Source organism: Alteromonas sp. HB246098 (assembly GCF_054890645.1).
The window spans coordinates 1-166,806 of the sequence record NZ_JBTZUG010000010.1 but is presented as its reverse complement, the minus strand read 5'-3'; the positions used below and the strand labels follow the sequence as shown (position 1 = coordinate 166,806).

140 protein-coding genes are annotated in these 166,806 nt (G+C 44.1%); 83 read left to right on the top strand and 57 right to left on the bottom strand.

Going from position 1 to position 166,806, the window contains the following annotated elements; all coding sequences use genetic code 11:
* The first annotated feature begins 390 nt into the window (after positions 1-390).
* The 8 genes from parS (at position 391) to ACYTPF_RS18095 (ending at position 8,976) form a co-directional block, all read left to right on the top strand.
* The gene (gene parS / locus ACYTPF_RS18130; protein ID WP_461853186.1) at positions 391-855 is read left to right on the top strand and encodes a type II RES/Xre toxin-antitoxin system antitoxin; all 465 of its coding nucleotides are present in this window, start codon (positions 391-393) and stop codon (positions 853-855) included.
* Positions 855-1,328, top strand: a complete 474-nt coding sequence (locus ACYTPF_RS18125) for an RES family NAD+ phosphorylase (RefSeq protein ID WP_179984677.1) — start codon at positions 855-857, stop codon at positions 1,326-1,328. Before parS ends, ACYTPF_RS18125 begins: the two co-directional genes overlap by 1 nt.
* 153 nt (positions 1,329-1,481) lie before the next feature.
* Positions 1,482-2,834: an alkaline phosphatase PhoX gene (locus ACYTPF_RS18120; protein ID WP_461853185.1), complete on the top strand. Its 1,353-nt coding sequence runs from the start codon at positions 1,482-1,484 to the stop codon at positions 2,832-2,834.
* Positions 2,835-3,102: 268 nt separating this feature from the next.
* On the top strand, positions 3,103-3,279 hold the full coding sequence (locus tag ACYTPF_RS18115; protein WP_179984675.1) for a hypothetical protein: 177 nt from the start codon (positions 3,103-3,105) through the stop codon (positions 3,277-3,279).
* Entirely contained in the window at positions 3,276-4,892 is a 1,617-nt protein-coding gene (locus tag ACYTPF_RS18110) for a catalase (protein WP_269475071.1), read from the top strand. The genes ACYTPF_RS18115 and ACYTPF_RS18110 overlap by 4 nt, the downstream gene beginning before the upstream one ends.
* Positions 4,893-5,016: 124 nt before the next feature.
* Positions 5,017-5,634 carry an ankyrin repeat domain-containing protein gene (locus tag ACYTPF_RS18105; protein WP_461853184.1) on the top strand — a complete coding sequence of 206 codons (618 nt, stop codon included), beginning with the start codon at positions 5,017-5,019 and terminating at the stop codon, positions 5,632-5,634.
* A 108-nt stretch (positions 5,635-5,742) separates the two neighbouring features.
* On the top strand, positions 5,743-6,297 hold the full coding sequence (locus ACYTPF_RS18100) for a hypothetical protein (protein WP_461853183.1): 555 nt from the start codon (positions 5,743-5,745) through the stop codon (positions 6,295-6,297).
* Between the two features lie 231 nt (positions 6,298-6,528).
* Positions 6,529-8,976, top strand: coding sequence for a S8 family serine peptidase (locus tag ACYTPF_RS18095; RefSeq protein WP_461853182.1), 2,448 nt, complete (start codon positions 6,529-6,531; stop codon positions 8,974-8,976).
* A gap of 476 nt (positions 8,977-9,452) precedes the next feature.
* Here ACYTPF_RS18095 and ACYTPF_RS18090 read toward each other — a convergent pair whose 3' ends face one another.
* From ACYTPF_RS18090 to ACYTPF_RS18065, 6 genes are all read right to left on the bottom strand, one after another.
* Positions 9,453-10,082, bottom strand: a complete 630-nt coding sequence (locus ACYTPF_RS18090) for a response regulator (protein WP_461853181.1) — start codon at positions 10,080-10,082, stop codon at positions 9,453-9,455.
* Positions 10,079-10,768: a sensor histidine kinase gene (locus ACYTPF_RS18085; RefSeq protein ID WP_461853180.1), complete on the bottom strand. Its 690-nt coding sequence runs from the start codon at positions 10,766-10,768 to the stop codon at positions 10,079-10,081. The genes ACYTPF_RS18090 and ACYTPF_RS18085 overlap by 4 nt, the downstream gene beginning before the upstream one ends.
* Positions 10,761-13,946, bottom strand: coding sequence for a protein kinase domain-containing protein (locus ACYTPF_RS18080; RefSeq protein WP_461853179.1), 3,186 nt, complete (start codon positions 13,944-13,946; stop codon positions 10,761-10,763). Before ACYTPF_RS18080 ends, ACYTPF_RS18085 begins: the two co-directional genes overlap by 8 nt.
* Before the next feature lie 122 nt (positions 13,947-14,068).
* The gene (locus tag ACYTPF_RS18075; RefSeq protein WP_461853178.1) at positions 14,069-14,911 is read right to left on the bottom strand and encodes a GAF domain-containing protein; all 843 of its coding nucleotides are present in this window, start codon (positions 14,909-14,911) and stop codon (positions 14,069-14,071) included.
* 145 nt (positions 14,912-15,056) lie between these two features.
* Complete coding sequence (locus tag ACYTPF_RS18070) at positions 15,057-15,902, bottom strand: DUF6689 family protein (protein ID WP_461853177.1); 846 nt, start codon at positions 15,900-15,902, stop codon at positions 15,057-15,059.
* Between the two features lie 92 nt (positions 15,903-15,994).
* Positions 15,995-18,472 (bottom strand): S8 family peptidase, encoded by a 2,478-nt coding sequence (locus ACYTPF_RS18065; protein ID WP_461853176.1) that lies wholly within the window; start codon positions 18,470-18,472, stop codon positions 15,995-15,997.
* A 285-nt stretch (positions 18,473-18,757) separates the two neighbouring features.
* Here ACYTPF_RS18065 and ACYTPF_RS18060 point away from each other — a divergent pair, with 285 nt between their 5' ends.
* The 3 genes from ACYTPF_RS18060 (at position 18,758) to ACYTPF_RS18050 (ending at position 22,285) form a co-directional block, all read left to right on the top strand.
* A complete protein-coding gene (locus ACYTPF_RS18060; protein ID WP_461853175.1) occupies positions 18,758-19,816 on the top strand; it encodes a chemotaxis protein in 1,059 nt (352 codons plus the stop codon).
* A gap of 92 nt (positions 19,817-19,908) precedes the next feature.
* A complete protein-coding gene (locus ACYTPF_RS18055; protein WP_461853174.1) occupies positions 19,909-20,961 on the top strand; it encodes an aldo/keto reductase in 1,053 nt (350 codons plus the stop codon).
* Between the two features lie 154 nt (positions 20,962-21,115).
* Entirely contained in the window at positions 21,116-22,285 is a 1,170-nt protein-coding gene (locus ACYTPF_RS18050; protein ID WP_179985269.1) for a Na/Pi symporter, read from the top strand.
* Positions 22,286-22,368: 83 nt separating this feature from the next.
* Here ACYTPF_RS18050 and ACYTPF_RS18045 read toward each other — a convergent pair whose 3' ends face one another.
* Complete coding sequence (locus ACYTPF_RS18045; RefSeq protein WP_461853173.1) at positions 22,369-23,532, bottom strand: DcaP family trimeric outer membrane transporter; 1,164 nt, start codon at positions 23,530-23,532, stop codon at positions 22,369-22,371.
* 257 nt (positions 23,533-23,789) lie between these two features.
* On the opposite strand from ACYTPF_RS18045, the gene acs reads away from it, so the two are divergent.
* A complete protein-coding gene (gene acs / locus ACYTPF_RS18040; protein WP_461853172.1) occupies positions 23,790-25,736 on the top strand; it encodes an acetate--CoA ligase in 1,947 nt (648 codons plus the stop codon).
* Between the two features lie 17 nt (positions 25,737-25,753).
* Positions 25,754-26,398: a response regulator transcription factor gene (locus ACYTPF_RS18035; protein ID WP_179984661.1), complete on the top strand. Its 645-nt coding sequence runs from the start codon at positions 25,754-25,756 to the stop codon at positions 26,396-26,398.
* Here the strand turns inward: ACYTPF_RS18035 and ACYTPF_RS18030 are convergent.
* From ACYTPF_RS18030 to rimK, 4 genes are all read right to left on the bottom strand, one after another.
* Positions 26,358-27,329: a type 2 periplasmic-binding domain-containing protein gene (locus ACYTPF_RS18030; protein WP_461853171.1), complete on the bottom strand. Its 972-nt coding sequence runs from the start codon at positions 27,327-27,329 to the stop codon at positions 26,358-26,360. The two genes, ACYTPF_RS18035 and ACYTPF_RS18030, sit on opposite strands and share 41 nt — an antisense overlap.
* A gap of 70 nt (positions 27,330-27,399) precedes the next feature.
* The gene (locus tag ACYTPF_RS18025) at positions 27,400-27,834 is read right to left on the bottom strand and encodes an ATP-dependent zinc protease family protein (protein ID WP_039216432.1); all 435 of its coding nucleotides are present in this window, start codon (positions 27,832-27,834) and stop codon (positions 27,400-27,402) included.
* Between the two features lie 17 nt (positions 27,835-27,851).
* Positions 27,852-28,883: a succinylglutamate desuccinylase/aspartoacylase family protein gene (locus ACYTPF_RS18020; protein ID WP_136783819.1), complete on the bottom strand. Its 1,032-nt coding sequence runs from the start codon at positions 28,881-28,883 to the stop codon at positions 27,852-27,854.
* A gap of 42 nt (positions 28,884-28,925) precedes the next feature.
* Positions 28,926-29,831 (bottom strand): 30S ribosomal protein S6--L-glutamate ligase, encoded by a 906-nt coding sequence (gene rimK, locus ACYTPF_RS18015; protein WP_039216404.1) that lies wholly within the window; start codon positions 29,829-29,831, stop codon positions 28,926-28,928.
* Between the two features lie 300 nt (positions 29,832-30,131).
* Here rimK and ACYTPF_RS18010 point away from each other — a divergent pair, with 300 nt between their 5' ends.
* The gene (locus ACYTPF_RS18010) at positions 30,132-30,755 is read left to right on the top strand and encodes a mechanosensitive ion channel domain-containing protein (protein ID WP_461853170.1); all 624 of its coding nucleotides are present in this window, start codon (positions 30,132-30,134) and stop codon (positions 30,753-30,755) included.
* An 80-nt stretch (positions 30,756-30,835) separates the two neighbouring features.
* Here ACYTPF_RS18010 and ACYTPF_RS18005 read toward each other — a convergent pair whose 3' ends face one another.
* Positions 30,836-34,279: a PAS domain-containing hybrid sensor histidine kinase/response regulator gene (locus ACYTPF_RS18005; protein WP_461853169.1), complete on the bottom strand. Its 3,444-nt coding sequence runs from the start codon at positions 34,277-34,279 to the stop codon at positions 30,836-30,838.
* A 257-nt stretch (positions 34,280-34,536) separates the two neighbouring features.
* Here ACYTPF_RS18005 and ACYTPF_RS18000 point away from each other — a divergent pair, with 257 nt between their 5' ends.
* The 4 genes from ACYTPF_RS18000 to ACYTPF_RS17985 all read left to right on the top strand — a co-directional run bounded on the left by ACYTPF_RS18000 (position 34,537) and on the right by ACYTPF_RS17985 (position 39,133).
* Complete coding sequence (locus ACYTPF_RS18000) at positions 34,537-34,803, top strand: DUF4212 domain-containing protein (protein WP_039216401.1); 267 nt, start codon at positions 34,537-34,539, stop codon at positions 34,801-34,803.
* A gap of 3 nt (positions 34,804-34,806) precedes the next feature.
* The gene (locus ACYTPF_RS17995; protein WP_461853168.1) at positions 34,807-36,513 is read left to right on the top strand and encodes a sodium:solute symporter family protein; all 1,707 of its coding nucleotides are present in this window, start codon (positions 34,807-34,809) and stop codon (positions 36,511-36,513) included.
* 98 nt (positions 36,514-36,611) lie between these two features.
* The gene (locus ACYTPF_RS17990; protein WP_461853189.1) at positions 36,612-38,441 is read left to right on the top strand and encodes a putative nucleotidyltransferase substrate binding domain-containing protein; all 1,830 of its coding nucleotides are present in this window, start codon (positions 36,612-36,614) and stop codon (positions 38,439-38,441) included.
* Positions 38,442-38,446: 5 nt separating this feature from the next.
* Complete coding sequence (locus ACYTPF_RS17985) at positions 38,447-39,133, top strand: 3'-5' exonuclease (RefSeq protein ID WP_461853167.1); 687 nt, start codon at positions 38,447-38,449, stop codon at positions 39,131-39,133.
* On the opposite strand, the gene ACYTPF_RS17980 is transcribed toward ACYTPF_RS17985, so the two are convergent.
* The 3 genes from ACYTPF_RS17980 to ACYTPF_RS17970 form a co-directional block, all read right to left on the bottom strand.
* Positions 39,130-40,113, bottom strand: coding sequence for a GGDEF domain-containing response regulator (locus ACYTPF_RS17980; RefSeq protein ID WP_461853166.1), 984 nt, complete (start codon positions 40,111-40,113; stop codon positions 39,130-39,132). The genes ACYTPF_RS17985 and ACYTPF_RS17980 overlap by 4 nt on opposite strands.
* A gap of 210 nt (positions 40,114-40,323) precedes the next feature.
* Positions 40,324-40,743: an MAPEG family protein gene (locus ACYTPF_RS17975; RefSeq protein ID WP_461853165.1), complete on the bottom strand. Its 420-nt coding sequence runs from the start codon at positions 40,741-40,743 to the stop codon at positions 40,324-40,326.
* Positions 40,744-40,977: 234 nt separating this feature from the next.
* Entirely contained in the window at positions 40,978-41,484 is a 507-nt protein-coding gene (locus ACYTPF_RS17970) for a fasciclin domain-containing protein (protein ID WP_461853164.1), read from the bottom strand.
* Positions 41,485-41,787: 303 nt separating this feature from the next.
* Here ACYTPF_RS17970 and ACYTPF_RS17965 point away from each other — a divergent pair, with 303 nt between their 5' ends.
* Positions 41,788-42,945, top strand: coding sequence for a tetratricopeptide repeat protein (locus ACYTPF_RS17965; protein WP_461853163.1), 1,158 nt, complete (start codon positions 41,788-41,790; stop codon positions 42,943-42,945).
* Between the two features lie 54 nt (positions 42,946-42,999).
* Here ACYTPF_RS17965 and ACYTPF_RS17960 read toward each other — a convergent pair whose 3' ends face one another.
* The 5 genes from ACYTPF_RS17960 to ACYTPF_RS17940 form a co-directional block, all read right to left on the bottom strand.
* Positions 43,000-43,839 (bottom strand): isopenicillin N synthase family dioxygenase, encoded by an 840-nt coding sequence (locus ACYTPF_RS17960; protein ID WP_179984651.1) that lies wholly within the window; start codon positions 43,837-43,839, stop codon positions 43,000-43,002.
* A gap of 169 nt (positions 43,840-44,008) precedes the next feature.
* Positions 44,009-45,220 carry a NupC/NupG family nucleoside CNT transporter gene (locus ACYTPF_RS17955; protein ID WP_461853162.1) on the bottom strand — a complete coding sequence of 404 codons (1,212 nt, stop codon included), beginning with the start codon at positions 45,218-45,220 and terminating at the stop codon, positions 44,009-44,011.
* A 12-nt stretch (positions 45,221-45,232) separates the two neighbouring features.
* Positions 45,233-45,856, bottom strand: a complete 624-nt coding sequence (gene udk / locus ACYTPF_RS17950; RefSeq protein ID WP_014950808.1) for a uridine kinase — start codon at positions 45,854-45,856, stop codon at positions 45,233-45,235.
* Positions 45,857-46,044: 188 nt separating this feature from the next.
* Positions 46,045-46,998: a hypothetical protein gene (locus ACYTPF_RS17945; RefSeq protein ID WP_461853161.1), complete on the bottom strand. Its 954-nt coding sequence runs from the start codon at positions 46,996-46,998 to the stop codon at positions 46,045-46,047.
* Entirely contained in the window at positions 46,995-47,891 is an 897-nt protein-coding gene (locus tag ACYTPF_RS17940) for a type 2 periplasmic-binding domain-containing protein (protein ID WP_461853160.1), read from the bottom strand. The genes ACYTPF_RS17945 and ACYTPF_RS17940 overlap by 4 nt, the downstream gene beginning before the upstream one ends.
* A gap of 376 nt (positions 47,892-48,267) precedes the next feature.
* Here ACYTPF_RS17940 and ACYTPF_RS17935 point away from each other — a divergent pair, with 376 nt between their 5' ends.
* Both ACYTPF_RS17935 and ACYTPF_RS17930 read left to right on the top strand, forming a co-directional pair.
* Complete coding sequence (locus ACYTPF_RS17935) at positions 48,268-51,297, top strand: TonB-dependent receptor (protein WP_461853159.1); 3,030 nt, start codon at positions 48,268-48,270, stop codon at positions 51,295-51,297.
* 193 nt (positions 51,298-51,490) lie between these two features.
* The gene (locus ACYTPF_RS17930; RefSeq protein ID WP_461853158.1) at positions 51,491-52,174 is read left to right on the top strand and encodes a type 1 glutamine amidotransferase domain-containing protein; all 684 of its coding nucleotides are present in this window, start codon (positions 51,491-51,493) and stop codon (positions 52,172-52,174) included.
* 84 nt (positions 52,175-52,258) lie between these two features.
* On the opposite strand, the gene argR is transcribed toward ACYTPF_RS17930, so the two are convergent.
* Positions 52,259-52,723 (bottom strand): transcriptional regulator ArgR, encoded by a 465-nt coding sequence (gene argR / locus ACYTPF_RS17925; protein WP_179984645.1) that lies wholly within the window; start codon positions 52,721-52,723, stop codon positions 52,259-52,261.
* A gap of 237 nt (positions 52,724-52,960) precedes the next feature.
* Here argR and mdh point away from each other — a divergent pair, with 237 nt between their 5' ends.
* Positions 52,961-53,899 carry a malate dehydrogenase gene (gene mdh / locus ACYTPF_RS17920; protein ID WP_015068149.1) on the top strand — a complete coding sequence of 313 codons (939 nt, stop codon included), beginning with the start codon at positions 52,961-52,963 and terminating at the stop codon, positions 53,897-53,899.
* A 443-nt stretch (positions 53,900-54,342) separates the two neighbouring features.
* Here the strand turns inward: mdh and ACYTPF_RS17915 are convergent, their stop codons facing one another.
* Positions 54,343-54,513 (bottom strand): hypothetical protein, encoded by a 171-nt coding sequence (locus tag ACYTPF_RS17915; RefSeq protein WP_202941858.1) that lies wholly within the window; start codon positions 54,511-54,513, stop codon positions 54,343-54,345.
* 509 nt (positions 54,514-55,022) lie between these two features.
* Between ACYTPF_RS17915 and katG the strand changes: the two genes are divergently transcribed.
* On the top strand, positions 55,023-57,212 hold the full coding sequence (gene katG / locus ACYTPF_RS17910; protein ID WP_461853157.1) for a catalase/peroxidase HPI: 2,190 nt from the start codon (positions 55,023-55,025) through the stop codon (positions 57,210-57,212).
* A gap of 156 nt (positions 57,213-57,368) precedes the next feature.
* Here the strand turns inward: katG and ppc are convergent, their stop codons facing one another.
* Positions 57,369-59,990, bottom strand: a complete 2,622-nt coding sequence (ppc, locus tag ACYTPF_RS17905) for a phosphoenolpyruvate carboxylase (RefSeq protein ID WP_461853156.1) — start codon at positions 59,988-59,990, stop codon at positions 57,369-57,371.
* Positions 59,991-60,223: 233 nt separating this feature from the next.
* On the opposite strand from ppc, the gene ACYTPF_RS17900 reads away from it, so the two are divergent.
* The 15 genes from ACYTPF_RS17900 to ACYTPF_RS17830 all read left to right on the top strand — a co-directional run bounded on the left by ACYTPF_RS17900 (position 60,224) and on the right by ACYTPF_RS17830 (position 76,948).
* The gene (locus ACYTPF_RS17900) at positions 60,224-60,844 is read left to right on the top strand and encodes an FKBP-type peptidyl-prolyl cis-trans isomerase (protein ID WP_015068144.1); all 621 of its coding nucleotides are present in this window, start codon (positions 60,224-60,226) and stop codon (positions 60,842-60,844) included.
* Between the two features lie 331 nt (positions 60,845-61,175).
* Positions 61,176-62,354 carry an enoyl-ACP reductase FabV gene (fabV, locus tag ACYTPF_RS17895; protein ID WP_461853155.1) on the top strand — a complete coding sequence of 393 codons (1,179 nt, stop codon included), beginning with the start codon at positions 61,176-61,178 and terminating at the stop codon, positions 62,352-62,354.
* A gap of 509 nt (positions 62,355-62,863) precedes the next feature.
* Positions 62,864-64,204 carry a Na(+)-translocating NADH-quinone reductase subunit A gene (locus ACYTPF_RS17890; protein ID WP_461853154.1) on the top strand — a complete coding sequence of 447 codons (1,341 nt, stop codon included), beginning with the start codon at positions 62,864-62,866 and terminating at the stop codon, positions 64,202-64,204.
* Positions 64,205-64,207: 3 nt separating this feature from the next.
* Positions 64,208-65,410, top strand: coding sequence for an NADH:ubiquinone reductase (Na(+)-transporting) subunit B (locus ACYTPF_RS17885; RefSeq protein ID WP_015068141.1), 1,203 nt, complete (start codon positions 64,208-64,210; stop codon positions 65,408-65,410).
* Complete coding sequence (locus tag ACYTPF_RS17880) at positions 65,400-66,164, top strand: Na(+)-translocating NADH-quinone reductase subunit C (protein WP_461853153.1); 765 nt, start codon at positions 65,400-65,402, stop codon at positions 66,162-66,164. The genes ACYTPF_RS17885 and ACYTPF_RS17880 overlap by 11 nt, the downstream gene beginning before the upstream one ends.
* A gap of 10 nt (positions 66,165-66,174) precedes the next feature.
* On the top strand, positions 66,175-66,807 hold the full coding sequence (locus tag ACYTPF_RS17875; RefSeq protein ID WP_015068139.1) for an NADH:ubiquinone reductase (Na(+)-transporting) subunit D: 633 nt from the start codon (positions 66,175-66,177) through the stop codon (positions 66,805-66,807).
* A 3-nt stretch (positions 66,808-66,810) separates the two neighbouring features.
* Complete coding sequence (gene nqrE, locus ACYTPF_RS17870) at positions 66,811-67,419, top strand: NADH:ubiquinone reductase (Na(+)-transporting) subunit E (protein WP_015068138.1); 609 nt, start codon at positions 66,811-66,813, stop codon at positions 67,417-67,419.
* A 20-nt stretch (positions 67,420-67,439) separates the two neighbouring features.
* Positions 67,440-68,672 (top strand): NADH:ubiquinone reductase (Na(+)-transporting) subunit F, encoded by a 1,233-nt coding sequence (gene nqrF, locus ACYTPF_RS17865; protein ID WP_179984639.1) that lies wholly within the window; start codon positions 67,440-67,442, stop codon positions 68,670-68,672.
* Positions 68,673-68,803: 131 nt separating this feature from the next.
* A complete protein-coding gene (locus ACYTPF_RS17860; protein WP_461853152.1) occupies positions 68,804-69,829 on the top strand; it encodes an FAD:protein FMN transferase in 1,026 nt (341 codons plus the stop codon).
* A 9-nt stretch (positions 69,830-69,838) separates the two neighbouring features.
* Positions 69,839-70,072, top strand: coding sequence for a (Na+)-NQR maturation NqrM (nqrM, locus tag ACYTPF_RS17855; RefSeq protein WP_014950791.1), 234 nt, complete (start codon positions 69,839-69,841; stop codon positions 70,070-70,072).
* A 308-nt stretch (positions 70,073-70,380) separates the two neighbouring features.
* On the top strand, positions 70,381-73,965 hold the full coding sequence (locus ACYTPF_RS17850; RefSeq protein ID WP_461853151.1) for an FG-GAP repeat domain-containing protein: 3,585 nt from the start codon (positions 70,381-70,383) through the stop codon (positions 73,963-73,965).
* A gap of 277 nt (positions 73,966-74,242) precedes the next feature.
* Positions 74,243-75,316, top strand: a complete 1,074-nt coding sequence (gene dinB / locus ACYTPF_RS17845) for a DNA polymerase IV (RefSeq protein ID WP_461853150.1) — start codon at positions 74,243-74,245, stop codon at positions 75,314-75,316.
* A gap of 144 nt (positions 75,317-75,460) precedes the next feature.
* Entirely contained in the window at positions 75,461-75,658 is a 198-nt protein-coding gene (locus tag ACYTPF_RS17840) for a hypothetical protein (RefSeq protein ID WP_461853149.1), read from the top strand.
* An 87-nt stretch (positions 75,659-75,745) separates the two neighbouring features.
* Entirely contained in the window at positions 75,746-75,994 is a 249-nt protein-coding gene (locus tag ACYTPF_RS17835) for a DUF1653 domain-containing protein (protein WP_179984635.1), read from the top strand.
* A 63-nt stretch (positions 75,995-76,057) separates the two neighbouring features.
* Positions 76,058-76,948, top strand: coding sequence for an MBL fold metallo-hydrolase (locus tag ACYTPF_RS17830; RefSeq protein ID WP_461853148.1), 891 nt, complete (start codon positions 76,058-76,060; stop codon positions 76,946-76,948).
* A 39-nt stretch (positions 76,949-76,987) separates the two neighbouring features.
* Here the strand turns inward: ACYTPF_RS17830 and ACYTPF_RS17825 are convergent, their stop codons facing one another.
* Together ACYTPF_RS17825 and rutR are read right to left on the bottom strand one after the other, a co-directional pair.
* Complete coding sequence (locus ACYTPF_RS17825) at positions 76,988-77,206, bottom strand: VF530 family protein (RefSeq protein WP_179984633.1); 219 nt, start codon at positions 77,204-77,206, stop codon at positions 76,988-76,990.
* A gap of 85 nt (positions 77,207-77,291) precedes the next feature.
* Complete coding sequence (gene rutR / locus ACYTPF_RS17820) at positions 77,292-77,963, bottom strand: HTH-type transcriptional regulator RutR (protein ID WP_461853147.1); 672 nt, start codon at positions 77,961-77,963, stop codon at positions 77,292-77,294.
* Positions 77,964-78,272: 309 nt separating this feature from the next.
* Between rutR and rutA the strand changes: the two genes are divergently transcribed.
* The 11 genes from rutA (at position 78,273) to ACYTPF_RS17765 (ending at position 91,357) form a co-directional block, all read left to right on the top strand.
* Positions 78,273-79,361 (top strand): pyrimidine utilization protein A, encoded by a 1,089-nt coding sequence (gene rutA / locus ACYTPF_RS17815; RefSeq protein ID WP_136783790.1) that lies wholly within the window; start codon positions 78,273-78,275, stop codon positions 79,359-79,361.
* Positions 79,361-80,092: a pyrimidine utilization protein B gene (gene rutB / locus ACYTPF_RS17810; RefSeq protein WP_461853146.1), complete on the top strand. Its 732-nt coding sequence runs from the start codon at positions 79,361-79,363 to the stop codon at positions 80,090-80,092. The genes rutA and rutB overlap by 1 nt, the downstream gene beginning before the upstream one ends.
* A 201-nt stretch (positions 80,093-80,293) precedes the next feature.
* Positions 80,294-80,677 (top strand): pyrimidine utilization protein C, encoded by a 384-nt coding sequence (gene rutC / locus ACYTPF_RS17805; protein ID WP_159120466.1) that lies wholly within the window; start codon positions 80,294-80,296, stop codon positions 80,675-80,677.
* A 58-nt stretch (positions 80,678-80,735) separates the two neighbouring features.
* On the top strand, positions 80,736-81,584 hold the full coding sequence (rutD, locus tag ACYTPF_RS17800; protein ID WP_461853145.1) for a pyrimidine utilization protein D: 849 nt from the start codon (positions 80,736-80,738) through the stop codon (positions 81,582-81,584).
* Between the two features lie 69 nt (positions 81,585-81,653).
* Entirely contained in the window at positions 81,654-82,274 is a 621-nt protein-coding gene (locus tag ACYTPF_RS17795; protein ID WP_461853144.1) for a malonic semialdehyde reductase, read from the top strand.
* Between the two features lie 22 nt (positions 82,275-82,296).
* Entirely contained in the window at positions 82,297-82,827 is a 531-nt protein-coding gene (locus tag ACYTPF_RS17790) for a flavin reductase (RefSeq protein ID WP_461853143.1), read from the top strand.
* Between the two features lie 19 nt (positions 82,828-82,846).
* Positions 82,847-84,337 (top strand): CoA-acylating methylmalonate-semialdehyde dehydrogenase, encoded by a 1,491-nt coding sequence (locus tag ACYTPF_RS17785; RefSeq protein ID WP_179984627.1) that lies wholly within the window; start codon positions 82,847-82,849, stop codon positions 84,335-84,337.
* Positions 84,338-84,608: 271 nt separating this feature from the next.
* On the top strand, positions 84,609-86,927 hold the full coding sequence (locus ACYTPF_RS17780) for a TonB-dependent receptor (RefSeq protein ID WP_461853142.1): 2,319 nt from the start codon (positions 84,609-84,611) through the stop codon (positions 86,925-86,927).
* A 389-nt stretch (positions 86,928-87,316) separates the two neighbouring features.
* Positions 87,317-88,816: an NCS1 family nucleobase:cation symporter-1 gene (locus ACYTPF_RS17775; RefSeq protein WP_461853141.1), complete on the top strand. Its 1,500-nt coding sequence runs from the start codon at positions 87,317-87,319 to the stop codon at positions 88,814-88,816.
* Between the two features lie 321 nt (positions 88,817-89,137).
* Entirely contained in the window at positions 89,138-90,190 is a 1,053-nt protein-coding gene (locus tag ACYTPF_RS17770; RefSeq protein WP_461853140.1) for a hypothetical protein, read from the top strand.
* A gap of 333 nt (positions 90,191-90,523) precedes the next feature.
* Positions 90,524-91,357, top strand: a complete 834-nt coding sequence (locus ACYTPF_RS17765) for a class II glutamine amidotransferase (protein WP_461853139.1) — start codon at positions 90,524-90,526, stop codon at positions 91,355-91,357.
* Between the two features lie 140 nt (positions 91,358-91,497).
* Here the strand turns inward: ACYTPF_RS17765 and ACYTPF_RS17760 are convergent, their stop codons facing one another.
* Positions 91,498-92,514: a LysR family transcriptional regulator gene (locus tag ACYTPF_RS17760; RefSeq protein ID WP_461853138.1), complete on the bottom strand. Its 1,017-nt coding sequence runs from the start codon at positions 92,512-92,514 to the stop codon at positions 91,498-91,500.
* A gap of 226 nt (positions 92,515-92,740) precedes the next feature.
* On the opposite strand from ACYTPF_RS17760, the gene ACYTPF_RS17755 reads away from it, so the two are divergent.
* Positions 92,741-93,256 carry a lactoylglutathione lyase family protein gene (locus ACYTPF_RS17755; protein WP_014950763.1) on the top strand — a complete coding sequence of 172 codons (516 nt, stop codon included), beginning with the start codon at positions 92,741-92,743 and terminating at the stop codon, positions 93,254-93,256.
* Between the two features lie 146 nt (positions 93,257-93,402).
* On the opposite strand, the gene ACYTPF_RS17750 is transcribed toward ACYTPF_RS17755, so the two are convergent.
* The 4 genes from ACYTPF_RS17750 to ACYTPF_RS17735 form a co-directional block, all read right to left on the bottom strand.
* Entirely contained in the window at positions 93,403-94,044 is a 642-nt protein-coding gene (locus tag ACYTPF_RS17750) for an MBL fold metallo-hydrolase (protein WP_461853137.1), read from the bottom strand.
* Between the two features lie 3 nt (positions 94,045-94,047).
* Positions 94,048-95,490: an APC family permease gene (locus ACYTPF_RS17745; RefSeq protein WP_461853136.1), complete on the bottom strand. Its 1,443-nt coding sequence runs from the start codon at positions 95,488-95,490 to the stop codon at positions 94,048-94,050.
* On the bottom strand, positions 95,487-97,187 hold the full coding sequence (locus ACYTPF_RS17740) for an amidohydrolase (RefSeq protein ID WP_461853135.1): 1,701 nt from the start codon (positions 97,185-97,187) through the stop codon (positions 95,487-95,489). The genes ACYTPF_RS17745 and ACYTPF_RS17740 overlap by 4 nt, the downstream gene beginning before the upstream one ends.
* A gap of 132 nt (positions 97,188-97,319) precedes the next feature.
* Entirely contained in the window at positions 97,320-98,354 is a 1,035-nt protein-coding gene (locus tag ACYTPF_RS17735; protein ID WP_461853134.1) for a serine/threonine dehydratase, read from the bottom strand.
* Positions 98,355-98,550: 196 nt separating this feature from the next.
* Between ACYTPF_RS17735 and ACYTPF_RS17730 the strand changes: the two genes are divergently transcribed.
* Complete coding sequence (locus ACYTPF_RS17730; protein WP_461853133.1) at positions 98,551-101,529, top strand: putative bifunctional diguanylate cyclase/phosphodiesterase; 2,979 nt, start codon at positions 98,551-98,553, stop codon at positions 101,527-101,529.
* Positions 101,530-101,540: 11 nt separating this feature from the next.
* Positions 101,541-101,915, top strand: a complete 375-nt coding sequence (locus ACYTPF_RS17725) for a PH domain-containing protein (RefSeq protein WP_014950757.1) — start codon at positions 101,541-101,543, stop codon at positions 101,913-101,915.
* A gap of 215 nt (positions 101,916-102,130) precedes the next feature.
* Here ACYTPF_RS17725 and ACYTPF_RS17720 read toward each other — a convergent pair whose 3' ends face one another.
* Positions 102,131-104,344 (bottom strand): S9 family peptidase, encoded by a 2,214-nt coding sequence (locus ACYTPF_RS17720; RefSeq protein ID WP_461853132.1) that lies wholly within the window; start codon positions 104,342-104,344, stop codon positions 102,131-102,133.
* A 70-nt stretch (positions 104,345-104,414) separates the two neighbouring features.
* Between ACYTPF_RS17720 and ACYTPF_RS17715 the strand changes: the two genes are divergently transcribed.
* The 8 genes from ACYTPF_RS17715 (at position 104,415) to ACYTPF_RS17680 (ending at position 115,514) form a co-directional block, all read left to right on the top strand.
* The gene (locus ACYTPF_RS17715; protein ID WP_461853131.1) at positions 104,415-105,038 is read left to right on the top strand and encodes an NAD(P)H-binding protein; all 624 of its coding nucleotides are present in this window, start codon (positions 104,415-104,417) and stop codon (positions 105,036-105,038) included.
* Positions 105,039-105,147: 109 nt separating this feature from the next.
* Positions 105,148-106,104, top strand: coding sequence for a tRNA1(Val) (adenine(37)-N6)-methyltransferase (locus ACYTPF_RS17710; RefSeq protein WP_461853130.1), 957 nt, complete (start codon positions 105,148-105,150; stop codon positions 106,102-106,104).
* A gap of 13 nt (positions 106,105-106,117) precedes the next feature.
* Complete coding sequence (locus tag ACYTPF_RS17705) at positions 106,118-106,606, top strand: YgjV family protein (protein ID WP_461853129.1); 489 nt, start codon at positions 106,118-106,120, stop codon at positions 106,604-106,606.
* A 303-nt stretch (positions 106,607-106,909) separates the two neighbouring features.
* On the top strand, positions 106,910-107,482 hold the full coding sequence (locus ACYTPF_RS17700; protein WP_461853128.1) for a hypothetical protein: 573 nt from the start codon (positions 106,910-106,912) through the stop codon (positions 107,480-107,482).
* Entirely contained in the window at positions 107,460-109,685 is a 2,226-nt protein-coding gene (gene bcsA, locus ACYTPF_RS17695; protein WP_461853127.1) for a UDP-forming cellulose synthase catalytic subunit, read from the top strand. The genes ACYTPF_RS17700 and bcsA overlap by 23 nt, the downstream gene beginning before the upstream one ends.
* Positions 109,682-111,958, top strand: a complete 2,277-nt coding sequence (locus ACYTPF_RS17690; protein ID WP_461853126.1) for a cellulose biosynthesis cyclic di-GMP-binding regulatory protein BcsB — start codon at positions 109,682-109,684, stop codon at positions 111,956-111,958. Before bcsA ends, ACYTPF_RS17690 begins: the two co-directional genes overlap by 4 nt.
* A complete protein-coding gene (locus ACYTPF_RS17685; RefSeq protein ID WP_461853125.1) occupies positions 111,952-113,058 on the top strand; it encodes a glycosyl hydrolase family 8 in 1,107 nt (368 codons plus the stop codon). Before ACYTPF_RS17690 ends, ACYTPF_RS17685 begins: the two co-directional genes overlap by 7 nt.
* Positions 113,055-115,514: a cellulose synthase subunit BcsC-related outer membrane protein gene (locus ACYTPF_RS17680; RefSeq protein ID WP_461853124.1), complete on the top strand. Its 2,460-nt coding sequence runs from the start codon at positions 113,055-113,057 to the stop codon at positions 115,512-115,514. Before ACYTPF_RS17685 ends, ACYTPF_RS17680 begins: the two co-directional genes overlap by 4 nt.
* Before the next feature lie 32 nt (positions 115,515-115,546).
* Here ACYTPF_RS17680 and ACYTPF_RS17675 read toward each other — a convergent pair whose 3' ends face one another.
* The 5 genes from ACYTPF_RS17675 to ACYTPF_RS17655 all read right to left on the bottom strand — a co-directional run bounded on the left by ACYTPF_RS17675 (position 115,547) and on the right by ACYTPF_RS17655 (position 120,834).
* The gene (locus tag ACYTPF_RS17675) at positions 115,547-116,863 is read right to left on the bottom strand and encodes a choice-of-anchor A family protein (protein WP_461853123.1); all 1,317 of its coding nucleotides are present in this window, start codon (positions 116,861-116,863) and stop codon (positions 115,547-115,549) included.
* 183 nt (positions 116,864-117,046) lie between these two features.
* Complete coding sequence (locus tag ACYTPF_RS17670; protein WP_136783761.1) at positions 117,047-117,457, bottom strand: ExbD/TolR family protein; 411 nt, start codon at positions 117,455-117,457, stop codon at positions 117,047-117,049.
* Positions 117,458-117,599: 142 nt separating this feature from the next.
* Positions 117,600-118,388 carry a CLCA_X family protein gene (locus ACYTPF_RS17665; protein WP_461853188.1) on the bottom strand — a complete coding sequence of 263 codons (789 nt, stop codon included), beginning with the start codon at positions 118,386-118,388 and terminating at the stop codon, positions 117,600-117,602.
* 26 nt (positions 118,389-118,414) lie between these two features.
* A complete protein-coding gene (gene fldB / locus ACYTPF_RS17660; protein WP_423078905.1) occupies positions 118,415-118,951 on the bottom strand; it encodes a flavodoxin FldB in 537 nt (178 codons plus the stop codon).
* A gap of 17 nt (positions 118,952-118,968) precedes the next feature.
* The gene (locus ACYTPF_RS17655) at positions 118,969-120,834 is read right to left on the bottom strand and encodes a metallophosphoesterase family protein (protein WP_461853187.1); all 1,866 of its coding nucleotides are present in this window, start codon (positions 120,832-120,834) and stop codon (positions 118,969-118,971) included.
* Positions 120,835-121,083: 249 nt separating this feature from the next.
* On the opposite strand from ACYTPF_RS17655, the gene ACYTPF_RS17650 reads away from it, so the two are divergent.
* Positions 121,084-122,205: a hypothetical protein gene (locus tag ACYTPF_RS17650; protein ID WP_461853122.1), complete on the top strand. Its 1,122-nt coding sequence runs from the start codon at positions 121,084-121,086 to the stop codon at positions 122,203-122,205.
* A gap of 103 nt (positions 122,206-122,308) precedes the next feature.
* On the opposite strand, the gene msrA is transcribed toward ACYTPF_RS17650, so the two are convergent.
* Positions 122,309-122,854, bottom strand: coding sequence for a peptide-methionine (S)-S-oxide reductase MsrA (gene msrA, locus ACYTPF_RS17645; RefSeq protein ID WP_461853121.1), 546 nt, complete (start codon positions 122,852-122,854; stop codon positions 122,309-122,311).
* Positions 122,855-123,111: 257 nt separating this feature from the next.
* Between msrA and ACYTPF_RS17640 the strand changes: the two genes are divergently transcribed.
* The 3 genes from ACYTPF_RS17640 to ACYTPF_RS17630 all read left to right on the top strand — a co-directional run bounded on the left by ACYTPF_RS17640 (position 123,112) and on the right by ACYTPF_RS17630 (position 125,974).
* Positions 123,112-123,507 carry a thiol-disulfide oxidoreductase DCC family protein gene (locus tag ACYTPF_RS17640; protein WP_179984601.1) on the top strand — a complete coding sequence of 132 codons (396 nt, stop codon included), beginning with the start codon at positions 123,112-123,114 and terminating at the stop codon, positions 123,505-123,507.
* Entirely contained in the window at positions 123,497-124,222 is a 726-nt protein-coding gene (locus ACYTPF_RS17635) for an SDR family NAD(P)-dependent oxidoreductase (RefSeq protein ID WP_461853120.1), read from the top strand. The genes ACYTPF_RS17640 and ACYTPF_RS17635 overlap by 11 nt, the downstream gene beginning before the upstream one ends.
* A gap of 330 nt (positions 124,223-124,552) precedes the next feature.
* Positions 124,553-125,974, top strand: a complete 1,422-nt coding sequence (locus ACYTPF_RS17630; protein WP_461853119.1) for a sodium-dependent transporter — start codon at positions 124,553-124,555, stop codon at positions 125,972-125,974.
* 203 nt (positions 125,975-126,177) lie between these two features.
* Here the strand turns inward: ACYTPF_RS17630 and ACYTPF_RS17625 are convergent, their stop codons facing one another.
* Together ACYTPF_RS17625 and ACYTPF_RS17620 are read right to left on the bottom strand one after the other, a co-directional pair.
* Positions 126,178-126,990: an NAD-dependent epimerase/dehydratase family protein gene (locus tag ACYTPF_RS17625; protein WP_461853118.1), complete on the bottom strand. Its 813-nt coding sequence runs from the start codon at positions 126,988-126,990 to the stop codon at positions 126,178-126,180.
* A gap of 238 nt (positions 126,991-127,228) precedes the next feature.
* Positions 127,229-128,068 (bottom strand): DUF2884 family protein, encoded by an 840-nt coding sequence (locus ACYTPF_RS17620; RefSeq protein WP_461853117.1) that lies wholly within the window; start codon positions 128,066-128,068, stop codon positions 127,229-127,231.
* Between the two features lie 359 nt (positions 128,069-128,427).
* On the opposite strand from ACYTPF_RS17620, the gene ACYTPF_RS17615 reads away from it, so the two are divergent.
* On the top strand, positions 128,428-128,619 hold the full coding sequence (locus ACYTPF_RS17615; RefSeq protein ID WP_014950735.1) for a hypothetical protein: 192 nt from the start codon (positions 128,428-128,430) through the stop codon (positions 128,617-128,619).
* Positions 128,620-128,755: 136 nt separating this feature from the next.
* Here ACYTPF_RS17615 and ACYTPF_RS17610 read toward each other — a convergent pair whose 3' ends face one another.
* From ACYTPF_RS17610 to ACYTPF_RS17600, 3 genes are read right to left on the bottom strand one after another with little or no spacing between them, the layout of a single operon-like run.
* Positions 128,756-130,108, bottom strand: a complete 1,353-nt coding sequence (locus ACYTPF_RS17610; RefSeq protein ID WP_179984596.1) for a mechanosensitive ion channel family protein — start codon at positions 130,106-130,108, stop codon at positions 128,756-128,758.
* A 3-nt stretch (positions 130,109-130,111) separates the two neighbouring features.
* On the bottom strand, positions 130,112-131,005 hold the full coding sequence (locus tag ACYTPF_RS17605) for an acyltransferase (RefSeq protein WP_461853116.1): 894 nt from the start codon (positions 131,003-131,005) through the stop codon (positions 130,112-130,114).
* Positions 131,002-131,916: an acyltransferase gene (locus ACYTPF_RS17600; RefSeq protein ID WP_461853115.1), complete on the bottom strand. Its 915-nt coding sequence runs from the start codon at positions 131,914-131,916 to the stop codon at positions 131,002-131,004. The genes ACYTPF_RS17605 and ACYTPF_RS17600 overlap by 4 nt, the downstream gene beginning before the upstream one ends.
* A 113-nt stretch (positions 131,917-132,029) precedes the next feature.
* Between ACYTPF_RS17600 and fghA the strand changes: the two genes are divergently transcribed.
* Positions 132,030-132,872: an S-formylglutathione hydrolase gene (fghA, locus tag ACYTPF_RS17595; RefSeq protein WP_269918370.1), complete on the top strand. Its 843-nt coding sequence runs from the start codon at positions 132,030-132,032 to the stop codon at positions 132,870-132,872.
* An 84-nt stretch (positions 132,873-132,956) separates the two neighbouring features.
* Here fghA and ACYTPF_RS17590 read toward each other — a convergent pair whose 3' ends face one another.
* The 9 genes from ACYTPF_RS17590 to ACYTPF_RS17550 all read right to left on the bottom strand — a co-directional run bounded on the left by ACYTPF_RS17590 (position 132,957) and on the right by ACYTPF_RS17550 (position 142,667).
* A complete protein-coding gene (locus ACYTPF_RS17590) occupies positions 132,957-135,077 on the bottom strand; it encodes a putative bifunctional diguanylate cyclase/phosphodiesterase (RefSeq protein ID WP_461853114.1) in 2,121 nt (706 codons plus the stop codon).
* 9 nt (positions 135,078-135,086) lie between these two features.
* On the bottom strand, positions 135,087-135,572 hold the full coding sequence (locus ACYTPF_RS17585; protein ID WP_179984591.1) for a Rab family GTPase: 486 nt from the start codon (positions 135,570-135,572) through the stop codon (positions 135,087-135,089).
* Positions 135,573-135,587: 15 nt separating this feature from the next.
* A complete protein-coding gene (locus ACYTPF_RS17580) occupies positions 135,588-137,351 on the bottom strand; it encodes an OmpA family protein (protein WP_461853113.1) in 1,764 nt (587 codons plus the stop codon).
* Positions 137,352-137,354: 3 nt separating this feature from the next.
* A complete protein-coding gene (locus ACYTPF_RS17575; protein ID WP_179984589.1) occupies positions 137,355-137,906 on the bottom strand; it encodes a hypothetical protein in 552 nt (183 codons plus the stop codon).
* A gap of 278 nt (positions 137,907-138,184) precedes the next feature.
* The gene (locus ACYTPF_RS17570; protein ID WP_461853112.1) at positions 138,185-139,021 is read right to left on the bottom strand and encodes a glycosyltransferase family 2 protein; all 837 of its coding nucleotides are present in this window, start codon (positions 139,019-139,021) and stop codon (positions 138,185-138,187) included.
* A complete protein-coding gene (locus ACYTPF_RS17565) occupies positions 139,018-140,061 on the bottom strand; it encodes a glycosyltransferase (RefSeq protein ID WP_461853111.1) in 1,044 nt (347 codons plus the stop codon). Before ACYTPF_RS17565 ends, ACYTPF_RS17570 begins: the two co-directional genes overlap by 4 nt.
* Entirely contained in the window at positions 140,042-141,082 is a 1,041-nt protein-coding gene (locus tag ACYTPF_RS17560) for a glycosyltransferase (RefSeq protein ID WP_461853110.1), read from the bottom strand. The genes ACYTPF_RS17565 and ACYTPF_RS17560 overlap by 20 nt, the downstream gene beginning before the upstream one ends.
* Positions 141,079-142,104 (bottom strand): glycosyltransferase, encoded by a 1,026-nt coding sequence (locus ACYTPF_RS17555; protein WP_461853109.1) that lies wholly within the window; start codon positions 142,102-142,104, stop codon positions 141,079-141,081. The genes ACYTPF_RS17560 and ACYTPF_RS17555 overlap by 4 nt, the downstream gene beginning before the upstream one ends.
* Positions 142,101-142,667 (bottom strand): hypothetical protein, encoded by a 567-nt coding sequence (locus ACYTPF_RS17550; protein WP_461853108.1) that lies wholly within the window; start codon positions 142,665-142,667, stop codon positions 142,101-142,103. Before ACYTPF_RS17550 ends, ACYTPF_RS17555 begins: the two co-directional genes overlap by 4 nt.
* 484 nt (positions 142,668-143,151) lie before the next feature.
* Here ACYTPF_RS17550 and ACYTPF_RS17545 point away from each other — a divergent pair, with 484 nt between their 5' ends.
* The 12 genes from ACYTPF_RS17545 to ACYTPF_RS17490 all read left to right on the top strand — a co-directional run bounded on the left by ACYTPF_RS17545 (position 143,152) and on the right by ACYTPF_RS17490 (position 154,796).
* Positions 143,152-144,726, top strand: coding sequence for an FAD/NAD(P)-binding protein (locus ACYTPF_RS17545; protein WP_461853107.1), 1,575 nt, complete (start codon positions 143,152-143,154; stop codon positions 144,724-144,726).
* A complete protein-coding gene (locus ACYTPF_RS17540) occupies positions 144,726-145,157 on the top strand; it encodes a hypothetical protein (RefSeq protein ID WP_232091239.1) in 432 nt (143 codons plus the stop codon). Before ACYTPF_RS17545 ends, ACYTPF_RS17540 begins: the two co-directional genes overlap by 1 nt.
* Before the next feature lie 126 nt (positions 145,158-145,283).
* On the top strand, positions 145,284-146,300 hold the full coding sequence (gene dusA / locus ACYTPF_RS17535; RefSeq protein ID WP_461853106.1) for a tRNA dihydrouridine(20/20a) synthase DusA: 1,017 nt from the start codon (positions 145,284-145,286) through the stop codon (positions 146,298-146,300).
* 192 nt (positions 146,301-146,492) lie between these two features.
* Entirely contained in the window at positions 146,493-146,771 is a 279-nt protein-coding gene (locus ACYTPF_RS17530) for a hypothetical protein (RefSeq protein WP_461853105.1), read from the top strand.
* A 343-nt stretch (positions 146,772-147,114) separates the two neighbouring features.
* A complete protein-coding gene (gene pspA, locus ACYTPF_RS17525; protein WP_461853104.1) occupies positions 147,115-147,783 on the top strand; it encodes a phage shock protein PspA in 669 nt (222 codons plus the stop codon).
* 62 nt (positions 147,784-147,845) lie between these two features.
* The gene (locus ACYTPF_RS17520) at positions 147,846-148,046 is read left to right on the top strand and encodes a PspC domain-containing protein (RefSeq protein ID WP_025254029.1); all 201 of its coding nucleotides are present in this window, start codon (positions 147,846-147,848) and stop codon (positions 148,044-148,046) included.
* Entirely contained in the window at positions 148,046-148,408 is a 363-nt protein-coding gene (locus ACYTPF_RS17515; RefSeq protein ID WP_118492171.1) for a hypothetical protein, read from the top strand. Before ACYTPF_RS17520 ends, ACYTPF_RS17515 begins: the two co-directional genes overlap by 1 nt.
* Positions 148,409-148,564: 156 nt before the next feature.
* The gene (locus ACYTPF_RS17510) at positions 148,565-149,557 is read left to right on the top strand and encodes a DUF2333 family protein (RefSeq protein WP_461853103.1); all 993 of its coding nucleotides are present in this window, start codon (positions 148,565-148,567) and stop codon (positions 149,555-149,557) included.
* A 3-nt stretch (positions 149,558-149,560) separates the two neighbouring features.
* The gene (locus ACYTPF_RS17505; RefSeq protein WP_461853102.1) at positions 149,561-150,316 is read left to right on the top strand and encodes a TIGR04219 family outer membrane beta-barrel protein; all 756 of its coding nucleotides are present in this window, start codon (positions 149,561-149,563) and stop codon (positions 150,314-150,316) included.
* 199 nt (positions 150,317-150,515) lie between these two features.
* On the top strand, positions 150,516-152,339 hold the full coding sequence (locus ACYTPF_RS17500) for an assimilatory sulfite reductase (NADPH) flavoprotein subunit (RefSeq protein WP_461853101.1): 1,824 nt from the start codon (positions 150,516-150,518) through the stop codon (positions 152,337-152,339).
* On the top strand, positions 152,339-154,060 hold the full coding sequence (gene cysI / locus ACYTPF_RS17495; protein WP_461853100.1) for an assimilatory sulfite reductase (NADPH) hemoprotein subunit: 1,722 nt from the start codon (positions 152,339-152,341) through the stop codon (positions 154,058-154,060). The genes ACYTPF_RS17500 and cysI overlap by 1 nt, the downstream gene beginning before the upstream one ends.
* Positions 154,050-154,796, top strand: coding sequence for a phosphoadenylyl-sulfate reductase (locus tag ACYTPF_RS17490; RefSeq protein ID WP_461853099.1), 747 nt, complete (start codon positions 154,050-154,052; stop codon positions 154,794-154,796). Before cysI ends, ACYTPF_RS17490 begins: the two co-directional genes overlap by 11 nt.
* Here the strand turns inward: ACYTPF_RS17490 and ACYTPF_RS17485 are convergent.
* Positions 154,793-155,698, bottom strand: coding sequence for a TIGR03899 family protein (locus ACYTPF_RS17485; RefSeq protein WP_461853098.1), 906 nt, complete (start codon positions 155,696-155,698; stop codon positions 154,793-154,795). The genes ACYTPF_RS17490 and ACYTPF_RS17485 overlap by 4 nt on opposite strands.
* A 142-nt stretch (positions 155,699-155,840) precedes the next feature.
* Here ACYTPF_RS17485 and ACYTPF_RS17480 point away from each other — a divergent pair, with 142 nt between their 5' ends.
* Entirely contained in the window at positions 155,841-158,066 is a 2,226-nt protein-coding gene (locus ACYTPF_RS17480; RefSeq protein ID WP_461853097.1) for a bifunctional diguanylate cyclase/phosphodiesterase, read from the top strand.
* Here ACYTPF_RS17480 and ACYTPF_RS17475 read toward each other — a convergent pair.
* A complete protein-coding gene (locus tag ACYTPF_RS17475; RefSeq protein ID WP_136783713.1) occupies positions 158,063-158,641 on the bottom strand; it encodes a uracil-DNA glycosylase family protein in 579 nt (192 codons plus the stop codon). The genes ACYTPF_RS17480 and ACYTPF_RS17475 overlap by 4 nt on opposite strands.
* A gap of 114 nt (positions 158,642-158,755) precedes the next feature.
* Here ACYTPF_RS17475 and ACYTPF_RS17470 point away from each other — a divergent pair, with 114 nt between their 5' ends.
* Positions 158,756-159,061 (top strand): hypothetical protein, encoded by a 306-nt coding sequence (locus ACYTPF_RS17470; protein ID WP_025254039.1) that lies wholly within the window; start codon positions 158,756-158,758, stop codon positions 159,059-159,061.
* Positions 159,062-159,115: 54 nt separating this feature from the next.
* Here ACYTPF_RS17470 and sthA read toward each other — a convergent pair whose 3' ends face one another.
* Positions 159,116-160,537, bottom strand: coding sequence for a Si-specific NAD(P)(+) transhydrogenase (gene sthA, locus ACYTPF_RS17465; RefSeq protein WP_461853096.1), 1,422 nt, complete (start codon positions 160,535-160,537; stop codon positions 159,116-159,118).
* A gap of 196 nt (positions 160,538-160,733) precedes the next feature.
* Complete coding sequence (locus ACYTPF_RS17460; RefSeq protein WP_179984554.1) at positions 160,734-161,861, bottom strand: acyl-CoA desaturase; 1,128 nt, start codon at positions 161,859-161,861, stop codon at positions 160,734-160,736.
* A gap of 340 nt (positions 161,862-162,201) precedes the next feature.
* Here ACYTPF_RS17460 and fabR point away from each other — a divergent pair, with 340 nt between their 5' ends.
* Together fabR and ACYTPF_RS17450 are read left to right on the top strand one after the other, a co-directional pair.
* On the top strand, positions 162,202-162,795 hold the full coding sequence (gene fabR, locus ACYTPF_RS17455) for an HTH-type transcriptional repressor FabR (RefSeq protein ID WP_461853095.1): 594 nt from the start codon (positions 162,202-162,204) through the stop codon (positions 162,793-162,795).
* A 134-nt stretch (positions 162,796-162,929) separates the two neighbouring features.
* The gene (locus ACYTPF_RS17450; RefSeq protein ID WP_179984552.1) at positions 162,930-163,220 is read left to right on the top strand and encodes a DUF1330 domain-containing protein; all 291 of its coding nucleotides are present in this window, start codon (positions 162,930-162,932) and stop codon (positions 163,218-163,220) included.
* A gap of 22 nt (positions 163,221-163,242) precedes the next feature.
* Here ACYTPF_RS17450 and trmA read toward each other — a convergent pair whose 3' ends face one another.
* On the bottom strand, positions 163,243-164,340 hold the full coding sequence (gene trmA / locus ACYTPF_RS17445) for a tRNA (uridine(54)-C5)-methyltransferase TrmA (RefSeq protein WP_461853094.1): 1,098 nt from the start codon (positions 164,338-164,340) through the stop codon (positions 163,243-163,245).
* A gap of 190 nt (positions 164,341-164,530) precedes the next feature.
* Between trmA and ACYTPF_RS17440 the strand changes: the two genes are divergently transcribed.
* Entirely contained in the window at positions 164,531-165,847 is a 1,317-nt protein-coding gene (locus ACYTPF_RS17440) for a DUF5610 domain-containing protein (RefSeq protein ID WP_461853093.1), read from the top strand.
* A 75-nt stretch (positions 165,848-165,922) separates the two neighbouring features.
* Here the strand turns inward: ACYTPF_RS17440 and ACYTPF_RS17435 are convergent, their stop codons facing one another.
* Positions 165,923-166,387 carry an RNA recognition motif domain-containing protein gene (locus tag ACYTPF_RS17435; RefSeq protein WP_179984549.1) on the bottom strand — a complete coding sequence of 155 codons (465 nt, stop codon included), beginning with the start codon at positions 166,385-166,387 and terminating at the stop codon, positions 165,923-165,925.
* Positions 166,388-166,806: the final 419 nt, after the last annotated feature.

Here is a 166,806-nt window from a genome sequence, read left to right as displayed (position 1 = left end):
CAAGCCAAAAAAAGCGCACTTAGGTGCGCTTTTTTTATGCCTGCGATTTAGAAAGGGAGTGAGTGTATGCCCTCCGAAACACGCCGTAAACCCATCCATGGGGGCTCCGACACCGCATCCCTGCGGTGTAGGGTTTCAGAGGGCACAACAATCACTCCCTTTTGATGCATAGCAAAAAGTTTGAGGAGGAGAAAAAGTAACACGCCGTAAACCCATCCATGGGGGCTCCGACACCGTATCCCTGTGATGCAGAGGGGCGAGGGCATATACTCACTCCTTTTAATCTATGTAAAACGAAAGCTATTAGGAGAAAGGGATCCGATCTCAAGTTCAGTTGATAGAAGCGACATTTGTCTCTATATTTAGATATATATGTCTATTGGAGGCGCTATGAAAGTAAGTGAAAACAAGAGAGTCGGAACTTACGATAACGAGGTCGATTTGGTTGAAATCGTAAGCGGTGGGCTAATAAATAAGCTATCGTCACCGTTTGACGAAGTTGAGGCAGTCCGCAAAGGTTTCCCAGTCAATAGAATAAAACGTCTTGAATCCATAATGAGATGGGACCGAAAAGCATTTGCTAAATTTATACGTACTACACCTAAGACGCTGGAAAGGTATGCTAGGGATAACAAACATCTAAGTCCACAGGTGAGTGAAAATACACTTGATGTGGCCCGACTAATGAACCTTGGTATCGCTTACTTTGAAAGCGTAGAACGTTGGAACCTTTGGTTAAACACTCCTCACGTCCAATTCAATAATTCAGCCCCTGTCTCTGTATTAGATTCAGCCAGTGGTCGCGCCTTGATCAAGCGTATCGTACTAGGCTTAGAATACGGTTTCGTAGCCTAGTGCTTGTCTATCGTATAGCACCAAGAAAGAACAACTCTAGCGAGAACGCGCTCAATGGAATAGGCGGCCATTATTGTGAGGGTCGTTGGCACTATACAGGGCAGTCAGTTGTCTATACTGCTAGTAGTCGGGCTTTAGCGATATTAGAGCGATTAGTTAATGACTCATCTGAAGTGTTAAAAAAGGACCTCACTATCACTACAGTTCTATTGTCGGAAGAAGTTCGTATAAAACGTTTATCAGTTAATGAACTGCCTGCTGGCTGGGATGCCATGCCATACTCGCAGCATACCCAACAGCTCGGCACGACTTGGCTTCAAAATAAGTCCTCTGCCGTACTACAAGTACCATCAAGTGTTTGTCCCGGTGAATCTAACTTTGTATTGAACCCCGAACATATCGATGCTCGGCATTTCAAAGTTGTAGATTGTAAACCTTTTTACTACCCGCCTCGTTTGGCTGAAAAACTATAGGGTAGTTGTTAGAGATCTTTCCCCATTAACCGCTTTCCCCAAGCTGTCTGCCTATAAAATACGAATGTCACTTGCCAATGATTTCTTATAGTGTTGTTATACTGTAACAATTAATGGCTATCATGCCCGGCTTTATTGTTTAACGAGATTTTCATGATTACACGACGCCAGTTTTTAGTAGGCTCTTTGGCATTTGGTGGGCTAGCGACCAGTGCTTTCGGTAAGAAGATGAACTTGGCGTCAATGCCAATTAGTGAAGGTTATGGCGCGCTCGTTGCCGACCCCCAAAAGCTGCTCGATTTACCCAAAGGCTTTAGCTATAAAGTTATCTCAAGCCTTGGCAATGCGATGTCTGACGGTATGCACGTACCTGATAGAGCGGATGGGATGGGTTGCCTGCCTATAGATGGTAGTAGCGACAAAGTGGCGCTAATACGCAATCATGAACTACACCCTAAACATTTAAGTGCACAGCCTGAGACTATTCAAGCGCATACCAGCGACTTAGCTTATGACAGTTACGCTAATGGCATTGCTTTACCCGGCGGTACCACTACCATGGTGTATAACCTTAGCACTCAAAAGGTTGAAAACGAGTTTATTAGCCTGGCTGGCACCGTAAGAAATTGTTCAGGCGGCATTACGCCTTGGGGCACGTGGCTAACGTGTGAAGAATCGGTAGACCGTCCTCACGGCCCTAACGGCGATGTAGTAAATAACGACCACGGCTATATCTTTGAAGTGCCTGCCAATGCGAGTTCATTAATAAAAGCAAAGCCGCTCAAAGCCATGGGGCGTTTTAACCACGAAGCGGCTTGTGTCGACCCCAAAACCGGTATTGTTTATTTAACCGAAGACAGAGGCGATAGTTTGCTTTATCGCTTTGTACCCAATGAGTACGGCAACTTAGCGGCTGGCGGTCAGTTAGAAGCTTTGGTAGTAAAAGGGAACTCTCAGTTCGATACACGTAACTGGAATGGCAATGCTATGCCTGTAGCGACATGGTTCGATGTTGAGTGGGTAGCGTTAGATAACCCAGAGAGCCCTAATGATGATTTACGCGTGCAAGGGTATGATAAAGGGGCTGCGCTTTTCGCTCGGGGTGAAGGCATACACTGGGGCGAAGATGAGCTTTATTTCTGCTGTACCAATGGCGGGCAAAAGCAGCTAGGTCAGGTAATGAAGCTTGTTCCATCTGCAGATGATAAACAAGACAAGCTTCAGCTGTTTTTAGAGAGTGAAGATAAGAACTTGTATAACTTCGGCGATAACCTAACTGTGTGCCCGAACGGGCATTTATTAGTGTGCGAAGATCAATACACCGACATAGTTGATAACCATTTGCGTGGTGTTACGCCAAGCGGAGAAGTATACAACTTTGCTAAATTACATGCGCAAACAGAACTAGCAGGCGCGTGTTTCTCGCCTGATGGCAATACGCTTTTCGTCAATATTTACTCCCCAACGAAAACGTTGGCAATTACAGGCCCTTGGCTAAAAGCCTAAGTTCTTTCGAATGATTTATGCGGCTGCGTTTTGACAAAAACGGTGCCGCATCTCTTCTCATACACTTAGCCTTACTATACTTACTAGCCTTAAAAAATACAGATAATCTTCACTCTCCCACAGCTATAGCTATCACTCTCGTTCATAAAATAATGTGATTAGCCAGCATATTTACAATCGCTTTATTTAATCAATTGAATCATATTATCTCGTTTTAATAGTTTTACTCAATTAATGATAATGCTCTCAACTTAACAAGGAGAGCGAAATGAGCGCACTATTAAAAAAGCTAACAACGGCAAATAGCCATCGTGTTTCCTCCACCACGAATCAACCAATTCAAACGCAATGTAATTACGCTGATAACTATTACGGCGACCAAGTATGCGTAGAAGTGAAAGCCCCTAAACCTCGTACCAACCTTCATGTAGGAGTACAGCTGTGAGAACCACAATGAAATCAACCTTAACTAAATTCGTATTGGGCGGCGTTGCTGCCAGTATGCTTACTTTAGGTGTAAGCGCAGATACACTAACTCGCCAAAATGGCGCACCGGTAGGTGATAACCAAAACTCGCAAACAGCGGGTCCATGGGGTCCAGTATTACTGCAAGACTCTCACCTTATTGAAAAGTTAGCGGCATTTGACCGTGAGCGTATTCCAGAGCGCGTTGTTCATGCCCGTGGTGTCGGTATCCATGGCTACTATGAAAACTATGTCGATTTATCTGACGAGACAGTTGCTGCACCATTTCAAGGCGAAGGTAAAAAGACAGAAGTATTTGTTCGTTTTTCATCAGTAGTTCACGGACATTTATCGCCAGAGACGCTGCGTGACCCACGTGGTTTTGCGGTGAAGTTTTACACCGAACAAGGAAACTGGGATCTAGTAGGTAACAACTTCCCGGTATTCTTTATTCGCGATGCAATTAAATTCCCTGATATGGTTCACGCATTTAAACCATCACCAGTGACGAACAAGCAAGACGCGAAGCGTATTTTTGATTTCTTCTCGCACGTGCCAGAGTCAACGCATACGTTAACCATGCTTTTCTCTGATTACGGCACACCAGCAAGCTATTTAAATATGGACGGCTCAGGTGTTCACGCATTCAAATTTGTTGATGACGAAGGCAATTACAAGTACGTGAAGTTTACTTGGAAAGCGAACCAACCTATTAAGAACTTCTCTGCTGAAGAAGCAATGAAAGTTCAAGGTATGGACTTTCAGCCGCACACCACCGATGTGTATACCCGTATCGGTGAAAAAGGTGAAACAGCATCTTGGGATCTGTATCTTCAAGAGTTAGAGCCAGAACAGTTAGATGATTTCGAGTTTAACCCACTTGATACTACTAAAATTTGGCCTGAATCTTTGGTTCCTGCTAAGAAAATTGGTCGTTTAGTGCTTAACCGTGTACCAGACAACTTCTTTGAAGAAACTGAGCAAGCGGCATTTGCACCAAGCAACTTAATTCCAGGCATTGAGCCATCAGAAGACAGAATGCTTCAAGGTCGTTTGTTCTCGTATGCCGACACGCAGCGCTATCGTTTAGGCGTTAATGCGTACCGCATTCCGATTAACGCGCCGAAAAACGCAGTTATCAATAATCACGAGCAACACGGTCAGCTTCGTACAACTAGCTCTAATCGCGATGTGAACTATCAACCAAGCCGTCGCCTTGATCTTAACGAAGACCCAGCGTTTCGTTATTCAAGCAAGCCGCTTGCAGGTATGACACAACAAATTCCGTTCTATAAAGAACAGAACTTTAAGCAAGCGGGTGAGTTTTTCAGAAACCTGACTAAAGAAGGTCAAGCGCACCTGATTAGTAACTTAGGCGGAGCGTTAGCATCGGTACCTGAAGAAGAGATTCGCGTAATCATTAGTGCTTTTATGTACAACGCAGATAAGAACTACGGTAAGGGCGTAGCTAAACTAGCTAAAGCGCCAATGTCAAAAGTTCGCCAAACTGCCAAAGACTTGATGGAGCAACAAGCGGCACGTGCTGCCAAAGCGAAGCAAGTTGCAGAAAGCCTAACGGCACTTATGCAATAAGTTAAACTGCAAAAGAACAGCGGGAGCTATTTAACAGCGTTAATTCGCTCCCGCTTTTTCCTAACGCAAAAGCTGAAACCAATCATTTAATACTTAAATTTAGATTTACCAGTAAGGGGGCACAATGTCTTTTTTGAAGCAAACACTTACGGCAGCACTGTTCGTCGTTGCCACCTTCACCAGTTTTTATACTAGTGCGGCAGCTGAAACAACCATTCAGGCTAATACTCAACAAAGTGCAACTAGGCCTAATATGGAGACCTTGAAAGCACGCTATTTTGATGCAGCGCGAGATGGTGATAGCGCCATGCTAGGTGCATTTTATCAAGCCGGTCTAGATGTTAATGTAGCCGATGATAAAGGCTATACCGCACTTATTCTTGCGGCGTACCATGGGCACACCGACACCGTAAATTTTCTAATCGGTGAAGCTAATGCCAACCCATGTCAAGAAGACAACCGCGGAAACACTGCACTCATGGGGGCCATATTTAAAGGTCACGTTAGTGTGGCTAAGCAACTGGTTTTTGCCGATTGCGACATAGACGAAGAAAACGCACAGGGGCAAACCGCGTTAATGTTCGCAAGCCTTTTCGATAGACAAGAAATTATCAATACGCTTATCGACAAAGGGGCAAATCCAGCTCACATGGATAAAGCAGGCAATTCGGTAGCAGATATCGCTCTTTCGCAAGGTAATTACGAACTAGCGAAAGTACTACGCGAACAAAACGCTAATTAAACCGCGTCATATTAGATAGCATTGAATACAACTAGGGGGAACTCCCTATATGTATTCAAAGCAGTAAGTTCAATACTAAGCCCATAAGAATCTAGAAGTGGGTTTACTATGAGAACGTTACTTGCAGCATTTTTTATCTTTTTTACATCATCCTCTTTCGCTGGCGTAATCACCTATGATTTCACTCGATTAGTGTTAGGTAACGAAGCTGACGAAACCAGTTTGATTGGGCAAATCACTTTCGATGAAAACGAAACCCAGTTCAATATGAACACATGGTTATCGTTTGTCTTTCAGCTAGAGTTTAATGGCGACATCTACAGTATTCTAGAAGACGACATTGCTGACTTTGCGATAGTTGATATAGATGATGGTGTATTTGGTGATGATAGCGGCGAAGGTTTTCAGTTTTTTATCGAGGACGCTAGCGTTCCTTACGAGTTTACTATTAGTTCAGGTTTAGCCGGTTTAGGATCAACAGATACTTGTGTTTTCTTTGAAAATGGCGACCGCTGTGCGGGCGGCTTGTTTCAATTGGTTAAAACTGTCGAGCCTAATGATGGCGCTAACAATGGCTCAACACAAGTGAGTGAACCTGCTTCCTTCGCTACAGCAATGCTAGTTTTGTTCGCGTTTACCTCAATGAGGAAGCGCAAACAGTAAAGCGTTTTCAATTGCAGTAAATGCTTTATTTTTTGTACCTCGTTCGTTCCCTCCACACTATCAATGTTTCTCGATAGTTGGTGTTTTTAGCCCTCCGTTTGCGAGGGCTTTTTTCGTTCTAACTTTTTGTTTTTAATGTGCTTTATAAATCACTTCGAATAGGGGGAACCCCCCATAGTTTTGCCGCTTGGGATGTTAAATACTCAAGGGGTACTCAAAGAGAGGTGTATTATGAAGTTCCTTAATAACAAAACAGTATTATCAGTTGCTATTGCTTGTGCCCTACCAGCGAGCATGGTGAATGCAAAAACTTTCGATAAAACATTGGCGGATGCGCTTGCGGCTTCGCCACTAGAACTACAACAAGTTATTGTTACATTTGAAGGTAAGGGACCTGCCACAACAGAACAAATTACCGCACTTGAATCGTTAGGTATCACTGGCGGCGTTAGCCTACGTAATGTGCCTATTGTTGGTGTGTTAGCCAACAAACAGCAAGTCGAAGCACTTTATCAGCGCGATGACGTGGTGTCAGTGTGGAACAACGACCCGCTAGAACTAGAGAACCATGAGTCTACCCAAATTACCGGCGTACAGGCACTACAAGCTGACCGCGACATTCGCATCAATGGCATGCCGGTATCAGGAAAAGGCATTGGCGTAGTGGTAAACGACTCGGGTGTTGATGGCACGCATGGTGATTTAGCATTCCCTGACCACGTTGTTCAAAACGTTCTAGCGCAGGTTAACTTGAATAGCTACAGCGGCATATTGCCGATTACATACCAAGAAAACGTATCTAACACTGATATTCTAGGCGGTCACGGAACACACGTAGCTGGCACAGTAGGCGGTAACGGCGCCAAGAGTGGTGGCTTACATGCAGGTGTAGCACCGGGTGCAGACATCATTGGTTATGGCTCGGGCGCAGGTCTATTCATTTTAGATACCATCGGTGGCTTCGACTACGCGTTAACACACCAGTTCGATTACAACATTCGTGTTATCTCTAACTCGTTCGGTAACACAGGGGATGTAGGTACAGATTTCAACCCAGACGACCCAACTAACGTTGTAACCAAAGCACTGGCAGACAACGGTATTATTACCGTGTTCTCGGCAGGTAACTCAGGTCCAGGCGAATCGACAATTACCGGTAACTTCAAAAAAGCACCTTGGGTAATTACAGTGGCTGCGGGCAACAAGCAGGGCGAGCTAGCTGACTTTAGTTCTCGCGGTGTCGACGGAAAAGGCGGACAAGCGGTTGTTGATGGTGAAGTGTTCACGTGGGAAGACCGTCCAACCATAACGGCTCCTGGAGTAGACGTTATTTCTGCCCGTGCTTCACTATCTAGCTTAGGCGGCTTAAGCGCAGCTGATGACGCTGAAATGATTGAGCCACAACACTTGCCGTTTTATACCGTATCTAGCGGTACTTCAATGGCTGCACCGCACGTGTCAGGTATTGTTGCACTAATGCTAGAGGCGAATCCAAACCTTCAGTGGGAAGACGTTAAACGCATTCTCCAGGAAACGGCAACGCCGATGGCTGGTATGGACGAGTGGGAAGTGGGTGCAGGTTATGTTAACGCCTATGCTGCGGTAACTGCAGTGCTTGAGGGTGAAGAAGTATTCGGCGATACCGTGAAGAAAAATCGCGAATTTAACGCATTTGCTAACGTTGCTGAAGGCGATAGCTTTACGCTACCTACAACTTATCTTCCTGTTGGTGAGTCACCAGTAGAAGAGTTTGAGGTAACGTCTGACGTATCTATGGTGGTGGCAAGCGCGTCAATTGAAACGGCAACAGCGTTCGTATTAGAAGACCCGGCGGGAAATACCTACGGTTCTGGCATTGGCCTACCTGTTTTAGGCTCTTCTGTTGGTACAGCTGCGCCTGGTATGCCAGGTACATGGAAACTATACAGCCGAGGTATTGGTAGCATTAGTGGTGTGTCAGTTGACCCACTAGGTGTTACAAACGGTGTAGGTATTCCTGGTACTAACGACGTGAACATTCGCTTGTTAGTCACATCAGGCTATACGGGTATTGATGATGCAGTGGGTCACCCTGCTAAACCATTCATTGAATACGTAGTAGCGAATGAGCTAATGGACGCAAAGGAAAGCGGTTTTGCACCAGATGCACCATTAACGCGTGTAGAGCTTGCAGATACGCTAGCGCTTAGTGCAAACCTTCGTCAAACCAACGATGGTAATACAGTGAACTTCACTGATGTGAGTGCAGAAAACGCTGCCGCGGTAAATTCAGCAACAGCAACTGGCGCTGTATTAGGTGATTTAGAGATGAATACGCAACCGGTAATGCTATTTGACGGCGACTTCTTTGATAGCAACATGCAAGTAAGCAAAGAAGAAATGGCGTACTCAATGGTTCAAGCATTAGGCCTTGAAGATGCCGCGAACAGCTTTGACTCTGAAAAGGTTATCGCTATCGTGCTTGGTGAAGCGGTGGAAGTTGAAGACACAGACGCAATTGCACCTGAGTATCGCGGCTATGTTCAACAAGCTTTAGCTGCAGGGATAATGCAGGTGGAGGTTAAAGTAGAGCAAGGTCCATTTGACCTGCAGCCTACACTTAAAGCCTTCTTTAAACCACAAGATGGCGTATCACGAGGCGAAGCTGCGTTTATCCTAACGCAATACGCAGAACTTTAGTCCTTAGGGGGGGAGGGCCGGTTGTATCACTCAAAACACGCGGTAAACCCATCCATGGGCGCTCCACAGCAGCATCCCTGCTGCTGAGGGTTTTGAATGTTACAACCGGCCCTCGCGTAATTTTTAGAGAGGGGGGAGACAGATGAAGCAAGGCCCCTCTTTTTTGTTAGGTTTCGCCGAAAATTTTATCGCTTAACATTAGAATTTATCCATGGGCGTTCTGCAGCCGCACCCTGCTGCTGAAGGTTTTGAACGTTACAACCGGCACTCGCGTAATTTTTAGAGAGGGGGGAGACAGATGAAGCAAGGCCCCTCTTTTTTGTTAGGTTTCGCCGAAAGCTTATCGCTCAACATTAGAATTTATCCATGGGCGTTCTGCAGCCTCACCCTGCTGCTGAAGGTTTTGAATGTCACAACCAGATCTCGTGTAGTTTGCGGGGGAGGGAAGCCGTGCTTCAACCTAAAAGCGGGTACAGCTACTCTAGCAAGCCTGCCTTTCCAGCCATTCTGATAAGTTCTGCGGAACTGCTTAAATTGAGCTTCTTATAAATATTACTTCGATGGTTTTCTGCGGTTTTAAGGCTCATGTCCAGTAGCTCAGCTATCTTCTTACTGGTGTTGCCTGCGGCAACTAAGAAAAAAACTTCTCGCTCTCTTCGCGTCAATACGCTTAGCGGCGATACGTGCTTTTGGCACTGCTCATTGGATGACTGGGTTAATTCGTCGGGAAAAGAGGTTTTGTTGGCCGCCACTTTTTTTATCGCGTCGACTAAACTATCACCAGACGACTCTTTTAAAATATAGCCCTTTGCGCCCGCGTCGCGCATGGCCTCTATATATTCCACTTCGTTATGCATAGACAGCACCAGTATCTTTGCATCACTGCGCTGGGACAATATTTTATCAATGGCAACGAGCCCGCTCATGCGCGGCATAGAAATATCCATCAAAATAACGTCGGGGGAGAGTTTTAGCACCGCTGCAATAAGCTCAACACCGTCATCACATTCTCCGACCACATCAATTTCTGGGTTTGCATTTAGCATTTGAGATACGCCTTGACGCATGAGTACATGATCGTCGGCTAGCACTACTCGAATTGTCATACAGGTACCGTTACTGTTGTTCTTGTGCCTTGCCCTACAGCTGAATCTATTTCTAGCGTAGCGTTGAACGCTTCGGCTCTATCGCGAATACTTGAAAGACCAATGCCAGGCTCTATTGTTCTACTATCAAACCCTACACCATTATCAATAATATCTAAACGAATAACGTTATGGTGGTAAGAAACCGTCAGGGAAAGGTGTGTTGCTTCGCTGTGTTTTATAGCATTCACCAATGTCTCTTGCGCAATTCTGAATAACAAGGTGCTTATGTCTTTCGAGAGGTCTGTGGGTAGATTTATGTCAGTGTTATACGCCATATCTTCACCGCTAAGCAGGTTCCGACACAGCCAGTTCAGTGCGGGTTTAAGGCCAAGGTCATCTAAAATGGTGGGGCTCATAAGTCGCGACAGCTGCCTCACGTCATTTAGCGCCATTTCAGCAATACCGTGTAGGGCTTCTATTTCAGGCGAGGAAGATGAGAGCGCCTGCAGTCGTCTGGTAAGGCCTGTAAGCAACTGCCCAATACCATCATGCAATTCTCTTGAAAGCTTAGCTTTTTCCGACTCTTGCTGAGCCCAAAGGCGCTTTGCAAGCTGCTGAAGTACTTCCTGATCAGCATCTAGTCGCGCTTGAAGTGTTGCCTGAAGTGCCTTAATACTCTCTATTTCTTTGGCTAAATCACTCAAAATAGGCGTTCCTGTAGTCACCAGCTTGTTTTTCAGGTAATTGAGACAGCCACTGCGTTGTTAACTTATTTACGGTATCTTCTTTGCCGGGAATAGCGCGATAGTATAGGTGATTACGCCAATATGAAGGGTACAGCGCAAGCTTTTGCTTGAGTTTTTCAACAGATGCTTCATCACCTAACGACGCTTTTATATACAGCCACTGTAAATATTGTTGATAATAAGTGGGTTTAATAAGAGAGTTAAGCTTCTCCATGATAGTGCTCGAAGCGCCTAAAGACAGACGCTGCTGCATATCGAGCAAAATCTTTGTTTCGGTGAGCGCGGGAACATTGTCGTTATTTAGAAGCGTTTTGTAGATGTTGTCGCTCTCATCGTTAAGGTTACCTTGATGATGCTTTAACCCTAAAGTTAACCATTGATAAACGGCGAATTGCTCGTGACGTTCTTCGCTAATGGTGGGCAATACGGAATCAAGACGCTTCTCTAAGCACGACCAGTTTGCAGTTAGTAAGCATATTTCACCCTCCCAGAGTAAAACTTCTGTTTTTGCGCGGCTATCTTCAGACTCCTGTGCTAACCGTTTCGCCTTTGCGGCATGTTGTGTAGCTTCATTTAAATTTCCGTTTGCAAAGTTTAAATAGCTGAACAGAAGGTGGTTGTAGAGCTTTTCCTGATTATGCTGTGTACCTAACTGCCCCTCTACCGTCGTTAAGTAATTGCTAGCGATATTTTTATCACCTTTGACTAAACTCAGTTGCGCAAGGTTTTGTTGGGTTCGAAGCAGGTGAGATTCATCACCATTTCTCTCAAATAACATCTTAGCCTGCTGCCAATATATTTCTGCAAGTGAAATATCACCAATTAAAAAGTGCATATAGGCCACGTTGCTCATGCTTTGAGGCTGGAGTACTTTGTCATCGGTTTGAACACGAATATCAAGGCCTCGTTTGTAGTAATCTAACGCTCTAGCAAACTGTCCTCGTTCTTCAAACATAAAGCCTAGGGTGTCGTTCACATGCGCTTCTTGTGCTAAGTCACCTAAATCGTGAAGTAGCTTTACTGCTTCTTCTAACGACGCTTCAGCAGTGGTGTAGTCGCCTGTGAGTGACGTAGCAATAGCATAGTTTGCTAAGGTTTTAGCGCGCTGAGAAGGCTGTGTTTTCGCATCTCGCAGCGCCAGCGCATCTTTAAAATAACGCGCCGCAGCTACATTGTCGGCCGTTCGCAGGTAGGCAATACCAAAGGCATTCATCACTAAACTTTCACCCTGGGTATCCTTGGCCTGTCGAAATGCCACCAGTGCGCGCGTTAACGAATCGCTGGTGGCAGCTTCTATATCTCCGTTAATAATCTGCAAACGAGCCAGCTCAAACCACAGTTGTCCGTTATTAGGGCGAAGGGCTAATGCGGCTTTGTAGTCGGCCATGGCTTTGGCATCTTCGCCCGCCCACTGGTATATGTCGGCCCGCATTGATAGCAATTCTGGTCGGTTGGGGAATTGAGAAACCAGTGCATCTATCGATTGTTTTGCAAGAGCTAAATCTTCATTAAGTTCGGCCCTTAGAAGTTCACTTTGTAGCCGCCAATATGGTGCTAAGTTTGAAATGCTGGTTAAGGTTTCCAGTGCCTGTCTGGCACCATCATAGTCGCCAATATTCATCCTATTGCGGGCATCGGCTACCCACCCGCCGGGGTAATCGGGAGTTGTCGCTATAATGGCATCAATAGCATCTGCACTATTTAATGTTTCACCCTTTTGCCATGCGCTATCCAACGCATCTAGATAACGTAAATCAGGAAGTGGTTGGGGGGATTGAGATTCAACTGCATCAAATAGTTGCTGAATTAACTTGTTGGAAAACTCCCCTAAATCCTTTGAAAGGGAGTTTGCATCTACATTGTGCGACACTGTAAAAATAGGCGTATTGGCAGGCATACTGAGTACGCTAGCGTGAAGCAAGTACGCACTATTACTGGTAGGCGTAGCATCAAGAAGCAATACGCTATTAGCTGCAAGTGTAGCGGCCAAGTCAGTGCGATCATTTTCACTTGTAAAGGGTGATAACGCTAAATTGCTTACCAAAGCTTGAGTGTGTTCTTTGTTATCTAACACTATATTAGGATGGGTAGACAAAGGGTAGCGAAGTAAGGTGTTAATGGTTTCTAAAAGCGGGTACTGAGGGTCGTTCAATACCAAAAGCTGAATAGGGCTATTTGTCGCTAGTTTTGGATGGCTTTTTTGATACCAAGTGAAGGAAAAAATACTGGCACTTAACACTAATACCAGTAAAGCAATTACAGAAAACACAACAAGGGTTTTGTTAGTTACGTTAGTGCTGCCATTATCGCTGAGGGCTCGTCCATTATCGCTAAGGGCTCGTCCATTAACGCTAAGGGCTTCTTCCAGCGAAAGCCTCTTAGCCGGTAAGTGATGAGTTAATTGAGCTATGCAGGTTTTTCGCTTTTTCAACCACAAGTAATGGGCGATGCCAACGCCTTCTTTTTCAACACAGCCCAACATGTCTTCTAACACTTTACCTAGGCTATAGGTGTCAGAATGCTCACTTGCTTTTCCGGTTTGAATAACTTCAGGCGCTGTGTAGCCTTGATGTCCGCTGGTTTGGACACCCGAAGCCGCGCTTTGACCAATGCCAAAGTCGATAAGCTTAATATCTTCATTATGGTCAATAAGGATGTTGTCTGGCTTTATATCGCCATGCTTAATACCTATGGATTTACATGCAAGTAAGGACTCAATAAGCTGTTGTTGCCACTTATCAAAGTCGGACTTACTGATAGGCTTTTGAAGGCGCGTATAAAGAGGCTCCCCTTCTATGAAAGCCATGGTAAAGAACGCAGTATCTCCGTCAGAGAAAACATCATGTACACGAATGATATTGGGGTGTTGAAGCTGTCTGGCAATATTGACTTCATTGCGGATAGTTTGCATTTTAACTGGGTCGCTAGCACCACCCTCTATCACTTTCAGCGCCACTTTCACATCAAGTAGCTCGTCAAGCGCACTATAAACACTAGCCTGGGCGCCACAGCCTAACTGTTCTACTATAAGAAAACGGTTAGCTAGGCGTGAATTTGGCGCAATAGATGGCCCTAAAGCTAAGGCTTCAGTTTTAAGGGAATCTTCTTGCGACGAGAATACATCTGGCCTGTTCAAAGCCTTCTCCACACTTCACTAATTAACGCGACGAAGCAACTCAAATACGGTTTACGCCACGCAGGCCTGTTAACCATAGGTATAACAAATGGTCGACTGGCTTAAACGTTATTGCTTTTATTCTAGCTTATAAGTGAAAGTTTATGCTCTATTGTGTGGAATAACAAACGCATGGAAATCATATTTGCTAAGGAGGTGGCAAATTCTATGTCCGTTTGTGTGAAGTAACGTCGCCCTAGAACAGAGTCAGCATATAAAACACCAATAGGCTTTTCATCCAAGCATACGGGTACACAAACGGCTGCCTGAATACCGTGGTTAATTATACTGTGCTGCTTATTAAGCGTGTTGTCGCAAACAATATTACCGATAGCGCGAACGGCATTTGTTTGCATACATTGATTGATGATAGTGCGGCTGCCTGTAAAGTCATCGCCCTGCATCCAATCTTCATAACCTACACCAAGCTGATAGTTATTTATTTTATCAAACAGAATAAGCGAAGCGCGTTCGCACCCAAGCGACTGAGTTAGACACTCTCTGGCGAGGTTAATAAGTGCAGTACTGTTATTACAGTGCTGTAGCTGGTTTTGATATCGCTTTAGTTGCTGCTTACGCCATTCACGTTGGCTATCAAGTTTAACTACATTATTAAATGCGACAGGCGTGAATTCACAAGGAATTGGACCAAGTTGCAATACGTGAGGTTTGTCTAGCGTAAGGTGTTTTACGGGGATACCTGCGTTGCTGAAGCACCCTGTAGAACTGGTGTCGTCCAATTGCCAGATATGGTCGTTGTCAGCATGTTTTGCGGCGCGCAAGACGATATGAGAGCGAGAGACTTGAGGGTGAGGAATAATGATGTCGGCACTATCGGCGCGCCCAACTTGATATTCACGGCCCTCAAAAAGCAAGTGCTCACTTACGCTACCATTGCTTTCTGTAAAGGCAAACTGTAATGGCATAGCATCACCCTCATTATGTAACTGACGCTGAATTTTTATTGTTCTTGCAACCTACTACCATACCCGGATAGGCATAAAGCCAAGTTGACCCTAGTCCCTTGTGGCTGTTCGAAAAACAGTGTGGATATAAGGTCAACAGGGCTATTTATAGCGTTCTCAAACTAAAACGTAATGTTTGCAGCTGAGTAAGAATTAAGCCTTTCACATTAACTACGTCGCCACTTGACCGCCATACGTCGGCAATCTGGCTTCCAGAAGCACTATCAACAAGTGTGATAAGGCTATCAACCGCAGTTAATGCAGCATCGTCATCGTTTATCGCCAGCGCTGACTGTATGTCATTTATTCCGCTATCAATAGCTGCTTCTAACAGCAGTGCTATTTTGTCGCGATTATCATTAACAGTTGTACTTAAAGAGGCAACTTTGTCGTTAATGACAGTAGTTGAAGGACGATTGTCGAGCAAGATAATGAAGTCGGAAAATTGACCCGTGCTACCGCGCGCACGAAAGCTGCCCGATGAAGTAAGCGTTGTTATGTCTTCAAATTGCCCGCCGTCGTGCGACGTAAACAAACGCCACGGAATGGTTGGGGTGTAATGAATGGCTTTGGTGTACAGCTCAACCGTCGCTAAACCTTCAAAGCCAAATCCTGCATCTGTTTTCGGCGAAATAGAAACAAGCACAGGGAAGCCTGAAACGGCACTTGTTAGTGCTGAAGGCAGACGGTCTGTAATAGTTAAATCTGCTGGGTCTAGCAGCTCTGCAGTAATATCAATATTGTTAGCATTAAGACCAATACTGTTTTCAAATTCAACGGTCAAATCAACTTCAATTAAGCTGGTAAGCGCAAGCTTCGCCTGAATCTTATTGTCATCGACAGTTAGGGTTGCAGGAGTAACTACCTGTGCTTGCGCGGTTGAAAGCAGAAGTAATGCAGTGGTGGCAACAACAGTAGTAAGTTGTCTGAATTTCATCGCAGTAAACATCATAGGATGACCTCTTTCAGTGTTGGTTAAAATTTAACCCATAATGGTGCCATTATCAATTAGTATAATGGCACCGTTTTCAGTGGTTTGCGATTTTATTCAAAATATTGGGTGAAAAAGCGTGAAGCGAGTACAGCATAATGCGCTCTAGTTATCACTGTATCTGGCGCAAAGCTCGCAGTAATAGTTGGCGTAATGCTAAATGGGCTTTGCTCTACACCAAACTCAGCGTTAATAAGAGACAACGTCAGCGCTAACTGCACATATCCCTTCATATCAGCCGGAATGCTTTCTTGGTCTTCTAGAGTGATTTGTTCACCATTATAGTCAACAACGATGTCGGCATTGGGGTCGAAACTAAGTGCTGCTTCTTCAAGGCCTAACATTTGCACTAGTGAATAAGCGATGTCTAACTTGGTTACGCTAGCAAAGGGGTCTGCGCTACCGTCTACGCTTCTTAGAACAGGCGCTTGTGTACGAAGCTTATCTTTAAGTGCGCCACCTTTAACCATGACCGATTCTACAAACGCTTTATCAAACCCAGGAACTGAGCCAATGTTAGGGCGCTCCTCATTTAGCAGGTCACGGTATTGTCTTACGGCACCGCCCATTACTGCATAGCGAGCAAAGTCTTTACGTTTAAGACGGGCGTCTGGCGAGAAACCACGGCTGTTGATGGCATCCATTAGGCGTTCGCTAACGGCGAATTCAATGGCGTTTTGCTGAGGATGACCTTCCACATCATCCATACCTTCAAAGCCGCCGCTATTTTCAAACGATACAGTTACGTTGAACGTTTCAGGCAGGCCCGGGCCGTTAGTTAAACCCAATGGGTCGGCCTCGATACCAGACAGCGACGTCAACCCATAGACATATACGCCCCAAGTGCCCGGCATCGCAGGAGCAGCGACACGCATGGTGGTTGTAAGCACAGGCGTTGTCAGATTGCCGCGATATTCAGTGCCGTCTGGCGCAACAAGAACAAGTTTGGTTAAGTTTGCGAAACTATCGGCAGACGCTTTAACAAGTACTTCTTCTGTTCCAACTTCAAACTCCATGACTTCGGGAGCGCCTACTGGAGAGTAAAAAACATCGAAGTTTTCTACACGGTCGCTGGTGGTCACTAGCGCGTTTGCTTTAAAGCTTTTGCCATCTAGATTGTTAACCGTAACTTTATGATCCATGTCTTCAAGAAGGGCCGCAGCTACCGCAGAGCGCGCGTTAACATAACCCGCACCCACTTCCCAGCGCTCGTAACCAGGCATATTGGTAGCAGTCTCTTGAAGCAAGCGCTTTATGGTTAAGTTATCAAGGTTCGGGTTGGCTTCTAACATTAACGCGATGATGCCTGAAACATGTGGCGTTGCCATAGAGGTACCAGAGATCATGGTGTAAAAAGGAATGTTTTGCGGCTCAATGGCATCAATATCCCCATCACCGCCATTAGCTGCCGCATTTAAAACCGCACGAGTAGAGATAATATCTACACCTGGAGCGACAACGGTTACGTCGTTTGTATACGTCCACTCAGTGCCATCGGGCATAGTAAAGTCACCAGACTCGCCTTTAAGACCACGAGATGAAAAATCTGCAAGTTTGCCAAACTTATCGCCCGCACCCACAGAAATTCCCCAAGGAATTTGCGCGTATGGGTTGTGTGAGTCTTCACCAGGGCCGCTGTTACCCGCCGCGAAGACACTAATCATTCCCATTGTGTGCGCTTTATAGCTTGCCAACGATACAGGGCCAAGTGGTTCATACTTGCCGCTTGAGCCCCATGAATTACTGATGACTTTGATAGGGTTATCAAAGGTGTACTGCTTACTTATCGCATAATCAAAGCCGCCTATGGTATCAAGTAGCAATACCGCTGCCCCTGAACCATAACCAATAATATCAGCATCTGGCGCTGCACCGCGGTGCTTGCCGTCAGACATAGCGCCAGTACCTGCAATAGTGCCTGTTACGTGAGTACCGTGACCTGAGTTTAAGTCGGTATTTACTTGGTTAGATAGCGTTGGTCCCGTTATGCCAACAATAGACAACGCGCCTGGGTTCAATATCGCTTGCACATTATCAACAACGGTATCGCCAAAGAAGTGGTCTTGGTGAGAAGCATCAATACCAGAGTCAATGACTAAAACCGTTGACCCTTTACCAGTAAATTCAACATTGTTGCGCGATGCAAATGCTTCGCCCTGCATATCAGCAACACCCGTTATTTCGCGCGCGTCTGCGTTGTATAAGCTCATCTCACGGTTTGCAAATACTGAGCGTACCCCGTCAAATTGTGCAATAGCTTCAATTTGAGCCTTAGTGGCTACTACACCAATAATTGGAAGGTTTTTAAATTGAACGCCTTCTGTAATCCCCAAGTTTAATAGTTGAGTAATTTGAGATTCAGCAAGAGGCGACATCTGATCGTACGTAACAACCGCCATTAGTGATTCTGTAGGGGATAGCGACACTAATTTATCGGCCATTTGAGAGCCAATGTAAGCGTCGGCTAGCGTGTGAGCCGAAGGACTTGCCAGCATTGCAGCCGCTAAGGTAGATAGGGCGAACTTCTTCATATTCTTCTCCAAATTCTAAAGGCTGCGGTTTGCTTGGGTATCGGCGTACGTCATCGCAGCAAGGTACGCTTTAATAGTGACTTTTTGAGAAGGGGCGGAACATAGGGGTTTCACCCTAATTATAAGATTTTTTTAAATAGCAGAACGTTCAAAAATGCTACAAAGGTTTAATAATAAAACGCGTATTAAACATCTATATTGTTGACGTATGTTGATGTGTTTTCAGCGTTTATTAGTTTTTCTTTATGTAGCTAATGCTCGCCTTTCTCCCATGAGGAGCTTGTCATGAAGTTCGATTCTATTAAATCTCGCCTAGTTTTAATGACCCTTGTTTGCGTTATTGGTATGGGGGTATTAGTTGTTAGCCAGCATTACTTCACCCAACGACTTATAGGTTTACATCAGCAGCGTGATGTATTGCTAAGAATGGGGCAAGATCTGCTGCAAATGCGACGACATGAAAAAGACTTTCTTCTTCGCCACGAGACGGCTTATTACGACAAGTTCCTTGAGCGAAGCTATGAATTTAAAGGGCGGCTAACAACGCTTGTTCCCTTATTTAATGAGTACAGATTGCCTGTGGCTGACGTGGAAAGCCTGTCATCTTCCATGGAAGCCTATAGCGGCACATTTCGACAGGTTGTATCGCTTCAAGAGCGCATCGGCTTAACGCAAAACGATGGTTTAAGAGCACGTATTACCGAGTTAGAAAATACCCTTAACGAAGGGCAGCTTGCACAAGGCTCGCAAGCGAGTGAACTGTTGACTAATATTCAACTGGCAACGCGTAACTATCAGATAAACCAAGAAGGCGTGTACGCAAGGCAAATGATGACGTTGAGTGAGCGTTTAGTGGCCGAAAATGGCGGTACCGCTTTACTGAACGGCACTTTGGTTCAGTATAGAGAAGCGCTTTTACAGTTAGTTGATGCATTTACTACCTATGGCGTAACTCATAATGAAGGGCTTCGTGGTGAATTTAGACAAAGCGCTCACAATGTTGAAACTCAGCTAAGAGGTGTTGATGCCGCTCTGCAACCTATGATTGAGCAACAAGAAGCAAAAGTACGTATTTATAGCTTAAGTATTGCCGCGCTTACGTCTGTCGTGTTAATTCTGGTGCTGATCAAGAGTTTTGCGACATTTCATCGAGCATTTGTTAACTTTCTTACTTTCTTTTATCGCTGCAAGCGTCAGTATCAAATGATTGATACCAGAAAGTTAGGATTTGCAGAGTTAAAGTCACTTGCAGAGCTGGCGAATGAAATGGTCGAGTCGAAAAGAGATATTGAGGCACGCCTCGCCAGCGTAGAAGCCGAGTTGGCCAACAAGAAAGCCTCATAGCTTTCATTTAAAAAAGCTATAAGTAGGTAGATTTTCTAAAGCGGCCGACTCACTATTGCATTAACAAGGTATAAGCCAAGGTAGAAGCAAAGATGAAGTTTAACCGCTTAGGAAATAGCGACCTAGAGGTGTCAGACATCTGTTTAGGAACAATGACATGGGGTATTCAAAACACCCAGCAAGATGCAGATGAACAAATAGCTTACGCCCTTGATAAGGGCGTTAACTTTTTAGATACCGCGGAAATGTACCCCGTTCCCCCTAATGCGCAAACCTATGGCGATACAGAGCGAATTATAGGTAATTGGATCTCGCGAAATGAAGCGAAGCGCTCAGATATTATATTAATGACCAAAGTTGCTGGCAGCGGCTTGAAGTATATCCGCAATGCTGGGCCAATTACGTCTGATGCTGTTAGCAACGCGCTTACTGATTCGCTAGAGCGTTTAAATACTGACTATATTGATGTTTACCAGCTACATTGGCCGAACAGGGTCACGCCACATTTTGGAAAGCATTGGCCTGATGGCGCGGATCCCACCGAAACGAATCGCGAAAAAGAAATAGAGGGTATGCGCGATATTCTCATGGGAATTAAGCGCGCATTAGACGAAGGAAAAATAAGACACTGGGGGCTGTCGGACGATACGCCTTGGGGCATTCACATTTTTCTCACCCTTTGCAAAGAGCTCGATATGCCCCTTCCTGTATCTATCCAAAATGAGTTCAGCTTACTGCACGCAAAAGACTGGCCGTATTTAATTGAAATGTGTGAACTAGAAAATATCGCTTACCTGCCTTGGTCACCATTAGCAACAGGCATGCTAAGCGGCAAATACCAAAACGGCGCTCGACCAGAAGGTAGCCGGTGGACGCTAGCTCAGCGCATGGGGCTTTTTAGAGATAAAGCGCCTGCGCAGGCTGCTACAGCAGAATATGTGAAAATTGCAGAAAAAGCAGGAATAACACCCTCGCAATTAGCGCTAGCATGGTGTCAGCAAGTACCTGGTGTAACGTCTACTATTATTGGGGCAACAACAATGCCTCAGTTAAAGGAAAATATCGATGCGTTTGATATCACGCTCTCAAACGAGACGTTGGAGGAAGTTCACAAGGTCTTTAGACAATATCCGTTAGGCTTCTAAACGCGATTTTTTCCAGCTTAAAATGGCGAGCTTTACTAGGGCTAGTTGATATTTGGTGTATATCAAATATCAACTAGCCCAGAGTATTTATCGTCATTTTTGTGTAATACGCACGTCATACTATAAATTTTTCAAGTATGAATCTGTGCGTATTATGTCAATGATTGACCCCCAAGCCGCTCAAACTCAAGCTGCTCAAAACAATGTGGTAGAACACACACACAATGGGCGCAAATGGCTTCTTTTAGTCTTGTTAGTGTATGTAATGTTGCTTGCCGTCAGTATGATTGGCAGCGGCTTTAAATTTGCTGCAGGCGATCACGCTAAGGCCCTTTTCAGCTTTGCCTCTAACCCTGTGATGGGGTTAATTATCGGTATGGTTTGTACTGCGCTTATTCAGTCTTCAAGCACAGTTACCTCAATTATAGTTGGGATGGTGGCGGGTGGCTTACCAATAACCATTGCTATACCCATGATGATGGGAGCAAATATTGGAACCAGCATAACTAACACCTTGGTTAGCCTAGGGCATGTTGCAAGAAAAGAGGAATTTCAACGAGCTTTCAATGCAGCAACAATCCATGACTTTTTTAACGTGTTATCAGTGTTGATATTCTTGCCGCTAGAGATGGCGTTCGGAATTTTAGAGTTTTTGAGCGGCCAGTTAGTTGCTCTGCTCCACACGGGTGAAGCGATGGGAGTAGGGGGCTTTAACCCAATAAAAGCGACGACCCAACCCATTACCGACCTTATAACTCAAGGCTTTTCATTTTTACCCTCCATTTATCCGGGTGTAGCCAAAATTATTCTTGGCATAGGCTTAATCATGCTTTCCATTACTTACATGGGTAAGATTATGAAATCGCTTATGGTAGGTAAGGCGAAAGCTCTATTACATACCAGTATTGGTAAGGGGCCGCTCTCCGGCATTGCCTCAGGTGCAGTAATGACTGTGCTAGTGCAGTCATCATCAACCACAACGTCACTTATGGTGCCGTTGGTGGGCAGTGGCATTTTAAAAGCTAAGGAAATTTACCCGTTTACTCTGGGCGCGAATATAGGAACCTGTATAACTGCGCTCATTGCGGCATTAGGCGTAGCTGGCGTAAACAGTGGTTTCGCATTACAAATTGCGCTGGTACACCTTATTTATAACGTTTTGGGCGTTACGCTAATTTACGGGTTACCTTTGTTGCGTAATATTCCACTTAATTTGTCTTACCAACTATCGGTTGTTGCTGCAGAACGAAAAATGTATGGCGCAGCTTATGTAGGCGGGTTATTTTTCATTATGCCCTTGGGCATAATTTTTACTACCATGTAAATGCTTAAGAAAACTAGAACGCTCTCTTAAGAACAAAAAAACGGCGCTGATGCGCCGTTTCTTAATTAGGTTTCAGTATGTGATTAAAACGCGTATTTAGCTGAAACCTGGAAGCGGTTCATGTCGCCTTCAAGGCCTGCTTCAATTTCGCGCTTTGCGAACGCATATTCAGCACCAACGGTTAGTGCCTTAGTTGGTGAGTACAAGTAATTCACACGTGTACTATAAGTGCTCTCAGTGGTATTTAAGCCTGTGAGTGACACATCATTGTCTGCTTCAAACGCTGAGAACATGATGCTACTGCGCGCTTTTTCGCTCCACTTATGACGGTATGCAATGCCGTAACCCGTTGAGTCGATGGCTTCAAGGTCACCGCTTTCAGTAAGCACTGCACCATTTACGGCATTAAGTGCAGAGTATCTGCCTAAACCTTTACCTGTATTGAACGTGAAGCGAATGTCATCGCCATTCGACAGGTTGTATTTACCCGTTACCGATACACCGAAGCTGGTTTCGTCAGCGTCAATGCCAACGGCATTGTCGTAAGACAACTGTCTTAGTAAGCCCGCAACTTTAACATAACCCCAGTCATACTTTGACGTATAGGCAGCTACAAAGTCTGGAACGCTGTTGTCATCACTTGTGATTCGGCCGCCGCCACCAAAAGGCGTAATGGTTGATTCTGGGTTTTCAAGGGCAAGCTGAAGGCCGCCGTTGGTATATCTCACCATAACTTGACGACCAAAGGTAATGCCGTCAGTCGTACCGATGAAATCTAGTGATTCTGGTAGTGAACCTACATCCATGAATGTCGTCCAAGTTTGACCTACTAACCAGTTTTTGTAGGTCAGGTATGCGTGACGAACACGAGGGACGTAAGAGTTACTGATACGCTCATCACCGCCGCTAGTTACAATAAAGTCGAGCTCGAAAACACCGTTAATGGTATCGCCTTCAGCGGTCGGTGTTGAAGTAGCGAAGCGGAATCGCGACGTTCGAATGTGCGCATCAAATTGTGGATCTTCGTCAAAGCCATCAACAGGTGTTAGTGAAGGAATATAGAAATCGCGACCTACGCTACCCGATGCAATGGTGCCATCTGAATAGTCGCTTACCATAGCGTCAACTTTAATATAGCCCGTGAATTTCACACTAGTGTCGCCGATTGTTGCTGCTTGTGCTGTGCCGCCCGCTGCTGCCAGGCACAGCGCTACTGCGGTAGCGGTATTTTTTATTTTAGCTTTCATCGTGTCTGTTCCAAAAAAGTGGTTAAATAAATGTAAATTCAACGTTAACATCGCTGATTGTGTACTTATTATCTCAAATTTAAATAAGCCGATGGTCGCATAAGACTATAGTCTTACTACTATTAGTCTAACTTTTTTATTAATACCTTAGTTTTATGCTGCTAAGACCAAAGTCTCATTTTGCTTTGTGGGTGAATAGCTAGAGTGTTTCACCATACAACAAGATTTTTACATTATTGATATTGGAGGCAATCTTTATGACCGCCAGCAAAACCTATCCTGTGCCTGAGAACATTCTTCAATCTACTCATTTAACTGCATCGCAGTATGGCGAGATGTATAAGCAGTCAGTTGAGGAACCAGAAGCGTTCTGGGCTGAGCACGCGTCTATGCTTGAGTGGTACCAAAAGCCAACCAAAATTAAAAACACCATGTTTGGTGAAAATGATGTGTCTATTAAATGGTTCGAAGACGGTGAGTTAAACGCTAGCTACAACTGTATTGACCGTCACTTGGCAAACAATGCCACAAAAGTTGCCTTTCACTGGGAAGGCGACTCACCGGAAGACAGCCAAGATGTGACATACCAACAAGTGCATTATGAAGTATGTAAGTTAGCGAATGCACTTAAAGAGATGGGAGTCACAAAAGGTGATCGCGTCGCCATTTACATGCCTATGGTACCTGAAGCTGCCTACGCAATGCTTGCGTGCGCACGTATTGGTGCAGTTCACTCGGTAATTTTTGGTGGTTTCTCACCAAACGCTATCGCCGATCGTATTAACGACAGTAGTGCAAAGGTTGTTATTACTGCCGATGAAGGGCGCCGCGCAGGAAGAAGTATTCCGCTTAAAGCCAACGTCGATAAAGCGTTGGCCGATGATGCCTGCCCGTCTATTACACATGTGTTAGTACATAAACTAACGGGTGGCGACGTAGACTGGAACCAGAAGCACGATGTATGGTGGCATGAAGCTGTGGACGGTATGTCTGCCCAGTGTGAACCTGAAGTAATGAATGCGGAAGACCCGCTATTTATTCTCTATACATCAGGTTCTACGGGTACGCCAAAAGGTGTGGTTCATACAACAGGCGGTTATCTACTTTATTCCGCTATGACCTTTAAATACGCTTTCGATTACAAAGACGATGACGTTTATTGGTGTACTGCTGATGTAGGCTGGATCACAGGTCATAGCTATATGGTTTACGGCCCTATGGTAAATGCTGCATCACAAGTGTTCTTCGAAGGTGTACCGACTTATCCAGACGTAAAACGCATAGCTCAGGTAGTAGAAAAATACAAAGTAAACAGTCTATATACTGCGCCAACCGCTATCCGCGCGTTAATGGCACACGGTGACGTGCCGGCTGAAGGGTGTGATTTATCGTCACTTCGTTTGCTTGGTACAGTGGGTGAGCCAATTAACCCAGAGGCGTGGGAATGGTATCACCGTGTTATTGGTGAAGGTCGTTGCCCTATTATCGATACATGGTGGCAGACTGAAACAGGCGGACACATGATTTTGCCTCTGCCTGGCGCGACAGAATTGAAACCTGGCTCGGCAACCCGTCCGTTCTTTGGCATACAGCCAGCGCTATTTGACGCTGACGGTAATGAACTTGAAGGTGCGGCAGAAGGTAATCTAGTGATTAAAGATAGCTGGCCAAGTCAGGCTCGAACGGTTTATGGCGACCACCAGCGCTTTATCAATACCTATTTTAGTGCTTACAAAGGTGTGTATTTTACAGGTGATGGTGCACGTTGTGACGAAGATGGCTTTTATTGGATAACCGGCCGCGTAGACGACGTACTAAACGTGTCTGGTCACCGTTTAGGTACCGCTGAAATAGAAAGTGCGCTTGTTGCCCACTCAAAAGTGGCTGAAGCTGCGGTAGTCGGTTTCCCTCACGATATCAAAGGGCAGGGGATTTACGTTTACGTTACGCCTAATGAAGGTGTTGAAGCAGATGAAGCGCTGACTAAAGAGCTTAAAGCGTGGGTGCGCCAAGAGTTAAGCCCTATTGCTACTCCAGATATGATTCAGTGGTCGAACGGGCTACCTAAAACACGCTCTGGTAAGATCATGCGTCGTATCCTGCGTAAAATAGCGGCCAATGAGCACGAGCAATTAGGTGATACATCTACATTGGCGGATCCATCGGTTGTTGATACACTGATAGAGGAACGTCTAAATAAGTAGAATTAAGGATATAGACAATGATAACCCTTCTAATCGCTGATGATCACCCGCTGTATCGCGATGCACTACGAGGCGCGTTGTCGTTGTCACTTCCAGCCCTTACTTTAAAAGAGGCGGGAGACCTAAACACCACAGTCGATATCCTTAATAATGAGGATATCGACTTATTGCTTCTTGATTTGCATATGCCTGGCAGCAATGATTTATTCGGCTTATTGCATATCCGAAAACTTTTTCCTGAACTGCCCGTTGCCGTGGTTTCTGGTACGGAAGACACCACGCTTATTTCAAAAATCATCAGCGTAGGAGCACTCGGTTTTATTCCCAAAACTGCCAGTGCACAAGATATTGCAAACGCAGTAGAAGCTATTTTAGATGGTGACGTGTGGTTGCCTGAAAACTTAAGCGAAGATGTTGATGAGGTAAACGAAGCGTTTTCTGAACTTGCTGACAAAGTCGCGTCGCTTACGCCATCGCAATATAAGGTGCTTTGCTACATGCGAGATGGTTTATTGAATAAGCAAATTGGTTTTAATTTAGATATTGCTGAAGCCACCGTTAAGGCGCATGTTACCGCTATCTTTAAAAAGTTGGGCATCAACAACCGTACCCAAGCGGTACTTATTGCTTCGCAGCTTGAGCTGGAGCCACCGGTTCAGTAACATCGTGTTTAAGCACGGCTTCAGACATAGCAAATTCAGGTAAAAACTTTTCTAACGCCAAGCGGCTTTGCTCGCTCAATAGCGGGTTATTGATTTCAATAACCGTACGCCCATCAATTAAGCTCAACCCTTCTTTAAAGTTCTTATGTGCGAGCAGTAATTCTTGAAACTTCCCGGTTTCAAACAGCATCAGTAGGCCTTCAGCGATACGCCTTGCTAATGCCTGATTATCACTGCCAACAAAGAAAAAGATAGGGCTTGGGTATGAAATGATAAGGTTATCATCAATAGTTAAGCCTTTAGATAAGGTTTTATCGGCGAACTCTTCGTTAATTTCCATCACACTTCGTGGAAATATGTCGGCGAACCCTTCCGAAATAATGCGAAATGAAGCGCGATACGTGGTTTCTAAAACGGGGATATCATTAGCCCGAAAAATCTTTGTATCAGGCCAGTCATACCCCAAAACCGCGCGAAACTCTTGGAGATCTGCAAGGTTTTTTACCTTTTTTAGTCGCACATCCCCTTCTTTGACAAACAAGGCGCGCTTACCAAATAGCCCAGCCATGATGGGAATGCGAATAGGGAGGAACTGGCGCTCGCGCTCGGTTGACGTTACGCTCCACGTTACGTCTAGCATATTGTGCTCTAAGCTACGCAACTGGCGTTCTTGGGCCGTTTCTTGGTTGCTAACAATAAGTTCAAAGGTACCGTACTGCGACTGTGTAACGCGCAAAGCTTCCGTTAGCAGTGACTTAGCGTAAGAGTAAACGCTATCCCTCCCAGGGTGGACATTGGGTAATCGTAAAACGGTATGAGGCAAGTCTGCGCTTACCTCATCAGATGACTGCTGTTGCCCGTGAACAACAAAATGCGCAAGTAAACTCATTAATAAAATGATACGGCTTAATGATTTAGCTTTGATATCCATATTTTTAACTCATATACGTGGCGCGAGCCCTGCTACGTGCTTTGCTAAAGTATAGCCCCTTTTTTAGCTGCTAATCTTTTCCTGTAAGTAAAAAGTCGTGTTCGGGGTCTACAATAAACTGTCCACTCATCGCCTCTCTGCCAAGTAGCATTAAGTAAGTCATTTCAGAGCGGTCTGTAAGCGTTAACTGAATATCCCACTGGTAGCCGTCCATTATTATAGGCGTAATTATAACATAGCGCTTCTCAAGTGTAGCCGTAGAGCTTTTTACGCGCTTTTGCCCTTCAACGCGTGCTTCTCGGCGAACCACACGTTCAACATTGTGAATGTCTGGGTGAATATCAAATTTAATCCATAATTCACCGTCTTGTTCAAACTCTTCAATATTGTCTACGTGAAGCGATGACGTGGCAGCCCCTGTATCCACGCGTACGTTTAAATCAGAGATAGCAAGTTTAGGTAAATCGCACAGTTCTACCGCACCAACAATTTTCTTATTGTTCATCAGTCTTTCTACCAATGTTAAAGAACAGGCCCCTGTTCTGGTGGTAATAAATTGTCTTGTAATAGTTCTACATGTTCAGCAACCGTATCAGGCTCTGAGAAGTAGGCAATGTGGTAAACAGCTTCACCTTCTTGTGTAAGCGGAATATTTTGTTTACCAATTACGACCCCTTCGGCTGGGCTTTCAAGGCTATCTAAATAGTTGCCAAACGGGTCAGCAATAATGGCCAGTTTATCACCTTTTTCTACGTGATCACCCAATTGAGCTAAATGCGTCACAAAGCCACTTTCTGGCGCGCGAACCCATCCACTTTGCCTTGCTATAAAGCGTTCAATACTATGGCCTTTGCTACGGCTTTTATTCAGCATACCCAAATGACGCATAGTATTAATAATACCTCTTACGCCCGCTCGAATAGAAAATTCATCGTAACGCAGCGCTTGGCCTGCTTCGTACAGTAAGATTTTAACGCCGCTTTCACTGGCGGCTTCGCGCATTGAGCCGTCTCGTAATTCGGCATTAAGCAAAACCGGTACGCCAAACGCTTTGGCCATTTCTAGTACTTCAGGGTCGTCTAGATCTGCGCGAATTTGAGGCAAATTACTACGGTGAATAGCGCCCGTATGAAGGTCGATGCCCACATCGCATTTACTTACAACTTCTTTAAAAAACAAGTTCGCTAGTCGGCCGGCAAGCGAACCCTTTTTACTGCCAGGAAAACTGCGATTTAAGTCGCGTCTGTCGGGTAAATAACGAGATTGATTGAGCACGCCATATACGTTAACCATTGGTACTGCTATCAAGGTGCCTCTTAAACGCTCAATAGCTTTTGAACGAATAAGGCGACCCACTATTTCAATACCGTTTAATTCGTCACCGTGAATGGCTGCGCTAACGAACATAACAGGGCCTGGTCGCTTTCCTCGTTTCACATAAACGGGAATGCTCATGTTGGTAGCCGTGTATAACGGCGGCATCTCCAACTCAATCTTCTTTGTTTCGCCAGGAGCAATATTTTCACCCCCAATTTTTAAAACATCATTTACCACTAACGTTTTCCTATATTTACGTTATTGCGTAGGTTGAAGGGGCTAGCCCTTTCCACGGGTTTTTGTTTTGTGCGGCTCTGCGCTCTTTTCAATAAATTCAATAATCATGCTGGCAACGTCTTTGTTGGTCGCCTTCTCAATGCCCTCTAAACCCGGCGAAGAGTTAACTTCCATGACGACTGGGCCATTGTTCGAGCGAAGAATATCTACACCGCAGCAATTAAGGCCCATAGTCTTCGCGGCATCTACCGCAGTTTTACGTTCAGCAGGGCTTAAGCGAACCAAACTTGCTTGACCGCCTCGGTGAAGGTTAGAGCGAAATTCTCCCGGGGCAGCCTGACGCTTCATGGCTGCAACCACTTTCCCACCTACAACGAAGCAGCGAATATCAGCACCGCCGGCTTCTTTAATGAACTCCTGTACCAAGATACTGGCGTTTAGGCCCATAAAAGCTTCAATAATTGATTCGGCGGCTTTTTGTGTGTCTGCCAATACCACACCAATACCTTGCGTGCCCTCTAGCAGCTTAATAACCACTGGTGCGCCACCAACTGTCTTGATTACGTCATCAATCTTGTCCGGGTGGTGAGCGAAGCCGGTTCTAGGCATGCCAATGCCTTTGCGTGAAAGTAGCTGTAGCGAGCGCAGTTTGTCCCGAGAACGGCTAATTGCAACTGACTCGTTAAGGCTATACGTCCCCATCATTTCAAATTGGCGAACAACAGAGGTGCCGTAAAAGCTAACAGATGCACCGATACGCGGTATCACTGCATCATAATAAGGCAGTTTTTTACCGTTATAGCGAACAGACGGTCGCGCGCTCGTGATATCCATGTAGCAGTGCATAGTGTCGATAACGTCGACCTGATGCCCGCGAGCCTGCCCAGCTTCCACCAAGCGTGAAGTAGAGTAAAGACGTGGATTTCTTGAAAGAATAGCGATGCGCATTATGAAAAGGCCTGTAGTTTGTGATTTATTTTGTCGTTGAATTGACGAGTCATTTACCACGTTGAAGCGTGATTATAATTTAACACGTTAGAACGTGATTATTAATTAGACAAGTCATTTTTGCGCGCATACTAATAGAAGTGTTAAGGGGTGTCTTACGAATAATTCTTGTTGTGTCGATTGCTTTTAATGCATGAACTTGTCTGTTATTCACGTTAGCATTAGAGCGCCTTGGCCTTTTTTAAGAAAAAACCGAAAAGTGGGCCAATATGCATTACAAAAACAGTAAGGAATGAGTGAATGAATGAGTGGTGGCATGGTTTTTTGGCGTGGTTAACTCAGTACCAGTCAAACGTCGTGTTCAGTGGTTTAGTTCTGCTTATCTATTTGGCAATGTCGCGGAAGTTACTGCCAAAATTAGAAACTAATATCGTAAAGTCAAAGCTTAAATCTAACAGTGCCTTGAAAGGGCTTTTTGCTGCGCGCGTAATTGTCGCTACAGTATCGCTTTCCCTGCTGCTACTGGCATGGGGTATTGATTTCTCGGGCTTACTAGTACTTTCTACGTCAATCATAACAGTAACTGGGGTGGCCCTTTTTGCGAGCTGGTCGCTTATTAGTAACATCACTGCCTACTTTATATTGTTAACCAATGTGGCCTATCGTCGAGGCAACTATGTTCGCATCCTCGATGGAGATAACTACATAGAGGGTGTGATTGCAGACGTTGGTCCATTTAGTACACGTTTACTTACTGCAGAGCGCGAAACCCTGATGTACCCAAATAACTTAATTTTGACTCGCCCTGTGCTGCTTAACCCAAAGGAGAAATGGGGCGCAATGGGCAAAGTCGTCGCTAAGTCCAGTACAGAGAAGCCAGTTGTTAAGACCGAAGAGGCTAAACCGCAGGACGAGTTATTGTAAGCACGTCTTAATACGTTGTATGAAGTTCATCTATTGAGAGCGAAAAACGTGGTGAAAATGTATCGTCGCTCCCCCATGTACTACACGTTTTTTGCTTCTCTAATATAGCGCGTCATACTTTGAAGTAGCGCACGAAGCTTTGCTGGTTTTAGCGGCTTTGCCAAGAAGTTAACACCTTGTGCCTTACATTGAGTAACTAAACTATCATCTGGCGTTGCCGTTATCAGGGCTGCCGGCACAACGATGTTTAACCGATGTCTTATTTCTTCAATCAGCGCGAGCCCATTTTTCTCATCATCAAAGCTAAGTTGGTAATCCATCAGTAAGATTTGAGGCTGGATAACTTCACAAACCTTAAGCGCATCTTCCCAGTTATTCGCCAAGAAAACATTAACTCCCCACTTTTGTAGTAGGGTTTGCATGGCATCTAAGTTTTCCCTTTGATCGTCAACGCAAAGTACATCCATTCCTGTAAACGTGGTGCTGCGTGGCTTTGATGCTACATTAGAAACCATTTTTGGCTCAGCTTTGGCAAGAGCAAACGCAAAGCAGCTGCCTTCTCCTACTTTCGATGTCACGCGAATATCGCTGCTTAATTGTAGGCTTAAGCGACGAACAACGCCTAAGCCTAGGCCTAGGCCATGCTCTTTACTCTCGTTTGCACGGAAAAAGTCGCCGAATATGCTTTCTTTTTTATCGGTAGATATACCGATGCCGGTGTCGATAACTTTGAAATAAACGGTTCCTTTTACAGGTTTAACTGTGAATAGAACTCGGCCTTTTTCCGTATACTTCACGGCATTTGATAGCAAATTCTGGGTTATTCGGTATAAGTACGTTTTGTCAGCTTTAACCCAGCAAGGGCGAATAATCGCTTTAAATCCTAGCCCTTTTTCTCGGGCACGCATTGCCATTTCATCAACTAACGGAGAGAGTAGGGCACTTACATCAATTGATTCGATATCGGGTTTCATTTCCCCTTGATCTAATCTAGCAATATCAAGCAAGGTGCCGATGAGCGTTTCACTTGAACTAACGCTATGGCCAAGTTTCTGAATAATAGCTTGAGCCTGCTCAGATAGTTCCTGCTCTTCCAAAGCACTTACGTAGAGCTTAGCCGCATTAAGCGGCTGAAGTACGTCATGACTGGCAAGTGCTAAGAAACGGGTTTTACTGGCGTTGGCATCTTCTGCTGCTTTTCGTGCTCTTATTAGTTCTTTTTCGGCCTCTGAGCGTCGTTCTATTTCAAGGCGAAGCTCAGCGTTGATAGAGTGCACTTCTTCAGTACGCTTTTTAATACGAGCTTCAAGGTCAATATTCGATTCTTCAAGCGCTTGCTGAATTTCCACGTGCCCTGTGATGTCGTTGAAGCTTGTTACAAAGCCGCCGCCGGGCAGTGGGTTACCCACCATTTCAATGACCCGGCCATCTTTGCGTTGTCGAGTGAAGCGGTGTGGCATGCCAGAGCGCAAGTGCGCTAAGCGTTTTTCTACTTCAGCATCGACATCGTGAGTTCCAAACTCGCCTTGAGAAGCATTGTAGCGGATGAGCTTTTCTATGGGCGTGCCCACAGCAAGTAAGTTGTCAGGGTAAGGATACAGGTTAGCGTAACGCTTGTTCCAGGCAACCAAATTTAAATGCTTATCTACCACGCTAATGCCTTGATCCATGTTTTCAAGGGAGGTTAATAGCGCTGTCATATTAAATTGCATCGCCTGCGTGGTATCGTCGAAAAAGTTAATAACCTCAGTGAAGTCCATTTTCTTACCACGCAGCGCACTGTCTAACAGTACTTTCGCACTAGAGGCGCCAATAACCCCGCCAAGGGCGCGTTCACAGAATGATAAGAATGATTCATTGGGCGTATCTGTGTGGCTTAACTGGCAATTGTTCAATTGTTGATATTGGGTAAGCAGCTGGTCGCAACGACCGGTTCCCATAAAGGTTGAAAGCAAAGTGATGAGGTCAGACACGGTAACGTTCGTCGCTTGGGCTTTAACCGTGTTGTTACTTGAAATAGCAGGCGACACAAACGCCTCTGCCTGCATCCTGTCGATAAGGCGCTGGGGAGCAAAATGAGAAAAGAGTACGTACACCAGGCTGTTTGCGGCCAAGCTAATCATGGCCCCTTGGCTTATCAATTCGTTTTGCTCCATTTGAGAGACTTGCTCACTTACAATAGGAAGCACTAACCAAAGCACCCAGATAACAAGCCCGACCATAAGCCCCGCATAAACGCCGTGGGCATGAGCGCGTTTCCAGTAAAGACCGCCGACAATGGCAGGCATCAGCTGGATAACCAATGAAAACGCAATAAGGCCAATGGAGTGTAGAGAGCGACTGCTGGTCATTTGCTGGTGGTAGAGAAAAGCCATCAATAAAATAAAGGCAATAACAATCCGTCTAATTAGGCGGATTTTTTTGGATACGTCTTTTTTGTCGTCGGTGTTGCCTGTGAACGCTAAAATTCGTGGCAATATCACGTCGTTGGTAAGCATGGTACTAAGGGTTAGCGTAGCGACTATGATCATAGCAGTAGCCGCAGACAAACCACCGACAAAAACGATGACTTGAAGAAGTGCAGACTCCGAAAACATCGCAAGAGACAATACATATGAGTCAGGTTCAATGCCCTGACCTGCAAAAATAGCTTTACCTGCGATAGCAATAACGGGAATAACTGCAGAAATAATGGTTAGGTAGAGCGGGAATAGCCAACGCGCTGTGCGTATGTGCCCCAGGCTTAAGTTATCGATAATGGCAACGTGAAACTGACGAGGTAAGCAGACAATGGCTGCCGCAGCCATAATGGTTTGTGCAATGAAGCTAAATGAACCGAACTGAGCAAGTGCAATTTCGTTAGTAAAACTTTCGAAAAATGCACCAGACTGGGTGCGCTTCCACGCGCTATAACCCACGACAGCAACCAGCACTAAAGCAAGAAGCTTGATCGTGGACTCAAATGCTATGGCTAGCATAAGGCCACGCCTATACTCTGTTACATCAGTTTGGCGTGTACCAAAATAAATGGCGAAGGCAGCAATAAAGCCTGTAGCAGCAATGATAATTCCATTGCTGTTAGGTTGCTGAGTTAACAATTGAAAGGTGGCGCCTACCGCCTTAAGCTGAAGCGCAATGTAGGGAATAGTTGCAAGTAGGGCAATAAGAGTAACGACTAGGGCAACGGTTTGGCGTTTGCCATAGCGTGACGCAATGAAGTCTGAAATGGTCGTAATATGCTGCTTTTTACTTACCAACGTTAGTTTATAAATAAACTTGTATCCCAGTGCATAGACTAGGATAGGTCCGAGCATAATCGGAAGGTAAATCCACGTATCCCTGCTTGCTTGCCCCACCATGCCAAAGAAGGTCCATGCGGTACAGTAGATTGCCAGAGCTAATGAATAAATGGCAGGGTGAGAGGTCAATGCTCTTGCGGTAGGCGAGTTCTTTTCTCCCCAACTTGCTAATGAAAACAGCAAAAAAAGGTACAAGACTGCAAGCGTTACCCAACCAAAAACCATAATCTTCCTTTAACGTAGTTTTAACAACTGTGCTGATATTATAATCATTTCGACCATGGTCTACCTACGACCATGGTCTCATTTTGAATTTCACACCTCAGGTCTAGAGTAATAGCCGACCTCCTAAATGCTTGACTTTTGCTGCTTTGTTTCTGTTGTGTACAAAAGTTTCAAACGCAGCAATAACGTTAACAAAGCCGAGCGTTAGGGAATTGTAAAATCATAACAACTAGTTAACCTGACATGAGGGTGAAACAATGGCATTTAGAAACGAAGAGGACAAAAAAGCCTACTGGAGTGAAAATCTAGCGCTCCTCGCTAAGCTTTTAGTCGTTTGGTTCATCGTATCATTTGGTGCCGGCATACTGTTTGTCGATATCTTAAATGAAATTCAGTTTTTTGGCTTTAAATTAGGCTTCTGGTTTGCACAACAGGGCTCAATTTACGTATTTGTTGCATTGATCTTTGTCTATATGGCGAAGATGAACGCCATGGACAAACGCTACGGCGTAGATGAGGAGTAAATCATGGACGTTCAAACTTTAACATTTATTATCGTAGGCGCGTCGTTCGCGCTGTATATTGCAATTGCAATTTGGGCCCGCGCTGGGTCGACGAATGACTTTTACGTAGCGGGTGGTGGCGTACCCCCTGTTATGAACGGTATGGCTACGGCGGCAGACTGGATGTCGGCTGCATCGTTTATATCAATGGCGGGTCTTATCTCATTTATGGGATACGACGGTGCGGTATACCTTATGGGCTGGACCGGCGGCTATGTTCTACTCGCACTTTGTTTAGCGCCTTATCTACGTAAGTTCGGTAAGTTTACGGTACCTGACTTTATTGGTGATCGTTACTACTCACAAACAGCACGTACCGTTGCGGTATTTTGTGCCATCTTTGTTTGCTTCACATACGTCGCGGGTCAGATGCGTGGCGTAGGCGTGGTATTCAGCCGTTTCTTAGAAGTGGATATTGTGTCTGGCGTTGTTATTGGTATGGTTATCGTGTTCTTCTACACCGTACTTGGCGGCATGAAAGGCATTACCTACACTCAGGTTGCTCAATATTGCGTAATGATTTTTGCGTACATAGTACCTGCCGTATTTATCTCAATGATGGTTACCGGGCATATCCTTCCACAAACCGGTTTTGGTGCGACCTTGGCAGACGGTTCGGGGGTGCATATGCTGCAGAAACTCGATAATTTATCCGTCGAACTCGGGTTCAATGAATACACCTCGGGGACAAAAAGTACTATCGATGTATTCTTTATCACCTTTGCACTAATGGTGGGTACTGCGGGCCTTCCACACGTAATTGTTCGCTTCTTCACTGTGCCTAAAGTTCACGATGCGCGTAAATCAGCAGGTTATGCATTAGCATTTATCGCCATTCTTTATACTACAGCACCGTCGTTAGCAGCATTCGCTCGTGTAAACATGATTGAGACCATCAATGGTCCAGAAATGACGGGCACCAGCTATGCAGAAGCGCCGTCGTGGATTAAAAATTGGGAACAGACTGGCCTTATCGCGTTTGAAGATAAAAATGGCGATGGCAAAATGTTCTACTCGGGGGATGAGCGCAACGAAATGAAAGTTGACCGCGACATCATGGTATTGGCTAACCCTGAAATTGCGAACTTACCAGCATGGGTGATTGCGCTTGTCGCGGCAGGTGGTGTGGCAGCAGCCCTTTCTACCTCAGCGGGCTTACTGTTAGTCATTTCCACCTCTGTATCCCACGACTTACTGAAGCGGAACTTTATGCCGAATATTACGGATAAAGCCGAGCTGATGTACGCCAGATTGGCGGCAGCGGTAGCTATTGTCATTGCAGGTTACTTTGGTATCAATCCGCCCGGATTTGTGGCGCAGGTGGTGGCCTTTGCCTTCGGCTTGGCGGCATCGAGTTTCTTCCCAGCCATTATTATGGGTATCTTTAGCAAGCGCATGAACGACAAAGGTGCTATTGCGGGAATGATTTCAGGCATTGTGTTTACTGCGGCTTATATTATCTACTTCAAGTTTGTAAACCCAGCTGCTAATACGCCTGACAACTGGTGGTTTGGTATCTCTCCTGAAGGTATTGGTACTTTGGGTATGATGGTGAACTTCATTGTTGCTTTCTTAGTGTTTAAAGCAACAGATGAAGCGCCTGAAGAAATTCAAGAGCTGGTTGAGAGCATTCGTTATCCTAAGGGAGCGGGTGAAGCATCAGCGCACTAAGTTAGTATTGCCTTAAGATAGGCTTTAGCAAAATAAAACCAATCTACTGGCGAAAGTGAGTAGGTTGGTTTTTTCTTTTTGTGAACTGGACAATTTCTATGACTGCCATGGCTAAACAAGTTGAAGACTTTCTTGATACTTCCGCGCCTTTTGACTTGCTGGACAAAGAGCAAAAGCTGCAGCTTATAAAACATACCGAGCTAATCTATTTGACCGCTGACAATGTGGATCAAGTTCTAAAAGATAAGGTCGCGCTGTTTCTTATTCAAAGCGGCCAGTTCTCAGTGAAAGACTCTGATGCACCCATCCAACATTTAAGTGAAGGTGACTATTTCGGTTACGCAAACCTAATAGAAAAGCGAAATTTTCCACTAAGCATAACGGTGGATAGCCCTGGGTTGGTTTATTGCTTTGATGCGCGAGCTGTAGAACCTTTACTGGAAATACCTACAATACGGCATTTTTTTGATGGCCTTAGCAATAACTCGCTGCAAAGCCATGCCATTGCAGATAGTAATTCAATGTGGCTTTACAAAGGGCTTCTAGAAGTTATCGAAAAAGCCCCTGTTTCCGTCGAGGCTCAAACTTCAATCACGGTGGCGGCCCAGTTAATGACATCGCAAAAAGTATCTTCTTTGCTAGTAACTGAACACGAGAAGCTAATTGGTATTATCACTGACCGCGATTTAAGGTCGAGAGTAGTGGCAGCCTCTTTAGACACTCACCTTCCGATTAGCCAAATAATCACAGCTAACCCGGCTCAAATTATGGGGAATAGGACCTTATTTGACGCGCTAGTGCTAATGACTGAAAAAAACATTCATCACTTGCCTGTTATTGATCACCAAACGCTAGTACCCCTTGGCATGGTAACCGCCAGCGATATCATTCGTCATCAGCGAGGAAACGTACTCTTCATTATTGGTGAATTGAGCAAGGCCGAGAACCTTTATGAGCTTACGCGCTTGTCGTGGCAACTGCCTCATTACTTTTCGGCCCATGCAAAAAAAGCGGGTGATTACGACATTGCTGGGAAAATATTGTCACAAGCAACCGATATCATGACCAGAAAGTTAATTGGCTTTTTCCAACAAGCTAACGGTAAAGCTCCCATGATGTTTGCGTGGTTGGTGTATGGTTCACAAGCCCGAGAAGACCAAACTATGGGCTCAGATCAAGACAACGGGTTACTTCTTGCAAAAACACCTACCGAAGTGCAAGCCGAGTACTTTTCGAATATGGCAGAGTACGTATGTAACGGGTTGGCGAAGTGCGGCATTAAGCTTTGCGATGGCAATATTATGGCCAGTAATCCTAAACTAAGGTTATCCCTTGATGAGGCACTCGAAGAAGCTAAACAGTGGGTAAAAGCGCCCACTAAAGATGCCATTATGCACTTCAATATCTTTTTGGATGTGCGATGTGCTGCAGGTGATGTAGGTTTATTTAAGCAGCTTCAAAAACAACGCGCTCCATTAATGCAACAAAATATGTTTTTAGCAGCCCTTACCAGACATAGTAACGAAATATCGGTGCCGCTTTCTATGTTCCAGAAGTTTGTTTATGAGAAGGGAAGAAAAGAAAAAGACGTTATTGATCTAAAGACCCGTGCTGTCGCTTTAATCAACAACATAGCAAGAATTTACGCGCTGGCTGATGGTGTGACTTTACCCAACACCCTCGCACGTCTAGAAGCGTTATCTGCTCGCTCCCAACTTTCAAAACGCGATGCAACGAATCTTAGCGATATTTGGCTATTCCTTAATCGTCTGCGCTGGCGTCATCAACTTGAAAATAAAGTTACCGACAATCGCGTGTCCATATCAAGCTTATCATCAATTGAAAAACATCAGCTCAAAGCCGCATTCAAAGCAATAGAACTTACAAATCAAGCTATGGTGATGAAGTTTTCAGCTGGCGTGAGTTAATCGATATGATTAATAGATGGATAAAGGCGTGCGTACAGACGTTTGTGGGTAACACTACGTTGAAACGGCGCGTTCGTGAACACCACGTTTACAATACATTGTTTACCGCAGTTGATTTGGAGCTTACGTCGCTTAACCCTTCAACTACGCAAATTACTTCCGTGGGTTATGTGAGCGGCACGGGGGGCCGTATCGATTTGTCGACGAGCGGTTATCATGTCATCAACACCACCGCAGACTTAGGGCAAAGCCCTGTGATTCATGGGTTAATACCTGACATCTTGCAAAAAGGCGAACATTTAGAAGTGGCGCTCCGTGCGCTCATACCGTTATTTCAACAACACATACTTATTTTTCACAACGCTAAGCTGGACTTAATGGCGTTAAACAAAGCTTTTAAACAGTTTGCTGTACCAAAGTTAGAGGTGTTTTACATTGATACCCTTCAGCTTGCGCTATATCAGCTAAACAAGCAGCATCAAGTTTTGCCAAGCAATGGTGCTACGCTAGGCGTGTGCCGCCAACGCTTAGACCTTCCAGCATTTAATGAACATAATGCACTAGATGATGCGTTAGCTACATTTCAGCTTTTCCTTGCTCAGTTGACGGAATTAGGTGTAGCAAAAGAGGCCACGCTCGACTGTCTACTTCATACCGGGGCTGTTGGGCACATTCAGCTAGGCAGCAGCTAGAAACTTTTTATCGTTTGTGATGAGCGAGAGATCTTTGCTTTTTTAGTAGGTGCGAGTGAAGGAGATACTAACCGATTTCGGCCGGATGTTTTGGCTGCATACAAGTTTTTATCCGCTTCCAGCATGACATAATCAATCGTTTTATCATCGTTGGCGGTTTTTATCGCTACGCCAGCGCTCAGTGTTATGCGCCCGTACTCAGACGAACTATGTAGAATGTTGAGGTCGTAAACGGTTTGTAATAGGCGCTCGGCAACAGCCACTGCTCCTTCAACATTAGTGTTTGGTAAAATCACCAAGAACTCTTCACCACCAATTCTCACCAATTTGTCCATAGGACGAAGGAGTGCATCGTTTATCGTTTTACTAACCTTCCATAAGCAGCTATCACCATCCAAATGTCCATACATATCATTGAATAGCTTAAAGTGATCCACATCAAATATAACCAAAGACAGTGGGGTAGCGTTACGTTCGGCGTCTTTAAATAAACGGGGGAGGTAGTCGTCTAAGTAGTGTCTGTTGTAGGCTCCAGTTAATTTATCGATATAAATTAGTGTTTCTAAAAAATCACTTCTAAGCTTATGTTGAAGATGCGACTTTACGCGATTACGCAGCGTACAAGCATTTACAGGTTTTACCACAAAGTCTACACAACCAGAGTCCCAACAACGGGATTCTTCCTCGTCTGTTGACGAAGAGGTAACGAAGATAATAGGTATGTGTTCACAAGATGGTTTTTGTCGAAGCAGCGCTGTGGTTTCGTGCCCATCCATTTCTGGCATGGAAACGTCCATTAGGATTAGGTCTGGCTTGTTATGCTTGCAGTACTCAATGGCTGCCTTTCCTGAATGCACAGAAAAGCACTCTACTATTTCATCGAGTAGTGTTTCTAAAATAAGTCTACTGCTAGCTTGATCGTCGACAATCAATACACTGCAATCAGCTAAAGTCCGATCGCCGACTTGGTCAATGTACACTGGTACTCCTAAACACATATGTGAGTGTTCAATTAGTAAGAATACGCCTGAATTTCGAAAAAAACATTAATCAAAAGTGTAATATTCAAGCGTAGGATTCATCATCATGGTTATCTGCTTCTCTAGAAAAACCTTTAACAAATAAAGCATTTTCTAGAGCTTAGAGATTACTGTTTTGTATGGTTTTTGTACAGCTTAAGATGTCGCTAGTTAGAACAATAACTGAAATAACGCCAGCACATAAACGCCAAGCGTACATAGAACGCCTAGCATATAAAAATAGCTCCTTGGGCTAGGGTTTTTTTCTGTGGCAACAGCATAGTACAGCGCCATATGAATAATACGGCTTAGTGCGTAAGCCCAAACCAAAATGGCAAGTACGTCCGTTTGCGCGCCAAGAAATATGCAAAGTAGGGCGGGCAGCACAAATTGGTGAATATTTTCAAGCGAGTTGTGGAACGTTCTGTGGCTTCGAAAAACGAAGCTACTATGGCTTAGGTCTTCACTTACTTTGCCTGGAATGTAGTGAGATTGCTTTCTGTGGGCAACAGCAGCAACAATATTTTGAACAAAGACTGTAAAGCTAATAAGCAACAACCCTGCAATACTATAGGTATACACCGTAAACATATGAACTCCTTTTCCTGATTCACTGTTAAACCTTAAATACTAACAAGGCCAGTGAAATCTAAGCTGAGAAAATTATTTTGGCTTAACGCTCACGCGAAACGTCAAAGCTACTGAAAACTGCCTATTGAGTTAGTATTGTTTACGCCAAAGCGACTTGAAGAGATCGGTGGATAATTTAGGAGAGAAGCAAAGAGCAACAACAGCTGCTCTCTGCATTTATTATTGCGGATAAAGTTATAGCGCCGCTTTTACATCACTAGGAAGCAATACTTTATCAATAACATGAATGACACCATTGCTCGTCATCACGTCAGCTTTAATTACTTGCGCATCGTTTATCATGACTTTGTTCATGCTGGTAGACACCATCACTTTACTGCCTTCCACTGTAGCGGCATCAGTTAGTGTCGACACGTCTTTTGCTGTTACTTTACCTGCCACTACATGATAGGTAAGGATCTTTGTTAATGTTTGCTTGTTTTCAGGCTTAAGCAGCATTTCAATTGTTCCATCTGGTAATGCAGCGAAGGCATCATCAGTTGGGGCGAACACAGTAAATGGACCTTCTCCCTTCAACGTACTAACCAAGTCGGCAGACTTTACCGCAGCGACTAATGTTGAAAACATCTCATTGCTCGCAGCAGTCTCAACAATGTCTTTATGATCGCCTTTTGCATGGTGTCCAGCGAAAGCGTTTGCGCTCATTACTATCAAAAACAACGCACTCATTAATTTTTTCATACTATTTCCTTTAACATGTAAATTGGCATTAAGTGAAATTCACCATCCTTCATATTGCTAAACAACAGCCTTTGAAAGTTACTGAATTGAACATGAGTACGCCTGTTCGCAAAAATTTGATGATTAACTTTGTGTAATGCGATAAGCAAATCGTTTCGACTTTAAAAAGCAAAGCGTGATAAGCGACAGTTAAATCACAACATTGCGATAAAAGACCAGTTATGCAGGATGTAAATAAAATGTAAAATTTGTATTTGGGTGCTATAATTTTAAACTATCGAGTAACTAAAATAGGTGCCTGATATGAATACTCGACTAGTTTTAATTTGGCTACTTTGTTGCTTTTTAAGTGCTTGCCAGTCTACCGACGAGCAAAATGTAGCATCGCCGCCTACCTTATTAAACGATAGCCTATTTCCGTCGTATCATTTGTTTCCCGTAGAGACCATCGACGAAATTTTTTACTTAGGTGAAGACGCTCAGTTTTTTGCTGAAAAAGCGGTGCATAACAAAAGCACTTTGCAGAAAAACGTTAAGGGTTTAGTGAAAGCTATTTTTGACCATTCAGATTACGGCATGCTTTATCGCAATAGTGCGAATACCACAGCAGACACTACGTTTAACAATCGCGCGGCAAACTGTTTATCCCTTTCAATTATGACCTATGCGCTTGCTGAACACGTGGATTTAGTCGCGACCTTCTATGAGGTAGATATTCCAGAATATTGGACACGAAGAGAAGGGTATAGCCTGCTAAATGGGCATATTAATATGCGAGTTTCAATGCCTGAAGTCAACCACGTAACATCAATTGGAGGTTCATGGGCGGACGTAGACTTTGACCCGCAAATGTTGCGCAACTACTTCCCCAGAAAGCCGGTATCGCAAAACAAAATAGTGTCTATGTACTACAACAACAAAGGGGCAGACGCTTTGGTTGCGAATAGCTACACAAGGGCTTACAGCTACTTTCGTGCCGCTGCAAGATTAACTCCTGAGTTACAGCAAAGTTGGGTCAACTTAGGCGTTTTATACAGAATGGTAGACGCCTATGAGCAGGCTGAGATGACTTACAAGCACGCACTCTCACTGGATGATGAAAACCTCACAGCTTGGGAGAATTTATCCATTCTCTATACTCACCAAGATAGAGATGAAGAAGCAATGCAGATCACGCAAATGGTTGAAGCAAAGCGTAAAAATAACCCCTTTTATCATCACATATTGGGCGAGCAGGCGTTTGAGGCCGGCGACATTATTGCTGCTATAGAGCACTATAGAAAAGGACTAAAGCTTGATAACGCGCGCCACGAGATTTTATTCGGTATGGCAAAAGCGCATCACGAGTTAGGGGATGTTAGCGAAGCGCAACGTTTTTTAGAGAGGGCCGTGAAGCATTCACCAAACCAACAGGAAAAACAGCGCTATTCTTCTAAATTAGCGACCTTGGCAAGCAACTAAAAAAAGCCGCAGACTAGCTGCGGCAAAAGAATAACACTACAAAAGGAACTTAATTTATATAACGCCCAGCTCACGAAGGCGCTCTTGCAGGTATGACCCTGCAGTATGACGTTCTGAAAGAACAACATCTGGTCTAGGGTGTAAAAATAGTGGCAGTGAAATACGAGATTTCGTCATATCAGTGCCATCTGGGTTTACAACCCTATGCGTAGTTGATGGGAAATATCCGCCTGATGCTTCTTGAAGCATGTCGCCAATATTCACAATCAAGTTCCCAAAATCACAAGGAACGTCAATCCAACTACCGTCTTTAGCTTGTACTTGCAATCCAGGTTCGTTAGCTGCTGGTAAGATAGTAATTAAGTTAATATCTTCGTGAGCAGCAGCGCGAATTGCATCTACTTCTTCGTCACCTTTTAGTGGTGGGTAGTGCAGTATACGTAGCAAGGTTTGATCAGAATCTTTGATCATGTTACCTAGCGGTTGACTGTACTTATCACTCACCTCTGAAGGAGAATGTTTTTCTATCCAACCCAGTAGCTCTTTCGCTAATGTGTTTGCTTCCTCATAGTACTGAGAAATTTGTGGATGTAGCGCTTCTGGGCACTGACCCCACGGATAGAAGTGGTAATACTCTTTAATATCTTTTTTCGTAAAGCCTTTGGCTACCTCAGATACACTCTGAGGGAAAAATCCGTCTTGTTTACCTTTGTTGTACAGGTAATCATTCTTCTCTTCACTGTCGAAGAAGCCCTGCCAATTGTCGTAAATACCTTGAACTAATGACTGCTGGATAGGGTGATTCTTTAAAACACCGAACCCTGTCTCGCGAAGTGACTTCACGAATTCTTCTTGTGCGTTTTCCGCTTGGTAATCAACAGCAACTAATTGCATAACTTTATCCCGTATATTTTGACTGCGGCATTATAAAGGTAGACGGGCTACAGAAAAAAGTCGCAGAAATTGACATAAATCAACCCCGCGAGGAATTTGCGCGTAATTTACAGAAACCTGACCAGTTAGTCTAGTAAAATCTTGACCAACTGGTCCAAATTAATGAAATTTAACCAAGAGAGAGGTAAAAGCCCGCTAGCGCGGCACTCATTAAGTTAGATAACGTTGCAGCAATAACAGCTTTTAGCCCCAGTCTCGCAATTTCTTTTCTGCGTGTTGGTGCCATAGCACCAATTCCACCCATCAAAATAGCGATAGAAGAGAAGTTTGCAAAACCACAAAGTGCAAAGGTGATAATGGCCTGAGATGCTTCAGATAGCTGTGATTGGTTTTCTAAGAAGTTGAGGTAAGCAACAAATTCGTTGACCACCATTTTCTGACCAATGAAGCTACCTGCAAGTTGTGCTTCCTCCCATGGTACGCCGATTGCCCATGCGAGAGGTTGAAGTACATAACCCAGGATCCCTTCAAACGTAACGTTTTCATAACCAAATAGCGCTGCCGTCCAGCCGATAAGGCCGTTGAACATGGCAATTAAAGCTATGAAAGCGAGTAGCATGGCACCTACGTTTAACGCAAGCTGCATGCCTGACGCTGCGCCACTGGCGGCAGCATCAAATACATTGGCGTAGCCGGTGTCTTCCGCGTCTACGTCATGTAAATCTTCATTAGGCTTACTGGTTTCAGGCAAAATGATTTTTGCCATTAATAAGCCACCTGGCGCAGCCATAAAGCTTGCTGCCAATAAGTATTTAAGGTCTACACCCATTCCCGCGTAGCCTGCCATGACAGAGCCAGCAATTGACGCTAAACCGCCTACCATAATGGCAAACAGCTCAGAGCTTGTCATGTGAGGGATGAAAGGGCGAACAACAAGAGGGGCTTCGGTTTGGCCGACAAAGATGTTAGCGGCAGATGACATGGATTCAGGTCGACTGGTACCCAGCGCCTTTTGTAAGAAGCCACCGATAACTTTAATGATAACTCCCATCACTTTAAGGTGATAGAGCACTGCGATAAGGGCTGAGAAAAAGACAATAACGGGAAGTACGTTAAAAGCGAATATGAATGCTATTGACTTGTCGCCAATAGGACCGAACAAGAAGTTTATACCTTCTTGGCTGTAAGCAATAATGTTAGCAACGAATTTGGTCGCGCTTAACAATACTTCCTTACCTGGTTCAGAATACAGGACAAATGCGCCAACTGATGCTTGAATAGCAAATGCGCCACCAACGGTGCGCCAATTTATATTGCGTTTCGCCGATGATAACGCGAAGGCAATACCCAGAAGGACTGCAATGCCCAGTAAACTTACCATAGTAATGTTTCCTTAAAGAAGCGCTTGCTGAATGTGTGATTTGATCACATCTAATGCAATTTGGTTTTTGCCACCTTGCGTCACTACTACGTCGGCAGTGAAGCGGCTCGGTTCGATAAATTGATGATACATAGGTTTTACAGTTTCTTCGTACTGCTTTGCCACTGACTCAATGCTACGGCCACGTTCTTTCAGGTCTCGCATCATTCGGCGCATCAAACAAATATCAAGAGGAGTGTCGATAAAGATTTTTACGTCATATAGAGGTAATAAATCGGTACGCGCAAGCAACATGATACCTTCAAGGATGATAACTGGCGCTGGGTTAAGGCGTTCAGTTTCAGGTAAGCGCGTGTGCGTTTTATAACAGTAGTGTGGATAGTCAATAGGTTGGCCATCACGCAATGCTTGCAAGTGCGCTTTCAATAGCTCGTGTTCAAACGCATTTGGATGATCGTAGTTATTCTTCTCACGCTGTTCCATGGGAAGGTGATCTTGGGCGCGATAGTAGTGATCTTCGCGCAGCACTTGAACAGGGCGGCCTTGAGCACTGAAGCCGTTAAACAAATTTTTTGTAAAAAGAGACTTCCCAGAGCCAGAAGCTCCAGAAATGGCAATAATTAGTGGCGATTGCATAGTACTATAAAGCTGGTTTTGTTGGTGCAAAGATACGCGTTTAGGCCTCGCGAATCAATGTTATATTCACAAGTTCTCACTTTTGGGCGCGGTCTTTGCTAGAACTTTATTGTATTTTCAAGGTATTGCGGGCTGTTTTATAAACTCGCATAAAATACAAAAAAGTTCTCCAAGTGGTCAGTTTTTAATTAGTTACCAATAATTTCGATATCCTCTTCTTTTATCGGTGGCAATGCATAAGAGTGTTGCTTTGAGCGTGAACCTTCACCCTGAGCACGAGGTGGGTAATACTTCTCTTTTTCTTCATTATAAGACAAGAATAGCTCATCAAGGGCGGCTCTTATTTCACTTAACGTTTTGTCTAGGTTTGCGTTGAAATCGGGGCGTTTTCTCTTTGTATGGCCTAACTCAATCAATCGGCCGAAGCATTTATTAGCTAGCGTCATTAACTCATTTGGAACATCTTTATGTGGCGGTAATGGTTGATTGGGATTGGCTATGCAGTATTTAACCAAAGCAGTGTAAAAACAAAGAGGCTTGTTTTGTAAAGTTACTACTTTGTCTTCAAGACCGTTTGATATGGTCTTTTCTTGAAGGTTAATTATCAGTTTGGGCTTAGGAGGAACAACGAGTTCTTCAAGGGTAGATTGCGTTCGTTTCTCTTTGTTCGTAAATACAAATAATGGGGCAATAAGCAGTGCGATTAGAACGGCTACCCAGCTAATGCTCACTTCACTTAAAGCATTTCTACTATTAATTGAAATATTAATCGTTTGCTCAGCATTCTTGAAAGTGGAGTTGTGCACAATTGGGAATTCAGATAAGTCTGCGTTTATTTGAACACCTTGAACTGCACTCGCTATGACCGGGAGCTTTTTGTCTTCTATTACTTTATTGAGGCGTTCAAGGTAGCGTTCAATGGCGTACTTGTTCGCGGGTGTATTTAGCGTTTCGTTTCCAACGTCAAGGAAGGCGCTATCTAAACTTATTCGCCTCTCGACGACATCAATAGCTTGATGGATGGAAAGTTGATGTGCAAAGTATTGACCGACTACCGATGCTATTTGCAGCAAAGTTACCAATAATAAAAGCGTAGCCGCAATTTTTAAGGGCGACTTCAGATGTAGCTTAACTTTACTCATTTGTTACACCCTTCTTCCAAGGTAATATTTTTGTAATATGGTCTTGGGTGAGTTGTCGCTATTTCGTGGACAACTGACTGAACTGCGCAGAATAGGTCCGTATTTTGGGTCTGCATCTTTAGGTACCATTGCATCCCGCTTACGCTTTCTAACAACGGAGAGGTGTAATTTTTAGAAAATGTTTCGGCATCTTCTTCAGCCCAATACGTTGAAATAATATCAACTTCGCCAGCAAGAAGAGCACGTCTTAATTCTTTATGCGAACTGTAATAAATAATATCGACATTAGTGTCGGTAAGCCCCATATGGTGTAACACTGTCTTGGGCACTATATGTCCAGAGCGGCTGCTAGGATAGTCTAAAAGGCCAATGCGTTTCCCAAGTAAATACTCTTTAGTTAGCAATGGTTTTTCTCTTAGCGCTATAAAAAATGCCGCGTAATCAGGATGGGCTGCTAACTTAGTTAAACCATATATTTTATCTGCGCCAAACGCGTCCACGATATTGCTTTTTACTAAGGCCAAATCAACAACGCCGTGGTTGATATACCTGAAGGTGTCGTAATCACTCTGCCCAATTACCACCTTTATACCGCTATATTGACGCTTTATTGTGCTATCTGAGCATAATCGTTCGCTAACCATTGCAGCTATGCGACCATCAGTTATGTAAGCGGAAAATACATCCTTATTCCCTGATAGTCCTGTATTGCAGGTTAATGTTTGACCAGTTTGAGGCAAGATGTCATCATAAAATGTAGAATTTTTATAATAGCTTGCTAGGCTACATAATAACGCAACCATAGCTAATGCGATCCACTTTGCAGAGGTAACAATTCTTAAATCTGTCAAAAAAACGACCAAATGAATTAACGATTTATATGTGGATTTCATCAGTTAAGGTTACTTATTGCAATAGGTAAATTTATTTTTAAATGGTAAGTTGTTGTTATAAAAGTATCTTTTATAGGTAAACCTGATTTTTGTTAAACGCTGTTTATTAGTGCTCGATATGACAAGAATAGCAACAGCTAATTGCCGTGAATTGACAATAATAACAATAAGTAAATTAACCTGACCATTTGGTCAAGATATTTTTTACAAAGTCAAACGCCTAGGGGAGTTGCTGCTAAATAAAAATGTAAAGTTGTAATAAAATTGACATGAATCTCTATAACAATTTTGTCGATTCATATTAATTGAAGGTCGTCTAAGGGAAATGCCCTACTAGCGACCCTAAAAACAAATTTAAACAATAAGGGAAACACACATGAGAACATCAGCAAAGTTCAGTCGCATTGCGGCTGCGGTTGCGCTGTCAATCGGTTTGTCGTCAACGGCTATGGCCCAGGTTACGTCATCTGAATTGAACGGTAAAATTGTGGGGCCGCAAGGTAACCCAGCAGTAGGTACAGTAGTAACTGTAACTCACGTTCCAACCGGCGCAGTGAAAACTGTTACTGTGAACAACGGTGGTACGTTCAGTCTTCGCGGTCTTCGCGTAGGTGGTCCTTACAAAGTTGTAATTGATTCTGACGAATTCGCTGATCAAACAATCAATGACGTTTACCTAGAGCTTGGTGAGTCAGCGTCAATTGAGCGTATGCTAGAGCCTGCAGCTCAGTACGAAAACATTGTTGTTACTGGTTCTCAGGTAAGCAGCCTTTCTTTCGGTCAAACTGGCCCTGTCGCAAGCTTCGACCTTTCTACTCTTCAAGAAGCGCCTGCTATCAACCGTGATATCACAGATATCGTACGTATCGACCCGCGTATTTACGTAGACGAAGGCGGCAGCAACGGCATCCAGTGTGTGGGTAAAAACCCGCGTTTCAATAGCTTGACTGTTGACGGTGTTCGAATGAACGACCTTTTCGGTCTGAACACAAATGGCTACCCGACAGAAAGAATGCCTTTCTCTTTCGACGCTATCGCTGGTGTATCAGTTGAAATTGCACCGTTTGACGTAATCTACGGTGGTTTCTCCGCGTGTAATATTAGTGCTGTAAGCAAAACAGGTACTAATGAAGTTCACGGCTCTGCATTCTATGACTTCGGTAGCGACAGCTTACGTGGTGACTCTCTAGAAGGTGACGACATCACTCTTGGTGGCTATACCGAGAAGCGTTACGGCTTCACCGTCGGTGCACCGCTTATCAAAGATAAACTATTTATCTTCGCAGCATACGAAAAGCTTGAAGGTGCAAATACCTTCGATCGTGGCGCAATCGGTTCTGGAGCAATTAACGAAGTTAATATTACTCAAGCAGAAGTTGAGCGTATCCAACAGATTTCTCAAGATGTTTACAACTTCGACGCGGGCTCTGTACCATCAAGTCTTGCTAACGAAGATGAAAAACTACTTGTTAAGTTAGACTGGAATATCAATGACCAGCACCGTTTAGCGTTTACCTATAACTACAACGACGGTAATAACTTTGCTGAGTCTGATGGCGACTCAAATGAATTTGAATTCCAAAGCCACTTGTACGAGCGTGGTGCAGAACTTCAGTCTTTCATCGGTGTACTTTACTCTGATTGGACAGATAAGTTCTCTACTGAAATCCGTGTAGCTCGCTCAGAGCTAGATAACCTTCAGCGTTCTTTCTACGGCGACGGTACTCCAGGTGGAAATGATTTCGGTGAAATTATCATTCGCTTGGCAAATGATCCTAACGATGATGCTGATAATCTTGATGTTTATCTAGGTTCTGATGATAGCCGTCAAGCTAATGACCTTGACTGGGATGCTACCAGCATTATGTTCCGTGGTAACTATTACTTCGATAATGGTCACACGCTAACATTTGGTTATGAAAACGACACCCTAGATATTTTCAACCTTTTCGTACAGCATGCTGAAACTACAACAACATTCAACAGCATTGATGACTTCGAGAATGGCGCGAATGCTCGAATTGATTACGGTTACGCGTACTCTGGTAACCTTTTAGATAGAGCGGCTGAGTGGGGTTACACTTCACATTCAACATATGCGCAAGATGAGTTTTACCTTACTGACGACTTAAAAGTAGTTGCTGGCCTTCGTTATGATTGGATCACAACGTCAGATCGTCCTCTAGAAAACACTGAATTTACTGATTCTTACGGTTACAGCAATACAGCTAACCTGGATGGTATTGACCTACTTCAACCGCGCGTTGGTCTTAACTACACGCTAAGCGATAGCACAGAACTTCGCGGTGGCTTTGGTCTATTCTCAGGCGGTAACCCTAACGTTTGGATGACGAACAACTACCAAAACACCAACGTTACCGGTGGTGAAGTTCGTGGTGATTACGCAAACATCCTAGATGGCAGCGTAACTTGGGTTAATACTGAAGACGGCGTTACCGCTGGACCAGGTTACTCAGTACCATCTGACCTAGATGAACAAATGGATGCAGGTGTTGGTAGTAACTTCGAGCCTAACAACCTAGACCCTGACTTTGAAATGCCAAGCGAGTGGAAAATCTCTGCAGGTATGACGCATATTACTGATGAAGACTACGTATTTAACCTAGATCTTTTGGTAAGCATTACGCAAGACCAAGCGATGATTAAATACAAAGGTATAGAGCCTGTAGGTCTTACCGACGAGGGATACATTGAGTACGAAAGAACGGGTCTGGGTTCTTTAGAGCTTACTAACTCTGATGAAAGCTCTACGTCTTATTCATTAACAGCGACTATGAACAAGACTTGGGACAACGGCATCTCGCTTGTGGGTGGTTATAACTACAGCCACGCTGAAGATGTTCAGCCTATGACTAGTTCAGTAGCGTTCTCTAACTACCAGTTCAGAGCATTTACTAACCCGAATGAAGAAGTTTCTTCACTTTCGGATTGGAACATTGCTCACCGCTTTACGTTGGACTTCCGTTACACTACTGAACTTATTGATGGCTACAACACTACGTTCTCTGCGTTCGCGGTTGCTCAGTCTGGTAAGCCATACAGCTTTACTATTTCTGAGGACGAAGTAAATAGCATCTTTAACTTCACGCCTTACTTGGATTCTAACAACGTACTTCCAATTGGTGCTGAGCGTAACGATGAAGAAAGCCCTTGGTGGACAAAAGTTGATATCGCGGTTCGCCAAGATGTTCCAGCGTTCCACAAAGACCACTCAGCACAAGTATTCTTCGTGATTGATAACTTCACAAATATGCTTAACGATGATTGGGGTATCCTAGAAGAGACTTCATTCAATACAGCTGTTGTAGGTACTACTAATCCAGAACGTCGTCAAGGTGATGCATCACTTTGGGAATTACGTTTGGGTGTTAACTACCGCTTCTAAGAAGTAGTAAACACTAACTACAAGTTGTAGTGTTAGGTGCCACTTTCCTTAACAGGAAGTGGCACTTTTTTATGCCCGCGATTTATCTCACACATAAGCCATTAATCGATCACAGTGTTTGCTTATGATCTAAGTCTCCCAACAACACGAACTAACTGACGAGAAAACTTTAAAATGCTCGCAAGGAGGGCTTATGACAAAACGTATGCTAATGGTAATGACGTCTCACGAAATTATGGGTGATACGGGTAAGAAAACTGGCATGTGGTTAGAAGAGTTCGCAGCGCCATATTACGCATTTAAAGACCAAGGCTATACGATTACGCTGGCATCACCAATGGGCGGGCAAGTTCCTATTGACCCCAATAGCCTTGCAGATGATGCGATGACAGACGACGCAATACGGTATACAAAGGATGAGTTAGCGCGTAGTGCTATTGCCTCGACTATACCGCTTGAAGACGTGCGTGCAGATGAGTTCGACGCCGTGTTTTACCCAGGCGGTCACGGCCCGCTATGGGACCTTTCTGACAACGTGCACTCAATTAAATTAATTGAAGACACGATAGCGGCGAATAAACCTGTTGGTGCAGTGTGCCACGCTCCAATCGTGCTTAAGGATGTTAAAACTCCAGATGGTAAATACTTAGTTGAAGGCAAACAAGTAACGGGGTTTTCAAACAGCGAAGAAGCAGCAATGGAACTCACCGATGTTGTTCCCTATCTGGTTGAAGATGAGCTAGTTAAAAAGGGGGGTAAATACGAAAGTGCGGATGATTTCGCCGTCAAAGTGTTTACCGATGGCTTGTTGGTAACGGGGCAGAATCCACCGTCATCACGCCCAGCAGCGGATGCATTAATTAAGCTTTTATCTTAGGATAATCCTAGTTTACAACCGATTTGGAAACCGCATCTTGTATGCGGTTTCTTGTTTTTTGTTTGTCAGCATTTAGTTGCCTAACTAAACATTTTCAAATAAATCTTCAACGCGTTGTCTTAATTCTTCAATTCTTGTCACATCAGCAGGGGCAATGAAAATAGTATCATCACCTGCAATAGTCCCTAATACACCGTCTTTTTTACTCAATGAATCAAGTAGACGAGCAATAAGCTGTGCTGCACCTGGGCTAGTTCTAATGATAACCATGACATTGTTGTGCACTATATCTAGTACCAACTGTTTTAGCGGACTTTTGGCTGTAGGCATACCTAATTCAGGGGGCAAACAGTAAACCATGTCTCCTCGTGCGTTTCGGGTTCGTACTGCACCAAACTTACTTAGCATTCTAGAGATTTTGGATTGGCTGATATTGTCAAAACCTTGTGCTTTTAAAGCGTCAACAATCTCGCCCTGCGAACCATAGTTTTCTGCTTTTAGGATTTCTTTAAAAGCTTTGATGAGTTGCTCTTGTTTTGCGTTTGCCATTAGCGCTCTTTTCTATTTTAAGTGTTATCGTAAGGAATTGTATTTAGTATGCGTATATTGTGCCGTACAGGTAGACTTTGCGCAATTTCTTTGCATAATCATTCATGATAATGAATATCGAATGAAAATCGCCATAAATAACGTTAATAAGACGATCCGGTGATTGAGTTTTCCCACGCGTTGCATTAGTGTGACGTTCCGTTTAAATACGTGAAGTAATCCCATAGGAGAAATGGTATGAAAGTAGCCGTGTTAGGTGCTGCCGGTGGTATTGGTCAGGCGCTGTCTTTGTTGTTGAAAACACAATTGCCAGCAGGTTCAGATTTAGCGCTTTACGACGTTGCGCCAGTTGTTCCTGGTGTTGCCGTTGATTTGAGCCACATCCCCACTGCGGTAAAAGTAACCGGTCACGGTAAAGATGACCTAGCTGATGCACTTACTGGAGCAGACGTAGTTCTTATTCCAGCGGGTATGCCTCGAAAGCCAGGTATGGATCGTTCTGATCTGTTCAACATCAACGCCGGCATTGTTAAAAACCTAATCGAAGGTGTAGCTGATAACTGCCCGAACGCGTGTGTTGGTATCATCACTAACCCAGTTAACACTACTGTTGCTATTGCAGCTGAAACGCTTAAAGCTAAAGGCGTTTACGACAAGAACAAGCTTTTCGGTGTAACGACACTAGACGTTATCCGTGCTGAAACTTTCGTTGCTGAACTTAAAGATGTAGACGTATCTTCTGTGCACGTACCGGTAATCGGTGGTCACTCTGGTACAACTATCCTTCCTCTTCTTTCACAAGTTGAAGGCGTAGAGTTTACAGACGAAGAAGTATCTAGCCTAACTACTCGTATCCAAAATGCGGGTACTGAAGTTGTTGAAGCGAAAGCTGGCGGCGGCTCTGCAACCCTTTCAATGGGTCAAGCAGCAGCTCGTTTCTGCCTGTCTCTAGTTGCAGCAATGCAAGGTGAGAACGTTGTTGAGTACACTTACGTACAAACTGACGACAGCGACGACGCAGCATTCTTCGCACACCCAGTACGCCTTGGCGCAAACGGTGTTGAAGAAATCTTGCCATACGGTGAGCTAAGCGCGTTTGAAGAAAAAGCGAAAAACGACATGCTTGAAGGCCTACGTGGCGACATCAAGCTTGGCGTTGACTTCGTAAACGGCTAATAGTGCTTGAAGCGGATGCATTAGCATCCGCTTGAAAAGGCTGGATAGCTAAGGTCGCAAACGACCTTAGCTATCCAGCCTTTTTTTGTTGCATCATTGTAGCCATTGCGACGGCGTTTTTGGTGTAAGTGTACTTAACAAAACTTCTCTCAGCCCAAAATCTCACTTTTCTGTATTTATAGATTTATTTCCCACATAGAGGGAGGGGGCTTCGTTAAAATCCAAACGTTGAATAATTCCATGCTGAAGAATGACTATGTAACCCAGCGTTAGTACGGTAAATGTGTAAAAAAACGAATCGCTATCTTTAAAGTAGGAGGCGATGAACGTTGTAAAGATCAAAACTAGGTAAGTGAAATCAGCCAATTTCTTATGTTTCATAGTGTTTTATCCTAATTAGGTGGATATTAAAAGCTCGCCCAAAGGTGAGCTTTTATCACTTCTTACTCGTCGAAATAGCCAATGAACATCATTGCTCCGCCGACAGCGAGTCCGAATATACCTGTAGCTGGACCTCCGGCAATCCCAAGGCCTATTACTGCCATGCCTCCAGAGGTCCAGTCACTCATCGCTCCAGACACTTGTGTTACCTCTTCTACATTTAACTCTTGCATAAGTCATCCTTAATCTATTAATAAACGCCCCAAGAATTGGGACCTTTAAAGTGTATAAAGGTCGAAGCGACTTTTTAACTGTACGGAAGGTTTGTTTGTATTCTCTTTTGGCAAACCACGACTAATTTCGGCATACGCTGTTGGCGATTTTAATGGAGGTGTGTTCAATTTAATTAAGAAAACGGAATTTCATTACATTAAAAAGCCTGATTTCCCCTGAATCTGCAGCAATACCTTTAACTGTAGCATAAGCAAAACCCTTTAATATTTTGTGGTTCTCAGCCATGAGAAAAAGCTTAGAGGCTTACCTCTATTGGAATTCATGGGCAAGTGCTCGCATTGTGATTTAATGCTTTAAATTATGGCGAAGTGTAGAACTTTGACTATGCTTGAAGAACGCTGATTTAGTATCAAATGGTAACGTGACAGCGTAACTCCATAGGTCAATCCTATAACTTGACTAACATGTAAGTTGTATAACGCTAATGAACAGGCAAAGAGGATGTAATATGAGTAATGCAAAGTTAGGTGATGTGAATGATTCGGCAAAAAAATGCCCAGTCATGCATGGTGGTTTAACAGCCACGGGGACAACAGTAATGGACTGGTGGCCTGAAGCCTTAAACTTAGACATTCTTCATCAGCACGATACGAAGACAAACCCAATGGGAGATGACTTCGATTACCGTGAAGAGGTTAAAAAACTAGACTTTCAAGCCCTTAAAAAAGATCTTACTGATTTGATGACAGATTCTCAGCCATGGTGGCCAGCAGATTGGGGGCACTATGGCGGTCTTATGATCCGTATGTCGTGGCATGCCGCAGGCTCGTACCGCGTTGCGGACGGTCGCGGTGGCGCTTCAACTGGTAACCAACGTTTTGCACCGCTTAACTCTTGGCCTGATAACGTTAACTTAGATAAAGCTCGCCGTTTGCTTTGGCCAATTAAAAAGAAGTATGGCAACAAGTTAAGCTGGGCTGATTTGTTTGTTCTTGCTGGAACCATTGCTTATGAAAGTATGGGTCTTAAAACCTATGGTTTTGCCTTTGGTCGAGAAGATATTTGGCACCCAGAGAAAGACGTTTATTGGGGAGCGGAAAAAGAGTGGTTAGCGCCCAGTGATGAGCGGTATGAAGATGTTGATAGCCCTGAAACCATGGAAAACCCGTTGGCCGCGGTACAAATGGGCCTTATTTACGTAAACCCTGAAGGCGTTAATGGTAAGCCTGATCCACTTAAAACGGCAGCTCACGTACGTGAAACTTTTGCGCGTATGGCAATGAACGACGAAGAAACCGTTGCGTTAGCCGCGGGCGGTCACACGGTCGGTAAATGTCACGGTAACGGCAGTGCAGAAGCGTTAGGACCAGACCCTGAAGCAGCAGGCATTGAAGAAGCCGGTCTTGGCTGGATGAATCACGAGAGCCGCAGTATTGGCCGCGATACCGTATCAAGTGGTATTGAGGGAGCGTGGACAACCAATCCTACGCAATGGGATAACGGCTATTTCCATCTGTTACTTAATTACGATTGGGAACTAAAAAAGTCTCCAGCAGGCGCTGAGCAGTGGGAGCCAATTAATATAAAAGAAGAAGACAAGCCTGTAGATGTTGAAGACCCATCGAAACGCTATAACCCCATTATGACCGACGCCGATATGGCGATGAAGATGGATCCAGAATACAGAAAAATTTCTGAAAAATTCTATAACGATCACGAATACTTCAGCGAAGTGTTTGCTCGTGCATGGTTTAAACTTACTCATCGCGACCTAGGACCAAAAGTTCGTTACATAGGGCCTGACGTACCAGAAGATACGTTAATTTGGCAAGACCCGGTTCCTGAGGGCAGTACGTCTTACGACGTTGATGCGTTGAAGAGTAAAATTGCTGAGTCAGGCTTATCTGTTGGCGATATGGTAGCAACAGCGTGGGATAGTGCTCGTACCTTTAGAGGGTCAGATTTACGTGGCGGCGCTAATGGTGCGCGTATTCGTTTAGCTCCTCAAAAAGATTGGGAAGGCAATGAGCCTGAGCGTCTTAATAAGGTGTTAGAAGTGCTTGCCCCTCTTGCTGACGCGGCGGGTGCAAGTCTTGCGGATACCATTGTTTTAGCAGGTAACGTGGGCATAGAAAAAGGTATTAAGGCGGCAGGCTTCAACGTACCTGTTCCTTTCTCACCTGGACGCGGCGATGCTACAGACGACATGACCGATGCTGAATCGTTTGATCCGCTAGAGCCAATTGCAGATGGTTACAGAAACTACCTTCAAAAAGACTTTGCAGTTAAGCCTGAAGAGCTGATGCTAGACAAAACCCAGTTGCTTGGCCTAACGGCAAAAGAAATGACGGTGCTAGTAGGCGGTATGCGTATGCTTGGCACTAACTACGGTGGAAGTAAACATGGTGTATTCACCGACAACGTGGGCACGCTGAGCACGGATTTCTTCGTAAATCTTACCGACATGAAATACATGTGGAAGCCGACTGGGAAAAACAGCTACGCCATTGTCGATAGAGCATCAGGTGACGAAGTGTTTACCGCTACGCGTTTTGATTTAGTGTTTGGTTCAAATTCAGTGTTGCGAGCGTATGCTGAGCTATACGCGCAAGATGATAGCAAAGAGAAGTTTGTTAAAGACTTTGTTGCAGCGTGGACAAAGGTGATGAACGCAGACCGCTTCGATCTTGCTTGTTAGTACTTATCTTAAGTGTAAGTAAAAACACGTAAGCAACAAAAAGCCCGCTTCATATTGATGAAGCGGGCTTTTTTATCTTATTACTTAGCTAAGCGAGTGGTGACCGGACATAATAAAGCTATGTGCGGTAATTCAAGCACTTCGCTAACACGGTGCTTAACCTGTGTTACGCATCCCAATTGCAATACCTGCAATGGTTACCATCATGGCGCGTTCTAGGCTAGTGTTCTGCGCATCGTCACCGGCTTTACGGATACGATCTAGAAGTTCAATTTGCAGGTAATGAAGTGGCTGAAGGTATCCTGCACGGATCTCCATCGACTCTTTACCTTGCGGGTCGTTCTTCATAATGTCGTCATCGCCTGTGATAGCTAACAATGACGAGATGCTTTCTTTAAGTTCGCTACGCAGCGCTTCACCAAAGTGCTTAAGCTCTTTAGGTACTAGGCGCTCATCATAAGCTTCGCTTATGCGTGGGTCAGCTTTGTGGAACACCATGTCTAGCATTGAAAGACGCGAACGATAGAACGGCCATTCGCTAAACATCTCGTTAACCACTTTCTCGTTCTCAGGAGTCTTCACGCTATCAATAGCGCGCATAACGCCTAACCAGCTTGGCAGCACTAAACGGGTTTGTGCCCAAGCGAAGATCCATGGGATAGCTCGTAAGCTCTCAATTCCGCCTTGTGGTTTACGCTTAGCAGGGCGGCTGCCTAGAGGTAGTTTACCTAACTCTTGCTCTGGTGTAGCCACGCGGAAATAAGGTACAAACTCTTCATCGTGACGTACAGTTGCACGGTAGTTATCACGACCTTGCGCTGCCATTGCGGTAATAAGCTCACGCCACTCTTCTTTTGGTGCCGGAGGTGGGAACAACATGGCTTCAATAATGGCGCTGGCGTAAATACCTAGGCTGCGTTTAGCCAGTTTAGGCATACCGAACTTATAGCGAATGGTTTCGCCCTGTTCTGTTACACGGAAACCGCCTTCTAGTGAGCCAGGAGGCTGTGAGTAAATAGCAGCGTGTGCTGGCAATCCACCACGACCAATCGTACCGCCACGCCCGTGGAATAGGGTGAGGCTTACGTCGAATTCTTCTGCAATGGCAACCAATGCTTCTTGCGACTGATACTGTGCCCAACCCGCAGCCAATGCGCCTGCATCTTTTGCTGAATCAGAGTAACCAATCATGACAAACTGACGACCTTTCACGTAACCGCGATACCAGTCGATAGACAGGAGTTTGCGCATTACATCTGGTGAGTTGTTCAAATCGTCAAGCGTTTCAAATAGTGGTGCTACCGGCATCGGCCAGTCTACACCACTTTCTTGAAGAAGCAGCTGAACAGCCATGACATCTGATGGCTCACTTGCCATAGAGATAATGTAGATACCAAAGCCATGCTTGCTGTGTTTTGCAATGACCTTACAGGTCTCAAGTACTTCTTTTACATCGTCTGATGCATCCCATTGAGCAGGGAACAGAGGACGTTTCGAACCAAGCTCGCGCAATAAGAATGCTTGCTTGTCGGCTTCGCTCCACTGTGCGTAATCGCCCAAACCTAAATAGCGAGTGAGTTCGCTAAATACGTCTGCGTGACGTTCAGAGTCTTGGCGCACATCAAGACGTAGAAGATGAATACCAAATACGCGAGCACGGCGAATGGTGTCTAGAAGTAGGCCATTAGCAACAACCTGCATACCGCAGTCTAATAGCGACTGATAGCAAAGCATCAACGGCTCGATAAGCTCATCGTCGCTTTCTATCCAGTTAGACGTGTCCGGGTTTTTACCCGCAAGATAGTCGGCAATGCCGTCACGAGTAGCAATAAACTTATTAACCAACGGGCGAAGTAGGGCGCGGTACGGTTCGTTTGCATCGCCTACTTGTTCACGTAGTTCTTCGTTGCAATCGTACATTGAAAGTTCTACTTGCAAACGATCAAGGTCGATAGCGAAAAGCTTAGCCGCGCGCTTTCTTGCCAGCAGCAATACTTGCTCAGTTACTTTCGAAGTAACAAATGGGTTACCGTCTCTGTCTCCACCCATCCAAGAGCTAAATTGTACTGGTGACGAGTCTAGCGGTAGCGATACGTCGTAGTCTTCGTTTAAACGACCATCAAGCTCGCGCATGAAGTCAGGTACTGCTTCCCACAATGAGTTTTCAATGACCGAGAAGCCCCAGCGCGCTTCATCAACAGGCGTCGGGCGCACTGAACGAATTTCTTCAGTGTGCCAAGCCTGTGCAATAAGGTCAGCGATGCGTCTTTCTATCTTTTTGCGCTCAACATCACTTAACGATGCTTGATGCACAGCCTGAAGACAATCCGCTAGCTCTTTATGTTTATGAATAAGTGTACGGCGCGTAACCTCGGTAGGGTGCGCGGTTAATACAAGATCAATGTTTAGTTTTGCAACGGCGTCTTGTACTTTGTCAGCAGTCAGTTCTGCTTTATCTAGGTGTTTAAACAGAGCATCAATGGATGCATCAACATTCATCGCCGCGTTGTATTCTTGCTCGGCAATATTACCTAGGTTCAAGAATTGTGCGAAGGCACGACCAACAGTAAGCAAATCGCTGTCAGACATTGTTTTGAAAGTTTCTTTCAGTTCTTCGCTACAGGTAGCGTCTCCCTGATAAGAAGCTCGGCCGCCTTTTCGAATCTTTTCAATACGGTCTAACCACTCCTGACCTAATTGATTTTTGATTGTTTCACCAAGGGTTTTACCAAGGTATCGAACGGTATCTTTCAGTTCAGCATCGTAGTGTGTTTGCATGCTTTCCTCCTAAATATATGGGCCTAACCATACTGTGTCCTTTGCGACTTGTCTAACCACTTTCGGTTATAATTTACAACATTTTGATACTTTTGCACCCTAGTTAACATTGCTCAAAGCAAGATATTTTGTGGTGTGATACACTCTTGCACCGGAAAATGCAGAAACATTCTCGCGTTATGCGTTTTGTTTGAAATTTGTACTGCATTTGTAATTTAATTTCAGGAGTTCTTGTGACTGATACATTCAATACAGTAGAAACCCAAGCAAGCTACGGCATTGGTTTTCAAATGGGTCAACAACTACAATCAAATCCGTTTGACGGACTAGCGATTGACGCTGTTGTAGCTGGCCTTAAAGACGCCTTCGCAGGTCAAGCACCTCAGGTTGATAACGACACTCTACGTGATGCGTTTGGCGAAATTCACAAGCGTATGCAAGCTGCTAAAGAAGAAGCAAGCAAAGCGGTTATTGAAGAAGGCACAAAGTACCTTGAAGAAAACGCAAAGCGTGACGAAGTAACCGTAACTGAATCTGGTCTTCAATACGAAGTTGTTACTGAAGGTGACGGCGAGACTCCAGATGCTTCTAGCACAGTACGTGTTCACTACCACGGTACGCTTATAAACGGTACTACGTTTGATAGCTCTTACGAGCGTGGTCAGCCAGCTGAGTTCCCAGTAGGCGGCGTAATCAAAGGTTGGACCGAAGCACTTCAACTTATGAAAGCAGGTTCAAAGTATCGTCTATACGTACCACACGACCTAGCTTATGGTGAGCAAGGCGCTGGCGCAGCTATTGCACCTTACAGCACCCTAATCTTTGACGTAGAACTTCTTGACGTTCTAGGTTAATGATTTCTTCACGGGAGTGCCCAGTGGTACTCCTGTGAATACCTGTATTCTTCTTTGTTTAATCTTTTATTCCTTTCTATCTTCTAGTCTATTCCTTTTACTTTTCTAACGCTTAGTTTGTAAACGAGCGATGTACTCATACTCTGAGGTTGTTTGTGTTTCGCTTTTTCAAATCTAAATATGTGATGCTACTATGTTTTGTTGGTGAGAATGCATGTATGCGATATGCTGGAAAAAGCGTATTAAAGGTTAGCAGGGGCCCATCTGCTCCGAGTTGTTATCAGTGACTTCGGCATTACAATAGCCCCACGCTCAAATAAGGAAAATTATTATGGTTATCAAGCCTAAAGTGAGAGGCTTCATTTGCACAAACGCGCATCCTGTTGGCTGTGCAACGGCGGTTGACGAACAAATTGCTTATGTAGAAGCAAAAGGCGACTTAGGCGAAGGCCCTAAAAATGTATTGGTTATTGGTAGCTCAACGGGGTACGGCTTAGCATCACGCATTACTTCTGCGTTTGGCTATGGCGCAAAAACCTTGGGTGTGTGTTTTGAAAAAGCACCAACGGAACGCAAAACGGGTACTGCCGGTTGGTACAACACCGCTGCATTCCACGAAAAAGCCAAAGCAAAGGGCTTGTATGCTGACACCATCAATGGTGATGCGTTTTCCGATGAAATCAAAAATGAAACCATCGAAAAAATCAAAGCTGAAATGGGCAAGGTAGATTTGGTTATTTATAGCCTTGCATCTCCGCGTAGAACCGACCCTGAAACAGGCGTAACGTATAAATCTACGCTTAAGCCAGTAGGGCAGGCGTACACTACGAAAACCTACGATACTGATAAAGACAAAGTGCATGAAGTATCGCTAGAGCCTGCTAATGACGATGAGATCCTCAACACTATTAAAGTGATGGGTGGCGAAGATTGGGAACGTTGGATGGACTTTCTACGCGATGCTGATGTGCTAGCAGAAGGTTGCAAAACCACTGCCTATACCTACATAGGTAAAGAGCTTACATGGCCTATTTACGGTCAAGCGACTATCGGCAAAGCAAAAGAAGACCTAGACCGCGCAGCTGCAGCCATTATCGGCAAAAACAGTGATTTGCTTGTGCAAGCCAATGTGAGCTCGTTGAAAGCACTGGTAACGCAGGCAAGCTCAGCCATTCCTGTTATGCCCTTGTATATTTCACTTATTTATAAAGTGATGAAAGAGGAAGGCACCCACGAAGGGTGTATTGAGCAGATTCATGGCTTGTTCACACAATGCTTGTTCGGCAATACACCAACGTTAGATGAAGCAAATCGCTATCGCATGGATGGCAAAGAAACTAACGACGCAACACAGGCAAAAATTAAGGCGCTATGGGATCAAGTGACACAAGAGAACTTTCATGACTTAAGTGACTACAAAGGTTACAACCATGAGTTCTTAAAGCTGTTCGGTTTCGACATTTCAAGTGTTGATTACGACAGTGAAGTTGACCCAATGGTTAACTGGTAAAATCTAAACTTACCATTAATTAACTTAATGCTATTTGTGCAAAAGCCGTCTGATTTGACGGCTTTTTTGTGCATTATTACAAGCCGATATAGGGTGCTAGCGAAAAAAATGTAAATGAATAAGACCAAAGGTTTACATTAAATTGTAGAAAAATTTGCCTTTATCTTGAAATAGCGTGGCACAAACGTATGGGTTAATGCTAAAATCCCGAAATTAAGTAGGGGTCTTTTCTGCCTCTACCAAAACAGCAGTGGCGATTGCAGCTACACAACAATAATAATAAGTGTAAATTTCTGCTGGTGGTCTATATAGAAAGGGCGAACAAAGCGTCCGCTAAAGGAATTATGCGTTACGGCTTCATAACAGGCTGACCGTAGCAATTGCAGCAAGTTCCATCAATCAACAAAAAAGGTGTTTAACACCTGTTAATAGTGCGTTTTTGCATGCTGACAGGCAGGTTTTCTGCGGTCATGCAAAAGGGTATTTCTATTAGAGTAGTGCAATTACATATGATAAAAATCAAGAAAGGTCTCGACCTCCCAATTGAGGGAGCGCCAAAGCAGGAGATTGCTGATGCATCTGCTGCAACGCGCGTTGCCATTCTGGGAGAAGAATATGTGGGTATGCGCCCTACCATGCACGTCCAAGTTGGCGATGTAGTGAAGAAAGGTCAGGTTCTTTTTGAAGACAAAAAGAATCCTGGCGTTAAATTCACTGCTCCCGCTGCGGGTGAAGTGGTAGAGGTTAACCGTGGTGCAAAACGTGTTCTTCAGTCTGTAGTTATCAAAGTGAACGGCAGTGATGCCGTAACATTTGATAAAATTGCAGCTGACCAGATCGCGAGCGCAACACGTGAGCAGCTTCAGTCAATCCTTGTAGAGTCAGGCATGTGGACAGCGTTACGCACACGTCCATTCAGCAAATCGCCTCAGCTAGACTCTGTACCAAACTCAATTTTCGTTACAGCAATGGATACTAATCCACTTGCAGCAGATCCTGCTGTGATTATTGCTGAGCGCCAAGACGATTTTGTAAATGGTCTTAAAGCGCTAACGCAATTGAGTGGTGGCAAAACTTACGTTTGTAAAGCGGCAGGTGCTTCTGTTGCTACTGGCGATGCGGCAGTTGATGTTGAAGAGTTTGGCGGTCCTCACCCTGCGGGCCTACCGGGTACTCATATCCACTTCCTTGATTCAGCCGGCATGAACAAAACGGTTTGGCACATCAATTACCAAGACGTTATGGCGATTGGTGCATTGCTAACTACGGGTGAATTAGATAACCGTCGTGTTATCTCACTTGCAGGTCCTGCTGCAACAAACCCACGTCTAGTGCGCACTGTAATTGGCGCAGACGTGACCGAGCTAACTGCAAACGAGCAGGTAGACGGTGAAGTACGTGTTGTATCTGGTTCTGTACTTAACGGTACCACTGCAATGGGCGTACACGGTTTCTTAGGTCGTTTCCACACCCAAGTTTCACTATTAAAAGAAGGTCACGAGAAGAAATTGTTCGGTTGGATCCTACCTGGTTCAAACCAACACTCAGTGACACGCGCTTACTTAGGTCATCTAAGTGGTAGCAAGAAATATGATATGACAACAACTACCAATGGTTCAGAACGCTCTATGGTTCCAATTGGTAATTACGAACGCGTTATGCCCCTAGATATCATTCCTACGCTTCTGCTTAGGGACCTGATTTCTGGTGATACTGACGGTGCTCAGACGTTGGGTTGCTTAGAGTTGGACGAAGAAGATTTGGCACTGTGTACTTATGTATGCCCAGGCAAATACAACTACGCTCCTATCTTACGCGACTGTTTGACCACGATAGAGAAAGAGGGTTAAGTCATGGGTTTAAAAGCGTATTTAGAAAAAATTGAGCCGGATTTCGAGCCGGGTGGTAAGCATGAAAAATGGTACGCGCTTTACGAAGCTGCAGCGACCATCTTTTATACGCCAGGTAAAGTAAACAAAGCTAACACGCACGTGCGTGACAGCATTGACCTTAAGCGCATCATGATCATGGTATGGATGGCAACATTCCCAGCTATGTTCTTTGGTATGTATAACATTGGTTTCCAAGCGCAAGAAGCTATTGCTGCTGGTGCGGGAACGCTGCCTGACACATGGCAGGCGGGTCTTTTCACTGCATTAGGTGGTGATCTGACAAATGCTGGCATTTTAGGTCTATTTTTCTACGGTGCATGTTTCTGGCTACCTATTTATGCAGTAACTTTTGCTGTTGGTGGTTTCTGGGAAGTACTTTTCGCTTCTGTGCGTAAGCACGAAGTTAACGAAGGCTTCTTCGTAACGTCAGTACTGTTTGCACTTACACTTCCAGCCACTATCCCTCTATGGCAAGTAGCACTAGGTATTACCTTCGGTGTTGTTATCGCTAAAGAAGTATTCGGTGGTACAGGTCGTAACTTCCTTAACCCAGCTCTGTCTGGTCGTGCATTCCTTTACTTTGCTTATCCTGCACAAATCTCAGGTGACCAAGTATGGGTAGCAGCAGACGGTTATTCGGGTGCAACGTCTCTTAGCCAAGCAGCTTGGGGTAACCTAGACTACGCTGATATGACTCAGTGGATGGATAGCTTTATCGGTACCATCGCGGGCTCTGCGGGTGAAGTATCTACTCTTGCTATTATTCTTGGTGGCTTGTTCATCATGTACATGCGTATAGCAAGCTGGCGCATTGTTGCTGGTGTAGCGATAGGTGTTGCCTTCTTCGCAACTCTACTAAACCTAATTGGCAGCGATACTAACCCTATGTTTGCAATGCCTGCACATTGGCACTTTGTTGTTGGTGGTCTTGCTTTTGGTATGTTCTTTATGGCGACAGACCCAGTTTCTGCGTCGTTCACAAACCAAGGTAAGTGGGCTTACGGTATCTTCATTGGTTTCATGACGGTACTAATCCGCGTCCTTAACCCAGCCTTCCCTGAAGGTGTAATGCTAGCAATTCTATTTGCTAACTTGTGGGCGCCACTGTTCGACTATTTCGTCGCACAAAGCAACATCAAGCGGAGGGTAGCACGTGTCGGCTAAGAAAGAATCTTTAGGCAAAACTATCGGTGTAGTAGTTGCCGTATGTTTGGTTTGTTCAATTGTTGTTTCTGGCGCGGCTGTTGGCCTTCGCTCTTTACAGCAAACAAACGCGGCTCTTGATAAAAAGAGCAACATTCTTAATGCTGCAGGCCTTTACGAAATGGGCATGAGCAACAACGCTATCGAAAGCACGTACAGTGAGCGAGTAGAGCAGCGTTACGTAAATCTTGAAGAAGGCACATTTGTTGAGGCGCCTGCTCCAGATTACGATATGTATAAAGCTGCTAAGCAAACTGAGTACAGCACAAAGGTAACTAACAGCAATGTTGGTTTTCAACGTCGCCCTAACGTGGCGAGTGTTTACTTAGTTCGTGACGAAGCAGGTGATGTATCTCGTATCATCTTACCTGTACACGGTAGCGGTCTTTGGGATCTTATGTACGGATTCTTAGCGATAGATGCAGACGGCCAAACGGTTCGCGAGCTTATTTACTATCAGCAAAAAGAAACGCCAGGACTAGGTGGTGAAGTGCAAAACCCTGCTTGGCAGGACAAATGGGACGGCAAAGAGCTTTACGAGAATGGCGAAGTTGCTATTCGCGTAGTGAAAAATGCTAACCCTAGCAATCCTTACACTATCGATGCGCTTTCAGGTGCAACCCTAACTAGTAACGGTGTTGAAAACACCATTCGTTACTGGGTAGGCGAGCAAGGCTTCGGCCAGTTCCTGAAGAACCAAGCATGGCGTTCATAAGGGAAGTCTCATGGCAGATACTAAAGAAATGAAAAAGGCCCTCTTTGGGCCAATCCTGGACAACAACCCGATCGCCCTACAGGTATTGGGTATCTGTTCAGCACTGGCAATTACCACTAAGCTGGAAACAGCCTTGGTAATGTCGCTAGCGCTTACAAGCGTTGTAGCGTTCTCAAACTTGTTTATTTCACTTATTCGTAACCAGATTCCATCTAGCGTTCGAATTATTATCCAGATGACCATTATTGCGTCGTTGGTAATTGTTGTTGACCAAATCCTAAAAGCGTATTCGTATGAAATATCGAAGCAGCTGTCGGTATTCGTTGGTCTAATTATTACTAACTGTATCGTAATGGGTCGTGCTGAAGCTTACGCCATGAAGAGCCCACCTCTGATGAGCTTCCTTGATGGTATTGGTAACGGCTTAGGTTACTCTTTCATTCTAATTGTTATTGGTACAATTAAAGAGCTATTTGGTTTCGGTACTATTTTAGGTTTCGAAATCCTTCCACTGGTTCAAAACGGTGGCTGGTACCAAGGTAATGGTTTGTTAATTCTACCATTCAGCTCATTCTTCTTAATCGGCGGTATGATTTGGGTTATCCGTACTATCCGTCCTGAGCAAGTAGAGCCTAAGGAGTAAGTCATGGAACATTATTTGTCGTTATTTGTTCGCTCAATTTTCGTTGAGAACATGGCGTTATCACTTTTCTTAGGTATGTGTACCTTCCTTGCGGTATCTAAGAAAGTAAAAACTGCTATGGGTCTTGGTGTTGCTGTTATCGTGGTACTAGGTATCTCGGTTCCGGTTAACCAAATTATTTATGTAAACATTCTTGCTCCAGGCGCATTAGCATGGGCAGGTTTCCCTGAAGCTGACTTAAGCTTCCTTAACTTCCTAACCTTTATCGGTGTTATTGCGGCATTGGTACAGATCCTAGAGATGAGCTTAGATAAGTTCTTCCCTGCGCTTTATAACGCACTAGGTATCTTCCTTCCGCTTATTACCGTTAACTGTGCAATCTTCGGTGGTGTAGCGTTCGCAGTACAGCGTGAATATAACCTGACCGAAAGTGTTGTTTACGGCGTAGGAAGTGGTATTGGCTGGGCAATAGCAATTGTGTTGCTTGCGGCAGTACGTGAAAAGCTTAAGTATGCTGATATGCCAGATGGTGTTCGTGGTCTAGGTTCTGTATTTATGATCGCGGGTCTAATGGCACTAGGCTTCCAGTCATTCACTGGTATTCAGCTGTAAGAAAGCTCGGGAGCATATAAATGAATAATGTAGAAATATATCTAGGCGTAGGCATGTTCATTGCCATCGTTCTAGCGCTGGTATTTATTATCATGTTTGCCAAGTCTAAATTGGTACCAAGCGGTGATGTTACTATCACTATCAACGGTGACCCAGACAAAGCAATCAAAACAGAGCCAGGTGGTAAGCTACTTGGTGCTCTAGCTGATGCGGGATACTTCGTATCTTCTGCGTGTGGTGGCGGTGGCTCATGTGGTCAGTGTCGTGTAGACGTACACTCAGGTGGTGGTGAAATTCTTCCAACTGAGCTAGACCACATCACTAAAGGTGAAGCACGCGAAGGCTGCCGTCTTTCATGTCAGGTTGCTATTAAGCAAGACATGGAAATTGAGCTGGAAGAGTCAGTATTTGGTGTTAAAAAATGGGATTGTGAAGTTATCTCTAACGATAACAAAGCAACTTTCATCAAAGAACTTAAGCTTAAAATTCCTAACGGTGAAAGCGTACCTTTCCGTGCAGGTGGTTATATTCAGATTGAAGCGCCAGCTCACCACGTTAAGTACAAAGAGTTCGACATTCCTGAAGAATATCGCGGTGACTGGGAGCGTTTTGGCTTCTTCGACATCGAGTCTAAAGTAGACGAAGAAACGATTCGTGCGTACTCAATGGCGAACTACCCAGAAGAAGAAGGCATTATTATGTTGAACGTGCGTATCGCTACGCCGCCACCTAATAACCTAAGCCTACCTGCTGGTAAAATGTCATCGTACATTTGGAGCCTGAAAGAAGGTGACAAAGCGACTATCTCTGGTCCGTTCGGTGAATTCTTCGCGAAAGAAACTGAAAACGAAATGGTATTCGTAGGTGGTGGTGCAGGTATGGCCCCAATGCGTTCACACATCTTCGATCAGCTTCGTCGCCTTAAGTCTAAGCGTAAGATGAGCTTCTGGTACGGTGCACGTTCACTTCGTGAAATGTTCTATACAGAAGACTTCGACGAACTAGCAGCAGAAAACGATAACTTTGAGTGGCACGTAGCACTTTCAGATCCTCAGCCTGAGGACAACTGGGAAGGCTACACAGGGTTTATTCACCAAGTTCTTCTAGAGAACTATTTGAAAGATCACCCTGCACCAGAAGACTGTGAGTTCTACATGTGTGGACCACCTATGATGAACGCGGCCGTAATCAACATGCTTAAAGATTTGGGTGTTGAGGACGAAAACATCATGCTAGATGACTTCGGTGGCTAGGCGTTTAATTTAAGAGCTACTCGCTTAAAAGTTATTAAGCATATTAAAAGGGGCGTAAGCCCCTTTTTCGTTGAAGCAAAACGCATAATGTACATAATTTCAATTTGTGCATATTAGCTAAGGACAAGATCGTGATTCGATTTGCTATTCGAATTTTTCTCGCCTTTGTTGCGGTAGGTATTCTACTTCTCGCAAGCTGTAGCGACGAAAAAACGCCTGTAGTACATCTGCAAGGGCAGACAATGGGCACAACCTATAACGTTAAGTACCTTGTAGCGGAGACACCGGTAGAAGGCTTACAAGCTGAAATAGATGCCCGTCTTGTTGAGGTTAACAAGATGATGTCTACTTACGACCCAACGTCAGAGCTATCAAGGTTCAATCAATATCGCTACACCGACAACTTCGCCGTATCACCAGATACGCTAACCGTAGTTAACGAGGCATTACGCTTGGCTAACCTTAGTGGTGGAGTACTTGATGTTACCGTTGGTCCATTGGTTAATTTGTGGGGGTTTGGCCCAACTAAACGCCCTGAAAAAGTACCAAGTCAGACAGACATCGACGATATTCGCGAATATGTGGGTTACAAGAAGCTGTCAACCACGCCTACAGGATTAAAGAAAAGTCACCCAATGCTTTATGTCGACTTGTCGACTATTGCAAAAGGTTTTGGCGTTGATGAAGTGGCAGAGATCCTTGAAAAGCACAACATTGAAAACTACCTTGTGGAAATAGGCGGTGAAATGCGCGTAAAAGGCGAGCGAGGCGACGGAAGTGAATGGCTTATTGCTATTGAAAAGCCGGTCACTACTGAACGTGCAGTTCAAAAAGTTGTCTCAATAGGTGAAAACGCGGTTGCTACATCGGGTGACTACCGCAACTATTACGAAGAAGATGGCGTTCGTTATTCGCATCTAATCGACCCGACTACCGGTAAACCGATTTCGCATAATTTGGTATCGGTAACCGTTGTTCACCCCTCATCTATGACGTCAGATGGTTTAGCTACGGCATTTAATGTGATGGGATGGGAACAAGCAATAGCGGTTGCTGAGCAAGAACAACTCGCTGTATTCCTCATTCGTCGCACAGATGACGGATTTGAAGAGTATGCGTCGCCAGAATTTGATAAACTGGTGACAGTTCATAATTAGGGGGTAGCTATGTCTACATTCATTCTTGCTTTTGGTTTCTTTCTAACAATGGTGCTAGCTATGGCCGTTGGCTACCTTTTTCAGAAAAAATCAATTTCTGGAAGCTGCGGTGGCTTAGGCGCACTAGGTATTGAAAAGGCCTGTGACTGTCCAGAACCTTGCGATCGTAAAAAGTCACGTATGGAAAAAGAAGAAGCCCGCCAGAAAAAACTAAACGAGTGGAAGCAAAACCAAATTTTGTAATGCTTAGTCTCTCGTTGGCTTAAGTTATACAAGCGCTGTTTGATACTCATCGACAGCGCTTTTTTGTATCTGTTAGATGGACATTCAACACTGAGTCTGAACAGCTAAATAAATGTAACTTGTCGGGGATGCTTCATGGGCGAAACAGTTAAAGGGAACGTTATCTTTACAAACAACCCATGAACCGGCGTTTATATTTTGTAGCTTTGTTTCGCTCAACTCATATTTCGTTGCTCCACATTTGTATTTAGGTTAAATTTACGTCTCATAAAATACCAATACCAATAATAAAACATCAAGGAAGAGTTATGACACGCAGTGTACGCCTCGGGACCTTCAGTATAATCGCATTATCCCTAGCCGCATGTGGAGGCGGAGGTTCAGACTCTGATGTGTCGGATAACGGAGGCTCCACTCCGGTTTCGTCATCATCCATCATCTTAAACGCGAAAGACTACACCCCATCACGCCTCAACACTGCAGCCAAGGCAATTGCAAATGCACAATACCAAGGCGAAACAGATAATGCGGAAGTAGATATAGAGCTGGTCCAACAAGCCTTCAATTTATTATTTAATGATTCCGCAATGACAGTACCAGAACTGGCAGAACAGGATTTTTCTGAAGACGTGAACGGCGGCGCAATTAAAAAAACCTATGCCTGTGATCAAGGCGGTAGTGTTGCTTATGACGGTAAGTTGTCCAGTACCCTTACAGGTACCATAGCCATGAATTACCAAAACTGTTGGTTGTATAGCAATGGCGTTGCTATTTCTGGGTCGACGGCTATTGCCATTGAAAGCGTGTCAGATAGCGCTGCGAAATACAGTATGTATTTCGACAGTCTGACATGGACTATCGAAGGTGTACCTCACACGCTGTCAGGCGTCGTCTCAATCGATGAGGGCTTCAACGAAACTAACAGTAGCTATTACGTAGATACCAGTCAACATGTCGCGTTCACTATTGGCGCAGAGCAATATAAATTAACGGGGAATTACAACATATCTGATTCGCCCAATGAAAGCCTTAACCATGCTGAATTAGACTTCTATGTTGGCTCTAAAGGTAAACTAGCTGTCGAAGCAGAGGCCCCTGAATATTTATGGCCATACATGTACGATGGCGAAGTAGTAGTAGCGGGTGATAAAACTGCAACCTTACTTTTCGAACAAAGCACTATTCGTTATTTAGAAGATACAGATAACGACGGTACCTACGACCTAGGTACATTTATAATCGATGGCCATGATTTAATTAGTGGTAACCTTGCAGACAGATCACTTGTCGCTATTGCAGACATGTCCATGCCACCCACTGTCTATGCACCTGATTTTTATACCTGGGACTCAGTAGACACGACGACACCCATTACTGTTAGCCCTGGCTATTATAATGATAGCGATACAGTCTACGAAGATTTAACGGTCAGTTTTCGCTGGTATCTCAACGGTGTTTTAGTAGAAGACGTTACTGGAGATACCTTTCCAGCCTACCGCGCTGTATTTAACGATGTAGTAGAAGTGTCTATGGTCGTCTCTGATAGCGCTAACACTGTAGAGTCAGATCGCACTTCAATTACTCTGTCGGATGCACCAGCACAAGTAGCTTTTGAGAATTTACCAGAGTCAGTGTCTCCTGGAGAATATATCGAATTCAGAGCAATTGTGTCTGACCCTGATCTTGGTGACAATCAAGGTGCTCCTACCTTAGTGTCAGCGCCTGCAGGCGCTACCATTAACGAAAATGGATTGATTTCATGGCAAGCGCCGAGTAATCAGTTGTTTAAAACCCAACTTTACGAATTTGGTTTTTCAACTGGCGAAGAAGGTGCTGAAGTAGTCAAAACTGATGTCTCAGTGACTAATAATGAGGTTCAAGAGTTAGCTCGCTCGGGTATTGAAGTGCCTAAGATGAACAATTCAATGGTAGTGGGTGATTTCGACCACGACGGCGACAATGAAGTGCTCTCTACCGATTCTGCAAATCGCGTGTTTTTACTGTCTTATCAAAATGGCAGCTACAACCAAACTTGGATGTACCCCTACCAAATCGAGCACGGTGAAACAGTAAAACAAGTTCTCAGTACCGATTTTGATAACGACGATTACCCCGATATTTTAGTGATATCTGAACACGGCGTATCTATCGTTACCGATATTGACGAAGCGGCCACAACGCTTTTTACTACCGACAATTTCATACATAGTGCTGTTCTAGGAGACATAGACAATGATGGTGACGATGAATTGGCCTACCTATATTCATCACGTGATTACGGTGATGCCAATGATATTGTGGTGGTAGATCTTAATTCGCCAGAATCACCTTTATTTACGTTTACCGCTGAAAATACCTATGAAATTGCTCTGGGTAATGTAGATTCCGACGCTCAGTTAGAACTGGTTACCAACTCTGGTTTGGTTTATGACCTTGATACTGGTGAAAACCAGTGGTTTTTGAACTCAGGATTTGGTAGTCATCACATTGCCGTCGCCGATATAAATGGCGACGGTATTGATGAAATTGTAGGCGCTGACAGTTTGTCTTACATCTATGTATACTCAGCACAAGACAAGTCTCAAATTACGAGCGTTGAGAATTTTAATACTTGCGACATTAGCGCAGGAAAACTGACTGACGATAGTAATCCTGTATTGCTTGTAGGGGACTGCCAATGGGGCAACGTCCACGCCATGAAGCTGTCTAATAATACGCTCACTTCAGTATTTAGCGTTGATATGGTTGATCACGGTTCAACCTCGCTGACCCTTGGCGATGCCGACAATGATGGCCTTAACGAACTGTTATGGGGCACTGGCACTACTTCTTCTGGTGAAGATTTACTCGTAACGGCAGATGTCACAGCCACTTCTGCAACAATAAAAACGACGGCAACCACACATCAACTAGACAGCTTTAACGCGGCTGGGTGGGCAGATTTGTATCCTGGTGACGAACGTGCTGTTTTCTTCGTGCCGAGTACGGGGAGCGGTTATGACGGCTCCAAGGTCTTACTAATGGAGAACTCAGGGAATTACATTACTAGTGAAGAGATTTCATCTAACTGGGATAACTCTAGTATTGCTGTAACTACCGATTACAACAATGACGGTGCTGGTGATTTATTCCTACCTAGTGCAGAAACCTATGATGGCGCCTTCGCCGCAATGCGATTAAATGATTTCTCTATTCAATACGAGATTACAGGCGATTATTCGAACGACGTTTCAGTTATTAAGGCATTCGACTTCAATAACGATGGTTTCGATGATGCAGTGTATGTTGATGGTCGCACACTAAAAGCGGTCGATGTGAACAATCAAGTTATGTTGGCCACTTACACCATGCCTCAATATTTCCGTGATTTTGATATTGTCGCGATGAATGGCAATGTGTATGTGGCGCTTTCTCAAGGCGACAACATAACGCAATTACTCAAGCCAACAACATCAGGTTTCTCTATTCAGGCAAGCGCCGATATTTCTTGCGCGCGCCTTGCCTTTATTAACGCTGATAGTGACGCTGCCGCTGAACTGGCCTGTTATAACAACCAGAACCAATCACTGGTTATATTTGATGTAACTGACACTAGTTTGACTAAGACATCAGACGTTTCGGTGAGTAAGGTTATTGTAGACATGGTAGCTAATCCAGTAACCGCTACTGAACAAACACTTCTTGTGACAACGGCGCATGACGATGATTGGAGTTACTACAGTGCTTCTGAACTCAGCGAAATGACGGTTGAAGGCATCAGTATTTGGAAAAGCCCTGCGTTGATTGGTCCGGCCCGCAGCCACTCTTTACACGCGAGAAAATCTGCTGAGGGGAGCCTAGAAGTGATGATGGCAACATCTCGTGTAATGTACTGGTTAGGCCGAGTGAATTAAGTAAAACTGCTGGGACAATTTTGATACTTGTTTTGGCGTTTACATAATTGAGCGGCGACACATCAATGTTGGTGTGTCGCCGCTTTTTGTTTAGTACTTCAATTCTGGCAACGTTCTGTAAAAAAACACTCGTTTCAACTTGAGCCATTCATGTAAAAGAGTGGGGACCAATCAATCTCGTTAATAATCAAAACGAGGTAGTGTAATTAAGCGCTATTGATAATATACTGTCTTTTTGTACAGTTTCGTGTGAGCACGTTAAGAGCAAAGGCAGGTAATGCGAAAAATTATCCACGTCGACATGGATTGTTTTTACGCCGCAGTTGAAATGCGCGACAACCCAGCTTTGCGCAATATTCCCATTGCTATTGGCGGCAGTGCCGACCGTCGCGGTGTTATCTCTACCTGTAACTATCCCGCCCGCAAATTTGGTGTGCGCTCAGCTATGGCTACCGCGTATGCGTTAAAACTATGTCCCAATCTTACTTTAGTGAAAGGCCGAATGGAGGTGTATGCCGCTGAGTCGCAAAAAATACGTAAGATTTTTGCAGACTATACCGACCTTATTGAACCCCTATCGTTAGATGAAGCCTATCTGGACGTTACTAACAGTGAGTTTTGTGGTGGCAGCGCTACGTTAATAGCTGAAGAAATACGTACTCGTATTGAAAGCGAGTTAGGTCTTACCGCTTCAGCAGGGGTCGCGCCCTGCAAATTCGTGGCAAAAGTAGCCAGCGATGAAAACAAGCCTGACGGTATTTGTGTGATCACGCCCGACAAACTTGATGAGTTTGTACGCGAAATGCCGCTAAAGAAAATTCCAGGCGTAGGCAAAGTTACCATGCAAAAGCTGCAGCGCATGGGGCTTAATACCTGCAATGACGTTCGTAAGTATCCTTTCGAACGCATCCAAAAAGAGTTGGGTAAATTTGGTAGTGTGCTTTGGGAACGGGCTCATGGCATCGATGAGCGAGAGTTGTCAGTATCTCGAGAGCGCAAGTCTATAGGGGTAGAGCGCACGCTAAGCGAAGATATACACACTATCGATCAATGTATCGACTTTCTGCCCCATCTGTTTGAAAAGCTTCAGGAGCGCATGGAAAACCATAAGAAGCGGACGGGCAAGCCTGTGCGTATTCGTACACAAGGCGTAAAGCTTAAGTTTAATGACTTTCAGCTAACTACGGTTGAACATCGTTGCGCCACGCTAGATGAAGCTTATTTTCGTACATTAATGCAGGAAGCTTTTGAGCGAGCAACAGGGCGTGGCATTCGTCTTGTTGGCGTGCATATAGGCCTCGCTGCTGACCAATCAACACAACAGCTGGTTTTGCCTTTTGAAGGCTACTAATCGCCAGTACTTTTTATAACGTAAGTCGTGCACTGTAAGCGCCCTATGTATTCTAGAGTGTATTGGTTAGGCAAGTTTCAGATTTTAGTGTTCTAACATGTTTTTTTAGAGTACAAAGGTTACAGCGAGAAACAGGGACGGAAAATGCAGATTAGAAAAATTTCTTTTTGGGGCGATATTGCCTTTACTATTTTAGCAAGTGCTGTAGTGATTGCTTGCTTCTTCAACCCTCAATTATTTGTAGAAAATAAGGCTTTGAGAATAATTGTGTTGGTCGGTGGTGGGCTACTGCCTTTGAAGTATGCTCTGAAATCAGCTAGGCATTCTAAAGAGCTGAAGTAAGTCGCCAACATTCGAAGTCTACATTACACGGTCAACACGAAGTATACTGGGCATATGAAGACTAACAGTAATCAACTTTGAGGCATCATGATAGATACAAACCTTAAAACCCCCGGTCGTTACAAGCATTACAAAGGCAATTTATACGATGTATACGAAGTGGCGACCCATTCAGAAGACGAAAGCAAATTAGTGGTTTATCGGCCGTGCTATGGTGAAAAAGCGTTATGGGTTCGCCCTCTGGATATGTTTTTAGAGTCAGTGGAAAAAGACGGAGAGACACTCCCTCGTTTTGCTTATGTGGGTGATATCCCTAATGACGAAAAAATGATCTAATTGTGAAATTAGGTCATAGTGTAAAAGGTCTTATTTAAACAGGCTTCTTACAAGGAAATAATAATGAAAACTGCACCTCGTTCTAGCGCCCATATTATGGCTGCGTTCTTAGCTGCAAGCCCTTTAATTTATTCAGCGATTCACCCCGTAAATGCACAAGACAGGTTCGCCGATGTCGAAGTTAAAGCCACAGCGATAAAAGGCTCTGTGCACATGCTTACAGGTGCAGGTGGAAATATTGGTGTATCAGCTGGGGAAGACGGTGTTCTTATCATCGACGACCAATTTGCGCCACTGGCTGAAAAAATAGCGGCACAGCTTGGTGAGCTAGGCAGTGATAAGCCTAAATATGTGATAAACACGCATTATCACGGCGATCACACAGGCTCTAATGCGTTTTTTCACAGCCACAAAGGTGCCACCATTCTTGCCCATGAAAATGTGCGCGTTCGGCTAGCTAACGACGAGAAGATAAAACCCGAAGCCCTGCCAACCATTACCTATGAAGATGGAATTAGAATTTACTTTAATGGTGAGACCCTTCATGTAATGCATTTAGCAGTAGGCCACACCGACGGCGATAGCGTAGTGTGGTTTGAGCAACCCAACGTCATGCACACGGGCGACTTATTCTTCAATGGTCGTTTTCCTTACATCGACCAAGGTGCAGGTGGCAATGTGGAAGGCTACATGGAATCGGTAGAGCAGTTGCTAGCGAAAATAAATGACAAGACGGTTATCATTCCAGGCCACGGCGATATTAGTAACAAGCAAGAGTACTCCGCGTTTTTAGCTATGATCAGCGAAACTTTCAACTATGTTAAGACGCTCAAGCAAGACGGTAAAACCCTTGACGAGGTTAAAGCGATGGGCTTAGATGAAAAGTGGGCCGACTGGAGCTGGAACTTTATTACTGAAGAAAAGTGGATAGCTACACTCTACAACGACGCTTAGGCCACAAATAATGGGGTCAGTGTAAAACGCTACACTATTTTAATTACTAAACGTTTGAATATAGAGCTGTTCTACTTTGTCTCGCGCCCACTGGGTCTTTCTAAGAAACTTAAGAGACGATTTAATCGAAGGGTCGTTGTTAAAGCAGTTCACTCTTATACGGTAATACAACCCGTCCCAGCCGTAGCGCTCATGAAGTTGTGTCACAATTTTTTCAAGCGTTAAGCCGTGTAGTGGATTGTTCGGTTGTTGGTCCATAATGTGCCGCTAATTTGCATGTACTCTATGTTTTAGTTTATCACAAACAATGGGGTCAGAGTCATTACTCTGACCCCATTCGTCTTTAAGGCTTTAGCCCATCTAAAATAATGTGCTGAATGTTGCTAAGCGTGCTATCGAAGAAGTCGGGATCGCTTAAATCTTTACCCGTGACCGCTTTAATCTGAACGCTGAAATCGGCGTAGTGCTGCGTAATGGCCCAAATGCTAAAAATTAAATGTATGGGGTCGACAGATTTAAGCTTTCCGGCCTCAATCCACTCATTAATGACGGCGCTTTTTGCGTCTAGCAATGTTTTAAGCGGCGTTTCTAATTCCTTTATTAAAAGCGGTGCACCTTGTACCACTTCCATACAAAAAAGCTTAGATTCAGCGGGGTTGTCTCTCGACATTTCAAGTTTTACTTTAATGTAGTCGCTTAGGGTTTCTATGGGCGCTTGTTCTGCTGAAAAGCTTTGCAGAGGCGTTAGCCACACATCTAATAGGTGAGTGATAACCGATAGGTAAAGGCCGTCTTTACTTTTAAAGTAATACAGTAAGTTACTCTTTGAGACATTCGCTAATTCCGATACTTGCTCTACCGTAGTACCGCTCACGCCGTTTTTTGCAAATAGTGATAGCGCAGCATCCATAATGCGGGTGCGCTTTTCTAATAGCGCCTTTTCTCTTCGTTTCTGGGTAGTAGGGCTAAAAGCTCTTGCTGTTTTTGTATTTACTTGGTCTTCAGATTTACTCACTACTCAATTCTTCTTAACCGGATTTGTGCAATCTGGCGCATAGTTTACGCGCAGTTTTCTAACCTATAAACCCATTTGCACAAATATGCACCAATTAAGTTCAGTTGCACTGGACTGGATGTTCCAAATTGAACCAACGGGTCTAATTTCAATTTATGTATTATGTAAGCTGTTGAAAATTAATAAATAAATAAATTGGCCTGCTTTATGCTGTTCACTATGTATACCGCCACTTCAATGTTTTGAATTCGGCAACCTTAAAAAAAGCGGGGTAAACCGCTTAAAACGCAGACAAGCAGAGGGAACAACATGGATATAGGTGTATTTATTCCGATTGGTAACAACGGCTGGTTAATTTCTAAAAATTCGCCTCAGTTCAAACCATCGTTCGATCTCAACAAAGAGATTGTAATGAAGGCAGAAAAGTACGATATGGACTTCGCACTTTCTATGATCAAGTTGCGTGGTTTTGGCGGTGAAACAGAATTTTGGGACTACAACTTAGAGTCGTTTACGTTGATGGCTGGTCTTGCAGCTGTTACTTCAAAAATACAGCTGTATGCTACAGCTGCCACGTTAGTCTTACCGCCTGCGATCATGGCGCGCATGGCGACTACTATCGATTCTATTTCTAACGGTCGTTTTGGGGTCAACCTGGTGACTGGCTGGCAACGCCCTGAATATTCTCAAATGGGCATGTGGCCGGGCGATGAGTTTTTCGGTAACCGCTACGAATATTTAGATGAATACATCAAAGTTGTGAAAGAGCTGTGGGAAACAGGGAAAAGTGATTTTAAAGGCGAGCATTTCCAAATGGATGACTGCCGCATGCTACCTAAACCACAGCGTAAAATACCGCTTATTTGTGCTGGCCAAAGTGCCGCGGGCATGGATTTCTCGGCCCGTCACGCCGACTATAACTTCTGTTTTGGTAAAGGTGTGAATACACCTACCGCATTTGCGCCTACCGCTGCGCGCTTGACCGAAGCCGCTGAAAAGCACGGTCGTAGCGTAGGCTCCGCGGTGCTTATCATGGTCATTGCTGATGAAACCGACGAAGCAGCTATGGCTAAATGGGAAAGCTATAAAGAGGGTAAAGATCAGTCAGCGTTAGATTGGATGGCAACGCAGGGCGCGGCTGACAAAAAGTCTGGCAAAGACACCAACATTCGCGATATGACCAACCCAACCTCAGCGGTAAACCTGAATATGGGTACCCTTGTTGGCTCTTATGAATCAGTCGCTTCTATGCTAGATGAAATCGCGACGGTTCCAGGCTGCGAAGGTGTATTGCTAACTTTTGATGATTTCCTTAAAGGTATGGATGACTTCGGGACTAAAATTCAGCCGTTAATGAAGTCCCGTCAGCATCTACTTGAAACATCGGGAGCAGCCTAATGTCTGCCGGTGAAGTATTTGAAGTGTCAGGGTGCTTTCAAGCACGCCAAACAGGGCAGCCAGTGCTGCCTGCCAAACCAGAGCCCTTAACCCTAAACCCAGCTGAAACCGCCGTGATAGTTGTGGATTTGCAGAACGCTTATGCCAGTAAAAACGGTTATTTAGACAAAGCGGGGTTTGATGTCTCTACTACTGCGCCGGTTATTGAAAATACCGTTAAGGTGCTTGATACCGCTCGCGCCGCAGGCATGCCGGTGGTGTTCTTACAAAATGGGTGGGACGCGGATTATAAAGAAGCCGGCGGCCCTGGCTCACCTAACTGGTATAAGTCTAACGCCCTTAAAACTATGCGCAAACAGCCTGAGCTTAAGGGCAGTTTGCTTGCCAAAGGCACTTGGGACTATGCACTCGTAGACGCATTAAAGCCTCAAGCCGACGATATCGTTATCCCTAAAACCCGTTACAGCGGTTTTTATAACACCAATCTAGACAGCATGCTGCGAGCCCGCGGTATTCGCAACTTAGTGTTTACAGGCATTGCCACTAACGTGTGTGTAGAGTCGACGCTGCGCGATGGCTTTCATCTGGAATATTTTGGTGTCGTGCTTGCTGACGCTGCCTATCAAGCTGGCCCGCCAGATATTCATGAAGCGTCTCTTTTTAATATTCAAACGTTTTTCGGTTGGGTGTCTACCACGGCGCAATTTTGTGAGGTGTTTAAACCTTCTTAATTTTAAAAGCCAAGTCGTGAGCTCGCAGCACATAAAACGTAAACCCATAGCAGCTATTAAAAAATGGGAAAGAAAGCTTAAAAGCGAGAATCCGATAATCGAAAAAATAAAGGGCAACAAGTAGCGCTGCCTTTATAAAAAATTAGCTAAAGCAGTACTAAAAGCACTGTCTGAATAGCACAAAGAATGAGGAATGTAATTATGCCAAAGAAAGCCATTATTCCAGCAGGTACTTCAACGCCAATAGCCCCTTTTGTTCCAGGCTCTATGGCTGACAATATTTTATATGTGTCAGGCACTTTGCCGTTTGATGAAAATAATGATGTGGTGCATGTAGGTGACGCTGAAGCACAAACTCGACACGTTTTAGAAACCATCAAAAGCGTTATTGAAGAGGCGGGTGGCACTATGGATGACGTCACTTTCAACTCAATTTTTATTACCGATTGGGACGACTACGCCGCGGTAAACAAGGTGTACGCCGAATACTTCCCAGGCGAAAAGCCTGCTCGCTACTGCATTAAAGTTGGGTTGGTAAAGCCTGAAGCCTTAATTGAAATTGCCTCTACAGCACACATTGGGTAAGCAGCTATGTTAGGACTTCCCATTAATTGTGCTCATTGGTTTTATGTGGGTGAGCTATATGCCTTCTGATACGCAGGCAAGCTACGCCCACACGAGCGTCGAAATGCATGGCGAAATGTGCGGTAAAACACATTACGAAATACACGGTCTTACGTCGCCCGACGCACCAACGGTTGTGTTTAGTTCAGGGCTAGGCGGGGCTGCTAAGTTTTGGCAGCCTCAACTGGCTGACTTTACCCAAAGCTACCGAGTGATCACTTACGACCAACTCGGAACCAACAAAAGTGTGGGTGACTTGCCAGCGAACTACAGTATTTCTGATATGGCCAATGAACTGGCTGCACTGCTGAAAAAACTGGAAGTACAGCAATGCCATTTTGTTGGTCATGCATTAGGCGGCTTGGTGGGCTTAGAACTCGGTTTAACTCAGCCCAACCTACTGCAAAGCCTAGTGCTAGTAAATGCATGGAGTAGCCCTAATCCGCACACCCGGCGCTGCTTTGATATACGTAAAGCCTTACTCGCTGCGGATAGAAAAGACATGTACCTACAACTGCAGGCGTTGCTGCTATTTCCACCAGATTGGATAGCGGCTAATGCACAGCACTTAGACGATGAAGAGGCACATTTACTCAACCATTTTCCCGATGTAGATAACTTGCTAGCTCGTATCGGCGCTCTTAGCGCGTTCGATATCGATGACAAGCTAGCAAATATCACTACACCAACATTAGCGCTGGCAAATAAAGACGACACCTTGGTTCCATGGCAGCGCTCAAAACTATTAGTTGATGCCATGCCTAACGCAGAGCTATCGGTAATGGAATATGGCGGTCATGCATCGAGTATTACGGCGCCTGAGGACTTTAATAAATTGGTATTGGAATACTTAGCGCGTATAGCTTAAACGCCTAACCCAATACCTAGATGGCTAAAACAGTACTCAATAATCTTTAAAAACTGGAAAGAACTTGAAATGACGGTATCAGAGAAAACTGAATATGAAACAAAAGGCCCCATTAGCGAAAGTGGTCTAGCCCAGTTATTTAGCGGTGCTCATACGCACACTACATGGCTCGATAAAAAGATAGATGAAGCGGTACTAAAGCAGCTTTATGACTTGGTGAAAGTAGGCTCGACATCAGCAAATTGCAGCCCTGCGAGATTTGTTTTTATTACCTCAGATGAAGGGCGAGAAAAACTCAAGCCTTGTCTTTCAAGCGGTAACGTAGAGCAAACCATGACCGCGCCTTGTACGGTTATCGTGGCTTTCGATGAAGAATTCTACGAAGAACTACCTACGCTATTTCCTTATGCGGATGCGAAAAGCTGGTTTACTTCAAGCCCTGAAGCCGCCTATGAAACCGCGATGCGAAACAGTTCCATGCAGGGGGCTTATTTAATTAGCGCTGCGCGTGCACTAGGTCTTGATGCCGGTGCCATGTCTGGCTTTAACCCCAAATTACTCAACGAAACATTCTTTTCCGATAGCACGTGGAAGGTGAACTTCTTACTTAACATTGGCTATGGCGATGGAAAGAAAGTGCACAAACGTTTGCCTCGCTTAAGCTTCGAGCAAGCTTGTCAAATATTGTAACGCCAACACAAAGGATATTTGTATGACTATTACAGCAATAAAAAACGCAGTAACAGAAGTGCTTCCCCCGGTTACGCCTGAGCAATACCGTCAGGGAATGTCTAGCTTAGCGGCAGCGGTAAACGTCGTTACAACAACTGGCCCAGAAGGGCGCGCTGGCTTTACAGCAACTGCGGTTTGCAGCGTAAGCGACAGCCCAGCAACCTTACTGGTGTGTTTAAACCGCAGTGCTTCTGTCCACCAGGTATTCAAAAACAGCACGCATCTGGTTATTAACACACTAACTTCACAGCATCAGTCAATTTCAAACACTTTTGGTGGTAAAGCGCCGATGAGTGAACGCTTCGAAATTGGCGAATGGGGCGAGTCAGCAACTGGCTGCCCTCAACTACTCGATGCCGCAGTCAGTTTTGATTGCGTGATCACAGATGTAAAAAGTGTTGCTACACACGATGTGCTTTTTTGCCAAGTAGTAGACATTAAACAAGACCAAGACGCCGACGCACTTTTATATTATCAGCGCGGATATCACAGCGCGTGCAAAGACGCATAAATGAAGGATTAGATACCCAATGAAAGTAGTAGGCCACTTTATAAACGGTGAAACCTGTACCCCAAAAGGGCGTATGCAAGATGTTTATAACCCAGCAACGGGGGAAGCAGAGAAGCTGGTTTTGCTGGCATCGAAAGCTACCGTAAACGAAGCCATTGTTAACGCACAGCAAGCTTTTCCGCAATGGCGAAACACGCCAGTAAGCAAGCGGGCTCGCGTTATGTTCAAGTTCAAAAGCTTACTTGAAGAGCACGCGGATGAAATTATCGCGCTAATTGGCGCGGAGCACGGAAAAATAAGCCACGACGCGGCGGGCGAACTACAGCGAGGTATCGAGAACGTAGAATTTGCCTGTGGCGCGCCGCAGTTGCTTAAAGGTGAACACAGTAAAAATGTGGGTCCAAGTATAGATTCATGGAGCGAGTTTCAGCCCCTTGGTGTGGTGGCAGGGATTACCCCATTTAACTTTCCGGCGATGGTGCCGCTTTGGATGTTTCCGCTCGCCATAGTATGTGGCAACACTTTTGTTTTAAAACCATCAGAACGAGATCCAAGCTGCGCTATTTTCTTAGCAAAGCTACTCAAAGAAGCAGGCCTACCCGACGGTGTTTTCAATGTGATCAATGGTGATAAAGAAGCGGTTGATCAGATACTCGATGACGAGCGCATTAAAGCAGTAAGTTTTGTAGGTTCTACGCCTATTGCCGAATACATTTATTCAAAAGCCAATGCTAGTGGCAAGCGCTGTCAAGCACTAGGCGGGGCTAAAAATCACGCCATTGTTATGCCTGACGCCGACGTTGATAACGCGGTTAATCAACTGTTAGGCGCAGCCTTTGGTTCATCGGGCGAGCGCTGCATGGCGTTATCTGTGGTGGTTGCCGTGGGCGACAAGATAGCCGATGAGATTGTAGATAAGATGCAGTCGGCGATGAAAGATTTGAAAGTAGGGGCATTTGACGATGCGTCTAATGACTTTGGCCCGCTTATTACACAGCAGCATAAAGAGAAAGTAGAAGGGTTCATAACAAGTGCAGCTGAGCAGGGCGCTAATGTAGTCGTTGACGGGCGAAGCCCCACAGTCGAGGGGTATGAAACTGGCTTTTTCTTAGGTGCCACGCTCATCGATAAAGTCACGCCTGAAATGACAAGTTATAAGGCCGAAATTTTTGGCCCAGTATTACAGGTAATGCGCGTTGAAAGTATGGAGCAAGCCATGCAGCTTATTGACGAGCATGAGTACGGCAACGGCACTTGCATTTTTACCCGCGACGGTGAAGCTGCCCGTTATTTCTCCGACAATATTCAGGTGGGCATGGTAGGCATAAACGTACCCTTGCCTGTGCCCGTTTCTTATCACAGTTTTGGTGGTTGGAAGCGCTCACTCTTTGGCGACCTTCACGCATACGGACCTGACGGCGTGCGTTTTTATACTAAGCGCAAAACTATTACCCAACGTTGGCCCTCAAGTGGTGTTAGAGAAGGAGTCAGCTTTTCATTTCCTAGTTAACTAACAAGTTAATAAACACCTACATACTGCCAGTGCATTAATGCCTTTAGCTAAAACGGCAAATACTCACTGGCGGTAGGTAGTAAAAGCTATGCCATTAATTATAACAATTTAAACCCGCAAACCTTTGGCAGTTCCTCTCCAGTCCTGCCTTAGGTTTGCACCCCAGTGGCAATCGATAAGCAGTTCACGTCGACAGTTACTCTTATAAAAATATCGGGACAACACCGCCGCAAGGCTTGTTAAAAAGAACTATAAACGAGAGTAAAACATGCATACGTTAAACACACACAAGCGTCTGCTGGCGTTAACCGTTGGGATGGCGTTAAGTGCGCCAGCGGCCTTTGCTGCAGAGAATGTTTGGGAAAGTATTGAAGTTACCGCGCAAAAGCGCAACGAGAATATAAGCGATGTGGGTATCGCTATCACCGCTTTTTCAGGGGAGCAGCTAGAGGCTTTAGGTCTTGAAAGCAGTACCGAGCTTATCGCCTTTACCCCAGGTGTGTCGCTAGCCGGTGATATTGGTGGGCAGCGCGCCATTTTCAATATCCGAGGCGTGGTGCAAAACGACTACGCTGATTTGGCTGAAGCGCCGGTGGCCGTATACGTTGACGGTGGATATTTAGCAAGTACCCAAGCACAAACCTTTGGCTTATTCGACGTAGCCCGTATAGAAATTTTAAAAGGCCCGCAGGGAACATTATTTGGCAGAAACGCCACGGGCGGGCTGGTAAATACCATTACCGCAAAACCTACTGCTGACACCGAGGGCTATGCAGAGTTTACCGCAGCCCGTTTCGAACAATATCGTTTTGAAGGGGCTATATCCGGGGAAATAGCAGATGGCATTTATGGTCGCTTTTCTGGGTTTACCAATCAGCAAGGTGAAATACTCGAAAATGTTTACGAAGACGGTGCAGCACCCGATACTCGATTGGGCTCGGTCGGTGGCGGAGAAGACGGCTACAATGACGATACTAAAGCGTTTCGTGCCCAGTTGCTGTTTGACATTGGCGAAGAAGGCTCGCTGCTACTAAGCGGTAACTGGTCAGATACCACTAAAAGTGAAGGCCCGTATCAGGTGGTAAATACCACAGAAGTGAAAGATGCCGGCGGCAATGTGATAGATGTAATTTTCGCTGCTGACGACCCGCTCGGCTGTGACACTATACAAGCGGGCGTGTGTGTAGATGGTAATTTTAATGGTGACCCCTTCCGCCCAGTACAAGGTGGTGACTTTAACGGTAACTTTGACCCTGACGGTTCTGGCAATAAGGTAAATAAAGACTTTGCCTTTGACGATCAAAACAAAATTAAGTCAAAAGGCTTAGCGGCGACACTAGACTATGCCTTTGAAAGCTTCGATTTCTTTGCGATGTCAGACTATAAAGAATTCAAGCGTACGGTTGGTCTTGACTCTGATCAAACGGCGTCTCCTGAACTTATCTTCCAGTCAAATAGCACCATCGAACAGTTTAGCCAAGAGTTTCGCTTTTCAGGTGAAACTGCCGACTTGAAGTGGGTTGGAGGGCTTTATTATCTGTCTATCGACACAGACTATAGCCAGGGCTTAGCGGGCTCGCCGACCACCTTTTTCTTAGGCGGTGAAGAAAATAATACCTTAGTGGCCCTTGAAACCGAGTCATACTCTGTATTTGGGCAAGTAGACTACAGCTTAACAAATGACTTGGTATTAGTAGGCGGTCTTCGCTACACCCGAGAAAACAAAGACTTCATCGGTAATGTATACCAGAATGAAAATACCGATGACCGTGTGATTGAGATTGACACCAGCACGTCTTCTTTGGAAATACTCTCGCAAAGCAACGACCAAAATTTATGGTCGGCAAAGCTACAGTTGGAATATAGCATTGGCAATAGTTTGTACTACGCCGGAATTAATCGTGGCGTAAAAGCGGGAAGTTTTAATGCGCCCTTATTCGGAGGGTTCAGCTTTTATGAGCCTGAAGAGCTAACTTCCTACGAAGCTGGCTTAAAGCACAGCTTCATGCAGGGTAGCGGTGTGTTTAATGCCAACGTCTTTTACTATGACTACAATGATTACCAGTCATTTTCATGGGTAAATAATGCCGGTGTTGTGACGAATGAAGAAGCCTCGTTTAGCGGTGTGGAGCTTGAAGTATTTTTAACGCCAACAGACAGCTTGGATTTGATGGTGAATTTCTCTTATACCGATGCTGTGGTTGAAGACTTAGAAGTGGCGTCAGGTTACTTTGCTGATACTACTCCGCCATTTACCCCTGAATACCAGGCGTCTGCTATGCTCAGATACAATTGGGATGCGTTCGAAGGAAATATGGCTGCACAGCTATCAGCAAACTATCAATCTGAAACTTTTCACAATGCGCGGAATTTTACCGCTCATGAAATTGATAGCTATGCTACGGCAGATGCACGCTTAACCTGGGTTGATGGTCAAGACAAATGGAGCCTAGCTGCTTACGTAGATAATCTATTTGATTCTGACCACGAACTAATTGGCTTTGACGTTTCAGGCTTTTACGGCACAAGCCAAATTTCCTACGCAAAACCTAGGACATATGGCGTGACTATTAGACGAAGTTTCTAGTTTGGTAAGCAAGGCGTTTTAGTCACTTGGCTTAAACCCTAAGTCTAACTCGATAACGGCCTTGCTCGAAAACGCTTTAGTCCGAAAACACAAGCTATCCAGCTAACCTAGATACCGAAATTCTATAAAACGGTATCTAGGTGTCGCGTTATCGATAAGTGCAAAGCGGCAGCATTTTTGCTTCTGTTCTTATCAGCGACTTATCGGCGGCTTATCGCTAAATAACGCGTTTTCGCTAATTTAAAACAATGCGACATTTTTTCAAAAAATGTTACCAAAAGAATCAGCAAAATATTTGGTATTTTGCTAACTGTAACGCTTCGTAAAAACCTGTTTTTAATATAAATAAGGCAAGTGCGTGCAACACCAAAACAACAAGGAAAGAGATCGTGGATAACACCAACAATCAACCCATGACTAAACCTTCCCATTACGATGGCGACTTATGGAACCAAGATTTAGCGCCCACCTGTGAGGCAACAAGAACTTGGAGGTGGAAGGACTATGCGGCGTTATGGGTGGCTATGGTGGTATGTGTGCCCACTTATTTGCTATCTGCTGGACTAGTGTCTGAAGGTATGAATTGGTATCAGGCAGTGATTACCGTGCTGTTAGGTAACGTTATTGTGCTAGTGCCAATGATGTTAATTGGTCACGCGGGGGCTAAATATGGGTTACCTTTTCCTGTATTGCTGCGCAGCGCTTTTGGTACTAAAGGCGCGAAGATTCCTGCTCTGGCTCGCGGCCTTGTAGCCTGCGGGTGGTTTGGCATTAATACATGGGTGGGTGGCAGTGCGATTTACGTTATTTTAAATAGCGTGAGCGGCGACGCGTTTGTAGGGCAGGCGCTGCCATTTTTAGGTATAGATATTACCCAAACCCTGTGCTTCTTTGCTTTTTGGGCAATGCATTTGGTTTTCATTAAGCATGGCACTGAATCTATTCGCTGGCTTGAAACTTTTGCTGCACCATTTTTGATCTTAATGGGCTTAGCGCTTCTTGCTTGGGCATATATCAATGCCGGTGGATTTGGCGCTATGTTATCTACGCCATCTCAATTTGTCGAAGGAGGCGCTAAAGAAGGCCAGTTTTGGTCTGCTTTCTTCGCAGGACTTACATCTATGGTGGGGTTTTGGGCAACCATGGCTTTAAATATTCCCGACTTCACTCGCTTTGCTAAATCACAGAAAGATCAGATGCTAGGGCAGGCTATTGGCTTACCTTTACCTATGGCACTGTTTGCCTTTATTGGGGTAGCGGTTACCTCGGCAACTGTAACCATTTACGGTGAAGCCATTTGGGATCCAGTAGCACTCGCTGGCAGAATGGGTGGCATGGGCGTGGTCTTTGCTTTAGCTGCTTTAGCTCTTGCTACTTTAACTACGAATTTAGCCGCTAACATGGTTGCTCCAGCGTATGGCTTTTCCAACATGGCGCCTTCAAAAATTAGCTTTAGAATGGGCGGATACATCACCGCGGGGATAGGTGTAGCTATTTTTCCTTGGAAGCTGCTTGAAACCGCCGGTGGTTATTTATTTACGTGGCTTACGGGATATTCAGCACTACTCGGCCCGATCGCAGGTATTCTCATTGCTGACTATTTTATCTTGAGAAAATCGACGCTAAATATTGATGCGCTGTTTCAACACAGTGGCGAATATGGTGCGAACAATGGTTGGAACATGGCAGGTGTGACTGCCCTTGTTATAGGCATTTTACCCAATATCCCCGGTTTTCTGCACGCAGCAGGTTTTGTAGAAAGCGTGCCGGCTGTTTTCGATACGCTTTACGCCTACGCATGGTTCGTGGGGCTAATTATCGCCAGTATCGTATACCTGCTGCTGTCCAACAGAGTTCCAGCTACCATGCAGGCAAGAAGCGCCTCCTAAAAAATGAGGCAACGTACATTTCTGCGCAGCAAGCCCGTGGGGTCAGAGTACTTTTCGCCAAAGTCAGACGACCCCAGCCATCAAGTTAATTTACTCTGACCCTTAAGTTTTGGGGGGCAGAGTACATTTCGCCAAAGTCAGACGACCCCAGCCATCAAGTTAATTTACTCTGACCCTTAAGTTTTGGGGGCAGAGTACATTTCGCCAAAGTAAGACGACCCCGCCATCAAATTAATTTACTCTGTCCCCACTTTTTCGTATTGTGTATCAATTGTTTAGCTTATTAGCTGCTTCTTATCTTCAACGCATCAGGGATGAAATATGCGTAAACCCGTCAAATACAGAATTGCTTTTTTAATTGTCGCTGCGGTTTGTTTTTATGTAGGCACATGGTTTTTACCGAGTACCTTGCCAGACATTACGCTGAACTTTAGCAATATCATTTCCGAGCCAAGCTGGCGTAATACGGCGCTTGTTTCGTTGGTTTATTTCCTTGTGCTGCCGGTGTTGTATTACTTCTGGGTTATCCGTATTGGCGAACAAGCTCTTTGGAAAGTACTGCTAATATTTTCGTTAAGTAGCTTGATAGCTCGCTATAACTACCCGGAACAGCTTGCGCACTATTTTGCGTTTATTAGCTATTTAAAATACCCCATCATTGCTGTGTTGATGATTATTGAAGTAGTGCTATTAATAACTATCGTAAAAGCACTTTGGGGCGCACGTAAACTAAGTGGCGACCCACGTATTCACATGCTTGAAAAATACGAAAAAGAAGAGGCGCCGGAAAAAGGTAGCAAAGAGGCTAAGCAACTAGAGCTTGCATTAATGTTGGCTCATGAACCGGCAAGTTGGTATTACGCTATACCTAGCTTCAGTAAAAAACATGTGAAAAGCGCAGTGCACCTTAAGTTACTCTCTGGTAAGTGGTGGCATCTGCTAGGCGTCCTCATTGCGCTATGTATCACAACCTATGCCTCCTATGTTTTGCTATCGCAATTCAGTGAAACCATTGCTGTAGTGGTTGCCACCTTGGTGTTCTATTTAGTGATCATGTTTATAGCGAACTATCGGGTAAGCAAAAATTACAGTTGTTTCGTTTGGCAGGATAAGGTTGTAGTGAATAATTCGTGGTGGGGAATGGTAGTGACTCCAAAAGCGAATATAGAAAGCATTGAAGTTGGCGAGTGGAGTAGAAGTTTAACCAAAGATGATTTTCACTTTGGAAGGGGCGCTGCTAACGTCAAACTCACCTTCAATAGGCCCCAAGCATATTATTCTGGTATGGCTTTATTAAATGAAAGTATGTCGACGTTATATTTAAGCGTCGATAACCCGTCGTTGCTACACAGGGAACTTGAAGTCATCGACTAGTTTTTCACCGCACAATAAAAGTTAAAAGCCTATGCCACCACTCGCGATACGTCGCGGGTGGTGGTGGCTTGCAAAAGTTTTACTTTTTAAGGTATATCAAAATTTATAAGTAGCAGCTCCCGTTAGTCTTCGTGGCTCAGCAATTAAAAATCTCGCGTCAGAGTACATTCCGCCAAAAAGTACTCTAACCCCCAAATCTTTATCGAGCTGTAACACAAAGGTGGAATCGTAGGGAAAAGTTGATGTTCCTACCTAAGGTCGAATTGATAAGACTCGATAGCTTGCGTATTCTCAACGTATCTAATTAAATTACTGAAATAGGTCATCAACGCTGTGTGTGAACTCCTAGGCATGAGTGCCAATACCCCAACAGATTTGTGTTTTAGCTTTACGGGATTAACGCGCCGGGGTGGTGAAACAGGTCCGCATAAAGATGGTTGGGGCGTGGCATTTTACGAGGGAAAAGGCGTGCGTATGTTTCACGACCCCGAGCCTTGCGCCACGTCGCCCATTGCTGACTTTGTTTCGAAGCTTCCTATCAAAAGTAAAAACGCCATTTGTCATATCCGGCAAGCTAACGTTGGTAACATTAACTTAGCGAACACTCATCCCTTTACTCGCGAATTGTGGGGCCGCTATTGGGTGTTTGCGCACAACGGGCAGCTTCCCGACTTTTCACGTCGAGCAGGTATTTATGAAGCGGTAGGGGATACAGACAGCGAAGAGCTTTTCTGCGACATCATGAATAATGTTAGACAGAACTTACCCCGAGACGCCATGCCTGAACAGTTAGCTGAAACACTGGTGGCGCTAGCACAAGAATACGCACAGCAAGGCGTGTTCAATTGCTTGCTGAGTAACGGTGACTGGCTATTTACGTTTTGTAGTACAAAGCTAGCCAGCATTACCCGTAGAGCGCCTTTTGGCCCGGCTTGTTTAAGTGATGTCGAAGTAGAAATTGATTTTGCTGCTGAAACCACGCCAAAGGATGTAGTAAGTATTATCGCTACAGAACCGCTAACCAACGATGAACAGTGGGATATTTACGAGCGAGGCGAATGGAAGCTTTGGCAAGAGGGGGAAGTCATTGCCTCTGGTAAAGTGGATGTACCCGAACACAAAAGAGAAGCCGAAATGGTGGCGCCTGACCCTTCGCTTCATGACTAATCACGAATTGCGGGGGCAAAGTAATTTTACTGGCCCCGCTCTCAAAAAGCTCTGCGTTTAGTCGTTAAGCCATCCCAATAATGTCCTCTGACCCCAAAACTCAAGTTGGCTAACTTAATAATGTCCTCTGACCCCAATATTTACCTCAATACTTGGCTGATAGTTTTTTTTACTGCTTGGTAGCGGGCGGGGAGTGCGCTGTGGGGTGTTTGAACACTGTATAAGGGCTCGGTTACCTCATTTTTTGCTTCATAAACAGTAAGTTTGTCGGCGAACGATACAAAGTCTAGCGTGCTGGTGGGCAGCACGGTGTAACCTAGCCCTTCGCTTACCGGCAGTAAAATTTGCGAAAGTTGATTGATGTAGCCGGCATGGGGCAGCTTATTTGGGTTAACCTTGGCTAATTCAGGCTCTCCGCAATCGTTAAAGTAGCGCTGCAAGTAGTGCATGGCGTCAGGATGATTAATAAGCCCTAAGTTGTTGATTACGGTTTTTAGTGTAATAGCGTCATCACTTTTACTCTTTGCTCTTCCAAATGCGCTTGTTATTTTTGTACCCGAACCCGAACCCGAACCCGAACCAGGCATAAAGTTCTGTGTATTTTCAGGCAAACCTGAAAGCTGTGTGGCAAACGTATCAGGCAAACTACGCGGTAGAATAAGCCCCAGCGCTTCCTCGCCTAAATACTCGCTGTGTATATCTTCACTTTCTGGCTGGTTAGTTACAATGCCAAGCTCAAGCGTATTGTTCGCTATGCCTGATAAAATTGTGCGTCTAGGCGCCACTTCAACATGAATATTTAGCGCATTATGCTGCTTTTGTAGTGCCAACAGGGCAGGGTAAATACGCTGCGCGATAGCGCCTGAACAGGCCACTACACACTTTCCTTCAAATGGGGCGTCAAACTTCAAGCTGGCAATAAAGTCTTGTTCCTTAGCCTGTTGGTTTTTAGCGTAGTGATATACCCGCTGACCCTGCTCTGTAAGCTGAATACCTTTGCCTAAACGAACCACCAATTCGCACTGACATACTTCCTCTAGCTTTTTCAGATGCTGACTTACTCCTGGCTGCGTCATAAAACGTTGCTCAGCGGTGCGAGTGAAGTTTCCTGTTTCTACTAAAGTAATAAAGGTGTCTAGCCAAATAGGGTTAATCATCTTGCTATAAATTAAATTTATAAAATTGAAAAGATATCATAATTTCATGTTTTCCCGTTGTCTAGCTACTATGTATCCATATTCACTTAAGCGCTATTTTCGATTAGCTGAATTATTGAGGTCTTGGGTAGGTGTTACAAACAACGTTATCTAACCTAACACTGAAATAGGCAATGTATTAGACGCTTAAACCATTTTGATAACTTGCACTACATAGGAGTAAGTGATGACTGAAGCAGTAAAAACACCGTATCCGCGTACGTTTTCTCATATTGGAATTTCAGTACCCGATTTAGAAGCCGCCGTGAAGTTTTACACTGAAGTACTTGGTTGGTATCTCATCATGAAGCCAACGGAAATTGTTGAAGACGATTCGGCCATTGGCGAAATGTGTACCGATGTATTTGGTCCTGGCTGGGGCAAATTCCGCATTGCACACCTTTCAACAGGTGATCGTGTTGGCGTTGAAATCTTTGAGTTTAGCAACCAAGAGAACCCTGAGAACAACTTCGAGTACTGGAAAACCGGTATCTTCCACTTCTGTGTTCAAGACCCAGACGTAGAAGGCTTGGCTGAGAAAATTGTTGCCGCAGGCGGTAAAAAACGTATGAAGGCGCCACGTTACTACTATCCGGGTGAAAAACCATACCGCATGATTTATATGGAAGACCCGTTTGGTAACATTCTTGAAATTTATAGCCACAGCTATGAGTTGCACTATGCAAGCGGCGCTTACGAGTAAGCGTTAGTTAATAACGCTTTTTAGGCATTGCGCTAAGTAAATGCATAGCAAGCTTTAAATAAGCGAAAGGCGAGAGCGAAACAAGCAAAAGCTTGTTCAACGCACCTCGCCTTTTTGTGCTTTAACCGCTGATAAAACGTTAGACCTTAACCAAACTGACCCGAAACATAAGGGTTAGTCGCCTTTTCTGTGGCTACCGTTGTAGTGGGGCCATGCCCAGGATAAATTGTCATATCATCAGGTAGCACCATAATTTTTTGCTTAATAGAGTCGATAAGCTGCTGATGATTGCCCTGCGGAAAATCAGTTCTGCCAATTGACCCTGCGAAGATTACATCCCCCACGATAACGCGATTACTTGAACGCTCTACCAATACTACATGTCCAGGCGTATGTCCCGGGCAATGCAATACTTCTAACGTTATATTGCCCAATGAAATAGTGTCGTTGTCATTTAACCACTCATTGGGAGCAAACGGCTGCGCGGGCGGAAAGCCAAACATCTGGCTTTGCTGCATGAGGGCATCTAACCAGAATTTATCACCGATGTGAGGGCCAACAATGGGCACACCGTAATGTTCAGCGATGGCGACAGTGCCGCCAACGTGATCGAGGTGACCGTGAGTCAGTATGACTTTTTCTATGCTCACGCCCTTACTTGACGCTGTATCAATAAGCTTTTCAATATCACCGCCAGGGTCGACAAACGCTCCTTTGTTAGTAGTTGGGTCCCAAATTAGCGAGCAGTTTTGGGCAAAGGGCGTAACCGGTATAACTTGAATTTCCACTGTTTAACCTTTTGATTTTTTGTTGCTTGGAGGGATATGAAAAACCGCAAAATAGAGCAGTGCGCCAACAGCTAATTCCCCTAATAAAAATAGCCATGCGTTCGTTGAAGATTGTGCAATAGACCATGCACAAACCGCTAATGCGGCAAAGGGTATCAAACGTTTTAACGGGTTTATAGCGTTAGCGGACGAGCCTGTAGTACGGTCAGAGTTTCGGCCATGCTCATTAGATAGCGACGAGCTTTGTGAAAGGCTCTCTTGTGAATAGTTTCCTTGCGAAGAGCCCCCCTGTGAAGAACCCCCTCGCAAAAAAGCTCTCTGCGCTTTTATTAACACGACAACACACATTGCATATACCACAAGCCGCGCCAGCACGCTTGAAATTGCTAGCCATACAAAACTGCCGGTAAGCGCCATGGTACTCGCAAAAATCCCCAATATTGTTATGGAAACGGCTGGGGTAGCAAAGGTCGAGTGAACTTCACCTAGCTTATTACCTAGTCTACCGGGAATAAGAGACTGCTGCGCCATAGAGAACGTAAGACGAGAGGTAGATATCATGTTCGCCAATAAGTTACCGGCAACCGACACCACGGCGGTGAGTGTCATTATCAATGCCCCGGTCTCTCCAAATATCACATTAGCAAGGGCAATAAGTGGTGCGCTATCAGGTTTAGCAGGCCCTACGGTGTGCCAATAAAGCCACTGCACGCAAAAATAAAAGATGGCAATCCCTGAAACCGTAAGCATCAACGCCCGAGGAATGGTCTTTTTCGGTGAATTAGTCTCGCCGCTGGTTACCACTACCGTCTCAAAGCCAATAAAGGCGTAAAGCGTAAGTAAAGCACCCGCTGATATAGTGTCGAATGCAGGGACAAGGGTAGCCGAAGAGCTTGTCAGCGCAGTAGAGAAGTCGAGCTGCCAATAACCCACAACAATTAGCGCTACAAAAGGCACGAGTTTTAGCACTGATATAGTATCAAGCGAACGCATAGCGGCCTTAAGACCAACAATATTTACTACAATTAATGCCGTTGTAAGCCCTAAAATCGCATATGATTTGCCTGCGCCGGCATTAAGCTCGGGCCACATATACCCGGCATACAGCAATAACACGTGCATGTTGGCGGCAATTGCCGTAGCTCTTGCCAAGTAATAAACAAACCCCGTCTGAAACGCGGCTGCATTGCCAAAGCCTTTTTGGGCATAAATGACTGGCCCGCCAGTCTCTTGATAGCGCACAGCTAACTGCCCAAAACACCAGACAATGGCCAACATAAGCGCGCCAAAGATCAAAAAGATGTAGGGGCTAAAAGCGCCGAGCTCAGCGGCCATTTTAGCGGGCAGAGCAAAAATGCCCGCCCCAATAAGGCCATTTAACACCAAAAGGGCAGCGCCAATGCCGCCAATTCCTTTGGTTAAAAGGCTTTTGTTTTGGCTACTCATTTAGAGAAAACTTCTTCTCCAGCCACATAGGTGGCGTGAACTTCGGTTTTCCAAATGTCTTTGGCATCAATAGTAAAAATATCTTGGTCGACCAAGATAAAGTCAGCCCATTTTCCTGGGGTTAGTGTGCCTAAGGTATCTTCCATGTGCCCTGCGTAGGCTGCATCTAGCGTAAAGCCTTTGAAGGCTTGTTCAATAGTTAGTGCTTCGTGGGCATACCAGCCTTTTACCGGTTGGTTGTTTCTATCTTGACGCGTAACCGCAGCGTGAAGGCCATAAAACGGGTTAGCAAGTTCTACAGGAAAGTCTGAGCCTAAAGGCAGGGCTATGCCTGAATCAAGCAGCGTTTTCCAAGCGTAAGCGCCTTTCATACGGTCCTTACCAAGGCGGTCTTCCGCCATGTTTTTATCGCTGGTGGCATGTGTAGGCTGCATGGAAGGAAGCACTTTTAGCGACGCAAAGCGGGCTAGGTCGTCAGGCGCAATAACTTGCGCGTGTTCTATGCGGTTGCGCAACTCGCTGCCGCCTATATTTTTAAACGTAGTTTCAAACTCATTTAGCGCGACATGATTCGCTTTATCGCCGATCGCGTGATAGTTGAGTTGGAAGCCCGCACCAATAACCGTGGTGAAAAGTTGGGTCATATCTTCTGGTTGAGTTAACAGTAATCCATGTTGATGGGGCGCATCTGAATACGGTTCGAGAAGTGCTGCACCTCGACTACCTAGTGCACCATCACCATAGGCTTTCACTGAACGAATATACAAAAAGTCGTCTTCATCACGAATTGCACCGTTGCTCAACATTGTTGAAAGCTCAGGATCAGTTGCGCTCACCATTGCATAAATACGTATAGGCAAGTCACCCTCTACCGCTTCTTTTAAATAGAAGTCGTAAACATCTCTGCCTACACCAGCATCGTGCATTGACGTTATTCCATTTGCTAGTAAGTGCTCACCTGCAGCATTTAATTGCTGCTCGTATATTGCGCTACTGGCTTTTGGTAAATGTTCTTCAATTAACAGTGATGCGTTATCAATAAATACGCCGGTGGGGTTGCCGTTGGCGTCTTTGATAATCTCACCGCCAACAGGCGACTGGGTGTCTTTTGTGATGCCAGCTAGCTCCATGGCTTTCGTATTAACCCACGCCGCGTGACCGTCAACTCGAGTAAGCATTACAGGTTTATCAGACACAACATTGTCTAGATCAGTAGCGGTCGGGAAGGCTCTATCAGACCACAATTCTTGGTTCCAGCCGCGCCCGGTAATCCAAGCTTGTTCTCCGTTTGCAAATGCGTATTCGGCAACTGTCTTGGCCGCGTCTTGTGCACTGCTACTTTCTCGCAAATCGACTTCTAGTAAGTTTGCGCCTAAACCGAGAAGGTGACCATGAGCGTCGATAAGACCAGGAAGCATGACTTTGCCTTCGCCGTCTATGGTGTCTTCAACAGAGGTTTTACCCTTGTCTACATCTAGTGCAACTACCTTACCTTCGTCCAAAAGAAGGTTTTTAAAAGTAGTGAGTTCACCCTTTTCATTTAAGGTGTAGCCTTTTACGTTTTCGACGAGGGTGGCTGCCTCAACCTTAAGCGTAGTGGTCATTGCTGCCAGTGTTGCCGCTGTGGCAAATGTTGCTGTGAGTAGTTTTGAAAGCGAATGCTTTTTAAATGTCAGCGTGGACAATGTAGAGTTCATAGTGAGTTTCTGCCTGTTTGGTTTTCTATTCTTAGTATTAAGTTGTTCTATTTGCTTAACTTCTGTTTAAAACGAAGACAGCGAAATATCGCTTTCCTAAGTATTAGCCTGAGTCTGAGATTTAGCCTAAGTTTAAGCGTCTTTAAGTTCTTCCAATTCGTCAGCGTCTTCAAAGTCGAGGATCGGAGGCTGCAATAAAAAGTCTCTTTCCCAAATTTTTGCCATATTCGCTTGGCTAATGTTGCCGCCACTTAATATCACCAATGCAGTTTGTCCTTTCGGCGTGTTCGCCGCCCAGGCTGCAACAGCTGCCATCGTCATTGCACACGTTGGCTCTATATGAAGCTTTAGTATATGGTGCAACCATTGCGTCCAGTAAGCAATTTGTAGCTCGTCTACTTCATAAAAGTCGTCAAGCTCTTGCAGTATAGGAAAGGTAACATCGCCAACTGAAGGGGTGGCTGCCCCATCAGCTAAGGTATTAGGCGTATGCTGCAAAGAAACAATCTCGCCAGCCTGTAGCGACATGGATGCATCGTTTGCTTCGGCAGGTTCTGCGCCGATAACCAGAGCATTGGGCTGCAATTCACGGGTTGCTAGCAAGGTACCAGATAGCAGTCCGCCACCGCCGCACGGCGCAAAAACAGCGTCTACATCGCCTATTTCATTTAACGCTTCTAATGCCACAGTGCCTTGCCCCGCCACAATATCCTCATGATTGAACGGCGGTATCCACATAGTGTCTGGTGCTTTTGATGCTTGCTCAACCGCCGCGTCGGCCTCTGGTCGAGTAGGATATAACTTTAATTCTGCACCATAGCTTTGCGTTGCCGCAGCTTTAATGGGCGATATAGTTTCACTTGCGAAAATCGTGGCGCTACAACCGAAATGTGCTGCTGCATAAGCAACAGCTTGAGCGTGATTTCCAGAGCTATTGGCAACCACATGTTTTGGTAAGCGGCCTTCTTCTTTCAAACGTGCTAAAAAATTCATTGCGCCTCGAATTTTGAATGCACCAATGGTCTGTAAGCATTCTGCCTTAAACAAAATGCGGTTGCCCATCCATTCATTTAATAGCGAAGATTCAACAATGGGCGTTTTTTTAACATCGCTCTTAATGCGCGCGTAAGCGTGTTTTATATCGTCGAAACTGGGGGAAGTGCTCATTTAATACCGCTCTTTTAATAATGTGTTTTTAACACGCTAAGGTTTACGTACCTTCATGTATTAAATATAAAAAACTATACAGTGCCAGATACGCTTCGATTACGCTAGAGCCTATTCCAGATCGTGTATAAGGCAATTCATATTTATTTCATAATTCTACTTTAGTCTACCTCAGCACGTTTCCAGAGGTAGGCACATGTTAAACAAACTTAATCATCGTATTTATGCCTTACCTACAGTTTTATTTACCTTCCTTGCGCTACTCTTTGTATCTGCGGGTGTGTTTATTCAAAACGACGAACGTACTGCGCGTATTTCAAAGGCCCAGTCGGTAGCCGAGCAGGTTAAAATAAGCCTAGAGGTTTTCTCTAGCGAACGCATTCAAGCACTGCATAACCTTATGCAAAACTGGCCTACCTTTGAACCTAACCAAGTTGATTGGTTTAATGCGCAAGCCCTTTCTCTAATGGGCATGCAGAAGGGGTTTTCTTCATTAGTATTTATCGATGCTAACGGTGAGATAGCTTGGGTGGCGACTCCCTCAACGGGGATTAAAACCCGCATAGACAACAGCCTGATTGGCCAGCCAATGGAAGCACTAGGCTTAAACATATCCCGGTTTTCAGAGGGCTTACAAAGTACGCTTTTATATTCAGACACCGCTGAGCATCACTTTATCGTTGTAGGCAGAGCTATAAGCCCCCAAGAGCCAAAACATGGGTTTCTCGTAGCAGGCTTTGATGTACAAACTATTTTAGGCGTGATGTTAGGCGAGCTAGTGGGCCCGCAGTTTAACTTTCAGCTTCAGGGTGACAGCGAAATATTGTTCCAAAGCGGTGAGCTATTGAACGATGGCTCCATCGTAAGGCTTGAGCCATTCACCTTCTTAGAGCGAGAGCTTTATCTCAGCATGCAATCTCAACTTAGCCCTTATAACGCGGGTTTGTTGATAATAATGATTGGGCTATTGATGTCAGCACTGGTGAGTTACGTTCTGCACAAACAGCTTAAGGGTGCCGTTCACCTATCTGTAAGCCATCAGCGCTATTTAACGGCCAGTGAAGCTTCACTTGACGCTCTACTTATTTATCAGCCTACAGATGATGACTTTTCGCTCGTGGAAGCAAACTCATACAGCCGATATTTATTCCGTGGTGCCTGTGACGCATTGCGATTTATGAGTTTGGCAGAACAAGCCCGTTACTTAGGTATGCAAGATCAATTTGAGAGCGTAAAGAATGTGGCTGCTAATGGCGTGCCTTACGAGGCTCGTATCGCGGTAGGCAGCGATAAAATAATGCCAGAATGGATTAAAATACAAGTGGTCAAAGCCGGCGAAAACATAGCAATTACGATTAGAGACGTTACCGAGCGTTTCCGTGCACAGCGTGACCTAAAAGAAAGTGAAGAAAAATACCGCCGTTTGGTTGACGGTATGCATCGCCACTTTGTGTATACCAAAACTGTTGACCATAACTTTGTTTATGTAAGCGCGGGAATTGAAAAGATCCTTGGCTTTACGGCGGAAGACTTTTGCGAAAATGAATCTCGCTATGTACGTCAAGTGCCAGACGAGTTGTTTAATATACAACAAACTATAGCCCATGGTGAAAAGCCCGAACCTTATGTTGTGTGGTATCAAGGCCGAACAGGCGAGCCATTAGCTATCGAGTTCTCTGACACGCCGATAAACGATGACCAAGGTCTGTTAGTTGCCGTTGAAGGCATAGCTAGGGACGTTACCAAAGAGTTGGCTTTACAGGAAGAAGTGTATTTTCAAGCTAACCACGACCAGCTTACAGGGTTATTTAATCGCTATGCCTTTGATGAAAAGTTAAGAGAAATACTCGAAGACACCCAAAACCTGCACAAGCCACATGGCGATGAAAAATGTTTAACCCCTGCCGGTTTTGAAAAAGTGGCAAATATAGAAATGCCTCGTGCTTACTGCCAACAAAGCGTGATGTGTTTTATCGACATGGACCGATTCAAACTGGTAAACGATAGCTGTGGTCATCCGGCTGGCGATAAGCTGCTAAAAGAAATTTCTATTATTTTTAGACAATATGTAAATGGGCAAGACTTACTTGCTCGCATAGGTGGCGACGAGTTCTGCATCATATTTCGCAACCAGAGCCTAGACGAGGTAACAAAGCGCCTAGATAAACTTTTAGTGGCTATTTCAAACTACCGTTTTGTTTATGACGACAAGTTGTTCTTTGTAGGCGCAAGCATTGGGGTAATAGAAATTAACGAAACCACGCAAAGTGCGGAAGCGCTAATCAAAGCTGCTGATAATGCGTGTTACAAAGCCAAACACTTGGGCCGAAACCGTTATTTTGTGTTTCATGATACAGATTCACAAATGGCTATTAATGATAGTGAAAACCAAGTACTACATGCGTTACATCACGCTTTACAAAACGACGGCTTTGAGTTGTACAGCCAAGCAATAATGCCGCTCAATGTATCCGATGAAGAGATGGCCGACCACTTACAGCACTATGAGATCCTACTTCGGCTTAACGGGCAACAGGGCGGGCTTATTAGCCCTGGTCTATTTATTCCGCTAGCTGAGCGACACGGCTTAATGAACAAGGTGGATATGTGGGTGGTGGATAACACCCTAAAAACTCTCGAAAGTAACCCCTTTCACATTGATAACGTGGGTAAGGTCGCTATTAACTTATCTGGGATAACGCTAGGTGATGAAATGGCGCTGCACAACATTGCCAAGCGTATGCAAAGTACTTCGGTACCTGCTGAGAAAATTTGTTTTGAGATTACAGAGACGACAGCGGTAACTAATTTGAGTGCCGCTAAACATTTTATTTCAACATTGCGCGATTTAGGTTGTAGCTTTGCTTTAGATGATTTCGGCGCAGGTATGTCATCATTTACCTACCTCAAAAATCTTGATGTTGATTACGTTAAGATTGACGGCTCCTTTGTGCGAAATATCGTTCACGATCCTATCGATCATGCTACAGTAACAGCGATAAATAATATTGCGCACAGTATGGGTAAACAGACCGTAGCCGAGTTTGTGGTCGATAACGCGACTGCTGAGGTACTACGAGAGCTTAAAGTAGACTTCGGTCAGGGCTTCGTTTTAGATAAACCCAAACCGCTGGCGCATAGAGTTCAATGGCGAGTTAAACTTGCCTCTGCCTAAAAGGAAATGTCATGGGTTTATTTGATACCATCATGGGTAATGCAAGCGAGACCAGCGCTTCAGACGTTCAAGAAGAGCTTACGCCTATACTTGCTGCTAACGAAACTGTTACCTCTGCGTTTAAGCTAGTGCGCGATTTAAGTGTATTCACGAACAAGCGCCTAATCCTTATTGATAAGCAAGGCCTTACCGGGCGCAAAGTGAATTATCACTCTATCCCTTACAAATCTATTACCCAGTTTATCGTTGAAACGGCGGGGCACTTTGATACTGACGCCGAGCTTAAAATTTGGCTGTCGGGCAAAGCCGATCCTATTGAGATTGAACTAAGTGCATCGTCTGCTCAGGCGGTACAGCAAAACCTAGCAACCCAGATGTTTAGCTAGTATCTGCATTCTGTGAAAATTGATTGTTGCGTTTTAATGGTAAGCCGTAAGTGAAAAACGCTGAGTCATTTTACGGACTTAGTAAGCGTTGATAAGCTAATGTGTAAAAACAAGCTGCAGAAACAATAGGTAGCAATCAAAAGGACCAAATAAAAAAGCGATGCTTTTCCAAGCATCGCTTTTTTTTATAACAACTTACCTTGGCCCTAACCCAATTAGTCTTTCAAGTTACGGTTAAAGAAGTTAGTTATCGTTTTATATAAGTGAATGCCCGTTTGCTTACCACGGATGCTGTGCTTCTTGCCAGGGTAATCCATGGTTTCAAATGGAATTGCCAAGTCTTGAAGGTGCTTGTAGAGCATCGTTGAATGGGTAAACAACACGTTGTCATCTGCCATGCCGTGGTAAATCAAAAGGTCGCCCTTCAGATCTTTTGCGTAAGGGAATACTGAAGACGCAGTGTATGCATCGTCATCCGTATTTGGGTTGCCCATGTAGCGTTCAGTGTAGTGGGTATCGTATAGGCGCCAGTCAGTGACCGGCGCACCTGACACGCCCGCTGCAAAGTAATCGCCCGCTTTGAACATGGTCATTAGGGTCATGTAGCCGCCATAGCTGTGGCCATGAACACCAATACGTTCAGCATCAACGAAAGGAAGTGTGCGCAAGAACTCTACGCCAGCAACCTGATCGTCTACTTCAATAAAGCCCATTTTTTTATAAATAGGATCTTCAAAGCCTTTACCGCGATAGTTAGAGCCGCGGTTATCTAGCGTAAATACCACATAACCTTGGTCAACCCAGTGTTGGAAAAGCAAGCCACGGTTACCCGCCCAGCTGTTTGTTACAACTTGTGCGTGCGGGCCGCCGTAAAGGTAAACAATAACTGGGTGCTTCTGTTTAGGGTTTTGCTTGGCACTGTCAGGCGTGTAAATTCGATACTTAAGGGTTGCACCATCCTTCGTGGTGATGTCACCAAACTCAGGTGCTGTCCAGCTATCCATGTAAGCGTGCAAAGGGTGGCCTTCTTCAACTTTGTTTTCTTCAAGCCAGGTAATTCGCTCGCCGGTGGCGCTATTTAGACTAACTTGTGCAGGCGAGTTAATCGTTGAGAAACGGTCAATAAAGATAGAGGCATCTTTGCTAAATGCCGCGCTATGGTATGCGCCTAGTTCAGTGATACGCGAAATTTCGCCGCCATCTAGAGGCACGCTGTAAACATGACTTTCTAGTGGTGTGTCTTTGCGACCAGAGAAATACAAGCGGTTGTTTGCGGTATCAATAGCTTCAACGCTATCAACTACCCAATCACCTTTGGTTAATTGCTTAACCAGCTTGCCGCTGTTGTTAAATAGGTAAAGGTGTTTGAAGCCGTCGCGCTCAGATGCCCAAATGAATTGGCCTTTTTCTTTTAGGAAGTAAAGGTCGTCATGCAAGTTTACCCAGGTATCGCTTTTTTCTGTAAGTAATACGTTTTCTTTTTTATTGCTAAGGTCGAACGCGCGAAGCTCTAAGGTTTGTTGATCCCGCGTTTGCCACTGGTAGGTAAAGGTAGTGCTATTTGGCATCCACTTACCGCGGGCAAAATAAATGTCTTTATCTTCACCTAAATCAACCCAAGTACGATCGCCAGTGTTGATGTCTTGAATAGCAAGTTCAACCAATACGTTTGGCGTGCCTGCTTTTGGGTATTTTTGTTCAATAAGTTTGATGTCGTCAGCATAGATTTCAGAACGCGTGATCACGTCTACTGGGCTTTCATCAACCTTGGTAAAAGCAATTTTAGTTTCATCTGGCGACCACCAATATCCGGTCATGCGGCCCATTTCTTCTTGGGCTACAAACTCAGCCATACCAAATTTTATGTTGCCGCCACCTTCTTTGGAAATTGCTGTCTCTTTCCCTGACTCTATGTGTTTAACATAAAGGTTCTGGTCGCGGATAAAAGAAATATAGTTGCCTTTTGGTGATAACTTAATATCAGTTTCAAATGCTTCAGTATCAAGAAGCTGTTTTGCGCCTTTTTCGCCTAACTTGTGATAGAAAACGTCTCCGCCCAGCGGGAATAACAATGCTTTACCATCGTCTGACCATTGGTAGCTAACAATGCCGCTACCAGATAGGCGCATGCGCTCACGTCGCGCCTTTTCTTCATCAGAAAGGACTTCTTCGCCGCTTTGAAGGTCGTTTGAGTCGAACAGCATGCGAGTTTGACCGCTTTCAATATGGTATTCCCATAAATCTAGGCGCTCGTAGTCAGTTTGCTTACCTTTTAAGAAGGTAACACGTTGGCCGTCGGGGGATACTTTCAATGAACGTGGCGCATTGCCATCAAGTGAAGGAGAAGAGAAAATGCGCTCAATAGTGAGCGTTTCAGCGTTTAAAGCAGTAGAGAGCATAGCGGCTCCAATTAAAAGGGCTTTTTTCATTTTTATCTGCATATTTGACTGTCGAAGGTTTGATTGTAGTTATATCAATTTATGATACAAGGTGCGACGTATGAAATCCGCAATGGTGCTAGGAGCGACAGGTTTAGTAGGACGAACGCTTGTAAATATGCTGTTACAGGACAGACGGTACAACGAAGTAACCTGCTTAGTCAGAAAGCCACTTTCTTCTAGCATGTTCAACGACCCCTACGACAGGTTGAAACCTGTAGTTATCGACTTTGACAACCTGCAAGACTACCAAGGTTACTTTAGCGTAAACCATGTTTATTGCTGCCTGGGTACCACGCTTAAAAAGGCGGGGTCTAAACAAGCCTTTCGCCGTGTGGATTTTGAGTATGTTCACGTTGCTGCGCAGCTTACCCGAGCTCAAAGGGCAGATAGTTTTGTGTGGATATCTTCAGTTGGCGCTGATGCTAAAAGCAGTAACTTTTATTTACGGGTGAAAGGCGAGCTAGAAAACGCCATTATGCGTATGCCGCAATTACCCCATGCCTCGGCAGTTCGACCTTCATTGCTACTGGGTGAGCGAGATGAATCACGAACGCTAGAAGATATTGCGCAGAAGACCGCACCTATTTGGCAAAGCATAATGAAAGGGCCGTTAAAGAAATATCGCCCCGTTCATGCCGTGGATGTGGCCAGAAACATGATGTCGCTGCAGCGCTGGCAATAGGCACAGCTAATAAGCGCTAACAGTATATGTCGCCAGCTTAACGTGAAGCGCAACCCAACTTGGTATAGAATGCGCGCCTTCTTAACGCACTAGGTAATATGACTTCCCAATGTTCCGCTGTAAACAATTCACCGTAGCGCAAGATAAATGCGCCATGAAAGTGAATACCGACAGTCTAATTTTAGGAAGTTGGGCTAACCTTCGTGCAGATATTAGCCACGCCCCGCGTATTTTAGATATTGGTACGGGCAGTGGCATTTTAGCCCTAATGATGGCGCAAAAAGCCGAAGGCTTTTATCCATTAAGCGGCGGTGATCTTGAGCTATATAGCCATGGCGCAGACAGTTCAAGTGCGGGCAGCACTGAGAAAAAGAGTGCAGAGAAAGAAAGCACCAGCAGCTTTGTTTCATCAGGGGAAAGCCTGTTAAGTCATAACAACAATACAGCTGGAGTCGATGCTATCAAAATTGATGCCATCGAAATTGATAAGGATGCAGCGGCGCAGGCAGCAGTTAACTTCAAAAATTCAAAGTGGGCAGGGCAGCTACATATTCACAACTGCGATGTGGCGGGGTTTGAACCAGCCTATTTGTATGACACCATCATTTCCAACCCGCCGTATTTCGAAGCGCCAGCGAAACTTTCAAATGCATACAACAAGCAAAACTATAATCGTTCGGTAGCAAGGCAAACATTTACGTTAAGCCCCAACGAGCTTTTTAACGCTAGCAGTGCATTATTGATAGAAAGTGGACAAATGTACTGCGTTTACCCTGCGTCGATGGAAGCTGACATTATCAAAACCGCCGCTAGTCATGGCTTATTGTTGGAAGCGATGCTTTATGTACAGCATACATCGGATAAAGACCCATACCTTTGTGCATTTCGCTTTAACAAAGTAATGAAGAATGCTGACGGCGGACATGCAGATTGCACTGCGTATGCAGACCATCAGCTTTTTACCACAAAGGTTGCGAATGAAAATGCGCTGGTTATTAGAGATCGCGAGGGTAATTACACAAATGAATACAAAGCCCTTTGTCAGCCTTTTTACCTTAAATTTTAATGAGCTTATATAAATGAACATAGTTGCAGAAGGTTTTGGCGCGATAGCCGTTGTTTTAAACTTTATTGGGTATCGCCAAACCAATGTCGACAAATATTTGCTTATTTCAGCGTTTGCTTTAAGTGCATTAAGTGCCCACTTTTTCATGTTAGACGCAATGGCTGCTGGCATCGGTACACTACTCGCAAGCGTGCGCAACTTTATTGCTATTAAACACAGAAGCAATGCTATTTTGGCTTTCTTCGTAGCAGTGAATCTTGGCTTCCTCGCCTATGAATGGTTTGTGTTAGAACACAGCTGGATAATTTTTATAGCCTATGCGTCGTCACTTATTTTTACCGTAGGTTCACTGGTTATTCGAAACACACATACCATTAGAAAAGTGTTTCTAGCAGCTGAAACATTAGGGCTGCTATACGCCTTATCTGTAGGCAGTATTTTCGGCACTGTTTTCAATATCAGTAATTTGATCAGTATATTAAGTAAGCTTAAAAAGCCTTAATACTATTCTCACCGCACCTGTCTAATCAATTAGTCTAACTTAGCCTTCTTTCAGCTCAAATTTTGAGCTGGTTTAGGCCGTGAAAACGTCTCGCAACACTTCTCCAAATGGTCAGTTTTGGGCATCATAATTTCCGTCAGGCCACGTTTTTAAAGGCTTATACCAAAGTTTAATGAGCTAAAGTCCAATTTTCTTTTGCGTATGTAAGCGTATCATTATTAATCAGTAAGTATGGTTTCAGCAATTTTTCCTCCGGATGTGCAGAAGTAGACTTGTGGTGTAGTAGTCAGGAGAGCGTGCGCAGTGAAATTAGTCGATAACAACCAACAAATTGATCAAACTGATCTGCTTGAGCAGTCTTTTCAAAGCGCTATCGATAGCGGTACTGCGGTAAATGTGTTTGAACGAGCACAACATTTCAGAAATACAGCGCCAGCTGGCAACAAGCCACGCTTGGTAGAAGTAAGCACCAGTCTTGAAACCGAGAACCTTTGGAAAAAGCGTCTTAATATGCTATTGGATGCGGAAAATAATCTTATAAAAGTTATACGTTTACGTAAAATTACTGCTATATTTACGGTCCTGAGTATCGCTATGTTTTTATTTTCCCTTTACGTGGCTCCTTCGATGTCTCCAGCAGTTTTCTACAGTTTAATTGCTGTTGCAGCTTTCGGTTTGGCGACCTACCCGGCATGGTTCTTAGTTTCGAAAAGTAATAAAAAACGCAGAGACCATATCTCTAGCTTGTTTTACAAAAGTAACCACGAAGTTGAAATAGTCGACGGAACCATGAAGTTAATAAACAGGGCGAACTATGCAAGTGTAACTCAAATACACATATTGGATCGCAAACTTGGATTATTCGCAAGCTCATAGACATCACTATACCTCCAAGCTAATTTTGCTGCTTTTGGTAGCCTCTTGTTTATTAGGAGGCTTACTTTTAGCGCCAATGGACGCTCTTGGCCAACTATTGGCCTCTATTACTATCCTAATCTTCATCTCGCTTTGTAGTAAAGAAGCGCGCCATACTCAGAAATACCAACATTTATTCCGTATCTTTGCCCTCGTTTTAGCAATAGCACTTAGCGTACGATATTTGTTATGGCGGGGTATTTATACACTCACCTATTCAGATATTTTATCGATGATTGCAGTATGGCTACTGTTCGCAGCAGAAATATATGCTGGTATCACTTCGGTATTGGGCGCTATCGTTAATGCTTTCCCGTTGAGTAGGCCATTGCTCTCACTAGATGGTATGGATAAGGCTACGCTACCAAGCGTTGACGTTATGATTCCGAGTTATAACGAAGATGAAGACATATTAGAGGTCACAATTCGTGCCGCACAAATGTTGGACTACCCAAAAGATAAGCTTCATATTCATCTGCTTGACGACGGTGGTACAGATCAGAAAATCAACGCGGATAACCCTATCTCGGCAGCGTCAGCAAGGCAGCGTCGACAAGACTTACAGTCACTTTGTTCGCGCTTAGGTATTACCTATCACACTCGGGCGAAAAATGAGTTTGCTAAGGCGGGCAACGTTAATAGTGCAATACAAAATACAACGGGAGATTTGATTGTAATCCTCGATGCTGATCACGTGCCTACTTCTGATTTTCTCGACAGAACTGTCCCTTGGATGCTTAAGAACGAAAAAGTGTTCTTGGTTCAAACGCCTCACTTTATGGCGAACCCAGACCCAGTAGAGCGCAATTACTTTTCAGCGTTTACGCGCATGCCTTCAGAGAACGACATGTTCTATGGCACTATTCAAAAGGGGCTAGATTATTGGGGCAGTTCGTTTTTTTGTGGGTCAGCCGCATTAATGCGTCGAAAGCATTTGGACTTAGTTGGCGGTATTTCTGGTGACTCTATTACCGAAGATGCAGAAACCGCGCTAGACCTGCATAAAATGGGCTATGAGTCTGTGTACGTTGACAGACCTATGGTAAGCGGGCTTGCTCCTGAAACCTTCGATGCGTTTATTCAACAGCGTATGCGTTGGGCGCAGGGAATGACGCAAATCTTACTACTTAAAAAACCTTTTAAAGCGGAAGGTCTGAAGTGGTACCAGCGGGTGGGCTACATGAGTTCAATCATGTTCTGGCTGTTTCCTTTCGCCCGCATTATCTTTTTATTCATGCCTTTAGCATATCTTGTGTTCGGGCTTCAGGTTTACCATGCCTCTATACTAGAGATATTCGCATTTACATTACCCCACGTAGTTGCAACCTATATGATCTCAACAATGCTCTTTGGGCGAACGCGATGGCCCTTGGTATCCGAGCTTTACGAAATATTGCAATGCGCATTTACATTAAACGCACTCGTGAAAGTTTTCTTAAAGCCTCGAGCGCCATCTTTTGTCGTTACGCCAAAAGGAGAAAGCTTAGAGAAAACCTTTGTATCGCCGCTTTCCAATGTTTTTTACTGGGGAATACTTCTTATTACCTTCGCGCTAGGGTGCGGAGTTTATAAATTAATAACTGAACCACTAACCCGCGAGCTTACGGTAGTCGTATTGCTTTGGAATGTCTTTAATTTAATTTTGTTGCTGTCAGTGTTGAGTGTTCTACTAGAGCGAAAACAGGTACGCAGCCAAGCTAGGTTGCCAGCCACCAATAGTGTAGTGATTAAAACTAAAAGTGATGAAGCTTGGGTGGGTGATTTAGTCGACCTTTCATTAGGTGGAGCAAGGTTGCGATTGAAAGGTGAAGGGGCATTCGTTCCGGAAAAGGCAACACTTTCGTCATGGAGCCATGCTTTAAATAAGAATGTACATATCGCGATAGTTGTACTGAACTACGATAGCAAATCTAAAATACTAAGAGTACGTTTTGTTCCCGAAACGGACGAACAAGAAAACGAAGTCATCGCCTTCACTCTTTGTGACAGCTTGCGTTGGTTATCGTTTCAACGTCGTAGAACCAGGCCTATCTCTTACTGGTTTGGAGCTAAACACGTATTAAAAGTTGGATTAAAGCCAGCTTTATTGCATATGCTTGTATTAATAGGCAAATTAGCCGATAGATTAGGTCTGCTACCTAAGTCGGTAAAGGACAAACAATGATTAAGAAATACTTTATGTTCATGTTGTGTTTGTGCGTATCATTCGGCCTCGCGGCCCAAACCGATACTTACAGGCTAACAGAGTTCTTCGGCGGCGACGAAACCCTGCGCCTTCAAGGCAAAGCCGCAACGCTAGATATACCTATACCTCTTAGTTCAGTTACGAAAGTAGACAGCGCTCGACTGCGGTTAGAAGTATTGAGCTCCCAAGCGTTGATCAAAAAACGCTCTCAACTTTATGTTAGGTTCAACAACGCGACTATCGGTCAGGTGGCTTTTGACCCTCAAAGGCCGTCTTTAGTATCTGAGATAGAAATACCCAAGTCGCTTTGGCGTGAAGGCTTTAATTCACTGACGTTAGCAGTAAGCCAGCACTATGCCGAACAGTGCGTAGATGGCAGCGCACCGGAGCTATGGAGTGAAATTAATGCCTATACGTCAACGTTACAATTAGAAACATCAATTGATAACAAACCTTTTAAATTAGAAGATTTAAGCGGTTTCTTTAATCCAGGTATTGGCGGACAGAGGGGCGTACAGCTTTACACTGCACGAGAGATTGAAAGTGAGCTAAAGCAACGAACTTTGCCCTTAGTGGCACAAGCTCTAGCGCTTAGAAATCAATACCAACCTTTAATTGTAGAGCACGATACCTTTGATGATGGTTATGTATTGCCCCAACTAAAAGAGACTGAGAATACCTATTGGGGTGAGGAAAACGTAGCGCGTTATGAACGCACTGCTTGGTATTTGGAACGAAAAGAAAAGCAGCCCGTTCACGTGTTGATTGGCACCGTAGATGCATTATCTCCCGTTTTGTCTGATGAAGTAATAAACGATATTGACGGTGCATTTTTGAAAACCCAGCGAACGCCAGCATTTGTTAAAGATGGTGAAGTAATTGTACCGGCGAGCTATCGGCTTATCGTTAGTGGTACTACACCAATTGAAGTGCTTGAAGCTGCAAAAGCACTGGCGGTAATGGATGACGCTATCAATCCAGTCTCTCAAGTCACTATACTATCCCAAACTCAGATGAAAGCAGACACGCTTCAACGCAATTTTGTGCTGGCTCCTGATAATCATTACACATTCCAAGATTTAGGCGTGCCTACATCGCAATTTAGAGATGAAGGCACCTTCAACAAACGAGTATCGTTTAGATTACCTGCTGACTTTTACGTACCAGAGAATGCCAGCGTTAATTTGTTCTTAGATTTTGGGTATGGCGCGGGTTTCGGACCTGGCTCAGCAATGAATGTGAGCGTGAATGATGAATTGGTTCATGGCCTAGCGCTTAATAATGACAACGGTCAGTCGTTTAGAGATTATCAACTCAGGGTGCCAGCGCGCTTTTTTAAAGGAGGCATCAACAATGTCGACTTTGATTTGAGTTTACGCGCGCCACTTGCGGGAGTACCCTGTGATGATGTTTCAGGTGAGCATTTAGTCTTTCAGCTGGCAGATTCTTCTGCTATCGAGTTTCCAGATGCAGGAAATGTTGCCGTGCAGCCGAATTTGGCGTTATTGTCTGAAACTGCCTACCCGTTTGCACGATTTAAGTCGGCACCTGTTTCCACAATTGTCATTCCATCAGATAGCTACCTAGGTACCGCGCTAACGCTAACGGCGAAACTTGCACAAGTTGCACAAGTTCCTTTATTAAACCTGCAGATAAGAGAAGAAAATAACGTTTCTACCGATGGCTCAGCTATTGTTTTAGGCACGCCTGAAACCCTCTCGCAAATTGAGCAAAGCGAATTTAGCACTGCGATAGAGGCGACTAAACGTTGGTCTTATCGATTGCAAAATAATTTGTACAACCGCATACGTACACTTACAGACGACATGTCTTTCAAAGCAATGCGTGTAGATGGGCATACAGTACAAGAAAGTGATTTAGGTGAGCAGGCAGTATTGACCGCCCAAGAGCATCCTACTTCATCTCAAACAGATACCATGTTCATTATTGCTGCACAAAGTCCTGAACTGCTTCAGGCGAGAGTTGCCGACCTGGTTAGTTTGTCAATGTGGGGGCAAATGGCTGGCGACTTCTTTGCTTGGAAAAATGCTCTATCACCATCATTGGTCATGCAAGTTAGCGATAAATATGAGGTAGGGGCAGGTGATGATAATTGGTTGTACTTGCGACTATGGCTTTCTAACAACCCATGGTATTGGCTCATAGGTTTCGTTGCTATTGTGTTTGTGGTCAGCCTGTTTATATATTTACTATTGAAACGCAGAAACAAACAAGTACAAGACTCATGGTAAATATACACAGCCTTATCAGAGCAATATTTTTATTGGGTATCACGCTTTTGTTAATGTCGTGCTCTACTGAAGAAGATAGCGAATTTAAGTCTCAGTACATTGCGTATAAAGCGCTGTTTATTGATGGTGGGCGGGTAGTCGACACCGGAAATGATGAGGTATCACATAGCGAGGGGCAGGGGTACGGTATGCTCTTCGCCGTTGCCGCAAACGATAAAGACACTTTTGACGCGCTGTGGCGTTGGACTAAAAGCACGTTAATGCGTGACGACAGTTTGTTTAGTTGGCGTTATCGCCCTTGTGTTGATAATTCAGCTGCTTGTATTGATGACCCTAATAACGCCTCTGATGGCGAACTTCTTATCGCATGGGCTTTACTGCGTGCGCATGAGCAGTGGAGCGTAAGCACGTATCTGGAAGACGCTAAAGCAATTGTGGGTGCTGTCGAACAGAAGTTGTTGATAACTAACACCAACAGCGTTGTATTATTACCAGGTGAGTACGGATTTACGTCCGAACAAGCAGGCAAGGACAGTTTGCAGTTAAATTTGTCTTACTGGATTTTTCCCGCTATCACTGATTTGGCGGGAATATCCGCTACGCCCGAACGCTGGGAAAGCCTCTATAAGTCGGGCTTAGCTTTGCTGTCTAAAATGCAATTCTCTTCTTATAAGCTGCCAAGTGACTGGGTGCGTTTTACGCCTAACAATACGGACTCAGACAATAAGGATATTGGCACAGTAAGCCTAGATAACGTGATATCGCCTGAATTCGGATTTAATGCGATCCGCATCCCACTGCAGCTTTCATGGTCACCGCAATTTCGAAAAAACACTCAGTTAGCCGAAGAGTTACTAGCGCCATATTATGCATGGTGGGCTGTTACACCCACGCCAGCTACGGTCAACTTATTAAACGAGGAAACAGCTGAGTACGAGATGTCTGAAGGTATGAAGTCGGTTCAGATTGCAGTAAACAGCCTTATGAAATCAGAAGCGCCAGAAAAGCCTGAGTGGCCCCCAATCGACCGTAACATGGATTATTACTCTGCAAGTCTAACGCTGCTTTCCATGTTAGCGGTTTTGGATAACGCATCGTGAAAGAAAGATTTACACGCACGTCACTTTGTCTAGCCATCGGCGCATTACTCACATCGTTCGGGCCGACGCAGGCGTACGGCCAAACTAAAACAACCTACAAAGAAAAAGATCTAGGCATACTGCCGGTACAACAAGAACAGCCTGATTTAACCGGGCTTTGGTATCACATTAACGAACGACAGATTAAGCTAGCGAACGAAGAATTCACGCGTTTAAAGGCTCGTTACCCCCAGTGGAAGGTGCCGGAAGAAGTAGAAGCTGAGCTTAATAGAATTAATGGCCGACTTAAAGGCACTATTAAGACTGTAGTTTCAGTGCCGAGAGTAGATAAGTCAGGCAAACCTGAGGCTGACTCTACGCCCAATGATTCGCTCGAAACGCCCCAAAACCAGGTTGCCAAACCTGCCTCAGAAGCGCTTCCACTAGAAAGGTTTGCGCAATTAACGCCTAAAGCTAGAGCGACAACGCCAAAGCAAAAAGTAGAAAGGCTTATTGCGTTAAGCAATCAGTTAAAGCGCACTGACTTTTACTTGCTCATGGGGTGGACTGCTATCGACAAAGGCATGTTAGAGGTTGCTAACCAACAGTTTACCTCAGCCTTGCAGTTGGCTGTTCGAGATATTGATAAACAATCAGCGCAGCAAGGTTTAAACAGTGTGAGGGGAATTAAACTCCAGCAGGCATTGTCGCTTCGAGATACGACATCCTTGGCACAGTTATTCAAATCTGACACCAGTGGCTACACGAAAGAAGTGCTACAAGGTGCGGCGTGGCAACAATACGATTTAAAAAATTATGTCTTTGCCGAAGCGCTGTTTAGTTTAGTCGAAGATAACGAAGGCAGATATCTGGCACTTAGCGCACAAAGCAGTGATCTTGCCAAGCAAAACGCTTTCGACTTGGCGTGCAGTATTGATACTGAGGTATTCATTAAACGCTGTGCAGATGGCTTGGCTAGTCGACAGGCCCAGTTCTACGATACAAGGCATTACAAAGAAAGTATACAAGCTGGCGAATCCCTTGAACGTTTGCGGCCTTTAAGCATAGAGGAACGTGCGTTAATTGGCTGGGCTGCAAAAGAAATACAAGATATTTCCACCGCAACGTCGGCCTTCGAGCAAGTGCTATCGAAAACGCCAACCAATACGGTTATTGCGAATGAATTGGTTTCATTGAATCAAAGTAATGACGCTACATTAAATCGCTTGGCCTTAAAATACGGCGCAGTAAAAAGCATTTTGCAAGCGCGTAATATTCGAAACGCGTGGTCTAGAAAACAATTTTGGTTAGCTTATCAAAACGAAGACTCACAAGCGGCTACCGCACAAACTAAAGATGGCTTAAGTGCAGTTTACGGTATGAATACCCGCAGTCGAAGTGGTGGCGAGGGGCTTGGTAACTTTGATGTACTGTCACAATACATAGGCATTGGCAGTGGTTATAAAAACTGGCTTTGGCAAGTTTCATTAGACTATAAGCAGTTCTACAGTGGTTCTCCTCAAGTTGGTGATTGGTTCGGTGACAGGCAATTAGAAAGTTTGGGCATAAGTGGTTTCGAAGACACAGGTGTTCGGGCTGAAGCCTATTATCAAGCACCAGACTTCAATTTTTACGCGAATTTGGAATATGCCATGTTCGAGCAACCCGTTGGCGCTAAAGTAACCGGGCAAATCTCGGCAACAAAGTTTTTAGCAGATACAACCGTTGCGGCCACTCTATTTAGAAAAGCGAAAGAAGACAGTCTATTGAGTCAGACCGGAACTTTTTATGCTAACCGAGAGCAGTCTTGGGGCTATGTGATAGAAAGCGGTGTTCGTGGATTAGTTGCCCATTCCATAGCCGACAATATGTCGGTTGCGGGAACTGCGCAGATAAGCCGATTAGAAGGCGAACTCGTTGCTGATAACAGCGCGATATCACTTCGTGGTGACGTGAGTTACGACATAGCTGATAAGGTATCTTCTCGCCTTGATTATTGGCGTTTAGGACCGTTCTTAAGCTATACAAGCTATGACAAAAACTTAAGTGGTTTTACAGTAGGCAACGGGGGCTACTTTAGCCCGAGTCAGTTTGTCAGTATTGGTGGCTATTCTGAACTGCTAACTCTAGAGGCACTCAACTGGCAGGTTAAGCTGCGCAGTTCACTTGCGCTCTCTCGTGTTAAACAAGACGATGATCTGCGCTTTCCGATAGGGCAAGCGCACTCTAGTGTAGAAGAAGGTGTTTCTCTTGGAGAAAGCACAGACACAGGTTTAAGCGGCAATTTTATGGCTGAAGGTCAATATCGTATTGACCACAACTGGATTGTGACTGGCTATATTGGAAAAGCGTTTGCGGTCGAATATCAAGCGTTTGAAGCGGGTATTCAAATAAGATGGCGAGAAGGGCAGGGTAGTGGTGTAACAAGTGATGAGCTTTTGCTGTCTTCACCAAGATTAAGCGGCTTTGCTTTGTAAAGCCGCTTTCACCAAAGACTAAGTAATCCTGTTTAGACCTTGCTAACTTGTCGACGCCTAACCAGCATGAAGCATCCTGCGCCAAATAAAAGGGCGATTGAAGCGGGCTCACTGACGTTGATAGCGCCAAACTGGTAGTTATTAATTTGGCCTGTTGGCGCGTTGTAGGTTTCACCTTGGTCATTAACTAATTCCACAAGTGGCGTGACCAAACTATTGGCAATCACGTTGCCATCTACGTGGCCATTATAAAAGCTTAGCTCTGCATATGGTGCCAAGACGCTACCTTTCACGCCAACACTGTGCAGGGTTATATCTTCAGCATCAACAAAATTAAACAAAATATTGTTAGTGTAAAGTCCATCGTGACGTTGGCCTATGTTGTTATCGTTGTCTCTATACTGGCCATTTTCTGTAAAATATTCGTTTTCCTGCGTAAATGCAGTATTGAAGAAGCCAGTATTAAACAGCTCTACCGTATCCCCATACACATTGATAATGTTATAGCTGGTGGTAGAGAAATCGTAAACAATGTCTTTGTCGGCAGCACTGAACCAGTCAGAACTAATCGAATAGATATTCACATCATCAGAGCCAGAGAATACGATGGTGTCGAGAGTATCGATATTACTGTCATTACAACTGACTAACGCATTTGGATCTGAAGCGTCGGTACAGGTCAGTGTTGTTGTTCCATTTACGCTCATCGAAGCAAAGTCTTGAGACTGCGCCGTTACTTCATTAGCAATGGAATTAAAATCGAGATTGTCGACGTTTACTGTATTACTGGAAGACTGCACTGCGCTCCCCGTATAGCCTGCGTTATCCACGGTAAGCGTTGTACCGTATGTTATGGAGCCATTTACACCCGCTTCACGGATGGTAACGGCTTGCTCAGACTGGATATCACCGTTATTAACGCCTGCCTTCTCTAATGTCACGTCACCTTCACTGAATATACCGCCGTTTTCCACACTACCGTAGGTTACGGTGGTAGTACTACCACTGTTTAGTGCTCCATCGAACATTACGCCATTAGCAGTAACCATTCCTGAAACTGTGGTTTGCCCTGCGTGAACATGGCCTCGGGTGTAAGTAAGATCGCCACCTACATAAAGTGCACTAGAGGAAAGATCGGTAGGGATTAGAAGACCTACATCAAAGTCTTCAACCGTTAGGTTTCCACCTACGGCTAACGAGCCTTCAACGTCAGAACGCTCACCTTCGTAATCTTCAAAGATGAAAGCGTTGTAGTTAAACGCTTCGCTTAATTCAATTTTTGCTGCAAACACCTGGGGTGCTGACATTACCGCTGCAACTACAGCAGTGTAAATAAGTTTTTTGTGCATAATGGCTCCAGTGACATCAGAGTCTGGAACCGAGTTTCAACATGGTTTATCCAGACACACCGAATGGTACGATCTGAACAAAATTCGCGCGATAGCACAAGAGATACTTTGGTATAAGAGAGGATACGAAAAAGCCACCCGAAGGTGGCTTTTACTTAATTTGTATTTGATTAATAAAGCGTTTTAGCTGCTCTTTTTAACCAAAACAGATACTTTGTCGATACCAGCAATTTTAACTTGGTTCATTACTTCAACTACTGTGCCGTGCTCGCTGTCTTCGTGAGCCTGGATAGCAGCAGAATCAGTGTTGTTTTCTGCTAGGTATGTTTGCGTGTTCGCAACCACACGACGAATATCAACCTCACGGCCACCCATCGTGATAGTGCCGTCAGCAGCAATACGAATAGAAAGCGCTTTAGAAGGCTTGTCGTTTTTCGCTTGATTGTCTTCTGGACGGTTTACGTCTAAACCTTTCTCTTTCACGAACGAGGTCGTTACGATGAAGAAAATCAACATGATGAACACAATGTCCAACATGGGGGTCATATCAATCTGAGCCTCGTCTTCAGCCGAGGTATGCTTCTTTCTTTTCATCTCGTCTTCTTTCTTCTGTTACGTTCGAGCCATTTAGTATACTGCTTGTTACAAAAATATACAGACTTTTGTATAAAAACAGTGTGCTCATTAACACTTGTTGTTGAAAAAATACTCAGTTTCACGGTAATAAAACAACAAACTAGGTTTGTTTGCGTGAAATAGCGACACCTAATTGGTAAAAATACAACATCAATGCCTGATTGAGTGATGTACGCAAGTTACCATGAGGGTAAATGCCAAGTCTAGCTTCCGTTGACTTTTTTGTACCTTGCACTAAGAACGCATTTTTGATCTCGTGATCTTGAATGCAGGCTTCAAATGCGCGGGCTGCCATCTCCTGAGGCATAGCATAATAATACATTTTTAGCGCGCGATCAGCTTCTACGGATCGCACAAAGTACTCATTTGGCCTTTTTTGATCGTTTAAAAACAATAACGAGAAACAATCGCTCAATTTTTGATTTAAAGGATGAGCGTTCATTGGAGCGTTATCCAGCCACGCCTGCGTGGCGAAACTTCCGGCGGCAACGCCGTCGAACATACGAGGGGCAATGTAGTGATCAAATGCGTGAAACCACTCGTGGGCTAGAGCTCCCGCTCCTGCGTGTTTTGCTAGCGCTAGCTGCCTCTTCGCGCTGTTGTAGTGGGCGCTACTGTGTTTTTGTCCCCCGCTGCCAAAAGCAAGGGATAGAGAGCCATTTAAAGACAGAACTTGCTCATTAATATTAAGGATCGCAACCAGATCGTACAGGGCGTCAAAAAATAAATTGGCAGCGATCTGTTGTTCTTCCGCAGTCACCCATCTGCCAACCGTGATCGTAGCGAAATTAAATAGTTTGCGTATATCTTGAAACGATACGTCGGCACCGTCTCGGTGGCTAGGGCCGTTGCGATAGAATTGCTGATGAAGACGGCCTTTACTTTCCAACACTGACTTCCAAATGTAAAAGGGGATTAAGCCATTGAGACCAGTAATTGCTCACACCATGCTTCTATGCGAGCATCAGTTCTGTCGTATTGATTTTCATCATCTAGGGATAAACCAACAAACTGGGTCTTGTCTTCGGTCAAGGCTTTAGAGGCAGTAAATTCGTAGCCTTCGTTTGGCCAGTAACCCACGATGTTGCAGCCTGTTGGCAATATCGCATCGTGAAGCATGCCCAATGCGTCTTGAAACCACTCTCCATAACCGAGTTGATCGCCTAGCCCGAATAGTGCAATGGTTTTACCTGCTAAATCTAAGCCGTGAACCTCTTCCCAGTGAGATTCCCAATCTTCTTGGAGCTCACCAAAATCCCAGGTCGAAATTCCAAATATGATGATGTCGTATTCGGCCGTGCGCGTCAGGTTTACATCTTTAATGTTGTGAAGGTCAACAATGTCTTCGTCAAAAAGGCTATTGAGCTGCGCTTGGATCTTTTCTGCCGCCATTTCGGTGTAGCAGGTTGTTGAGCCGTAAAATAATCCGATGGACAGTGCGCTATCACTCATTAGATACCTCTTTTGAACTAATCGTCTTTAGAAGCTGGGAATTCTACCTCTTTACCGTTGCTCAACAAAGCTTTGCACTGAACATCGGCGTTTTTCTGTGAAATTTTTAATACGCCGATGGCGCAACCGTTGAATAATTCGCCATAACCCTTGCTAGGTTCCCGTGCTTTTACCGACATATTCCGACGTCTTGTGAAAAGGTTCAGGGGCGACTTGGAGCGATAAAGCACACGGTTCAATCTATCTAGCCACTTAATGAGTCCATCCGGGAACGCGTTTTTCAATCCGCTGCAGGTGAACTGAGTAATATGGGGGCTGTTTCGCCTAAAGCGTAAACGCACATCGTACACAAAGGAATAGTGCACATCTCCCGACAAAATAATGAATTCCGGCGGGGTTTTGTAGTGCCTGAATATGTTTAACATAACGTTGGCAGTACCTTTATGGGCCATCCAATTTTCTGCATCAACCGTGAGCGCCTTGCCAAAAAACGTGAATATTTTTTGAATGGCCTCAATAACTTTAACCCCATAGATGGGGGCAGCAGAGACAACGATGACAGATTCTTTGCCAATAATAGAATGCTGGAAATCACACAGCGCTTCCCAATCCATTAAGCCCGAAGGCTTGTTCATATTTGATTCACTGCGCCAGCGCTGTGTTCGTGTGTCTAATACTTCAATAGGAGGCGTGGTATCTAAGCGGTAATGCCATTGATCAAAATCTAAAAGATCGCTTATAACTTCATCGTGTGCAGTGAAGCCATCTTCACTTATCGATTCGTGTACTTTTGCGATCAGCGGCGCGACTTTTTTAGGCGCATTGCCCCAGCCTTGGCATAGCAAGTAGCCAATGAGAGCATTGCCGATCATGCGTTTTGATAAAGGGCTGCTATACACTTCTTGTTCCCAACCCCGTGTTAAGTTCCAATCGTCAGTAACATCGTGATCGTCAAAGATCATATAGGTAGGAATGTGCGCTAGTGCTCGGCGTACCTGGGGTAATTGCTTAACGAACCCGGTAAGCGCGTCATTCTCTTTATCGAAAATGTTTGAGTACTTTTCTGGGATCCCATTTTTATCTATGGATACGCTGGTCCAAAGCGTATCGGACCACACCAGCAAATACATAGCGATGATCTCTGCACTGCCAATTAAATGGTTTTGTGCATTTACCGACGTAAAGACAGGCTTTTTCTTGGCGCCAAAGAAAATTGAAGATAGTACCGTGTTGGTCGCTATTTGCGGCAGAAGCTGTTCACGTTCATAAAACCCAAATTCATGAGTTGCAAGTTCACTCGTATTACCCACCACTGCGCCCTCAAGCGCTTCGTGGTAAAGGCCTAAACGCTCTATCACACTGTGAATGGCTTTAAGCATAGGCCCTGCTACATCATCTGCGTAAATTTGATCCCCCGTCATCAACAAAAGATCGGGGAAATTCTTATCTTTTTCAAATGCGTTCTTATGAAGCACGTCAACCTGCGCCAGCGCATCATCTTCGTGAAAGTGGGGCTTGCGGCAAGAGCCGTGCAAAATAGTTTCGGGTGTTTCGGTGTAGTGAAAGCTTGGCGAGGGCTGGCCATCGTAGAGTATTGCGCGCTCTTCTTTTTCCCATGCGGCTTGCGCAGACGAATCGTCAAATAACAGTTGATAGCTAATGCGCGCTCTGTCTTTAAAAGGATCAGCGGCGTAAAAAGAGATTAGATGGATGAAAGCATAAGAGCCTACGCGTACAGTTTCACTCTGACACTCACCCGCTATTGTATGGTCACAAGACGATAGTTTCAGCGATGGTGCTTCGGCGTTACTGGTGACTACCCATATATGGCTTTCAGTAGGCGTCACTTTTCTAACTATTGGCCCTGCTATGACTTGGGGCAAGTGCTGCGTAGGAATGGCTTTCTCCTTCAATACTCGTTTTGCTAGCTAAAACACTTTTTTCGCACCTATATTGAGGCGCTTTACGATCTTTATTGTGTTTTACAGATACAAAGGCAGTCGCTAATGTAAATAACCGCTATAACCTTACTCTTTTTTGTGCATAAACGGTATGCTCGATATACTCCCTTACAATTTTTTCAGTTTTAGCTTTTGCTCTCGCTCTAGTGAGTCGAGAGGGGACTTCATATTATGCTTAAATATTTAACTGCCACCGTTTTAACCGCGATGCTGGTCACCGCATGCAGTGAGCCCAAAGATGTCATTATTAGTCCAGAACCCACCGATTTGACAGAAACAACGGTAGGGAAGTGGATCCTCGATGAATCTGGAAAAGTGATGTTTGACCCCCAAACATCAGGGCTAGTAGTGCTAGACGGACAGCTAGTAACCATTGCAGATGCAAGCGCGGATGCTACGCAGCAGTTGAAGTTACATAGCATTTCACCAGACACGGCAACGCTAAGCGCGTCTAGTATGCGCTTTTCATTCTCAAGGAGCGTGCGTCGAAGCTGCTTTTATGGCTACTTAAGCGAACAGCCAGATTTAGAAGCGTTAGCGGTAGACCCTAGAGATGCTAATGTCATCTATACCGTCACAGAAGACGCTACCCGTACTGGCGCCTTAAGCCCTCGTTGTGAAACCAAGTACGAAGATACAGGCTCTACAGACTACCCAACCCTATTGGTTAAATTAACTCGCAAGGACAATGGTGATGTTGAAATGTCAGACGTACGTCCAATACAATTTCCGAAAGAGTTCGAAGTAGGGAACTTCCCCAATGATGGCATTGAAGGCCTCACTATGGCAGAAGACGGCACTTTGTATTTGGCATTGGAAAAAGACAAAGCGGGACAGCCACGAGTCTTTACATTGTCTGTCGATAAGGACTTTTTCTCATCGAGCGATTTTGCGACCGTGAGCGAACCAGACCTACAGCTTCCTTCGTTTACCTCGGGTAATCACCCCATAAATGGCTTGGCTTTATATACGCACTCAACAGGCGCATCATATTTATTTGGCGCTGCAAGAAACGACAATGAATTATGGGTAATTGATACCACTGGCAGCAAGCCAACAAAGCGCATTCCCATTATTTTTGATGTTGCCAGTGACCAGAGTTGTGAACAGTACACGATGGATAATTCATCAATGGAAGGGTTAGTCACTATTGATAGTACGCTATGGATAATTAACGATCCGTGGGAAAAGAATTACATGAAAAATGCGACATGTGAGGCGCATAAGACGCGTTATGAAGATTTAGCACCGTTACTGTTTCCGATAGAAATCAATGACGTTTGGTTTGATTAGCGTCTATCTACTCAAGATGACCTTCAAACCGAATAAGGGTTGCTACCAAGCAACCCTTTCGTTTTAGCCTATCTGTAAACGCCGCTAAAAAAGCTGACTTTACTTATGCATCGCTGCGAAGGCGAGAAGCAAAAGTCTTTTTGAATTTTGCAAGCTTAGGTGCAACCACCATAGAGCAATACTGGTTCTGCGGATTGTTTTTGAAATAATCCTGATGATAGTCTTCGGCGTCATAGTAGTTATTCACGGCTACTATTTCAGTGACTACCGGGTCGGGCCAAATTTCTTCCTCTGTGATTTGTGCAATAATTTTTTCAGCTTCCGCTTTTTGAGCATCGTTGTGATAGAAGATTGCGCTGCGATACTGAGTACCCACATCATTACCCTGTCTGTTTAGCTGAGTAGGATCATGTAGCGCGAAGAAAATCTCTAAAATTTCACGGTAGCTGATGTTGTCTGCATCAAACGTTACTTGTACCACTTCTGCATGGCCAGTATTTCCCGTACATACCTCTTCATAGGTTGGATCGGCTTTTTCACCTCCAGCATAGCCAGAAATTGCTTTTTCTACGCCTTCGACAGTGTTGAACGCGGACTCGATACACCAGAAGCATCCGCCTGCTAAAGTGGCCACTTGTAAATTTGCCATAATAAAACCTCTCTTAATCTTTGCTTGTAGTGTGGGTGCCCCTAGGTCACAACACAAGTCATCCAAGCGTATTTTTTTATCGTATAAACGAATATTAAATAAGAATAACGTGCGACGGCTTGAAACGGTTTTAAACTTAACACGATAAGAGCGCTGATAGTGCACGGCAAACGCGTTCTAATCTATATTTTTCCATGTTTGCATGGGCGAAATTGTCTTCAAGCGATAAGCGTCGTAAGTGGCAGAGGTAGGTAGAAGTGATTATTTTTTATGATGGTTATTGCCCTTTGTGCATAGCCGAAATGCGTCATCTACGCAAAAGAGACAAACATAACAAACTCACACTGGTCGACATTCAGGCCCCTGATTTTGCAAGTCGTTATCCAACCATGGATTGGCATGCGCTTAACGCCAGAATTCATGGCCTTCGTGAAGACGGCACCCTAATTACCGGACTTGATGTTACCCATGAAGCGTGGAAAGCAGTGGGTATGGGCTGGATTTATGCTCCGCTTCGCTGGCCTGTTATTCGTTATGCCGCCGATGCTTTCTACAATGTATTCGCAAAACATAGATATACCATTTCTTACCTTTTAACGGGTAAAAAGCGCCAGTGCGACCGCTGTGTACCGGGAGAGCCGAATGGAAAGTAACGTACTGATAGTGGGCGCATCTGGCGGTATAGCGTCTGCGCTTATAGAACAATATCGCAGTGCAGGCGCAAAGGTGTTTGCAGTAAGTCGTGCAGCTGTAACTGAAAGTAACAACCTAGAGAATGTTTCGTATCATCAAATTTCTGAACAGGATGATAAGCACATTAGCGGTTTTGTAAAACAACTCGCTGAGCAAGACGTTGTGTTAAATACGGTAGTAATAACAACCGGTTTTTTGCATAACGAAAACGATGGTATTCACCCCGAAAAACGCTTAGAAGATGTCAGTGAGGAAGCCCTGACAGCGTACTTCGCGACAAATAGCATTATTCCCTCTATATGGCTTAAGCATTTAGTCAATGTTATGAGTAAAGAAGGGTCTACCCTTGTTTGCCTAAGCGCGAGAGTAGGGAGCATATCAGACAACGGGCTTGGCGGATGGTATGGCTACCGTGCATCGAAAGCCGCGCTCAATATGTTTGTTAAAACAGCATCGGTAGAGTACAAGCGCAGATTAAAAGATGTCATGCTGGTATGCTACCACCCAGGTACTGTTGATACAGGACTGTCGAAGCCATTCCAAAAAAATGTAGCCGCTAAAAAACTCTTTACACCAGAGTTTACCGCCAAACAGCTTGTTCACCACCTTTCAGCGCTTGATCGGGAGCAAGCTTGCCGTTTTATTGACTGGAATGGTGAAGTGGTAACTTGGTGATACGGTCTATCATCGTTTCAGCAAGTTCAACATCAAGACTTTTTATTTCACTGCTGTTACCATGCTATTTTGGGAATGGTGCAGCGTATTGATACGCCCATAGAGGTAGCAATACAACGCGTTGACGCCACACGTGAGTCATAACAACAAACGCCATCCTAATAATAAATAATACCAGTTCGCTCGGCTTGATTCCGACGAGAATCAAGAACGAACAACAAGTACAAATTGTGAGTGCAAAAAAGTGATTGTTTTATACAAGGCTAATTTGTATGTCATAAGGCGTGACAAGCGAACTGTTATAACAATAACTCAACAAGAGGAATGGATATGAGCGGGGCCAGAGAACAGTTCGGATCGCGCATAGGTTTTATATTGGCTGCTGCAGGCTCTGCAGTGGGCATTGGTAATTTGGTGGGTTTCCCTGTCGGTGCAGCTAAAAACGGTGGTGGGGCATTCCTTTTAATGTACGCCATTTTTGTTTTTGCTATTTGTTTACCGGTTATGCTGGCGGAGATGTCAGTGGGCCGCCATGCTAAAAAAGACCCATTAGGCGCATACAGCGCTATCAGTGGTAACGAAAAGAAGTGGAAACTTGCAGGCTGGTTTGCGATTGCTACGCCGTTTATGATTGCGGTTTTCTACATGGTTATTACTGTATGGCTTTTTGGCTATTTATTTGAAGCAGTTAGCGGAAACTTAGACAAACTAGCAGACCCCAATACATTTGGGGTGTTTATTAATTCAGAGTCTATTTTCGTCTACATGGCTGCTGTTGTTGGTGTGGTTTACCTTATTCTTCAAGGTGGTGTAAAAGAGGGGATAGAAAAAGCGGCGAAGCTGCTTATGCCAGCACTTTTCGTAATGCTTATCGGCCTTGTTATCTTCGTACTAACCCGCGAAAATGCAATGGCTGGTGTTGAGTTTTATATTGTTCCTGATTTTTCAAAAATTACGGCGCAAGTGGTCAATGGCGCATTGTCACAAGCCTTTTTCTCACTATCGCTGGGTATGGGGATTCTTATCACCTACGGTAGTTACATCGATAAACGTGCGGATGTACCAAGCGCAGCAAAGCTTGTTGCATTAACCGATACCGCTGTGGCTTTTACCGCTGGTTTAATGATTCTTCCTGCCATATTCTCTTTTAACCCAGATATTAACCCTGATGAGTTAAGTGAATCGTCTGTAGGTATGATTTTTACTTATCTGCCTAATATCTTCTTAGCACTACAAGACTCCATAGGCTATATGGGCGCTTCGATAGTCGCGAGCCTGTTTTTCCTACTCGTGTTCTTTGCGGCAATTACGTCTCTAGTGTCTATTTTTGAAGTACCAGTTGCAGCACTAATGGACGAAAAAGGCGTGAGCCGTAAATGGGCGTTAGGCTCTTTAGGTAGCATTATGATTGTGCTGGCAATTCTAAGTGCACTGTCGTTTGGTAAAGTTGATATGCTGACGTCATTTATGCACTACGCAGGCGCAGATAAATCGCTGTTTGACGTAATTTACGATGTATTCTACGACACTATTTTGCCGTTAAACGGCTTGCTAATTTGCTTGTTCGTTATTTATCGCTGGAAGAGTGCTAATTTTAATGCTTCTTTGGAAGAAGGCAGCAGCGGCTATAAAGGCAGCTGGTTTGAAAAGTATGTGGATGTTTCGTTGAAAACCTTTATTCCGCTAATTCTACTTGTGATTTTTGTAAACACGGTGGCGGTGAAATACTTTGGTGTAAGCCTGTTCGGTTAAGCATGTTCACCATACAAAACTAGTGTATTTGCTGTGTGCTAGCAGTAAATTCGGATAAAAAAACGGCAAGCCTGAGGCTTGCCGTTTTTGTTTCTTTTAGCGATTAGCTCTTAATTCACCGCTCTTTGGCAACTTATTAGCGAATACACCTCAATGAATCTACAACCGTCTTAGCGAGCTAAGTAAACATACAAGCATAAGCCTTAAAACATGCTATAGGGGTCACCATAGGTAGGCGTAATGTTAAGCCTTTCCCAACTTTGCGCAGCGTCGATAACCTTGCCGCCAGGTTGAGCTTCTGTATCAGAAAAGTGTGGTGTGTCTATACCCATCGCGTTAGCTGCATCTACATAATAAATACCGCGCTTAGGGTGAGATAAGCTGCAAAGGTGTATAACGTCGTTTAGCGGCTTGTCGCAAATAATTGAGGTTAACGCAGACACGATGTCGTGCACATGGACAAGGTTAATTCGTTTATTTCCTGCATCCAACTGTCTTCCACTTAATGAACGAGCTGGGTGACGATCTGGACCTACTAAACCCGCTAAGCGAACAATACTGATATTAGTTTGGTCTCGCTTAGACATTAAATGGTTTTCAATAGTCACGTGGGCTTTCGCCGACGCAGTTTGTGGGTTCGTGTCACTTTGTTCCGTAAGGACGTTATTCGTGTCATCGCCGTAAACCGATGTGGTACTGATAAAAATAATGTGCGCGACGTCTGCGCTTAGTGCAGCATCAATAAGTCGCAGCATATTTTCAGTAAATGATTCGAGGTTAGTGTTTCTTCTACCAGGGGGAATATTTAACAATAACGTCGCGTTTTGTAAGTGGCTACATAGTACTGATGTATCATCGCCCAGTGCATATTCTATGGCGGTGACACCTTGTTCCTTTAACGCGAGGCGTTTCTGTTGGCTTCGAGTAGTGCCTATAATATTGACCTTACCTGCCAGTGCGTTGCCTACATAGCCGGCTAACCAGCCATAGCCACTAATTACTACATTCTGAGTCATCGATTAAATTCCCCTTTTGTTTAGGGCTTAAGAGTACATCAATCGGGGTGCGGATGTCGTTAATATGCCTACCATTAACTGAAAAAGCAGAAATCTGAAAGAGGTGAAATATTCAAAAGTTAAATAGCGAGCGGTATAAAAACTAAAAACCGACTGGTTTTTCAGTCGGTTTTCAAAATAAGTGATACAGAAAGGTAAGTAGTTTGTTGTAGCGGGTTTAGTTCGCTAAATTACTCGACTACATTTTCATTTCGTCGTTGTGGCCGTGTTGCTCATGGTGATCTCTGTGATCAATATCCAGCAGGTTCAAGTCATCAAGCCCTGATATAGATGCCTGCATTTTACCTTCCGCATAGTCGGCTTTCTTCAGCACTTTACACAAAGCCTCGCCTTTTTCTTCCAGCGAAGCGGCTTGGCTTTCCAAGCGATATTCTAAATCTTCACCCCAGCGCTCCATCTTTTGTTCAAACTCAGACATATCACCACCTTCCCACAGCATTTGTGTGCCAACCGCGATAAGAATCCGGCCCATAGATTCACTGATCAAAGATTCAATTTGTGTTTCAAACTCTTGCTCCCAGCTCTCGTCAAACCAGCCTGGCTCGTCAAATTTCGTAGAATCTACGCGAATATTGCCCGCGTCATCATAAAATGAGGTGTTTAATTTAGTTTCTAGTGAGTTGAACAATTCATTGAAATCATCACCCATTTGGTCACCGCCCAGCAGTTCAGTAAACACTTCAGTTACTGCTACGTTGGCAATTTGCAGTCCTTCACTGGCAATGGTAAGAGTCATAGGAATAGCAATATCAATGTTGTTGTAGTATTCACTTACCCAACGTTGCTGTTCTCTGTCTAGCGAAACTGACTGGCCATTAATGGTCATATTGTGTTGAGCATCAATGGTCATTACTGAACCATTGTCCATCTGAACCGTGAGGTCGCCTTGGTAATACTGAATATGGCCATCTAGCTCCATGTCGCAACTGTTGTTCTGAAAGCTTGTGTCATGCGCGAATGCGTGGCCACTTATCAAAGCACTGGTAACGGCAACAGAAAGTAGTAGTTTGTTAGACATTGTTCATTCCTTAATTTAGGTGTAACACATTAACTTTGTTCTAAACGCTGCGATGGGGTGTAGAGTCACTATCAAATAAACACTAGCGTTATTCGCTGGTATATCTTTACTATCTTTACTGTCTTTACTAGAGCAATGGCCTTGCCAAAATTTAAAGTTTATATTTTTCAGTGGGTTAAGTTTTGAGAGCGGTTTTTTAGAGCAATTTTAAATTCACTATTTAGTGAAATTGCTAATTAATTAGTAGTTTTGACTAAGATCAATTAATACCAATAGCGATACATTTAAGCCAATCCAAGCATGGTTAAATCTTATTTATTGGTGCATAATACCGCCAATATTTTTAAGGGGTTATCACAATGGCTGATTGGATTAATGCAATTATGTTTGGTGTTGCGCTAATTGCCTTTACGCTAGGGCTAAGTAGCATCGTTATGGGCTTTATGACTGCTAAAGCAGGTGCTGAAGGTATGCAGGAAAAAATCGAGTATGGTTTTTTTGGCGTTACTGGTTTAGTACTTTGCTTACTGATGGCCTACGCACTGGCTTAAGCGATAAGCATTATGAAAAAACCGGCTATTACAGCCGGTTTTTTTTCGCCCTTAAACAACAGTGATGTAAGTTCTACTAGCCGTTGTCATTGCGGCTGTGTTCGCTTTTGTCCTGCGCTTCTCTTGGCTCCCTTACTTATCTTGGTGTATTGGCACTTTCGTCATCAATACGGTGTTGAGCAGGTTCCTGTCGGGCATCGTTTCCTTCAGAGCTGTTAAACACGCTATGTTCACGATGGGCAAGCAAGGATAAGTGCCCATCACGTTGATAAGCGCGTAAGTCGAACAGGTCTAGCATGGCCATGACATGGTCAAAAATATCTGCCTGAACTTTCTCGTATTTAACCCAGTCTTTTTGAATACTAAAGCAGTAAATTTCTAGAGGTAAACCGAGCTCATTAGGCGGCAACTGCCTAACCATAAGAGTCAGTTCTTGGTTAATATCTGGGTGTTTACGTATATAAGCCTCTAAATACGCCCTAAAAGTACCGATGTTAGTAAGGCGACGGTTGTTTAACAGATCCGATTCATCAATAGAATAATCTCTGTGATAGGCACGAAGCTCGTTCTTCTTTTTCTCGACATACTCATTGATGTAACGAATTTTTGAAAAGCGCTCTAGCATGTCGTTGTCGCAAAGCTTGATAGAGTGCACATCGATATATATTGCGCGCTTAATTCTACGACCACCAGACTCCTGCATGCCCCGCCAATTTTTTACCGCTTCAGTGGTAAGGCTATATGTCGGTAACGTCGAGATGGTCTTGTCCCAGTTTTGCACTTTAACGTTGGTCAGGCCTATCTCGAGTATTTCCCCATCTACTTCATACTTAGGCATGGCAATCCAATCGCCCGTATTAAACATGCGGTTGGCGGCTATTTGAATGCCGGCAACAAAGCCTAGAATGGTGTCTCTGAAGATGAGTAGTAAAACAGCTGCAATGGCGGTTAAGCCAGACACAATAAGCAGTGGGCTTCTATCTACAATCAACGAGATACTAAGTAGTATCGTAATGATCGCGAAGGCCAGTTTTGTTACCTGAATGAAGCCTGTAATAGGGGCGCGCCGAGATAGGGCTGAAGCATTGTAGACATCTTCTACCGTGCTTAGCATGGCATACAAAGCTAATAGCCCACTATACAGCATGTACAGCTGGGCACTCTTTATCATCATTCCGTGAATGACAGCTTCATCATCAATGAGAACAGGGGTGGTAACGTAAATAAAGAGAGCCGGGAAGAGGTGCATTAAACGTCTAAAGAAGCCGTGTTCTTGTAGCGCGTTATCCCACTTATTATTCGACTTATATACCCAGTTGGCTATTTGAGGGCGCACTAGCAGTCGCGCAACCACGTAGATAAGGATTGCTACGAATAGTATAGAGCCTAGAGCAAGCAAATTGTAAAGCGGATCTTCAGTGGTTAAATTAGGAAAAACGTCTTTAACCAAATGAATGAAATGATCGCGTACTGAAGCACTGACTTCCATTATTTACGACTCCAACAGTTTCTTTATACGGTTGTCTTTATTTTCCCACAGACCATTTAACCAGTTTTGGAAATAAAGACGAAACTCAGACTCAGTGCGTTCTGATTCTTGTTGAAGCTCTGGCACTGGGGTTACGTTTACGTCGATAACGATTTTTGTCATCTGACCGCTTAGCATTGCCATCATTGGGTGACGTTTATTTTCAGGGTAAAGTAGCGAGATATCTAGCACGTTAGTAAATAGCTCACCCATAGCTGAAAGCGTGAAAGAAACCCCGCCCGCTTTTGGTGGCAGTAGGTTTTCGTAAGGGCTTTGCTTAGATAAATGCTTTTGGGTTGTGAAGCGTGTTCCTTCCACAAAGTTGATGACGGTAGTAGGAACCGTTCTAAACTTTTCACAATACGCTTTAGTGGTTTCTAAGTCCTTGCCTTTCTTGTCTGGATTTTTTTCCAAATATGCGCGGGTATATCTATGCATAAAGGGCATGTCGAGCGCCCAAGCGCCTAACCCAACAAAGGGTAACCAGATGAGCTCTTTTTTGAGAAAGAACTTAGGCGCGGGAATGCGGTGTGTGGCAAATTCAATAAGCAGAATAATATCTAGATAACTCAGGTGATTAGCGATAATCAGATACCAACTGTTTTTTGAAAGCACACCATGAACCGAACACTCAATATCAACCTTATTAAATAGCCTGATTAACAGCACACTAATACGCCCAAAGCTAAACATTAGGGCATGCATAACCTTGTTCCAGGCACTTCTAATTCTTCCATCTGGTAACAGCAGTTTTACCAAGCCAAGTAGAATAATTAGTCCGCCCCATAGAGCGAGGTTCAGAATTTGCAGCGTGGTGTGCAAAACAAAAATAAAAGGCGCAAGTACTACACGGATCATAATGGTTTCTGAGTTGCGTTAAGTGAATCTAAAAGCTGATCTTTGGCGTGCCATTGTTCATTTAGCCACGTTTGAAAACGGGCGCGAACTTGCGGATCATCAAAGTAACTATCGTTGAATACGCCATTTTCCATAATGTCTTTAATAGGCATAACCTTTATATTTACGCGGATGTCGCGCACTTTGCCACTCACGAAGTCCCAAAAAGAAGGAACGCCGTTAGGGTAGTCTATTGTGACATCTATCAATTTATGTAGCTGGTCACCCATGGCCGATAACACAAAGGCAATCCCGCCTGCTTTGGGCTTAAGAAGATGCTGAAAAGGCGAGTTCTGCCTATCGTGTTTTCCCTGCGTAAAGCGGGTGCCTTCTACAAAGTTCATAATACTAACGGGCTTGTTGCGAAACTTCTCGCACGCTTTGCGTGTAGTTTCCATGTCCTTTCCCTTGAGATGCGGGTTTTTAGCCAAGAAAGACTTTGAATACCGCTGCATAAATGGGAAGTCGAGTGCCCACCATGCCAATCCAAGAATTGGCACATAAATTAGCTCTTTTTTAAGGAAAAACTTTAAAAAAGGGATTTTTCGGTTGAATACACGTTGAAGAACAAGGATATCGACCCAAGATTGGTGGTTAGCAACGACGAGATACCAATCATTTCGGGTAAGTTTTTCTAGTCCGTTTACCTGCCATTTGGTTCGACCGCTGATGCGCTGATTAAGGTTGTTTACACCAATCCACGCGGTAGCGCAGGCATCGAGCAAATAAGAGATGAAGCGTCGCCACGGGGTTATGGGGATTAATTTAAAAATCGCGAGAATGAATATAGGCGTTGACCACAAAACTGTATTCAGGAAATAGCAGATAACCGAAATAGTGCCAACAATATGATGCAACAGGGCTTTTACCATTGTACTTACCTCAAAAATTAGGCGCTTAGTGTAAACGAACTTGATCTAAAATCCGATAGAGCCTTTACTGATTCCACAATAAAGGTGCAATTTTACGAATTTAAGGAGCTGAAATGGAGCTAATTGGCGAAAATAAAGCATTTGGGGGCCAGCATTTGCGCTACACCCACAAAGCTGAAACCACACAATGCGATATGACTTTCGCAATTTTTCTACCCCCATTTGCCTCTAAAGAAAAGCCGGTGCCGGTATTATATTGGCTATCGGGGTTAACCTGTACCGATCAAAACTTTATGCAGAAAGCGGGGGCAATGAAGCTTGCTGCAGAACTGGGTATGGCCATCGTGGCACCTGATACTTCACCTCGTGGTGAAGGTGTGCCCGATGATGAAGAAGGCGCTTATGACTTCGGTCTAGGAGCGGGCTTCTATGTAGACGCAACTCAAGCTCCGTGGGACAAACACTACAACATGTATAGTTACATTGTTGATGAACTGCCAGCGCTTATCGAAAGCGAATTTCCTGTAACTAAAGAGCGGGCAATTAGCGGACATTCTATGGGTGGGCACGGGGCGCTTGTTATCGGCATGCGTAACCCAAACAAATTTGTTTCAGTATCAGCGTTTAGCCCAATCTCGAATCCGTCAGATTGCCCATGGGGAGAAAAAGCACTAGGCGGATACCTAGGTGATGACAAGGCAGCATGGAAGGACTACGACGCATCTTTGCTGTTAGCAAGCAAAACCCATAGTGTGCCTTTGTTGGTAGAGCAGGGCACAAAAGATGAGTTCTTGCACGAACAGTTAAAGCCTCAGTCTCTGGTACATGCTGCGCAGCAATCAGATACGCAGCTTACGCTAAATATGCACGAAGGTTACGATCATAGTTATTTCTTCATTGCATCGTTTATTGAAGAGCATTTAGAGTTCCATGCGGGACATATGGGCCTAATTTAAGCGTGTTCATTTAAGCTAAGAAGTGCACTAAAAAGCCGGAACAAGTTCCGGCTTTTTGTATTATTTTGCATAAAAGCCTGCAAATTACTTAAGCTTTCTTGCAAGTGAGATGAATTCATCAATCGCAACGGGTCGCTGATATAAATACCCTTGGCCGTATGCGCATTGGTGATTCTGTAGAAACTGCTGCTGTTGTGGCGTTTCAATGCCTTCAGCAATAATTTTAATATTTAGATTATTCGCAAGCCCTAGAATCGCCTGAACGATAGCTTGGTCGTCGGTGTTCTTCTCTAGTTCGCTTACGAAAGAGCGGTCAATCTTAAGCTCATCAATGGGCAACTTTTTCAAATAGACAAGTGAGCTGAAGCCTGTACCAAAATCGTCAATTGATACAGTAATACCCATAGCTCTAAGTTCATTTAGTAATATGGATACTGTTTCCAAGCTCTCAATGAATACGCTCTCTGTAAGTTCAATCGATAGGTTAGAACCGAAAAGCTGGTGGTCTTCCAGGGCATTCTTAATTTGGTTTAGTAGCGCTAAATCTGATACTTGTCGGCCGGATATATTGATAGCTAACCTGATATCTAGGTTAGATGCCTTTAGTGCCTCAATGGCGCCACAAGCTTCATTAATAAGCCATTCGCCAAAGGGGAAAATAAGCTCACTTTTCTCTGCTAATGGTATAAAAACTTCCGGCGAAATAAACTTACCTTCTGGTGTTATCCATCGCGTTAACGCTTCGCACTTGACGATTTTTCCATTGGAAAGGTCAACAATAGGCTGTAGGAATAGTTTTAGCTCATTGTTTGCAATCGCTCGCCGCAGTTCTGATTCAAGTTCGTAAATAGCATTATGCTGACTATGCAACTCTTCGCTGTAAACTAACGAGATGTTTCTGCCCTGATATTTAGCCGCTTGAAGTGCGACATCTGCACATTGAAGTAATGTTTCTGCTGAAGAGCAATCTTGCGGAAAACTTGCTTCACCAATGTTAATACCTAAATTAGGCTCGCTGCCGTTAAGCACGGTGTAGGTCTTGATTAGCTTGCTCACAAGCTGTTTTACGTACTCGCTGCTACTTACATCTTTAAACGTATCTATGCGTTTTACGAGTGCGAACTCGTTACTGCCAATCCTTGCAATAAACCCGCTATTCCCAACAAAGGCCTGTAGCCGCAAAGCAAATGATTTTAAGATTTCATCCCCAGATTGGTAGCTCAGCGCCTCATTAATCTTTTTGAAATCGCAGATATCAATAATAAATAGCTTAAAAGGAGTGTCTTCCTGAACTAACCGTCTTACCGTATCGGTGAACAAATTCCGATTGGCTACTTTGGTTAATGAATCCATGCCGCTGGCAGTAAGCACACTTTCTTCTTTATTATGTATGTGCGTGATGTCAGTAAACAAATAAACCCAATGGGTGAGCTCTTCACCATGTAATACAGGGTGGATAGTGACCTGAAGCCAAACCTTATAATCGTCTACCGGTTGCCAGTATATTTCGCCTTGCCACGGTGCTTTACGTTGCACTAATGCGGGTAGAAAAGTAGACGGCGCGTCGATATCTTTGATTAGCTCCATGATACGTATAGAGCTTGGTGTAGTGCTATTACACAACAGAAGCCGGTGTGAAGCTTTGTTGTCTAAAATTAACGCCCCTTCATTATCTAAAATAACAACACCCGTTTCTAAATTATGAATAGCTTGCTGTATAGGCGGCACGAGCTTTTGTAGTCGAGTGTTTTTGCGCAGCACATTATTTAATCTATGCCTAATGTATTCGTGCTGTCCTACAATTTCATGGTGACTTAACAGCAATTCACGGGCAGCTTGAAGCGTCTGTTGTTTTTCATCAAATTGTTCTTCAACGTTCTTGACCACCAGATAGCGAGAGCCAGAGCCGCTATTTATAGCCAGGGCTTCAAGACGCAAAAGCTGATTTTCGTTTTGTTCGGTCCAAAAACCGGAAGATAGGGTGAACGACGTTTCTCCTTTCCAAACCTCATCAGCATCGAAAAAGAAATCATCTAAAAAGATCGATGGAACGTGCTTTTTTTGCAGCTTATTGTTTTCGTCAAGCGAAACTACGTTCGATAACCATGGAAGTTCCGGTGTTAAACACGTGATGTCGTCTTCAGAGTTACACTTAAACAACGCGCAGTTAGTTATGCCCAGCGCATTTAATAAATGGATATCCATGGCATTCTCCTACCAAAACGCAATTGTACTGAATAAGTTTTCTACATTTTCACCGGTTTTCGCACTTGTTTTAGTAAGTGAAGAAAATCTCTGTGCGTAATTATTCAGCTCTTCTTCACTCCAATGCCAGCTAGTGGGGAGGTCAGTTTTATTCACTACGAAAAAGGCGGGAATGTCGGGGTAATGCTCGCGTGCAAGGTCAAGGATTTCTATACCCTCAAGCAAAGATTGAGAGCGAGTTTGATCAACCACGATAATATAAGCACTGGCGCCGCGAAGGTAGCGGGGATTAAAGCCGCAGTATCTATCAATACCCTCTAAATCCCAAAGGAGAAGCTGAACACCTCGCCCTTCTTTATTGACTTGTTTTTTGTCTATTTTTACGCCAATAGTTGTCTTGTACTTTTCGGAAAAAATACCTTCGACAAACTGCTTTACTAGGCTTGTTTTACCAACACCAGTGGGCCCTAGAATACAAACTTTTTTCTGTATCACCGCAAAGCTTCCTTACTATTGCTCACTGGATATTAAAACATTTAACATAACTGAACGCCCCATTGATGCCTTCTGCAATGGCAGCTCTCCTAAGCTTACGGGTATAAGGATATCACTTTCTACACCAAGTGAAATTAATGAATTCACAACATTCTCTGCTCGTTTTTGGCTCAAGGCACGATTGCGTGCGCTTGAGCCTGAATTGTCACTGGCACCCATTACAATAATACTCACAACAGTATTTGTTTTATCCGCAAGCATTAATAGTTGTTTTATATCGTTTGCCAGTGTCTCTAATTTTGCTAACTGTACTTCAGAAAGCGCTTCTTGGTTAGTAGCAAAAAGTACATTTTGTGAAGAAACTTTATTAACGAGTCGGTTTAACGTTGCTTTTTGAAGCGCAGCATCATCAACGTTATAAGCCGGTTTTACGTTTAGGGCAGTAGTGTCTACGGAAACTGCTGATATACCTGGGATTGCGCTTATTTGCTGAGTAAGGTCTATCGCGGTTGTATTATACACGGCTCCTGATATCAGGAATCTCCGGTTTTCCTCTTTTTCTATAGTTATGCTTTCAAGCTCGTTGAGTAGGTACTGGTTCACGAGCGTTTCAAGTTTACGCTCTACCACACTTGGTTTTAAAGAGACAAAGGGCTCTTCAATTACCGTGACCTTTTCTGCATCGATTCCATTGTCGCTGAACCATTGATCAATGCTGGTGGAAATAGGGTCGCGCAGTACTTTTGTATGTACAATGCCATTTGATATATAGGTATCGGTGACAATGATACCAGGGGGAGGCGTAAGCTCGTGCAGCTCGCTCTTTAAAATACTTAGCGATAGTCGCATGAAAGAAAGTACCGCTAAGGCGGTGAAGATTACCAAAAGCACGGCAGCGCCTATCAAGCGTTTTGACTTTTTGCCTTCGCCTTCTTTTCTTTCGCTGACCAAGCAATCCGCAAGGATAGTTTCGCATCCGTCAAAAGGGGCATTGTCTCCCTCATAATTGACTAATGGTTGTTGGTAAAATTGATGAAAATCTTCCAAAGCCTGCTGAAGCTTACCGCGAACCTCAGGAGGAATACTTCCCGTTACCGCTGCGACAAGTAACGCTTGAGGGCCAATTTTAATCAGCAGCGTAAAATCTTCTGTTTTAATCTCGCCCAGCTCGTTATCAGACTCGGTAGCGGTGACGCCAAATGCATCTGCAACAAAATCATTGATAGCCACAAGCATTGATGAAATGAGATCCGCATCTTTTTCTTTATCCGGATCAGAGGAGATACTGTGAAGTAACGTGCCGGTTTCTCGATGAATGACAAGCAGCTGTTGAACTTGATACTGGTAAATTTGCGAAGCAACATATTCAGAGTACTTAACGCCAGACTGCCAGGCTTTAAAGCGCCACGAGATACTTTTGGGGCTAAAGCTATTCTCGATTAATGCATTGGTGCGCTCAACAAACTCAACGAGAAATGAAGAAACGGCTTTTCTTACTAACGTACCGACCAACGGGTAAAGTGTACCTACAATCTTTTCACTGTTAGCTTCAATAGAACGATGCAGAGATTTTTCGACAAGGGGAACAAGGACTTTGTTGACCGAGCCATCTTTTGTTTCCCGTTCAAATAATGCTTCAGAAACAACATTGCTCACAAAGCCCTTTGCATCGCGATCAAGCTTCTGTTGAACGAATTTGTCATCTCGTCCAATAAGTAGCTCTCTGACTTTTTCAAGAGAGTTGTCCGGCAATTCAGACGACGGCACCTTGTCACTCATTAATTAATGATCAGTAGCGAGGTTGGTTGCCATGGTTGAAAGTAAGTTTGCCAGTGTTTTCCTGTCAGTTTTACTCTCTGAAAGCTCGCTAGTAACTTGCTGAAGCTTTTCTAACAACTCTTGATGACGCTTGCTAAACAAGTTGTCTAGTGACTCCAATTCTTTCACTACATGAGCTTCTAAAGCGTCGTTGTCGTTCTTCGCTGACGTTTCAGCAATTTCCAGTTCACTTTGCAGCTTATCGGTAGTGTGCTGAAGCTGTTCTTGTACGTTACTGTTGTTGTCATTAGCGCTGGCTAGCTGATTAGAAAGCTCTGAGATCTGATCATCGATAAGTTTACGTATATCACTGAACTGATTATCAAGATGCGTGTTTAATTTAGCGAAGCTTTCATTTACACGAGACTCAAGGGCAGAAAGATCTGCGCGAAAAGCACGGTTTGTTTGACCAAACAATATTTCTCTAAGTTGAGCAAGTTCGTCAGCTGGTTGGGGAGCGCTCTGTGTTGCGTGTACGTCTTGCGCTTGTTGATCCTTCGGCTTCTTGTCCGCCATAAAATGTCTCCGGAAGGTGCAGTACTTTTGCTTTCAATAGCGAGTAATCTGCGATCACATTTTTATTTGTGCTAATAATTACGGTTATTACTTTATACAATAGCCGCTAATTACTTATTTTGAAATACGCTAAAAGCATAATAGTGGTAAATACCTAGTTAAAAAAAGCACATTTTTCAGAGGGTTGTTAATAATTTAATAGTGCAAGGATACTTCAAGCACTATTAAGTGAGGCTGATAGATAGACCTTCGAATCTAATGAAAAGTTAAAGCGTTAACTAGTAGGGTTTTGTAGACAGAGCTAACTCGATATCTAATTGGTGCGGCAAGCGCACTACTTTAAAATTATGCTTACGTTCATCAAAAGTCACATAACTTCTTTTGCAAAACTCTTGTAGCCATGAATACATCGGAAAATATCCATGTTTGTGATAGAAGAGGTTAGCGTTCTCTACGATTGCTTCTAAATAATTGAGTGGGGGCGAATATTTAAAGTGATATTGATGTAAGACTTCATCATCTATGAGAATAAAATCGAAGTGCTGTTTATTAAATCGCTCTGCAAAGTCGGTGTCTTCACCACCATAACCTGTGAAATCCTCATCAAATCCGCCAATGACGTAGAAATCATCCTTGCGCAATGCAAAAACAAGTGACCAAAACTTCTTATGAGGTAGTGGTGTGTTTGCGTCAAGTTGCGCTCGTTTAGGGTGTGAAAGAGCATCTTGTTCAATTTGCGTATACAAGCCAGACAAAGGAATGTAGGGGAGGTATCTTGCATATGCAGAGGTAATGGTTTTGTCTTTCAGGCCGTTAAGCAATCCTTCAAGAAGAGTAGGACTGCATATGCAGTCAACATCCAAAAATATAACGCGTTCGTGAGTCGTATTTTCAAATCCCAAATTTCGAGCCTTAGCTAAGGGGAGTTCTCCTTTTTCCAGATAAAGCTGTTTAATGTTCAGGTCTTCATCTTCAACGCGTGCGTTGCGTGTTTCCTCTTCCATCCAAACTATTACGATTTCACTCGGGACTATTGTGCTCTGTTTAATACTTTCAAGCATGTTTTCGAGTTGTTTTTTTCTACCCTTTACTAGCGTAACCACAGAGAAACTCATAAAAAATGCTCCCTTATTAAATTTTCAAAGCTTTGTTCCCACTGCGATGAAGAGCTTGTATCAAACATATCGTTAATAGTGTCAGTCTTTATATCGTTCGAAGCTTTTAGCGCCTTGATGATATTTTCTCCATTGGCCAACTCAACTTTTGGCAAGTGAACAGCTGCATTAATATCAGATAATTTTATCGCCTTAGCGGTTTGTTCTTCATAGGGACGTGGCTCTGGAATAACAATAAGCTTCTTGCCGGCCGCGAGCAGCTCACATAGGGTATTGTTTCCCCCGCTGCAAAAAATTATGTCGGTGTTCGCAGAGTGCGTTATGTCACTCACCTGTTCGTAGTACGTAATCTTCTCTAAATGATGTAGGTTGGAGCGTTCACTACCAATAGCTGTTATAGGCAATTCTATTGGCAGTAAAGCCTCGCATATTGCATTGATAACTTCATGGTCACTGTGAACAATACTTATGCCGTTGTAATGGTGCGCAGAGTTATTCTTACTTGTAACTAAGCTCCCTAAAAAATACGTTTTGTTGAAAAAAGCATAATCATCAGCTTCTAGCTGTCGTGGGTAGGGAGCGTATAAAGCATTTGCACACTGGTATGCGAAAACCTGAGTAGGATCGATAGATATATCTCCCGAGTGTCGCTGCATTAAAACGGGTATACCTGCACCGCGAGCGTAAATAGTAAGCTCGGCCGAAACATCGCTAATAAAGCCATCATAAGCCTCTTTTTGCAGATGGTTTACAAAGAAACTGGCGCGTAGAGTAGATTGTGCAGATAAAGGAACACCTTCAAACGCGGTATCGAAAGTACGCTTTTTACCCACATCGGATGAAGACCATTTCGAAGGCAAGGTAACAATTTTCCTTTCTGGTAGCGCACACTTCACTGCCGGTAAAAAGTCATCTTGCGCAATAATTAATGAAACGTGAGCAAATTTTTCAATAATAGGGATCAGCAGCTGCGCTCGTGATAAATGACCTTTGCCATGATGGTGTATGTAAAAAAGGATTTTAGGTTTTAGCTTGTTCATAGATGCGCTCGTATGCCTTAACAGTATTGGAGATATCAAATTGTCGGGCTGCCTTTTGGCACTGGCTTGCCGATATACTGACTGCTTCCCGATAGGCACTTAGTAGTGATTCTACGTCGTCAAGATCTATAGTTTGGGTTAAAGGAGGCACACGAAGCTCGCTGGGAATCGCTTGGGTTGTTCCTATAACTGGCGTACCCATCGCTAGTGACTCAAGTGTTACTAAGCCAAAGGGTTCCTTCCAAAGCGAAGTAATAAAGAGGGCACGAGCTTCAGAGATCCTTTCATAGAGTACTTGCTGTGGTAGATGCCCGCCGTATTTTATATTGGCATCCAATAACGGTGCGATATCGTTGTTGAAGTGCGTTTCATCGCTAATCGGGCCGTAAAGTATCAACGAAATATTAAGCTGCTTCGCCGCGCGAATGGCGGCTACGGGGTTCTTCTCTTTGCACAGCCTGCCTACCCATACTAAGTCGCTCTGTTTATTTGGCGCTGCAGGAGGCAGTCGTGAGAGGTTAATACCATTTTGTACAACATCAATTGGGGTGGATATGGTCGAACACCACTCATCAGCTAAACGTTGCGATACCGCCACATACCTATCGTCACTTCTCATACTGTTCAATTTATGCGTAAGCGCAAGTCGTTCGGACAAAGGGCTGTGTAGCGTCACAATGTTACGTCTTTGATGAAAATAAGCGAATTCAAACATGGCGTGGTAATAGCTGTGAAAGTGTATAACGTCGTAATCATCCGCATTGAAAAGACCGAATTGGGCAGCCTGATAGAGCTTTTGACCTTCAGTTTCACTAGTGATGGCGTCAGTCATACGAAAAGCCGACTCTTGTAGGTGAAGCGTATTAAACTTATTGTCTTCGTCGGCATCTTTACATAGAACATCTACCTGATGCCCCGCATCAGCCATACCGTTTGCAAGGCTAACGACAAATGATTCGGTCCCACCTTTAAAGGGCTCTCTCAACGATACGATGGGGCTTGTTACCATTAAAACCTTCATGAAACACGTGCCAGTTTATCGAGGTAAGCGGAACACATAGCGTCTAAAGGAAACCTATGAGCGCGATGTATAACATCATGACTATGTTTATCTAAAGAAGCGCTTATAGCTTCGGCGAGGCTTTCTACATTGTTACCCCGTGCTAAGGCGCCACCTTCTTTAGATACGACTTCTGGAAACGCGCCCCGGTTAAAAGCCGCTACAGGGGTACCCGATGCCATGGCCTCTACGGTAGAAAGTCCAAAGGGTTCGTCCCAGCGTACGCCAAAAATTGCCGCTCGCGATTTCTTTAACTGGCTTTGTAACTCCATATGATTCAAATGGCCTAAGTAGTTCACGGCTTTGCCCAAGAAAGGCGATATCTTGTCATCAAAATAGTTTTGATCGTAAATAGGGCCAGCGATGTTGAGCTCTATACCCACAAGGTTGGCTGCCTTAATCGCCAGGTCGAAACCTTTAGAAGGGACAATTCTGCCGAAACTGAATAGCTGATCTTTTGTTTGTTTTTTACCTTCCCACTGGGATAACTCAATACCATTGTAAATAACGTCTATTGTATCGTTGATGTAGGGTTGCCACGCCTCAGCGACGCTATAGGAAACAGCATTGTAATGGACAAAAGGAGACAAAGAAGAGAGTTCTGCCGATGCTTTGAGGCGGCTGTAAGGTGGTGTATGCAAGGTTGTAAGCATGGGAATGTCGTATTTACATGCCCAAACTGTTGGAATAGGGCTGATAGCATTGTTATGAACAGCGTCAAAGCCTTTAAGCCGTATATCGTTCATAACTTTAAGCAAAAAATCATTTTCTATTAGCTCGGGGTATTGCTTGTGCGCTTCGGTATCGAACGGAAACGTTACGAGTTTAGCTGGGCTCTGGATTTGAGAACTCGGATGCGCGTAGACCGTAACTTCTGCATGAGCACTATATTGCGGAACTAAAGACGCAATAAAGGCTTCTAGGCCCCCTGGGAAAGGCGACTTAATAGGAAAGCGGGGATGTGCAATTATGGCTATTCTCATGCGGTCATTTCTCTGCCATGACCAATTTTATGAAGTATGACTTCGGCAAATGTTTCGGGGCATTGTTTATCGTATGCGCGCTTTAAAAGTTTCCAGTCAGCGCTGGTAGCGTTCTCAAACGGTAATAAACCTTTAAGAAAGTGATGGTCAAATACGCAAGTTTCTATGGGGCGTTGGTGATCCTGTTTAACCTGTAGCTGGCCATCGAACTTATGGGGCGTAACTGCAAAACCGCGCCAAGAAGCCTTAGCAACCTTTGCTGTGACTGACTCGTTAAAAACGTCGTCATCAGTTCTAAATACCACTCTTCCGCTAGTTACCGTCTTAAGCGCTAGGTTATAAGCGGTAAACCTTGAGTTCGTGCAGTTTTCTAAATAAGTAACCTTCGAAGTAATACGCTCTATAGTATTTTTATATATGTCCTTATCTTTATATTCTTGGGGCGAGTTATCTACAAGAATAATATTTGCAGTGGGCATAGATAAAAGCAGCCTTTCAATATTTTGTAAAGCAGATTCGACCATTTCGTAAGTAACAAAAATAGCACTTAATTGATGTTCCATATCAACCTACTTATGAAGCTGTTCTTTTAAATGGCGTAGTTTTAACTCTAATTTTAAGCGTTCTGAAATTTTCCAGTAAGGCAGCTTCTTCAATAACTTTTCAGACTTTGTTAATTCAGAATTAATTTTTGATGAACTTAAAAATACCATGTGAATATCCCTCTCATGTAAGGCAGTAAATACGTTCAATGCTTTAACTACACCGTGACGGCAAAAAGCTGAAACAGATAACTTTAGTGAAGACAACTAAAGCAAAGAGAACTAAAACAAAAAGAGCTTAAGCAATAGGTGTGCCCACTGTATAAGCGTGGACAAAGCCTTCAGAGAAGCCCGATTTACTGTGGGAGTGACAATATGAAGAAACGTATGGGATGAAAATGTTGCAGCGGGCGAGGAATAATTACAGATGCTATAAATACTAAATTGAATGATCTAATTTACCTTAGATTAAATAAAAGCAATAAAGGGAAAAGGGATGATCGTCATGGAAAATAGTTTTCACCAAGATTGTGTACAAAAAAATATAGCCATAATTGGCGCAGGGCCAACGACGCTTTATTTTCTTTGTGAGTTATTGGAGAAAAACGTTTTTCCGCAGACTATAGTTATTTTTGAAAAACATGCCGAGCCCGGCAAAGGAACCCCATTTAGAAATGAGAATGCTAGCCCCAATTTACTTTCTAATTTAAAAGAGAATGAAATCCCAAAGCTTAACGTCTCTTTTTCCGCTTGGCTCCATGAAATATATGGTGAAGACCTGGTTCCAACGACCCTAAAGACTTTTCTTTCGTGCGCGGACTATCCTGAGGAGGCAGCAAACAAGGTTATTCCAAGAGCAGTCTTAGGAGAGTATTTAGGTTTTTGCTTTAATCGAGCGATTCAGAGCCTAAAACAAAAAGGTTTAGACGTTACCGTAAAGCTTCATACTGAGGTCAAATCCATTGCCTTAGAGAACCATCGTTTTACCGTTGATACGAGCAAAGAACGGTGTTCAGGTTTTGATCGTGTCGTGGTCAACATGGGCGGCGATCTATGTGCCAAAGACAAACTTGATGATGCGCTTTGGGCTTATCCCCCAAAGCAATATACACACGAAGATGCCAGCAAATTTACCATTGACGGGATGTCATTGACGGCAATCGACGCCGCTTTATCTATTGCGAGAACTAAAGGGCAGTTCTACGACAGTGCGAATGGGATTGAATACCGAAGTAAACACGATTTCCAAATAGTAATGCGTTCACGTTCGGGAGTGTTTCCGAAAGTTTGGTATAACAGTGATGCTGTTACTGACTACAAAAAAAGATTAAATGCAGACTGTGCAATTGATGTTAGTAATGTTGAGAGTTTCTTTCGCCACAAGTTATTGCCTCTTTTTAAGCAAAGTATGCCGAAAATCTATCATCAGATTAAAAACATGTCTTTCGCTGAAAGCCTTACTTTTCTCAACCAGCGTAATGGACAAAGTCATCCTATTTTGAAGCTCAAAGCAGAATTGCTTTCTTTAGCTGATGCAAGTCGTCAGTCAGATTGGCCCGCTGTTATTGCTGCTGGTATAGATTACATTCAGCAATCGCCCCTGTTACTTAAGGATTTTCTTACTCAGCATCAAGATATAAAGTCGCAGCTCTCAGCGAGTTTCGCTTCAATTCCACTAGAAAGCGCAAATCGGATCATTGCATTGTATGACAGTAAACTGCTTACTTTCGAGCAGGCTGAAGATGCAAAGTTAGAAGAAGGTAGTAATGCAGACGGCATCAAAATTAACGCTAAAGGTATAATCGAATGTGAGGACAAACTAGCAAAGCTTAAGGACTTATTAACCTTTAGCGGAAAAAGCTACGAAAGAGGGGCGTATACAAACGGTGCCGAGTGGTCGGTCGCTGAAAATCACGAGTTACTGATAAATGGCAAGTCTACTCAACTTTATGTGGGATCTGCTTTCGTGACACCTTGGTATATTAATATCCCTGGTTTAGGAACATGCGCAGATTTTGGAAAGCAAATTGCTCATCATTGTGTCCAAACTGATTCATACGAAGAAGCTGTAGGTGAATAATGTTACTCTTTGCGTGCGTTCTCTTTATGCTTTTCAGCGCCATAGAAATAATTATATTTCACTACTGGGGATTAAGAACAATCACCCAGTTTTCAAAACGCTTTTCTTCACATTTTATGATGAGTGTATCGGTAGTAGTGTGCCTATTTCTCATTCACCTTGTCGAAATTGCCTGGTATACCTTGATGACGTATTTTGCCTATGAAGTATGGGGTATAAATGGTTTCAAAGGTGATGTGAGTTTATCCATAGATGATTACGTTCATATTGCGGCCAGTAGTTTTACGACTTTAGGAAGTTTGACCCATACACCGCACAGTGAACTAGCAATATTTATTGATTCAATCTCCCTTGTTGGCTTTATGATGCTGACTTGGTCAGCAACTTATTACTACAATATTTTTTCTAACTCTGAGCTTCGTGATAAATAAATCGGGCCAAAGTCATGTTTATAATCTTGCCCGCTTTTGTTTTGGCACATAGCTAGGTAGAATGCGCATCGCCTAATTTTATGGCGCATTTTTGACCACGTTTTACAGATAAGAAAAGGTAACGCAGTGCTAATCACCCCCTTTAACCGAAGATTCTCTGTCGCTCCAATGCTGGATTGGACAGACAGGCATTGTCGCTACTTTTTACGATTAATGTCTAAGCACACGCTGCTTTACACTGAAATGGTCACTACAGGCGCGATTATTTACGGTAAAGGCGATTACCTTGGCTATAACCAAGAAGAACATCCAATCGCTGTTCAACTAGGCGGCAGCGATCCCGCCGACATGGCTAAGTGTGCTGAGTTATCACAAGAGCGCGGCTACGATGAAGTCAACATAAACGTAGGCTGCCCCAGCGATAGGGTTAAAAATGGCAGCTTTGGGGCCTGTTTGATGGCGCAACCTGAAGTGGTAGCTAGCTGCGTTAAGGCTATGCAGGCTGTGGTAGATATTCCCGTAACTGTGAAATGCCGTATTGGTATTGATGAGATGGACGAAGATGAAGACTTTGCTCGTTTTATCGATATAGTGGCAGACGCAGGTTGTGACACCTTTATTGTTCATGCAAGAAAAGCATGGCTACAAGGTTTAAGCCCAAAAGAAAATCGAGAAATTCCGCCTTTAAATTACCCTAGGGTTCACAGACTAAAACAGGCGCGCCCTGAATTATCAATTAGCATTAACGGTGGTGTTAAAACACTCGCTGAAACCCAGCAACAGTTAGAGAGCGTTGACGGTGTTATGGTTGGCCGCGAGGTTTACGCAAACCCCTATATTATGTCTACCGTTGATAAAGACATATTTGGTGATACTAATGCACAGAGTTTGTCACGTCGTGAAATAGTACTTCAAATGCAGCAGTACATTGAGCGCCAAGAGGACCCGTATTTTAAACCTTGGCATGCGGCTCGCCACATTCTGGGTCTTTATCAAGGGCAAGCGGGTGGACGAATTTGGCGAAGATACTTGAGCCAAAATGGTACAGGTAAGAATCCAGATCCTAATTTACTTCTAAATGCTTTAGATGCCGTAGAGAGCGCTCAAAAAGAAGTTGCTGAGTACAATAGTCAAAAAGGCTAATAACTTAGTGCTTTTGACCAAAGTTTAATATTTGTTCAGTTGTCACAAAGGCCCGTATTTTTGCGGGCTTTTCTTTAAATTTATATAAATCAGCCACTTAAGTCGTTTTTAAGGAGTTGGCACACCTCTCGCAATCCTCTAAGTATCGCGACAACAACGTGTTGTTGCACTGACTAAATTTAGAGGGATAACATGAAAACTTCATTAATTGCAGCAACTTTACTGACAGCAAGCATGGCAAGCGGTGTAGCAAATGCAGAAGAGTCAGTGCTTCAAACGTTTTTGACACATGTAGTTTCAAATGCAGTAACTACAACTACACAAGAAATAAAGTCTGATGTGTACCAAGCAGTGGCCAACGCCACCTACCATTTTGAATTGAGCCCTCAAGAGGTTCGTGGAAACGGTAAAGTAAGTGTTACCGACTTAGCTGTAACAGAAGCGGACAACCCAGATAAAGACGCTGATTAACTTTTAAAGAGCATCGATAAAAGCGCCCACGGGCGCTTTTTTTGTGCGTGTTTAGCAATGAAGTAAGTTTATGAGGGCACAATGTAAATGCCGTTAAACCGGAAGTGGTCAATTTAACAATAGCGTTGGTTAAATACACTAATTTATCGTATCTAAACTTAAAGTTAGAAAGCAGTTTTAAGCTTAATTTTAATAAAGTCTATATATATCAATAATATAAATAAATGGCATAGTCATTGTAATACTAAAAGTGTTGAGGAGAACTCAGTCAGCGGCAACTAGCAGTGTGTACAAGAGGATAAATGCTGGAAGCCACAACACTACTTTTAACGGAGAAAGAATCATGGGTATGTTTTCACGCATTAACGATATTGTCCAAGCAAACATCAACGCGATGTTAGATAAAGCTGAAGATCCAGAAAAAATCATTCGTTTGATTATTCAAGAAATGGAAGAAACCCTGGTTGAAGTTCGCACCGACGCGGCGCGCTTTATTGCTCAGCAAAAAACGCTAGCGCGTCATGTGGAAGCAGCAAACAAACAAGTTGATAGTTGGCAGCATAAAGCGCAGATCGCAATGAACAATGACAAAGAGTCTTTGGCAAAAGCGGCACTTATAGAGAAGCAGAAGTATGTTTCGAAACTTGACTCTCTTAAAGAGCAAGAAGCACAACTAGCTGAAAGCATCGAAAAGATTCAAAGCGATACTGCAAGACTGAACAGTAAATTGGCAGAAGCCAAAGCTAAGCAAAAAACCTTAGTTCAACGCAAAAATTCAGCGCAAACACGCTTGAAAGTGAAGCAAGCTGATCACGAAGGAAAAATTGACGATGCAATGATGCGTTTTGAAAGCTACGAACAGCGCATTGACCATCTTGAAGCGCAAGTGGATGCTTATGACTTAACGAAGTCGAGCGAAGCAACATCATTACAAGCTGAGTTCGATGCAATGGAAGCGGACGAAGCGATTGAAAAGGAGCTGGCAGAGCTTAAGAAAAAAAAGGTCGCCTAAGCAACCTTAAGTGCCGCCAACTTATATTGTAGATATCGAAAGAAACATTTTTGGAGAAGATGATGAAAGTACCATCACAGAAGCGAATTTATAGAGACCTTGATTCTGGCATTATTTCAGGTGTGTGTGCAGGTGTTGCACGTTATTTTGATATCGATGCAGTATGGGTAAGAGCGGCAGCGGTAGCGGGTCTATTTATCGCAACCCCCATCACGCTTGTAGCTTACGTGGCTGCTGTTATCCTACTACCGAGATTAGTGTAATGAAAAACTTTCTAATTGCACTGGTTATTGCCATTGTACTGGTTAATTGCTTGGGTAGCCTTGTAGATAGCTGGCTAGGTATGCACCTTGTCATGTCTGACGAACTGCTTAGCCCCTGGGAAAACGTGGCTGTGCTATCGTTAATTGGGGTTGCCCTTGCCGTTGTTGGCTTTGTTGTCGCAATAAGTGTTATGGGAACAATTCTTCTAGCGCTTGGCGCTGGTTTCCTAGCGCTACTTGTTTTGGGCGTTAGTGCTTTCTGGCCAATTATATTAATCGGTATCGCACTATATGTGCTGAAAAATCGTAACTCTGCTGCCTATAAGCAGCAAAATGATACAAACATGCATCATACTTTATAATTAACATAATTAATTTTATATTGTGTTAACGTAGTAAAAGGTGGTGTTATATCGAAAACCGTCATAAAGGTTTCGCATTTTTCACATAATATTAGTTGTTTCAAATAGCTGACCATCGTCGGCTATTTGTTATTTAAAAGGAAGGTTGGTGTTTATATGAGACAATCTATTAACTCAAAACGAATAGCGATTGTCGCTGTGGTAATCTTTTTACTTTTCTGGTTAATCGGTTGGTATTGGAGTTTATCTCCAGATACATTTGATGTCAGAAAGCGTTTGGAACAAAACTCACCCGTTGAGAACCCTACAAATATAGCGGGTTACACACTAACTACCACTATGATTGATGTGTCAGAAACTTTGCTAGATAAGCCTGGTGGCTATCTTTCAAATGATGTTATCCCACCCGGTGTCTTTTTAGATAATATGCCTGCTTGGGAGTTTGGAGCATTAGAGATGGTGCGAGACCTAGCACTTTCTATGCGTAAGGATTTCAGCCGTTCTCAATCTCAGTCAATTGAAAACCCATACCTGACAAAAGCCCACCCTAAATTCAATATGGACCATAAAAGCTGGGCATTACCTTCATCTGAATCTAGCTATGCTGAAGGTATCGAACTTCTTAAAAAGTACCGAGACGAGTTGGCAAACACACGTAATTCAGACAGTCAGTTTTATACCCGAGCAGATAACCTGCGAGAATGGTTGAAGCAGGTTGAAAAACGGTTGGGTAGCTATTCACAAAGATTAAGCGCCAGCGTAGGATCTGCTAGAGTTAATACAGATTTAGCTGGTGACGCTAACGCGAAGCAATCTACACCTAGCACCAATCAACGCGTTGTACAGACAAGCTGGTGGAAGTTAGATGACAATTTTTATGAAGCGCGTGGCGCAACATGGGCTCTTCTACACTTTCTTAAAGCTGTAGAAATAGAGTTCAACGATGTGCTTGAAGATAAGAATGCATTAGTTAGTCTTCAGCAAATCATTCGCGAACTGGAAGCAACACAACAGTCTGTTTACAGTCCGATGATTTTAAATGGCAGTGGCTTTGGTATGTTAGCTAATCACTCTTTAGTTATGGCTAACTATATTTCTCGCGCAAACGCTGCTTTAATTGAAATATCAGAACTTCTTAATCAAGGATAATTAATGAAAAAAGGTCTTATAGCTGCCGCATTGGGATGCGCATTATTTTCAGTTTCATCTCAAGCAGACACTATCGCAGGCGTTTACGTTGGAGCTCAAGTTTGGCAAACCGACACGCAAGGCGGTTTTGCAGATAGCAACAACACTGCTGATTTCAACTTTGACGATGAAACCAATACGGCGTTATATATTGCCTTTGAACATCCAGTACCTTTTTTGCCGAATGTGAAGGTAAATCACACTACGTTAGATAATTCGGGGTCGACAACACTGGATTCAACCTTTACCTTTGATGGTGAGCTTTTTGCGCAAAGCACCACGATCAATACCGACGTAGAGCTTGATGCAACTGATTTTATCTTGTACTACGAGTTGTTTGATAACGATTTGGTTAGCTTTGACCTTGGTGTAAACGCAAAATACATCGATGGTGCTTTGTTAGTGGTCGATACAGATAGTGACACCAGCGGCTCAGCTGAATTTTCTGGTATTGTGCCAATGGCGTATTCAAAAGTTCAGTTGGGTCTTCCTTTCACAGGGCTATCTGCATATTTTGAGGGTAGTTATTTATCGTTTGACGATCACGAGCTAAGTGATTATCAAGCTGCGGTACAATATTCATTCATCGAAAGCTTAGCAGTCGATATGACCCTTCAAGTTGGTTACAGAAACGTAACGGTTGATATTGAAGATCTTGATGATGTTTACGCTGACATGGAATTTGACGGTGTATTCGCAGGCTTAGAACTTCATTTTTAAGCATTAACTATATGTTTTTAAAGGCGTGGCTGCTTGTGCAGTTCACGCCTTTTTTAATTTCCGACGGGAATGTTTAGGCGCGTTATTACCTATTCTCACAGTCATTAGCACTTTCAGTAATAAAAAAGTTTCATTTATTCTTTTCTCTTCTTGTAGAAAGCCGTTAGCCTTAGCGGCATTGATAAAAGGCTAAAAGACTATGTCACAAGATTCTAATTCGAACTCAGCGCCAGGCGCGGTATTAAACGAACAGCAGTGGAATGCAATTACGCAGGCCATTGCAGGCTTAAATCGTGATCAACTTACTTGGGTAAGTGGCTATGCTGCAGGCATGGCGGCTGCGCAAGGCGGTTCGGTTGCCCCTGCGTTACAAAGCGCGCCTGCCGTAGCGGGTGACGCACCAACGCTAACTATTCTGTATGGCTCACAAACGGGTAATGCGAAGGGTGTAGCTGCGCAGTGTCAAGCCAAAGCAGAGGAAGCAGGCTTTAACAGCAAGCTTGTTAGCATGGCTGACTACAAGCCACGCAACTTAAAGGCTGAAACTCACGTGGCGGTATTTGTAAGTACCCACGGTGAGGGCGATGCGCCAGATGACGCCATAGAATTGCACGAATTCTTAGCGGGTAAGAAAGCACCTAAGCTGGCAAGTACCAAATACGCGGTGTTGGGTTTAGGCGATAGCAGTTATGAGTTTTTCTGCCAAACAGGTAAAGACTTTGACGAGCGTTTAGGCAAACTTGGTGGCAAGCCTATCGTTGAGCGTCTGGATTGTGATGTTGATTATGAAGCTGAAGCTGAAGCATGGCTTAACAAGCTGATTGAATCGTTAAAAGAGGATTTTAGTGCGGCACCACAAGCTGCGGTAGCGGCGCAAACCGGGGCAGCAGTGCAAGGCGTAGCAGCGCAGACATACACTAAAAAGGCACCGTTCAAGGCAACGTTAATTGATGCGCAGAAGATTACTGGTCGCGATTCAGTTAAAGATATCCGTCACATTGAAATAAGCCTTGAAGATAGCGGAATTACCTACAAGCCAGGTGATGCGCTAGGTGTTTGGTTTAAGAACGCAGCTTCTTTGGTATCAGAACTTATTAGTATTTTGTCACTAGATGGCAATGCTGAAGTGTCTGTAGGCGATGCGTCAATGTCGTTAACTGAAGCCTTAACGTCTAAACTTGAATTAACCTTAAGTTACCCTAATTTTATTAAGTCATATCAGGCTGCAACAGGTTCTGAATCATTAGCAACCTTGATGGAAGATAAAGCGCAGCTGCGTACTTATATGGCCGAACGCCAAATCATTGATATTGTGCGCGATCACCCAGGTAAACTATCTGAACAGCAGCTTGTAGATGCATTGCGCCCATTAACACCACGTTTGTACTCTATTGCATCAGCCCAAGCTGACGTAGAAGACGAAGTGCACTTGACGGTAGCTCACGTTGACTACGAAGCGTTTGGGCATCGTCATCAAGGTGGGGCGTCTGGCTTCTTGTGTGAGTATTTGGAAGAAAATGGTGAGGTAGAAGTTTTCGTTGAAAACAACGATAACTTCCGTTTACCGGAAGATCCGAATACACCTGTTATCATGGTCGGTCCAGGCACGGGTATTGCGCCATTTAGATCCTTCATGCAGGAGCGTGACGTTCAAGGCGCTGAAGGCAAAAACTGGTTGTTCTTCGGCAATCCTAATTTTACGCAGGATTTCCTATACCAGGTAGAGTGGCAAGGTTACGTTAAAGAAGGTCTGCTAGATAAAATTACGCTTGCATTCTCTCGTGACCAAGAGGAAAAAGTATATGTTCAGCACCGCTTATTAGAAAACGGTAAAGAAGTGTACGAATGGCTAGAGCAGGGCGCACACTTTTATGTGTGTGGTGATGCAATGCACATGGCGAAAGATGTAGAAAACGCCTTAATCAATATTGTGCAAGAGCACGGTGGGAAATCTGAAGCCGATGCAAAAGCCTATATTGTAGAGTTACGAAAAGCGAAACGTTATCAGAAGGATGTCTATTAATGAGTAACGAAAAATCACCATTTATCGTTGAGGGCAAACTGGCTGACAACGAGCGTCTAAAGCGCGAGAGTAATAATTTGCGCGGTACCATCACTACCGATCTTAAAGATGATCTTACCGGTGGTTTCACAGCTGATAACTTCCAGCTTATTCGCTTCCACGGTATGTACCAGCAAGACGACCGTGACATTCGAGCAGAACGTGCAAAGCAAAAACTTGAGCCGCTTCATAATGTGATGCTGCGCGCGCGTTTACCGGGTGGCGTGATCACGCCTGACCAATGGTTAGCTATCGATAAGTTTGCAGCTGACCACACTATGTATGGCAGTATTCGCTTAACTACTCGTCAAACTTTCCAGTTTCACGGTGTATTAAAGCCTAAGATTAAGTCTATGCACCAAATGCTTAACAAAGCTGGCATTGACTCTATTGCAACGGCGGGTGATGTAAACAGAAACGTACTATGTACCTCTAACCCAGTTGAATCCGAGCTTCACCTTCAGGCGTTTGAGTGGGCTAAAAAGATAAGTGAACACTTACTTCCTAAAACTCGCGCATATGCAGAAATTTGGTTGGACGGTGAAAAAGTTGAGACTACTGAAAAGCCTGTTGAACCTATTTTAGGTGATAACTATCTGCCACGTAAGTTTAAAACTACCGTGGTTATTCCTCCGCAAAACGACGTAGATGTTCACGCGAACGATCTTAACTTTGTTGCGATTGCAGAAAATGGGCAGCTAGTTGGCTTTAACGTACTTGTTGGTGGTGGACTTGCAATGACTCACGGCGACAAGAGCACGTACCCGCGTAAAGCCTCTGACTTTGGTTTTATACCGCTGGAAAACACGCTAGACGTTGCCGCTGCGGTTGTTACTACGCAGCGTGATTGGGGTAATCGTGTTAATCGTAAAAATGCGAAGACCAAATATACCCTAGAGCGTGTAGGGGTAGACAATTTCAAAGCTGAAGTTGAAAAGCGCGCAGGGGTAACTTTCCAGGAAAGCCGCCCTTACGAGTTCACCGACCGTGGTGACCGCTTTGGCTGGGTTGAAGGTATTGACGGCAAATACCACCTGACTGTGTTTATCGAAAATGGTCGTATTTTGGATTACCCAGGTAAAACACTAAAAACAGGTTGCGCAGAAATTGCCAAAATACACAAAGGTGATTTCCGTTTAACCGCAAACCAGAACCTGATTATTGCTGGTGTTCCACCCCAGGACAAAGACAAAGTAGAAGCCTTGGCTCGTGAGCATGGCCTTATTGCGCCAAGTGTTTCTAATCAGCGTCTAGATTCAATGGCCTGTGTTGCACTGCCAACTTGTCCGCTAGCGATGGCGGAAGCTGAACGTTACCTGCCAGACGCTGTTACCGAGCTAGAAGGTTTACTTGCCAAACACGGTCTGGAAGAAGACAGTGTTATCTTCCGCGTAACAGGCTGCCCAAATGGCTGTGGTCGCGCGATGTTGTCTGAAGTTGGCTTGGTAGGTAAAGGTCCAGGCAAGTACAACTTGCACCTAGGGGGCAACCGAGAAGGTACGCGTATCCCTCGTATGTATCGTGAAAACATTAGCGAACAAGAAATCATGGCAGAGCTAGATACGCTACTTGGTCAATGGGCTAAAGAGCGTGAGAGTGGCGAGGCCTTTGGTGATTATGTTGTTCGCGCTGGTATTGTAAAACCAGTAGTAGACTCCGCACGGGATTTCTATGACGAATAATACAGCAGAAAAGCAGCAACCACTTACGCTTGATATCAGCAAGGAAGATCTTGCTGATATCAACGATATGTTGGAGAAAATGACAGCGCAAGAGCGAGTTGCTTGGGCGCTGGATAACTTGCCCGATACTCATATTGTGTCTTCGAGTTTCGGAGCGCAGTCGGCAGTTATGCTGCATATGCTTACTCAAGCACAGCCGAATATCCCGGTTGTGCTTACTGATACCGGGTATTTGTTTCCAGAAACGTACAAATTTATCGATGAGCTGGTTGAGAAGCTTAATTTAAACTTGCACGTTTACAGCGCAAAAATGTCATCTGCGTGGCAAGAAGCGCGCTTCGGTAGGCTTTGGGAGCAAGGCATCGAAGGTATTGAAAAATACAACAAGATGAACAAAGTTGAGCCAATGCAGCGTGCGTTGGGAGAACTAAAAGCAGGCACTTGGTTTGCCGGTTTGCGCAGAAGCCAATCTGATACGCGTGGCAAACTACCTGTATTACAAAAAGTAGGGCAGCAGTTTAAGCTATATCCAATTATCGATTGGAGCAACAAAGACCTCCACTACTACCTTAAAGATAACGACTTGTCTTACCATCCGCTTTGGGAGCAAGGTTACGTTTCAATTGGCGATTGGCATACAACGCAGTCGTTGCAAGAAGGTATGAGTGAGCAGGATACCCGCTTCTTCGGGTTAAAGCGCGAATGTGGATTACACGAATTTGGTGACGGTATTTAACTTATGTTGAATACCTCGCCCAATACTTTTTTCAATTCTTGCAAATACTTTTCGTTAGAAGATTTAGTCACCAGTTTGTAAAGCTCACTTCCTACAGAAGTAAATTTGTAATACACCAACGCAACGCCTGAAGTTTTACACGTAAGCGTTATATTCTCATTAACACATCGCCATGTGACCCGTTGCCCCTCTACATATTCTCCACTCTCGATTTCACTGGCATAGATTAATTTCATTTCCTGCAGCGACAATAGGTCTGGGTAACTAAGTCCAACAGAGGCTAGGTTTAATTGTTCTGGAATGGGTTTTCGAAGAAACGAGAGCAAGCCTTTACGCTTATGATATCCCACTAATATGCGCGGTACAGTATCACTACTTTTTCGGCTCGCTACGTTAACCGCTTTATTAAATACTTTAGCATCTCTGTGTGTGAGCGTTTTGAGCAACTGCAGAGTGCGAAGTGAAAAACTACCGGGGTGAGCGACCTCAACGGCAAAAATCTTGCCCCACAATTCTTGCATCGGTTGGCTGTAAATTTCCTCAGCCATGGTACTAAAAGCAAAAAACCAATCTGCATCAAGATTATCGCTAGTTTGTTCGTTGATTGAAACATTTAGTGCTATATTTAAAACAGACTGAAGATTACTCGCTTTTTGAGTTTCAAGAATTTGTTTCCTTCGTTCTAGCGCATGTTTTTGCTTTTTAGGATCAGGAGACATCATGGAAGGGCTAATACCCACTCTAGCAAACCATGACAACATGCGTTGGCGGCTTACATCCGCTTTGATAGAGCTCGCCACTTTCTCAGCAGCGGGTTGGTCACTAGGCGCTTTGGCGCTACTGACTTCCGTGTTCTGAGCTTTTTTAATCTCAGGGGGCAAGTGCTGAGGTGTAATCTTCATATTGATTTAAATTATTGAATGTAAATTAGCATGTAACATGAGAGCACTATTGCATTGCGTAACCCATTTATCAATGCGATTGTCTCCTTAATACAGTAAGTCGTGCATTCTTGTTTTGTATGTATCGGGGAAATGAGCGGTAATGTCGGCAATGGATTACGATAACGACGAGTTAATTTTTTTAGATGATGATGATTCAGTTACAGAGCCGGTGTTATTAGGCAAAGACTGGAACATTCTTATCGTCGATGATGATGAAGAAATTCATACGGTAACGCGTCTGGCGCTATCTGATCTCATCGTAAACGATCGCAAGTTAAACTTCATCCACGCTTATTCTGCGAAGCAAGCCAAAGAAAAACTTCATGAATTCGGTAACAGTATCGCTATCATTTTGCTTGATGTTGTTATGGAAACCGACGATGCAGGCTTTGATGTCGTTAAATATATTCGTGAAGACATGAAACTGTACGAGCCTCGTATCATTTTGCGTACAGGGCAGCCAGGTTATGCTCCTGAAGAGCAAGTTATTAAAGTTTACGATATTAATGACTACAAAACGAAAACTGAACTTACGCGCTCCAAGCTACTTACGACCATTATTTCTTCGCTGCGCTCATACCAGCAAATTATCACCATAAGCCAAAGTCGCGCTGGTTTAGAAAAGATAATTACCTCGTCGGCTAATTTGTTTGAAGAGCACTCGGTCAAAGAGTTCTGCGAAGGAGTTGTCACACAAATTAGTTCTCTTATAGGTCTCGATTCTGAAGGGCTGTTATGTGCCCGAGCCGGTTCCCTTTTAGACCAAGACGACGAACAAGTATATGTCCTTGGTGCAGCAGGTGAATATGCAAAATTTATCAATCACCCGGTTGTAGACGTTAACAACATTGAAATTGAAGAAAATATAAGCCGTTGCTTACGCCTTAAGAAGCACATATTTGAGGCGAGTTGTTCTGTACTTTATATAAGTCGCGCTGGTTTCGAAGCCGCTGTGTATGTTAGGCAAACTCACGAAATCAGTGAATTAGACAAAAACCTTTTAGAAGTATTCTTATCTAGCATTTCTGTAGGCTACGAAAACGTCAACCTCTTCCACGAATTAAGGAATGCAGCGTTCAGGGATTGGTTAACCCGATTACCAAACCGCAATGAGTTCATTAATATGCTAGACAAGCCTCACTTGTTTGGTGGAGAAAATTTTAGTGTTGCGCTTATCGATGTTAATCATTTTTCCGATGTTAATGATGGGCTAGGGCAAGAAGTTGGTAACGAGTTACTGCGCGCAATCAGCGCTCGTTTTCAGACGTCTTTCGATGGCCAAGTCAAAAAGGGACGAATCGGTGCTGATGTTTTTGGACTTATCGGCCCGGATGAACTTGTCTGTCCAGAAGCTATAAACGCACTTTTCCAATCATCGTTTAAAGTTGGTGATCACACACTACCTGTGAATGTTACCGTCGGGTTTTGCAAGCTAGAGAATAAGCGCCATATTGGCATTGAGATTTTAAAGCGTACCAATATTGCGTTAAATCGCGCTAAGAAAAACCTGACAGACAACTTCGAGTATTACGCTAAAGATATTGAGGATCAAACCACATGGCGTTTGGATATGATCCGTCAATTAAGAAGCGACTTTGCGGCGAGAAAGCTAGAACTATGGTTCCAGCCCCAAGTAGACTTGCTCAATGAAAAAGTAGTGGGTATGGAAGGCCTGCTTCGCTGGCCAGATGGAGAGGGAGGCTATATCTCTCCAGCTGTTTTTGTGCCACTTGCTGAATACTCTGGTCTTATCGTTGATATTGGTGAATGGGTACTCGAAGAATCATGTCGCCGGTTGCAAGAGCTGAGAGAAAAGGGGTATGGGCATCTTAGGGTTGCTGTAAATATATCTATTCCCCAGTTTCGCGATAGATTATTTGTCGAAAAAGTTAAACAAGCACTTTCTAAAGCCAATTGTGACCCCAGTCTCTTAGAGCTTGAAATAACCGAAAGTGTGGTAATGGACGAGCCGCAAATAGTGATAGATGCTTTGCGCACGTTGAAAGAGTTTGGTGTCCAAATTGCTATCGATGATTTTGGTACAGGCTTTTCTTCCATGAGCTACCTGCAGCAATTGCCATTAGATCGTTTGAAAGTCGATCGTTCGTTCGTTAAAGACATCAAACCGGGTGCTAGTGCAGTGCTTGCCGAAACCATAGTAACGTTAGGAAACAAGTTGGGTTTACTCACCATCGCCGAAGGTGTGGAAAAAAGAGAGCAAGCAAGCTACATGATTAAACTTGGTTGTGATGAGGCGCAAGGTTATTTATATGCCAAGCCCATGCCTTTTGATGCACTTCTAACGTTTCTTGAGGCGCACGATTAATCAGATAAGGCTGCTGAAATAACGCGCTGCAGTTTGGGAAGTATAGTCTGCTCAAACCATGGATTTTTAGCAAGCCACCTGTTATTCCTCCCAGACGGGTGAGGTAAAACAAAGTGTGTATTAGTCGGCGCGCCTACTGCTTCAGTCAAAGTCTTGTACTGGGGTAAATAATACTGCTGTGAGTATCGACCTACGTAAAGCGTGACTTTAGGCTTTAGGTAGGTGAGAAACTCATTGTGCCATGTAGGTGCACATTCTTTTCTAGGAGGGGCATCAGCGCCGTTTTTGTATCCTGGAAAGCAAAAGCCCATAGGTAGCACCGAGATCAAGCGAGAATTATAAAAAGTTTCTTTAGATACGCACAGCCATTCACGCAAGCGATCCCCGCTGGGATCATTAAACGCAATGCTTCTTTCGTGCGCTTTAAGCCCTGGTGCTTGCCCAATAATAAGAATTTTTGTGGATGGTGAAGTGTTAAAAATAGGGTTAGGTTTGTGAGGTAAATGAGGTGCACACAACGTGCAACTTTTTGCTTTGGCCACCAGTACATTGTGCCCTTTCAATATTTTCTCCAATTATTTCTCTTTGTAATACTTTTGTCACAATTGTATGATCTCAATTTGACTATCTAATGTATATACAGTATGTTTAATAGTGACAGTAGTAGACTGTAGCACAGGAGAAGAAACATGCGTAAAGTAGTACTAACATTAGCTCTATCAGCAGCCTTTGGTATTGCGCATGCGGAATCTGGTGAGAACCAGCTTTTCGATTGCATGGATGCGAAAACATTCGAAATGAATAACCAATGTATGTCGGATCAAATCGGCAATAACATTCGTTTCCGTGATGCACAAGCAAAGCTGATCGACATTGCAAGCGAAAGTCAGGGTGACTACGCTATTGCAACAATGACATTCGATCAAGAAAATATGCACATCGACATCGTAGCACATAAAGACTCGCTTAATGCGCTTGCTGCGAACCGTAACTAATCATTAGTTAACGCATATAAGCCGGCGACAATTTCGCCGGCTTTTTTGTATCTGTTAAAAAATCCTATTTAGCCCGTTGATGGCAGCAACACGATACGCTTCCGCCATGGTCGGATAGTTAAATGTGGTGTTAACGAAGTAGTCTATGGTGTTGCCTTCACCTTTTTGCTGCATGATGGCTTGGCCGATATGAACAATCTCAGAGGCACGTTCACCAAAGCAGTGAATACCCAGTATTTCTTTCGTTTCCCGGTGAAATAGAATTTTAAGGCTACCCGTTTGCGTTGATGCAATCTGCGCTCTAGCCAAATGTTTGAACTGGGCTCTTCCCACCTCATAAGGTACTTTGGCTGCGGTAAGTTCTTGTTCTGTCTTACCTACCGAACTAATTTCCGGGATGGTATAGATACCTGAAGGAATATCTTCTACTAACGCTGAATGTGTATTTATGCCGAGCATCGCCTCAGCGGCAAATCGACCTTGATTATAGGCTGCCGATGCCAAACTTGGGTAACCAATCACATCGCCAACCGCAAATACATTGTCTACGTCAGTTTGATAACTTTCATTAACTTTAAGTTGGCCTCTAACATCAGCTTTTAAACCAATATTCTCAAGTTTCAGGGTATCGGTGTTGCCCGTACGGCCATTAGCAAACAATAAGCAATCGGCCCGCATGCGCTTGCCTGACTCTAGGTTCAAAATCACTGAATCATCTGTCGCTTCCACAGAGGAGTAGGTTTCATTGTGTCGAATAAGTACGCCGTTGTTCCATAAGTGGTAACTTAGCGCATCAGAGATTTCGTCATCTAAGAATGACAACAAACGGTCTCGCATATTAACCAGATCGACTTTTACTCCCAAGCCTCTAAAGATACTGGCATATTCCGACCCAATTACACCTGCACCATAAATTATGATGGACTTTGGATCGTGATCTAAAGATAAGATGGTGTCAGAGTTATAAATACGAGGGTGATTAAAATCGATATCTTTCGGGCAATAGGGGCGCGAACCTGTAGCTATTGCTATTTGTGCTGCTGTGACCGTGTCCTTCGAGCCATCTTCTCGGGTTATTTCCAAGGTGTGAGCATCGACAAAGCTGGCTTCGCCATGAAACAGGGTAACGCGGTTCCTATCATAAAAAGAAGAGCGCAGGCGAGTTTGGCTTTGCACTACGCCACTAGCATGGCGCATGATGTCTGAAAATGTAAGGCTCTTACTTAAGTGGTTGTCGGCAAACAGGGGAGACGTATTGTATTCAATAAGACGACTGACAGAGTGACGAAGCGCTTTAGATGGAATGGTTCCCCAGTGGGTACAGCCGCCACCAACTGCTTCGTATCGCTCTACCACAGCCACTTTTTTACCGGCCTTGGCAAGCTGCATTGCAACACCTTCTCCACCAGGGCCAGTGCCTATAACTATCGCGTCGTAATGATACGACGGAGCTTTAGTTTTTTGCTTCGTTGCCATCTTCCTTTCCCATATTGTTATCTTTGTATTACGCGGCATATCAAAATAGTGAGCCGCAATACAAAATAAGTGATTCTGGTTTTAGTATAACTACCTTACTTACTTTGTAATTCCAACTATAGAATAAAAAAAACCACATAAGCAGATACTTATGTGGTTTTCGTTTTAATCCAATTAGCTAAAAGAATACGTAATTCTACGCCATTTGTAGTGACAGGCTTTGCAGCTGGACCCATTTCTCTTTCTGCACTGCAAAGGCGTGCTTCATCTCTTTATATTTGTAAGCAAGCTCTAATCCTTCAATGCTGCGTTTTAATGTACGCTTCTTAACGCGCATAACGCGCTTTTTCGTTGCGTAGTACTCACTCATCCGCTGCATTAGCAGGTCGTACTCTTCTTGAATAGTGTGCATCATTTCTTCCGCATTCGGTAGTAACGATACTTTTTCACTTGCTCTTTGAAGCTGCATGGCCGCCAGAGCCTTTTCGATGCGTTCTTCAGGCACCTTGCGAAGGTTCGACGTTAAACCTACATAAGACAGCCCTTTGATCAGCCATTTAGTCGGATCAAACTGATACCAACGAATGCCATTACGGTAGTCGTACTCAAAAATATGGTGATAGTTGTGATAACCCTCACCAAAAGTAAAGAATGCTAAGACGCCATTATCACGTGCCGTATTCTTATCGGTGTAAGGCTGACTACCCCAGAAGTGAGCAAGTGAGTTAATGAAGAAGGTAACGTGGTGAACCAGCACTAAGCGCAACACACCGGCTACTAAGATCATGCCCATGACGTCGCCGTTCAGATAACCCAAAAGACCAGTAATACCAAAGTTAGCAGCGAGTACGATAGGCAAGTAGTATTTGTGCTGCCACATTACAACGCTATCTTTTTGTAGATCTTTACAGTTGCTGTAATCATCGTAACGCTTGGCTTGATACTCGCGTAACATCCAGCCGATGTGCGCAAACCAAAGCCCTTTCTTTGCAGAGTAGGGGTCTTTGTCGTTGTCATCTACATGGCGATGGTGAACGCGATGATCTGACGACCAGTGCAAGATACTGTTTTGCAGGGCCATCGCCCCACCAATCGCTAATACGACACGAACTACAATGTTGGCATCGTAGGTTTTATGTGACCACAAGCGATGATACCCAGCGGTTATCGACATACCGGTGAAATAGAATAGGAATATGGCGGTACCGATTTCTGCCCAATCGATACCCTGATATGCCACCCAAAGCGGCACACCTATAAATGCAATTGCGCCTGATATTATAAATACCAGCACATTCGTTAGGATAAGAGGAGGTTTTTTCATTTTATACAACTTGGCTTACAACTGTTCGCTAATTTATCTTTTTACGAGGCTTCAGGCAAGCAAAACCCGTATAAGTTCTGCTTACATGTGTAAAGTTTAATTATAGCCGAGGGTGGCTAAAACGCTGGTGAAACGTAAGAATTAATGCTTAACCCTTGTTTATAAAAGAGATGATTTTGTTTCCCTTTCCCCATCAGTGCGTGTTGCGATAAACTAGGCGTGCTAGTCTTTGATGTATGAGGTTCGATTGCGTTAATGGTTATTCAGATGACGTTGAAAGTAGACTCTAAAGTTAAAAAATCATCAGACCATTAAAAGTTAATGAACACAGGGTGCGAACGTGAGCCGACAAGAACAGAAATTAAAAACCCGCCAAAATATTATCCATGCTGCGTTTTCACTGCTAGACGAAAACCGCAGTTTATCGGCAATAAGTTTGCGCGAAGTTGCCCGAGAAGCTGGTATTGCCCCCACGTCGTTTTATCGACACTTTAAAGATATGGACGAGTTGGGTTTAACGCTGGTGGATGAAGCAGGTTTGGCCCTTCGTCAGCTTATGCGCCAGGCTAGAAGGCGCATAGCTTCAGGCGGGGGCGTCATCCATACCTCTGTTGAAACCTTTATGGAATTCATCGCGGCCAACACAAACGTATTTCGTTTATTACTGCGAGAGCATACCGGTACGTCGTCTGCTTACCGACTAGCAGTGTTCAGAGAAATTCAACATTTCATCGATGAACTTACTGACTACATTATCGAGCAGCAGGGTGTGGAATACGCCTGTGCCCAGTTACAAGCCGATGCCATGGTAAGACTGGTATTCAGTGCCGGAGCTGAAGCATTAGAAGCGGATGATAAGCTTAGAAGTGAAATCGGTGAGAGAGTGAAAGCGCAACTTCGCTTTGTTCAAATAGGCGCTACGCAGAAAGCGTAGCACGGAAGTATTATCAAGTATTTTACGAAACAGATTCTAGTGTAAGCCTTCTTATTACATGGAATATAGCTTGTTAAGCTCTTAATACGATAACGCTGGGTTCAACCAGTTAATTTTAAGAAAGAGAGCAAGATATGTATTATTCAGTTTTAGAAGTTACACCTACCAATGAAGCGTGGATCCCACACTATGTAAAACTCGCCGCGGATATCGTGTCAAAACATGGTGGAAAATATTTAGCGAACAGTGCAAATCATCAAACTTTAGAGGGCGAGAGAGAAGAACCCGCCATTCGCGTTATTATACAGTGGCCTTCAAAACAAAGCGCACTCGACTTTATGTCTGACCCAGATTACCTTCCGCTACTAAAACTAAGAACTGACGGCTCAATAAGCCATCACGTTCTTGTAGAAGGCAAGGAGTAGTAGAAAATGACTTACACGCAAACTAGACTTTGCGTGTAAGTAGTACACCTGCCTCGATGTGATGAGTGAACGGGAACTGATCGAAAAGCGCAGACTGCGAAATATTGTGAGTCTTACTCAAAAGCTCAAGGTTCTGCGCTAAAGTCTCAGGGTTACACGAGATATACACAATATTATCGTAATCCTGGATCATTCTTAGCGAGTCTTCATCTAACCCAGCTCTTGGAGGGTCGACCAATACAGTGGTGAAATTGTAAGTGCTTAAATCAATGCCTTCTAAGCGACTAAACGTACGCTCGCCCTTCATAGCCTGTGTGAATTCTTCAGCCGCTAACCTAACAATTTTTACATTGCTCAGCTCATTCTGCTCAATATTAAATTGTGCAGCCTGCACCGAAGGTTTAGCTATTTCGGTACCCACCACATTATCAAAGTGAAGTGCTAGCGGAAGTGAAAAGTTTCCGGCGCCGCAATACATTTCCAGTAAATCGCCTGAAAGTGGCTTTACACAATCTAAGGCCCATTCAATCATTTTACAGTTCACTTCAGCATTGGGCTGAGTAAAACTGTTTTCTATATGCTTGAAAACGAATTCTCTACCGTTTACTGGTAAACGCTCAATCACAAAATCGTTGTCGATAATGAGTTTTTGTTTTCTAGCGCGACCAATGATGTTTACTTTGGGAAAGTGAGTCTCAAGTGTCGCTTTTAATTCTTTTGCAGCCACTTGCCATTCTTCATCTAATTGACGATGGTATAAAAGACTTATAACAAGTTCGCCAGACAGTGCAGAAAGGTAATCGATTTGAAATAACTTTTTTCTGAGAGTTTCGTTTGGTCTTACTTCTTCAAGCAAAAGTCTCATCGCATCGTTTATTGCTTTGCATGCAGGGGGAAAGCTATCTACACGATATTTTTCTTTCGTTTCCTGATTAAACATTATGTGGAATAAGTCATCGCCCTCATGCCACACTCTAAACTCGGCACGCATACGATAGTGTGTTGGCTGAGACGGGAATACAGAAAGCTCTGGTGCATTGAATGGAGAAAGCAACGCAGTGAGACGATTTACTTTTTCGTCCAACTGATCTTGATAGCGTTGTTGTTCATTGGTGGTCATAAAATTCTCCATTCATTATTAAGGTCGCGAATTGTAGTCCCTTAAAAAATAACTGCAACAAGCGCTCCCGACTTCTTCATTATTAGTATGCATGATTGCTTAAATAGCTTTTAGAAAAAAATGCTGTATTAAAATTAAACAATATTGATTCTTTGCCGATAATAAGAATGAGGACAGTGAGGATCAAATTATGAACGTGGGTCAAATTAAAGCTTTTATGGGAGACCAAAAGGTTGATCAGAAAGCGGATCAAAAGGCAACGGTTCACCCGAATGAAGCGCTTAAAAAGCAGCTGCAGCAAGACGGATTGCAGCAAGCCGCTGAGTTCTCGAAGCAACAAGCAGCTTCAGTATCTGTTTCAAGTAGCCAGACGAGTATCGGCTTGCGCGTGGTAAGTAGCAATATTAATCAAGCGTTGGAAATAGATGGGCAAAAACCACAAGAAACGAAAGAGAAAAACCTTGAAGAAAAGTCGAGCGGTTTATTCGATTTTGAAAAAGTAGCGCGAAACGTACTTAAGTTCGTGGGCAGCGTTATTCGCGGCGCAGCCGATGGAGGTGCCAGCGACGAAAAGCTGACCGGGCTATTTAGCCAAGCAAGGGAAGGAGTAAGCCGCGGTTTCGCAATGGCTGAAAAAGATCTCGCTGGGTTTATGAATGAAGAGATTGAGCAAGGTATAACGAAAAGCCGGGATCTTATTGATACGGGTATTAATGATCTAGAAACCGATATCTTCGGTCGCCAACAGCCTAATGCTGTTCAACTTTCATCCTTAGAAGCTTTAGCTGCATCGGACGAAAAAAGCGGTAGTTTGGTAATTCGTACTAAAGATGGTGATGAGGTGAGCTTTAGTTTTGAAAGCCTGAGATCTTTCCAGGCTTCTCAGCAATTCAATTTTCAAGCTCAGGCATCTCAAGATCTATCTGGCGGAAATGGTGAACAAAATGAAAATGGTTTTTCGGCGAGCTATTCTCAACAAACGTCTTATCAATATTATGAAAGAAGCGGTATAAGCTTTTCATTAAAAGGAGAGCTTGATGAAGAGGAATTGAATTCGATAGCTGATTTAGTTGGACAAGTACAGGATCTAGCCGACACCTTCTATAGTGGTGATATCGACAAGGCATTTGAAGAAGCACTGAGTTTAGGCTTTGATGATAAAGAGTTGGTTGGTTACGCACTACAACTAAATAGAACAACACAAACAGAAGTGCTAAAGACATACGAAAATATTCAGCACTATAACGAAGATAAAAGCGACAACGCGAAGTTCGGTAATGTGGTTAATCCAATCGCTCAATATCTAGAGAAAATGATGGATACCTTTGCTAACGCAGAAAGTAAGTTAGAAAGTAACGAAGACTATAATGCGTTAATAGCTGGCATTATTAACGAAATGGAAGGTGTACAGGTTCCTGACCTTATATCCGCCATAAATAGATTTCGATCTTTTAATCAAACTTTATTAGATGGCCTTCCTCAATCTGCTGAAACCAGCGAGAGCTAATGCTTATGACAATAAAAAGCCCGGAAGCGAGAGCTTACCGGGCTTTTTTACATAACTAAAAACTACGAATAAGAATTACACGTGTTCGACTTTGTCCTTTGCAGGTCGAACTTTCAACGTTCGTTCCTGGAAGATTGAGTCATTTGTTTTATCAATAACACTGCTAAGGTCGTCTGTGACAACCTCAATAAAACCGTAACCTTTTCTTTTTCCAGTTTTGCGATCCTTCATTAAACGAACCGACTGCACTTCAATAAAGCTACTGAAGTATTCCTTTACTGCATTCTCGTTTGCCCTATAGGGTAAATTGCCCACATATAGAGTCTCGACTGATCCGTTATTGGTGTGTGCTCTGGCATCTGAGGAAGATGGACTTTGAATAAGAGACGCTAGCCAAGGAGTAACGATACCGCTTATCAGCAGAGCTGCAGATACGGTAAGTGGAACATGGACGTTTAAACTAGCAGAAGAAAATAACAAATACCCTGCAATCGCAAAAATAGCGCTAATTACAGCGCATTGAATAAAGCCTACTTTCATATACCTACCTTTCTATTGTTTATTATGGTGTTGGAGGCTGTATATAGTTTACTCATTTGTAACAATTTGAACAATAAAATGTGAAAAAACTAGTCGAAAGATGCATTGAGCCTATGGAAATGATGCAGAAATGAGCGGTTAACACCAAAAGCGCCTTAAAAAGCAAAAAAAACCAATTTAAGTGTTGATCTTTCTCAAGAGGTATCTATAATGCGCTCCACGTTCTGAGGGGGCTTCGAGAAAAACAAAGTCAACTTAGCAACAAGTGCGAAACCGAGTTTTCAAACAAATAAAAAGTTTAAAAACATGGTTGACATCGAAAATAAACGATGTAAAATGCGCACCTCACTCGAGCAGGGTGAGTCACTAAGAAGCAACGGCTTCTAGTGAATTGCGACGAAGTCGCAACGTTCTTTAAA

What these genes read in the sequence shown, in the direction of transcription:
- parS (WP_461853186.1), top strand. Translation starts at nt 391, where the DNA reads ATGAAAGTAAGTGAAAACAAGAGAGTCGGAACTTACGATAACGAGGTC.
- ACYTPF_RS18120 (WP_461853185.1), top strand. Translation starts at nt 1,482, where the DNA reads ATGATTACACGACGCCAGTTTTTAGTAGGCTCTTTGGCATTTGGTGGG.
- ACYTPF_RS18115 (WP_179984675.1), top strand. Translation starts at nt 3,103, where the DNA reads ATGAGCGCACTATTAAAAAAGCTAACAACGGCAAATAGCCATCGTGTT.
- ACYTPF_RS18105 (WP_461853184.1), top strand. Translation starts at nt 5,017, where the DNA reads ATGTCTTTTTTGAAGCAAACACTTACGGCAGCACTGTTCGTCGTTGCC.
- ACYTPF_RS18100 (WP_461853183.1), top strand. Translation starts at nt 5,743, where the DNA reads ATGAGAACGTTACTTGCAGCATTTTTTATCTTTTTTACATCATCCTCT.
- ACYTPF_RS18095 (WP_461853182.1), top strand. Translation starts at nt 6,529, where the DNA reads ATGAAGTTCCTTAATAACAAAACAGTATTATCAGTTGCTATTGCTTGT.
- ACYTPF_RS18090 (WP_461853181.1), bottom strand. Translation starts at nt 10,082, where the DNA reads ATGACAATTCGAGTAGTGCTAGCCGACGATCATGTACTCATGCGTCAA.
- ACYTPF_RS18075 (WP_461853178.1), bottom strand. Translation starts at nt 14,911, where the DNA reads ATGCCATTACAGTTTGCCTTTACAGAAAGCAATGGTAGCGTAAGTGAG.
- ACYTPF_RS18070 (WP_461853177.1), bottom strand. Translation starts at nt 15,902, where the DNA reads ATGATGTTTACTGCGATGAAATTCAGACAACTTACTACTGTTGTTGCC.
- ACYTPF_RS18065 (WP_461853176.1), bottom strand. Translation starts at nt 18,472, where the DNA reads ATGAAGAAGTTCGCCCTATCTACCTTAGCGGCTGCAATGCTGGCAAGT.
- ACYTPF_RS18060 (WP_461853175.1), top strand. Translation starts at nt 18,758, where the DNA reads ATGAAGTTCGATTCTATTAAATCTCGCCTAGTTTTAATGACCCTTGTT.
- ACYTPF_RS18055 (WP_461853174.1), top strand. Translation starts at nt 19,909, where the DNA reads ATGAAGTTTAACCGCTTAGGAAATAGCGACCTAGAGGTGTCAGACATC.
- ACYTPF_RS18050 (WP_179985269.1), top strand. Translation starts at nt 21,116, where the DNA reads ATGTCAATGATTGACCCCCAAGCCGCTCAAACTCAAGCTGCTCAAAAC.
- ACYTPF_RS18045 (WP_461853173.1), bottom strand. Translation starts at nt 23,532, where the DNA reads ATGAAAGCTAAAATAAAAAATACCGCTACCGCAGTAGCGCTGTGCCTG.
- acs (WP_461853172.1), top strand. Translation starts at nt 23,790, where the DNA reads ATGACCGCCAGCAAAACCTATCCTGTGCCTGAGAACATTCTTCAATCT.
- ACYTPF_RS18035 (WP_179984661.1), top strand. Translation starts at nt 25,754, where the DNA reads ATGATAACCCTTCTAATCGCTGATGATCACCCGCTGTATCGCGATGCA.
- ACYTPF_RS18030 (WP_461853171.1), bottom strand. Translation starts at nt 27,329, where the DNA reads ATGGATATCAAAGCTAAATCATTAAGCCGTATCATTTTATTAATGAGT.
- ACYTPF_RS18025 (WP_039216432.1), bottom strand. Translation starts at nt 27,834, where the DNA reads ATGAACAATAAGAAAATTGTTGGTGCGGTAGAACTGTGCGATTTACCT.
- rimK (WP_039216404.1), bottom strand. Translation starts at nt 29,831, where the DNA reads ATGCGCATCGCTATTCTTTCAAGAAATCCACGTCTTTACTCTACTTCA.
- ACYTPF_RS18010 (WP_461853170.1), top strand. Translation starts at nt 30,132, where the DNA reads ATGAATGAGTGGTGGCATGGTTTTTTGGCGTGGTTAACTCAGTACCAG.
- ACYTPF_RS18005 (WP_461853169.1), bottom strand. Translation starts at nt 34,279, where the DNA reads ATGGTTTTTGGTTGGGTAACGCTTGCAGTCTTGTACCTTTTTTTGCTG.
- ACYTPF_RS18000 (WP_039216401.1), top strand. Translation starts at nt 34,537, where the DNA reads ATGGCATTTAGAAACGAAGAGGACAAAAAAGCCTACTGGAGTGAAAAT.
- ACYTPF_RS17995 (WP_461853168.1), top strand. Translation starts at nt 34,807, where the DNA reads ATGGACGTTCAAACTTTAACATTTATTATCGTAGGCGCGTCGTTCGCG.
- ACYTPF_RS17990 (WP_461853189.1), top strand. Translation starts at nt 36,612, where the DNA reads ATGACTGCCATGGCTAAACAAGTTGAAGACTTTCTTGATACTTCCGCG.
- ACYTPF_RS17985 (WP_461853167.1), top strand. Translation starts at nt 38,447, where the DNA reads ATGATTAATAGATGGATAAAGGCGTGCGTACAGACGTTTGTGGGTAAC.
- ACYTPF_RS17975 (WP_461853165.1), bottom strand. Translation starts at nt 40,743, where the DNA reads ATGTTTACGGTGTATACCTATAGTATTGCAGGGTTGTTGCTTATTAGC.
- ACYTPF_RS17970 (WP_461853164.1), bottom strand. Translation starts at nt 41,484, where the DNA reads ATGAAAAAATTAATGAGTGCGTTGTTTTTGATAGTAATGAGCGCAAAC.
- ACYTPF_RS17965 (WP_461853163.1), top strand. Translation starts at nt 41,788, where the DNA reads ATGAATACTCGACTAGTTTTAATTTGGCTACTTTGTTGCTTTTTAAGT.
- ACYTPF_RS17960 (WP_179984651.1), bottom strand. Translation starts at nt 43,839, where the DNA reads ATGCAATTAGTTGCTGTTGATTACCAAGCGGAAAACGCACAAGAAGAA.
- ACYTPF_RS17955 (WP_461853162.1), bottom strand. Translation starts at nt 45,220, where the DNA reads ATGGTAAGTTTACTGGGCATTGCAGTCCTTCTGGGTATTGCCTTCGCG.
- udk (WP_014950808.1), bottom strand. Translation starts at nt 45,856, where the DNA reads ATGCAATCGCCACTAATTATTGCCATTTCTGGAGCTTCTGGCTCTGGG.
- ACYTPF_RS17945 (WP_461853161.1), bottom strand. Translation starts at nt 46,998, where the DNA reads ATGAGTAAAGTTAAGCTACATCTGAAGTCGCCCTTAAAAATTGCGGCT.
- ACYTPF_RS17940 (WP_461853160.1), bottom strand. Translation starts at nt 47,891, where the DNA reads ATGAAATCCACATATAAATCGTTAATTCATTTGGTCGTTTTTTTGACA.
- ACYTPF_RS17935 (WP_461853159.1), top strand. Translation starts at nt 48,268, where the DNA reads ATGAGAACATCAGCAAAGTTCAGTCGCATTGCGGCTGCGGTTGCGCTG.
- ACYTPF_RS17930 (WP_461853158.1), top strand. Translation starts at nt 51,491, where the DNA reads ATGACAAAACGTATGCTAATGGTAATGACGTCTCACGAAATTATGGGT.
- argR (WP_179984645.1), bottom strand. Translation starts at nt 52,723, where the DNA reads ATGGCAAACGCAAAACAAGAGCAACTCATCAAAGCTTTTAAAGAAATC.
- mdh (WP_015068149.1), top strand. Translation starts at nt 52,961, where the DNA reads ATGAAAGTAGCCGTGTTAGGTGCTGCCGGTGGTATTGGTCAGGCGCTG.
- ACYTPF_RS17915 (WP_202941858.1), bottom strand. Translation starts at nt 54,513, where the DNA reads ATGCAAGAGTTAAATGTAGAAGAGGTAACACAAGTGTCTGGAGCGATG.
- katG (WP_461853157.1), top strand. Translation starts at nt 55,023, where the DNA reads ATGAGTAATGCAAAGTTAGGTGATGTGAATGATTCGGCAAAAAAATGC.
- ppc (WP_461853156.1), bottom strand. Translation starts at nt 59,990, where the DNA reads ATGCAAACACACTACGATGCTGAACTGAAAGATACCGTTCGATACCTT.
- fabV (WP_461853155.1), top strand. Translation starts at nt 61,176, where the DNA reads ATGGTTATCAAGCCTAAAGTGAGAGGCTTCATTTGCACAAACGCGCAT.
- ACYTPF_RS17890 (WP_461853154.1), top strand. Translation starts at nt 62,864, where the DNA reads ATGATAAAAATCAAGAAAGGTCTCGACCTCCCAATTGAGGGAGCGCCA.
- ACYTPF_RS17885 (WP_015068141.1), top strand. Translation starts at nt 64,208, where the DNA reads ATGGGTTTAAAAGCGTATTTAGAAAAAATTGAGCCGGATTTCGAGCCG.
- ACYTPF_RS17875 (WP_015068139.1), top strand. Translation starts at nt 66,175, where the DNA reads ATGGCAGATACTAAAGAAATGAAAAAGGCCCTCTTTGGGCCAATCCTG.
- nqrE (WP_015068138.1), top strand. Translation starts at nt 66,811, where the DNA reads ATGGAACATTATTTGTCGTTATTTGTTCGCTCAATTTTCGTTGAGAAC.
- nqrF (WP_179984639.1), top strand. Translation starts at nt 67,440, where the DNA reads ATGAATAATGTAGAAATATATCTAGGCGTAGGCATGTTCATTGCCATC.
- nqrM (WP_014950791.1), top strand. Translation starts at nt 69,839, where the DNA reads ATGTCTACATTCATTCTTGCTTTTGGTTTCTTTCTAACAATGGTGCTA.
- ACYTPF_RS17850 (WP_461853151.1), top strand. Translation starts at nt 70,381, where the DNA reads ATGACACGCAGTGTACGCCTCGGGACCTTCAGTATAATCGCATTATCC.
- dinB (WP_461853150.1), top strand. Translation starts at nt 74,243, where the DNA reads ATGCGAAAAATTATCCACGTCGACATGGATTGTTTTTACGCCGCAGTT.
- ACYTPF_RS17840 (WP_461853149.1), top strand. Translation starts at nt 75,461, where the DNA reads ATGCAGATTAGAAAAATTTCTTTTTGGGGCGATATTGCCTTTACTATT.
- ACYTPF_RS17835 (WP_179984635.1), top strand. Translation starts at nt 75,746, where the DNA reads ATGATAGATACAAACCTTAAAACCCCCGGTCGTTACAAGCATTACAAA.
- ACYTPF_RS17830 (WP_461853148.1), top strand. Translation starts at nt 76,058, where the DNA reads ATGAAAACTGCACCTCGTTCTAGCGCCCATATTATGGCTGCGTTCTTA.
- ACYTPF_RS17825 (WP_179984633.1), bottom strand. Translation starts at nt 77,206, where the DNA reads ATGGACCAACAACCGAACAATCCACTACACGGCTTAACGCTTGAAAAA.
- rutA (WP_136783790.1), top strand. Translation starts at nt 78,273, where the DNA reads ATGGATATAGGTGTATTTATTCCGATTGGTAACAACGGCTGGTTAATT.
- rutB (WP_461853146.1), top strand. Translation starts at nt 79,361, where the DNA reads ATGTCTGCCGGTGAAGTATTTGAAGTGTCAGGGTGCTTTCAAGCACGC.
- rutC (WP_159120466.1), top strand. Translation starts at nt 80,294, where the DNA reads ATGCCAAAGAAAGCCATTATTCCAGCAGGTACTTCAACGCCAATAGCC.
- rutD (WP_461853145.1), top strand. Translation starts at nt 80,736, where the DNA reads ATGCCTTCTGATACGCAGGCAAGCTACGCCCACACGAGCGTCGAAATG.
- ACYTPF_RS17795 (WP_461853144.1), top strand. Translation starts at nt 81,654, where the DNA reads ATGACGGTATCAGAGAAAACTGAATATGAAACAAAAGGCCCCATTAGC.
- ACYTPF_RS17790 (WP_461853143.1), top strand. Translation starts at nt 82,297, where the DNA reads ATGACTATTACAGCAATAAAAAACGCAGTAACAGAAGTGCTTCCCCCG.
- ACYTPF_RS17785 (WP_179984627.1), top strand. Translation starts at nt 82,847, where the DNA reads ATGAAAGTAGTAGGCCACTTTATAAACGGTGAAACCTGTACCCCAAAA.
- ACYTPF_RS17780 (WP_461853142.1), top strand. Translation starts at nt 84,609, where the DNA reads ATGCATACGTTAAACACACACAAGCGTCTGCTGGCGTTAACCGTTGGG.
- ACYTPF_RS17770 (WP_461853140.1), top strand. Translation starts at nt 89,138, where the DNA reads ATGCGTAAACCCGTCAAATACAGAATTGCTTTTTTAATTGTCGCTGCG.
- ACYTPF_RS17760 (WP_461853138.1), bottom strand. Translation starts at nt 92,514, where the DNA reads ATGATTAACCCTATTTGGCTAGACACCTTTATTACTTTAGTAGAAACA.
- ACYTPF_RS17755 (WP_014950763.1), top strand. Translation starts at nt 92,741, where the DNA reads ATGACTGAAGCAGTAAAAACACCGTATCCGCGTACGTTTTCTCATATT.
- ACYTPF_RS17745 (WP_461853136.1), bottom strand. Translation starts at nt 95,490, where the DNA reads ATGAGTAGCCAAAACAAAAGCCTTTTAACCAAAGGAATTGGCGGCATT.
- ACYTPF_RS17740 (WP_461853135.1), bottom strand. Translation starts at nt 97,187, where the DNA reads ATGAACTCTACATTGTCCACGCTGACATTTAAAAAGCATTCGCTTTCA.
- ACYTPF_RS17735 (WP_461853134.1), bottom strand. Translation starts at nt 98,354, where the DNA reads ATGAGCACTTCCCCCAGTTTCGACGATATAAAACACGCTTACGCGCGC.
- ACYTPF_RS17730 (WP_461853133.1), top strand. Translation starts at nt 98,551, where the DNA reads ATGTTAAACAAACTTAATCATCGTATTTATGCCTTACCTACAGTTTTA.
- ACYTPF_RS17725 (WP_014950757.1), top strand. Translation starts at nt 101,541, where the DNA reads ATGGGTTTATTTGATACCATCATGGGTAATGCAAGCGAGACCAGCGCT.
- ACYTPF_RS17720 (WP_461853132.1), bottom strand. Translation starts at nt 104,344, where the DNA reads ATGAAAAAAGCCCTTTTAATTGGAGCCGCTATGCTCTCTACTGCTTTA.
- ACYTPF_RS17715 (WP_461853131.1), top strand. Translation starts at nt 104,415, where the DNA reads ATGAAATCCGCAATGGTGCTAGGAGCGACAGGTTTAGTAGGACGAACG.
- ACYTPF_RS17710 (WP_461853130.1), top strand. Translation starts at nt 105,148, where the DNA reads ATGTTCCGCTGTAAACAATTCACCGTAGCGCAAGATAAATGCGCCATG.
- ACYTPF_RS17705 (WP_461853129.1), top strand. Translation starts at nt 106,118, where the DNA reads ATGAACATAGTTGCAGAAGGTTTTGGCGCGATAGCCGTTGTTTTAAAC.
- ACYTPF_RS17690 (WP_461853126.1), top strand. Translation starts at nt 109,682, where the DNA reads ATGATTAAGAAATACTTTATGTTCATGTTGTGTTTGTGCGTATCATTC.
- ACYTPF_RS17685 (WP_461853125.1), top strand. Translation starts at nt 111,952, where the DNA reads ATGGTAAATATACACAGCCTTATCAGAGCAATATTTTTATTGGGTATC.
- ACYTPF_RS17675 (WP_461853123.1), bottom strand. Translation starts at nt 116,863, where the DNA reads ATGCACAAAAAACTTATTTACACTGCTGTAGTTGCAGCGGTAATGTCA.
- ACYTPF_RS17670 (WP_136783761.1), bottom strand. Translation starts at nt 117,457, where the DNA reads ATGAAAAGAAAGAAGCATACCTCGGCTGAAGACGAGGCTCAGATTGAT.
- fldB (WP_423078905.1), bottom strand. Translation starts at nt 118,951, where the DNA reads ATGAGTGATAGCGCACTGTCCATCGGATTATTTTACGGCTCAACAACC.
- ACYTPF_RS17650 (WP_461853122.1), top strand. Translation starts at nt 121,084, where the DNA reads ATGCTTAAATATTTAACTGCCACCGTTTTAACCGCGATGCTGGTCACC.
- msrA (WP_461853121.1), bottom strand. Translation starts at nt 122,854, where the DNA reads ATGGCAAATTTACAAGTGGCCACTTTAGCAGGCGGATGCTTCTGGTGT.
- ACYTPF_RS17635 (WP_461853120.1), top strand. Translation starts at nt 123,497, where the DNA reads ATGGAAAGTAACGTACTGATAGTGGGCGCATCTGGCGGTATAGCGTCT.
- ACYTPF_RS17630 (WP_461853119.1), top strand. Translation starts at nt 124,553, where the DNA reads ATGAGCGGGGCCAGAGAACAGTTCGGATCGCGCATAGGTTTTATATTG.
- ACYTPF_RS17625 (WP_461853118.1), bottom strand. Translation starts at nt 126,990, where the DNA reads ATGACTCAGAATGTAGTAATTAGTGGCTATGGCTGGTTAGCCGGCTAT.
- ACYTPF_RS17620 (WP_461853117.1), bottom strand. Translation starts at nt 128,068, where the DNA reads ATGTCTAACAAACTACTACTTTCTGTTGCCGTTACCAGTGCTTTGATA.
- ACYTPF_RS17615 (WP_014950735.1), top strand. Translation starts at nt 128,428, where the DNA reads ATGGCTGATTGGATTAATGCAATTATGTTTGGTGTTGCGCTAATTGCC.
- ACYTPF_RS17610 (WP_179984596.1), bottom strand. Translation starts at nt 130,108, where the DNA reads ATGGAAGTCAGTGCTTCAGTACGCGATCATTTCATTCATTTGGTTAAA.
- ACYTPF_RS17605 (WP_461853116.1), bottom strand. Translation starts at nt 131,005, where the DNA reads ATGATCCGTGTAGTACTTGCGCCTTTTATTTTTGTTTTGCACACCACG.
- ACYTPF_RS17600 (WP_461853115.1), bottom strand. Translation starts at nt 131,916, where the DNA reads ATGGTAAAAGCCCTGTTGCATCATATTGTTGGCACTATTTCGGTTATC.
- fghA (WP_269918370.1), top strand. Translation starts at nt 132,030, where the DNA reads ATGGAGCTAATTGGCGAAAATAAAGCATTTGGGGGCCAGCATTTGCGC.
- ACYTPF_RS17590 (WP_461853114.1), bottom strand. Translation starts at nt 135,077, where the DNA reads ATGGATATCCATTTATTAAATGCGCTGGGCATAACTAACTGCGCGTTG.
- ACYTPF_RS17580 (WP_461853113.1), bottom strand. Translation starts at nt 137,351, where the DNA reads ATGAGTGACAAGGTGCCGTCGTCTGAATTGCCGGACAACTCTCTTGAA.
- ACYTPF_RS17575 (WP_179984589.1), bottom strand. Translation starts at nt 137,906, where the DNA reads ATGGCGGACAAGAAGCCGAAGGATCAACAAGCGCAAGACGTACACGCA.
- ACYTPF_RS17570 (WP_461853112.1), bottom strand. Translation starts at nt 139,021, where the DNA reads ATGAGTTTCTCTGTGGTTACGCTAGTAAAGGGTAGAAAAAAACAACTC.
- ACYTPF_RS17565 (WP_461853111.1), bottom strand. Translation starts at nt 140,061, where the DNA reads ATGAACAAGCTAAAACCTAAAATCCTTTTTTACATACACCATCATGGC.
- ACYTPF_RS17560 (WP_461853110.1), bottom strand. Translation starts at nt 141,082, where the DNA reads ATGAAGGTTTTAATGGTAACAAGCCCCATCGTATCGTTGAGAGAGCCC.
- ACYTPF_RS17555 (WP_461853109.1), bottom strand. Translation starts at nt 142,104, where the DNA reads ATGAGAATAGCCATAATTGCACATCCCCGCTTTCCTATTAAGTCGCCT.
- ACYTPF_RS17550 (WP_461853108.1), bottom strand. Translation starts at nt 142,667, where the DNA reads ATGGAACATCAATTAAGTGCTATTTTTGTTACTTACGAAATGGTCGAA.
- ACYTPF_RS17545 (WP_461853107.1), top strand. Translation starts at nt 143,152, where the DNA reads ATGGAAAATAGTTTTCACCAAGATTGTGTACAAAAAAATATAGCCATA.
- ACYTPF_RS17540 (WP_232091239.1), top strand. Translation starts at nt 144,726, where the DNA reads ATGTTACTCTTTGCGTGCGTTCTCTTTATGCTTTTCAGCGCCATAGAA.
- ACYTPF_RS17530 (WP_461853105.1), top strand. Translation starts at nt 146,493, where the DNA reads ATGAAAACTTCATTAATTGCAGCAACTTTACTGACAGCAAGCATGGCA.
- pspA (WP_461853104.1), top strand. Translation starts at nt 147,115, where the DNA reads ATGGGTATGTTTTCACGCATTAACGATATTGTCCAAGCAAACATCAAC.
- ACYTPF_RS17520 (WP_025254029.1), top strand. Translation starts at nt 147,846, where the DNA reads ATGAAAGTACCATCACAGAAGCGAATTTATAGAGACCTTGATTCTGGC.
- ACYTPF_RS17515 (WP_118492171.1), top strand. Translation starts at nt 148,046, where the DNA reads ATGAAAAACTTTCTAATTGCACTGGTTATTGCCATTGTACTGGTTAAT.
- ACYTPF_RS17510 (WP_461853103.1), top strand. Translation starts at nt 148,565, where the DNA reads ATGAGACAATCTATTAACTCAAAACGAATAGCGATTGTCGCTGTGGTA.
- ACYTPF_RS17505 (WP_461853102.1), top strand. Translation starts at nt 149,561, where the DNA reads ATGAAAAAAGGTCTTATAGCTGCCGCATTGGGATGCGCATTATTTTCA.
- ACYTPF_RS17500 (WP_461853101.1), top strand. Translation starts at nt 150,516, where the DNA reads ATGTCACAAGATTCTAATTCGAACTCAGCGCCAGGCGCGGTATTAAAC.
- cysI (WP_461853100.1), top strand. Translation starts at nt 152,339, where the DNA reads ATGAGTAACGAAAAATCACCATTTATCGTTGAGGGCAAACTGGCTGAC.
- ACYTPF_RS17490 (WP_461853099.1), top strand. Translation starts at nt 154,050, where the DNA reads ATGACGAATAATACAGCAGAAAAGCAGCAACCACTTACGCTTGATATC.
- ACYTPF_RS17485 (WP_461853098.1), bottom strand. Translation starts at nt 155,698, where the DNA reads ATGAAGATTACACCTCAGCACTTGCCCCCTGAGATTAAAAAAGCTCAG.
- ACYTPF_RS17480 (WP_461853097.1), top strand. Translation starts at nt 155,841, where the DNA reads ATGTCGGCAATGGATTACGATAACGACGAGTTAATTTTTTTAGATGAT.
- ACYTPF_RS17470 (WP_025254039.1), top strand. Translation starts at nt 158,756, where the DNA reads ATGCGTAAAGTAGTACTAACATTAGCTCTATCAGCAGCCTTTGGTATT.
- sthA (WP_461853096.1), bottom strand. Translation starts at nt 160,537, where the DNA reads ATGGCAACGAAGCAAAAAACTAAAGCTCCGTCGTATCATTACGACGCG.
- ACYTPF_RS17460 (WP_179984554.1), bottom strand. Translation starts at nt 161,861, where the DNA reads ATGAAAAAACCTCCTCTTATCCTAACGAATGTGCTGGTATTTATAATA.
- ACYTPF_RS17450 (WP_179984552.1), top strand. Translation starts at nt 162,930, where the DNA reads ATGTATTATTCAGTTTTAGAAGTTACACCTACCAATGAAGCGTGGATC.
- trmA (WP_461853094.1), bottom strand. Translation starts at nt 164,340, where the DNA reads ATGACCACCAATGAACAACAACGCTATCAAGATCAGTTGGACGAAAAA.
- ACYTPF_RS17440 (WP_461853093.1), top strand. Translation starts at nt 164,531, where the DNA reads ATGAACGTGGGTCAAATTAAAGCTTTTATGGGAGACCAAAAGGTTGAT.
- ACYTPF_RS17435 (WP_179984549.1), bottom strand. Translation starts at nt 166,387, where the DNA reads ATGAAAGTAGGCTTTATTCAATGCGCTGTAATTAGCGCTATTTTTGCG.